Below are 230,686 nucleotides of genomic sequence, written 5' to 3'. Positions count from 1 at the left end.
GATCAACGATCCATTCCCTCTCATCTTCAACGGTTGCCTGAAATTCCTCTGGCACCGTCAGCATATTCTCTGATTCCTGCAAAATTTGCCGTGTATGGAGAAGCAGCTTTTCAGCATCCTCCCGCCCGGCCCGCCTGATTTTTACCATAATAATGATCTCCCCTTTTTGACACAAGAAATTTTTTCCATGTTTTTATCACATACTAGCATGGAATACACCTAATATCTATTAAAAATTGGAGGTTTTGCTCAATGGCGAACGAACAGAAAGATAATCAGAACGGATTCATCCCTCAGCACCAGAATCAGCAGCCGGGGGTAGAGGATAAAATGACCCCTGAGCCTTCTTATATCGACCCGAATTATAAAGGTTCAGGGAAACTTGAGGGCAAAGTGGCCATTGTCACTGGAGGAGACAGCGGAATCGGCAAATCTGTTGCTATTTATTTTGCAAAAGAAGGTGCTGATGTTGCTGTTGTTTATCTGGAAGAAACTGAAGATGCAAAGGAAACGAAACAGGAAGTCGAAGCAGCCGGCCGCAAATGCCTTCTGCTTGCCGGCGACCTTGGAGACGAAAGCTTTGCAAAGGAAGTGGTCTCCAAGACGCTGGATGAGTTCGGGAAGGTAAATATCCTTGTCAATAATGCGGGTGAGCAGCATCCGCAGACAAGCCTGCTTGATATCAGCACTGAACAGCTTGAAAAGACATTCAGGACAAATATTTTCTCTATGTTCCACCTGACTAAGGCTGTACTGCCGCATCTTGACAAAGGAAGCTCTATCATCAATACGGCTTCCATCACAGCGTATGCAGGACATCCTAAGCTGATTGACTATTCTTCCACAAAAGGAGCGATCGTCACTTTCACCCGATCCCTGTCCACAAACCTGGCCGATTCAGGGATCAGAGTCAATGCCGTTGCACCAGGCCCAATCTGGACGCCGCTCATTCCTTCCACCTTCACAGAGGAAGATGTTGCCAAATTCGGAACTGACACACCCCTCGGCAGAGCCGGCCAGCCGTACGAACTGGCACCAGGCTATGTATACCTTGCAAGTGACGACTCCTCCTACGTATCCGGCCAAATGCTCCACATCAACGGCGGGAAGGTTGTTAATGGCTAGAAAAGCGGAGGGCGCTTGCCACTAAGGAACGCAGACTAAGAACGCCACGTCCTGTGGCAACGTCTGCATGACCCACATCCTGTGGGCCTCAAGCATAAGACGCTTCAGGATAGAAGGCGTTCTTTGCCTTCAATTCTGAAGTGGCTTATGACTCGAGGGGCTAGCGCCCGGAGCTGGACAATAGAAAAGCGGAGGGCGCTTGCTCACTAAGGAACGCAGACTAAGAACGCCACGTCCTGTGGCAACGTCTGTATGACCCACATCCTGTGGGCCTCAAGCATAAGACGCTTTAGGATAGAAGGCGTTCTTTGCCTTTAATCCTGAAGTGGCTTATGACTCGAGGCTCTAGCCGCCGGAGCTGGACAATAGAAAAGCGGAGGCGGCTTGACCAGAACCAGCCATAACAAACGAAGAAAATAACAGAAAACCAGCCGGATGCCAGACGCCCTCCGGCTGGTTTTTTTATGCGCTGTGAGTAAAAACAAGCGGTATCCTCCCTGAATCCCCGTCAGACCCTCCAGATTTCACCATATGAAACTGCATTTTTCTCTTAATAACTAAGCTCTGTTAAAGTCTATTGTTAAGTCTTATCCTTATTTGAGTGACCAGCAAGCCTTAAAATAAGCGGAGATTTTCCTGTTAAACTGCTGAATATGGCACGGGTGGGAATAAATAAGGGGAGATTTTCCGGTTAAGCGGAGGGAAGTTGCCCATTTTCCTGCTTTTTAAGTCGATAGCCGGAATTTTTCCCTCTATTTGAGCTGTTTTTAGAATATTTTTGATATTAGGGGGAATTTCTCCGCTTATTTTCTGCCTGTCCCCGATTCCCTCATTCAGGTCCGGGAAGGTCCGCTCCCTATTTTGGTGGGCGCGGACTGCTCTTAAATAGAGTTTGCCTGTCGGGTCCCAGTTTAACAAGAGAATATTGCAAAACCAAACATCCGCAAATCATATAGTTCCATTATAGGTATTATTAACATTGAACATTAATAGAGCTAAAAACTAAAAAAAGCCGCCCCGGCAGAATCCCCGGGGAACGGCTTTAGTATTTTATTTTACAGTAACACTGCAGGAATGCCTTTTAATGATCTGATGCGGAATGATGATCCTTTTGGTCGGCTCTTTCGGATCCTCCACCATCTGGATCAGGCTTTTGGCAGCCTGGTATCCGAGGTCGAAGATATTGATGTCGACTGACGTCAGCGGAGGCCGGGACATTTCTGACAGAAGGACATTATTGAAGCTGATGATAGAAATATCATCAGGCACGGATATGCCCATCTCATCCAATGTATTAAGCACACCGAGCGCCATAAGATCGTCAGCCACCACAAGGGCTGTCGGGGGCTTTTCAAGGGAAAGAAGCTCCCGTACAGCCTCCTGGCCGCCTTCCTTAAGGAATTCTTCATGGATGACATAATCATTGTCCAGCTCAATGTCCGCAGCTCTCAGGGCCTTTTCATAGCCCAGGAGCCGCTCTACAGTTACTACCAGATTCAAGTCCCCGCCCACAAAGGCAATATGGGTATGCCCAAGCTCAATTAAATAGTCGGTTGCTTCTTTCGCAGCCCGGAAATTGTCGTTGTCAACATGTGTGATTTCCTCAACATCACGGAATGGTTTTCCGATGACGGTGAACGGGTAATGTCCATCCTGTAAAAATGACAGGACCTTATCTTCAATCTTTGAATACAGAAGGACGACCCCATCCACCCTTCCGCCCTGCACCATCTGGACAACTCCGTTATAAATCTCTTCATCTGTTTTGCCTGTCGTCATATGAAGGGCATAATGCTTTTCATGGGCACCTTCGCTTATGCCCCTCAGAACAGTCGGGAAAAATGGATTCTGGAATACAACGTCAGTGGAGCTTGGCATAATTAGCCCGATTGCCTGTGTTGACTGGCTGGCAAGGCTCCTGGCGATGAAATTCGGGTGGTATCCCAATTTTTCCATTGCTTTCCTGACCTTTTGCTTCGTTTTTTCACTGATCCGCGGGCTATTTGCAATCACGCGGGAAACTGTAGAAGGGGCCACATTCGCCAGTTTTGCCACGTCTTTTATGGTAACTGCCATTCCCTTCCCCCCTTATCCATAAGAGTAAACCGCTGCTATTTTCTTTTATGAAAGTATAAAATAATGGCGGCCTTCCTCAATTTTTTCAGGGAGCAGCGTGCTGCTTCCTTTCTGTAGCCGGACATCTTCTCTGCTGTGCACGGCAAGCTGAACAGTGCTCCAGACAGGCTCATAAATGCCTGTGCTTGCAGAGTCCAAATATACCGTCCCTTCCTCACACTTCACTTTAAAGCAGATTTCCCTGTATTCCCCTTCTTCATATGCGAAAGTTTCCCCATCATCTTCATACAGGGTATAAGAGCATTCAGCACCTTCTTCATAATAAAGATGAAGTGTCAGGGGACCTGCTGCACCTGCTTCCCCATGGGCAGCCATTGTTCCTTTTTTGATAAAAATCGGCAGCGTTTCCAAAGGAGCTTTAATCAGATGATGCTTTTTCCCCTCGTAGGTACTGCCAGTCCAATAGTCTGTCCACATGCCTTCAGGCAGATAGACGGCCCTGTGGAAGGTGCCCGGCTGCATGATCGGGGCAATGAGGACATTGTCGCCGATCATAAATTGATCAGATAGATTCCAGGTATGCTCATCCTCCGGAAATTCGAGGAATAATGGCCTCATAACAGGAGTGCCCTTTTTATGAGCCTCGGCAAATAAAGAATAAAGATGGGGCATCCATGTATACCGGAGCTCAATATATTTTTTGATGATAGACTCATATTTTTCCCCGAATGCCCATGGCTCCTGCCTTGCTGACCCCAGTACGCTGTGATTCCTGAAAAACGGGGTGAATGCGCCTGCCTGTGTCCATCTCGCAAGAAGCTCCCCATTGGAATCGTGGGCAAAACCGCCTACATCCGGACCAGAGAAAGGAATGCCGGAGACGCCAAGGTTCATAACCATTGGCAGCGACATCTGCAGATGTTCCCAGAAGCTCCGGTTATCCCCTGTCCATACGGCCGCATACCGCTGGACACCGGAATATCCTGCACGTGTCAGCAGAAACGGCCGTTTACCCTTCAAGTTTCTCTTCATGCCTTCATATGTCGATTTCCCCATCAGGAGGCCGTAGAGATTATGAAGCTCCTTATGTGTCCGGGGATTTCCATCGTTATCATGCATGACTTTCAAATCCATTGTTTTACTTTCATTAAAGACCGCCGGTTCATTCATGTCATTCCAGATGCCTTCAATCCCAAGCTCTGTATAGTACGAATGGAGGCTTCCCCACCATTCGCGCACTTTTTTGCTTGTGAAATCAGGGAATGCACTGTTTCCGGGCCAGACGTCTCCGTAATATACATTCCCCTCCAGATATTTGCAGAAAAGATCTTCCTGGATGCCCTGCTTATAAACCATATATTCCGGATCTTCCTTCACGCCCGGATCAACAATCGGAACGATGTGTATGCCCATTCCCTTCAGATCACTGACCATTTTTTCAGGATCAGGGAATTTATCACGGTCAAATGTGAAAACCCTGTATTCATCCATATAATGAATATCCAGATGGATGCTATCCAGCGGAATCCCTTTTTCCTTAAAAGCTGCCGCCAGCTCCATCACTTCCTGCTGGCTTTCATAGCTGTACCTCGATTGGTGATAGCCGATTGCCCACTTGGCCGGCAGGGGCATTCTGCCTGTCAGCGATGTGTATTGACGGATAACATCCTTCGGCGAAGGTCCAGCCATCAAATAATAATCAAGCTGGCCGCCATCGGCTGAAAAGAAATAAAACTCATCTCCGCGCATATCAAACTCTGCCCGGAAAGTATTATCGAAGAATATGCCATGGGCTTGCCCTTCTCTCAAGGTGAGAAAGAAAGGGATTGACTGGTAAAGCGGATCGGTTTCCGGATTATGCGGGGCATATACGTCACTATTCCACATAACCAGCTTTTCCCCTCTTTTATTAAGAAAGCCCGTTTTCTCTCCAAATCCGTAAAATTGATCGCTCTCCTCCATATTTTTGAAGCAGATGACCTCTTTAGAATGCTTATAGCCCATCCCTTTATGATTTTCCCCGGCCAAGACCCTGCCATCTGCATCTGCCACGGTAATTCGAAGAGGGGATTTGATCAATTTGACAGTCAAACAAGAGGTTTTCACCTCTGCCTGGTCTCCTGATTCATGATATTCGAGCTCAACTTCCTGCAGCCCGCCAATGACGGCAGGGCTCGTTCCCGCATCCGCTTCGCCAAAAAAATTCATCGTGATGCGGACAATTTCATTTGCGTAGAATACAATCCTGAGTTCCCCTGTTTCTGTCCGGACCTTCAGGCCATTCCTGCATTCTTCTATAGCAAGGACATCTCCTGCTTCTTGGTAATCACTGTTTTCTATCTTTCTGCTCTTTCCCGGATGTATGGCAAAACTTGTATCATTCATGTAGCCGACTCCTCCTTCAAATCCCTTCTGATATGACCGGGATCGGGAAGCTGCCGGCAGTGCCGGATGGGGTCAGGAGACAGGCTTCCTCTTTTTCGACCTTCTCCAAAGAAGGATAATAAAGACGATGAAGGCTGCATAGACCAGCCCCATTACTGCCAGATAAGGGATATTCAAACCTGTCTTTTCTGACAGCACATAGATTTCGGCTTCCTCACGGTCAACGATCAGTTTATATTTTCCATCATCAGACCTTACAAGATCCCCGGCCAATAGGCCTTTCAGCTGCTTATCTCCTTCAAGCAGGCCGGAATCAAGGGAGACGGTCTGTGTTTTGACGGTATTATTGATGGCCACGACAGTGGTTTCATCCTCATAGGTCCGTTTGTACACTGCCATGCCATCCTTATTGTACAAAGGCTCCATTGTGCCCCTCGTAAGGGAAGGGAGCTGCTGCCTTAATGTCCCGATATTCGAGATGTATTCCACAAGCTCCTGGTCTGTCCGGAAATCCATTTGGCGGCGGTTATCAGGGTCTTCCCCGCCATCAAGTGCTATTTCACTTCCATAATAAACAATGGGAATCCCGGGGGACGTGTACAAATATGTGAGGGCCAGGCGCCATCTCGGTCCCGGATGCTCATTATTGGTGACTGCATCGCGCGTGAAACGCACGGTGTCATGATTGTCCATGAACGTTCCCATTAAATAAGGTTGATCATATTGGGCCTGATTCCTCTCCCAGCTTGTAAACAGCCAGTCAAAGGGCTGCCCGGGCTTTTCAAATGCTGTGCGCAGATGCCCGTTCAGCGGATAATCGACAAATCCGTCGATCCCTGCTTTCTCATACTGTGCAATATAAGCAGGGTCATCTGTCCATACTTCGCCGAGAAGATAGAAATCCTCCTTGGCGCTTTTTACTTCTTTCGCGAAATCCTCCCAGAAGTCAACTGGCACATGCTTGACCGTATCAAGGCGGTATCCGTCAATATCGGTTTCCTCTATCCACCACTTGGCTGCATCCAGGAGATATTGCCTGGTCTCCGGATTCTCCTGGGCAAGGTCAGGAAGATTATAGATCCATCCATTTTCAAGCTCCTCCTGATTTTCCCAGTTGGTTATTTCCTTCTGTTCATGGAACCAGTCCTGCTTGTCCGGTTCATTCACCCAGGGATGATTGGGTCCGACATGATTGACAACAAAATCAAGTATGATTTTCATATCACGCTTATGGGCTTCAGCTACAAGCTTTTTGAACGTTTCGATCGATCCGAAGTTTTCTTCCGTTTTGTAAAAATCATTGATCCAGTAGCCATGATAGCCGCCTGCTTCATTTTCGAAAATAGGCGTCAGCCAGATGGCTGTAAAGCCCATATCCTTCAGATAATCAAGCTCGTCAATGATACCCTGGAAGTCCCCTCCGTGATAAGCTTTCGGGTCACTAGCTTTTGTTTCCAGGTCATTGCTGAAATCGCCGTTGTTAAAACGGTCGACCATTAGAAAATAAATTGTTTCATCCTGCCATTTACGCTCTTCTTTTTCAACTGCTCCTACCGGTAGGGCGCAAAAAAGAAGAAACGGAATTAAGATGAGAGCCATGACTCCTTTTTTCATCTCCGCTCCTCCTTAAATATCAAGCTGAGCTGCCATAAGGAAACAACCCTTTAAGCAGCCCAGCTCTAAAGTCACTAACCCTTTAAGATTAGCCTTTTGTGCCCCCGGCAGTCAAACCTGAAACGAAATATTTCTGGAATGATAAGAATAAGATTGAAATCGGGATTGCAATCAGGACAGATCCGGCAGCGAACGTTGTGAATTCGGCTCCATACTGTCTTGATACAAGCTCATACAATCCAACGGCAAGTGTATATTTTTCAGGTGTTCTTAGCATGACCTTTGCCAGGATGAAGTCCGTAAACGGTGCAATAAACGTAAAGAGTGCAACGACTGCAACAATCGGTTTCGCAAGCGGCATGATGATCTGCCAGAAAATCCGGAAGTGGCCTGCTCCATCCATCCTTGCACTTTCATCCAGCTCTTTAGGGATGCTGTCGAGATATCCTTTCATCAGCCAAGTGTTCATTGGAATGGCCCCGCCTACATAAATGAGGATGAGCCCGAGATGGGTATCCAGCAGGTTTGTTACCTGTGCAAGGACGAAGATCGCAATCAATGCTGCAAAGTTAGGCACCATCTGAAGAATCAGGAAAGTGGTAAGTCCATTTTTCCTGCCGACAAAGCGGTAACGTGAAAAAGAGTAAGCCATCAAGCTGATGGTGATGACAGATGCCAGCATGGTGATTACGCAGATTTTCAACGTGTTCCAATACCAGATCAGATAATTGCTTTCTTCCGGGTTGAATATCGTCTTATAATGGGCAAATGTCGCATTTTTCGGGATGAGTGATGAATTGGTCAAGCTTGTTCCAGGCGTCAGTGATGCTCCAATGGCCCAAAGAATCGGATAAATGATGATGACCGCCATAAAAAGAATGACAAGATAGGTCAGTGACAGCCTGATGAATTTTTCTTTTTTTGTAGTCATATCACATCATATCCTCCTCTTTGAAAGCTTTTGTCCTTCTGAATTGCCATAATGCCACGGAAATGACTATCGCAGATAGAATCATTGTGATGGCTGCAGCCATTCCGTACTCAGATTTCGTGACAGTCAGATTATAGATCCACGAAATCAGGATATCGGTGCCGCCTGCATTTTGGTCTGAGATAGCAGGGCCGCCCATATTGAATAGATAGATAATATTGAAGTTATTAAAGTTAAAGGTATATTGCGTAATCAGGATCGGTGCGATGGACAGCATGATCAGCGGGAAAGTAATATTCTTGAACTTCTGCCAAATCGTCGCTCCATCCACTGTTGCCGCTTCATAAAGTTCATCCGGTATCGCCTGCAGCACACCTGTGACCATCGCAAAAATGAACGGGAATCCAAGCCAGGTCTGGATCATGATGAGAGCGATCCTTGTCCACAGGGCTTCAGTCATCCAAGGAATCGGACCGATTCCAATGAAATCCAGGACTACATTATTGATGGCACCGAACGTTTCATTGAACAGGCCGGAAAAAATAAGGATGGATACAAATGCCGGTACGGCCCATGGCAGGATCAGGATTGTCCTGATGATCGCTTTCCCTTTCAGATCCTTCTGGTTGACAAGCACTGCCAGGAACACCCCAAGGGCGATCTGGAATGTTGTCGCACCGAACGTCCAGATGATCGTCCAGGCAAATACGTTTACGAAAGTATCTCGCCAGATATCCAATGTGACCAGTTTGGCGAAGTTGTCTAATGCCACCCAGTCCATCAGCTTCGCAGGCCACTGATGATACAGGTTGTAGTTTGTGAACGAAAGCAAAAGCACGAACACAATCGGCAGGATGACCACGAAAACCAGCAGGAAGAATCCCGGAGTGATCATCAAGTATGGGAAACCGGAATCTATCAATGTATGATATTGCTCTTTTATCGAGCTCAGGTGCTTGCCCAAGTCCCGTTTCTTTCCATTTTTATAGGCATCGAGGATGTTGATGAACATAAACCCTGCCGCGAATAGAAGAAGGATGACGGAAATGATTCCGTATACCAGGAGGAAGATGGAATTATCCCTCGGCAGCTTTTCTCCGAGAGTGACAAGTCCCCAAAGGCCAATATTGAGGAAGTCCTTAAAAGCAACGATGAATGATAGTGTTAGAATTAAAAAGGCGATGCCTTTGACAAATTGTTTATTATACATTTGGCCAAGTCCCGGGATGATGGACAGGCCTGCAGCAATTTTCCTATGGTTTGAACGGTATGCTTCTTCCATTGAAAGGATGCCCCTTTCTATCTGATTCCCATAAAGGGCGATTTTTTTAGTGGATTTTTCTTTGCGGCACTATTGTCTTTCTAAAGAGCCAAAGCTATGCCTATTGGAATATATATTTCTATAACCCTGCTCTCTTTGACGCTTAATAAAATGGGAGGCAGTACTCCACCAAGGAGTACCGCCTTTTCCCTTTATTGCTATAGATCAGTTTCCGCTGTGGTTCGCTTCGATCTGCTGTTCAATAGTCTTAACAGCATTATCGAGCGCTTTTTTGGATTCTGATTTACCAGTAATGATTGTTTCTACCGCTTTTTTCATAGGATCCCAAACTTCAGCCATTTCCGGTACACTTGGCATTGGAACAGCATACTGTGACTGCGCCATAACTGCTGCAGCACCTTCGTTGTTTTTAACGAACTCAGGATCTTCCATCAATGATTTCAGCGGCGGGATTTCTCCAGTCAGCTCAAAACGCTTCTTGGCATTTTCTTCATTTGTAATGAATTCAACGAATTTCTGTGCCCATTCCTGGTTTTTGCTGAAGTTTGTAACAAACCAGCCTTTAACACCCATGAATGTTTTAACAGGCTCGCCATTTGGAAGCTTAGGCATAGCTGCTACTCCATAATCAATGCCAGCATCTTTATAATCCTGGAATGCCCAAGGTCCGTTTTGAACCGCAATGGCTTTTCCTTCTTTAAAAAGACCGTTCATATTGTCGTTGGACTTTTCTCCGATGATGCCTTTCGGGAATAACCCTTCTGCATACCACTTTTTGATATAATCTGCTGCTTCTACAGAAGCATCGTTATTCAGGCCGATATCAGTCACATCCACTTTGCTGTCTTTCTCGCCGAATACATATCCGCCGAATCCGGAGAATACGCCGTGTGCATGATAGAAATCATCCCAGATTGCCAGGAATCCGTAGTTGCCGTCTTTTGTTACTTCCTGTGATTTAGTATAAAGATCTTCCAGATTTTCCGGAACTTCAGGAAGCAATGCTTTGTTATAAATGAAAACCGGTGTTTCAGTAGCTTTCGGAAGTCCGTAAAGCTTGCCTTCATATTTCAGCGCATCTACTGAAGAGCTAGTGAATTGGTCAAGGATCTCATCGCTAACTTCAAGTTCCTTAATATACCCTTTTACCATCGCAGGTCCAGTGCCGTCATGAGACATTGTGATAACATCCGGCGCATTGGCTGTATTGCCATCCAGTGCAAGGTTTTCCTGCATCTTTGTGATATTCAATTCCTTGAATTCAATTTTGATGCCGTGTTCTGCTTCAAACTTGTCTGCCGCATCTTTAAGAGCGACTCCTTTATCTGTATCTTCCCAAACAATCAGCTTCTCAGGTTTGTCCGAGCCGCCTTCTGTTTTTTCTCCTGCAGTGCCTGGTTCTTCATCTTTAGGACCGCAAGCAGCCAGCACTCCAAAAACCAGGACGATCATCATAAATAATGATAAAGCCTTCTTCATTTTGACCCCTCCAAAGAAATTATATTTTTCTAGTACAACCGTTTGCACAAATCGCCGCATAAAAGGCAACTGAAAGCGTTATCAGGTTATTTGAAAAAAATAACCGCTGGTACTTTTCAGGACAGCCGCCTGTGAAAACGATTGCACAAACTTTAACTTTATTATACTTGCTATTTTCATTTTGACAACCCCTTTTTTTATCATTATGCCGAAAAAGTTAATATCGGACATAAGAGCTCCAGCTTGAATGAAAGCCCGTTCTTTGATAAATTTTAAAAAAGTCAATTGCGATGCAATCGATTGCACAAGAGAGGGGAAAATATATGCTGGAAAGGTCGTCAATATTTCACCAGCCTGCTGACAGCTTTGCGTATGCCTATAGCGAAAACATACTGCATATCAGGCTGAAATCCAAGAAAGGCAATATTGAGGAAGCTGAATTGATTTACGGAGACCAATATGAATGGAATGAAGATGGCTGGGTAAGCCGCCGGATCCCGATGAAAAAAACGGGATCCGACCAATTATTTGATTACTGGCTGGCTGAGCCCGAGCCTGAGTTTAAAAGGACAAGATACGGCTTTTGCCTGAAGTCCGGGGAAGAGCAGGCCGTTTATACAGAAAAAGGCTTCTTTGACAAGGTTCCTGAAGATCCCGGCAGCCTCTTCTGCTTCCCATACCTGCACGCAAGCGAGGTTTTCAGGGCTCCGGAATGGGTGAAGGATACGGTATGGTACCAAATTTTCCCGGAAAGATTCGCTAATGCTGATGAATCCTTGAATCCCCCGGATACGAAGCCATGGAGAAGCGAGGAGCCCCAGCCTGATAATTTCTTTGGCGGCGATTTCCAGGGAATCATTGACCATATAGATTACCTTGCCGGACTGGGTATTACCGGGATTTACTTCACACCCATATTCAAGGCATACTCCAACCATAAATATGATACAATAGATTACTATGAAATCGACCCCCAGTTCGGGGATAAAGAAACGTTCCGCGAGCTTGTGAAGATTTGCCATGAAAAAGGAATCAAAGTCATGCTCGATGCTGTTTTTAATCACAGCGGCTATCAGTTTGCCCCTTTTCAGGATCTTCTGGAGAACCACGAAGAATCTCAATATAAAGATTGGTTCCATGCTGAAGAATTTCCGCTGGAAGGCGGAGAACGTCCAAATTATTCCACCTTTGCGTTTGTCGAGTCCATGCCAAAGCTCAATACGCAAAATCCGGAAACAAAGGAATACCTCCTGGAGGTTGGTCGCTATTGGGTCCGGGAATTCGATATCGATGGCTGGAGGCTGGATGTTGCCAATGAAATCGATCATCAGTTCTGGCGCGAATTCCGTGCTGAAGTGAAGAGCATCAAACCGGATCTTTATATCCTCGGGGAAATCTGGCATGACAGCATGCCTTGGCTCAGGGGCGACCAGTTCGATGCTGTTATGAATTACCCATTCCTGACAAATGTCCTTAATCTATTTGCTAAAGAAGCAATCAGCCCCCGCCAATTTGCGGAAAATATGGTCTCTGTTATCCATATGTATCCGGATAATGTTAACGAGGCTGCTTTCAATCTGGTTGGAAGCCACGATACTCCAAGGGTTCTGACCGAGTGCGGGGGATCTCTTGAAAAGGCAAAGCTGATTTTCACATTCATGATGACCTATATCGGGACTCCCTGCATCTATTACGGAGATGAAGTGGGACTTTCCGGCGGCATGGACCCGGGATGCCGGGAATGCATGCCATGGGATGAAGAAGAATACAGCATGGAAATGTACGAACACACAAAAAAACTCATTCAGTTGCGCAAATCAGAGCCCCTGCTGGCAAATGAGGGAGCTCTGGAGTTTCTGGAGCTTCCTGAAGAGAGTACAGTTGCTGCATTTGCCAGAAGTTCGGGAAACAGGAAGATTGTGATTCTCTTAAATGCTTCAAGTGAAGAAGCCTCATTCTCCCTCCCATTTCCCCTGAAAGGGAAAAAAATCATTGATCTGCTGACGGATGAAGAGTATGCAGCTGAAGCAGATTCCCTGTCTGCAGAATTGGAAGGCTACGGGGCGGCCATATTGTCCTTTGAGCTTTAAAAATTTCAAACCACAATTTATAAGGCTGGCACCTCTGCCAGCCCTTTCTTTGCGCATAATGACTTCCCGGGGAGGCGCTCTTTTATCTCAAAGAATCACACCGAATTGTTTAGGAGATATGCAATATGAAACAACCGAAAAAGAATTTAACTTTATTTGCCCTCACCTGGCCTATTTTCATTGAAATACTGCTTCATATGCTGATGGGGAATGCTGACACGCTTATGCTGTCCCAGTATTCTGATAACTCTGTAGCTGCCGTCGGCGTTTCAAACCAGATCCTGTCCCTCATCATTGTAATGTTTGGATTTGTAGCAACAGGCACTAGCATCCTGGTTGCCCAGAACCTGGGGGCAAAACAGCCGGGAAAAGCCGGTGAAATATCGGTGGTATCCCTTGGGACCAACCTTTGCTTCGGCATACTGCTCAGCGCAGTCTTGATCATTTTTGGCAAGCCTTTGCTGAAGCTGATGGATCTGCCTCCGGAACTGATGGAAGAAGCAAACATTTATCTTGTAATTGTCGGCGGCTTTTCCTTTGTCCAGGCACTCATCATGACCATCGGGGCCGTCATCAGAAGCTACGGATTCACAAGAGATGTTATGTATATAACCATCGGGATGAATATTTTGAATGTTATTGGAAATTATCTTTTCATCTTCGGCCCTTTTGGGATTCCTGTACTGGGCGTGGAAGGTGTGGCCATCTCTACTGCTGTCAGCAGATCGATCGGCCTTGCTGCTTCCATCCTGGTGCTGATCAGGCGTACGGAAGGAGAACTGCCCTTCAGGCTCCTTTTCCGCTTCCCGAAGGAACATCTGCGGAATCTTCTGCAAATCGGCATCCCTTCTGCCGGCGAGCAGCTGTCTTATAATGCCTCCCAGATGGTCATCACCTATTTTGTGGCAATGATTGGAACAGAAGCCTTGACGGCGAAGGTTTATGCCCAGAATCTGATGATGTTCATTTTTCTATTCAGCCTCGCCATCAGCCAGGGAACCCAGATCATGATCGGGCATATGATCGGGGCAAGAGAATTTGCATCGGCCTATAAAAGGTGCATCAGAAGCTTGAAGCTCGCTATTGCGATTTCAGTGGGAGCAGCTGTCGTTTTCACCTTTTTCTCTGATTCATTACTGGGCATCTTTACGGATAATCAGGATATCATCAAAGTTGGAAGCACGCTGATTCTTTTGACCATCATCCTTGAACCCGGCCGCTCCTTCAATCTGGTCGTCATCAGCTCGCTAAGGGCAGCTGGCGATGTAAAGTTCCCTGTCTATATGGGCATCCTTTCCATGTGGGGTGTGTCTGTCACCATTTCTTATATCGCCGGGATCCATTTCGGACTCGGGCTTATCGGGGTATGGATCGCCTTCATTGCAGATGAATGGCTGAGGGGCATCCTTATGCTTTGGCGATGGCGCTCCAAAGTATGGATGGAAAAATCGTTCATCGGCAGGGCCAGCAAGGAGAAAGAAGCTGCCGGCTAAGAGACAGCAAGGCCTGGCGGCAGCCAGGCCTTTCTTATATTGTAGCGAGGAGCCTTGCTTTTTCTTCCTTCGTCACATAATTTCTTGCTCCAAATGAGTTATATCCGTTCTTCCGGATTTTATTAAGAATGGCCCTGTAAAGGACGGCAGCACCCTTGACTGGCGTCCTCGAAGAAGGAGGATACAAGTGGATCGTTTCCAGCGCTTCTTCATAATATTGCTCGGCGATTTTCGCCAGCTCCTCGAACAGACCGAAAAAAGCGGCATTCAGCTGGCCTGACTGCAGTTCTTCCTCCTTATATCCGTGCTTCTCCATCAATGCTGCAGGAAGATAAACCCGATCTCTTTTGAGGTCATCGCCAATATCGCGAAGTATATTGGTAATCTGCATAGCCTGCCCCAGCTTAATGGCGCCATGCCTCAGCTGCCCTGCATTTTCAGGCGCAAGGACAGGGAGCAGCATCAGGCCGACCGTACTCGCCACATGATAGGAATAGTGAAGAAGTTCATCGACAGTATAATATCTTAATTTGTGCAGATCCATCTTCTGCCCTTCAATCATTTCAACGAAAGGAGTGCTGTCCATGTCAAAGCTGCCGAAAACGTCCCTGAGCGCCGTCCACAGCATAACATCTTGATGGGGCAGCCCGCCTTCGAGAAATACGGCAAATTCTTTTTCAAAAGCAGCCACCTCCTCCTCCGGAGAGTCTCCTTCATCCACAATATCATCCACCCTGCGGCAAAAAGCATAAATGGCCCAGACAGCCCTTTTTTTCTCAGGCGGCAGGAAAGAAAAAGCCCGGTGAAATGTGGCTGAATTCTTTTTGATGACCTCTTCACAATATTGATAGGCCGCTGCAGCTTTATCCAACGATCGACACTCCTTCCGTTTGTGGATTCTTTTTATGCTCATGCTTTACATGGTCAGCCAGCATCTTTGCTCCCTGCAGGACAATCGGGATCCCTCCGCCAGGATGGACGCTTGCACCGACCGCATAGATATTCTTTTCCTTGAATGGCCTCAGCTGGGGGCGGAAGATGCCTGACTGGAACAGGGAAGGAGCTATCCCAAAGCTTCCTCCCCCATACAGTCCCTCGCGGAGAGCATCCTCAGGAGTCCTGACCTTCATCCATTCTATATGATCGCGCAGACCGGGGAAGCTATCCTTTTCCATCCGGCTGATGATCCTGTCAACATACTCATCCTTGCTGCTCCAGTCGATATGTTCACCTGATGGAGCGGGTATGAGGGCATAAAGGACGCTTTTCCCTTCAGGTGCAAGGGAATCATCGATCGCTGAAGGGTAGAATGCATAATAAGAAGGATTTTCAGGAAGCTGCTGATGTTTGAATATCTCTTCCATGCTTTTATTAAAATCACGGCCGATGAAAAACTGGTGCACCATCGCATCCTCATACACTTTGCCGATCCCGAAGTAGAGGAGCAGACAGCCGGAAGAGGCTTTATAATTTCTCCTGCGGTCAAGCAGCTCTTTTTCCGCCACAGGAAAATCGCCGTTGAGGATGAAGGAGTCATATTTTTCTTCCTGTCCATTGATGATGGCTCCCTTGGCCTCGCTGCCATCAGTGAGCAGCTTTTCAACACGGCTCCCAAGGCGGATTTCTATTCCCTTCTCCTTAAGAAGTTCTTCAAGCTTCCCGATCAGGCTGGCATAGCCCCCTTTCACATAAAAAATGCCATGCTTGTGCTCACTGTAAGACACAAGACTGTAGATGGCAGGGGTGCTCAGCGGATTGCCTCCGATATATAATGTCTGCAGGGCATAGGCAATCCTCAGTCTTTCATCCTTGAAATAAGATGAAAGCTGTTTATCGACACTTTTGTGGGCGTTCATTCTCGCTAAAGAGGAAAGTGTCTCTTTATTCCAGAAGTCTCCCTTCTCCAAAAAAGGACGTTCCAGGAACTGGGGCCTGCCCATATGGAATCGATAGTCCATATCCTTCATAAACCTTTGAAACCCTGCGAGGCTTTCAGGAAATTTCCGGCTTATTTCCCGTTCCTGCTCACCTATGTCAGCATGCTTGGTATAATCAGTTCCGTCCGGATAAGTAATTTTATAGAGCGGGTCCAGCCTTATCATTTCATACTGGTCCCTGCCAAGCCCCGCTTCTGCCAAAATACTCTCGATCATATCAGGGAGCAGGACGATGGTTGGCCCCTGATCGATCCGGAAGCCTCCTTCCTCCATAAAAGCAAGCCTTCCGCCAAGCTTATTTTCCTTTTCCAGAATGACGACTTCATGGCCATCGTTTGCCAGCAGCAGTGCTGTTGTCATGCCGCCGATCCCGCCGCCGATAATCGCTGTTTTCATAATGCCTCCTCCAGTCCCGGGAAGGCAATTGCAGCCCGTCTTTTTCCAGTATCATTTTAGCCGTAATCCTCGCAGACTCCAATATGGTCGGCAGCCCGCTGCCAGGGTGGGTCCCTCCGCCGACCAGCCAGGTATTCCCCGCTTCCTCAAATCGGTTATGCGGCCTCAGAACCATCATCTGTGAAAGCTGATGCCCCAGATTGAAGGTTGCGCCTTTATAGACATGCAGATCTTCTTCCCAGTTTTTAGGACTGATTATTTTTTCAAATTCTATATGATCCCTTAAGCCTTTAAAGCCGGTCTTCCTTTCTACAATATCCAGAACAAGATTCCTGAACTCTTCCTGCCTGCTGTCCCATTCAACGCCGCTGAAGTTATTCGGCACAGGTGCAAGGATATAAAGTGCAGATTTCCCTTCCGGCGCCAGTGTCGGATCTGTGGCAGACGGGTTCTGGATATAGATGGAAGGGTCTCCGGATAAGCTGAGTGTTTTCGTGATTTCTTCTACATTCCTTTTGTAATCCCCGGCAAAGCAGATGGTGTGGTGCGGGAGGTCATACTGCTTATCGAGCCCGAGGTAAATCATGAACGTGGAACAGGAATATTTCTTTTTTTCGAGTTTGCGGGTTTTATATTTTTTCAGACTTCCCTCATTCAGGATCGTGCTCATCGCTTTGGCAAAATCGGCATTGATGATGACTTCATCAGCAGGTACTTTCTCACCTGATTCCAGGATGATTCCCCTGCTGTCACGGCCTTCCATCCAAAGGCTCTTCACGCCCTTGCCGAGATGGATCCTGCCCCCATGCTCCCTGGTGACTTTCGCCATCGCTTCCGGCAGCTGGTTCAAGCCTCCGATCGGATGGTAGATCCCATACTCATGCTCCATAAAGGAAAGGATTGAAAAAGCGCCAGGGCATTCCCATGGAGACATCCCCAGATATTTAGACTGGAAAGTAAAGGCGAGCCGAAGCGTTTCACTGTCAAAATAACGGGAAAGCACATCATATAAGCTTTTGCCAAGAGACAGTTCAGGCAGCGCTTTGATGACCTTCCAGCTTAAATAGTGCCGGTACCTGTCCATCCGTGATTGCAGGATGGGCATCAATGCTGACATTTTCCTTTCTGTATCTTCCATGAAACGGATATAGCCGCCGCCATTCCCGGGGAACTTTTCTTCTATCCTGCGGACCATTTCTTCCCGGTCGCTTGTCATATGAATTCCGGCATCCTCAAAGACCAGTTCATACATCTCTTTTAATTCCTTAAGCTGCAGATAATCAGAGAGTCTTCTGCCGCTTGCTGCGAAAAGCTCTTCAGCAATATGGGGCATACTGAGAAAAGTAGGCCCGATGTCAAAAGTAAAACCGTTCTTTTTTATGCTCCCTGTCCTGCCCCCCAGATATGACTGCTTCTCATAGACATCCACCTCATATCCGCGGCTGGATAGGAGCATGGATGCAGCGAGCCCCCCGGGTCCGGCCCCGATGATTACGATTTTTTTAGCCATCTTCTGGCCTCCTTTTATATTCCGATATTATACAATAGTTATACAAACATTATACAGAGATACTTTGAAACTGGCAATCTTTAAGGTATCAGGTCTCTTCGGATACAAAGAAAAGAACCTGCAAAAAGCAGGCTCCAGGGTCAATCAGCAATATTAATGTTGTATTCTTTAAACCATATTTCCATCTGGACAAGATGGGCAAGAAGCTGGGGCCCTGTCATCAGCTGGCCGAACCATGGCTCCTGGAAGGAATTCCCCTCTGTTTCGGTTATGTTCTTCAACTGTTCTGCATCAAAGAATTCATACAGGGCAGAGCTTCTGTCTGCCAGAATTTCGGAGAGCATGCCTTTTACAGCTTTCGTATACTCTGGATTATGGGTTTTCGGATACGGGCTCTTTTTGCGGTATAAAATCTCATCCGGAAGGATCCCTTCAAGAGCCTTGCGCAGGATTCCTTTTTCCCGGCCGCCGAGCATCTTCATCTCCCATGGGATATTCCATGCATATTCGACCAGCCTGTGGTCAGCAAACGGGACCCTTACCTCAAGGCTCGCTCCCATGCTCATCCTGTCTTTGCGGTCCAGCAGCGTCGTCATGAACCAGATCTTATTGAGGTAGAAAAGCTCCCTCCTTCTTGCCTCCTGAGCGGTTTCCCCTTCAAGCACAGGGGTCTCAGCAACGGTTTCCCTGTATTTGCTGTGCATATATTCTTCAAGCTGGAGCTTCTCCCTCCAATGCGGCTTCAGCAATTGCTGCCTTTCCTGAATCGAACGCATCCATGGAAAGCCGCTGCGGTTCAAATCATCCTCTCGGTGAAACCATGGGTAACCCCCGAATATCTCATCAGCGCATTCACCTGAAAGGCTTACGGTAAAGTCATGTTTGATTTCTTTACAAAACCACAGCAGCGAAGAATCGACATCTGCCATCCCCGGCAGATCCCTCACAAGGACGGCTTCCCTCAGATGTTCTGCCAGCTCGCCCTGAGAGATGATGCTTGCGTGATGGATGGTCTGGAATTCTTCGGTCATCTTCCTGATAAAAGCTCCGTCAGAGTTAGGCTGAAATTCATTTGCCTTGAAATGCTTATCATTATCTTCATAATCAATGGAATAGGTGTGCAGCGGCCCTTTTCCCTCTTTTTCATAGGCACGGGAAGCAACCGCCGTAATGGCACTCGAATCAACCCCGCCAGACAGGAAGGTGCATAACGGCACATCTGACACGAGCTGTCTTGTGACGGCATCTGTAAATAAATGCCTCACCTTTTCAGCTGTTTCCTCCAGATTGTCCGTATGCTCCGCACTTTTCACATTCCAATAGCGCCACATTTTTTGCCCTTCCCTTGATAATGCCAGCGCATGGGCTGGCCTAAGCTCTTTTATTCCTCTAAAGACTCCGCTGCCAGGGGAACGGGACGGCCCGAGGCCAAATACTTCAGCCAGCCCTTCACGGTCAATCTCAGTACGCACTTCCGGATGGGCCAGGATCGCTTTAAGCTCAGAGCCGAAAATGATCCCCTTTGCAGTTTCTTTATAAAAAAGCGGTTTAACGCCAAGGCGGTCTCTTGCAATGAACAGGCGATTTTCCTCCTCGTCCCATACGGCAAAGGCAAATATCCCATTCAAGTGGTCCAGGCAATTTTCTTTCCATTCTATATAAGCTGTCAGCAGAACTTCTGTATCAGAATGAGTGCTGAAAGAATATCCTTTTATAAGGAGTTCTTTTCGGATATCTTCTGTATTATAAAGCTCGCCATTATAGCATATTGTATAAACGCTGCCTTTTGCCTGCCTGGACATCGGCTGTCTGCCGCCGGCAGGATCGACGACGGAAAGACGTTTATGGCCAAATCCCGCGTGGATATCGGTCCATACATTTGTATCGTCCGGCCCGCGCTTTGCCAGTGTTTCCGCCATTTTCCCGACTGCTGCAGCCTCTTTTCGCAAATCTCTGCTAAAATCAATCCAGCCCGTTATTCCACACATTCTTCATCATCCTTTCGTCAGCGGAAATCAGGTATCATCCTTTTGCATGATGACATTGTATGCAGGGCCTAGGAAATGGTTAATTGTCCCGTATGGATGATTATTCAAAAATAATAATGTCAGAAAATCTGACCATCTTATTGATTTAGGCAGAGATACAGAACCACTTGATAGAAAGTCAGGTTTGCCGCACTACGCTTGCCTCTTTTTCATGAACTCCTATCATTATTTCTGCCCTTTGAAGGCTCCATGAACATTCTTAATGATTCAATTTAAATGTATAAACTATTCAAGTATACCGATTGGCTATTTTTTCACCTGTGATCTTAACATTCACCAGGACTCCTGCCAGTACGAGAGCCAGCGATTTTCATTCTTTGGGAGAGCTTAGCGGTTATAAATTCCTGACTTTATGTCTAAAAAGGATGTTGAAGGAATCATATGGAGGTACAAGATGAACAGACAGCAGCGAACCAAACTCTATGAGTTCCAAACCCGGGCATTCATGCTTGGCACAGTCGAATGCATCAACGAGCAGTGGGTTTTTTTCGATGAAGAAACAGAAGAAGCCTCAATATTGGATGAATTCCTCCATCAGGAAATAGAAGTATTGCGGTATAAGCGGTGGAAAAAAGGTGTCTTATTTGAAAATGGGCGAATCGGACTTGCGGATGAAGTGATTTCACTGAAAAACCAGGACAGCATCCGGATGAAAAAACACCTCACCTTCTCTCTCGAAAGATTGCTGGATGAAGTGAATGATGATGCCTTTTATCAATTTGTCACCACCTTGAATTCACTTCAATTCTCAATCTTCGACTGCATTTACTGCTATAACCACTTGAACTTCCTGCATGACAGCGAGCGGAAAAACGGAGTCAACTTCATTGTTTTTGATAACCAGGAATGCATCTGCAATGTCCAGCACCATTTCTGCTATTACGAAAAAAAGAGCGACCGGTTCGAATTCACACTCAACACAGGAAAAAGGCTCGTCATTGAAAAGATTACTCCTTGATAGAAGTAAAGGCATGGATTTGAATGATCCATGCCTCTTCTATCTTCTCTTCCCTCATACATGTCTCTTCTCAATAAGCCTTATCCCAAGCCCCATGAGGATTACGCCCATCAATAGGAGAATCGCTACTGGATAAAGCATATCCAGGATCGAGTTGCCGGACACCACAGCTCCCTTCATCATCTCCATTCCATAAGTAATAGGTATGAAGCGCGAAACGCCGACAAGCAGCTCCGAGCTGACAATTTCAATCGGCCAGTACGCCCCGCCGAGCATGGCAAAGCTGACGCTGATCAAAGGAATGATGCTGTTGAACTGGCTCATTGTTTTTACGAGCCCCGTCAGGAAAATGGAAAGCGCGACAATGGAAAACAAATACGGAATCACAGCGATCAGCACCGTCCCGAACCTTCCATTAAAATCGATACCTGCACCGAATTTAAAGACAAGAAACACAAAAATGATTTGGATGTACCCAACTAAAAAGCTCCAAAGCAGATTCGCCAGGTACATTTCCGCTTTAGATGTCGGTGATAAGATGAACCGGTCCCACAGTCCGGACTGCTTATCCCGCAGGATCTCGGCAACAGTAAAAGCCACCGTATAAATGGAAAAGAATAAAGTAAAGCCGAATAAAGACTGCAGCGGCTGGCTGTATTCAGCAGCATCTTTCTGATTGAAAGAGGATAGGACAAGCTGAAAGGCCGGTTCTTTTTCCGCCTCCTGAAAGACCTTTTCAGCCGCAACCGGATCGTCAGCAAGCTGGACAATCTGCTGTTCCTGCACTGATTTCATATAATAGCGTCCGATATACTGATTCAGCAGCTGAAGATTTTGCGAAGCCCCCGCATGATAAATTACATAGGAATCCTGGCCAAGCTCCAAGGCAGCCTCCGCGTTTCCTTCAGCCACTTTCTTCTTTGCTTCGTCTTCAGTCTGCAGGACGAACGAGAAAGTATCTCCTTTGTTCAACTCTTCTATGATTTCCTCATTGCTTCCATCTGCCGAAGAATACATCGGAATTTCTATTTTCACAAATGCGGACTGCCCGGTTAGATAGGCAAACGCCATGCAGATGATCGTAGAGGCAATTAAAGCACCAGGATTCCTCAATGTAAGGAGGATCTTCCCCCATAGCATTCCAATCATGCCGCCTCCCCCTTTCTAGGCTGCATCAGCAGTGCAGCGAACAGCAGTATGGCAGAAAATACAGCAAGGGACCAGAGCTGGCCGGCCGTTTCTCCAAGCGGATAGCCCTGAAGGATTTTCATGTAAGCTGATATTCCCGCTCCCCCGGGTGAATAAGACCCAAGACTTTCAAAAATGCCGCCCAGCTGGGAAACAGGAAAAAAGCTGCCTCCCACAAAAGCAAATACAGGGACAAGAAAATTGCCAAACACGCGGCCGGCCCTTTCTGAACTGCTTCGATAGTTTACTGCAGAAAGCAGGCTGGCAAAACTTCCAATCATGATGGAAATGACGCCTGTGATGATCAGATAGTCGATGATATCAGGATAAGACACATCAAAAATGAGTGCCGACAGGCCGAAAAGAATATTCAGCTGCAAAAAACAAACGATGGCCGCAGCAGAAAAGATGCCTGAAAAGAAAATATAATTGGGAACATCCGCAAGAAGTATCCTGTTGTACAGATGTTCTTCCTTCTGGGTATAAGCAAAGCTGGCTGCCGTGGTTGCCACGTAGAAGACAAACATCATACTCATTCCAATGGCATAATAGCTGACAGAGCTGACATCCTTTACTTTGCTGACAGATTCAATTGCGCCAAGTTCATCGATGCCAGCTTCCTTGATATCACCCGCTGAAATCCCAAGCTTCTGGATCCCCTGCCATAAGGAAATCTGCTCCTGGAAATTGGCCAGGAAATCACGTATTACCCCTGCCCTGAGTGCATCTGAATCATTCAGCTGCAATTCAAGCTCCGGGAGGTCACCTTCCTTCAACAGGCTGTGCCGGTAATAATCTGTGGTAAAGCCTGCCGGAATCGTCAGCATCGCGCTGTATTCCTCCTGGCGCTCTGAATCCAGCTCCTCTGAAATATAATCCACGCCGATGCTCCGGCTGAATTCTTCATCGCCGAAAACTTCCTCAATCAATATGGCGGCAGGGTTGAACATTTTCACTGCATTTACAGCTTCTTCCTTCGCTTCATCCGGCATAGGGAATTTCTTTATCATGGCGGCTGCTTCTGCGGCACCAGCTTCATAATCATCCTGGACCCATACTGCAAGCTTGATATCAAGATCCGGGATTTCATCGCTGTTCAGCGCTCCGAGCGCATTCCCCAGGATGCAGATCAATACAAACGGCATCAGGAGAAGGATGATCAGTTCACGCGGCTTGCGCCAAAAAAGCAGGAGATCCTTTTTGATCATTTGAAAAAGCATATCCTTCCCCCCTAATCCCTGAGCTGCCGTCCGGTCAGATGCAGGAATACATCTTCAAGGGTAGGCAGTTCTATATTGACAGCTGTTACAATTGTGCCGGTTTGCTCAGCTGAACGGAAGATGTCCTTCAGCAGATGGACCTGTTTAGGAACGATGATGGTCGCTGTCTGCTCTTGTACAGACAGCTGCCTGATTGCGGCATGCTCCTCCAGCAGGCGGATGAATTCCCCTCTCATCAGGTCAACCTTTATATTGATTGCCTGCTCAGCCGACAGGATGCTTTTGATTTCATCCTTTGTCCCGGAAGCGATGATTTCCCCATGGTCCATGATGTAGATCCTGTCGCACAGATATTCCACCTCTTCCATGTAATGGCTCGTATATAGAACTGTCATATTCTTTTCCCTGTTCAGGCGTTTCACGGTTTCAAGAATATAATTCCGGGACTGCGGATCGATGCCTACGGTAGGTTCATCCATAATGACCAATTCCGGTTCATGCAGGAGCGCAGCACCGATATTCAGGCGCCGTTTCATGCCTCCGGAAAATGTTTTCACCAAATCCTTTTCCCGGTCCTCAAGGCCGATCATTTCCAGTACTTCTTCTGTTTTTTGTTTTAGCCTCTGTTTGGGCAAACGGTGGATCCTCCCAAAGAATTCAAGATTCTCCCTTGCCGTCAGTTCATTATAAAGAGCAATTTCCTGCGGGACGACCCCAAGGATATTCCTTAGTCCGGACGGCTTCTGGAGGATGCTTTCATTTTTGACCCTTACATCCCCGCTCGTTGGCGATGTAAGGGATGAAATCATTGATATGGTTGTCGATTTGCCCGCCCCATTCGGGCCAAGGAGTCCTACGGTTTCTCCTTTTTCCAGATATAAATTCACGCCATTCACTGCGGTTTTATTCTTAAATTTCTTTATAAGCTCTACAGCCTCCAGCATTCCATCTCCCCCTTATTACCTTCAATATACAGCTTTAATGGAAAACCGCACTACTGTCTTCCGTCATTAAAACCAGCCTCCCGATGTGACCTCCGTCACTTTTCAAGGAGATTTCCGATAAACAGGCATGTAAAAGGGGCTATCCCTATAGCCCCTGGTTTTTTTCATAATATATTGCAGAATGAGGCAAACGGAGACTCCCGCCATCCCTGTCCATACTTGTTCTTAAAAACATCTGCCAATCTTAGAGAATATCATTCTTGACTGCAAAAATCGCAAGCTGTGTCCGGTCCCGCAGATCCAGCTTCTGCAGAATCTGGGTCAAATGATTTTTTACTGTTCCCACTGACAGATACAGCTCTTTTGCAATTTCCTTATTAGTTTTTCCATGCCCGATGAGCCTGGCAATATCACGTTCCCTGGGAGTAAGCGGAACTTCCGCCTCTTCACGGCATGAATGGTCCAGAAGCTTCGGCATCACTTTAGCGGCAACCTGTTCATGGATGCTGATGCCGCCTTCCAGGCAGCTCCTGATTGATTGCAGCAGGCGGGGGCCGTCAGAGGTTTTCAGCAAAAAACCATTTGTTCCCTCCCTCAAAGTCTGCAGTGCATAATCTTCGTCATTGAAAGTAGTCAAAATCAGTATCTTTACGGCTGGCCACCTTTTTTTGATCATCCTGGTCGCTTCTATGCCATTCATGACGGGCATTTGGATGTCCATCAGGATAATGTCTGCTCCATGGGATTCCATCTTTTCTATCGCTTCCTGGCCGTTTTCCGCCTCACCGGCTACAGAAAAGGCACCATCCTGTTCAATGATCATCCTCAGCCCCTGCCTGACAATCACTTGATCTTCGACTATTAATATCCTGTTCACTTTTTATCCCCCTTTACAGGAATGGACCCCAGGATGACAAACTGGCTGCCATCACAATAGATCTGGACAGTGCCTCCTGCCCCATGGACCCTTTCCCTGATGCTTTTAAGGCCAAAGCTTTCGTGAATGGGGCCCGGGCTATGAAAGGCATTCCTGATTTCAAAGGATATCCCCCCGACAGAGGAGACACCTAGAATGACATCAACTTCTCTTGATTCGCTGTATTTAAGGCAGTTCGTCAAAGCCTCCTGAATGATCCGATATAAAGCTATGCTATGTATATTAGGAAGAACAAGGCTTAAGACCCCTTGCTTGGTTGTAAAACGGATCCGCAGGCTGCTTTCACTCTCCAGCTTCCTCACCAGCTGGATGATGGCAGGGATTCCTTCAATCGCCTCTGATTTAAGGGCCCGCACTGCCCGCCTTGTTTCCTCCAGGCATTCCTCCACTGTCTGCTTCATTCGGGCAATGCTGGTGTTATGCTCCTTAAGCAGCATGCTCTGCATTTCCATTCCCAGCGCTGTCAGCTTATGTCCGACAGAGTCATGGATATCCCGTGCAATCCTTGTCCTTTCTTCTGCCCTTGCTGCCCCTTCATTCTTAAGAGCCAGCCGTTTGGCCTTCCGGTATTCTTCAAGCACCTGATCGTAAAGCTCCCTTAGCTCCTCAAGTCTGCAGCGCGCCGAATTCAGCCCGATGCAGGCGGCATATCCCACGCTCAGTGCCGCAATGGCCAGCATGACCGTTATGAGGGAAGGCTTGAGGATAATCATGGTGAAGGCCGCAAGTAAGGCTGTTCCGCCCAGAAGGCTGTAAAAAGGGGCCGGCCGGATCGACTGGGCTGCTTCGTACAAGTAAAAAAGCGCGGCCAACAGCAGAAAAGCCCATGCAGCCCTATCCAAGTAAATGGCAATCAGAGGGAGATCGAGCATCATCAAGGAATAAAGGATGAGCTTCCTTTCAGTGACTGCAAGCAGGAAATAAGCTGCGAAAGATAAGGAACAGCTGAAGAGATAAATGGGGCGGGCTGTGTTTTCAATGAAAAAGAACAGCCCGCCCCAAATAGCCGCCATAATCAGGAATCGTATATAAAAAGGTATCATCCGGTCCTCCTTCAAACTCAAGTACTACAGCCTGGACGGCCGTTCAGACAGCAGCACCCTGTCCAAAAAGATTTCAAAACCTGTCAGGATTTTTTTTCGGCAGATTCCTCGTTTTCTCGCTTTTTGATGGCTTCGAGCACTTCTTTCTGGGATAAAACCGGATGGCTGCTATACTTTCCTAATGCCTGGACAGCATACGTGATTACAATCAGCACAACAATAAGAATGATCAAGATCCATGCTCCTGACATACTTCTACCCCCTATATGGATCCAGTTCTTAGAATAATCTAGGTTTGATTCAAAGCAGCTTTTTTGCCAAGCTCTTCTTCAAACTGTTCAGCGCCAAGCGGCCTGTGTATAAAGAACCCCTGGGCAAAATGGCATTTCAAGTCCTTCAGCAGGCGCATTTGCTCTGCGGTCTCAACTCCCTCGGCAACCACCTTGACATGCAGGCCGAGCCCCATGGTGATGATTGCATTCACGATGGCAATATCAGGCGAGCCGGAGCGGAGATTATCTATGAAAGAACGGTCAATCTTCAAGGCATCTATAGGCAGATGCTTCAAATAGCTTAAAGAGGAATAGCCTGTCCCGAAATCGTCAATGGCAACCCTTATGCCGTTCCTCTGGAGCTCCTGTATCACAAGGATGCTGTTCTCCATATTCCGCAGCATTGAGCTTTCTGTCAGCTCCAGCACCAAAAACTGCGGTTCAAGCATTGTTTCCTTCAATACCTGAAGGACTTTATGCACAAAACCCGGCTGCTGGAACTGATGTACAGAAACATTAACAGAAACCGTTAAGCTCCCGAGCCCTTTATTATGCCATTCTTTCGTTTGTCTGCAGGCGGTTTGCAGCACCCAATGGCCTATTTCATTAATCAGCCCCGTTTCTTCAGCCAGCGGGATAAAATCACCCGGAGATACCAGTCCAAGCTTCGGATGATTCCAGCGGATGAGCGCCTCGCTCCCGTATATTGCACCGGTTTCAAGATTGGTAAGAGGCTGATAGCAGAGAAAGAACTCTTTCTTCTGCAGGGCTTTTCTCAGATAGCTCTCCAATTCCAGCTTAAGCAGCGTCTGCTCATTCATCTCCGTCGAATAGTATGTAAGCCTGTTTCCTCCCTGATGCTTTGAACGGTTCATGGCAATATCGGCATTTTTCATCAATGTTTCTTTTTCATATCCATCTCCGGGATAGAGGCTGGCACCTATGCTCCCGGTTATAAAGAATTCCTGTTCGCCGTAATAGACTGGGGAGGATATTGCCTGGAGAATATGATTGGACAGCTTCGTGACCCGGGAGGAGTCCGCCTCCTTCGCAAGGATAAGCGTAAATTTATCTCCGCTGAACCGGCCGAAAAAGGATCCGGGAGGGAGGATTGCTTCAATCCTTCCGGCTATCTGCCTGAGTATCTGGTCGCCGGCATAATGTCCCAGGCTGTCATTGATCAGTTTAAAGCGGTCTATATCCATAAAGAGAACAGCAAGCGGGCGCTTCTTCTTCTTTGCCTTCTGCAGCAGATCATCAAGTTCTTCCATGAACTTCAGGCGGTTTGGCAGACCTGTATCTTTATCATAATAAGCAAGCTGGGTCATTTCCTGTTCAATTCTCTTCTGTTCGGTGATATTTCTTCCGATGCAGTATATGCCTGCAGGCTCACCCTCTACAGTAATTGGGATATTCTTCAGTTCATAAAGATTCCTGGCCCCATTTTTTGATTGTATCTCGAGGTTATAATACTGCTCTTTCCCATTCACGGTCCGGTAGAAATGCCTCCTGACCCTGGCCACATCCCGGCTGTCGATGAACCTGAGCGCCGGCTTCCCGATCACCTCTTTTTCATTGAAACCGAAGTTACGCTTGAAGGCTGGATTAATGCTTGTAAAATTGCCCTGCATATCGGTTGAATAGACAAAATCGGCGTTATTGTCAAAAAGGGACCGGTAATATTGCTCAGAAACACTTAAACTATTATTCAGCATCTTTATATCATCCTTGGAAGCATGCATCAGATGGGTCAAAGCAGAGAGTGTACGGAAATGCTTCGGTTTCGCATATTCACCAAACCCCTTGCGGACCTTCTTCACATGCTGCACTCCTTCTCTGATAGAAAGGTATGTGAAGGCATGTCCAACCATCTTCGGCGGACCATCATCCTTTGCGGCAATTTCTCCATATGTAAAAAGTCCTGATGCGGGAGCAATTTCCTGTAACCACGACAGCTCCTTATGAGTAAAATCAAGGAGGAATCCTTTCCTTGCAAGACATGCATAGACAAAAAAGGCTTCAGCAGGCTTCCTCGCCAAATTACGCAGATCCTTAACAGATGCCTCGATAATTTCATCAATATTCTGATAAGCAAATGTAAGCTTTTGTCCTTCTTTTACAGGGCGATTTACCTCAACTGCCCCATTTTCCAAAACCTTTGTTATAAAAATCGAGGCCTTTTCTTCATCCCCCTCCAGCAGAAATGGAAATTCAATCCCTGATGCCGGAAGGCCCCTGACGAGCTCTTCCCCAAGATATTGCTTCAGAATCTGCAGCGGTTTCTTATCATCAATGCTAAAAATCTGATTTTGCCGGGCTTTTGTGACTTTAAAGCTTTTACCGATTTCCTGCCACTTGTAATTGCTGCCCGCTTCAACGATAAGCCCTTCGTTCTGGAGCACAGCCGCGGAGACTCCCCTCCCTGACGTTTCTCCGCCGGCAAAAACAACAGTCTCAGCCATATTCCTGTAATTCCCTGCCGCTCCTCCTGCAACTGCTATATCAGGACGGATATCATATACACCATCAAGGACTGCCTGCATATCATGGTCAAATCCAGCCGAAAAGAGGATCAAGGCTTTGGCATCATAAGAGGCAAGCGCCGAGGCAATGCTTCTGCCCATTTCAAATGGATTCCTGTAATCCCCGCTTTTGAACAATCCTGTTTTCACCTGGGTTTCCTTGAATAAAGAGAAAGTGATGACCGTCTCTCCTTCAAGCATTTTCCCATTGTAAATCTCACCTGCAGAAGTACAGCCGATCATGGCTGCAGAAGGCAAATGTTCCGTCATCGTTTCCTGTATTTCATAAATATCCCTGCAGTCTTCCGTACCGGAGAATACCTGCACAAGGACATTGGGATATTCGCCGATCGCGTTTTCCTGTATATATTGAATCAGCCTGCTTTTATGTATATATCTACAGCTTAAAGTTAATATCATGATCTCCACCACAATTATGTTATTTTATCTATATGATAAAAATACCATATTTACCGTTAGATAACATTGCTATTATAGAAATATTATATGAATAGATGTTTTCGCAGCATGTTAGAAGGGCCGGAAGAGGAAAATACGGGAGGAGCGGTCTATACAGACCCAAACAAAAAAACTGCCGGAGCAGTTTTTTTGTTTTGTGCTTTTTATGCAAAAGGATGGAATCCAAGCGGCAGCCTCAGTCCGAGGTAGATAACCAGAATGGCAGCCACAACGAACTGGACCCATAGAATGGAAGTTTTCTTTCCCTTTGTTGTGCGGATGATGATCATTTCAATCATGGCAATCACCCATAAGCCAAGAAGTGCCTTCAGTACATACAGAAGATCGATATTAATCCCCGAAGTCAGCATCCAAATGCCCGTACCGATGATCAGCAGGTAAAAGAGCCTTAAGATCATCTGAACTACCTTTACACCTTTTGCTTTGCCGCTGTTATGCATTCCAAGCGCTGCGAAAAATAAAACAAGTGCTACAACCCAGGTAAAAATATGAGCGTGTGTCATTCACCAGGCCTCCTATTAAAAATTCGTTTAAATCATACCATATCTGCATGGAAAAGCCTAAGATAAACACAGCGCTTTAAAGAGCCGGCCATGATTTTGTGACATTTGTGTTAAAAAAATCATATTATCCAGCTTAACCTTCTATCCTGTTGCGGAGCAACCCTATTTTTTCCACGGTAACTTCCATTACATCCCCAGGCTTGAGAAAGCGCGGAGGCTTGAATCCCTTCCCTGCCCCTGCGGGTGTGCCAGTAGCAATGATATCTCCCGGCTCAAGGGTCATTCCCTTTGAAAGCTCGGAAATGATGACCTCAATCGGAAAAATGAAGTTTTCCGTATTGGAGCTCTGCCTGACCTCTCCATTGATCTTTGTCTCAATATCCAGCCTGCCAGGGTTTTCAATGGCAGATTTATGGACAATCCATGGACCCATCGGACAGGTGGAATCAAGGCTTTTTCCAATAAAAAATTGCTTATGCTTTGCCTGAAGATCCCTGGCTGTCACATCATTGATGATCGTATAGCCGAAAACATGGCTGAGGGCTTCTTCCTCACTGATGCCGCGCCCAGCCTTGCCGATCACAACAGCCAGCTCGCCTTCATAATCCAGCTGTTCCGTCACTCCCGCATGCGAAAGCACTTCCTCTTCAGGACCCGAAACAGCAGTCGGCGCCTTTGTGAAAACCATGATATGCTCAGGTATATCATCCTTGCTTCCCATTTCAATGGCATGCTCAGCATAGTTTTTCCCCACGCATAATATGTTTTTGACGGGCTTCGGAATTGGGGCCAGCAGCTTCACTGATTCAAGCGGAAGCAGAAGCTCCTTCCCTGCTTCATTGGCTTTGGCCCAATTCAGGAGCTCACTTGCATTATGTACAAATTCTTCCCCCATGGAGACTGCCTCCAGGAGCGACTCAGGGATTTCCTTTTTCCCGCTCCTTCTTTCTTCCGCCTTAGCGAGGGGAAGAATCAGATCAGTCCCTTCTTCCAGGACCCCGATAAACACACCGCTTCCATCTTCAGCAGTTGCAAATCTCATCGTCATCACCTCTATCTTTTTATATTTCTAGTATAAAACAAATTTTCTGAAAGCGCCTTGATGGGAAACTGCTGACAGAAAGAGACCTGGAGGGCACCTGCAGGCATATTTCTAAGGCATGGTAAGACTGAGGAGGTATTCCTCTGTTTCCTCCGGGCTATGGAATATATATACATCCTTCCCTTCCGCAGCGGAAAGTTTGGCAAGGATGGCCGGTGCTTTATCCTTCTTATAGCGGGCAATCCACTTTAAAAACTGCCAGTCGAGCTGTTCCGGGCATCCCTCTGCCATATCCGGCCTTGTGCGCCCATGATTCATGATTCTCCGTTTCAGGGCGCCATACAAACAGCGGACTGTAGAATAGTTCAGAAAGAAGATTGAATCAGATGCTTCCATCCTCATGTCCATTGTTCCTCCATAGTTCCCATCAAGGATCCACTGCTCCTTCCGCAGCAAACCTTCCTGGATCCGGATCCATTCCTCCCGCCCGGTCGGCACCCAGCCTTCATGCCAGAAAAGGGAATCCAGATGGATCACTTCAATCCCGGTCATTTCCCCAAGCCTTTTAGCGAAGGTTGATTTACCTGCCCCCGCCGAGCCGATGATGATGGCCTTTTTCATTTGCTTCTCCTGATCGGCGGCACTGACAGATATGTGGCGCTTCTCCAGAGCCATTCAAACGGACCGTACTTGAACCTGGTAAGCCATAGCCTGCTTAAAAGGATTTGGAACAGATAGATCCCCACCGCAAGCAGCGTGCCGCCAGCCAAAGAAATATCTCCATAAAAACCGAGGCCATAGCCGTAAAAAATCAAAGTACAGACAATCGATTGAAAGAGATAATTGCTCAATGACATCCTCCCTACCCATGTGAGCGGCATAAGAAGACGGCTGCCTTTTTCCGTCTCAGCCAGCAGCGCAATCAGAATCGCATATGAGACGGCGAGGAGGGGACCACCAAACAGATCCTGGAAATACTCTGTTGCCAGGTTGTCAGGACCCATATAAGGCACCAGTTTGATCAGCAGTCCTGCGGCAAAGAACACCGCAAACATAATGGCTGCCCTCTTTTGGAGGTTCGCCAGCTTTTCCAGCAGCTTCAGCTTTGCCGCTCCGGCTCCGATCAGGAACAGAGGCATAATCGACAGGAGCAGGATGATGAATGAAACCTCATTATTTACCATATACCAATCTGTGATCCTCTGTGATGTGATTTCCGCAAATGTCCCGTCCTTATAAACTTCACTCGATGAGACTGCTGATTCCAGGTCATATAAAGCAGTTTCGCTGTCCGGGACAAACAGGACTGTCACCAGCATCAAAAGGCCCATAAGCAGATTGGGCAGGATATACAGCAGTGTTCCTGTTATCAGAAGCGCCTTCCCGGACAACCGGAAGAATAATAGGGCAATCAGGCCGAATACCGCATAATTCACCAGTATGTCTCCATGCCAGATGAGAAATGCGTGCAGAAGGCCCGCTGCCAGAAGGACAAGGAATCTTCTTGATCCTATGGCCGCAAAGCTGTAGCCCCTTTCTATGGCCCTTTCCCTCAAAATGATCACCCCGTATCCGAACAAAAGGGAGAATAAAGGATAGAAGCTCGCTTGGGCAAAAATATCGATGAAAGCATATACTCCTTTATCAAGAGAGCTGTCCCACCATCGATGGGGATCCAGATACAAAAGCGGGGAGTGGAAGGACATCATGTTTACGAGGAAGATGCCAAGTATAGCAAAGCCCCTCATGATATCAAGTGAAGCAATCCGGTCTTTTTCTTGTACAGGCAATAATTTATCAGGCATACAAATCTCCTTTTCATAGTCTACCTATTAATAATAGATAGGCAGGCTAGGAAAGTCCACCAGTATTTGCCAAGCGAGCCTTTTTTGCCAAAAAAAAGGCCACAGTCCGCGGCCCTTTCTCATGTTTGCTTTAATTGACAAAACGCCCGCCTTTTCCCTCAGCCTTCCAGTATTCTTGACGGAGCCGGATTTTCTGTATTTTCCCGGATGCGGTCTTCGGAAGCTCCTTCACGAAGGTCACACCTGTTATCGCCTTGAAATGAGCCAGTTTTTCCCTGGTAAACAGGATGAATTCTTCCGCGGCTATTTCTGCATCTTCCTTTTTCACAATGAAGGCATGGGGCGTTTCTCCCCATTTTTCGTGCGGGACGGCAATGACAGCAGCCTCGAGTACAGCCGGATGGTCATAGAGCACCCCTTCCACCTCAATGGAAGAGATATTTTCACCTCCGGAAATGATGATGTCCTTCTTCCGGTCTACAATATCTATATTGCCGTGAGAATCCACAGTGGCCATATCTCCTGTAAAAAGCCAGCCGCCGCGGATCGCTTCCATCGTCGCCTCTTCATTCTTCCAGTAGCCTTTCATGACTCCATTGCTTCTTGTGATCACTTCACCTATTTGCTTACCGTCACTCCTGACAGCTTCTCCATTCTCATCAACAACCTTCACCTCACAGCCGATCATGCTATAGCCGGCTTTTGCTTTCATCCTGTATTGCTCTTCCTCCGGCAGATAGGAAAGATGGGACCGGATAGTAGAAATTGTGCTGAGAGGGGAAGATTCCGTCATTCCGTACACCTGGATGAATTCCCATCCCAATTCCCTTTCTGCCTTTGCAACAAATGCCGGCGGAGGTGCAGAACCGGCAATGACGACACGGACATCGCCTCCTGCCGGCAGCTTGCTGATGCCATGATATTGCAGCAGGGAATTAAGAACCGTAGGCGCCATATGCAGAACTGTCCCATTGTGCTCCCTCAGCGCCTTGAAGATGCTCTCAGGATCTGCCTTCCTCAGGCATACCTGGGACGCGCCGTTTGCAGTGTAATAGAAAGGCGACCCCCAGCCATTGACATGGAACATAGGCAGCACATGAACAAGGACATCCCTGTCGGTTACCCTGAGATGATGCATCGTGCTTAAAGCATGAAGATAGTTATTCCGATGGGTGAGCATGACTCCCTTTGGATTTCCGGTCGTGCCGCTTGTATACAGCAGGCTGCAGACATCATTCTCATCCAGCTGCACCCGGGGAAACCGGCCCTCTTGCTGCTCTTTGAGCCAATCATCATATCCCACTTCTGCCGTTTGGTCATTTTTATAATGGACAATGATTCTTTCAACTGTCTGGAGCTGTTCCTTTACCGGCAGAATAAGATGATAAAGATCCTGATCGGCAAACAGGACCTTCGCCCCGCTGTGGTTCAGTATGTAAAGATAATCCTCCGGCTTCAATCTGATATTTAGCGGGACCATGATGCCGCCTGTCTGGAAAACACCGTAAAACCCTTCCAGCATTTCCACTGAATTTGGTGCAAGGTAGGCAACCCTGTCGCCTTTTTCCACCCCTAGCCCCTTAAGGCCAAAGGACAGCTTGTTCACCCGGCTGCCCAATTCCCTGTAGGTAAAGCTTCGTTCATCGGCAAAAACAGCTTCCTTATCAGCATACAGCGAAACGGCGCGGTCTAAAAACTGTGTGAGCAGCAATGGTACTTCCATTAAGCAGCCTCCTCTTAAAAAGTCTGAATTTACTGTCATTTTAACATATTTACATTCAAATACACAGCAGGATAGCTTCAGCACCATTATTTTGGGCTTTCTTATCACATTCCGCTCATAGGCACATACGATAGTACAGAAACCAATAGTCAAAGGATGTTTTAATATGCCGGCAATCGTAGGAGTCGCACAGGTAGTATCAATCGGAAGCAGTTCCGTATTCCATATTGGGGATGTCTACAAAATCATGCCTCTTTCCAATGCCAAGACCTTTTCCGGCGCTGGCTCGTTCAATACCGGAGATGGACTCAATGTCTATAACAGGCAAAGCACGACCAATACGTTCGATCAGGACGGGGTTGATCAGGGCAATTATTTCAATGCTTGACCATAGGGTGATCTTATGAATTTCTATATACAGCAAACCATACAGATTAACAACATCCGTATAGGCGGATTGACTAACTCATCAGTCTTCCAGATTGGAAGTGCGGGAATCATTAAGCCTGCTTCCTTTTTGTATAATACGGGTGGCTTTACAGAGCCTGCTCCCCAGGCAGCAACACCAGGAGGTTCGGAAATCGACGCTCCTGCAGTGCCCCTCACTTCGCCGGGTTCACCGGCATATGCGAGATAGCCTGCAAATGACTTTCTATGAAAAGGGGTGGCCGCTTGAATCAGGATTTTTACACGTATATGCAGAAGCTCCATCAGTTTGTCCAGTATCAGGACAGCAGGATCAAAAAGCTGGAGAAATTGGCCGGCGAACTGCAGCAGCAGCTTAACGCACTCAAAGACCGCCCGCCGATACAGGTTGATACCATTGAATACAAATTCGACCAGCTGAAGGTTGAAACCTTGGAAGGGACACTGAATATCGGATTGAATCCGTCGGAGCTTCAGGGAATAGAAGACTTTGCCGTTAAAGGGAGCAATGTCTCTGTTCCTCCCAACCCGCAGGGGCAGATGCAAAGAATCGTGGAAATTGAGGAAGACATCGAAGCTTTCCTTGAAAAAGATCTGCCGCAAGTCTTTGCAGAAGCAGCCGCTGCTCTCAATATGGAGGCGGACTCTTCCTATCTTTCTTTTATAAAAGAAGATGTTAAAAAACAGCTGCCCAGCAGGATTGATTATTATGTGAAGCAGGCTCAAAATAATCAGCAGATGGCGAGGAATCCCGAAGGCTGGTGGAAAGAGGCAGCTTCCCTGATAAAAGGGGAAATCCGCAACGGAGTGAGAGCCTTCCTTGGGAATCTGCCTGAAAATATGAAAGGGATGAAGAAAGAATGAACTTTGAGGTTTATAACAGAGACTTGAATGTAGGCAGCATCCGCGTCATTGGTGTATCAAGCTCCTCACTGCTCATGGTCGGGGATACCCAGACCATCCAGCTTGCCTCAACCTTTGATACTCCGGCGGAATCCCTTATAATCGGACCCTTCGTGCCGCTGACTCCGGAGTGATGACATGCTTCAGAGAACATCAATAGTCAATAAACTGAATGTGGATACCGTCTCTTTTTCCTCCATCTTGCAAGTGGGAGATTCTGAGTATATACAGGGGTTTTCAAGAGCGCTTGCCGTACAGCGCCAAGCAGAGATCTTTATTGCAAATGAGGGAAGGTACAGTGATTATTCTATCTTTACAGAGCCCCTTCCCCTTCCCGCCCTTGAAGATCCCCTTCAAATGTATGTACATCAGGGCAAACCAGCCATTAAAGTGGATTCTATAGATATTATCGGTATTTCAGCTTCATCACTGGTTCATATCGGAAACAGCGGCCATGTTTCTATGGAGTCGCGCGTCAAGCATATACGCCAGCTTCTGCCTCTTCAGGAAACCTGACAGATGGGGCGGGGAAGCAATGCCAGAACAAAGGAAGTGGTACAATGCCTGCAATCATCGGACCTGTGCAGATTGTGAATGTTGGAGGAGGGATCGTGCAGTTCGGGGATGCCCTGTACATCTCCCCAAAAAATAACTCCAAATCCACGAGCGGCCAGGGCGCCTTCAATACGGGCGGATTCATCATCACCAATAACGGCCTCAATGCCAGCAATGTACTTGACACCAATCTCATCGATCAGCCAAACGTCGGGAATAACTAAGGGCTTCCGTTCCTTCCGGCGTCTTAAAAGCAGTCTGGCAATCTCTATTTTTTTCTTGCATTCGCCTTTTTAGCTTTCGTCAGCTTTGATGAAGGCTGTTTTTTTATCCATTTCAGATATTTGGCTATCTGGGGATCATCCTTCAAGCGTTCGATCGTATTCAGCCTCACTGCCAATTCAGAATTCGGGTATAAAGCATGGATCTGCTTATGGCACGGAATGCATAGATTGGCCGTCGGCAGGAATGTCCCCCCAAACTCCTTCGGTGTCAGGTGATGGACCGTCACTGCGACAGGCTCACGTCCGCAGAGCTCGCATATGCCCTCTGCATGGCTTTTTTTCCCCATGTGGTCAGCTCCTTCCCCAACTTCATCTTTATGAACAAAAAAGCAAAAGAGTCTCCCCTTTTGCTTTCTTATTATCTCTATTTCAGCTTTAAAATATGGCCCCCGTCAAAAAAGAAAAGATACCTTTCATCGACAGTGTCCTTAGTAATGGCTTCATAAGCTTTTGCATATAGGCTTATCTGAACATCATACCGTCTTTCGAAGACAGGCATTGCCTCCTCAAATCCGCCCTTGTAGCGCCCATGGATGCTGTCAGACTTATAATCAAGCAGGACTGTACCGTGCTCATCCTCGAAAATGCAGTCAATGATCCCCTGGACAAGCACGGGTTCTTCGGTGCCCTTCCAGTCCGGATAGGCGGTGCTTGCCGGCAATGCCAGGTTGAAAGGGACTTCCCGCTGGATCCTTGCAGCCTTTCTCATCCTCAGGCCAAGAGGCGATTGAAAGAATCCCGCGATGAGGGCCGGGTCTATCACCTGGACCTGCTCATCCGTTAGAAGCTCCCGATCTTTCATCTCCAGCAGCTGTCTCTCTATGGACTCTTCTGTCACAGGATTGGAAAGGTCTGCATGCTGCATGACCATATGCATCGCCGTGCCACGCTCGGCAGGTGTCATTGATTTTTCCTGCATGAACCTGGGCCGGTTCAGGATCGGCTTTTTCAGATTCATGACGAGATCGCTGCCGCTCTCTTCATCCTTCACTTCACTCTGCCGCTTCATTTCTGATACAGATTGCTTCGACTTATGGGAAGCCGCGGAAGGGTAGCTGTACTGCCAGGAAAGTGATTTTTGTATTTTTTCTTTAAAAGGAGACTCAGCCGGCACCGGTTTGCCTTCATATACGCTGTCAATCCACTGCTCCCCGGCTTCATCGCTGTCCTCCTCCTGAGCAGGAGTCACGGCTGCCTGCCTGACCTCAACGCTCCAGGATGAAGGGTGTAAAGCGATTTCTCCCAGGCTCCCTGCTGCGGCATCCTCCTGCCCGCTTCTCAGCGGCTCCCCGTCCCGGTGGCGGACAAGTGCGGGGCCGATCCAATCAAGATAGCTGGAAGCAGCCGCCCGTTCATATTCATCGAGCAGCCAGCTGTCTTTTTTGGCACCCTGCTGCCAGCCGGCCAGTTTTTTGCCTGCATTTTTCACGCTTGCCACAAGGAAAAGATGTTCTTTGGCACGCGTCAGAGCTACATACAGAACGCGCATTTCCTCTGCCAGCATTTCCATTTTCTTTTTCCTTTTAAAAGCAAGCTGAGGAAGGGACGGGTAAGAAATTCTCTTTTCCGGATTCACGTATTTGGCCGCAAACCCGTATTCCTTATCAAGCAGATAGGGTTTTTTCAAATCCATCGTATTGAACTGCCTTGCCAGGCCTGCAGCAAAGACGACAGGAAATTCAAGCCCCTTGCTGCTGTGGGTGGTCATCATCCTCACCACATCCTCCTGTTCGCCGAGTGCGCGCGCTGCACCAAGGTCGTCGCCCCGTTCCCTCATCCGTTCAATGAAACGCAGGAAGCGGAAAAGGCCCCTGAAGGAAGTTTCCTCATATTGGCGTGCCCGGTCATACAATGCCCGGAGATTGGCCTGTCTTTGTTTGCCGCCGGGCATCCCTCCCGCAAAATCATAGAAATGTGTATCCCGGTATAGCTGCCAGATCAATTCAGAAAGCCCGCCTTTCCTCGCCATCGATCTCCATTCCGCAATATCCAGGAAAAACGGCTTAACTTTATCATACAGATCCCCGCTTTTCTTTGTTTCACAGAATGCCTTCATCGCTTCATAAAAGGAACCTTTTTTATCGGCGATGCGGATCTGGGCAAGCTCTTCTTCGTTAAGGCCGACAATCGGCGACCGCAAAACAGAGGCAAGCGGGATGTCCTGATGCGGATTGTCTATCACTTTTAGAAGGCTCATCATAATGGCTATCTCGGTAGCTTCAAAATAGCCTGAAGACAGATTTGCATAAATCGGGATCCCCTGCTTTTTGAATTCCTCCATAATCTGCGGCGCCCATGTCATCGACCTTAGAAGGATGACAATATCGCGATACCTTAAAGGACGATATGCTCCCGATTTCGGCTCATACACCTTTTTCCCGGATGACAGCATTTCTTTGATTTTCTCAGCCATCAGCCTTGCTTCATGCTGTGACTGCTCAAGATCCTCAAGGTCATACCCTGCATCCGTTTCATCCGCATCACCGCTTTCGGCCTTCTCCTGTCCGTCCAGGTCGATCAGATGAAGTTCAACAGGATACGGAAGGTCTTCAGGGTACGAAGCTCCCTTTACAAGCTCGGCAGCCTGGTCATAATCGATTTCCCCTACTTTTTTTCCCATCACCTGTTTGAAAAGGAAATTGGTCCCTTCAAGCACTTCCTTTCTGCTGCGGAAGTTTCTTGCAAGGTCGATCTTTAATCCTGTTTTCTCTCCGTCCACAGTAAAGCGAGTATATTTGCCGAGGAACAGATTGGGTTCTGCCAGCCTGAACCTGTAAATGGATTGCTTCACGTCTCCAACCATAAACAGATTGCCAGTCTCTTCCCCCTCCTTCGTCACCAGCTGCAGGATTGCTTCCTGGACCATGTTGGTATCCTGGTATTCATCAACCAGCACTTCCCTGAAATGGTCCCGGTAAGTAAGAGCAGGCTCTGAAGGCAGGATGGCTCCCTCCTTCCTCGCAGAAGGATCAGAAAGGATTTCCAGGCAAAAATGCTCCAGATCAGCAAAGTCAACAAGTCCCTTCTCACTTTTCACACTGTTGAATTTCTCTGAAAAGGACCGGACGAGCCGGACGAGTACATCGATATGCGGCTTCATCTCCCCAATATCCCGGATGAAGCTTTCCGGCCTGCGCGAAAAGAATTCCGCCTGCAGATCCTGGATCATTTTCTTTGCCTTATCTCTATACTTATGGGCCTGCTTGACCAGATCGGGATCATATTCATCGCCTTTGCAATTTTTCGCCCTGCCAAAGCTCCAAAGCTGCATGGCTTCATTTAAACTGGACCAGGAATCATTATTTGCGGCAATCAAGGTCTCAACTGCCCTGATATCGTCCATATAATTCTCTGCCCTTGGAGCAGGACCGCCGGGCGTTTTGGCAAGCTCAAGCGCATTTTCCAGCAGCTGCCTTGCTCCCTCAAGCTGCAGTCCGATATCAAACAGGACGCTTGACATAAACGGAAGCTCTTCCAGTTTTGCATCACTGCTGACTTCGTACATGTCCGAGATTTTATCGAGATATTGATCCGGTGCCGGATTGGACCGTGCAAAATCGTACAGTTCCCTGATGATATCCTGGAGGGCTGTGTCACTCCTGTCGCTCGTGAAAGCATCGACCAGCCGGTAAAAATCTTCATTGTTTTCCTTGCCGTATTCTTCTTCGAACAGTTCTTCAAGGACTTCATCCCTGAGGAGCTGCCCCTCTGTCTCATCGGCAATGCGGAAGCCGGGATCGATATCGATCAGATAATAATATTTCCGGATCACTTCAAGGCAGAATGAATGAAGAGTTGAAATTGAAGCCCTGCTCAGCAGGCTGAGCTGCTTGCGCAAATGCGCAGACTGCGGATCCCTGTTTATCGCTTTCTCAAGCGCCTCCCCGATCCTGTGCCTCATCTCTGCGGCAGACGCATTCGTAAAGGTCACGACGAGGAGCTCATCTACATTGACCGGCTCTTCCCTGGAAACGATCTTATTGATGATCCTTTCAACCAGCACTGCCGTTTTGCCGGAGCCTGCCGCTGCAGCCACAAGGATATCCTGGCCCGAAGCCATGATTGCCTTCCACTGGTCATCCGTCCAGGCTGCCCCCTCAGGCTTTGGAGGAATAATAGCTTTAGCCATTCTCTCCCGCCTCCTTTCGTATCTTATCCATCAGTTCTTCATTTGACTTAGGGGAAAGCACCCTGTACTCATTCGATTCAACCGATTCGTCAAACTGGCAGACTGACTTGAACGAGCAGAATGTACAAGGCACCTTGTCCTTCATTTTATAAGGGGAAATATCTGCTGATCCGCTTATGATCGCGTCCCCGGTTTTTGTGTAGGTTCCCCTGACAAATTTCCGAAGGCTCTCGAAGTCGTCCCTTGTCGCGACCTTCGACCTTTTCGTGATGGTCCCGTCCTTTTTAAATCCAGCCGATATAATCGATGAGTCGCCGGAATCAAGTGTCTGGTCCATGAGCCTTAATACATTTTCATCGCCGAGAAGAAGGCCGTTCATTTTGAACTTCTTAAAAATCTCCTCTTCAATCTCATCGAGTGTGAGAAGCTTCGGAGAGTTCACAATCGGATTATGGACATGGAAGTACATGACTCCTGCAGGATCGGCCTTTTTCCCTGCTATATCCCCTGAGTGGGTGATGATGATGTCCAGGTAGGTAAGCATCTGCAGAGCAAGCCCATAGTAGACTTCACTGATATTCAGATCCCTTGCACTGGATTTATAATCGATCACCCTGAGGTATACGCCATTTTCATTTTCCGCTTTATCAACCCGGTCAATCCGGCCGACCAGCTCCATGTTCGTCCCATTCCTCAGCTTAAAGGACAGAGGCGGAAGTTTATCCTTAGGGCCAAAGCCGAGCTCAAGCCCGACTGGGGAGAACCCGCTTGCCCTGCTGTGCTCGCTCAGGATATACGAAGCCCTGCTGATGATATTTTCGAGCTTGCGCTTGATATAAAAGTGGCGGTTCGAGCTCAGCAGTATCTCATTCTGAAGCTTTGGCGCAAGCATCTCCACCGCCTCTTTGGCAAGCTTCTCGCATTCCTGCCTTGTCATGTCAGACCAGGACATCCTTTTATCCATGACGGTCTCAGCTATGAATTTCAGCGCAGCATGAAACAGATCGCCGATATCCGGCGCTTCCAGGCGGAAGACCTTCCTGTCCCGGAGCTTCAGGCCATGCTGGGCAAAATGTGAAAATGGGCAGCTGTGGAAAAGTTCCATCCTTGATACACTTGCCTGGATCGTTTCACCGTACAGCTCCTTGGCAGCCTCTTCCGAAAGCCTGGCCGTTCTGTTTTCGTAGTGCAGGCTGGAAAGCACTTTTCTGGCCGTGTCTCCGAGCCTCGGATGGGCATGATAATAATTGTAGACATCCCACCAGATCCCGCTGATTTTATAGCCTCTTTTATTCATCTGGAGCTGGGAAGCCAGATAAGAAAGACTCGTATCCTCGTTCATGGCGAATAATAACTGATCCTCTTCAGGAAGTTCGAACGGATCGGCCATCCACATCAGCTGCCCCGCCTCCGGGAACAGTTCATTTGCCCGGCTGATATAAGGCGACGGCATCAGTGCCTTGCCCTCTTCATTGGCGAGGGGATAGCTGATGTACAGATGGGAGGAAGGTGTGGAAAAGGCGCGATAAGCCAGAAAATCCTCATCCAGGAGCCTGACCTTGCTGCCATGGGCAATTTTAAGCCCTGACTGCAGAAGCTTCTCACGGTCAGCATCAGCAAGCACTCCTTCATCAGTGAACTTGCCAGGCAGGACACCTTCATTCAGCCCGATGACAAAAGCTGCCTTTATATCCGACAAACGAGATTTGTCCAGGTCTGCTGCCAGCACCTGGTCCATGGCCGGCGGAACAAGAGAGAAGCGGAGCGATTCCATCCCTGAATCAAGGATGGAGGCAAACTGCTTCATGCCGATCTGCTCATCCCCGAGCATTTCTACGAACTGGTCGAGAAGCTCCATAACAGCATTCCAGGCCTGGTCATGTTCCCTCGCCTTTACAAGATTCCCCTTCTCTTCCTCTTCCAGCTTCCACCGCTCCAGCTTCGTCGGTATATCCAGTTCCTCCAAATAAAGATAAACAGCCTCGCAAAGCCTTCTTCCGCTGTCAGCCTTCTTAAGCCTCCTAGAGAGCCGGAGTATCGGTGCGGCGATCAGGTCCCTCATTCTATTCAGCTCTTCTTCCCGCTCTTTTTCCAAGTCGGTCTGGACGATCGATTCAAACTCCAGCCCCCTGATGCGGCGGTAATTCCAGCGGTCCTTTTTTGTCCACTTCGTCCCCTGGACACCATATGCCAGAACATAGTTTTCAAGCTTGTCCATTTTTTCCCTGATCACATCAAGATTTACCTGTGATGGAAACAGCAGTTCGGTTTTGACTGCGCGAAAAACAGGCTCATATCTCCAGAAGCCGGTTATCACTTCAAGTGATGAGCGGATCAGCTCAATAAGCGGGTGGTTCATCATCGTCCGCTTTTGATCGATAAAAAACGGAATCCCGTAATCATCGAAGATTGTTTCAATGATGTCATGGTAAACCGATCCATTCCTCATTAAAAGAGCGATATCTTTATAGCGGTATCCCTCTTCTGCCGCCAGCCTCTTAATCTCTCTGGCCGCACCTTCTATTTCTGCCCTCCGGTTCACTGCCTGTGCAATATGGACGTTCGCTTTTCCTGCAAAAGGCTCGGCCGGCCGGCTGCTGAAGGCTCTTTCCATATGGCGGAGCGAGTCATTTTCCCAGCGCTGCTGCCCATTCAGCAGTACTTCCTCTTCCACCTCTGCCCCTGCCATCCCCGCAATCTCATAGACCGACTGGTATGATTCTGCGGACATCCTGAAAAGATGAAGATCTTCCGGGACTGCTGTTTTGTATGGCCTGTCAAGCGTAAATGTCACCGTCACTCTTTTGCAGACTCTGATAAGCTGCTGGATGATCATATATTCCTGGGGCGTATAGCTGTAAAAGCCGTCGATATACACCTCGGCATTTTTCAGGTACTCCGACATCCCTGCTTTTTCAGTAAGAAGGCGGAAATAGTCCTCGGAATCCACATACTTGCCAAGCAGGCCTTCTTCGAACTGCTTATAGATCAATTCCATATCATGCAGCTTGTCCTGAAGCCCCCTGCTGCCCCTTCCGGATTCAAGCTCTTCCCGTTTCCCTGCTAGAGCTTCCGGCTCAATGCAATACCGTTTGAATTCTGTCAGCATCTGCTCCATTTGGCCGATAAAGCCGTTCTTGCCTGCCGCCCGCTGAAAGATTTTCAGTTCATCTTTTTTATCTTCGATTATTTTTCTGATGAGCATATTAACGCCGGTGCTGTTCAAATGATAGCGGCTGATCCCGCCTGTTTCCTGCAGCACCTTCCAGGCAAGCCTTGTAAATGACAAGACCTGTGTACGGATCATCCCGCCAAGCCCCGGGGTTGTGATGAGCTTATATTCCGAAAGAAATGTCATCTGCTCAGGCACCAGATAAACAACTGGATGGCCATTCGGCTCGATCTTCATTTTCTCCCTGATTTCTTCAAGGCAGAGCGAAGTCTTGCCGCTGCCGCTCCGGCCTAATATAAAACGTACAGACATCCGTGGTCCTCCCCTATTATCCATCTGCCGGATTCCGTCCGGCCGTAAAGGCTTTTCAGATACCCTTCATCCTGCTATTTAAGTGCGAAAAAGGCGCAGCTTGTTCTGCGCCTTTGGAAATTTTTATACCAGGCAGCATAGAAGCTGCTGCCCTTATTTATCTATTATTATACTATTTTTCCGTGATTGTTGCCAATGGGATACACCAGGATGGGAACAACTTTCCAAGTGTATCCCATTGGCATATATTGAAAAGAACAAAAGAAGACAGATTCATAAAGGAACGCAGACAGCGTGTATGCATAAGAATCTTACAGCCTCAGGAATTTTCATAAAAGGAGGGAAAACTCACGCTATGAAACCAGGTTTGTCCGTCTCCGGAGCCCTGCTTGTCATTTCCGGGATACTGGTCGCTTCGAATATTTATACCCTCATTCCCATATACGGTGAAATGGCCGCCTCTCTTCATGCAGATGAAGGAGCAATCATTACAGCCGGAAGCCTTTTCTCCATCTTTTATGCTATGGGCCTTTTAACATTCGGCCCTCTGTCAGACAGGGCAGGCAGAAAGAAGGTCATTGTCTTTGGGATGCTCGCTTCTGCACTTGCCACTTTTGCGGTCGGGCTTTCCGGCAGTGAAGGCAGCCTTTACTTCCTCCGGTCTCTTCAGGGATTTGTTCTCGGGAGTTTTGCGCCTGTGGCTTTTGCCTATTCTTTCGACTTATTTTACGGCCGCGGGAGAACGCTTCTGCTTGTGCTCATCAATACAGGCTTTCTCCTTGCAGGCATACTCGGCCAGCTGATCAGCTCTGTCCTTACCCTGCATTATGGCTGGCAATCTGTCTTTTTCTTTTTTTCTGTATGCTATCTCACGCTATTCATTTTGGCCTGGATTTTGCTGCCTGCCACAGAAAAGCCTGCAGTCCGGGAAAGCGTCTATTCATCCTTTGCGGTCCTGCTGAAAAAAAACAGGCTTCTGTTATGCTATGTGATTGCGTTTACTCTGCTGTTCTCCTTTGCAGCTTTCTATGACAGCCTTGCACGGCAATACAGCGGCACCTTCCAGGAATTGTTCCTTCTCAGGGCGGCAGGCATGGCAGGCGCCATTTTATCTCTTTTCACCGGCAGATTAATTGAGAAATTCGGGGTTTACCGCACACTAATAACAGGCCTTTGGCTTGGGATCCTGAGCATGGGCCTTCTTCTCACAGGGGCGGAAATGCTTGTTATTCTATCAGTCTCTTTCGTCGCCTCGATCTCTCTCTTGATTCCTTCCATCATCACATTGATAGGATCATTGGGCGGAGAGCGGCGCGCCAAAGCTTTATCACTCTACTCTTTCGTTCTCTTAACCGGTGCGAGCCTTGCCTCCCCAGCTGCTTCCATCCTGCCTTTTGCCGGGGTGCTCATTCTTCTGCTATGCTGTTTTGCAATTGATTTGGTGATAGTTCATAGGCTTGAGAAGGCGGAGAGGGATTTGTAGGGAGAAGGGGCAAGCCTTGCTTCTGTCCGAGGCTGACCGATTTAATCGCCCTGCCGGTCATTCCTGCCGGCCGCAATTATCCTGTCAGCACAAAAAAGCCCGGAATCTGTCATTCCGGACTTTTCTGCCACTCTCTGCGGAGGAGCCCGTAGAGGAACATATCATATCTTTGCCCGTTTCGTTCCATAAACTCACGGTAGGCTCCTTCTTTTTTAAAGCCGATTTTTTCATACAGCCTGATGGCCCGGCTGTTATAGGAAAACACGGTAAGCTGAAGGCGATGGAGATTCAGTTCATTGAAGCTATAGTCAATCAGGCATAGAAGCGCTTCACTTCCATATCCCTTCCCCCAATGCTCCTCGCTGCCGATGCCCAGGCTGACCCAGGCAGTCTTATGCGTCCAAAGCACACCATCAACCTCAGCAAAGCCGATTACCTTTTCGGTGTCTTTATGGATGACAGCAAATCGGAACGCATCACTGTTTTCCTCCAGCCATTGCTTTTTCAGGTCATCCTTCGTCCGCAGCTTTACAGGCACCGCATCAAGATGGCGCATAAAAAGCTCTCCGGTATGCCACTCCAATATGTTTTCCAGATCTTTTTCCGCAAAATAGCCTAGTCTGATATTTTCGCCTTCCAGCAGTTTCTCTGTAATCATAACGATCTCCCCAGTTGTTTCCAGCAGGCTTTCAGCCGCCGGGAGTACCCTTTTATTCGATAGGGATGCCGAATTATCCTTCTTTAGCAGCTGCCATTTCTGCCGCAGTCATTTTCAGCTGCTTTTTGTCGATCTTTCCCACATGGGTCTTTGGGAGTTTATCAAGAAAATAAATGAATTTAGGTACTTTATATGCAGCGAGCTTTTGCCTGCAATAACTCTTTATCTCTTCTTTGGTCATGGCAGCCTCTTCCTTCAGCACAATGAATGCCGTTACTGCTTCCCCCCATTTCCGGTCATCGATCCCAATGACAGATACTTCATCCACTTGCGGACAGGAGCCCAGCCACTGCTCGACTTCCAGCGGATATACATTTTCCCCTCCGGTGATGATCATATCCTTCTTCCGTCCGACTATATAGAAAAACCCTTCATCATCGACTTTTGCGAGGTCACCGGTATAGAGCCAGCCATCTCTTACAGCGTCCTTTGTGGCCTCTTCATTATTCCAGTAGCATGAAAAGACATGACGCCCTTTTATCAAAACCTCCCCAACTTCTCCATTTCCTGCCTCGACGCCTGTTTCTGCCAAGATCTTGACTGTGTTGAACAGCATCGGCCTTCCGATGGATCCTTTTTTCAGCACAGCTTCCTGCGGGGAGATATAAAAATTATTCGGCCCGGCTTCCGTCATGCCGTAGCCCTCTTTGAAGTGCAATCCTTTCCTCCTGAATTCTTCATAAATCGAAAGCGGGCACGGAGCGCCTCCTGAAAGAAATACCCTCATGGATTCAAACGAGCTTTCCTTAAATTCCTCTGTATCTATCATCATATGGTACATCGTAGGCACAAGCAGGATGATGGTGCACTGATATTCCCTGATATAACGGGCTGCATCAGACGGATTGTAATTCCCGGCGAGGACGATTTTGCCTCCGGCCATCAGCACAGGCATTGTAAGGGCGTTGATGCCTCCAGTATGGAACATCGGCAGATAAGTAATGGTTGTATCCTGGTTCGTAAGTCCCCAGCTGACTGCCGTATTGACGGCATTCCAGAAGATGGCCCGATGGGAAAGCACAGCTCCCTTCGGCTTCCCGGTCGTTCCCCCCGTATAGATCATGGCAAGGGGATCCTCCTCATCGACCTGCCATGGAGGAATGAATGAGCGGCCAGGCATCCTGAAGGGTGTTTCGTCCAGGCAGACAGACTCATATTGATGCAGCTGCAGGCGTGATGCGAGTTCAATGAATGAATAATGATAGCCTATAATTGCGGGTGTGCAGTCTGCCAGTATGGCCTGTATTTCTTCCGCCGCAAGCCTCCAGTTCACCGGCACAAAAATGGCACCGATTTTTCCGCAGGCAAACAGGAAGTCCAGGCAGCTTATATGATTAGGCGCAAGCAGGGCGATCCTGTCACCTTTGACAGCCCCCCTCTCCAGCAGCCAGCCGGCCAAAGCCTCCGCCCTGGTGTTCAACTCTTTATATGTCCAGGATTTCTCCTGTTCAGCGTCAATAACTGCCACAGCGCCGGGCGACAGCCCTGCTCTATTGGTCAGCCAGTCGATTTCCCTCCACAATGCAATCTCTCCTTCATCTTTGATATGGAGAGTGTAAATAACATTAGTTGCAGAGGAGTTACACCCGGATGATTTTCCATACTCCGGAAATAATAAAGCTGAGTTATTAATCCGAGAAAAGAGGTGCAGCCTTTGAAAAAGATGGAATCCCCGCCAGCCCTGCTTGTCCTGGATGTGCAAAAGGGCTTTGACGACCCATATTGGGGGAAAAGAAACAATCCCGGCGCAGAGGAAGTGATTCTGCAGCTGCAGGAGGAATGGAGAAAAAGAGGCTGGAAGATCATCTACTCTCAGCATTTATCTGTTCAGCCTTCTTCTCCTTTATATCGTGAGAAATCAGAGGGTGTGAGCTTTAAAGATGCCAATGCCCCGCTGCCGGATGAGAAGGTTTTTCAGAAAGAAGTGAATTCTGCATTCATCGGTACAAGCCTGGAGTCCTATTTAAGAAGCGAAAATATCCAGAATGTCTGTATAACTGGATTATCGACACAGCATTGCGTCTCAACCACTGCAAGGATGGCGGGCAATCTGGGCTTCACCGCCTATCTTGTTTCCGATGCTTGTGCCGCGTTTGAGGCCAAAGGTACTGGAGGCACGGTTTATCCTCCTGAGCAGGTGCATGAGATTGAATTGGCGATGCTGAATAAGGAGTTTGCGCAGGTAGTGACTGCTGGGGAGCTGATGGGGTTGCTTGTTTAATAATTAATAGTTGGACTTAGGGCAAAGGCAGGGGAAATGACTGGCTTATAAAATATCTTTTTGAATGGGGGGCTGTTGATTTTTTTTGGATATACGATGAGTTTTACTCAAGAGCTATAGAGGTTAATAACATTTTTCTTTCAAAAACACCAGCAGCGCTATGGAGGAAAAATAGAAACAACTTAAGACCATAGTTATGTCTTGCTATGGGGCTGTTGATTTGCGTTCCAGGCACTTCGCTTTCCGCGGGGCGGCGCTGAGCCTCCTTTAGGCAAAGGGTACTTTTCAAGGAATAATTTAAATTTCTCCCAGCTGAAAGACTTCCTTTGGCTTCTCCGATTCATCCACTTAAAGAGTAGTTTCCGGATTCTATCCAGGAAGTTTTCTACTGTTTGGAGGTTATCGGTTATGCAGTAGTAGTTGTAGTAGCCGATAAGAGACCTGGATATTCTACCCATAATATCTCTTATATTCGTGGTCCGGTGGATTTTAAGCCATTCTTTGTGTTGCTTTAGTTTGGCATTCAGCTTCTTGCGGCTGGTTTTGCGCTTCACTCTGAACTTTCCTTTCTTGCTTTCACTACAGTAATGAGTGAACCCAAGAAAGTCGAACGTRGGCGGCTTCCCCTGACCATTTCGTTTACAGTCTCTTTCTGCGAACCTTCCAAAAGGAATGATTTTCGTCTTATCTTGAGCCACTTCGAGATTGAACTTATCCAGTCGTTTGAGTAGAGCTAGATAGAAGGCTTCCGCATCACTTTTAAGCTGGAAGCAGCACACGAAATCGTCCGCATACCTAACAATATAAGCCTGTCCTTTGCATTGTTTCCTCACAGTCTTTTCGAACCAGAGGTCCAAGACGTAGTGAAGATACACGTTGGCCAGAATAGGTGAAATGACACCTCCCTGTGGGGTGCCTTTATCCGAATCAAAGTATTCGCCCTCCTCCATGTATCCTCCTTTGAGGAATCTGGCAATAATTCTAAGAAGGCTCGCATCGTTGATGCGGTGCTGCAGGAATTTCATCATCCATCCATGGTCAACATTATCAAAGAAACCTTTAATGTCGGCATCTACGATATAGTTGGTGTATCGTCCTTCAATATAGACGTTCAGAATCTTTAATGCGTCATGACAGCTCCTGTTCGGACGAAATCCAAATGATGAATCAAGGAAGTCATTTTCATAGATGGCATTAAGAATCTTTGTCACCGCGCGTTGGACGATTTTGTCCTCGTGGTCAGGCAGACCTAACGGTCTTTTCTTCTTCGTACCCGGCTTGTTGATGTAAGTACGTTTTACCGGTACAGGCCGATAGGCCTGCCGTCTTAAACGTTCCACTAGTCCTTGGATATTCTTGTCCAGCTCTTCTCCGTATTTCTCTTTGGTCACGTCATTTATCCCTGTGGCTTTTCCTGAAGGCAGTTCATGGTGACACTGTTTGAGAAAGTCTTCGTTAAGAAGATGTGCCAGGGACGTAAAGACCAAGTCTGGATTCAGTTTGGCTAGTTCCGCTATCCTTGTTAGTTTCGTTTCCATTATTTATCTACCTCTGTGTGCAGTTAATGTTTCCCTTTCAAGGGCAATGACAGGTAGCCGCCTTCCCTCCGTCAGAGTTACCCGACTTCATTGGTACTATGAGGCTATCCGACTTCCTTTAAGCATTTGACAGCCCTTGCTTTGTTATCACTTGTTCGTCATTACTTTTCCTGTTTCCAGGAGAAGACTTAAAGGATCTCCCGAGTTGCCATAACATATCAATGTGTAACGTGCCGAGGTCATCGACTCCGGGAAGCCGTTTGTTTCTTGCCTTTATCGAAACAGACGGTGTTGCCTTCTGTACTCCTGAACACATCGGCCTTCCAATTGTGCACGAATTTCGGAGCTCAATCCCTTCAACCATACGGCTTACGGCCCATTACCTCGCTGTCTACGCTTAAAGGCAAAGTGTTGCCACTTGCCCTCCAAGACTCGCTACAAGTGAATGGCAATGACAGGTAGCCGCCTTCCCTCCGTCAGAGTTACCCGACTTCATTGGTACTATGAGGCTATCCGACTTCCTTTAAGCATTTGACAGCCCTTGCTTTGTTATCACTTGTTCGTCATTACTTTTTCCTGTTTCCAGGAGAAGACTTAAAGGATCTCCCGAGTTGCCATAACATATCAATGTGTAACGTGCCGAGGTCATCGACTCCGGGAAGCCGTTTGTTTCTTGCCTTTATCGAAACAGACGGTGTTGCCTTCTGTACTCCTGAACACATCGGCCTTCCAATTGTGCACGAATTTCGGAGCTCAATCCCTTCAACCATACGGCTTACGGCCCATTACCTCGCTGTCTACGCTTAAAGGCAAAGTGTTGCCACTTGCCCTCCAAGACTCGCTACAAGTGAATGGCTAGTTCTTTCTCGACGGGAATCCCACCCGTTATATGTTATGACCTATGCTCGGTCGCTCCAGGAGTCTGCGTGCCTTCCATTCCGATCAACAGGGCTTTTTAAACTTTTGGGGCAATTCTGCAATAGAAACAAAGGGATATTCTCCGTCATTATGATATATAACAGGAAAAGAAAGTCATAAACATATAAACTTGTGCACTTTATGTTATCCTGCTTTACTCCTATTGGAAAGATACAACAGATGCCTTCAATAAAATTAGCAAGCTCAAAAAGAGGTACGGAAGAATTTCCGTACCCCTTTTTTGTCTGCAAATTGACATCTTTTATGTCAGGCAGCCTGGGCGTGCCGTTTTTATTAACCGCGCAATACTGCCCCGGCTTTTTCTTTTACCGCTTCAAGCACTTTATCATGGGCTTTGGCGATATCTTCATCTGTGAGTGTTTTCTCTGGATCAAAATACTTCAGGGAGAATGCAAGCGATTTTTTGCCAGCCTCCATTCTATCTCCTTCATACAGATCGAACACGGCCACTTCCTTCAGCAGGCTTCCGCCAGCTTCCTTGATGATACGCTCCAGCTCTCCTGCTTCTTTTTCAGAATCAATCACCAGGGCGATATCCCTTGTAATGGACGGGTAGCGCGGAATCGCTTGATACTGGAGCGACGCAGTTTCTTCTTCAAGCACATCCTTGAGGGAAAGCTCAAATACATAGGTTTCCTTCAGGTCAAGATCTTTCTCGACTGTTGGATGTACTCCCCCGATAAAACCGATTTTTTTACCGGAAAGAATAATTTCAGCTGTTCTTCCCGGGTGCATGCCGTCAACTGAGGCACGCTGGTATTCAACTTTTCCTTCAAGGCCAAGGCGGGCAAATAAGCCTTCCACAATTCCTTTTAACACAAAGAAATCGACCGGCTTTTTCTCTCCCTGCCAAGGGTGGGAGTGCCAAAGGCCAGTGATGGCCGCTGCGAGATGCTCGCGCTCCTCCGGAAGACTCTCACTGCCATTGGACAGAAATACAGAACCTGTCTCATAGACCGCAAGGCTGTCATTCTGGCGTGCTGTGTTGTACTTCAATACCTCCAGCAGCTGCGGAACAATGCTTTGGCGCAGGATGCTGCGGTCTTCACTCATCGGCATTGCCAGCTTGATCGGTTCGCGGCTTTCAATCGCATATTGGCCTGCTTTCTTTTCGCTGGTCAAAGCATAGGTCACTGCCTGGTATAAACCGGCACCTTCAAGATAGCGGCGGACGATGCGGCGCTTTTTCTGATACTCGGTCAGGCTTCCAGGTGTCGATTCACCGGAAGGCAATGTGACAGGAAGGTTATCATAGCCATACAATCTTGCCAATTCTTCAACCAGGTCTTCCTCGATCGTGATATCACCGCGGCGGCTTGGGACTGTTACGGTAATGGAACCATTGTCTGCAGATGCTTCAAACTGAAGGCGGGAAAAGATATCTTCTACTTCTCCCATTGCCAGTTCAGTTCCGAGAACCCTGTTGATTTTTTCCAGGGAAATGGAGATGACTGCAGGCTCGATTGTGAGCGAATCAGCTTCAACTGATCCTTCAAGAACTTGACCTGATGCATACTTCTCCATCAGTTCAGCTGCTCTTTCTGCAGCAGCACGGACACGGTTAGGGTCTACCCCCTTCTCGTAGCGGGTGCTGGCTTCGCTTCTCAGGCCGTGGTCTTTAGACGCTTTGCGGATCGTTCCCGCTGTGAAATACGCAGATTCAAGAAGGACTGTAGTTGTATCTGACTGCACCTCGGAATTTGCGCCGCCCATTACACCCGCAAGCGCTACAGGCTCACTTCCATTCGTAATGACAAGATGATCTGCTGAAAGCTTCCTTTCTGCATCATCCAGCGTGACAATGGTTTCACCCTCATTCGCACGGCGTACAAGGATTTCTTTGGAGCCAAGACGCCCATAGTCGAAAGCATGGAGCGGCTGGCCGTATTCAAGCAGAACATAGTTCGTGATATCAACCACATTATTATGCGGCCTGATGCCCTCGGCCATCAGCCTCGTCTGCATCCATAGAGGAGAAGGCCCGACTATCACGTTTTTAATGACTTTCGCCACATAAAGCGGATTGTCTTCCTTGGCTTCAACATTCACTGTAATATAGTCTGAAGCTTTTTCAGCTGATCCTGCTGCCTGCGGGGAAGGAAGCTTCACTTCTCTTCCCAGGATGGCTGCAACCTCATAAGCAACGCCAAGCATGCTCAGGCAGTCCGCACGGTTAGGAGTAAGTCCGAGTTCAAGGACATGATCATCCCTGTTCAGCATTTCAAGCGCATCCTGGCCCACTTCCACATCATTCGGGAAAACAAAGATGCCTTCGGAGAATTCTTTTGCAACAAGCTTGCCCTCGATTCCAAGCTCCTGAAGAGAGCAGATCATGCCGTTTGATTCTTCGCCGCGCAGCTTTGCACGCTTGATCTTGAAGTTGCCCGGCAGGACAGCTCCTACTGTTGCAACGGCAACCTTCTGGCCTTTATCCACATTCGGCGCGCCGCAGATGATCTGCACCGGCGCTTCCCCGCCTGTATCAACAAGGCATTTATTCAGCTTGTCGGCATTAGGGTGCTGCTCGCGTTCCAGCACGTGGCCAACAACTACCCCCTTGATGCCCTCGTTCAATGTTTCGATTCCTTCTACTTCTATTCCGCTCTTAGTAATCTTTTCTGCCAATTCTGCTGCGGAGATGCCGGATAGATCTACATATTCCTGCAGCCATTTATATGAAACCAACATAAAGCAGTCCTCCTATTCCTGTACTGAAAATTGTTTCAAGAAACGAATGTCATTTGTATAAAAATGGCGGATATCGTCTATGCCATATTTCAGCATCGCAATCCGCTCTACACCCATGCCGAATGCAAAGCCGGTATATTTCTTCGGATCATAGCCTGCCATCTCAAGCACATGCGGATGGACCATGCCTGCACCAAGAACCTCGATCCAGCCAGTTCCTTTGCAGACGCTGCAGCCTTTCCCGCCGCAGATCTTACAGGAGATATCCACTTCCACTGAAGGCTCTGTGAATGGGAAGAAGCTCGGGCGGAGACGGATTTCCCGTTCCTCGCCAAACATCTTTTTAGCAAAAACCTCAAGCGTGCCTTTTAGATCTGCCATGCTGATTCCTTCGGCCACAACCAATCCTTCTATCTGCATGAACTGATGGGAGTGTGTCGCATCGTCGTTATCGCGGCGGTATACCTTGCCTGGACAGATGATTTTGACAGGTCCTTTCCCTTCATTGGCCTCCATTGTGCGTGCCTGTACAGGAGAAGTATGGGTGCGGAGAAGCGTTTCTTCTGTAATATAGAATGAATCCTGCATATCCCTGGCAGGATGCCCTTTCGGCAGGTTCAGCGCTTCAAAGTTATAATAGTCACTTTCGACTTCATAGCCTTCCGCTACGCTATAGCCCATCCCGATGAACAGGTCTTCAATTTCTTCAACAATCTTTGTCAGTGCATGATGAGTACCGGTTCTGACAGGGCTTCCCGGGAGGGTGATATCAATGGTCTCTTCAGCCAGCTTTTGTTCTACGGCTGCCCTCTCGAGCTTTACCTGCTTTTCTTCAATGGCTGAAGAGATGCTGTCGCGCACTTCATTTGCCAGCGCCCCCATTTTCGGACGCTCTTCGGCCGATAATTTGCCCATCCCTTTCAGGACTTCAGTAATCGGGCCTTTTTTGCCAAGATAGGATACACGGATATCATTGAGCTCTTTTAGGTTCTCAGCTTTTTCAACTGCGTTTAAAGCTTCCTGCTGCAATTCTTTTAAACGGTCTTGCATATTTTTTCCTCCTTTTTACGTAACAGCGATATTTTTAGGCAAAATAAAAAACCCCTCCCTGTTAAGGGACGAGGTTTTGGATTCGCGGTACCACCCTTATTAACAGCCGCCTTTCAAAGAAGGTGCTGTTCGCTTCATTCAGATAACGGCTGTGCCGGGGGCATCTTTCGATTTGCAGTGTCTGCAAATGTTCCCGATGCCAGCTCAGGAGGTGAACTTCACTTAAAAAACACTCTAAAATGCTTCCAGTCACGGCATTTTATCCCTGGTGAGCTTTTATAAGCTACTTTTCTCCATCATCGCTTTTTATGTAATGCAGTTTTGCTGTTTATTATAGTATATTCTTCCCTTTGTTTCAAACTCTTTTCAAGTTTTTACAGGCCCAATTCAATTCTTCAGATAATACAGGAGGATGCCTGCTGCGACCGCAACATTGAGCGACTCGCTTTTTCCGTATATCGGGATATAAAGATTCTTATCTGTCCGCGCAAGCAGCTCAGGGCTGACCCCGCTGCCTTCATTTCCGACCAGAAGCGCAAAACGGCCGGCCGGATGGGTCTCCTTGTAGGGTGATCCATTTTCAAGAGCCGTCCCGTAGACCGGTATTTCCTCTTCCCCAAGCCTGTCCATCCACTCATTGAGGCTGCCTCTTATGATCGGAAGATGAAAATGGCTGCCCTGGGCGGACCGGAGAACCTTAGGATTATAAATATCTGCACTGCCTTTCCCGACTATCACTGCATCAATTCCAGCAGCATCAGCTGTCCTGATCATGGTTCCCAGATTGCCGGGATCCTGGACAGCATCAATCAGCAGGAAGGTGCTTCCTTTTACAGAAGGCGGCGTTTTTTCTTCCTTGCACACCGCGATGACCCCCTGGGGAGTTTCGGTGTCTGAGAGTGATTTGATGATTTCATCGGTTACCATTGTTACCGGCAGCTCGCCGTAATCCCAGCGGACAGGCAGCTCTGCATTTTCACTGATGATCAGCTCGACGGCTTTTTCTCCCTTTAGGGCTTCTTCAGCCAGATGATATCCTTCAGCAAGGAATATGCCCGTTTTATCGCGCTCTTTCTTGGCCAGCAGCTTCCTCCATTGTTTGATCTGCGGATTATTTGCAGATTGAATATGCTTCAACACGGTCTCTCCTTTATCTTTCAGCTTTCAATTTTCTTATTATAGCTTACCCTCTGTACATAATAAATCCAAAAATAGAAAACATATTAAAGAATTGAATATGAAAGGGGTGCGTACAGATGAATCTGAACTTGCGCAATGCCATTATCCACAATGTTTCCGGCAACTCTCAGGACGAGCTGAAGGAGACCATAGTCGACGCAATCCAGAACGGCGAAGAAAAAATGCTGCCTGGCCTTGGCGTCCTCTTCGAAGTCATCTGGCAGAACTCATCAGAAGAAGACAAAAAAGAAATGCTCCACACATTGGAAAGCAGCCTGAAATAGGCTGCAGGGATGGTGACAGGCACCCATACCAATTTCGAAAGTGGTACAGGTGCCTGTCACCCGCTGAAAACCGAAAAAAACGAACAGCCCCGCAAAGAGGGGCTGTTCGTTTTTTCAATCGAAAGTAATCCTGTCAACTGTTTCTTTATCCAAACGTTTAATCACTTCAACGATGAGCTTGACTGCATTTTCATAGTCATCGCGATGAAGCATGGCTGCATGCGAGTGGATATAGCGGGTGGCAATCGTGATGGCCAGGGAAGGCACGCCATTATGGGAAAGGTGGATGGCGCCTGAGTCTGCCCCTCCGCCGGCAATGCTGTCAAACTGGTATGGGATATTCATTTCGTCCGCTGTATCTGTGACAAGGTCACGCAAGCCTTTGTGGGATACAAGGGATGCATCATAAAGGATGATCTGCGGCCCTTTGCCCATCTTGCTCAATGCTTCCTTCTCAGAGATTCCAGGTGTATCCCCTGCGATTCCTACATCCACGCCAAAGCCGATATCCGGCTCAATGAGGTTGGCAGCTGTCTTTGCCCCTCTAAGCCCTACTTCTTCCTGCACCGTGCCGACACCGTATACCACGTTTGGATGCTCGGCATCTTTAAGCTGCTTCAGCACATCGATGGCGATGGCACAGCCAATGCGGTTGTCCCATGCTTTGGCAAGCAGCATTTTTTCGTTATTCATCACAGTGAATTCAAAATAAGGGACTGCCATATCCCCAGGCTTGACTCCCCATTCCATCGCTTCTTCGCGGCTGGAAGCACCGATATCAATGAACATATCCTTGATGTCGACCGGCTTTTTGCGGGCTTCAGGAGGAAGGATATGCGGCGGCTTGGATCCGATGATGCCTGTAACGTCCCCTTTGCTTGTTACAATGGTCACACGCTGTGCAAGCATAACCTGTGACCACCAGCCACCGACCGTCTGGAAGCGGAGGAAGCCTTTGTCATCAATGCTTGTGATCATGAATCCTACTTCGTCCAGGTGGCCGGCAACCATGATTTTCGGTCCGCCCTCTTTTCCTGTTTTCTTGGCCACAAGGCTGCCAAGGCCATCAGTTGTCACTTCGTCTGCAAATTCTGTTATGTATTTCTTCATGACTTCGCGAACTTCGCGCTCGTTGCCCGGAATGCCTTTTGCATCGGTCAATTCCTTCAGCATCGTCAGCGTTTCATCTAATTTTGCCATATGTTTCGACTCCCTTAATATTTATTTTCTTCTCCATTATACCTTACTGTCCCATGGTGTAAAAAGAAAAATCCGAATCTTGCGGTTTCCTTAACGAAGCAAAGCCTATCTGCTAGTATCCCTGCCGCTGTCTCTCATAATTCACTTCATTCTTCTCCACATAAGCCCTCTCGATTTGATCTTCAGAAAACCCAAGCATTTCTGCCAGGCATACATATGCGCCAAAAAGCACATTAAAGTCCATAAGGGTCCTCGAAGCACTGAATTTATCTATCAAATGATAGAGGTTCAGAAACTGATGGGAGAGTGATTCGCCTTTTTTCTGCGGCTCAATGTCGGCACCGCCCTCAAATCCGCATTCAATTCCGAGTGACAGGATGAAATGGACGCCGTCGACGAATTCCTCAAGAATGACTGCAGGCTCAGAAGCCGGCTTCTGGCTCCAAAATTTGAAGCACCTCGTTTCGTTGGCAAGCTCTCCCAGCTCTACCAAAAGGGCCAGGACTTTTCTGTCAAATAGATTTTCTTCCGTCAATTTATGTTCTGTCTCAATATGATGGTCAAGCGCTTTTTGCATATCAAAAAGTTTGTTGATATTCACAGCAGATAAACATCTCCTTTCAGCTGGTTTTCAGAACGAACTTGCTGACGGAGATTGACCAGCAAAAATCATCCGTCAGAAAAAATTATAACAAATTAAAAAAAGAACGAAACTTTTTTGAGATATATCCGTAAGTAAAGATAAAACTGTGACCAGTGGAGGTATTTTATGATGTGGGCGATACGCTTGCTTTTGTTTGCACTCATTTTATTTCTCATCTACACATGCGTTAAATATATAATCAATCCAAAGCGGAAGCTTGAGCTTGCCCATGAACAAAAGCGCTATTATTTCCTGGATGACCAGAATAATGTCCGCAAAAATTTCCTGATTACGTACAAGGGCGTCCTGCTTGAGGGTGAGAAATATTTAGGGACCACTGACAATGCTTTTGAGGTTGTTTCCATTTTCATTTGGCCTCATAACCAGACCTCTCTCAAAGGGATGGTAAGGGAAGACTTCCAATTCATTGAAAGAAAAATTTCGGAGCAATATCCCAATGCAAAGCTTGACTGGAAGAGCCCCATCAAGGAATTCATGAGCAAAGGCACAGACTCTATCTAAATTTCAGGGAGTTTGAAAGCTGAACATCAGAAAAAGGAAAAGGCGCCAATCATCCGGCTGGCGCCTTTTTATCATGCAGAAAATCGACTTATACCCAGCGGCCGGAGCCATGTTCTTCTTATGCAGTTTCTTTAAAAAAATCCCGCCATTGAATAACGCTCATCTTCTCTCTTAGTATATACACTAAAACTCCAAGTACCAGCAGAATTGCCAATGCGGCCGGAAGCGAAAACCGGCTGATGAAACCGCCAAACATGGTATAGCATACCGCCATAGGCAGATTGGTCAGCCAGCTTCCCTTCACAAACTCCCCAAACCGTTTATACCGCTCAAGCAGACAAAAGGTGAGCAGATGATAATGAACGAAAGGGATCAGCCGGAGAACAGCCACCTGGCCTGCAGTAAGATTCCTGTATTCGCCGAACCAGCGTTTCTTCAAAGAAGACAGCTTACTGCGGGCAGCAGGCATTTTTTCCAGCAGCCAATAAAAGAGCATATTCCCAAGGAGAAGCCCTGCAGCAGAATAGGCGGTGCCCGGAACCATTCCGAATGCCGCCCCTCCCGCTATGCAAACAGCAGCGGCAGGCACGAAAAGAAACTGCCTTATTGTATGAAGCAGAATGAATAAGACCGGAGACAGCCAGCCGCCCGTATGGACGGCGGCCAATACGAGAGACAGCATTTCATTCATGGTTGCCACCTTCTTTGCTGTTAAATCTTGATGTTACTTTAACATATAGCAAATGAAGGCAGCTTATGACCAAACGGCAAGCAAATATATACAGACTGCCGCTTCAATTATGCTCAGCGCCGGCAGCCCGTATTTAAAAGCATCATGCTTTGTTTTATGCCTGAATTTATTCATGCCGGCGTACATTCCCGGAGCCCCGAAAACAAAAGCTATGGTCCAGAGTGTTCTTTCGCTTATCCGATATTGATTTTTCCGTGCTTTTTGTTTATCTGCCCTCATAATAAAAAAGCCTGCTGCATTGATCAGCAGCAAATACAAAGCAGCCCATTGCATTATCAGCCAGCCCCTTTATGTATAGTCATATTATTGAAAAAAGCCATCCTCATAGCGAGAATGGCTTTCTGAAGGCCTCAGCCTTATTACTTGCTCAGGTTCTGCTTTGCAACAGAAGCTAATTCTGCAAATGCTTTTTCGTCAGCAACTGCAAGTTCAGCAAGCATTTTGCGGTTCACTTCGATGCCTGCAACCTTAAGGCCATGCATCAAACGGCTGTAAGAAAGACCGTTCATGCGGGCAGCCGCATTGATACGAGTGATCCATAGTTTACGGAAGTCGCGCTTTTTCTGGCGACGGTCACGGTATGCATACATTAATGATTTCATAACCTGCTGGTTAGCAACTTTATATAATGTATGTTTTGAACCGAAATAACCTTTGGCTAATTTAAGAACTTTTTTACGACGTTTGCGAGTAACTGTACCGCCTTTTACACGTGGCATATCTTTTCCCTCCTATATTCGGAAATTACTTAATGTTGTCTAGCATATGGCGAATGCGTCTGAAATCGCCTTTGGAAACAATCGCAGCTTTACGAAGCTTACGCTTTTGTTTAGTTGATTTGTTAGCAAATAAGTGGCTAGTGTAAGCGTGAGAACGTTTCAGTTTGCCTGAACCAGTCTTCTTGAAGCGCTTAGCTGTACCGCGGTGAGTTTTCATTTTTGGCATGTGGAATTCCCCCTCTTTACTTGTCGATTTTAGGTGCTAAGACCATGAACATGCTGCGTCCGTCCATTTTCGGATGTGATTCCACAGCTGCAACTTCCTTGCAGGCTTCCGCAAAACGGACTAAAACACGCTGACCAATTTCCTTATGTGTAATCGCACGACCTTTGAATCGGATCGAAGCTTTTACTTTATCGCCCTTTTCCAGGAACTTAATTGCATTTCGCAGCTTTGTATTAAAGTCATGCTCATCAATAGTCGGACTTAAGCGAACTTCTTTGATATTGATAATCTTTTGGTTTTTGCGAGCTTCTTTTTCCTTCTTCTGCTGCTCAAACTTAAACTTTCCATAGTCCATGATACGGGCTACAGGAGGTTTAGCATTTGGCGCAACAAGAACAACGTCAAGATTTACGCGTGTAGCAATTTCCAGCGCTTCATTCTTGGACTTGATTCCCAATTGCTCGCCATTTTGGTCAATTAGACGAACTTCACGGGCGCGGATGCCCTCGTTTAACAACATATCTTGTTTGCTAATAGTTAGCCACCTCCAAGGTTTTGTGCGAATACAACGTCTGAGTCAAGAGCAGCTCAAAGCTGCAGAACCTGCACCGAATCCCACGCTGCATCCAGCATGACACTGACAATATTACTTCATAGAGCTTTATAGACATATAAAAAAGTGCGGATGAAATCACCCACACTTACGAAACGACAAGTTAAAAGCTGTTTCAGTAAAACCTGCCAACTGCTCTTTGCGTCAGCCAGGTGAGAAGCGGGTGCTTCTTCTTTTCCTCAAAGCCGTATTCAATTTACCTAAGTAACTATATCACAAATGATAATTTCGTGTCAAACGAATAGATGTTTTTATCACAACGATTTGAATTCTATCAAAGAAATTGATTTCTTGCAATAGTTTTCGCGGATATTTTTTCTTAATCGTTATAATTAATGGCTGAATTAAACATTGTTGTTGATTTTGGGCTCATTAGCCAGATATTCACACGAATGAGCCCAAAATCAACTTTGCTAACAAAGAAGTTTAACTATTAAAAAGAGAGGCCGAAGCCTCCCTGTAAAAATTGTTATCTCACTGTATCTTCCTTCAGTGCATCCTTGAACACGTCAAATGACATGGTCTCAGACTTCTGCTCGCCGTATTTACGGACATTTACCGCATTATCTGAAACTTCTTTGTCCCCAAGAACGAGCATATAAGGGATCTTTTGCATCTGTGCTTCGCGGATTTTATAGCCGATCTTCTCATTGCGGGCATCCATTTCCACCCTGTAGCCTTGAGCCTGAAGCTCTTCCTGCACCTTTTTCGCATAATCGAAATGAGCATCAGGGGAAACCGGGATCACCTGTACCTGTACTGGTGCCAGCCATGTCGGGAATGCCCCTTTATATTCTTCGATAAGGAAAGCTACAAAGCGTTCCATCGTGGAGACGACACCGCGGTGGATGACGACAGGGCGGTGCTGCTTCCCGTCTTCTCCGACATAAGAGAGATCAAAGCGCTCAGGCAGAAGGAAATCAAGCTGGGCAGTGGAAAGGGTCTCTTCTTTGCCAAGCGCTGTTTTTACCATCACGTCAAGCTTAGGGCCGTAGAATGCTGCCTCGCCTTCTGCTTCATAATAGTCAAGGCCAAGCTCGTCCATCGCTTCCTTCAGCATGGATTGTGCTTTTTCCCACATCTCATCGTCATTGAAGTATTTCTCTGTGTCCTGAGGATCGCGGTAAGACAGGCGGAATGAATAATCTTCAATGTTGAAGTCTTTATATACCTCGAGAATCAGGTGGACGACGCGCTTGAATTCTTCCTTGATCTGGTCCGGGCGCACAAAAATATGGGCATCATTCAGCGTCATCCCGCGCACACGCTGCAGTCCTGACAGTGCACCGGACATTTCATAGCGGTGCATGGTGCCAAGCTCGGCAATCCTGATCGGAAGCTCGCGGTAGCTGTGGATGCTGTTTTTGTAAATCATCATATGGTGCGGGCAGTTCATAGGGCGGAGGACAAGCTCCTCATTATCCATTTCCATGACAGGGAACATATCTTCCTGGTAGTGGTCCCAGTGGCCGGATGTTTTATAAAGCTCAACATTTGCCATAACTGGCGTATATACATGCTCATAGCCGAGGCGCTGTTCCTTATCAACGATATAGCGCTCGACAATGCGGCGGATGGTTGCACCCTTCGGCAGCCACATCGGCAGCCCTTGTCCGACCTTCTGCGAAGTCATGAACAGATCAAGCTCTTTGCCGATCTTCCTGTGGTCGCGCTCTTTCGCTTCCTCGAGCAGGCGCAGATGTTCTGCCAGATCTTCTTTCTTGAAGAATGCTGTCCCGTAAATGCGCTGCAGCATCTTATTGTCGCTGTCTCCGCGCCAGTATGCGCCGGCAATGCTGAGCAGCTTGAATTCCTTGATCTTGCCTGTGGAAGGCACATGGACACCGCGGCAAAGGTCTGTAAAATCACCCTGCTCATAAAGAGTGACAGTTTCCCCCTCCGGAATCGCTTCAATCAGCTCAAGCTTGTACTCATCGCCGATTTCCTTGAAGAATTCCACCGCTTCCTCACGGCTTACTGCTTTTCGTTGCACATCAATATTTTCATTGACGATTTTGCTCATCTCTTTTTCAATCAGGGGCAAATCTTCTGGAGTCAGTGATTCTTCAAGATCCACATCATAATAGAATCCGCCTTCAATGACAGGGCCTACACCGAATTTGGCGCCCTTGTGCAGGCGTTTGATGGCCTGTGCCATTAAGTGGGCTGTACTGTGGCGAAGAACCTCAAGCGCTTCATCGCTGCCCTGTGTAACGATTTCAATGGAACCATCTTCTTCAATTGGCCTGCGAAGATCGTACATAATGCCGTTCAGCTTTCCGGCCAGTGCTTTTTTCTTCAATCCCGGGCTGATGGATGCAGCCACATCCTCTGTAGATGTTCCTTTCGGAAATTCCTTTACTGCTCCATCCGGAAAAGTCAAATTAATTAATTCTGACATGAAAATTCCTCCTTATGTGCTTAAAAAAACAAAAAACCCGTCCCTAAAGAAGGGACGAGTTGTATTTAACACGTGGTTCCACCCAAATTCCCAGACGCAAAAAACACGCAGTCCGGCTTAGTGAGGGATATAACGGTCCCATGCCCGCCAGCCAATACTTTGGCCAATGATAAGCGGCGAATCTCTTCGTCTGCTGCGCTCACTCGCGTCCTCACGTATAACCCATACGCTCCGGCGCTCCCTCCCTTGCATCCTTGACCTTCTTGCTTCTCATCGGTCAAAGAGGAGAGAAATGATAAGCGGCGAATTTCTTCGTCACTCTAGCGTCATCGTCCTTTTCCTGGCTGTTGTTCGGAGGCGGTAAGCATTTCATCCGTGCTGGGAAGTTTTCAGCCTTGGCTTCCCTCTCTTTGAACCGTAATGAATACCCTTGTCCTCGTCGCTACATTTGTGGTGTTTGAATTATTATGTACGTTATTATAGTAGTTTATCTTGGAAAAATCAAGGGATTTCAGATTTTCTCCCTTCCTGCTGCAGAGAGGATTTTCTTCAGTTCTATAAAGGCCTCAAGAGGCTGGATGACCACTCTTTCCTCAAAAATATTTCGGACGGTCCTGGCGAGCGGACAGTCTGGTTCATCAGAATAAAGGTAAATGGCTGACGGTGCCATTGAAAGGAGCGGGGCGATCGTAACGGAGTCTACGTATACAGGATGGTTAAAAAGCAAACGGCGGTCAACCATCTTCAAGAGCTCAGCCCGCTTGATTTCAATCAGCCCGCCATCATAAAAAGCAGTTTCCTCCCCCATCACCAGATGGACAGCACTGCGCTTAGGGGCCCTGCCCTTCAGGAAATCCCTCAGCATATGAATGAACATTTGATATTCCTGCTCCATTTTATATTCATCTATGGAAAGTGCTGCATATCGTTCAAGCTGGTCCATCATCGGGCGGAGGCGGAATTTTACAAAAGAGTCGAACGAAAACGAAGAGATGTCCCCTGTCATTAATTCTTCAATTGCGAGGCTAAGGCTTTCCTCCGGTCCAGGACCGTCCAGAAAAGCAGACAAATCATCCCTGTTTCCCTCCAGGATAGAATGGATAATTTCCAATATCTGCTGCTGCTCTTCCTCATCTTCATAAAAATACTGCTCCGAAAGAATCCTTCGGAACCAGTCATCCTGCTTAGTTTCTATAATAAAATGTGTCATCGCCCTTTTTACCAGGTCTGCCGTCTCCTGCAATCCGCCTGTTTCAATCTGAACAGTATACCCGTCTTTAAGCTGATGTGCTGATATATTAGAGGATGACAGTCCAAGCTCCAGGAGACCCTGCAGTTTCCTCGCATCCTGCTGATTCTGGAAAATGATTTCAATCAATCATATCCCCCCTTGTTTTTTAAACAATATTCGAAGCTGCAGCAAGCGCCGGGAGATATCCTCTCCTTACCTATACGGCTTCCTTCGTTAATATCCCTGATTCCATGTATATGGGAAACTTGTACAATTTAGAAGCAGATGCGGAGCATAACAGGGATAAAAAACCGGACATATTGGGGGAATGGATTTTGGAGAAAAATAAAAACTGCCTTTCCCAAGGCAGTTTTCAGATTCATTCTTTATACACGGCGGTTCGGACCGTCAACCAGGACAGGCTCAGACAGGTAGCGGATGCGCTCCATAATCCGGCGCGCTTTCATTTTCTCTTCTTCACCGCGCTGACTGTAGGTCAGATGATGCTCCAGCCCCTGCATATCAAAATTGGACGTAAAGAAGGTTGGCAGGTTCTCCAGCATCCTGAACTGCAGGATCGGCCCTAACACTTCATCCCTTGTCCAGCTGGACATCGTTTCGGCGCCAATATCATCAAGCATCAGGATCGGCTCGCGCTTGATGGCCTCAAGCTTTTCATTTAAGGTCGAATCTCCGATGCTGCTTTTCATTTCCCTTAAAAGCTCCGGGACATAGACGATCATGGACGAGATTTTCTTCTTGGCAAGCTCATTGGCGATTGCACCAAGCAGGAAGGACTTGCCGACTCCGAACTTCCCGTAGAAATAAAGCCCCTTCTGCCTTGTCCCCGGCTGATAATTCTCAACGAAGCTTTCGGCTTTATCAACTGCATCCAGTCTGGTATCCAGGTAAACATCAGCGAAGGAGGCGTTGACAATCTCTTTTGGGATATACAGGCTCCGGATCAGCTTCTCATTTTTCTTCCGTTCATCATGAATCACCTTGCGCGGGCAGCGGTTGTATTGGACATCAATGATCCCCCTCCTGATGACCAGTTCAGGATGATACCCCTGCATCATATTTTTGCATTCCCCAAGGCTTGGGCACTCTCTGCATTCCTTGCTCTGCCGGGCATACTCCGAGAGCTTGATCATGCTCCTTTCTGCCATTTCAGCTGTAATTTCTGCGCGGTGCTCCTGCAAAAAAGCTTTTACGTCAGGATGGGAGAAAACTTCCTTCTTTTGCTGCTCGTACCTCTTTTGAAAGCTTTCATTACCTGCAAGTTTTTTCAATGTCTCATTGATTCTTTCCATGCTGCCACCTCCTTATTTCCGATACTTTTTAAGCCTTTCCTCTAAGGCCCGCCTTTTTGCCTCATATTCTGAGTCATTGGCGGCCGCTGCTTTTTGCGGCTGCTCTTCCTGCTGCTCATCAAACCAGTCAGGCAATGCTTCTTTTCTGATCGGCTTTTTCGCTGAAGCAGGCTTCGCCTTTTTGCCTTCTGCCCACTCCAGATACTGGCGGTGTTCATTTTTGGCCAGCACCATAGCTTCTTTAACCGTTTTAATCTGTTTTCTTGCCCAATGCCCGGCAATCTTCTCTACATATGCTTTCGTCAGCTTCATATCTGTTTTTAGCATAACATACTGAATGAGAACATTAGCAACGCCTGGATGCAGTTTCTGCTGAAACATAACGTCCTCAACGATTTGCAGATCGCCTTTAGAGGGATCTGCCCCGCCGGAAATATCCTTTAACAGCTGGCGCGGGGAAGTGATCTCCATATATCTGATCAATTCTTCTTCCTGTGTTTTCGGCTCAGCGGCTTGAACCTGATGGATGCCTGGCTGGATCCGGTCTATCAGGGAAGGCAGCTGGTCCTGATGCTCAAATTGATACCAGTCACGTGCCGATTTCCGCAGTTCTTCAATATTGATATCATTATCTTCCGTCATTGCACTGATCAGGATGTTTTTCATCTGCAGGGCATCAATCCCATAAAGGAAGGACAGGTTGCTGATGGCTTCCCGGACCTTCGGTGTCAGCGCCGACTTGGGGAGAAGAGATTCATTCAGCCCCGCTGCCAGCAGCTCAAAATCAAAGGATGAACCTCCGATTTTTATCTCTTCAGGGCTTGTTCTCCCTATGAAGGTAAATCCCTCTTCAAGAGACAGATCCTTTCCTGTATCCCGGTCAGGGGAGAAAGCTGCAGGATGGCCTGATTCATATACATCCTGAAAGGCTTTAGTCACTTCATCATAACCCTGCATCACGCCGGAATCATGGTCACAGAAAAAGCGCTTGAGCCTGAGGAACTGATTTTTGCCGATTTTGCGGTATAGATAGATATTAAGCATCCCATCCAGGAAAAACTGCTCCGGACTCAGAGGCGGCTGCAGTTCGTATATAAAAGAGCGGCTGCCCTCATCATTTTTCACAAAAGCCTTCAAAAGACCAATTCCTTCAAGCTTCAGTCTTGCTTCATAAATTTCCTTTAAATTCATCCCCATGAAATTCATCAAGCTGTGATGGCTGTTTGATTGAGACCAGAGCCTGTTTTCCTCCAGTTCAGCCCATAACGTCATATATAGACTGAGGCAGGACGCCCCGATTAAGGGCTGATACAACAAAGTCAGAACTTTTCTGTCATAATCATGCAAAAGACCGCTCGCGGCCACTGCATAGCGGTCAATCGGAAGCATTTCTTGCCAATGCTGGGCCATAGCTGCCAACCTTTCTGCGATCTTCAGGAAACCAGCCAAAAAAGAGCCAAAGACAGTCTTTAGCTCGGCTCTGGCTGGAGGCATCTCAATGCATCACTTCCAAAAGATCATTGTTCTTTTTTGATTAATTCTTTCAGCTCATCGATAAATACATTGATATCCTTGAATTGCCGGTAAACAGAGGCAAACCTGACATAAGCAACCTCATCGATTTTGGCCAGTCTGTCCATGACCATTTCACCGATAAATTCGCTTTTTATTTCAGAAACCCCCTGGCTGCGAAGTTCCTTCTCCACTTCAGATGTCACTTCTTCAAGCTCCTTAAGGGCAACAGGACGTTTTTCGCAGGCCTTGATCAGGCCCCTCAGCATCTTATCGCGGCTGAACTCCTCGCGTGTGCCTTCCTTCTTTACGACAATGAGCGGTATTTCCTCCACCTTCTCGAATGTGGTGAAGCGATAGCCGCATTTCTCGCACTCCCGCCTTCTGCGAATGGAACGGCCGTCATCGACCGGACGGGAATCAAGGACGCGTGTATTGTTATTCTGGCATGAAGGGCATTTCATACAATCAGCTCCGTATCCTCATTCATGTACTTGCTGGCCGTTTCTCTGCACGAAGGCCATTCTGTTTCTATCATATAAAAAACACATCAGCTGTACAAGCTTCCGCTATTCAGCATTCCTGCCGGAACCCAGATATGTAAGTTCTTTATCCAGCCTGCTATAGAAACCTGTGATTTCCTTTTTCAGGGAAGGTAATGCTCCCGCAGGAGAAAATTGCTCAGTCGATATATTTACATCAATGGCAGACTCCATACCCCTTACAGACACAATGGTGATAATGGCAAAGTACTTTTTGCCGCGGGTAATTTCCGCAGCCATTTCTCCATGCTCTTTGGCAGAGCTGATCATTTTCACGCTGGGGTCCTTCCGCAGAACGTTTTCCGCGGTTTCAAAAGCCTTATTAAAGCTGGCCTTATAGTATCTTGTGCGCAGATTCTCATCCCGATGGCTTTCACTTGTTTCACACTGTTTTTGAAAGCGGCCGAAAACTGTCCGAAAAATTGACATTCATTCATCCTCCGAGTTATCACTTTTCTTTATTTTAACACAAGAAAAGCGACAGCGCCTTGTCAAAAACGGGACGCCGCGTTCTGCGGCAGCTTCTTGTGATCTTGAGGGTGCAGGAGCTGGAGCTGTACAGCTGCCATAGCTGAAAAAGTATCTAATCTTTAGAGAAGATCATGCTGCCTTCCCTGATCTCCCGGCCAATATAAAAAGAGGTGTACGGATACACCCCTTTGATTTGTCAGTTTATCAGTTTGTCATTTTTATAGTGCGTTTGCTTGAGCTTGCTTAACTTGAACAGGACCCATGCCGCGAGGAATTTCGATATTCTCACGCGTTTGAGCGCCTAACTCTTCCGCAATATAGTCTGCAGCAATGTTAGGATCAAGATCTCCGCATGTGTATACATCAATGCTTGCATAGCCATGCTCCGGGAAGCTGTGGATGGTTAAATGAGATTCGGAAATGATTACCACTCCGCTTACACCCTGCGGCGCAAACTTGTGGAACGCGACTTCGCGGATTTCTGCACCTGACTTCAATGCAGCCCCCACAAATGTCTGCTCAATAAATTCCATATCATTCAACTTTTCAAAATCGCAGCCCCATAGCTCTGAAATAACATGACGGCCCATTGTTTCCATATTCAAATTTCCCCCTTTTTAAAAATACAAGCGAATTAATGAGCTTCTTCATTTTTATTGGCCAATAACTACCACGGGGGAAAGTTAGTCCAGAGAGGTCCTAACCCTTTAAGTAGCCATCACTGCCAAAATTCAAGAAGTTCACGAGGAATAGTATACTTTGTTTATATTTTTTTTGCAACAGGAGTTTTTGATTTTTTTAGATGTGTAGTTTGTCTTGAATAATAGATGGAAAAAGACTGGAATAAACCTTAAAAAGCTGGTTTTTGGAGGGGTTTGCTTTAGGTATGGGGGGTTGATTTCCGTTCCAGGCACTTCGCTTTCCGCGGGGCGGAGTTGAGCCTCCTCGCGCTCCGCGCTGTGGCGTCTCAACTTTTCCGCTATTTCCCGCAGGAGTCTTCGTGCCTTCCACTGCAATCAACTGGTTTTTAAAAATTTTAAAAGGCAAGCTGAATTCAAAAAAAATAAAAGTAAGGGGTACGGAAGAGTTCTTCCGTACCCCTGTTTTCTAAATTAAGCATGCTTTAATAAAGATGATTAGCTTACAATTTTCCGGTATGGTCAGCCTGCTTTTACTTCTGTGAGTTTAGCCATTTTTCCTGCGACAAAGTTGACGAGGTCTACGACACGGCAGGAGTAGCCCCATTCGTTGTCATACCAGGCGAGCACTTTTACTTTGTTGGGGCCGATGACCATCGTTGAGAGGCCGTCTATGATGGCAGAGTGTTCATTGGTATTAAAGTCGACTGATACAAGCGGCTCTTCTGTAATATCCAGGACGCCCCTCATGCTTCCTCTTGCGGCAGCTTCAAAGGCATCGTTGATTTCCTCGGCAGTCACTTCTTTATTCAGGTCCACGACTAGGTCAACCAGCGACACATTTGGCGTCGGGACACGGAGGGCCATTCCGTGAAGCTTGCCCTTCAGCTGGGGCAGAACTAGGGAAAGGGCTTTGGCGGCTCCTGTCGATGTCGGAATGATCGATTGTCCGCATGCCCGTGCACGGCGCAGGTCCTTATGCGGATTGTCGATATTTTTCTGATCGTTTGTGTAAGCATGGACAGTCGTCATCAGTCCGTTTTCGATCCCGAATTTTTCATCAAGCACTTTTGCGACGGGCGCCAGGCAATTTGTTGTGCATGATGCGTTAGAAATGATGTCATGCTCATATATATTTAATGCGCTTTCATTTACTCCCATCACAATGGTGACATCCTCATTTTTACCCGGAGCAGTCAGTATAACCTTTTTAGCTCCTGCTTCTAAATGGAGCGCTGCTTTTTCGCGGGAATTGAATTTGCCTGTTGCTTCTATAACAATATCAATCTCCAGGTCCCTCCATGGGAGTTCAAGGGGATCTCTGCTTGCCAGCAGCCTGATGCGCTTCCCATTTACGACAATTGCATTATTTTCAGGAATCACTTCGCCTTCAAACATCCCGTGATTCGTATCATATTTAATTAAATGAGCCAGAGTTTCAGCAGGATAGCTGGCGTTGATTGCTGCAATTTCAAGGTTTTCCTCCATAATTGCCTTTCTGAACACCATTCTTCCGATCCTTCCAAAACCATTAATCGCTATTCTCGCCATCATTATACGGCCCCTTCCGAATAAGTGTTATACTTATGTTGTTTACCTTTACTATTAGTATAACATATATAAAACCTTTTGTGCTCCTGATTGTGCACATTTTTAAAAAGTATAATTATTCAGAATAACGTTTTTGGGCCTCAGTTCAATATAATCAGCTTTAAGCATTTTATGAACGGAAATAACAAAGCACAAACTATAATTGTTTTGTTTTTTTAAACATAAAAAAGAGGAAGGCATCAGCTCTTCCCCTTTTCCTCCGGCAGCCATAGATCAAGCAGCCCGGATAACTGCTCCTTCGTCTCCTCAATGGTGCCATTATTATTAATAACCGCATCTGCCAGCCTGACCTTTTCAGTAAGAGGCATTTGAGAATTGATGCGGGCCACCGCTTCTTCCTCACTTAAAGAATTACGGTTCATCAGGCGCCTCAGCTGAGTTTCCCCATCTGTATAAACAAGCAATGTCTTATCTGCCAAATGTTCCAGCTTGCTTTCGAACAGCAGCGGTATATCCAGCACTACTAGCTGCTCCCCTTTTTGGATGGCCTTCTCTTTTTTTTCCAGCATCCTCTTGCGGACTGCTGGATGGACAATCGCATTAAGAGCCAGCCGCTCCTCTTCATTATGAAAAATGATGGCCCCGAGCTTTGCCCGGTCAATTTCTCCATCAGGCTGCAGAATCCCGGTTCCGAAGCGGCTGACAATACCGTCAAAGGCTTCTTCTCCCTTTTCCACTGCAAGCCGTGCTTCCAAATCTGCATCAATGACCGTAATCCCTTTTTCCATCAGCATGGAGGATACGGTGCTTTTCCCGCTGGCGATGCCTCCAGTCAATCCTATTACTAACGGCATATTCGATCCTTTCCGGCCTTGTTATATTTTCCAGATCCCGATGACAATCAGCAAAAGCCCAGGAATAAAAGAAAAGCGCTGTACCCAGCTGCTGTGGCTGAAAATGGTGCCGATTTTCATTCCGGCAAAAACAAATAGCGAGCTCATCGCAGCCACCGCAGCGGCCAGATAGCCGGGAGAATATCCCAGCATGGCGGCTCCTATCCCGGCTCCAAACGCATCCAAAGATAAAGCAAGGCCCAGCATAAATGCTTCAATTCCTGTAATCGTGCCTGATTTATCAAAATCGGCAGCCATGGGCTTTTGCAGGATGTTTATAACAAGGCCTAATGATTTAATTTCAAAATTGACAATCGTTTTCTCATGGGGAAGAACATCTTTTGATTTTTCCGGACGGAAAAACTGGTACAAGACCCAGGCTCCAAGGAGAATCAAAAGAATTCCGCCAAGACTCCCGGCAGCTTGAGGTGACAGAAAACTCTCGATCACATGGCCGATGGTCATTGCTGTTATAAGCGTTATAGCCGAACAGCAGGCAATGATTAAAATCGACTTTAAGGGTATGCTCATTTTCCTTAACCCATATGTCAAGCCAACACTGAAACTGTCAAGACTGACAGCAAATGCAAGCATAAGAAGTGAGAGTGTGTGTACCATAGATCATGCTCCTTCCTCCTGTAAATCGCTAGGATAGTATATGGAAGAAGCCAATCCAATGTTATTAGAAAAGCGGAAGCGGCTTGCCCAGAGCCGACAAGCATAAGACGCGCAAGAATAAAAGGCGTCCTTTGCCTTTAATTCTTGCGCGGCTTATGACTCGAGGCTCTAGCCGCTGTAGCTAGACAAATCGAAATGCGGAGGGCGCTTGCTCAGCCCCGACAAGCATAAGACAAGCAGGACGGAAGGTTGTTCTTTAACCTTCTGGCCTGATTGGCTTATGACTCGAGGGGCTAGCGCCCGCAGCTGGACAAATCGAAAAGCGGAAGCGGCTTGCCCAGAGCCGACAAGCATAAGACGCGCAAGAATAAAAGTCGTTCTTTGCCTTTAATTCTTGCGTGGCTTATGACTCGAGCACCTAGGAGCCGCAGCTGGACAAATCGAAATGCGGAAGCGGCTTGCCCAGCCCCTATAAAGACTCCCCTATTTCACCTGGCACACAGGGCAGAAAACTGTGCCCCGCCCGCCGACGATGATTCTTTCGAGTGTGCTGCCGCATGTTTTGCATTCCTCTCCTTTTCGCCCGTAGACGAAAAGCTCGAGCTGGAACATGCCGATCTGGCCCTGTGAATTCACATAAGACCTGATGGTGCTGCCCCCCTTCTCAACTGCTTCAGAAAGTGTGGCGACAATCTCCTTATGCAGCCTGCCGATTTCATCATCAGAAAGGGAACTGGCCAGCCTTTCAGGGTGGATGCCTGCTCTGAACAGCGCCTCATCCACGTATATATTCCCAAGTCCAACGACTGCTTTCTGATCTAAAAGGGCAGTTTTGACCGCTCTATTGGTGCCGGCCAGCCGCTGCTGCAGAAACCGGGGAGTAAATTCTTCCGAAAACGGCTCAGGCCCCAGCTGGGAGAGGGGCAGACTCGCAAATTCCTCTCCCTTGGCAAACAGGTGCATTGTCCCGAACTTCCTTACATCCCTGTAGCGGAGTTCAGAACCGTCTGTGAAATGGAAGATAACATGGGTATGCTTATCCTTGTCCTCTTCTTTTGGATAGAGAGCATACTTGCCTTCCATGCGGAGATGGGAAACCAAAGCATAATCGTCTGTGTAAATGATCAAGAACTTTCCCCGCCTTCCGACATCCAGGATAGTCTGTCCGGCAAGCGCATCGGCAAACTGCTCAGCTTCACCAGGCTGCTTGATCATCTTCGGCCAATGGATGGACACTTCCCCGATTTCTTTGCCGCTGACAAGCTCTTTCAATGTTTTCCTGACTGTTTCTACTTCTGGCAATTCAGGCATGATTGATTCTCCTTTCTTCTATCTGCAGGCCCCGACTGTTGGGAAGGAAGAAAGCGCCAGGCTGTACCCAAGCGCTTGCTTCTTCCTTCTATTTTGCATCAAACCATGTCGGCCCGTATGAGAAGTCGACCTTTAGCGGGACATCCAGATCTACTGTATTTTCCATCACGTCGGGCACAATTCTCTTTAGTATCTCAATTTCTTCCTCAGGCGCCTCAAAGATCAATTCATCGTGCACCGATAAAAGAAGGCGGGACTGCAGTCCTTCTTCCCGAAGCCGATCGGCCATGTCAATCATGGCTTTCTTGATGACATCGGCAGCACTGCCCTGTATCGGTGTATTCATGGCTGTACGCTCTGCAAAGCTTCTTAGATTGAAATTCCGGCTTGTAATCTCAGGAAGATATCTTCTTCTATGAAGAAGAGTCGAAACATATCCCTTCTGTTTCGCCTCCTGGATGATATCGTCCATATACTCGCGGACTCCAGGATAGCTTTCCAGATAGCGGTCGATGAACTGCCCGGCTTCCTTCCTCGTAATCCCCAGGCTTTGCGACAATCCATAATCGCTTATTCCATATACAATTCCAAAGTTGACTGCTTTAGCGTGGCGCCTCATGTTCGAAGTCACTTCTCCTTCTGACACATGGAATACCTCCATAGCTGTCTTTGTATGGACATCCTGATCTTCACGGAAAGCCTCGATCAGCTTTTCATCGCCAGCAATATGCGCAAGCACCCTTAACTCGATCTGGGAATAGTCGGCTGCAAAAATGACCCAGCCTTTTTCAGAAGGTACAAAGGCCTGTCTGATCTTTCTTCCCTCTTCAAGGCGGATCGGGATATTCTGCAGGTTCGGATCCGTCGAGCTTAGGCGGCCTGTTTGTGTGAGTGCCTGATTAAAGCGGGTATGAACCTTCCCTGTTTTCTTGTCCGTCACCTTCAGCAGCCCTTCGATATAAGTCGACTGCAGTTTGCCGAGCTGCCTGTACTGCAGGATCTCCCTGATGATTTCATGCTTCTCTTCCAGCTTTTCCAGAACATCAGCAGAAGTAGAATATCCTGTCTTTGTCTTTTTAACAGGAGGCAGGCCAAGCTTTTCAAAGAGGATGACCCCAAGCTGCTTAGGAGAATTAATGTTGAAAGCCTCACCCGCGAGCTCGTGGATGCGCTCTTCAATATCGCCCAGCTTCTGGTTGATCTGTTCTCCCATCGCCTGAAGCCTTTCAAGGTCGACTTTGACGCCCTGCGACTCCATATCAGCCAGAATAAGCGAAAGCGGCATTTCCAGATCATAAAAAAGCTCATACTGCCGGTTTTCCTTTAACTCATCTTCAAGCTTGTCCCTAAGGGCTTCCAGGGCGGCAGCCTTTCTGGCAAGATGCCTTGCCAGCTCTTCCTGTGCAGGAATCTTTCTTTTCGCACCTTTCCCGTAGACAGCATCATCCGTCTGTACACCATTGTACCCATGGCGTTTGGCAACAGAAGCAAAGTCTTCGATCGATTCTGACGGATTGATGATATAGGAAGCGATAAGAAGGTCAAACTCCACTCCTTTTAAGTGGATGCCGTGATGGCGCAGGGAAACCTCCGTTCGCTTGGCATCATAGACAATCTTCTTTTTAGATTCGTCCTCGGCCCATTTCTTAAAGGTCTCAGAGCTTAGTGCAAGCTCAGCGGGAATAAAATAGACCCCATTTCCGCTTGCAGCCGAGAAGCCGGCTATTTTGGCGGTATGATAATTCTCTTCAAGCATCTCGACATAAAAAGCAGTTTCGTCTGCAAATAAATCGTCCAGGATGTTTTCTGCTGTTTCAAACTGAATATCTTCAAGGGGTGCAGCCGTTTCTTCTGGTACTTCCCCGCCGATCTTCTCAAGAAGCGAGTTGAATCCAAGATCTTTGAAAAGGGAAACGACTTTGGCCTGGTCGTAGCCTGAATAGCCCGCATCTTCTACCTTCACTTCAACAGGTGCTTCCCTTGTGATGGTGGCAAGCTCCTTGCTCATCACTGCCAGATCCTTATGCTCCTCAAGCTTTTCCTTCAGCTTCTGGCCGCTCACACGATCGATTGATCCAAGCAGATTTTCAAGCGTCTCAAACTCCTTCAGCAGCTTGATGGCTGTTTTCTCTCCTACACCGGGCACCCCGGGGATATTGTCTGAGCTGTCCCCCATCAGGCCTTTCATATCAATGATCTGGCCAGGCGACAGGCCATATTTTTCCCGGATATGTTCCGGAGTATATTCTTCGATATCGGTAATTCCCTTGCGGGTGATTCCGACGGTAGTATGTTCAGAGCTTAACTGGGTCAAATCCTTATCTCCGGAAATGACTTTTACCTCGAAGCCCTCCTGCTCTGCCTGGAGGGAAAGTGTGCCGATGATATCATCCGCCTCATAATTTTCAAGCTCATAGCGAGGAATCTGATAAGCATCAAGCAGATCACGGATGAAGGGGAATTGTTCAGACAGCTCCGGCGGCGTTTTTTGCCTGCCTCCCTTATATTCAGTGAATGTTTTATGGCGGAATGTTGTTTTTCCTGCATCAAAAGCAACCAGAATATGAGAAGGATCTTCATCCTCCAGGATGCGCATGAGCATCATCGTAAAACCGTAAACCGCATTTGTATGTATGCCTTTGTCATTATTCAGCAGCGGAAGTGCGAAAAAGGCCCTGTATGCAATACTGTTTCCATCAATTAATACAAGCTTTTTAGCCATTGGTCCATCCTCCTTGCAGCGTAGTTCTTGAAAGCCCGGGAAGCGCACTCTTGTTCAGCGCTGCCGCATCTTCAGCCAGTTAAAATACCCCTCACCCTGGCAGAAAAGTAGCTTAACATAAAAAAACCGTTATTCTTCTTTCATTTTATCACGACTGGATAAAGAAAGAAAAATAACGGCGCGCAGCTATTTGCCTGCTAGTTTGTATACCCCATCAGCAGGCGGGCATACGGCGAATCGGAAGGAAGCACAATGACAGACTCCCCATTGATCGTCTTTTTATAAGATTGAAGTGTTCTGTATAGAGAGTAGAAATCAGGATCTTTTGAAAACGACTGATTGTAGATGCGGGCAGCTTCTGCCTCACCCTCCGCACGGATCGTTTCTGCTTCAGCCTGTGCCTTTGAAAGCATCTCTTTAACGTTCATGTCTGTTTCTGCTACAATCCTGTTATTTTGCGCATCACCCTGTGAAAGATATTCCTGCGCCTTTGTATCCCGCTCGGAAATCATCCTTGTGTATACAGACTGCTCATTTTCGCTTGGCAGATCGGTCCTTTTCATTCTGACATCTGTCACAACGATCCCATATTGATCCCTGGACAGCATCTCATTCACCTGCTCTGTGATCCTGTCATTGATCGAACCGCGGGAAGAAGCTTCTTCATCAGTGATGATTTCATCATATTCCAGATTCCCAAGCTCTGCCCTTACCACCGAGTAGATGAATTCTTCCATCCTTGACTCCGCTTTTTCCACTGTCTGGGCATTAGCTATCAGCTTTTTTGGATCCTCGATTCTCCAGACAGCATAATTATCAATGATAATTCTTTTCTTGTCTTTCGTATTGATTTCCGCCTCATTAACATCATATGTCATCTGATACTTCGGCAATGAAGTGACGCTCTGGATGAAAGGGAGTTTATAGCTGAGCCCGGGTTCCTTCTCGATCCTGACTACTTCTCCAAACTGGCGGACCACCCGGTACTCCCCTTCCTTGACGATGAAGAGATTGACAAAGATTAGCAGCAGGACCGCGATGACAACAATCAGAAATATTCCTATTTTTATATAATTGCGCCATTGGAATCCGTTTCCGCGCTCATTTATATTCACTACATTCTGATCATCCATTGCTGTCACTCCCTTCCTCTGCCGGCGCCTTAGGCTGCTCCTTCTCAAGAGGCCTGATCGGGAAATATTTCATCGTATTGCCGTCATCATTCATGATATAGATCTCAGCACCGGGAAGAACCTGCTCGAGCGTTTCGAGCATCAGCCTTTCCCTTGTGATGTCAGGGCTGTTCTTATATTCCGCGTACAGCTTATTGAATACCGCTACATCACCAGTCGCTCCCTGGATCCTCGCCGTTTTATCCCCTTTTGCCTTGGAGATCATGGCATCCTCTTCACCGGCTGCCTCATTCATTCTTTTATTCTTATATTTCTTGGCTTCATTTATTTTAGTATTCATTGTCTCACGGGCATCTGTTACATTGGTGAACGCCTTGCGGACTTCATCATTGGGAAGTTCGACATCCTGGAGCTTGACTGCCAGTATTGATATGCCGATATCATACTTATCAATCAAAGAAGTCAGCATTTCCCTGACATCCCCCTCGATCTGTGCCTTCCCTGAGGTAAGGGCATCATCAATCTTGGAATTGCCGATGATGCTCCTTAATGAAGCTGAGGTTGCATCATACATGACTTCCTCAGGATTATCTGCATTAAAAAGGAATTTTTCGGGATTTGTAATTTTCCATTGCACCACAAGGTCTGCATGGACTATGTTCTCATCCCCTGTAATCATCTTTGTATCTTGAGGATGTTCCTTTACCTTCCCGTCTTTTTCTTCATAACCGAATTGAAGGCTGAAGGTTTCTTTCGATAGCTTTTCTACTGATTGAATAGGCCATGGCATTTTAAAATGCAGTCCAGGCTCATTGATGCCCTGTTCCACTTCACCGAATGTCAATATGACAGCCTGTTCAGATTCGTCGACTGTATACCAGGTCGTGAATGCTGCAATGCTCAGTATGATAATCAGGACCGCGAGGCCTAATATCGTATAAATCCTTTTTAAACTGACCATTCCCCTGCTCCCCTTTCTGTTTTTATCTCTGCCTCTTAATACGGCTGCATAACAGAAAGGTTTCAATAAGATTACAAAAAAAGCTGAATAAATGGCGAAAGACGAAAGCGGGGTCTGCTTTCGTCTTTCTGGTTTGGCTCCTTGGATGAAGGGGTTTTTCATAAATGATTGTATCAATGGAATATTAAGGCACAATAAACACCATGTAAAGAATGTGTAAACTTAAATCCATATGTACGCATTTTATGAAATTTCCCTGTGCAGCTGCACTTTAAAAGTTGTCCCCTTGCCCACTTCACTTTCAACCGTAATGCTGCCTTTGTGGGCCTCAACGAGATGCTTAACGATTGCAAGGCCAAGGCCAGTGCCTCCGGAATTCCTGCTCCTTGCTTTGTCGATCCTGTAGAACCGTTCAAAGATCCGGGGAATTTCATCCTGTTCAATTCCCATGCCTGTATCCTTAACCTCAACCTGGACCTTATCTTCCTTTTCCTCCAGCGATACGGATATTTTTCCGCCCTGCGGAGTATAAGTAATGGCATTGGTCAGCAGATTGATGAACACCTGCTTCAGACGGTGCGGATCTCCCTTGATCCACCCATTTCCCGATTGATCTGAATACTCTATATCAATAGCCTTATCCTTTGCTTTTCCATTCAATATTGCCAGGCATTCGCCAAGCAGGCTGGAAAGATCCATCTCCTGGACAGAAAGCCTGAACCCCTGCTGTTCTGTTTTGGAGAGATCCAGCAGATCCTGGATGAGCGACTGGAGGCGGTCGCTTTCCTTCAATATAATGTCCAGGAAAGCCGATAACGCTGCTTTATCATGCATAGCACCGTCAAGCAGTGTTTCTGAAAAACCTTTAATAGAGGTGATCGGTGTCTTCAGCTCATGAGAAACATTAGCGACAAAGTCCTTTCTCATCTGTTCGAGCTTCTTTAATTCCGTAATATCATGGAAAACAAGCAGGATTCCTTTCCATACATCGTTCGTTCCGATGATCGGGACTCCATACACCTCAAAATGCTTGCGCTCAATTGCAACCGGGATCACCATTTGCTTTCTTGTTTTCTGCTCTGTCATGAAGATATCTTCAACCAGATCGGTTATTTCTTTTTGTTCAATCACTTCATAATACAGATTGCCGACATAGCCGTGAGGCTCCAGGCCGAAGATTTCATAGTATGGCTTATTCACAAGGCTGATATAGCCCCTGCTGTCAATTAAAATAAGGCCGCTCCCCATGTTTTCAATCAGGGTTCCCAGCCGGTCCTGCTGCATTTCCTGTGCCTTGACCATATCCTGCAGATTTCTGGCAAGGACATTGATCGAGGAGCTGAGCATACCGGTTTCATCTATATTATCCTCATATGTCCTTGCCCGGTAATTTCCTTTTGCAAGTTCAATGGCGACGTTAGTAGCTGATTCAATTGGCTTCGTATATCTCGCAGCAATCTTTGAGCCCAGGAGGATGATGACTGCAAGTGCAAGCCCGAGGCTGACAGTCAATATCCACCAAATCTGCCTGTAGGCTTTTTTCAGCTCTGTCATCTGTGAGCTGAGAAATATGTAGCCTTCATTTGCTCCATCCTGGATGATCGGCTTCCAATAATAATGCAGATCAAAGCCGCCTTCAACCTCGAAGACCTCCTCATCCCTGCCTGTTTTGCTTAGGATCCCCTTTATAATCCCTTCATGCCTGCTATCAATGCTTTCTCTTTCACCTTTGCTGTCATAACGGATGGTGCCGTCACCATTGACAATGGTGACACGGACACCCAGCATTTCCCCAAAATCCAGGATGGTTTTTTGACTCAGCGCATCAATCCCCCCGCTGTCTTCAATATATGTAGAAAGCATCTCACTTTCCTTGATGAGCCTTTCATCGAATGACTTAAGATAATAACTTTTGAACAGCTGGCCCAGCAGGAGGCCCAAACCCACCAAAACAGCAATGATAAGCGTGATCAGGGCAAAAAGAAGCCTTGTGCGGAATTTGGTCATCAGCCCTTCGGCTCCTCCAATTTATAGCCCAGACCCCTGATTGTTTTTATATAAGCCGGCTTTTTTGTGTTCTCTTCGATCTTTTCCCGCAGATGGCTGACATGCACATCCACGATTCTTGTATCTCCTGCGAAATCATAATTCCATACAGCACTCAGCAGCTGGTCTCTTGTCAGCACCCTGCCTTTATTTTGGGCAAGGTAAAGCAGGAGTTCAAACTCCTTCGGTGTCAGTTCCAGCAGTTCTTCCGAGAAAAATGCCTCATAATGCTCCGGGAAGATCTTCAGCCCGCCTATCCGGATAGAATCTGAATCCTCTTCAGCCTGCTCCTGCTGCCCGGCCGTCAGCTGAGTCCTGCGCAGGATTGCTTTTACCCGGGCAACAACCTCTCTCGGGCTAAAAGGTTTTGTCATATAATCATCAGCGCCAAGCTCCAGGCCAAGCACCTTATCAAATTCATCATCCTTTGCAGTCAGCATGAGGATGGGTGTATGTATTTTTTCCTGGCGGAGCTGCTTGCAGACCTCTATGCCATTGAGCTTTGGCAGCATTAGATCCAGTACGATCAGATCCGGCCTTTCCTGCAGGGCAAAATCCTTGCCGGACTCTCCATCCATTGCAGTGATTACCTCATATCCTGCCTGTTTCAGGTTATACTCCAAAAGGGTGACAATGGATTGTTCATCATCAACTACTAGCACTTTTTTATCCATAAAGGCCTCCAATAATCTATATTACCCCTGTAAAAACCCCAAGTACCACAGTTCTATTATAATATATGGTGCCGGAGGAAAAGCAATAAGGAATATTCAGGGATAAGAAATATGATTAACAGGGTGTCTTATGGCCGGTGGATAGTCCGTGCATGAGATTTAAGCTAAAAAAGATTAAAAAGACCCGGAATGCTTCCATTCCGGGTCTATATGTCGTCTATTAAAAGTTATCCAAAGCGCTTCCTTCCATTCCTTCCAGGCGGTACGGAGGGCATACAAGGAGAGAACCGCTCAATGCGAGTTCGCCTTCTTCCGTGATGGCCTCCACTTTGATTGTTACTGTATGGCTGCTTTGATTTACGTCATCTACCAAAAATAAAAATTCGATGACAGAATAATGGAACACAGGTTTATGGTACTCAATCTCCTGTTTGAGAATATGAGATCCCGGACCAGGCAAATACTTGGAAACCGCCGAAGATATGATGCCATTCAGCATGATATTGGGTACTATCGGTTTTTTATAAGGCGTCTGGGAAGCATAGTCATGCTGGATATAAAGAGGATTAGCATCATTGGTCAAGCCAAGATAAAGCAGCAGATCCTTATCCTCTATTTTTTCTGTTAAAGTCAGCTTTTCCCCAGCAGTTATTTCTTCAATTCTCCTGCCCAGTTTGCGCTTTTTTCCTAGAAGCAAGGAAGAGCACCTCCAATTGTTGTAATCGTTTTCATTTATAAGTTTGATAATTCAGTTATTTATTTTTAAAAAAATCGGGGGTATTTCCCCCGATTTGATTGTTTATCAAGCAAGCACATCCATCACATTTCGGACAGCTTCCGCCGATTTATCCAGCGCAGCTTTTTCTTCTTCTGTCAGTTCCAGTTCAATGATTTTTTCGATCCCGTTCGCCCCAAGAATGGTTGGAACTCCAAGATAAATACCTTCATAACCGTATTCCCCTTCAAGATAAGCAATGGAAGGGAGCACCCGCCGCTGGTCTTTAAGGATTGCTTCGCACATCTCCACCAAAGAAGCAGCCGGAGCATAATAAGCGCTTCCGTTTCCAAGAAGGTTAACGATTTCTCCTCCGCCTTTGCGTGTCCGCTCAACGATTGCATCCAGGCGGTCCTTCGGAATCAATGTTTCCAGCGGAATGCCCCCTGCATAAGAATAGCGGACAAGCGGCACCATGTCATCTCCATGTCCGCCAAGGACGAACCCTGTAATATCCTTAACAGAAAGATTAAGCTCCTGGGCGACAAAGGTTCGGAAACGAGCCGTGTCAAGGATGCCCGACTGGCCTATTACCCGGTTTTTCGGGAAGCCTGACTCTGTGAAGACTGTATAGGTCATGGCATCAACCGGGTTTGTCAGGACAATGATATAGCAGTCAGGAGAATATTTTACAATTTCCTGCGCGACGCTTTTCATGATTTTTTGGTTTGTCTGGACAAGGTCGTCACGGCTCATGCCAGGCTTGCGTGCAATTCCGGCTGTAATCACCACGATATCGGAATCCTTCGTATCTTCATAGCTGGATGTGCCTGTTATATTGGCATCAAACCCTTGTACAGGACTTGCTTCAAGCATATCAAGCGCTTTTCCTTTTGTAGGGTTTTCCATTTGAGGAATATCCACAAGGACTACATCCCCAAGCTCCTTTTGGGCAAGCAGGAAAGCTGTCGTTGCTCCGGTAAATCCTCCGCCGATTACAGAAATCTTTTTGCGTTTCAATGTCATGACATGTTCCCCCTTAAGGAATGGTTTGGTACGCAGCCTGCAGCTGGCAGGGCAGCGGCCGGATATCTCCGATTATGTAAGAGGCCGTCCTCGGATGAGAACCGGCCTCCTGAAAAAGTTCCTGCTGGTCTTACTTCATGTTCTTGATCAGCTCATCGCCGAACTCAGAACATTTCACTTCTGTCGCACCGTCCATCAGACGCGCAAAGTCATAAGTCACAACTTTTGAAGCGATTGTATTTTCCATGGATTTGACGATTAAGTTCGCAGCTTCAGTCCAGCCAAGATGCTCAAGCAGCAATACGCCTGACAGGATGACTGAAGATGGATTGACTTTGTCAAGACCGGCATACTTAGGTGCAGTGCCGTGGGTTGCTTCAAAGATTGCATGCCCTGTTACATAGTTGATGTTTGCTCCAGGAGCGATTCCGATGCCGCCTACCTGTGCAGCCAGTGCATCAGAGATATAATCTCCGTTCAGGTTCATTGTAGCCACTACATCAAACTCGCGCGGACGTGTAAGGATCTGCTGAAGGAAGATATCGGCAATGGCATCCTTGACGATAATTTTGCCTGCAGCTTCTGCATCAGCCTGTGCATTATTGGCAGCCTCTGTCCCCTGCTCTTCTTTGATGCGGTCATACTGGGCCCAAGTGAATACTTTGTCGCCGTATTCCTTCTCAGCCAACTCATAGCCCCAGTTTTTGAATGCGCCTTCTGTAAACTTCATGATATTGCCTTTATGTACAAGCGTTACTGATTTGCGGCCTTCCTTGATGGCATAATCAATAGCTGCACGGACTAAACGGCTTGTGCCTTCTTCAGACACTGGCTTGATGCCGATTCCTGATGTCTCAGGGAAACGGATCTTATTGACGCCCATTTCGTTTTGAAGGAAGGAGATCAGCTTCTTCACTTCATCAGAGCCTTTTGCATATTCAATCCCTGCATAGATATCTTCCGTATTTTCGCGGAAAATAACCATATCAGTATCCTGAGGACGCTTGACTGGAGAAGGGACACCTTCGAACCAGCGTACAGGGCGCAGGCAGACATACAGGTCAAGCTCCTGGCGAAGGGCAACGTTCAATGAACGGATTCCTCCTCCGATTGGAGTTGTCAGCGGACCTTTAATCGCAATCAGGTATTCGTTGATCTGTTCAAGCGTTTCAGATGGAAGCCATTCACCCGTCTGGTTGAATGCCTTTTCACCTGCAAGAACCTCTTTCCAGACGATTTTGCGCTCGCCATTATAAGCCTTCTCAACTGCAGCATCCAATACTCTTGATGCTGAAGCCCAAATATCCGGTCCAGTTCCATCTCCCTCGATAAATGGGACGATAGGATTGTTAGGCACGTTTAAAGCGCCGTTCGTTACAGTAATTTTTTCACCTTGCATGGTTTCTCCCTCCAGATTCTTAAGCATAGGCCGGCACACATCATCCCGGCAGCAGAGACCAGCGGGAAAAAGCTGGCCGGAATGCCGATCGGTGCGCGGTTTTATCCAGGAAACGGAAGTTTGAAAGTGCAGCCTATCATTCTATCATGCTGCCATCCTATCCTCTTTAAAAAGAGGCATCCGAATTCCCTTCTTCTATTACATCAATTTTTTACTGAAAAGTAAAATTGTTTACTATATTATCCGCGTTCAGCAACCGGAACGTACGTCTGCATGCCCGGTCCTGTATAGTCGGCGCGCGGACGGATGAGGCGGTTGTTTTCGTATTGCTCAAGAATATGGGCAAGCCATCCGGATACGCGGCTTACGGCAAAGATCGGCGTAAACAGGTCATGGTCGATTCCCAGGCTGTGATAAACAGATGCAGAATAAAAATCAACATTCGGCGGAAGGTCTTTTTCTCCTGTCACAATGTCTTCAATCTGTGTTGACATCTGGTACCAGTGCGGCTCACCAGTCAGATGAGTCAGCTTTTCAGACATTTCCCTCAGGTGTTTGGCGCGCGGATCGCCTTTACGGTATACGCGGTGGCCAAAGCCCATGATTTTTTCTTTATTGTCCAGCTTTTCGCGAATATATGAATCTACATTATTCAATTCGCCGATTTCTGTAAGCATCTTCATGACGGCTTCGTTTGCTCCTCCATGAAGAGGCCCTTTAAGAGCGCCGATCGCTGCAGTGACACCGGAATAAACGTCAGACAATGTCGCTACACAGACACGGGCAGTGAAAGTGGATGCATTCAGTTCATGGTCGGCATGCAGGACAAGCGCCTTGTTGAAAGCTTCAACTGCGATATCTTCCGGCTCGTTGCCAGTAAGCATATAAAGGAAGTTGGCAGCAAAAGTGAGATCCTTTCTAGGGGCGATCGGATCCAGCCCTTTGCGCACACGTGCAAATGCCGTAACGATCGCAGGCATTTTGGCCTGCAGGCGGACTGCTTTGCGGTAATTGGCCTCTTCATTCATTTCATCTGCTTCCTCATCATATAAACCAAGCAGGGACACAGCCGACCTCAGCGCTGCCATAGGATGCACCTTATCAATCGGATACATTTTGAAATGTTCAAGCACTTCCTGCGGAAGTTCCATATCTTCTGCCAGCTGGTTCTTAAGCTCTTCCAATTGTTTGGCAGTCGGAAGCTTCCTGTGCCACAATAAATAGATTACCTCTTCAAAACTTGCATTTTCCGCCAGATCATCGATATTATATCCCACATAAGTGAGCGTATCGTCGATGATCGAGCTGATAGAGGAAGTAGTCGCCACTACCCCTTCAAGTCCTCGTGTTGCTGTCATATGAACCTCTCCTTTACAAATTGATTTTCCCCTTGCCGGTATGCCTGTAAACATGCCGGCATGTCCAAAAATAGCACCGGTAAAAGATCATTCTGTTCAGCCCGACCGAGCCTGTTGTGTAATAGACTGCAGAGCTGATGCTGCAGGTTTTTGAACAAAGCTCCGCAAGCCTGATATATCGAGCGCTTGCTCGGAACCAGTATTAAAAAAAAGAAAATGCTTTCATTTTTTCGTTGCCGCCTTTTACTGATTCTGGCGGCAGGAAATTGTAAAAAGGTTACGCTTACAAGTCCTATTATAAACAATTATCTGATATTTGTGAACGAAAAGGCACTCGAAATGTGAAAAAATTATTATTTTTGGAGAAAACTATTTTAGAAATTCAAATAGTCTCATTGCCATGTAAGCGATTCCAGCTCCGATCAATGGCCCGACTGCAACCCCCTTAAACAGGGATACGGCCAGAATGGTCCCAAGAACAAGCGCTGCCGTAATATGCGGATCCTCGGTCAGCAGTGTCAATCCGCCTTTTGCTATCAGCGCGACCGCCATTCCCGAAATCAGGGCGATCCAGGCATACGGCGATTTAAAAGCAGCTGTCAGTTCCTTGAAACCGATATCTCCGCTTGCAATCGGGGCCAGTACTGCGATTGTAATAACCGTGACTCCCCAATTGACTCCTTTTGACTGCAGCACGGAAAATATCTTTGAATCAGCACCAATGGCTTTTATAGCCACCAGCACCATGACAGCAAGGACAAGAGAGTTATTTTTCGCAGCCAGCCCGATGGCCAGCAGCAGGATCAAAAAAATAAGCGACTGTGACATATGATTCTTCCTTCCTTCATACTTTCATTATTTTAACATAATATAATTGAGGTTTTTTACCGATTTGCCTTACAATGCACACATGCTGCTGCATAGCTTTTCAGGCAGGTCTTCCTCCTGATTCTAATGCTGAAGTGCTGCTTAATCGCTTTTTCCTTTTGAAACATATGCAGCAGGACAATGGGCCGTCTTCAACGAATATGTCACTGTATGCTGGTCCTGGCTGCTTTAGCGGCGCCTGCCCTGAAAAATCACCTTTTTTCCGGCAGTGCCGAATCATATTCAAGCAGTGAACGTAATATGAAGTGATGCCGGCCGGGCAGTGCAGTATCGGCAGAGGGCTGCACTGCCGGCGCAAATTTGAATATCCCAAGGAGGAAAAACGGTTTTGAATACTGTTTATCTGAATCGATCCCTGAGATTTATTGTAGTTATTGGAGCAGTCCTCCTGCTCCTGGCTGGTTTATTTTATATTTCAAAGGTAACCTATCCGTTTATAATCGGATTCGCCATTGCGTTTCTCATGAATCCGCTTGTCAATTTCCTTGTCAGGAAAGGGAGGATGCCAAGGGCTCTCGCCGTTCTTATCAGCCTGATTCTTATTTTTGCCTTTTTTGCCGGTCTTATTACTCTGCTGATTGCCGAGATCGTCTCTGGTGCAGACTACCTGGCACAGGTGGTCCCGAATCATCTTGAAACGCTGATTACATATGCCGAAGACTTTTTTGCAGGACAGCTGATCCCGCTTTACAATCAGCTTACCAGTATGTTCAACAGCCTGGATACGGGACAAAAGGATACCATCCTCGCCAATATCCAAAATGTAGGCTCCAGATTCGGAGCGACCGCAGGATCTTTTATACAATCGTTTTTTGAAAAAATCCCAAATATCCTTTCGTGGTTCCCTAATGCTGCAACGGTCGTGATTTTTTCCCTTCTGGCCACTTTTTTCATCAGCAAAGACTGGTACAGGCTTTCCATCCTGGGGAACAGGCTGCTCCCTGAAAAAGCAAAAGCCAGCAGCGCAACAGTTTTCACCGATCTGAAAAAGGCCTTATTCGGGTTTGTCAAAGCACAGGCCACCCTGGTCTCTATCACTGCTATCATCATATTAATCGGGCTGCTCATCCTTCGTGTAGATTATGCCATCACGATTGCCCTCGTTACAGGGATCGTTGACATCATCCCTTACCTGGGCACAGGCCTGATCTTTGTCCCTTGGATCATTTATGAGGCCATTGCAGGAGAAATGAGCACCGCAGTCGGACTGGGAGTCCTATATGTCATCGTCCTTGTACAAAGGCAGGTCATGGAGCCGAAGGTGCTTTCCTCCAGCATAGGCATGGATCCGCTTGCTACCCTGGTGGCTTTGTTTGTCGGCTTTAAGACAATCGGTTTTCTTGGCCTCATTGCAGGACCTGTCGTCCTTGTCATTATCACGACCCTCCATAAGGCAGGCGTGTTCAGGGATTTATGGCTTTACATTAAAGGAAATGACAGAAGAAATCCTGTATGAACAGGCAATGAAAAGAAGAAAGTCTGCCATGCAGGAGGCGGGGGATAAGGAACCCGCTGCTCCAGGGCAGACTTTCTTTCTATCTGATAATCTTAATGTTTCCTCTTTGAATCCTGCTCCTGAAAATTTTCATCAGGATATTTTTGAAGAATATCCTTGAAGGGGGCAGCAGCAGAAGGAAACCAGTTATATCTGTAATAAACCCGGGCGTCAAGAGCAGCGTGCCGCCGACAAGGATGCAGATGCCATCCAGGACCGCATCTCCCGGAAGCTGGCCGCGGCCGAGCTGTTCCTGTACCCTGCGGATTGTCTCAAGCCCCTGCTTCTTAGCCAGGTATGCACCAAGCAGGCCGGTACAAATGATGAGCAGGATGGTCAGCCATACACCGATGACCTTTCCTGACAGCAGAAGAACTCCTATTTCAGCTGCCGGGATGACGATCAACAGCAGAAGAATATAGCGCATTTCTTTTCCTCCAGTCTCGAACAGGTGATGGATTACATGCCAAAAGACATTTTTTCTAGTATACCTGCCTGTCCCTATTATAAAACTGTATGGCTTAAAAGACCAATTATGCAGGAACAGCAATCATAAATTTAATTTTAGACAAAAAAGAAGAAGGGAGAAAAAACCCTTCTTCTTTTCTTAATTACAGGACGCTTGCATGTCCATTATAGATGATGCCTCTGCGTGAATCGACTGTGATTTCCTGGCCATCCTTGAAAATGGAAGTAGCGTTTTCCGCACCCACGATGACAGGAATTCCAAGGTTCAGGCCGACAACAGCTGCATGGCTTGTCAATCCGCCTTCTTCAGTAATCAGGGCACTGCATTTTTCGATGGCTGGAACCATTTCACGGTCAGAGCCGACTGTGACAAGAATGGAACCTTGCGTGACCTTTTCAATCGCCTCTTTTGCATCCTTTGCGACAACCACTTTCCCGAACGCTGATTTGCGGCCGATGCCCTGTGCTCTCAGTGCTGCATCGCCAATCACGTGAATTTTCATCAGATTCGTTGTACCTGCCTCGCCAACAGGGACACCCGCAGTGATGACAACCAGGTCGCCTGAACCTACAAGTCCGCTGTTCATGCTTTCCTGTACAGCTGAATCCAGCATATCATCCGTCGTTGAAGCTTCCTGTCCGACCTGAGGATATACTCCCCAAACCAATGAAAGGCGGCGTGTAACAGATTCCTTGGAAGTTACCGCAACAATCGGAGCCTTTGGACGATATTTTGAAATCATCCTTGCTGTATGGCCGCTTTCCGTTGGGGTGATGATTGCATTAACCTCGAGATTCAAAGCTGTATGTGCCACAGACTGGCCGATCGCATCTGTGATATTATGTTCGTTATCCTTGCTGCGGTTAGAAAGGATTTCTTTATGATCAAGCGCTGATTCCGCACGGGAAGCGATATTGTGCATCGTCTGCACTGCTTCTACCGGATATGTGCCTGCTGCTGTTTCACCGGATAGCATGATGGCATCTGTGCCGTCAAAGATCGCATTGGCCACATCGCTTGCTTCTGCACGCGTCGGGCGCGGATTCCGCTGCATGGAATCAAGCATCTGTGTAGCAGTAATAACAGGCTTGCCTTGAATATTGCACTTCTTGATCAGGCTTTTTTGCACAAGAGGAACCTCTTCTGCAGGGATTTCAACGCCAAGGTCGCCGCGGGCTACCATCAGACCGTCAGATACTTCAAGGATTTCATCGATATTGTCGACGCCTTCCTGGTTTTCGATCTTAGGTATGATTTGGATATGTGAAGCATTATTATCTTCAAGCAGCTGCCTGATTTCCAGTACATCCGAAGCACGGCGCACGAATGATGCAGCAATGAAGTCTACTCCCTGCTCAATTCCAAAAAGGATATCATTCGCATCCTTCTCAGTGATTCCTGGAAGTTTTACAGAAACGCCTGGAACGTTAACACCTTTTTTATTTTTCAAAGTTCCGCTGTTGAGGATCTTTGTATGGATTTCACTGTTAGCCTTATCAATCTTTGTTACTTCTAATCCAATCAGGCCGTCATCCAGCAGGATTTTTGAGCCAGTATGGACATCGTCAATCAGTCCAGCGTATGTAACTGAAAATTTATCGGCATTCCCCAGGACTTCATTCATTGAAACAATGATATTGTTTCCGGCTTCCAGCTCGACTGCCCCGTTTTCCATATTGTTTGTACGGATTTCAGGTCCTTTTGTATCTAGCAGGATTGCTACCGTCTTGCCAGTGCTTTTTGAAGCCTCGCGGATGTTTTTGATCCTTGCTCCATGTTCTTCAAAATCTCCGTGGGAAAAATTCAGACGGGAGACGTTCATTCCAGCTTCAATCAGCTGTGTCAATTTCTCAATACTTTCACTGGCAGGGCCAATCGTACAAACGATTTTCGTTTTGCGCATATTTCACAAACCTCCTGATATATTTGCACAGTAGGATTCCTCCTGCTGTACCTGTGCTTGCTTCTGCAAGCCATTGCGTTCATAATCCAGGGCGTTCCGGCTCCTTAATCCGATCAGCCGGCCCAGATGAAAAAGGCGGAGAGGCTTCCTCACAAGCCTCCGCCATTTTCTTTAAATGGAAAGCTCCTGTGACAGCTTGTACAAGTCAAGGTCAATGGTGTGCTTTCTGCCCAATGCTTCAATAATATCATAATCAACCAATTTATTCTGCTCCATGCCTACTGCACGGCCGCCTTTGCCATCCAGCAGCAATTCCACAGCACGGGCGCCGAGCCTGCTTGCCAGCACACGGTCAAAAGCAGTCGGAGATCCGCCGCGCTGGATATGGCCCAGTGTTGAAATCCGGTTATCAGTGCCGGTGGCTTCTTTCAGCTGCTTTCCGAACTCATGGCCGCTGCATACACCTTCAGCAACCACGATGATACTATGCTTCTTGCCGCGTTCATTCCCTTTTTGCAGACGTTCTGCGATATCATTCATATCGTAATTTTCTTCAGGGATCAAAATGGTTTCTGCTCCGCCTGCAAGGCCGGCCCAAAGGGCGATATCGCCTGCATTCCGGCCCATAACCTCAATGATGAAGGTTCTTTCATGAGATGTAGCTGTATCGCGGATTTTGTCAATCGCATCAATAACTGTATTCAAAGCCGTGTCAAAGCCGATTGTAAATTCTGTACCAGGGATATCGTTGTCGATTGTGCCCGGTACGCCTACACAAGGATAGCCTTGCTCAGTCAGGGCTTTAGCGCCCATGTAGGAACCATCCCCGCCGATTACGACAAGTCCGTCAATGCCATGCTTTTTAAGCTGATCGATCCCTTTTTGCTGTCCTTCTTTTGTCTTGAACTCTTCGCATCTTGCTGAATAAAGCATTGTGCCGCCGCGGTGTATAATATCGCCGACTGAACCGAGCTCCAGTTTCTTGATATTGCCGCTGATCAAGCCTGCATATCCGCCGAAAACGCCATATACTTCAATTTCATGGAAGATCGCCTTTCGGACTACGGCACGCACAGCTGCATTCATTCCGGGAGCGTCCCCTCCGCTTGTTAATACGCCAATTCGTTTCAACATAATCACCTCATTAATTGTCAATAGCAATAAACTATGTAAATGGATAAAATAGGAAAGATCTATATTAGAGAGGATAGTTCATACCCTCTTATTATAAACATAATAGCAGGGAATATTTCTAAAATACCATGAAGAATTGTCTATCTCAACTTAATCCTGCACGAAACAGCAAAAGACGGAATTATCGCTAAAATGAAAGCGTTTAACCCGAAGCTGGACGACTTTTTCCATGTGGAGTAAAAGAAAAACGTGCTGGAAGCACGTTTTTTTAATTTACCCCAATATAGTCATTCAAAAACGAGTATTCACCGATCGACTTATATTTTTCATATCTTTGGCTGACAAGCTGCTCCACCGGCAAGCCTTTCAATTCCTTCAGTGCAGAGTACAAAATGCTCTCGATTTCGAAGGCCTGTCCTCTCGCATCTTTATGCGCTCCCCCTTTGATTTCCGGGATCACTTCGTCAACAACTCCAAGCTCTTTCAGATCCGGTGCGGTGATCTTCATTGACTCTGCCGCCCTTTTCGCCTGGGCTGCATCTTTCCAGAGAATGGCTGCTGCCCCTTCTGGTGAGATTACGGAGTAGGTGGAGTTTTCAAGCATCATAATGCGGTCCCCGACTCCCAATGCCAGGGCGCCTCCGCTGCCGCCTTCACCGATGACGACACAAAGGACAGGCACCGTAAGGCCAGCCATCTCAAATAGATTTCGGGCAATGGCTTCGCTCTGTCCCCGCTCTTCTGCTGCCTTCCCGGGATAAGCGCCTTTCGTGTCAATGAAGCAAATGATCGGACGGCCAAACTTCTCCGCCTGCTTCATCAGACGGAGTGCCTTGCGGTAGCCTTCAGGATGAGGCATCCCGAAATTCCTGCGTATATTTTCCTTGGTGTCCTTGCCGCGCTGCTGGCCGATTACCGTGACAGGAAGCCCCCTGAACTTTGCAATACCCCCAACAATGGCTTCATCATCCCCAAAGGCCCTGTCTCCATGGCACTCAAAAAAGTCAGTAAAGATGTGGGATATATAATCAAGCGTCGTTGGCCGGGAAGGATGGCGTGCAATCTGCACCCTGTCCCAGGGCTTCAGATTCTCATAAATATCCTTTTCCAGCTTCTCAAGGCGGTTTTCAAGCTTGTTTATTTCGGCAGAAAGGTCGACTTCTGCATCTTTAGTAAAATCCTTCAGCTCGGCAATTTTCTTTTTCAGTTCGACGACCGGCTTTTCAAATTCAAGTTCTCCTACCATTCGAAGTCACCTCCTTGATGAATGCTGAGTATGCTGGCTACTTTCTCCTTCAGCTCCGTCCTTGAAATCACTGCATCAAGCTGGCCATGCTTAAGCAGGAATTCAGACGTCTGGAAATCTTCAGGCAGTTCTTCCCTTATCGTCTGTTCAATGATCCTCCTGCCCGCAAAACCGATCAGTGCTCCAGGCTCTGCCAAATTGTAATCCCCCAGCGAGGCAAAGCTTGCTGAAACGCCTCCTGTAGTAGGATGGGTCATGATCGAGATGATCAGGCCGCCATTATCGCTGAAGCGTTTCAGCGCAACGCTTGTCTTGGCCATCTGCATAAGGCTGAGTACCCCTTCCTGCATCCTTGCGCCGCCGGAAGCAGTGAAAATGATGAACGGAACAGACAGTTCATCCGCTTTTTCAATTGCGCGGGTGATCTTCTCCCCGACTACAGATCCCATGCTTCCCATCCGGAAAGTCGAATCCATTACAGCTACAGAAACTTTCATGCCTTCCACTTCACCAGTCCCCGTTACGACAGCTTCATTGATGCCTGTCTTCTTGCGGTCTTTCTCCAGCTTCTCTGCATAATCCGGAAAGCCAAGCGGATTTTCAGAAATCATATTAGCATCCAGCTCTTCAAAAGTATGCGGATCGAGGAAGCTGTTAAGCCGCTCACGGGAATTCATGGAATGATGGTGCTGGCAATGGAAGCACACTTTTAGATTTTTTGACAGCTCTTTCGTATACATGATCTTTTTGCAATTAGGACATTTCGTCATAATTCCCTCTGGAACATCATGCTTTGCGGTTTCCGAAGGTATGGTTGCATATTTCTTCTTTTTAGGTTTACTGAATATATCTTTAAGCAAGGTGAACCTCCCCCATTCGTTACATAAGCAATTAATATCAGGCAAATGCCTCAGGAACTATCAGCCCCAATATACTTGAATACTGCTTAAGATCCAGTGGTCAGACCACCGACCTAAAAAACGAAGCCTTTTCAGGCGCTTCGTATGTTTGTCCCTATCAATATAGAACAATCTTTTTGCAGAATCTGCAAAAAACTGTCACCGCTGAATCGACAATTTCCTCAAATCCCGGTACACTCTTCTGACTTCTGATTCTTTCCGGGTAGAAAGAGCGTCGATAAGATTTGTATACTCTTCGAGTCTGGCATCTGCTCCTTGCAGATGCAGTGAATTGTAATAATCTTTCAGGATCAGCCACATTCTGATGAACAGATGGTTATCAGCCAGGCTGACAATCTTGTAAAAAAAATCATCATCTGCAAAAGCAGATGAATCCACCCACTTCCGCAGCTCCAGAAGCTGGGCATCTTCTGCCTTGCGCATGACCAGCCACAGGCAGTCCATCTCAATCAGGTATTTGGTTTCCCTGACATCATGCTTTGACCTTTCATCCTGCAGGATGAATGTACTCAATAATTGTACAAGCTGGTGCCCCCTGAAGTCACGGATGAATGTCCCTTCCCCGCGCCTTGTCTCAATAAGGCCAAGCAGTTCAAGCGCACGCAGCGCTTCCCTGACGGAAGAGCGCCCGACATTCAGGCGCTCTGTCAGTTCCCGTTCAGAAGGCAATTTGTCCCCGGGCTTCAAGCCATCTTCCTGGATCATCGATCTTAATTCCTTCACGATTTCAACATATACTTTGGAGCCTTCCGACAAATTCACGCTCTCTGATCACTCACTTTTTCCAATGACTGCAAGTCGGCTTGTTTTTGCCTTTACTTCTTCAGGATCCACTTTGATCCTGGCAACGCCCGTCTCCATGGCTGCCCTCGCTACCGCTGCAGCCACCGCCGGCGCAACCCGCGGATCAAACGGTCCCGGAATGACGTAGTCTGCAGTCAGCTCCTCGGTGCTGACCAGGCTTGCAATTGCTTCGACCGCAGCCACTTTCATTTTCTCATTTATATGTGTTGCCCTCACATCCAGAGCTCCGCGGAAGATTCCAGGGAAAGCAAGGACATTATTCACCTGGTTCGGGAAATCCGACCTTCCTGTGCCCACTACCATCGCGCCTGCCTCTTTAGCTTCTTCAGGCATGATTTCCGGATTTGGATTGGCCATCGCAAAAATAATCGGATCCTGCTTCATCGTCCTGACCATTTCGGCTGTCAGGGCTCCTTCAACAGAAACACCGATAAATACGTCTGCATCGACAACTGCATCTGCAAGGCCGCCTTGCTTATTGTCGCGGTTCGTGTATTTCGCCACTTCATTTTTAATATCATTCATGCCCTGCGGCCTGCCTTCATAAATAGCGCCTTTAGTATCACACATGATGATATCCCTGACGCCATAGCTGTACAAAAGCTTAATGATGGCAATTCCTGCAGCGCCTGCACCATTGGCTACGACTTTGACCTCATTCATTTTTTTACCTGCAAGCTTAAGGGCATTGACCATTCCTGCAACTGTCACGATCGCTGTGCCATGCTGGTCATCGTGGAAAATCGGGATATTCGTTTCTTTTTTCAGCCTTTCTTCAATCACGAAGCAATTAGGAGCCGCAATATCCTCCAGATTGACGCCCCCGAAGGTTGGCTCAAGAAGCTTTACAGTTTCAACGATTTTATCAATATCGGTTGTATTCAGGCAGATGGGAAAAGCATCAACCCCTGCAAAGCTTTTAAAAAGGACCGCTTTCCCTTCCATTACAGGAAGCGCAGCCTCCGGGCCGATGTTGCCGAGTCCAAGCACGGCTGTCCCGTCTGATACTACAGCAACCATATTGCCCTTCATTGTATACTCATATACTGATTCAGGTTTATCATATATCGCCTTGCACGGCTCAGCCACTCCCGGTGAATAAGCAAGGCTCAGATCCTTGGCATTCCGTACCTGGACCTTGGATTTCGACTCCAGCTTCCCCTGGTTTTCGCGGTGCATATGCAAAGCTTCTTCTCTTAGTGTCAAAACGGCTCACTCCTTCGTTTAAGCAGAAAGGTTTCATTTGCTATATTATTAAATGACTTATTTTTAGTGGTCAGACCAGTCAATCTATTTACCAATATAACATATCCTGATTTGATGTAAAGACAAAACAACCGGTCCTAATGTCGGATTTTCGCCCGTCCCTGCCTAATTTCAGGAAGACTTGCTGCTGTAACCTTTCGGCCGGAAGAAGCAAAATTCCTGCCTGAAACAGGCAAGAATTCCACTATTTTAAAATTACATTTTCAGTGCCCAGCACGCTGCCCAGATCTTTCACCAGCTTTTCTGAAGCATCTGCTCCGTTTCCTTCTGCCAGGCGGATCGTCTTTTGAGATCCTGCATAATGCAGGACGACCGGAACTGATCCAGGGTTATTCCCCAGGATTGCTTTGAGCTCCTTCAGGCCTTCAGCTGTTTCTATATCTTCAGGGACCTTCAAATATAAGGTCCTCTCATGTTTGCCTGCTTCTGCTGCTGCCTGTCCCATATCTGCCGCACGGTTCACAATAAACTGCCTCTTTCCATCCCGCTCCTCGGCTTTGCCTTCCAAGAGAAGGATCGCTCCCTGCTTCAGAAGTGCAGAATCCCTTTTATATACCGCAGGGAACACGACTGCCTCCATTTCTCCGCTCTGGTCATTCAGGGACAGGAAAGCCATGGCCTCTCCCTTCTTCGTCCTGATTTTTTTTACTTCTGAAAGATAAGCGGCAGTCCTAATATTCCGGCTGCCAGGTTCCATATCCGCAAGCTGTGTGACACCAAGGGAAGCAAAACTGGCAGCATACACGGAAACAGGGTGGTCTGACAGATAAAGCCCAAGATACTCTTTTTCATACTGAAGCTTATCTTCAATGCGGATGGGGTCATTTTCCGCGTACTTCGGCTTAATGGAAAATTCATCTCCAGAGAAGAAATCCTCCTGGCCGGACTCATCCGGCTTGACCAGTTCTGCATGCTCAATCGCTATATCCAGAGTGGCAAGCAAAACAGCGCGGTCCTCCCCGAATTCGTCGAAGCTGCCGGAATGCACAAATGCCTCCATAATTTTCCGGGTGGCTGACTTTGCAGGTACCCTCATGCAAAAATCAAACAAATCCTCAAAACGCTTCTGCCTTCGGGCGTGGAAGACATCCTTCAGGACAGAGGCGCCTATCCCTTTCACTGCTGCAAGGCTGTAGCGGATGCCGCCGCTCTCTGCCTGGAAGCTATAGCCGCTCGAATTGATTGATGGCGGAAGAAGCGTGAGCCCCAGATGCTTCAGCTCACGGATATACTGGGCAAGCTTATCTTCATTGCCTGAAGCCTGTGAAAGGAGTGCGGCCATAAAGTTCAAAGGATAATTAGCTTTCAAATAAGCAAGCTGGTAAGCGATAAAGCTGTAGGCTACAGCGTGGCTTCTGTTAAAGCCGTAATTTGCAAAACGTACAATCAGGTCGTAAACTTCCTGAGCTGTTTTCTCGTCATAGCCGCTGCTCACGGCACCTGATGCAAAATGGGCCCTCTCCCGGTCCAGCACATCCTTCTGCTTTTTGCTGACAGCCCTTCTCAGCAAATCTGCTTCTCCCAAAGAGAAGCCGGCCATCTTGGAAGCAATCTGCATGATTTGCTCCTGGTAGACAATGACCCCATATGTTTTCTCTAAATACGGCTTCAAATCCGGATGCGGGTAAGAAATCGGCTCCTTCCCATGTTTCCTGTTAATGAAGGATGGGATATTCTCCATCGGCCCCGGCCTGTATAGTGCATTGACCGCCACAATATCTTCAAATCTGGTCGGCTTCAGCTTCTTGAGTACATTCCGCATCCCATCAGATTCAAGCTGGAAGACACCTGTCGTCTCTCCGGAGCTCAGAAGCCGGTATGTCTTTTCATCATCCAGGGGAATCTTTTTTATATCAGGTTTCTTTCCTGTTTTCCGCTGAATGGAGGATAAAATCGTTTCAATAAGGGAAAGATTGCGCAGCCCCAGGAAGTCCATTTTTAAAAGGCCGGCAGCCTCCAGATGCTCCATTGAGTATTGTGTCAAATAGACTCCTTCATGGCCCTGCTGGATTGGAACCACATTAACGAGGGGAAATTCGCTGATAACCACACCTGCAGCGTGTGTGGATGTATGCCTTGGAAGCCCTTCGATTTTCAGCGCTGTTTCAAATAACCTCTTATTCAGGCTGGATTCAGCCGCAAAAGCCCGCAGCTGTTCTGATTCTTTGTAGGCTGTTTCTAGGTTTGTGCCCGGTCGTGACGGGATCAGGCGAGAAACCTGCTCAAGCTCTTTTGCATTCAGGCCGAATACCCTCCCGGTATCCCGCATTGCCGCTTTGGCTGCCAGCGTGCCGAAAGTGATAATCTGGGCCACATGAAGCTCGCCGTATTTCTTTGCGACATATCTGATGACCTCATCCCTTCTATGGTCTGGAAAGTCTATATCAATATCAGGCATGGATATCCGTTCAGGATTCAGAAAGCGCTCAAACAGGAGCTCATGCTCAATTGGGTCAGCATCGGTTATATAAAGGACGTACGACACCATGGATCCGGCCGCAGATCCCCGGCCAGGGCCAGTAAGGATGCCGTTTTCCCTGGAGAATTTGATAAAATCCCAGACAATCAGAAAATAATCGCTGAACCTCATTTTTTTAATGATGCCTAACTCATATAAAAGGCGTGTGCGATGAACCTCCGAAGCCTCGGGATAACGCTCCGCAAATCCCTTCCAGCACAGCTCTTCCAGCAGTGTATCCGCATCGCCCTCCGGGACAGGATATTTTGGCAGATGCTTCTTATCAAGCTCCAGCATGACATTGCACTGCTCCATGATTTTAACGGTATTCTCCAGTGCTTCAGTGCTTTCTGCAAAAACCTCTGACATTTCTTCTGCTGTCTTAAGATAATATTCATCGCTTTGAAGACGGAAACGGTTTTCGTCCTGCAGTTTATCGCCATTTTTAATGGCCAGAAGGCATTCCTGGGCAAAAGCATCTTCTTTTTCGGCGTAAAACACCTGGTTTGCCGCAGCTGTCTGGATGCCATGATTTACAGACAATTCCTTCAGCTTTCTGTTTATCTTCTTTTCTTCCGGAAGGCCATGATCCTGATAGGCCAGATAAAACCGGTCTTTTCCAAAAATCTCTGTATAGAGTCGGATGGATTCAAGCGCCTTCTCTTCTTCATCACCGGCAATATACTGTTCGATTTCTCCTTCCAAACCCGGCGTAAGGGCAATAAGCCCTGAGGAATAATGCTTCAGCCATTTGACCGGGATTCCCCCGTCCGCTTTCGTTTGAAGAGTGCTCGTAATTTTCAGGAGGTTCTGGAAGCCCTCCTGGTTTTGGGCCAGGAGCACTAAAGGGCTCGGTCCCTTTTCCCCTGCCCCGGATTCAATATCTGCACAAAGGCCGATGATTGGTTTAATAGAATGCTTGAGACATTCCTTGTAAAACTGAACCGTACCATACATTACATTCCGGTCTGTCAAAGCAATGGCGCTGAAGCCTTTCTGCTTTGCCCGCGCAACAAGCTGTTCAACCGAAACCGTACTTGTCAGCAGGCTGTATGCACTATATACATGAAGGTGAATAAATGACATAACCTCACACCCTTAATCCGTCGTTCCGGGCACAAAGCCTGGCAGGAATCTTCAACCTCTCCCGCCGGCCCCGCACTAGAAAGAAACTTTTATAATATCAATTATAGAACGTCCGTTTCCAAAAAGAAAACACGAAATGCGGAAAAGCCTTGATCAGCCCCGACAAGCATAAGACGAGCAGGACGGAAGGTTGTTCTTTAACCTTCTGGCCTGTTTGGCTTATGACTCGAGGGGCTAGGCTTTGGAGCTGGACAGTAGAAAAGCGGAAGCGGCTCGCCCAATTAAGGAACGCAGGCTAAGAACGCCACGTCCTGCGGGCCCAGCATAAGACGCCTGAGAATAAAAGGCGCTCTTTGCCTTTAATTCTCAGGTGGCTTATGACTCGAGTCTCTAGCCGCTGGAGCTGGACAGTACGAAATGCGGAGGGAGCTTGCCCAGCCCCGACAAGCTTAAGGCGAGCAGAGCGAAAGGTTTGCTCTTTAACCTTTTGATCTGCTTGACTTAAGACCTCGAGGGGCTAGCTCCCGTAGCTGGACAAAAAGAAATGCGGAAAAGCCTTGATCATCTGCCTTAAAAATCCCTCCAAACTTTCCTGATCCTGAACATAATAGCTGAAGTTTGTCCATAAGATGGAATAGGGGAAATTTATGAGTCTTTTAAACGAGCGACTATCTCGATAAGGAAGGATTACACTATGAAACACCAGCCATTTTTTGCTTCAATGATGGAAAGCTATTTTATTGCACTGGGTGTTTTGATCGGAGGATCGATCATCGGGGGGCTTGCAGCTTTCCTGACCGGCAAGCCGCCTCTGACTGAGGTGTTCCGCCTCTCCAATATGATCAGGATCTGGGCAATCGTCGCCGCGATCGGGGGCACTTTTGATGCTGTGTACAGCTTTGAAAGAGGGCTGTTCCAGGGAGAGACAAAAGATATCTTCAAACAGTTCATGCTCATTCTTTCCGCATTGGGCGGAGCACAAACGGGGGCACTGATCATCAGCTGGCTCACACAGGAGCATATATCATGAGGATCCCTCCTTATTACAGGAAGCCGGCATGGCAGCAGCTGTTTGCCGGCATGGCCATTGGGGGCGCCGTCAGCTGGTTCATCTTTTTGTTCATCTTTGGCGTATGGCAGGAGGATTACAGTTTTAAGATAGAAAAACAGGAAGAAACAATTGCAGGGCTAAGAAATGATATCAAGCTCTGGCAGGAAAGCTTCAAGGAACAGAACAAGAAAAGCCTGAAACAGATGACTGTCCAGGATATAAAAGTAAAAATAACCAATGCTGATAAATATAAGCTTGATACATTGAGTGTGCTTCAGGTCGAGGACAGCGTCAAGGAGGATATAAGAATTCTGGTGGCAAAGGATATGGAAAGCGTATCGAAAAATACAGGACTGATCAGGAAAGTCATAGAAAACCGGACATTCCGCATCAATGATAAAAGATACCGCCTGGAAGTAAGTGAAATGGTCATTTTTACAACATTGACGATTTCCTTGAAGATCTCTTTTGAAGACTAAGGATAGGGCGCCCATTATACCGGCGCCCTTTCAGCCTTTTACAGGCAGATTTCCTCCAAATCTTTGATAACATCATTCTTTTCTGCCCATGAATGGATGGAAGCTCCTGCTGCCAGGGGATGTCCCCCGCCTTTATACTTCTTGGCCAGGCCATTGATGACCGGCCCCTTTGAACGGAGGCGGACCCTGATCTGATCTTCTTCCTCGATAAAGAATACCCATGCCTTGATTCCCTGGACATTGCCAAGTACCCCGACAAGAAGAGATGCATCTGAAGCCTTAAGTCCGTATTGCTCCTGAAGCTCCCTGCTGATTGTCACAGATGCTGCGCCGTTGGCAAGAACCTCGAAATTCTGCAGAACATATCCGTTCAGTTTGACGACATTCGGCTTCAGCTCATACATTTTGTCGTAAAGATCTGTCCGTGAAAAATTATAGCGGATCAATTCACCAGCAATTTCAAAGGTTTTTTCCGTTGTGCTCGGAAACAGGAATCGTCCCGTATCCCCGACAATTCCCCCGTATATCAGCCTGGCTGCCTCATCAGACATCTTTAGTCCTGCATCCTTCCCCTCCAGGTAGAACTCATAGATCATTTCACTCACAGAGCTGGCATCGGTATCAACCCACATAAGGTCGCCATAAGGATCTTCGTTCGGATGATGGTCGATTTTAATGAGCTTATCGCCCATCGTATATCTCTGGTCACAGACCCGCTCCTGATTGGCCGTGTCGCACACGATGACCAAAGCCCCTTTATAAGCTTCATCCGGGATGCTGTCAAGCCGCCTCATGAAGTTCAGCGACTCTTCCTCCTTCCCGACCGTATATACCGTTTTTTCCGGGAAAGATGTTTTAATGATTTCCGCCAGCCCTCCCTGGGATCCGTATGCATCAGGATCAGGCCTTACATGGCGGTGAAGGATGATGGTATCATATTTTTTTATTTCATCAAGAATTTTTGATTTCATTGTGATCTCCTTTTAGAAAGAATATCTAATTATTAGCATAAAAGAATCAAAAGAAAAAGAAACGGCCTGCTCTTTTTATGGCTTTTCCTCCTGATTATCGTTAAAATAATATAGGTGCCGGCTCATAATCAGGCTGACACTTATATTAATCCAAAGAGAATGATGCCCGGAGGAATTCAAATGCCTGTTTTAGTCATACTGATTGTTATTTCCATTGCATTCTATGTATTCTATAAAATAAAGACTGTGAGAAGCCGGAGGCCTGCGGAAAAAAAGTGGCTGTCTGCCAAGTCAAGCATCGCGCTGGGACTGTTTGTCGCCTTATTCGGCATCAACCAGCTCTTCCTTTACAGCACAACTGTCACCTATATCGTCGCCGCTGTCTTCATTATTCTTGGCGGAATCAATGTCTGGGCAGGCTTTAAAGCCTACCAGCATTATCTTCCATATGCCGCTAAGGAAGCAGAGGAAATCCGCAAACAGCAAAATTAAAGCTTTTTTCAAAAAGCCGTTCCTTATGGAAGCGGCTTTTATTTATGTTGGTTTAAGATCCGGATGCTGCCTCATGGCAAGCCGCTTCCGCTTTTCTTAATGTCCAGCTCCGGGCGCTAGCCCCTCGAGGTCTTAAGTCAAGCAGATCAAAAGGTTAAAGTACGAACCTTTCGCTCTGCTCGCCTTAAGCTTGTCGGGGCTGGGCAAGCGCCCTCCGCTTTTCTTAATGCCCAGCTCCGGGCGCTAGCCCCTCGAGGTCTTAAGTCAAGCAGATCAAAAGGTTAAAGTACGAACCTTTCGCTCTGCTCGCCTTAAGCTTGTCGGGGCTGGGCAAGCGCCCTCCGCTTTTCTTAATGCCGGTCAATGAGCTGGCACATCATCATGGCTTTTCCTACGAGGATGCCTTCGCTGAAGACTTCGACGTCTACTTTGCCGAATTTGCGCCCGGCTTCAAGTATTTTTGGAACAATTTCGAGTACACTGTCGATCTGGACAGGCTTCAGGAAGTAGATAGTCATATTCTCAACAACAAGATCCCCTTTTTTATAGCTTCTCAGGACTCTGTTGGCTGCTTCGGTGACAATGGTTGTGAACACGCCGTAAGAGATTGTGCCGAGCGGATTGGTCATCTGGGGACTGACCTCGCAGCGGTATACATCTTCTCCCCTCACCTTTCCCCGCGACAGGACCAGCTGGCTTGTTATAGTATCATCAATTGTCTCTCCCACCTGCGGCTGCCTCTGGATCATCTGCAGCGCCTTGAGTACATCCTGCCTGCTGATGATCCCCTGGAGCCGATTGGCTTCATCGGCAACTGGAAGAACCTCGATGCCTTCCCAGACCATCATATGGGCAGCTGATGCTACACTTGTCTTCCCGTTTACAGTCATCGGGCTTTTGGTCATCAGCTTATCAATAGGTGATTCCGGAGCATGTCCCATGATATCCTTTGAAGTGATCATGCCCTGTATTTTCATATTCTGATCCACGACAGGGAAGCGGCTGTGAAGGGTTTCCCTGTTGCGGCCATGCCATTCTGAAACAGTTTCAGAGGAATAAAGGAACACCGTTTCCTGCAGAGGGGTCAAAATATCCTCTACCATGACGATCTCTTTTTTGATCAGCTGATCATAGATTGCCCTGTTGATCATCGTGGCAACAGTAAATGTATCATAGCTAGTAGAGATGATCGGCAGCTGAAGGTCATCTGCCAGCTTTTTGACCTCATCATCCGTATCGAATCCGCCTGTAATCAGGACCGCCGCCTCTGCTTTCAGGGCAAGCTCATGGGCACGTGTCCTGTTTCCTATGATCAGCAGGTTCCCGGCGCCTGTATAGCGCATCATGGCTTCCAGCTTCATGGCGCCGATCACGAATTTATTAAGGGTTTTATGGAGGCCGTCGCGCCCTCCAAGGACAGTCCCGTCTACAATATTGACCACTTCAGCAAATGTCAGCTTTTCAATATTCTCTTTTTTCTTCCTTTCGATCCTGATGGTGCCGACTCTTTCAATCGTGCTCACATATCCTTTATTTTCAGCATCCTTGATTGCACGGTAAGCCGTTCCCTCACTGACCGACAAGGCCTTTGCTATCTGCCTGACAGATATTTTCTCGCCGATCGGAAGCTCATCTATATATTGCAGAATTTGTTCATGCTTAGTAGCCAAAACCTTCACCCTTTATTTAAAATTGCTGTTCGTCTTGTAAATTTTTCTTATTTTATTATAAGGTGAATTCCCGGCCGATTCAATTTAACGATTGATTTTATAACACATATCCGCAGGACAGAAGCCCTCAGGTTATTTGCTGAAGCTCCTGGCCGGCCTCTTTTTCCTTCTGGCAGCTGCTCCCGCAGAAAGCCTTGCCTTTGCTTTGGCCTGCGAAAACAGCAGGCCGGATAGATTGCCGGCCACCACAAACAGGGCCAGCAGCAGCCAGGCCCCGGCAAAGATGCCCTCCGCCCCCGGACTTTCAATCGACAGCTTGGGGACCGCATAGTACAGCATCATCCCGCACAGCAGGATACACAGTAAATACCGGTTGTTTTTCATTGCAACTCCTCCTTTTTCTATTTTATATCTATGCGGACATGCCTGAAAAAGACCTTTAGAGAAGGAGGGGCGGCTGCAGAAAAAAATAAGTGCAGCCGCAGCTGCACTTATAGTTCGATGGATTCCCCTGCTTCAAGCACCTTGCCTTTGCCTGAAGGAAGCATTTCAATAAATTTCTGCGGATCCTGTTTGATCGGAGGGAAAGTATTGAAATGGATCGGGACTGTCACCCCTGCCTGCAGCAGCTCAGCTGCATAGGCGGCATCCTCAGGCCCCATTGTAAAGTTATCGCCAATCGGCAGGAATGCCACATCAATCGGATGGCGCTCGCCGATCAGCTTCATATCTGAAAATAATGCAGTATCTCCTGCATGATAAACCGTTTTGCCCTCAGCCATGAAAAGGACGCCGGCCGGCATGCCAAGATAGATAATCTCTTTATTTTCTGTCATCAGCCCGGTTCCGTGGATTGCAGGTGTGAGCTTTACCTTTCCAAAGTCGAACTCATAAGCGCCTCCAATGCTCATCGCATGCGTCCTGATGCCCTGCCAGCCTAAGTAAGCTGCAAGCTCGGCATTTGCGATGACAAGAGAATCATTGTTCCTCGCCAATTCCACTGTGTCCCCAAGATGGTCGCTGTGGCCGTGTGTCAGGATGATGACATCCGGTTTGACGTCCTCTGCCTTCAGGTCTGTCAGTTCATTGCCTGTAATGAATGGATCGAATAAAATCACTTTGCCTTTTGATTCAATTTTTACGACAGCATGCCCATGGTATGAAACCTTCATCGCTATCTTCTCCCTTCAAACTCTTATGTAATTCAATGTTCAACAAAAATACAGGATTTCCTCCCTGATATAGTCCTATACCCTTTCTAATTCACAATTAAAAGTTTACAATTAACATGAAGCAAGCTGCACTTACATACGATTTAGGAGGTTTTTGCATGGACAGCAGAATCAGCAAGTTATCACAATGGATGAAGGAAGAGGATATTGACTTCAGCTTTATCACTTCTCCCGATAATGTCTTTTACTTAAGCGGGTTCCTAAGCGATCCGCATGAACGCCTCCTTGGCCTTGGCGTTTTCCAGGATGAAGAGCCTTTCCTGGTCTGCCCCGGGATGGAAAAAAATGATGCAAAGAATGCCGGATGGAATTATGAAATCATCGGCTACAGCGATACGGATAATCCATGGGAATTCATCTCTTCAGCCATCCAGAAAAGGAATCAGAAGGTCAGCAGGGCTGCAGTTGAAAAAGAACATATGAATGTAGAGCGATATGAAGCCATTTCTGCTAGATTCTCCGGCGCGGCGTTCGTTTCTGCAGAAGAGAAGCTGAGAAAGCTCAGGATGGTGAAGGATGACAAGGAGCTGAAAATCATCCGTGAAGCATGCGCCCTGGCCGACTTTGCCATCCAGACAGGCTGTGATGAAATTAAGGAAGGAAAGACCGAGATGGATGTTCTCGCCGCGGTCGAGTATGCCTTGAAGAAAAAGGGCATCAATGAAATGTCCTTCTCCACGATGGTCCTGACCGGCGCAAACGGCGCTTCCCCGCACGGGACTCCGGGAATGACAAAAATCAAGAAAGGCGATCTTGTCCTTTTTGATTTGGGCGTGGTAGTCGACGGCTACTGCTCAGACATCACCCGTACTGTTGCATACGGGGAGATCAGCGAGAAGCAGAGAGAAATATATGATACAGTCCTTAAAGCGCAGCTCGCCGCCGTGGAGGCATCAAAGCCGGGGGCTGCCTGCTCTGAAATTGATATGACGGCAAGGAATATCATCGCAGAGGCCGGCTATGGGGAATACTTCCCTCACCGCCTTGGCCACGGTCTCGGAGTGAGTGTACATGAATATCCTTCATTGACTTCTGCCAACTCCCTTCAGCTTGAAAAAGGCATGGTATTTACCATTGAGCCTGGCATTTATGTTCCTGGTGTGGCAGGCGTCCGGATAGAGGATGATCTGGCCGTAACAGAAAACGGCGTTGAGATTTTAACGAAATTCCCGAAGGAACTTCAGTTTGTCTGATTGAAGGAACAAAAGCGCAAGCGCCTTGATCACCCTTAAGGAACGCAGACTAAAAACGCCACGTCCTGTGGCAACGTCTGCATGACCCCCTTCCTGGGGGCCTCAAGACGAACCTCCCGGAAAGGCGTTCTTTGCCTTTTTGGGAGGTTTGGCTTGTGACCTCGGCGCAGCTGCTGGACGTGGATCAAGAATTGAAAATTATCTACAAGTCTTACAATTTATAAATTCCTTAACAACAAAAAGATCCGGAGCAGCAGCTCCGGATCTTTTTCTATTTACTGCTGCTCAAGCAGCGTCGCTGTATCAGAATAGTCAAGGCCATGTGCCTCGGCTACAGCTTTATACGTAACATAGCCGTTAAGGGTATTGATTCCCTTCAGCAGAGCTTCATTGTCTGTGCATGCCTGCTTATACCCTTTATTGGCGATCTGGACCGCATACGGCACAGTCACGTTTGTCAGGGCAATCGTCGATGTGCGCGGCACAGCGCCAGGCATATTGGCGACCGCATAATGAACAACGCCATGCTTTTCATAAGTTGGGTTGTCATGGGTAGTGATCCTGTCAGTCGTCTCAAAGATCCCGCCCTGGTCGATCGCAATATCAACCACGACAGAGCCCGGATTCATGCTCATGATCATTTCTTCTGTCACAAGCTTTGGCGCTTTGGCTCCCGGAATGAGAACGGCACCGATCACCAGATCAGAATCTTTGACCGCTTCTGCTATATTATAAGGATTGGACATCAATGTTGTCACATCATTGCCGAAGATATCATCCAGCTGGCGCAGGCGTTCCGGGCTCAGGTCGATGATTGTCACCTTTGCACCAAGTCCTACTGCCATTTTAGCTGCATTCGTACCGGCTACACCGCCGCCGATAATTGTCACTTTTCCGCGCTGAACGCCAGGCACACCGGATAACAGGATCCCTTTGCCGCCATGGACCTTCTCCAGGAACTGTGCCCCGATCTGGGAAGCCATCCTTCCGGCAACCTCGCTCATTGGGGTCAAAAGAGGCAATGCATGATTGGCAAGCTGGACCGTTTCATAAGCGATCCCAACCACTTTATTATCAATCAGAGCCTTTGTTAACTCCGGCTCTGGAGCTAAATGCAAGTATGTAAATAAAATCAGGCCTTCACGGAAATAAGCATATTCACTAGGCAGGGGCTCTTTTACCTTCATGACCATTTCCATGGACCATGCTTCCTCTGCACTGTTTACAATTTTCGCGCCAGCAGCTGTATAATCTTCATCAGTGAAACCGGATCCCATGCCAGCCTGGGTTTCAATAAATACTTCATGGCCAAAGTTCAGCAAATTGACAACGCCAGCCGGTGTCATTGCGACACGATTTTCATTGTTTTTTATCTCTCTGGGTATTCCGATACGCATGCTGCATACCTCCTGCAAAATATAGTAAATAGGGTAGAACCGATACTACTATAACACCTTTATAGGAAAAGAAGAAAGAAAAATTTTTTTATTGCTTGCAAACCCTTACATTGCCGTAAGGATACGCTCTGGTTAAAAATGCAGAGTTATTCGGTTAAGATGACATCTTTCTGTGCCCGAGATAAAAAATATCCTTCAGTTCCGCTGAATATTGTAAAATGTATGTTAGAAAGAGAGCTGATGCAAGTATGGCTTCAACTGCCAACATACAAAAAGACAGCCGGGGTAAAATTGAGCAGCTCGGGCTGGAGGCCGTTCCCTCCCACCTTAAACAAACACCCTGGTATGATTTCACGATTCTGCAGATGGCCTTTTCGGTAAATTCGGGGAATTTCCTTGTCCCTGCACTTGCCGTGATTTCAGGGGGCCTTTCTTTTTATGCTGCCGCAGCATCCACCATGATCGGGGCGGCTTTCGCCTTTCTGTTTGTGTCCTTCTTGACGCTGCCCGGATCCCGCTACGGGCTGCCTGCCCAATATGCGATCAGAAGCATGCTTGGCACAGGGGCGGCAAGATATATTTCGTCTCCGATCCGTACTATGACCTCATTATACTGGTTTGCTGTCCAGACAATCGGCGGAACTGCTGTACTGACCGAGCTGGGCAGCAGGCTTTTTTCTGTCAGGCTGCCTTTTCTGGCAGTGTCGGTCTGCCTGGCCCTGATCATGGCCATATTGGCGCTTGTCGGCTTTGATGCGGTGAAAAAAGCAACCCGCTATTTTATGCCATTTCTGCTGATCGGCCAGGCTGCACTGTTTGTCCTGCTGATCCAAAAAGCGGGCCAGACTGACCACAGCGCAATCTTAAACCATGGCAGCTGGGAGTTTTCTTCATTCCTGTTCTATTCAAGCCTGGCTTTTGTCCAATACGTGTCAGGATTAAGTGCTTCCTCTGATATGGCAAGGTACGCGAAGTCTGAACGCGGCGCTTTCTGGGGGCTTTTTTCCGGGAACACAGCCGGCTTTGCCATCACAGCCGTTTTAGGGGCATTGTCTGCAAGCCTCCTGGGAGAGCTGAATCCATTTGTGTCGGCAAGCACCCTCACATCTTCTGTTTCCCTGCTGGTGCTGATTTTCGCCTGTGCCATGATGTCGATGATTTCCATCAACCTGAACAACGCCTATACAGGCGGATTCAGTCTGCTGAATACATTCCAGGGGCTCGGCAGGATAAAAAGTGCATGCCTGTTCGGGCTCGCTGCGGTCATTCTGAGCTGCTTTCCTGATATCGTTGAATCAGCGCAGAAATACATCTCTCTGCTCGGCACCTTTGTCATTCCCATTTCTGCGGTTATTGCAGCAGATTTTCTTTTCGTTAAAAGGCGGAAGCTGACTGAGGCAGATCTGCTGGTCCTGCGGGAGCCTGGTTTTGTCAATAAGCAGGCAATCATCAGCATGGCTTTCGGGATCATCTTTTACAGCCTCCTGCCTGAAAATGCTTCTCCAGGTTTTGTTTCATTTATAGCCACCGCTTCCCTTTACATTTGTCTTCAGCTGCGAAAAGGAAGGCACTAACGAGAAAGTGCAGGACAGCGCCCTGCACTTTTTTCAATGTTTTATTTTGTTTCCTCTTCGCTGCTGTAAGTGTCGACTCTTCCATTTTCCTGATCGATGACACCGCTGTTGTACGAATCCATGATTTGTGCACTTACCTGGCTGTGTCCCTGGTCGTCATAGATATAATGAGACTGCCCTTTCGGCTCTTTTGGCATCTTCATTTCCCCCTTATCGATTTTTTTCATCTATACTATCTTTCGAATTTCTGTAACAGTTATGCATTTTGGGGTAATGTATAATAAAGGTAAAGGAGGAGATGCAAATGACGCTCACTTACAAAAACATTTTAGTAGCAGTAGATGGTTCCAAGGAAGCGGAATGGGCCTTCAAGAAGGCGGTCGGGGTCGCAGTCAGGAACAAAGCCAGGCTGACCCTTGCCCACATTATCGATACACGCACCTTCGCAACTGTCGAAGCCTATGACAGGACGATTGCTGAAAGGGCTGACATGTTTGCAGCCGAGCTGCTTAAAAAATATCAGCAGGAAGCAGTGGAGGCTGGAGTAGAAAATGTGGAATATGTGACAGATTATGGTTCTCCGAAAGTAAAGATACCCAAGGAAATTGCCAAGGTCAAGCATGCAGATCTGATTGTCTGCGGGGCAACTGGTTTGAATGCAGTTGAACGCTTCCTGATCGGCAGCGTTTCCGAGCATATCACCCGCTATGCCCCATGTGATGTGCTTGTGGTCAGGACCGAAAAGGAACACGGAATAACAGTTAAAGGCCGCTGCTTCCCTGCAGCGGCCTTTATTGTTATGAATAGGCTTTATCCTTCAGGCGCCCTTTTGCTTTTTCCAGCGCCTTCTTTATTTGGGCAAACCCCGTTCCGCCCTGGCTGTTCCTTCTTGCAACAGCCGCCCTCGGGTCAAGGACCTCGTAAATATCCTCCTCAAAAAGGGTGCTTGCCTCCTTATACACTTCCATCGGCAGGCCGGAAAGGAAGCAGCCTCTGTTCACGCAATCAAGGACAAGCTTCCCGACAATTTCGTGAGCTTCCCTGAATGGCAAGCCTTTACCGGAAAGATAGTCAGCCAGCTCTGTCGCATTGGAAAAATCGCTTTTCGTGGCATTTTCCATTACTTCACTGTTAACCCTCATGGACCCAACCATGCCGGAAAAAATTTTAAGTGAGCCAATAACCGTTTTAACCGTATTAAACATGCCCTCTTTATCTTCCTGCATATCTTTGTTATAAGCAAGAGGCAGCCCCTTCAGCACAGTAAGCAGGCCGACAAGATTGCCATAGACTCGGCCGGTTTTTCCGCGGATCAGCTCTGCCATATCCGGATTTTTCTTTTGCGGCATAATGCTGCTGCCCGTTGCAAAGCTGTCATCCAGCTCAATGAACCGGAATTCCTGGCTCGACCAGAGAATGATTTCCTCGCTGAAACGGGACAGATGCATCATCAGAATGCTGCTTGCTGAAAGGAATTCAAGGATAAAATCCCTGTCGCTTACAGCATCCATGCTGTTTTCATAGATATCATCAAACCCGAGCAGACTGGCTGTCAGCTCGCGGTCGATTGGAAAGGTTGTACCGGCAAGGGCGCCTGCACCAAGAGGAGAAACATTGATCCTTTTCAGATTCTCGCTGTATCTCTCCTTATCCCTTTCCAGCATCCAGAAATAAGCCATCAGATGATGCGCAAACGAAATGGGCTGTGCCCTCTGAAGATGAGTATAGCCCGGCATGAGGGTTTCCACATTCTCCTCTGCCTGGGAAAGCAGGGCTGCCTGGAGCTCTTCAATCAGCTCGATAACATGTGCTGCCTGTTTCTTTAAATACAAGTGCATATCTGTTGCTACCTGGTCATTCCTGCTTCTGCCTGTATGAAGCTTGCCGCCGACAGGCCCGATTTCGTCCGTAAGAAGGCTTTCCAGGTTCAGATGGATGTCCTCAAGCTTTACGGAGAAAGGAAGCTCCCCTTCCCGGGATTTTTCCTTTAACAGCTTGAGCCCTTTTTGGATCTTCGCTGCTTCCTCTTTTTCAATGATGCCGCAGCGGGACAGCATTTCCACATGTGCAAGGCTTCCCTCTATATCTTCCTCAACAAGCTCCTGGTCAAAGGAGATGGATGCACCGAATTCATCCACCCATTCCTCTGCCGATTTCGTGAATCTTCCTCCCCAAAGTTTCTTCACACTGTCACCTTCTTATTCTGGACAATGCTTTGAACCTTGGTCGGCAGGCCCCATAGCTGGATGAATCCAACCGCGGCATTATGGTCGAATTCATCTTCAGATGTATAAGTGGCCAATTTTTCATCATAAAGTGAATATGGGGATTTTCTGCCTTCGACGATGCTGTGCCCCTTGAACAATTTCACCCTTACAGTTCCTGTCACATGCTTCTGCGTTTCCTCAAGGAAAGCCGTTAAAGCGTTTTTCAATGGGGAGAACCAAAGCCCTTCATAGATCAGCTCAGTCAGTTTTTTCTCGATGACAGGCTTGAAATGGGCAAGCTCTTTCACAAGCGTCAGATCTTCAAGTTCTTTATGCGCTTTGATCAGAGTCATGGCACCTGGACATTCATACACTTCCCTTGATTTGATGCCGACAAGCCTGTTCTCGACATGATCAATGCGCCCGACTCCATGCTTGCCTGCAATGATATTCAGCTCCAGGATCAGTTCTGAAAGAGGATAGGACTTTCCGTTCAGGCTTACCGGGACGCCTTTGCTGAATTCAATTTCAACGATATCAGGGGTGTCAGGCGTATACTCAAGGCTGGTTGTCAGATCGTATGCCTCTTCAGGAGGGGCAGCCCATGGATCTTCCAGGATCCCGCATTCGTTGCTGCGTCCCCAGAGGTTTTGGTCTATGGAAAACGGAGAATCCAGATTGATCGGGATCGGGATATTATTTTCCTTTGCATATTGGATTTCCTCTTCCCTGGACCATTTCCATTCCCTTACAGGCGCGAGCACCTTGAGGTCTGGATTAAGCGCCTGGATCGATACCTCGAATCTTACCTGGTCATTTCCTTTTCCTGTACAGCCATGGGCAACCGCAGCGGCGCCTTCCTTTTCAGCCACTTCAACAAGCTTTTTAGCAATAAGAGGCCTGGAAAGAGCGGATACCAGCGGGTATTTGCCTTCATATAGAGCATGCGCCTGCAGGGCAGCAAGTGCATATTCATTCGCAAACTCTTTTTTCACATCCAATACATATGATTGGACGGCTCCCACTTTAAGCGCCTTTTCCTGGATGAACTTCAGATCCTTGCCTTCCCCAACGTCAAGGCAGCACGCAACCACCGAGTAACCCTGGTCGCCAAGCCATTTGATCGCCACAGAAGTATCCAGACCGCCTGAGTATGCTAAAACAACTTTTTGATTTGACATGAAAATTTCCTCCTCTATAGATGAACGAATAAATATTCATTTAAATTATGTTTTTATACATTTAACTAGTTAATACTCTAACAATATTCCAGGATTAATTCAATAGTTATTCGTTAAAATGTATAAAAATTTATTGGTGACAGGCACCTATACCAGTCGGCCGACTGGTATAGGTGCCTGTCACCATGTACAATAAAAGCAGCCTATTTTTGGGGGACGGATGAGATGGAGGATGTTTTCATTTTGGATAAGCGCATGGGGATTGCTGTTCCTGTGCTGGATGGCGAGTGGGAAGAGTACCCGCAGGAGGATCGCCAGGAAATTTTGTATATATGGGAGAAGATACGCGGGGGGATCCCGGACAGGATATCAGAGCTTGAGACGCAGATAAACCGCAGACAGGACCGGCTCGCAGATGAAGAGAATTTTGAGCTTTCATGCAAATTGAACAGTGAGATTGCGGATCTTGCTTCCATCATCAACGATCTTTGGCTGTGGTACAGGGCCAATCAGGAAATCGGGGGAAAACTGCATCGCTGATTTAAGCTCTATAGAGAATATTATTCAGGGCATAGCAAAAAGGCGGGGCGCCATGATGGCGCCCCGCCCCCTTTTTATACAAGATCTTTCTTTACTTCCCTTATAACATGCCCCAGCTCGGGAATGATCAATAGATTCATGGCCAGCCTTACTGCACCTGAAGAGCCCGGTGTGGAAAAGACAGCTGTATTCTCGATGATGCCCGCAGAAGCGCGTGATAGGATGGCAGCAGAGCCGATGTCCTCCTGGTAGCTCAGCATACGGAATAATTCCCCGAAGCCGCTAATTTCCTTTTGATAAAGGGCACTCACCGTTTCAATAGTTACATCCCTTAATGCGATTCCTGTCCCGCCATTGGTAAGGACTGCATCGATTTCCGGATCTGAACATCCGTCCAGGACCGCCTGACGGATCTTTTCTTTTTCATCAACGACAATCTGGTAGGAACTTACCCTGTGGCCTTCTGCTTCAAGAAGTTCCTTCATCAGCCTTCCGCTTTTATCGGTCTCCGGATTTCTTGTATCACTGATGGTAATGATTTTGCATCTGACTGTTTTGGGGGCTTCTTTTTTGTGTTCCTCGCTGCTCATCTCACTTCACCCTGTTTCTTCAGCAGATACCTGTACTGATAATATTTGTGTGCAAAGTCAGTGACCTTCCTGGTAAACTGATAGTTTGCCCCTGCTCCTATGGCCATGCTGACAAGCGGGATGCCCTGGATGGATTTCCTTTTGAAAGCTGCTATGGCCAGGCCTTTGAAAAGCTGTTTGATCGGCTGGCCCATCCATGCGATGTCCGTCAGTTCCTCCTGCCCCTCATAAAAATAAGCTTCTTCCGCATTCTCCAGTTCGGCCAGAAGCTGTTCCCAGGCCTGTCCCTGAAGCCGCGGCGGCAGGATCGATGCGCAAAACACCTTTAAAGAAGCCATCATCTCATAAGGCGTGTTCACTTCAATCCCATATGTCATTGCAATGAGCTGGACTGCACGCAAATTGATGACAGCCATGGCAGGAAGATCGGATCCAAGCAGCAGCACACCGCCTGTCCCCGAAGCCCCTCCCTGTGCAAATGAATAAAGGCGGTGGCGTGCGATCTGCTGATTGGCTATGTATTGCAGCTGATTGATGTCCAATGAGGCCAGATCTTCCACTGTTTCAATGCCGGCATCAAAGATGCGGCCTGCAGAAAGGATCCGTTCCTTTGCATCCAGCTGGAGCTGTGAGCTTTGGATCAAGGCATGGAGATGGAACAGCCAGTTATCCAGGGAAGCAAAAAATTGCTGCTGAGTTTTCTCAGGAAGCAGCAGGAACGCTTTTTCTAAATATTTGTCATAGGTCAGCTCCAAATCATTGGATTCATACTGTGCCAGCTTGTCTTCCCATTGTGCGATCTCAGATAAAGCCTTTTCTTCCCGTCCGTTTAGTGCCATATCTTCATCCTCCTTGCCGGTGTTTTTGTTCAGTATAGCATATTGATTCAGGCAAATCCTGTTTCATTGAATGGAGAAAGCAGAAAAACAAAAGGACAAAAAAGCCTTGGCTTCTTTGTCCTTTCAATCATTCAAATATTATTTCGCCAGCCTTACAACATCCCTGGCGATCATGACTTCTTCATTTGTAGGGATGACGATGACCTTGACCGGTGAGTGAGGATAGTTGACAAACGTTTCCTCACCGCGGACCTTGTTCAATGCAGGGTCCCAATATACGCCCATGAATTCCAGTCCCTGAAGGACGCGTTCACGGATTTCTGCACTGTTTTCGCCAATGCCGGCTGTAAAGATGATGGCATCAACTCCGTACATGCGGGAAGCATAAGAACCGATATATTTATGGATCCGGTTTGCGAATACTTCAAGAGCAAGCTCTGCTCTTTCATTTCCTTCAGCTGCCTGTACCTCGATATCGCGAAGGTCGCTTGAGAATCCTGAAACTCCGAGCATTCCGCTCTCTTTATTCAGTACGTTAAGTACTTCATCAGCAGACTTGCCTGTTTTCTCCATGATGAATGGAATCAAGGCAGGGTCGATATTCCCAGAGCGGGTACCCATCGTCACACCGGCAAGCGGTGTGAAGCCCATGGATGTATCAATGGATTTTCCGCCTTCAATGGCCGCGATGCTTGCACCGTTACCCAGGTGGCAGGAAAGCAGGCGAAGCTGCTCAAGCGGACGGCCAAGAAGCTCTGCTGCACGCTCTGATACATATTTATGTGAAGTTCCGTGGAAGCCGTATTTACGGATGCCGAACTTCTCATAATACTCATAAGGAAGGCTGTACAGGAACGAGCTTTCCGGCATTGTCTGATGGAATGCAGTATCAAAAACAGCTACTGCCGGCACATTTGGAAGCACCTGCTGGAATGCCTTGATTCCTGTAATGTTTGCAGGGTTGTGAAGAGGAGCCAGCTCGGATAGTGCATCAATTTTACTCAGCACGTCTTCCGTGATGACCGCAGAATCTGCAAACTCTTCTCCTCCATGTACTACACGGTGGCCGATTCCTTCAATTTCATCCAGTGATTCGATGATCTTCAGATCAGTCAGCTTATTGAGCAGAAGCTTGACTGCAACCTCATGGTCAGGAATTTCCGTGACTTCCGTCTGCTTCTCGCCGTTAACAGAAATACTGAAAACTGCATCGTTCAGACCGATTCGTTCAATAAGACCTTTTGTGATTACTTCTTCGCTTGGCATTTCAAATAATTGAAATTTCAATGAAGAACTTCCAGCATTAATTGCAATAATTTTCGCCACGATATGTCGCTCCTTTTAAATGCGGACTCGCATACGTCCTGTATGTTTAACCAGTGCAATGGGGACCATGGGGAAATATGTATCTTTTTTCCCTCCAGGATGCCAGCCTTTATATAACACCGATGCTAATCTAATGCCTGATGTGGTACACATTTATTGTGTGCAACTGGCATCATTTTATCTCTCAATTCCCCATTTAATCACTGTGCTTGCATGATTTCAAGGAACATTCATAATTGGTATCGTTTACAGTAAAAATTAAATGTATTCCGATATTTCGGTGATTTCCGCTTCTTATTTTCCATTACCCTTGCGGCTCTTCTGCTAAAACAGAACTTCCATAAAAAGACTGGAGACGAAAATGCGGGTTCCCTTGCGCTACCTTCTTCCTTAAGACTTCTGCCGGCAGGTTCGGCTGCTCCATTCATTCTTTCCTTCTTATGCAAAAAGAAAAAGCATGATCCACTTCGGAATCATGCTTTTGTCACTCTATATCTTGTTTTCCCTGAACCAGGCATCCACCTGCTTAAGTATCCTCTCGACCTGTTCAGTTTTCGAAAGGCTCGGCATGTTCACAAGCAGGGCTTGCTTTGGAGCTGTGACCCCTTCACCCTTTTTCTGGAGGATAAAGACGCTTTTTGCAGCATTTTTATTTTTAAACAATGTTTCCGGGAGCTGGAGCAGGCCCTGGATGATGCTTGTCTTGCTTATATACGCCTTCAGCTTGTCCGCCTGTTCGCTTTCAAACAGGCCATTTGGCACAATCAGGAACAGATAGCCGCCTTCCTTTACATGGCGCATGCTCTGTTCCAGGAAAAGGTGATGGGCATAAGAATGGCCCTCATCTGCCTTCAGCTCAAAGTCCTGCGCCCTTATGTCGTTGGGATAATACCCCACCGGAAGGTCGCTGATGACTGCATCCACGCTTTCAATGAACAGCGGCTCAAGGCTGTCCTGGTTATAGAATTGGATGGGGTGCTTCTGGAGGTTGGCATTGATGTAGGCAAGCTTGATGAGGAGGTCATCCACATCTGCCCCGACTGCTTCAATGCTTTTTCCTTCCTGCTGATTGATGACAGTCGTAAGGAGATTCCCTGTCCCGACCGCCAGATCCAGAAGGCGGAAAGATTTCGCTCCGACAAATTTATTCACCAGATAACCCGTCAGCATTCCGACAGCATCCGGGGTCATCTGATGGTTTGGCTGCACATTTTCCTTCATGCCCTTTAAAATGGCCAGCTGAAATGACTTTCTGATATTCTCGCTTGTATATAGGTCAAGATTCAGCGACTCATAGCTTTTTTTCAGCCTTTTTACATTAAGCTCACTGAGTCCGTCCTGGAGAATGGACTCTTGAAAAATATTATCGCCTGTTTCTGCAAGCGCCTCTAAATATGTACATTGCAGTTCTTCCTGCAAGATCACAGCTGTTTCATTAAAGACTGAGAACAGTTCTTCTACGGGAGTGATACTCACTAATTCATTCCTCCTGCTAAAATATTATTGTCTTATTGTAACGGGGTTCCGGCAGGATCACAAGCCCGCCGCCTGCCATTCAGGAGATTGGGGAATACAGCCTGGGCAATCTTAAGGCATACAAAAACCCCGATTGCCCGGGGTTCTTCGAAGTTTATTCAGCTTGCCTTGCAGCTTCCACTGCAGCTTCGTAGTCAGGATGGTCAGTTGCTTCGCTCACATATTGGGCATAAACCACTTTGTCATTGGAATCAACAACAAATACTGCCCGTGCAAGAAGGCGGAGCTCCTTGATTGCTACTCCGTAAGCTTCACCGAAAGAAAGGTCGCGGTGGTCTGAAACTGTCTGCACATTTTCAATGCCGGCAGCTGCGCACCAGCGCTTCTGTGCAAAAGGAAGATCTACGCTGACTGTAAGAACTTTTACATTATCAAGCTTTGATGCTTCTTCATTGAATCGGCGCGTCTGAGCGTCGCAAACGCCTGTGTCAATAGAGGGAACAACACTGATCAGTCTTACCTGGCCCTTGGAATCCGCAAGCGTCACCTCAGTTAAGTCATTGGCAAGCACTTTGAATTCCGGAGCCTGGTCTCCTGCTTTCACTTCATTCCCCAGCAAAGTAACCGGATTTCCTTTAAAAGTAATTGATGCCATTGGTTTCTTCCTCCTTATTTTTTCATATATGTACAGTGCAATCATACTTCCTGGAAAATCTTTTTGCAATGAAAAGCCATTTATTCCAGCAATAGAAAAGGCTGTCTCCGGGGAAGAAGACCAGCCTTTTCAAACATCCATTCTAGAAGTCCAGGTCATGCTTTGGTCCATTGTATTCGTTCGAGCGGTTCTGGCTGCTTTGGCCTTCGTTCTTTCCATCCTGGCCGCTGTTCCCGGACCCGTTATTCTTTGACATCATCTGCTGGATCTTATCAACAGCCTGAGGGGCCAAATCAAGGATTTTTTCATATAGATGTGTGCTCTCATCCAGATGGACCATTTTAACTCCGTGGGAACTTACGATTAAAAAAGCAATCGGTGTAATGGAAACTCCGCCGCCGCTTCCTCCGCCAAACGGATGCTTCGGTTTGCCTTCTCCCTCGCGGCCTGAACCTTCAAGCATAAACTCACTGCCGCCTGCTGCAAAGCCGAAACCGACCTTTGATACGGTAAGGATCACACTTCCATCAGGAGTTTCAACCGGGTCCCCGATGATTGTATTCACATCAATCATTTCTTTCAAATTTTCCATTGCGGTCGTCATCAAGCCTTGTATCGGATGATCAGACATAATAAACTTCCTCCTCATCTAAACGGATTTTGTTTTATTATCAGATAGCACGGATAACGGCTTTGTCCTAAAGTCCGGCATTCCGCCTTTCCAATATTTAATCAGTTTAATTCCTGCCAACATAGCTTGCCCGATGCGGAATTGAAACATACATGAAAAACGGGTTTGGGAAACAGCAGCCTGAAAATGGGGGGTCACCGACAAAACGGGCATGTCCCTCATCCTCATATAGCGGCTGAGAATGCCGACCAGGCTTCCTTTTGCAGACCAGATTATCCCTGCAAGGACAGCAGTGTGCGCCGCATCACCGATTCCGGCCATGGTATGCCATTCGATATCCCTGATTGCCACCTTTTTCAGAAATCGCCGGATGATCGTGTGGAGGCCAAATACATGGCGTATCAGCTCCTCGGCATCCATGATACTGTTCAGGAAGTCCTCCGGCGTGAATTTTTTCCGGTCTTCCTGCTTCTTCTCCTCCTTCCGGCCGGCTTCCACTTTCTCTTCAACCACAATGGAAGGGGAGTCATCATCGATTTTTATCAGCGGAACCTGTATGTTATAGCGGATAAGGCCGAACCAGGCCCGGAACTTTAAAGATATATGGTCATTATCCTGGCCATGATAAAAGTTAAAATAAACTGTTAGCTTTGAGAAAAGAAGAATAATGAGCAAAAGCAGAATGACTGCCGCTGCTGCCCCAAGGATCAGCCACCACATCCGATCACCCCCTATTAACAGGCTGGTGTATTTTTTCGCATTAGTCTCCTGCTAAAGATATCCAGACGCTAAATCTAGGCTTTCCTTTTGGGAAAAAAAATAAACCTGCCGGCAGCAGGCCGGCAGGCGATTCTTTCAATTATTCCTTATTTTCTTTCGTGAATGACACTTGTATCGGCAAACAGGTCATGAAGCCCCTGTTTTTTCGGGAGAAAAGCGACAATGATATAGCCAATATAAATAGTGGCTGAAATGAAGCGCCCGATCCACTCCCTGAACAATATGGTGGTCCAGGACATTTCTTCATCTTTAAGACTGACTACTTTCAGCCCAAATATCATTTTCCCAAGCGTCTGCCTGAAATACTTTGTCATCAGGACAAAATAGGCATAAAAAATGATGCTTGTGACGATATTTGCGGGAGTGAAAATCCCGGAATCGGCAAGGGGAAGATCCGCCGCCCGAAAAATCGGATGCACGATGATGCGGTTAATGCTGCCTATAACAATGAGATCGGCCAGATAGGCCCAGAACCTCATCCAGAAACCGGCAAAACGGACAGATGCCGCATGATCTTCATATGACGGGCTGGCTGGTGAATGATTGTCAGCAGGCAAATCCTTTTCCAAATGGCTGTCTAATGTGGTCATTTGCCATCCCTCCTCATTCTGAATACATGTACATCAGCCGCGGGGCATTCGGCTGTGACAACAGCTTCATCATGCCGGCCATTTCAATATCATCGCCCATCACCTTCCGCGCACCCATGCTGAACAAGGAGCCAAAGCCCATATTTTCCGAATAGCTGACAACCTGTGCACCCTTAAGCTTATGGTCTTTCTCCAGTTCATCTACAACATCTTCAAAGAAGCCGAAACCATCAATCAGATTGAGCTCTTTTGCCTGGCGGCCGTCATAGATCCGTCCGTCGGCGATTTTCCGCACCTGATCTGCCGGGATGCCCCTTCCTTCAGAAATGACTTTAACAAAGCCTTCATAAGAATTGTCGATCATAGACTGGAGGATCTCCCGTTCTTCTTCCGTCATCTCCCTTGAAGGGCTCATAATGTCTTTATAAGGCCCGCTCTTGATCGTGACAAATTCTACGCCATACTTTTCGGCAAGCCCTGCATAATTATATCCCTGCATGATGACACCCAGGGAGCCTGTCAGGGTTTCAGGGCTGGCATAGATTTTTTCAGCAGGTGCCGAAATATAATAGCCGCCGGAAGCAGCCATGGATCCCATAGATATGTACACAGGCTTTTTCGCTTCCTTCTGGATTTCCACGATCTTATCATGGATCTCCGAGCTTTCCACTACACCGCCACCCGGGGAATTCACGCGAAGAATGACCGCTTTCACACTATCATCCTCTTTAACATGGTCCAGCTTTTTCATGAAAGATTTGTGGTTATAGCCGGGACTGGCAAACAGTGAGCTGGCATCTCCTGCATCCTGGATGGTCCCATCTACATTCAGGACGGCAATTTTCTTTGAACTGCTGCCCGGTTCAATGATTTCTTCGGCAAATGCTTCATCAACTGGAAACATATCCGCAAAAGTGCTTTCGGCATTTCTAAATGCGAATGTCGACAGCACACTAGTAATAATGGAGAAAAACAGCAGTGCAGCGGCTATTCCAAGAGCCGCCCATCTTTTCCCATTCATATCTTCTCCTCCTTTTTTTCCTTTTCCAAGTGTTAATACGCAATAACTTTTAAAATGTTTCAAAAACATGTACACTGATGACAATAAACGTTATTGCCGCAAAATACCAATCATACGCAAATATTATCATTTTGAATAGGAGGAATGAAAGTGACGCGCCGAAACTTATATTTTTACCATAAGAAAGATACTGAAATGATGGAAAAAGCAGGCCATCTTTATGAGCTTGCCGAAAAATACGGATTTACCATTGTCAATGACTTTAAGCAGGCTAATATCATTGTGAGCATTGGCGGCGACGGGACCTTCCTTCAGGCCGTCCGCAAGACCGGCTTCCGCGAGGACTGCCTGTACGCGGGCATCTCTACGACCGGCACATTGAGCATGTACTGCGATTTCCATATTGATGACACATCCAAGATGATTGAAGCAATGGCCAATGAACAGATTGAAGTCAGGAGATACCCGACGATGGAGATTAAGGTGGATGATGAATCCTCCTTCTATTGCCTGAATGAATTCAGCATAAGGTCTGCGATCATCAAAACATTTGTTATGGATGTATTTATCGATAATCTCCATTTCGAAACCTTCAGGGGCGACGGCATGATTGTTGCAACCCCGACAGGCAGTACAGCCTATAATAAATCGGTCAATGGCGCCATTGTTGACCCTATGCTCCCTTGCCTGCAGGTCAGCGAACTGGCATCCCTGAACAATAACCGCTACAGGACACTTGGTTCTTCATTCATCCTGAGCAGCGGCCGCAGCCTGACCCTCAGAGTCATCCAGGACGGCAATGACCACCCGACAATGGGAATGGACAACGAAGCACTAAGCATCCAGCATGTCGAAAAAATCGAAGCCAAACTGAGCGGCAAACAAATCAAGACTGTCAAGCTTAAGGACAACTCCTTCTGGGAAAAGGTGAAGAGGAGTTTTCTATAATAAAAGCGGGATTGTCTGAACATTGTTAAAAACCCGCAGCGGAGTCATGTATCCCGATACAGATGGGATACATGACTTCCTTTTTTTCTCCATACCCATGTATCTTAGGGGTCTGTTGGAATACATGACTTCCCTTTTTTCTCCACACCCATGTATCCCAGGAGCCTGTTTGAGTACATGACTTCCCTTTTTTCTCTGCACTCATGTATCCCAGGAGCCTGTTGGAATACATGACTTCTCTTTTTTCTCCACACCCATGTATCCCAGGAGCCTGTTTGAGTACATGACTTCCCTTTTTTCTCTGCACTCATGTATCCCAGGAGCCTGTTGGGATACATGACTTCTCTTTTTTCTCCACACTCATGTATCCCAGGAGCCTGTATGAGTAGATGACTTCCCTTTTTTCTCCACACACATGTATCCCAGGAGCCTGCTGCGATACATGAATTCACTTATTCTCCCGCCCCCACGCACCTCAAAATCCCGGTCCGGGTTCACCGTCTCCTAAGCATAAAAGCCCTTTGGCTGCCCGCCCTGCACGCACCTAACCTGCTGCTCTGGCCAAGGGACATACAATTAGAAAAAGGAAGAGGCCTTTGCCTCTTCCTTTTTACATCCCCAGCCCTTTCCCATGCTTCCATTTCATATTGGCAAATAACTTCGTCCTGGACAGCGAGTAGACGGTCAAAGCAAGCCAAATGAACAAGAATGCGACCATGTGGGTCTTTGTGAATTCTTCACCATATACAAAAATGCCTAGCAGCAGTGTTAATGTCGGGGCGATATACTGCAGATAACCGAGCATGGAAAGCGGGATTTTCTGTGCCCCTTTGGCAAAATACAGAAGCGGGATAGCAGTGGCTGCCCCTGCACCGATCAGCAGCAGATCCGTTCCTGTTGAAATGGCCAGGAAGGACTGCTTTCCGTCTGCAAATAAATAGATCAGATATCCAAGTGCCAATGGCATGACTACCATCGTTTCGAGCGTCAGTCCAATGGCAGATTCCACCTTGATCAGTTTCTTTGCCAAACCGTAAAGGCCAAAAGATAAAGCAAGCGCAACCGCAATCCATGGAAATCTGCCATAAGAGAGGGTCATGATAAGCACACCCGCCGCCGCCAGCAGGAAAGAAACTGTCTGCACAGAGGAAAGCTTTTCTTTTAAAACGACTATACCCAGAAGGACACTGACCAGCGGGTTGATATAATAGCCAAGGCTCGCTTCAATCATCTGGCCGGAATTGACTGCCCAAATATATATGAACCAGTTGCAGCTTACGAGCAGAGAGGCAATTGTCAGAGCGAGCATCTGCTTCTTGTTATTCCGTATCCCTCTCAATGTCAGAATAAAATCCGGCCATTTCCTGGTCAGGACAAGTACAGCCAGCATAAAGATGAAAGACCAGAAAACCCGGCTGGCCAGGATTTCATCAGCACTCACATGATTGAGAAGCTTCCAGTAGATCGGCAGGATGCCCCATATCAAATAAGACAGCCCTGCGTACAGGGCCCCTTGTTTTACTTCAGTATCTGTCATTGTTGGTTAGCCTCGATTCTTTCTGATATCGGAATAATTATAAAGCCAAAAGAAAAAAACTGGCAACCTATTCGTTTTAGCAGGCATTCGCCCGTTTAAACCTGTCCGCGCTTATAAACGGTTTTTCCTCCTATTACTGTCTCATTGACTCGTGTACGGAGGAGTGCCTCCGGCTCTTCTTCGAATATATTCCGGTCAAGGATTGTGAAGTCAGCAAGATATCCATCCTTGATCATTCCCCTCTCATCTTCATGGCAGATTGCAAATGCGCTGCCTTTTGTATATAAGGAAACAGCTTCGTACATGGATAACGCCTCCTCTTTGATATAGGCAATCCTCCCGGGGTCATCGCTGCTGGTTCTTGTAACCGCAGAATGGATGCCGAGGAGCGGGTCGGCTTGCTCGATTGGCGCATCAGATCCGCCTGCACATGGGATGCCTTCATCAATCAATGTTTTCCAGGCATAACAGTAATCCATATGCTCTTCGCCGATCCTGCTGATGACCCACGGAAAGTCAGAAGCCAGGAATCTTGGCTGTATATCCAGTATGAGAGGAAGCTTTTTTGCCCTTGGAATGAGTTCTTTCCGCAGTATCTGTGCATGAATGAGCCGGTCCCTGCCTTTTCCTTTCAGCGGGTATTTTTCAATGCTGTTCAGTGACATTTCAAAAGCCCTGTCACCGATGGCATGTATGGCAACCGGCATATCCAGCTCTCTGGCTTTGATCAATAGACCGTCAAGCTGATCCTGTGTAAAAATGGCCACTCCTGAGGTTGAAGGATCATCCGCATACGGATGGCTCAGCAAAGCAGTCCGGCCTCCCAATGCTCCGTCTGAAAAGATCTTCATGGCACCGAATTCTATCCAATCATCCCCGCCAAGATAATTTCCGCCGTCAAGCTTCATGTCATTGATTACCTCGTGATGGACGAGCAGGTGGGCCCGGAAAGGCAGTTTATCTTCACCGATGACCTCCTTGAAAGTCCCATAGGTCCCATGGAAACCGCCATAATAATTAAGATCCTCAGTATGTGCCCCCGTAAGGCCCATTGCATAGGCATCCTGGATGGCTGCGCGCATTGCCGTCTCCAGATACTCCTTTGAAGCACCAGGGAGAATAGAGAAGATTAGCTCCTGTGCCTGGTCTTTCAGCAGGCCTGATGGAAGGCCTGCTTCATCTTTTTCAATGACCCCGCCTGGAGGGCAAATGGTTTCAGGGATAATTCCGCCTGCTTCCAATGCTTTCGAATTGACGGCAATCGCGTGCCGGCAGATTCTTTTCAGGCAGACTGGATGTTCAGGGACTGCTTCATCAAGCTCCTTTGCCAGTATGGGGGCAGGGATATCCCATAAATTTTCGTTCCAGCCCTCGCCAATGACCCAGCTGCCTTTTGGAAACTTTTCGGCATACTCCTTCACAGCATCAAGCACTTCTGTTTTAGAGGTGCAGCCGGACAAGTCAAGTCTTATCAGCCTTTCCCCATGTCCGATCAAGTGCATATGGCTGTCCACAAATCCGGGCAGCATCAGGCTTCCCTCAAGGTCCCTCATTTCAGAAGGCTTTACCGAGTAGTTTCTTTTCAATTCTTCCAGCGGCCCTGCCCTCAGGATCTTTCCATTCTCCGTCATAACCGCTTCGGCTTTATGCCCTTCTTCCTGAAGGGTGTATATATATCCTCCATGCCATAGTGTCCGCATCTTCTTATTGCTCCTTTTCTTTCTATTCTGCACAGTTAAAAATCCGCTGTGCCTGCTGATCTGATTATATCTTCTTTCGGGACACAAAAAAACTGAGCTTTAAAAAAGCTCAGCGAAATCTTTTTTACAGGAGCTCCCAGCTGGATACTAGCTGCGGGCAGCCTCCTCCATTTCTTTTTTCCTCAGCTCTACCCTGCGGATCTTTCCTGACGTGGTCTTCGGAAGCTCTGAAAGAAACTCGATCCTGCGTGGATATTTATAAGGGGCAGTCAGCTCCTTTACATGCTCCTGCAAGGTATTAATGAGATCCGGCTTATCTTCGGCGACGCCATCCTGCAGGACAATAAAGGCTTTGACGACTGCTCCGCGGATTTCGTCCGGGCTCGCCACAACGGCACATTCCTTTACGTACGGGTGCTTGACAAGAGCATCCTCCACCTCAAACGGCCCGATTGTATATCCGGAGCTGATGATAATATCATCTCCCCTGCCTTCAAACCAGAAATACCCGTCTTCATCCTTTTTCGCTTTGTCTCCGGTCACATAATATTCACCCCTGAATTGCATGGCGGTCCGTTCAGGATCCTTATAATAATTTTTAAATAACGCAGGGGTTTCAATATGGACGGCGATATCCCCCACTTCCCCAGGTCCGCATGCCTTTCCATCTTCATTGATGATCTCAACAGAATTGCCGGGAATCGGCTTTCCCATCGAACCAGGCCTAAGCTCCATCCCTTTTGTTATGCCGACCAGCAGGGTGTTTTCCGTCTGGCCGTATCCGTCCCGCACTTCAATATCAAAATGCTTTTTGAAAGCATCAATCACTTCGCGGTTAAGCGGCTCTCCGGCTGAGACGGCACTATGAAGATCCGGGAGGCTGTATTCAGCAAGATTGTCGGCCTTTGCCATCAGCCTGTATTCTGTAGGTGTGCAGCAAAGAACATTGACTTTATAATCCTGAAGGAGTGCAAGATATTTTTTCGGCTCGAATTTCCCGGAATACACCAGTCCTGTTCCCCCTGATCCCAGAACGGAGAGGAAGGGGCTCCATATCCATTTCTGCCAGCCGGGGCCTGCAGTTGCCCAGACAGTATCCCCTTCATTGATGCAAAGCCAGTTGGGCCCGGCGGCACGGAGATGTGCGTATGCCCAGCCATGTGTATGTACAACTCCCTTAGGATTGCCCGTGGTACCGGAAGTATAGGACAGGAAAGCCATGTCGTCCCTGCTTGTTCCCGCAGTCTCCATGATATCAGAGGCTGCGTCCATCTTTTCATCCAGCGAAGTCCAGCCTGGGACAGGCTCTCCAATCACAAACTTAGGCAGGCCCTCTGCTTCAGAAACATCTGCAAATTGCTCTGTAAACGGCGAAAAGCATACGATGGCTTTCACATCGCCATGATTGATCCTGTACTGGATATCTTTAGAGCGGAGCATCTCTGAGCAGGGAATGACTACCAGGCCCATTTTTAGTGCCGCTATGTACGTCTGGTATGCTTCTATAAGGCGCGGGACCATGATCAGGACTACATCCCCCTGCCTTAGGCCGTTTCCTGAGAAAACGTTTCCAATTTTGTTGACATTGGACAGGAGCCTGGAATATGTAATTTCCTTTCTTTGTCCTTCCCCGCTTTCCCACAGGATGGCAGTTCTTTCAGGAGCTTCTGCAAACTTTTCCATTTCAGAGACCAGATTATATTTTTCCGGCGCCAGCAGATCTTCACGCTTCATGTTATATGTCCTCCTAATCTGAAATTAGTATTCATGTGCTTAATTATACATAATTTTTTAAATATTTAAAATGCAAAGCATAAAGTAAAGGAGCAGGCTGTGAGCCTGCTCCTTTGTAGCCATATTATTTATTTTTCGATTAGCGTTGGAAACCTCCAAGCTGTTGTTCAGCCATTTGAACTAAACGCTTAGTGATTTCTCCTCCTACTGAACCGTTAGCGCGTGAAGTTGTTTCAGCGCCAAGGTTAACACCAAATTCAGTAGCGATTTCGTATTTCATTGAGTCAAGAGCTTGCTGTACGCCAGGTACTAGAAGCTGGTTAGAGTTGTTGCTGCTTGCCATGTGATCTCACCTCCTTGTGAGTTTAGAATGTGTAGAATCACATGGCTTCATACAAATAATAATTGGTAATGTTTTCATCACCCGTCCGATTTTTCATTCTTTCTAGAAAAGATCGTCCTCACTGCCGCTGACGGCTTCATACGGCTTGATGTGAATAGTTTCAATATGCTCCACAGCTTTTGCAATAAGCGCATCAAAATCAACAAAACTTTCATAATATGCTGCTTTATCAAGCTTAGGCTTCGTTTTTGGAGAAGCCGGGACAAATACGGTGCAGCAGTCATCATATGGCAGGATGGATATATCATGGGTGTCAATTTTCTGTGCAACCTCAATAATATCGGTCTTGTCCATTGTGATCAGCGGGCGCAGTACCGGCGTGCTTGTCACTTCATTGATGGCGTACATGCTGTCCAGTGTCTGGCTTGCAACCTGCCCGAGGCTTTCACCGGTTATGACTGCGAGCCCTCCATGCTTTTCCCGGACGAGATCCGTAATTTTAAGCATCAGCCTTCTCGTGGTTGTCATCGTATAATTTTCAGGCACCTGCTTTTGGATGAGCTGCTGGATTTCCGTAAAAGGAACAATATGAAGAACCATTTGGCCTGTATAACCCGCCAGCTTTTCAGCCAGGTCAACCACCTTTTGCTTCGACCTTTCGCTGGTGAAAGGAGGGCTGTAGAAATGGACAGCTTCTACATCAAGCCCTCTTTTCATGGATAAATAGCCTGCGACGGGGCTGTCTATGCCGCCTGACAGCATGAGCATCGCCTTGCCGCCTGAGCCTGCCGGCATCCCTCCGGCTCCCTGGATATTTTCGCATGAGAGATAGGCGGCTTCCGGCCTTATCTCAGCCTGGAGATTGATATCAGGCTTTTTCACATCCACTTTCAAGCCTTCCATATTCTTCAGGATATGTGAGCCAAGAGCATGGTTCAGTTCTCCGGTGTCAAGGTGAAAGCTTTTATCCGCTCTCCGCGCCGATACCTTGAAGGTATCTCCATCCTTGTATACCCGTTTTAAAAGTGCCAGGGCAGCTTCCTTGATTTTTTCTATATCCTTTTCAGCTTTCACAGCAGGACTGAAGGATTGGATGCCAAAGACCCCTTTGAGCTTCTCGATGATCTCGTCCCCATTTTCACCGTTAAGCTGGATGAACATCCGGTCCCTCTGGCCCTCGATCCTGATGGCTGGGTAGCTGTGCAGAACTTTCTTAATGCTTCTTTTCAGCTTCTCGACAAATTTCCCCCTGTTTCGGCCTTTTGTTGAAATTTCTCCATAGCGGATTAATATGCGGTCATAATTCATTTATTTCATTACCTTCCTTAGCTTTTTCGCTGTTTCTTCAATTGCCTGCAGCACAGCTTCTGCTTCCTCTGCTGTATTATCATAAGAAAGGCTGATCCTGATGCTGCTTGCCGCAGCCTCCTCAGGAATGCCCATTGCCAGCAGTGTCTTGCTGACTGCTTTCTTCTTCGAGGAACAGGCGCTGGTGGTGGAGACATATATATTTTTTTCCTCAAGGCTATGCACCAATACTTCTGCCTTCAAGCCTTGTGCAGAAAAATTGAGAATGTGCGGGGCCGAGCCTTCAAGCGGTGTATGGACAGAGATCCCTTCAATGGATTCCAGTCCTTCCCTCAGCAAACATTTAATCCTATTAAGCGGCCCCAGTCCGTTCCTGTGCCTCTCAAGGCTGATCCTGAGCGCCTTGGCCATACTGACAATCCCTGGAACATTCTCTGTTCCGCTCCGCTGGTTCCATTCCTGGCTTCCGCCTGAAAATAGCGGCGAAAGCTTGACGCCTTCCCTGATGTAAAGGACACCCGTGCCCTTTAAACCGTGGAATTTATGGGCAGAAATGGTGCAAAGGTCTATTTCATTTTCTTGAAAATCAAGCGGCACCTTTGCAATTCCCTGTACATGATCCACATGGAAAAGCACTTTCGAATAAGGCTTGAGCATTTTGCCGATTTCAGCAATCGGCTGGATGGTGCCAACCTCATTATTAACATGGATGACACTCACAAGAATTGTATCATGGCATAAGGCAGCCTCAATGTCCTTCGGCCTAATTCTCCCATCCTCGTCTACAGGAATATACGTAACGCGGAAACCGAGCTCTTTCAGCTGTTCAAAGGCTTCTGCCACTGATGAATGCTCTGATTCAGTCGTAATAAGATGGCGCCCCCTGCCTTTATGCATCATGGCAGTCCCTTTTACAGCCAGATTATTGCCTTCGGTTCCGCCCGAAGTAAAGAAGATTTCCTTCTGGCCGGCTCCCAGGAGCTCGGCAACCTGCAGCCTGGCCTGTGACAGGAGCTTTTCTGCCCTGCCGCCGATTCCATGCAAAGACGAGGGATTGCCAAAGTAATCTAAGGCCACCTTATTAAATGAATCCAGCACTTCTTTATATGGTTTAGTTGTTGCACTATTATCAAAGTAAATCATGGGTCTTCCCCTTCCTTGAAAAACCGTTTAGCCAATAGTAAATCTTATCATACTGGGACAATGTTTTCACCTGCATAATCTTTTAGTTTTCTTCGGAAGCGAAAAGCAGAACAGAGGCAGTGATAAAAGCCTGAATATTTTGACTATCATTCCTTTCGACAAATTTCTCACTTCCTGTGTTAGTATGTTAAATGTTCTAAACATTTCGATAGACAGTCATGGAGGTTTGTATGAATAATAAGAGCCTATCCAGCAGGGAAATAATCGCAATAGGACTGATGCTTTTCGCTCTTTTCTTTGGGGCAGGGAATATGATTTTCCCTCCATATCTCGGGCAGGAATCGGGTGCCAGCATGGGAAAAGCCATCATTGGATTTCTCATAACCGGTGTCGGCCTCCCGCTTCTGGGAGTCATCAGCATAGCCAAAGCCGGAGATCTCCGGACGCTTGCTGGAAGAGTCCACCCTTTATTCGGGGCTGCCTTTACATTGCTTTTGTATCTGGCCATCGGCCCGCTATTCGGGATTCCGCGGACCGGAACCGTTGCCTACGAAATTGGCATCACTCCGTTTTTGCCTGATGCCGTTTCTAAATATGGGATGATGCTGCTTTTTTATACCATAATCTTTTTTTCCGTCACAGCTTGGCTTTCGATGAACCCGTCTAAGCTTGTGGACCGGATCGGAAAATTATTTACTCCGATTCTCCTTGCCATATTGTCCATTCTGGCTGTAAAAAGTATAATCACCCCTTTAGGGGAGCCTATGGCCCCAAAAGGCGCATATGCCGAGACGCCTTTCTTTAAAGGATTTATCGAAGGCTATTTGACCATGGATGCAATCGCCGCCCTTGTTTTTGGCATAGTTGTGATTGGTTCAATAAAAGAAAAAGGGATCAGCAGCTCAAAACAGATTGCAAAAATATGCATCTATTCCGGACTGATTGCTGCCGCTGCCCTTATGCTTGTTTACCTTTCGCTCGCATACATCGGGGCATCCGGTGAAGAATCTATCGGATTCCAGGATAACGGGGGAGCTCTTCTTTCCGCCGCTGCTTCACATCTTTTCGGATCTTTTGGGGCTGTCATCCTTGGGCTGGCCATTACTTTTGCCTGTCTTACCACTTCTATTGGACTCGTCTCATCCTGTGCACAATATTTTTCAAAAGTTGTGCCAGGCATATCTTACAGGTCCTTTGTGCTGATTTTATCCTTATTCAGCATGATGATCGCCAATATCGGCTTGACACAGCTCATTTCTGTATCTTTGCCAATGCTCACGATGATCTATCCGCCCGCAATCGTACTGGTATTGCTTTCTTTTCTGCATCATGCCTTTGGCGGCTCCAGAGCTGTATATGCAGGAGCCCTGATACCGGCGGGGCTGATCAGCACCATTGATGCCATAAAGGCAGCCGGGGCAGATACCCGGATTTTCTCAGACATGCTGGGATTCCTTCCTCTCTATACAGAAGGACTCGGCTGGGTCATTCCAGCCGTTGCCGGGGCCCTGCTCGGCCTGCTCATTGCCGGAAGGGGCAGAAAGACAGCAGAATAGCCTGGCCCATTATTTCCCTTAAAATAAAAAACCAGATCTGCCAAAGCAGATCTGGTTTTTTATGCATTTTCTTTTTCGCCGATCATTTCTTCTATTCTTTTCAATGCTCCTGGCTCAATCTCTTCAATAGATGAAGCTGCCTGCTCCAATGCCTCTTTATAATTGTAGTTCCTGAATGAATCCTCCGCTTCCCTCAGTGCTTTAGCGATGGAAGGATATTTGCTGCGGTACCTGTTTCCATACTGGATGACCTTTTCAGCCAGCTGGACGGTTTCAATCATTTCAGCCGTGCTGTCTGCAGCTTTATCAACTGTCATGACCGCTATTTCCAGATACTGCTGGACAGCAGGTATATCAAGGGGCTTCTCATCAAGCTTATCAATGACATTTTGAATGCTTTCCTTCGTATCTTCCATTAAATACCTGTAGTTTTGTGACAGCCCCGGTATATTGCTCTTTGATACGAGCCTGATGGTTTCAGACAGCTTTTTGCTGATTTCCTTTACCTTCTCCCGTGCCGTGAGCTCGTCCTTCCTTAAGGCCTGCAGCTTTTCGGCAAAATGCACCTGCTCTTCTGACAATGCTTCCAGTTCATTTTTAATATATTCCAATTCTTCACCCAGAACTGAATGGGCAGAGCTTTGATTGCTGATTTTATGCTCAAGTATTTCGAAGCGTTTGAAGAGCTTGGTCAGCTTCGTTTCCAGCAGGCTGTGTGTTTCCTCGTCCTTTTCCTGGAGATGGTAGCTTTGCTGTACGATGCCGAGCTCTTTCTTCAGCATAAAGTTCGCATCTTTGGCATTGTACAATTCAGTACGGACCTTTTCATCATGCGATTGGATGAACTTCCTCGCATACACTTCTTTTTCAAGCAGATCATAGAGTGCATCGATTCTCTGCTTGATATCCTCAAGCCCCTTATGAGCTTCACCGGTCTCTCCGCGCTCAATCATGGCAAGATATTCTGCAGCCTCTTTTTCTAATGACTCAGTTTCCTTGTCCACTTCTACATGTTCAAGAATATATCCCTGCTGCTCCATTTCACGGAAGCCTTCTCTCACCTCGAGAAGCTGGGATGGGATGTTGGACCCGGCATCCACCAGCAAATCGGGGATTGCTTCCATTTTCTTTTGGATGCTGTCCAGCTGGGTCTGGATAGTCAGGACGATTTCCCTGGCCTGAAGATAGTCGCCGTTTGCTGTCCGGTCCTCAAAGTCCTGGAACTTCGCAAAAACTTCATCAAGCTGGATGCCCAGGATGGTTTCAGCCTTTCCATAGGTATGCCGGTGGGCGAGCAGCGCCTTTTTGCATTCCCTGTACAGATCTTTGAGTCCGTCGATCTCGGTGCGGTTCTTTTCTTCGCTTCCGACCAGCTCATTGATTTCAGCAAGCAGGGATTTGATTTTATCCTCTATGCCTGCAAGGCTTTCCTCGATTGCCTGCTGAACTTCCTTTGCCTTCTTAAAGCGGTAGCGGTCGATATATTCCTCAGCATCAAACAGCAGCTCCTCCACTCCAGGAAGCTGCCCGGTAACGATATCGTCCCACTCATTCCTCCAGCGTTCGAACAGCTCCTCTGTCTGGCCCGTCATATTCAGCTGCTTCACTTTGGACATTTCATCGAGGACCGGCCTGTCCGTTATGTCCATTTTCCAGCCTTCCAGCCGGTCTATTTCTTTATAATATTTCTTTTTCATTAGATAACCCGTCAGAAATAGTGCAATCACGATCACTATTCCTCCAATTATGTACTCCATTGAAAGCCCCCTGTTCTGCTGCCGAGCTGATAACTGATAGATATATGTAAAAAAAACTTGAAATATGCAATTCAATGTTTTTATGATACCATGTAAACGACAATTTTTGACTATTAATTTAATTTTTTTTGAGAGAAACTTGCTATTATAACCCGCTTGCCGTTTTTGTGCAAAACCCGGGATTCAGAATTGACAGTTCCAGTGCTCCCATATTGAAGCATGAAGCTTGTTTTCCCTCCAGAAAACTGGAACCTGACGTTTTTTAGCCCGCCACCTTTAATTGAACAATACGTTTTGCCGCATTACAAATAATTCGCATTTTTAAATTTCGACAGAATGGAGCGATGCCCTATGCTAAGGGATGGACATATACATACACCTTTTTGCCCCCATGGTTCGAAGGATGCTTTTGAAGAGTATATCGACAGGGCCCTTTCGCTCGGTTTTGCAGAACTGACCTTCACTGAACATGCCCCGCTCCCCGATGGGTTCACAGACACAGCACCTGCACGGGACAGCGCCATGCAGGCAGATGATCTTGAAGCCTACTTCGAGGAAATCAGCCGTGTAAAAGCTCTCTACAAAAATAAAATCAAGATCAACGCAGGGCTTGAAGTGGATTTTTTAGAGGGTTTTGAAAAAGAAACAGGCGGCTTCCTCTCAAAGGTCGGGCACCTTCTGGATGACAGCATCCTTTCGGTCCACTTTTTGTATTATGACGGGCAATATGACTGTGCAGATTACAGCCCGGACGTCTTCTGTTCCATGATCAGCCGATACGGCTCCACAGAGGCTGTTTATAGAAAATATTACGAAACGGTCAGAAGGTCGATATCCGCTGACCTGGGTCCATATAAGCCAAAGAGGATCGGCCATATTTCACTGATCCATAAATTCCAAAAAAAATATCCTGCCGGCTTTGAAGACAAACAGGAGATTTCAGATATCCTTCAGTTGATGAAACTCCACGGATACGCACTGGACTGCAACGGGGCCGGCACCGCAAAACCGCTCTGCCGGGAGCCTTATCCGCCGGAATGGGCAGCTTCGATGGCCAAGTCCCTTGGCATTCAGCTCGTCTATGGTTCGGATGCACACCAGGCTAAAGAAATGGGACAGGGTTTCAGCAGTTTCCCCATTGAAGGCTAATTGGCCATGACGACTTCCCTTGCAGCATGCTCCAGGACGGCTCCATCAATCCAATTATAGATTTCAATTAAGTATTTATCTGCGAAATATCTTTCGTTTGGAAAAACGTGAAGCACCTCTGACACATACTGCATATTTAAAAATGGCATCGACAATAGCCCTTTAAACTGGATGATCAAATAACTGGGATGCTGAGAGCGGAATTCCTTCGCTCTCATCCCGATTTCAAATACTTTATTCAGATAATATTTTTCCTTCATCAAATAGGTTGACATGATTTCCCTCACCACCTGGGAATCAAGCGAAACTTCCCTCAGGATAAACCTGGTCAGATGAATATTCCGGCTATGATACATCAGGATATTTTCAGAAATAATCTTCAGGGCAGCTGCTGCCCCCAGGTGCAAGCAGGAAAAACCCTTCTCTATTTCAGCAATATATCCCTCAAAGAATTCCGTGAAACAGTGTTCCAGCAGACCATGTTTATTGTGAAAATAATAGGCGATATTGGCGGCATTCACCTTGGCTTTCGCGGCTATATCACGTATGGATGTGCCGGTGAATCCGTTTGTATTAAAAAGGGAAATCGCTGCAGCAACAATGGCATCTTTCGAATTTTTTTTCATCATCCTACCTCGCTTCTTAAATTCCCATTGGCACAACGCTATATGAATGGATATACAGGGACTGGACAGCAGAAAGTGATCAACCTCGCATATCTGTGCAATTGCCTTTCTTAATTAAACATTCTTTTTATTTTCCGGTTGTCCTTTTAAAAAATATCGACAAAGTCTCCTCTTTTTCACCCGGATTTGATAGAATGAATAATAATTCTCGGAATAGTGGAGGGAAACACGTTGTTTAAAGTCGAAACATACAGCGAAGACCGCAAAAAAAATTACGCATTATTAAATAAACAGCTCCATGCTCTTTTGGAGGGCGAACCAAACCGCATTGCAAACCTGAGCAATGCAGCAGCACTTCTGAATCAATTTCTTGACCGCATTAACTGGGCCGGTTTTTATACCATGGAGGGCGGGGAACTGGTACTCGGTCCTTTCCAGGGACTCCCGGCCTGTGTGAGGATCCCGCTCGGAAAAGGCGTCTGCGGCACTTCTGCCCAGAAGCGCGAGACATTGCGCATTGAGGATGTCCATGCATTCCCGGGGCATATCGCCTGTGATGCAGCATCCCAATCAGAAATTGTAGTTCCCATCATAAAGGATGGAGAAGTATTCGGTGTCCTTGATATTGATTCACCTGAAAAGAACCGTTTTGACGAAATCGACCAGCAGGGCCTCGAAGACTTTGTTGATACACTTGTCAAACATCTATAAAACAGCAGAGAAAAAAAGCCTGTTCCTTTTGGAATCAGGCTTTTTTTCTGCTGTTTTCTTACAGCTTCTGTCCGCCGGCAGATCCGTTAATAGAGTAGCTTACCGTGATACCTGCATTTAAAGACTTTGAGACAGAGCAGTATTTATCCTTTGAAAGCTCGATGGCCCTGACCACTTTATCTTCCGGAAGCTCCCCCTCTAGGGCATAGTGGATGTGGATATCGGTGAACCTTTTCGGATGCTCTTCAGCCCTTGTGCCTTTAATGTCCATATGGAAGGAAACTGGCTCTAGCCGCATCTTTTTCAGGATGGATATAATATCAATTCCGGTGCAGCCTGCCGCAGCACTCAGCAGCAGCTCTGTCGGCCTTGCCCCGGCATTCTCTCCCCCGGCTTCCCCGGATGCATCCATCACAATTTTATGGCCGGAAGGTGCAGCCCCCGCAAACGCCATGTTTCCAGTCCATGTTACCGTCATATCCATGATATATCCTCCTATTGTAAAAAATCTTTCTTTTTATATTCTTCCGGCAGGAGGTCGGGGGCATTCAATTATTTTTGCCGCTGCTCTGTAACGCTCCATTCTTATTCTATTGAAGAAAATGCCTGCTCCAAGTCATCCCGGATATCTTCCCATGCTTCAAGGCCGGCAGACAGCCTGAGCATGGTGTCCGTTATCCCCATTCTCTCCCTCGTTTCCTGCGGGATCACCGAGTGTGTCATGGTAGCAGGATGCTGGATAAGGGTTTCCGCATCTCCCAGGCTTACAGCAATTTTTATGAATTGAAGCTGATTCATGAATTTCTGGGCTGTCTCCTTCGTACCTGTAATTGAAAAAGAAAGGATCCCGCCTCCGCTTTTCATTTGCTTTTGCATGACAGGATAATCTTTATGCTCCGGATCGCCAGGATAATAAACGTCCGTTACTTTTGGGTGGCCCTTTAAATATGCGGCCAGCTTTTCCGCGTTGCTGGTGTGGCGATCCATCCTTACCGGCAAAGTCTTCAGCCCCCTCAAAAGAAGCCAGGCATCAAATGGGGAAATAACACCACCGATATCCTTTTGGGTTGTAAAAGAGATTTCATCCATCAGCTCTTTCCTGCCCGCCGCAATTCCGGCGATCACATCTCCATGCCCGCATATATATTTAGTTGCACTGTGGATGACAATGTCGCAGCCCAATGTCAGCGGATTTTGCAGATACGGCGAGCAGAAGGTATTATCCACTATAACCGGGATCCCCTTTTCCCTGGCAGCCTCCACGGCCACTTTCAAATCGACGAGTTTCATAGTCGGATTGATTGGCGTTTCAATATAAAGACAGGCAGTCTCCGGCCTGATTGCCTCCAGCAGCTGCTCCTTTGATTCCATCAAAGAAAAATCATGATTGATATTGTATTTCTCTTTCATCAGCTGAAGAAGGCCAAAGGTACACCCATAAACTCCCTGTGAGCATAATATATGATCCCCCGCCTTTGTCAGGGCAACCAGCACCGCTGAGACAGCTGCCATCCCCGAGCTGAAGGCCAATGCAGCCTCAGCCTGCTCGAGAGCAGCCATCCTTTCTTCAAGGACAGAAACAGTCGGATTGCCGAGCCGTGAATAGATATATCCTTCTTCCTCTCCAGAAAACCTCCGTTCTCCCTGTTCTGCATGATCGAACACGAACGTGGAGGTTTGAAAAATCGGCGGTGCCAGACTCCCTTTAAACTCACGGGCATCATATCCTTCATGAATCACTTTTGTCTCGAACCGCATATTCTTTTTCTCCATTGTATATCCCCCCTTGATTGAAAGCGTTTACAATATTCTATATTTACAGGATATGTTATTTTTCAGATTTTGCAAAGCAATTTGAGTGCTGAAAGGAAAAGGAAAAAAGACAGGCTTGGCTGGCCTGTCTTTAAGAAATGCTGAATCCTTGGACCACAACCTGGTTTTTTCCGGATTCTTTTGCTGTATACAAAGCTTTATCAGCCCGCTTGAACAGGCGCGAATATGAATCCTCCCTTTCCACATTCCAGTGGGACACCCCGCAGGAAATGGTAACAACGGGATTCGTACTCTCAGAGACCTTCCTGACGATCCGTTCTGCAATTGCAACGCCCGTTTCCAGGGAAATAGAAGGCAGATAAACGGCAAGCTCTTCTCCTCCCCATCTGGCGGCAACATCGGTGCTGCGGATGCTGTTCACAATAATCCCGGCCACCTGGACAATGACTTCATCACCGACCTGATGGCCGTATGTATCATTGACAGATTTAAAATTATCTATATCAACCAGGATAAAAGCACCTTCAGCATCCTCCCTTAAGGACTGATGTATCCTTTCATCCAGATAATTCCGGGAATAAAGCCTGGTCAGGTGGTCAGTGACGACCATCTTTTCAAGCTCCTCTCTCAGCATTGAATTTGTAAGCGCCAAAGTGGAATGGTGGATCAGGGACTGAAGAAGCTTAAATGTCTCAAATGAAAAATGATAAGGATCCCGGTGCAGGATAAGGGCAAATCCTTTCAGTACACCAGACTGGGACATTGGGACCGCCATGACAGATTTGAACTGCTCGGCCAGGGCATCATTCTGGAGGTCAAGCTCGCCAATGAACAGGCTGTCCTTATCCTGCCTGATCTTTTCTTTAATATATTTTATATAGATGCCGGATTCCCTTGTACGGAAGAAAGAAGTGCTTCCTTTTAGAATGCTGACCTGTTCGGATTCTTCAGATAAAAGGACAAAGCCTGCCTCTTCCGCATCAAAGGACTTGATGATTTGTTCAGCCATATAGGTCATTGTTTCCGTCAGCCTAAGATTGGAATTAAGCTGGTGCGAAGTCTCATTTATTAGCTGGAGGTCGGCAATCAGCCTCTTCGACTGGTGATACAGCTGGGCGTTCTCAAGTGCACCGCCTGCCGTATTGGCGAGGATGGAAATGAATTCGACTTCGCTTTCAGGAAAGACCAGTGCATTCGGTGCAATGACCTGGAGCACGCCATACACACCCTGCTTTCCTTTTAGAGGGGCATAAAGGACAGACCTCTTCTCCGAAATCGAATCCTCAAATTGAATGGCGCCTGTGACATATGCCTGCATGGCCGCAATATTCTGACTGTCATATTTAAGATCTTTTAAAGGGAGATCCCCATGGCTGTTATTGTCATGAGACAGCATTAAATAATAGGTAAAGTCAGGATATACTTCCTGAAGGGTTTTAATGATCTCTCCGAGGACAGCATCCATATCCATTGAGGAATGAAACTGCTCTGTAACGCGAAAAAGCTGCTTGTAGCGCTTTTCCCTTGCTGAGATCCCCCCGAGTTCCCTGGCCTTCATAATAAAGGCGGCACAGGCAGCCCCGAGCTCCCTGATGCTTCCTTCATTCAAGGGTTCCGGCAGCCCGTTCAGCTCAAGGTGTCCCAGATCCATTGACCTGGCAGAAAGCGGAATCCGGCAGCACGCGGAATCCCTGAGGCCCGCTTTCCCAGCCGGCTGTCCATCCTGCCCATATCTCACAGCTGAGGAATCTGTACTTCTGACGGTGCCTCCGGAATCCCGATAACAGGCTTCGGAGGCTTCAGCAAACTCTTTGACCGCTTCAAGCATTTGCACAATTAAAGAATCAGACTGAATAAATCCGTCATCTGTATCAATCAGGTCAAAAAAGCGGCTTTTCAGGCACAATATTTTCTGGCTTTTGAGCATTTCCATATTCATCACCCTATTTACCCAGTTCATATAGGCATTCTCATATAAATGCCGTTTTACATCGTCCTGCCGGAGGCAATCCTCAATCCTCCATCAAGCATGATAAGCCATGAAGAATGATCGGCTGTGAGGGCATGGACGCTCTCCGGCCTGCCAGCTTCATTGAAGGCTACTTCATATTGGCCTTCCGTTTCAAGAACGGTATGATTTGAAGTCTTCCTTACTTCAAAAGGTTCGCCATCCGAAGTGATGGTGCCCCGAAGGCCCGGTTTACGGTCCCGCACTTCCAGGTCCCGATCCAGATAAACCCAGTCTCCATCCAACACAGCCCAAAACCCGGCACCGTCACGATCAGCCGCCAATTTCCCAGGGGCATTCTCCAGGAGCGCAGACTTGATCAGGCGAAACTTAAAATCATTGTCTTTTTCTACCTCATAAAGGGCCAGCACATGGTCCTGTTTTTTTTCATCATATAAAACAACCAGGGGGTTGTCTTCGGCATTGCCCTCCCTTATGACCAGGGCAAGAGGGCTCCCCGTCCCGCTTACTGGCTTGAGATACTGGAAGTACATGGCAGCAAGGGCCACGCCAGCAAATGCCAAAGCCAGAAAAAGGCGGACGTGTTTTTCCTTCTTCGTTTCTCTCAATTTCATCAACACTTTTACTAGAATTAATTAAGACTATTATACCACAGGAAAATTCTCCCCGTTATGATATGATAAAAATATTTTCCAGTAAATTGCCCTCTATGCCTGCATAATGAGATAATAAAAATGATGAGGCAGGAGCAATTATTCCAGGAAAAGCAAAACATGCCTTGACATAAACTTTATAAAAATTATATAATATCCTTTGTGTAAAATATCGCAGCAAATGTGACACTTTAGGTGATCATTTTGTTCCTCAATAAGGCACCGCTTCCCATCTCTTTTGAGGCGGAAAGCACGGGTTTGAGCCCAAGACGCCGGTAAGCATGGCGTTTTAGCCTTTTATTCGAAGGGGTACTGTGTAACCCGCTGCTGCTAGGGCGAAGGTACATGAAAACAAAATGAGCTTAATGATCGTACGCATCTGTTTTTATTTTACAACAAAATAAAAACACAAGGAGGAGTCATTCATGGCTCGTTATACAGGTCCAAGCTGGAAACTATCCCGCCGTCTTGGAATTTCTCTAAGCGGAACTGGTAAAGAATTAGAAAAGCGTCCTTACGCTCCAGGACAACATGGTCCAAACCAGCGCAAAAAAATTTCTGAGTACGGTTTACAATTACAGGAAAAACAGAAACTTCGCCACATGTACGGAGTTACTGAGCGTCAATTCCGCAACCTATTCGACAAGGCCGGCAAAATGGCTGGTAAGCACGGTGAAAACTTCATGGTTCTTTTAGAATCACGTCTTGACAACGTTGTTTACCGTTTAGGTTTAGCTCGTACTCGCCGTCAAGCTCGTCAGCTTGTAAACCACGGCCACATCATCGTTGACGGAGGACGCGTTGATATTCCTTCATACCGCGTTCAGCCTGGTCAAACGATCACATTGCGTGAAAAGTCACGCGGTCTTGACATCGTTAAAGAAGCAATCGAAGTAAACAACTTCGTTCCTGACTTCTTGACTTTCGATGCTGACAAATTGGAAGGTTCATTCACTCGTATGCCTGAGCGTTCTGAACTTCCTGCTGAAATCAACGAAGCTCTTATCGTTGAATTCTACTCTCGTTAATCGGGAAAAGCACAAGAAAGCACCTGCCTTATGGCAGGTGTTTTCTTTTTGCCATCTAAACAGAAAGGTCCGCCTCCTGCTGGAAGCGGACCTTTCTGCCGTTTAATATCTGATAAGGAAGTATTTCTTTTTGCCGCGGCGGATGATTGTGAACTGGCCTTCAATACGGTCTTTTTCTGTAAGTTCATAGTCTGTTGCTGTAATTCTTTCCCCATTTACATAGACAGCTCCGTTGGATACATCTTCCCGGGCCTGCCGCTTGGATGGAGAAATCTTTGCAGCCGTCAGCAAATCGACGATGCCATTCTCTTCGCCTGTCGGCTCAAAGGATGGCACATCCTTGAAGCCTTGGGTGATTTCTGATGCTGTAAGGTTTTTGACATCACCGCTGAACAGGGCGGCAGAGATTTTGATTGCCTGTTCAAGCGCTGCTTCACCATGGATCAGCTTTGTCATCTCTTCTGCAAGCGCCTTTTGCGCTTTGCGGAGATGAGCTTCCTCAGCAAGCGAGTTCTCAAGCGCCTCTATTTCTTCCTTTGAAAGGAAAGTGAAGTACTTCAGGTATTTGATGACATCGGCATCAGCGGTATTGATCCAGAACTGATAGAACTCATATGGAGAAGTCTTTTCAGGATCCAGCCAGATTGCCCCGCTTTCCGTTTTGCCGAATTTAGTGCCATCTGCCTTTGTTACAAGCGGAATCGTAACACCATAGCCTTTGGCACCTTCAGGCATCATCTTGCGGATGAGCTCAAGCCCTGTCGTGATATTGCCCCACTGGTCACTTCCGCCGATCTGCATTTTGCAGTTATGCTTCTCATAAAGATGAAGGAAATCCATTGCCTGCAGGATGGTATAAGTAAACTCCGTAAAAGAAATACCCGTATCAAGACGTGAAGCAATAGTATCCTTTGCGAGCATATAATTGACACCGACATGCTTTCCATAATCCCTCAGGAATGTAACAATGTCCATGGAGCCCGCCCAGTCATAGTTGTTGACCATAAGGGCACCGTTCTCACCCTCGAAGCTGAAGATTTTCTTCAGCTGCTGCTGGATGCTGCTGACATTATGCTGGATGGCTTCCAGCGTCTGCAGTTTGCGCTCCTCGCTCTTTCCGCTTGGATCTCCAATAAGTCCTGTGGCACCGCCGACAAGCACAATCGGCCTGTGGCCTTCATTCTGAAAACGGCGCAATGTCAAAAACGGCAGCAGATGGCCGATATGCATGCTGTCAGCCGTCGGGTCAATCCCGCAGTATAGCGAAATCTTCTCTTTTTTCAGCAGCTCTTCTGTTCCCTCTTCATCTGTCTGCTGGTAAACAATGCCTCTCCATTTTAAATCCTCAAGCAAACTCATCATTCTTCCTCCATTCATTTCTTTAAACGCCGGCAGCCTCCGTAGGAAAAAAACAAAAAAGCGCCCCTGCAAATATGCAGGGACGCTTAACAGCGCGGTACCACCCAAATTGAGGACACAGCTGTCCTCCGCTCTTTTCCTGATAACGGTTCAACCGTCCATTGCTACTACTGCATACGCAGATTCACAACAGAAGCTCCGGGAGGTAATTCATCCTTCTGCATGCACCGGCTCACAGCAACCGCCGGCTTTCTGAAACAGAGACAGAAGCACTACTCATTCCCATCAAAGCAGCTATTCAAATACATAAGATAATACAAAAGTTTTACCATAAAGAAAGGGGGTGTGTCAAATCGAAATGCGGAAAAGCCTTGTTCAGCCCCGACAAGCATAAGACGAGCAGGACGGAAGGTTGTTCTTTAACCTTCTGGCCTGATTGGCTTATGACTCGAGGGGCTAGGCTTTGGAGCTGGACAAATCGAAATGCGCAGGCGGCTGTTCAATAAAGGAGCGCAGACCAAGAACGCCACGTCCTGTGGCAACGTCTGCATGACCCGCGTCCTGCGGGCCCAGCATAAGACGCGCAAGAATAAAAGGCGCTCTTTGCCTTTAATTCTTGCGTGGCTTATGACTCGAGGCTCTAGCCGCCGGAGCTGGACAAATCGAAATGCGGAAGCGGCTTGCTCAATAAAGGAACGCAGACTAAGAACGCCACGTCCTGTGGCAACGTCTGCATGACCCGCGTCCTGCGGGCCTCAAGCATAAGGCGAGCAGGACGGAAGGCTGTTCTTTAACCATCTGGCCTGATTGGCTTATGACTCGAGGGGCTAACCCCCTAACCAGGACCTCCCAAACTGCAGATATTTGCGAGTTTTCAACTATATTTGCGTGTTTTTCAATATATTTGCGACCTTTCTGATATATTTGCGGGTTTATCATTTTATTTGCGAGTTCCCCCATATATTTGCGTCTGCCCTACTTCAGCCTTCCCCTCACCCGATTAAACACCGCACAGATTCCCCGCCCGCATAAAAAAGGAAATTTCAGAAAAATGTCAGTGCTTGTCAAATGGCGCCTGGGTTTGTGCTATAATGTATGTGGTTTTGGGGGTTTATAAAATGAAGGGGGAAAAACATAATTTGAACAATAAATTCAGGTCCTGGCTAAGCCTTTTTACAAATAAAAAGACAGTAAAAGGCGCTTCTATTACCTATCAAGTCGTGTGGAATTTAACTCTTCTGTTCATTATACTCGTTGTTCTCGGAGGAGCTTTTGCAGGAGGAGTGGGTGCCGGGTATTTTGCCTCCCTGGTGAAGGATGAGCCGATCCGTTCCTATGAGAGCATGAAGAAAGATATATACAATTATGAAGAAACATCAGAGCTTTATTTTGCCGATAATGTCTACCTCGGAAAGCTCCGCACAGACCTTGAGCGGGAGGAAGTAAAGCTTGAGGATGTATCAGAATATCTGAAGGATGCAGTCATTGCGACAGAGGATGAATATTTTTATGAGCATGATGGTGTTGTGCCAAAAGCAATTCTGCGCGCACTCTACCAGGAAGTATCAAACAGTGCTGTACAAAGCGGCGGAAGCACCCTGACACAGCAGCTGATCAAGAATCAGATTCTGACAAATGAAGTTTCATTCGAGAGGAAGGCAAAAGAAATCCTGCTCGCGCTCCGGCTCGAAAAATTCTTTGATAAAAAAGAAATTCTTGAAGCCTACCTGAATGTGTCAACATTCGGGCGCAATTCATCCGGCCGGAATATCGGCGGCGTACAGGCAGCAGCGAAGGGGATCTTCGGGGTTCCTGCCAAAGACCTGAATATTGCCCAGTCCGCCTTTATCGCCGGTCTTCCGCAGAGTCCTTTCGGATATACACCTTTTACAAACAACGGGACCGTCAAAGAGGATCTGGAACCTGGATTGTCAAGAATGAAGACCGTGCTGCAACGGATGTATGATGACGGGAAATTATCTGATAAAGAATATCAGGAAGCCCTTGCTTATGATATTACAAAAGATTTCGTTCCTGCAGGCTCCAGTGCGGTTGAAAAATACCCTTGGGTCACATTTGAAATTGAGGAGCGTGCAGCCGAAGTCATGTCCAAGGTGCTGGCTGAAAAAGACGGCGCAATGGAACAGTACAACAGTGACGAAGAAACCAAGCAGCGATACCTGGCTTTGGCTGACAAGAATCTGCGGCAAAACGGCTACAAGATACATTCGACCATCAATAAGGAAATTTATGATGGAATGCAGAAGGTAAAAAATCAGTACCAGCATTACGGTCCTGATAAAGCCGAGGTGGTAACTGATCCTGATACCGGTGAAGAGGTAAGCATCATGGAACCTGTCGAGGTAGGAGCCGTGCTTATCGAGAATTCGACCGGAAAAATCATCAGCTTTGTCGGGGGCCGTGATTATAAGAGGAAGCAGGTGAATCACGCCACGTATACGGTCAGGCAGAACGGCTCTACCATGAAGCCGCTTCTGGTTTATGCACCTGCCTTTGAGCTTGGAAAAGCATCTCCGGGCACCATACTTCCAGATGTGCCGCTTATGCTTGCACCTGGCTTGAATAGGCCATGGCCAAATAACTATGATTTGCGCTATACCGGACTTGTAACGGCAAGATATGCTCTTGCGAAATCTTATAACGTACCTGCCGTCAAGCTATACAAGGATATTGTCGGCCAAAGGCCGGCAGAATACCTGAAAAAAATGGGCTTTACCTCGCTGATTGAACCGGATTATACGAACCTGTCCACTGCTATCGGATCTCTTGAAAACGGTGTGACCGTTGAAGAGAACACCAATGCTTTCGGGACTTTTGCCAACAGCGGCAAATTCGTCGATGCCTATATAATTGATAAAATCACTGACAGAGATGGGAATATCGTTTACCAGCATAAACCTGAGCCTGTTGAGGTCTTCAGCCCGCAGACGGCATATCTTACTTATGATATGATGCGGGATGTTATCAACAGCGGTACAGCCACTTCTTTGAAAAACAGGCTGAAATTCAGTTCTGACTGGGCCGGGAAAACCGGTACAGGCAATATGTTCCATGATGCATGGTTTGTAGCGACGAACCCGAATGTCTCTTTCGGCATCTGGACAGGATATGACACGCCCAAGTCACTAAAAACAGGCGGCATGAGCTACAGCATGCGGAATATTTATCTTTGGGCAGATCTGATGAATGCAGCCTACGATGTTGCCCCGGATCTCGTTGATCCTAGCGAAAGCCTCAAGATGCCAGGCGGGATTGTCAGAAGATCCTTCTGCGGTGTATCCGGCCTGCTCCCATCAGAAGCCTGCTCACAGGCCGGCCTGGTGGAGACAGACCTGTTCAACAGTAAATATGTGCCGACCAAAACGGATGACAGCCTTGTGAACGGAAAATTCGTCCGCATTGGCGACAGAAAATATCTGGCGCTTGATTCAACGCCAGCCGAATTTGCTGAATCAGGGCTTATCCTTAACCCTGATTATATTGAAAAGCTATTTGGCGTGAATGTGGATCCTAACCAGCTGATTCCGCAAAAGGACAGATGGTCAAAGGTTCTCGTTCCCCAGGATAAAATCGAGGATAACGGCAAAACGCCTTCCGCTCCGTCCATCAAAGGATCAGGAAGCTCCATTGTATGGGGGCAGCATCCTGAATCAGATGTGATCGGCTACAGGATCTACAGCGGCGGAGCCAGAGTCGGCAGCGTGAAAGCCGGATCGGGCCTTTCATTCAGCGGCGGCAATGGTTCCTATTATGTGACGGCAGTCGATATTGCCGGCAGGGAATCAGGAGCTTCAAACACGGTTCAGATCGGGCAGGCCGCTCCGCCGGTGACGGATAAGCCGAAGGAAACAAAGCCGTCCGATCCTCCTGGAGATAAACCAGAGGAAAAGCCTGAAGATAAACCGGATCAAGAAGAGCCCGCTGAAGGGGAAACTAATCCAGATGATGGAAATCAGGATGACAGCGGCAGCCAGTAATATATAGAAGGGAGAAGCCAATATGGCTTCTCCCTTTTTGTTAATCTTCCATTGTTGATAGATCGCCTGTTGGCAAATCCAGTTCCCAGGCTTTAAGGACCCGTCGCATGATTTTTCCGCTCCGTGTTTTTGGAAGCTTGTCGCGGAATTCGATTTCGCGCGGCGCTGCATGAGCGGCCAGGCCTTTTTTGACAAACTGGCGGATATCTTCAATCAATTCGTCAGACGCTTCATAGCCATCTCTCAGTGCAATGAACGCCTTGATGATTTCCCCGCGGACAGGGTCCGGTTTGCCAATGACCCCAGCTTCAGCGACAGCCGGATGTTCAACAAGCTTGCTCTCTACTTCGAATGGCCCTACCCGTTCTCCTGAGGTCATGATGACATCATCGATGCGCCCCTGGAACCAGAAATAGCCGTCTTCATCCATATAAGCTGAGTCGCCGGAAACATACCAGTCTCCAGGCATGAAATAGGATTGATATTTCGGTTCGTTATTCCAGATGGTCTGCATCATGGACGGCCAGCCTTTTTTGATGGCCAGATTCCCCATCCTGTGAGGAGGAAGGATATTTCCCTGATCATCCACAATGGCTGCTTCAACGCCTGGAATCGGCTTGCCCATTGACCCCGGCTTGATCTCCATGCAAGGATAATTGCAGATCAGCTGTGCACCGGTTTCAGTCATCCACCATGTATCATGGATCCTCAAATGGAAGACCTTCATTCCCCATCTGACCACTTCAGGATTCAGAGGCTCCCCGACACTTAAAATATGGCGCAGGCTGCCCAGGTCAAAGTTCTTCACCACTTCGTCTCCTGCACCCATCAGCATGCGGAAGGCTGTTGGCGCACTGTACCAGACCGTAACTCCATATTCCTCGATCATTTTATACCATGTTTCCGGATTGAAGCGCCCGCCGACAATGAGATTGGACGCCCCGGAAAGCCATGGAGCAAAGATTCCATAAGAGGTTCCGGTCACCCACCCGGGATCGGCCGTACACCAGTAGACATCCTCTTCCTGCAGATCCAGCACCCATTTGGCTGTCTGGTAATGCTGGATCATAGCGTTATGTACATGCAGGACTCCTTTTGGCTTCCCTGTGGAGCCGGAGGTATAATGAAGGATCAGCCCATCTGTGCGTTCCACCCACTCTATCCCCAGCTTTGTGCCGGCCTCGGCGAATCTTTTATTAAAGTCGATGAACGGGCCATCTTCTTCTATTCCATCCCCAACCAGGAATACAGTCTTCAAATCTGGAAGCTCATCCACCGGCACCCGGCTAAGCAGCTCTGGCGTTGTGACCAGAACTTTCGCCCCCGAGTCTTCAAGGCGGTCGCGGACAGCCCCCTCCATGAACGCTTCAAATAAAGGCCCTACAATCGCCCCCAGTTTAATAGCTCCAAGGACAGAGAAATACAATTCAGGCGAACGCGGCATGAAAATAAAGACTCGGTCCCCTTTTTCCACATCACCATAATTTTTTAAAACATTGCCGGCCTTGTTGGAAAGATCCTTCATTTCCTTGAAGGTATACTTCTCTTTTCTTTGGCCGTCCCGGTAATATAATGCCACTTTGTTTTTCCGGAAAGATTCAGCATGTCGGTCTATGGCTTCATAAGCCATATTGACTTTACCGGTCTCGCTCCACGAAAACTCTTTTTCTGCTTCCTTCCAGTCAAATTGACTGTACAGCTCGTCATAGTTTGCCAGGTTGAAATTGCCCTGGACTGCTGGCAGCGCTTCCACTTTCATTTGCATGCTCCCCCTTTTACAATGTTTGTCATTATTATAGTACAAAACATTTCTTTTCTCAATTTTTAAAATATTGCAAGCGATTTCTGCAGCCGATTTAATACTTTTGTCATATAGGAAATATACGAAACTTCAAGATTAAATATTTGCAATTTATTGATAAAATAGTTTGGAAGCGCTTTTACTGCTGTTTTTTATGTATAATAGGAGTACAACTGAAATGCAATGATTTTTTGGTGGTGAATCGATGGAACATACAATGACTTATAATGCGAAAGAATTGAAGACAGTTAAAGGGAGCCTGATCATCGAGGGTCCCGTCCCGTCAGAAAAATTGGCACAGTATGAGTTTCACGAGGACCTGGTCGCATTCCGCCCTCCGCAGCAGCAGCATAAGGCCCTGATTGAAATCGCGTCCCTTCCGGAAGGCAGGATCATCATCGCCCGGGACGGGATGACGATTGTCGGCTATGTGACCTATCTGTACCCCGATCCCCTCGAAAGATGGTCGGAAGGCAATATGAAAAACCTGATAGAGCTGGGAGCCATTGAGGTGATCCCGAAGTTCAGGGGTGCAGGCACAGGAAAAAGCCTTTTGCAGGTGTCCATGATGGATGATTATATGGAAAATTATATTATCATAACGACAGAATATTACTGGCATTGGGACCTTAAAGGGACAGGATTGAATGTGTGGGAATATCGCAAGGTAATGGAAAAAATGATGAATGCAGGCGGGCTCGAATGGTATGCCACGGATGATCCTGAAATCAGTTCCCATCCGGCCAACTGCCTGATGGCAAGGATCGGCAAAAGGGTGGACCCTGAATCCATCCAGAGATTTGACCAGCTCCGCTTTATGAACCGATTTATGTACTAGCCTTTTCTATTTCTCTAGTTAAGGGGGAAAATCTCCATGATTGTAGAAGACATAATGAAAGTCGATGTTGCCGCACTCTCTCCTGACCATTCTATTGCAGAAGCCCTCAGGCTTATGAATGACAGGAAAATCCGCCATCTTCCGATCATAGATTCGGAGCGCCGGTTAGTCGGCATCATTTCTGACAGGGATATCCGCGATGCGGCTCCTTCCATTTTCCAGCTGGATGCCGACAGGAGCGAGCTGGGCAAGCCGCTGAAGGCAATCATGAAAACAGATATCATCACCGGCCATCCGCTTGATTTTGCGGAGGAAATTGCAGCAGTGCTATATGAACATAATATTGGGTGCGTCCCAATCGTGAAGGAAGGGACACTGGTCGGAATTGTAACGGAAACGGATTTGCTTTATACCCTGGTGGAGCTGACAGGCGCCAACCAGCCTGGTTCCCAAATAGAAGTGAGGGTTCCGAACAGGGCCGGCGTTCTGTCGGACCTGACAGAGGTTTTCAAAGATCGCAATGTCAATATCCAAAGTGTCCTCGTCTACTCTGACAAGCAGGATGAACAATATAAAATCATTGTGCTCCGGGTGAGGACCATGAATCCGCAAACCTTGATATCAGACCTGAAAAAGGCCGGGCATCATGTGCTGTGGCCGAATGGCCAGAGGATGCTGCCATGACCCGCGACAGCATTTTTATATTTTCAGAGGAGCTGCTGAACTATAAGTTCAATCCCCAGCATCCTTTTAACCAGCTGAGATTAAAACTTACACTTGATCTTCTTCAGCAGGCCGGAGCAATTGATGCCGGCAGCATCATTCCGCCCAGACCTGCCTCCGATGAGGAAATATGCCTTATCCATGATCCCAATTATGTACAGGCAGTGAAGCTGGCAGGCCAGGGCAAGCTTCCGGCAGAAATGGCCGAAAGCTATGGAATCGGTACAGAGGATACTCCGATATTTGCTGATATGCATGAAGCAAGCTCCCTGCTTGTCGGGGGAAGCCTGACTGCGGCAGATTATGTAATGGAGGGCAAAGCGCAGCATGCCCTCCATCTCGGCGGAGGCCTTCACCACGGTTTCCGCGGCAAAGCTTCGGGATTCTGCATTTATAATGACAGCTCTGTTGCCATCAAATATCTACAGGAAAAATATAAAGCCCGCGTCCTGTATATCGACACTGATGCACACCACGGCGACGGTGTTCAATGGGCGTTCTATGATGATCCTGATGTGTGCACCCTGTCTATCCATGAAACAGGCCGCTATCTTTTTCCAGGGACCGGCAATGTCAATGAAAGAGGGCAGGGGAAAGGCTATGGCTATTCTTTTAATATCCCGGTGGACGCTTTTACGGAAGATGAATCATGGCTTCAGGCTTACCGTGATTCAGTAAGAGAGATTGCCGACTTTTTCCGCCCTGACGTCATTGTGACACAGAATGGCGCCGACTCTCATTATTTGGATCCGCTTACACATTTATCTGCGACCATGAAAATCTATCGTGAAATTCCTAAGCTTGCCCATGAAATAGCCCACCAATATTGTGATGGAAGATGGATTGCCGTCGGCGGAGGCGGCTATGATATCTGGCGGGTTGTGCCAAGGGCCTGGGCCCTGATCTGGATGGAGATGACGGGAAACTCCAATTGCTATGGGAGATTGCCGGAGGGATGGATCAAGAATTGGAAAGACCAGGCTCCGGTAGAGCTGCCGGAAGAGTGGGATGATCCTGACAATCTGTATCCGCCCATCCCGCGGAAACCTGAAATAACCGAAAAAAATGCCAATACAGCAGCCAAGGCTCTGTATCCTATCCGGAATAAGACACATTCTGAATCCCTCTAGTCTTTCCGGCAAAAATCCTGCCAGCCATGCCCTTTGTCCAAGCTCTTCCTTTCAATTTGCATATAATATGCTGCAATGCTTTCTATGAAAGGAGAAATGCAAATTGGGGAAAATGAGGACTCTCTCCACAGGTGTCCTGCGCAAAGAGCCAGGGACAGTGGCTGCTGTTATCAATCTGGCCAATACAGGGCAAAGCGGGCAGGAAGTGACTGTGGAAGTATGGAACTGGTCGTCCTATTCAAAACCGGTAAAGCTTCCCGTCCTGATCGGAAAGAATAATGCGGTGATGTTCCCGCATAGGCTGGAATCTGAGAAGCTGGCGGTCATGTATACAAATCTTGCTGGTGTACTTTTCTATGAAATCCGGATTATCGGCGGCGATGAAGTTATAGCGAATTGCTTTGGCAGGAGTGCCAGCCTTGCTGCCCAGGAAGGAAATACAGTTCTTCACCAGCAGCTTACGCCAATAGGCGGGAATGATGATGGCAAATTTGAGTTCAACTTAGAATCCTTGCCCTGGCCATGGCTGCTCTCGGAGTTTGGGAAGAACTTTCTGGATAAGAAATAACAAATAGAAGATGAAAAAAGGCTGTATCTCAAGAAAGAGATACAGCCTTTTTCCTATTCCTATGAATCTGTGTTTTCCTCATAGCGGGGATCTGAAATGATAACTTCAACCCGCCGGTTCTTTTCAAGATTTTCCGCCGAATCATTCGGGACGAGCGGCCGTGTGTCTCCGTAGCCAACAGCAATAAAGCGTTTGCTGTCAAGTCCTGTGCCTGCCAGATACCTGATGACACTGCTTGCCCGCGCGGCAGAGAGCTCCCAATTTGACGGATATCGGTAGGTGGCAATCGGCCTGTTGTCCGTGTGTCCCTCTACCTTGACGAGGTTTGGCATACCGGCAAGCAGTGACCCCACCTTATCCAGAAATCCGCTGTTCCTGTCGACGATTTCGGCTTCACCTGATTCAAAAAGCACCTGCTCTTGAAGGACCAGCACCACACCGCGCTCTGTCCGGTTGGCCACAATAACATCCTCAAGGCCGTTCTTTTCAAGATAGCCTTCCACTTCCTGCAGAAGGTTCTCCAGCCTCTCCTCTTCCTGCCTGTCCGAGTCCGGCCCCTGATTCACAACGTTCTCGTCATTTTCCGAAGGATTTTCAAATGGAATGATCGAAGGATAAAAATCCATGAACTGCTTGTCCTGGAAAGATTCAGAAACGGCCTTGAATTTGACAATATCAATCTGCGACATAGAAAATAACAAAATGAAGAATACGAGGATAAGAGTGACAAGATCAGAAAATGTCACCATCCACTTTGGCGCACCCTTCGGCTCTGTTCTCGGCCGTCTGTTAATCGCCATATTCTAAGGCCTCCGCTGATGCTTGAGCCTCATACTTCTCTTTTCTTTCCTGGGCAGAAAGGAAAGCGCCAAGCTTTTCTTCCAGCAGCCTCGGATTCTGCCCTGCCTGTACACCGAGAACGCCTTCAATGACAATTTGCTTCAGAAATACTTCTTTCTCAGTTTTCAGCAGAAGCTTGGCTGCCATCGGCAAAAAAACAAGATTGGCCAAAAGCGAACCATATAAGGTCGTGAGGAGGGCAATTGCCATGTTCGGCCCCAGACTTGCAGGATCATTCAGATTCTTCAGCATCAGTACAAGCCCGATGAGAGTCCCGATCATCCCCCAGGCAGGAGCATATTCTCCCGCTTTTTCAAGGATGCTCCTGCCCTTCCGGTGCCTTTCCTCCATGGCCGCAATCTCGGCATTCATAATATCATTGATAACATCCGGCTCCAGCCCGTCGACCGCCAGCAGGACACCCTTCCTGATATAAGGATCTTCCATCTGCTCTATCTCGGTTTCAAGGGACAGCAGTCCTTCCCGGCGGGCCTTGTCCGATAGCTTGACAAATACATCGATGATCTCAGCAAGATTTTTTTCATCACTTGAAAAAGATTGGCGGACCACTGTAAAGGAATGCTTGATGTCCCTCAATGGAAAGCTGACCAGCAGGCCGGAAATCAGTCCGCCAAGGACAATCAGCATAGAAGCGGGATCCACAAAAGACAGGAAGCCGCTGAATCCCCCGTTTGTCATAATTCCAAAAACCAGCATTGCAAAACCGATAAACAAGCCAATCGGTGTAAGAGTATCGAGCTTTCTCATAATTCCTCTCCCTGGTTAGCTTATAATCCAATAACACCTGAGAGCAGAATCCCCTGATCCAAGGATTCTGCCCGCTCTCTTTTTATATCGGCATTATTATTATTTTGTTGAGTCTCGATATTCAATCCGGTGAGGCAGGACAACAATGTTTTCCGTTACTTTCTCTTTGTTCATATATTTGGTCAGGAGGCGCATGGCAACCGCCCCGATATCATAAAGCGGCTGGACCACGCTCGTCAGCTGCGGCCTTACCATCAAAGCAAGGCGTGTGTTGTCTGAGCTGATGACTTCAACGTCATTAGGTACAGAAAAGCCTTTGTCCTCTGCACCATGGACAACACCCAGGGCCATTTCATCTGACCCGGCAAAGATGGCTGTCGGCTTTACAGATGCTTCCATCAGCTTTTCAAACGCTTCGATTCCGGAATCATACGTATAATCTCCTTCTGCAACCAGCTCTTCCCTATATTCAATGCCTGCTTCACTGAGTGCCCTTTTGTAGCCGGCAAGCTTTTTCGCTTCATTGATCGGTTCATGCAGCGGTCCGATGGCAATTCCGATCTCTTTATGGCCTTTTTCAATGAAAGTCTGTACCGCATCATAAGCGGCCTGCTCGTAATTGATATTAACAGAAGGAATTTTCTCTGATTCCTCAATGGAACCGGCCAGAACGATCGGTACTGGGGATTTTTCGAATTCCTCCACATGTTCCGCTGTAATATTTCCGCCCATGAACACGATCCCGTCCACTTGCTTGCCTAGCATAGTATTCAGCAGGTGAAGCTCTTTATCTTTATTCTGGTCAGAATTGCTCAGGATAATATTGTACTTATACATCGTCGCAATATCCTCGATGCCCCTTGCCAGCTCTGCAAAGAAGGTGCTCGAAATATCCGGGATGATGACGCCTACAGTGGTCGTTTTCTTGCTGGCAAGTCCCCTGGCAACGGCATTTGGACGGTATCCAAGCCTCTCGATGACCTCAAGCACCTTTTTCCTTGTCGCAGGTTTTACATTCGGGTTTCCGTTTACTACACGGGAAACCGTTGCCATTGAAACATTTGCTTCACGGGCAACATCATAGATTGTTACATTCATTTAAAACACTCCTTTTTCACTTGAACATTCCTCTTTTACCACACTGTCTCAGCCAGTATCCTTTGCCAATCAGCTTTATTAATAAAAAGAAAAATATAATTTAAATTGGCCATGCATTTTTAGTTCATTACTTATGTTGTCCTGATATCCCAAACAGTAACGCAATTTTCCTGCTTGTGAATAACTAAACTTGTCTAATTATGTCTTTAATCATACGACAGACAGGCGTTTGCCGCAATGTAAAGCCCTTTTATTTTACAAAAAAGCGGGGATTTATTCAAAGACATCACTCCGTAAATGCCAAAACCTCTTTATTTTGTGCAAATGGCCATCCCATCAAAGAAAAGGGCTCTCCTGAAAAAAATCAGAAGAGCCCTTTTTATATAGCCGGCAAAGGAATATCCCTGTATGCTCTGCCTTATACTTTTACAAAGGATGAAGCCTTAAGCTGTGCCATGAAATCGTCAAACTGATTCAGGTCCATCTGCTGTGCTGAATCCGAGAGAGCCACCGCAGGATCAGGGTGGACTTCGGCCATGACGCCGTCTGCACCGATTGCCAGTGCTGCTTTGGCAGTTGGAAGAAGCAGATCCCTTCTTCCGGTTGAGTGGGTGACATCGACCATGACAGGAAGATGCGTTTCCTGCTTCAGGATTGGCACCGCAGAAATATCAAGGGTATTTCTAGTTGCACGTTCGTATGTGCGGATGCCCCTCTCGCAGAGTATGATCTGCCCATTGCCCTGAGCCATGATATATTCAGCGGCATTGATGAATTCCTCAATGGTAGCCGCAAGGCCCCTCTTAAGCAATACCGGTTTATTGGATGCACCCGCTGCTTTCAGGAGCTCGAAGTTCTGCATATTCCTTGCACCGATCTGAATGACATCCAAGTATTCTGAAGCTGTTTCAATATCAGCAGGATTGACTATTTCACTGATAACAGCAAGGTCATATTCATCTGCGACTCTCTTCAGGATTTTCAGGCCTTCAAGTCCCAGCCCCTGGAAATCATAAGGAGAGGTTCTAGGCTTGTAGGCACCGCCGCGGAGAAGCTTCATGCCCTTGGCCTTTACTGCTGCCGCAACTGTAGCCACTTGTTCATAGGACTCGACAGCACATGGACCAAAGACAAAATGCGGGTTGCCGTCGCCGATTTTTTCGCCTCTTAAATCGACAATGGTATTATCGGGCTTTTTCTTCCGGGAAACAAGGAGCGCTTTGCGGTGGTCATCTTTCTGCAGTTCAAGCCCTGCCTTAAAGATTTCCTTGAACAGGTGCTCGATCGTTGAGTTTTCAAACGGCCCTTCGTTATGTTCTTTAATGGAATCCAGCATTTTTCTTTCACGGACAGGATCATAGCGGTTAACACCCTGAGTTTCCTTAACCCTTCCAATTTCCTGAACAAGGCTTGCCCTCTCGCTGATCAATGATAACAGCTGAAGATTGATTTCCTCTACTCGTTCGCGCAGCTGATCTAATTCTTTATTGCTCATCATGTCCCGTCCCTTCTCTTTGGCTGAACCGAAGTATTGCGAACTAAATTAGCATCCGCAACGGTTCTTCTTTATCGGCCTGTTAAAATATGATACATTTTTTATAATTAGGGATTATTATATATGAATTAACTGCCAATGTCACGTATTTTTTCTTTATTAATTAAACGCTTTTAAGCATTAAAGAAATTTACCTATGCAGATAGGCTTAATTTTCCTCTATCCTGTAAAAGAAGGTGCATCCCTTGCTTAAAAATAAAATATTCGCCCTTGATATCGGCACCCGTTCAGTGGTGGGAATCATCCTGGAAGAACAGGACGGGCAGTTCAAAGTAATAGATATCCACACGAAAGAACATAAAGAACGCGCCATGCTTGATGGACAGATCCACGACGTTATCTCTGTATCCAAAATCATCGCTGAGATTAAGGAAGACCTTGAAGCAGCCCATGGCCCCTTAAAACAGGTCTGTGTCGCAGCTGCCGGAAGGGCCCTCAAAACGAAAAGGGCCCAGGCATCCGTCAATATCACCGGCAAGCCAATAATCCAGAAGGAAGATATTCTCCATCTTGAGCTGAGCGCGGTCCAGCAGGCACAGGCAGAAGTAGCTGAAGAGCAGAAGTCGGATAAAAGCCATTATTATTATTGTGTCGGCTACTCTGTGCTCTATTACAGGCTGGATGGTGAAGAAATCGGCAATCTCATTGACCAGCAGGGAGAAGAAGCTTCAGTCGATATCATCGCAACCTTTCTTCCAAGGGTGGTCGTTGAATCGCTGATTTCCGCCCTCCACCGTGCCGGCCTTGAAATGCAGGCCCTCACACTCGAGCCGATTGCCGCCATCAATGTCCTCATACCGCCTTCCATGAGGAGGCTGAACGTTGCGCTTGTCGACATTGGGGCAGGTACTTCTGATATTGCCCTTACAGATTCCGGAACCGTCATTGCATATGGTATGGTCCCTGTTGCAGGGGATGAGATCACTGAGTCACTCAGCGATCAGCTTCTTCTCGATTTCCCTTTGGCTGAAGAAGCAAAACGGAGACTGCTTGATCACCATACGATTAAAACGACAGATATTCTCGGCTTTGAAACAGACTGGGACAGTGAAGATATTATTTCACAAATTGAACCGGCAATCGAAAAGCTTGCAGATTCAATTTGTAATGAAATTCTGCAGCTCAATAATCATAAATCCCCCAAGGCCGTCATGCTCGTAGGGGGCGGGAGCCTTACGCCGCGCCTGCCGCAGATGGCGGCAGCCCGCCTGGGACTCCCGGAGAACCGGGTTGCCATCAGGGGAATTGATGCAGTCGCTTCCCTGGCCTTCGCCGACCACATATTAAAAGGCCCTGATCTTGTCACGCCGGTTGGGATAGCGATTGCGGCCTTGCAGTCTCCTGTCCAATACAGGACTGTTTATGTAAATGATCTGCCTGTCCGCCTTTTTGAAGTGAAAAAATTGACTGTGGGGGACTGCCTCCTTGCTGCCGGGATCAAAATGAGCAAGCTGTATGGAAAGCCCGGCATGGCCAAAATTATATCCTTGAATGGCCTAAGCATCACGATACCTGGAGAGCACGGCAATCCGCCTGTTCTGCTGCAAAATGGCTCTGCCTGTTCTTTGGATGACGGAGTCAAAGATGGAGATATGCTGACAGTTGCCAGGGGCGCTGACGGAAGAGCATCTTTTCTTAAAATTAAGGACCTGGTCGATACCATTCCGGATAAAAACGTGATCGTCAATGGGAAAGACTATACTGTTAAAGCAATCATTTCCAAAAACGGTATAGCAGCGTCTTCCGAAGATTCTGTGGAGGACCGCGATAAAATTGAGTGCAGAAATGCTGACAGCATTGAATCGGTCTTAAAGACTCTTAACCTGGGGGACTTATTAAAAAGCATAAAGCCCTTCCATTTGAGGATTAACGGAAAAGAAACATATATTCCTTCTCTGTCTGGAAGGCTGACCCGAAATGGGATTGATGCCAAACCTTCAAGCGGCTGTGAAGATGGGGATGTGATTGAAGCCGCGGGGAAACACCAGGCAACAGTGGCCGAGCTGGCTGAAAAGAAGCAGCTGACACTTACGCGGACATTGCCTGTATTCTTTAACGGCGAGCGCATTACCCTGACAAGGGATGCAGCCGAAGTTTGGCGCGAAGATGTGAAGCTGAAAGCTGAGAGTACAATCAGGAGCGGGGATTCAATCCTGATCAGGAACCTCCCTGAAGAACCGTTTATTTTCCAGGATCTTTTCACCTATGTTGAAGTAAAGCCGCCCGCCCATGCAGCCGGCAGCTTTGAATTAATGAGGAACGGAAGGAAATGCTCCTTCCATGAACCGGTAAATGCGGGGGACACCCTCCATATCCACTGGCCTGAGCACATTAAGGTAAAATAAATTCAAAAGGCCGTCCCTTTACCGGGACGGCCTTTTGGTGTTCAGCTGTTTTCACTTACAGCCTTTGCCAGTGAATCCTCCGTTATTTTCCAATGTGATGCATGCCATACAACATCCTTGTTCGAGAAAAGGATCGCCTGAGGGGATTCATGCTTAATATGATATTCCTCAGCTACATGATTGGAGACAGGGCGGGCATCCTGTACAGTTAAAAAATAGGCAGGAACACTGCTGTTAGCAGAAGTGAAGCTTTCATACTCTTCATAAGCCGCCTGGCTTACAGGGCAGGTGGTGCTGTGCTTCAATAGAAATGCCGGGTTTTTTTCTTCTAAAATGCTATTAAATTCTTCGATTGAATGTATTTGTTTCATCTTATTTCCTCCTGAAATAAAGAATGCGGCAGAGTCATTTTAACACTCCACCGCCTGATTTCCTAATTATCGGTATTTCATTTCTGTTTCATCAAAAGCGTTCTTTGTTTCCTCCAGCTTCTGCTGTATGCTTTCCCCATCCTCTTCTGAAAGCATTGCAGCCGAGCCGGAAGGCACTGTTTCAGTGAACGCCTCCTCCTCTTCGCTGGAATCATCAGATTGACTGCCGGCCTTTCCTGACATGCCCTTCACCTTTTCAACTAGGCCTGAAGACTGCTTTGATACGCTCTGAGTGAGTGTGCTGGTCTTTTCTTTGGCTGCTGATGCCAATTCAGACCCTTTTGTCATAGCTGTATCTTTAAGATGGCCGGTTTTCTCCTTCAGCACCGCAGCCTGCTCATTCAGGTCTGTCCTCAGCTCTTTCCCTGTCTTAGGGGCAAGGAATAATGCTGCCGCAGCACCCACCATACCGCCGACCAGGGCACCAATCAGAAAATCCTTGGAATTAATATTATCTTCCTGCCTTGTCTCGTTTGCCTGCGTAGTTATTCTTTCATTGTAAGCCATGTGGGATCCTCCTACACTTCCTTTAATATTTTGCTCTTTCTCTTTCCCGGGCTCTCACAGCCGCTCTTTCTACTGCTCTTTCTGCGGGCGGTATATCCTCAATATGATTCTGGAGCGGAGAAGACTGCTGTTTGCGAATCTTCCACTTATCTTTCAGCTCAAGGAATACATTGCTCCATTGAACCACCTGGGAGATTTTATCCTTATTCTGTTCAACCTGCGTATTGACCGATGAAGAAATGGATTGAATCGTCCCATTGAACTTTCTTACAGAATCTCCGACATCCCTCACCGCATTGACAACTCCATTAAGGCTTTCCGACTTCTGCTGAATGTCGCTCGCAAGGGCATTCGTCTTATGAAGCAGAACAGTGGTCTCACGGGTTACACCGTCCAGCTGCTGTTCAAGCCCATCTAAGGTCGTTGACACACTATCCAATGTTGTCGCCAGGGATTTCAATGTCCGTGACAGGAAAATGACGAGCACTAAAAAGGCTACCGCTATTAAAGCCACGCTCAAATATAGAATAATTTCCAAAAGAAGCACCTCCATGATTGTTATATATTTATTCTATTACCCGGGGATAGGCACCCTAAACCAGGGCCGTCCTTGTAAGTAATTCCATCAGCCGGCCTGAATCTCCTGCTTTTTGCGGCATTTAGCTTTATTTTTGCAGGCTGTGTTACACATTGCGGCTGATTTTGGGATCATTCAGCCAGATGTTCATCATGCCGCCGCTAAAAGGCGCTTATAAAACAGATGAGCCAAAAAATCAGCATGGAAACTAACAATGCTGATTGCAGATTGACTATGTACGGAAACATTATATCCATCAGCATGGAGCTTTTGCAAATCCCCACACGCACAAGCTGCCTGCAGAATAATCATTTACAGCAGAAAAAAACTTTTTCGGGTACAATAATAGCTGTACGTAGAAATGAAGGAGGAATCAGGATGAAAGATCCCCGGATTCAAACATTGGCAAAAAATTTGATTAATTATTCAGTTCGCCTTCAAAAAGGCGAGAAAGTCTTGATCGAGAACTTTGGCCTCCAGCGTGAGCTTGTTACTGCACTTGTTGCCGAAGCCTATGCAGCAGGCGGCTGCCCGTTTGTGCTGCTGAAGGACCAGCAGGTCGACAGGGCGCTTTTACTTGGGGCTCAGGATGAGCAGTTCGATATGATGGCTGACTTTGAAGCAAACGTAATGGGCAAGATGGATGCTTATATTGGCCTTAGATCCGGAGATAATATCAATGAACATGCCGATGTGCCGGATGATAAAATGAAAATCCACGGCAGCACGATCGGCAAGAAAGTCCACAGGGAAATCCGTGTGCCAAAAACAAAATGGGTTGTACTGAGATATCCTAACTCTTCAATGGCACAGCTCGCGAAAATGAGCACAGAGGCGTTCGAGGATTTCTATTTTAATGTCTGCAATCTGGATTACGGCAAGATGGACAAAGCGATGGACAGCCTTGTAGAGCTTATGGACAAAACAGACAAAGTAAGGCTGGCAGGCCCCGGGACAGATTTGACCTTCTCCATTAAGGATATTCCGGCAATCAAATGCTCTGGACAGATGAATATCCCTGACGGCGAAGTCTATACGGCTCCTGTAAAGGATTCTGTAAACGGCGTTATTACATATAATACTCCATCTCCTTATCACGGATTTACTTTTGAGAATGTCAAGCTCACCTTTAAGGATGGAAAGATTATTGAGGCCTCAGCAAATGATACAGACAGGATCAACAAGATCTTTGATACAGATGAAGGCGCCCGTTATATCGGGGAATTTGCCATCGGCGTGAACCCTTATATCCTCCACCCGATGCAGGACATTCTGTTCGACGAGAAAATTGATGGCAGTTTCCACTTCACGCCAGGGCAATGCTATGATGAAGCCTACAACGGCAATTCATCCAATATCCACTGGGATATGGTCAATATCCAGCGCCCGGACTATGGCGGAGGAGAAATCTACTTTGACGATGTCCTGATCCGCAAGGACGGAAGATTCGTCATCCCGGAACTTGAAGCACTGAATCCGGAGAACCTTAAATAAAACAGAAAAAAGGATGCAGCATAAGCCTGCATCCTTTTTCTTATGTAGCCATAAGGCCTTTCCGGAGAGCGCCAGGAGACAGCCTGCCCAACGCTTCTGCTCGGAACTTATAAAGTGCCCTCATATGCTTCCTGGAATTTCTGGATGTCTCCCGCTCCCATAAAGAGGATGACACTGTTTTCGTGCTGTTTCAGCGCACTTGTATCCTCTTCTTTCATGATTTCTGAGCTTGGGATCCTGTCCTGAAGGTCTGTGATGGTCAGCTTTCCATGGTTCTCCCTGGCAGAGCCGAAAATATCGCAAAGATAAACTTTATCAGCTTTATTAAGGCTTTCGGCAAAGTCATCCAGGAATGTCTGTGTCCGGGTAAAGGTATGAGGCTGGAATACAGCCACTATTTCTTTTTCCGGATATTTCTGCCTGGCTGCCTCGACCGTCGCACGAATCTCCGTCGGGTGATGCGCATAGTCGTCAATGATAACCTGGCTTGCCACTTTCTTCTCCGAAAACCTTCTTTTTACTCCCTCAAATGTCAGCAGGAGATCTTTGACGATTTCAGAATCAATTTCCTCATAATGGCAAAGAGCGATAACGGCCAATGAATTCAGTACGTTATGGTCGCCGAACTGAGGGATTGAGAAGGTATCATAAAAGGTGTTGCGCACAAAAACATCAAAGGTTGTTCCTTCCGTGCTCTTGATGACATTGCGTGCCTGGAAGTCATTCTCCTCCCCAAATCCGTAAAACAGGACAGGAACCTTTGCCTGGATCTTTTGCAGCTGCTCATCATCGCCGCATGCAAAAATACCCTTATTCACCTGCCATGACATCTCCTGGAATGCAGAGAACACATCATCAATATTGGCGAAATAATCAGGGTGGTCAAAATCTATATTCGTCATGATTGCATAATCAGGGAAATATGAAAGAAAATGCCTTCTATATTCGCAGGCTTCAAAAACGAAATATTCAGCATCGGCATCCCCTCTGCCCGTTCCGTCCCCAATAAGGAAAGATGTCGGTTTTGCACCCTTCATAACATGGGCCAGCAGCCCTGTAGTGGAGGTCTTGCCATGCGCCCCAGTAACAGCTACGCTGGTGAACTTCTTCATAAAGTCCCCAAGGAAGCGGTGGTAGCGGACGATCGGAAGGCCCAGCTTCATGGCTTCCTGAATTTCTTCATGTGTATCCGGGTACGCATTGCCTGCTATAACGGTCATTCCAGGCTGTATGTTTTCCTTTTGGAAAGGAAGGATCTTTATTCCTGACTGTTCAAGCGAAATCTGTGTAAAAAAACGCTTTTCTACATCAGATCCCTGAACATGATAATTCATATCATGAAGGACTTGAGCCAAGGCGCTCATTCCAGACCCTTTTATACCTACAAAATGGTAAATAGTCATATAAAGAACCTCCAACTGTCGTCTATCTGTAACACAGTATATGATATCTGACTATAATTTGCTCATATATTCATTACGGACAAACGTTTCCTGCATAAGCAGATTAAAGTATTATATCATCTTTCAAGCACAAACACTATGTAGCACCCCGCTCAGGCTGGCGACAGGGGCGGCCTGAGCGGGGCTGGGCCGGGATTGCATGGCGAAAATTGGCAAAAACCCGGCATGAATAGACTCACATATCCCCAATGAACAGGAAGGCCACGGCAGTCTTTTTTAGAAAAGGCCTATAGGCCATACCTTCCCGGACAGCCTCATTGTATCTCTCCACAACGGCGTCTGTATTGTCCATTGGAAAAGCAGGGCCAAAGCAGTAGGTCCGGGAAAAAACGGGTATGCACCTGATGAAATAGGAGCGTCCCTCCTCAAGGCTGATGCTTTCCGCAGCTTTCAGCTGAAGCTTTTCCCCGGTCAGAATATCATAGGCAGCAAGCTTTTCTCCTTCTGCCCTTTCAATCTTTACAGGCTGGAGGACAGAGCTGAGGAAAAGCGCTCCCTGAATGAGATCGGCCTCGGCCAATTGGCCGGTATTCCGGCGGAGGAAAAGGTTAAACATCGTAAAGCCCCTGATGCTTATATAATCGAATAAGAACCAGTCCTCAAACACTTCTTCCTGTTCACTGCTGAATGGGATTCCGCCCGGCAGGCCGGCTGCTTCCCGGAAAATATGGCGGGCACGGACCTTTTCTCTTATGTTCGCATTCACCGCAGAATCCTTCTGTGCTTTCCGGTAAAGGGCCAGCGCGTTCTCTTCACCCTTGGCCTGCTTTTGTTTGCGGTAGGCTTCCAAGTCTTTAATTGTATTCTCCATATCCGGGTGCTCCCTCCAATTCCCCAGGGCCGAAAATGAATTAAAGCTCTACTTTTTCCAGCCGCGGATTCGGCCTGTAGCGCCTTCCTGCTTTTGCAGCATGCTTACCATTGATCAGAACATTATCTCCGGTGAAGCCGATATTGATCTTCAGCAGGCTGTTGCCGATGCCGTAAGTATCGACTGGCACACCGTTTTCTTCAAATTCCTGGATTCTCATTTCATTAAAGCCGCCGCTGACAACAATTTTCACATGATTATACCCTTCGTCATCCAGCGCTTTCCTTAAAGCAAAAATCAGCTCCGCATTAACGCCCCGCGGATCAAAGGTCCCGAGAAGATGCTGATTCCTCAGGAAATATTGGTCGATCATTGTCCTGGAGGTATCAACACGGACACCCTTCAGCTCATCGCCGAATTCCCTCGCAACTTTCAGGGAATCTGTTATAGCATCATTATTATAATCAACAAGCGCAATCAGGGCATCCTCAGGGTATGTCTCCTGATATGCCTTGGTTGCTGCCACCAGGTCCCCGTCAAACATCTGGATAAGGGCATGCGGCATTGTTCCCATCCCCTGCTTGCCCCACCATTCGTTCATGGCATGGGTAGCCTGGGCAGTAGCTCCGCCTATATGGGCAGCATAGCCGTCTCCGGCCTGGGTGATATAATGGTCATCCCGGTCACCCATGAAAATGACCTGTTTTTGCCTGCCTGACGTTCCTGCTGCCTTGACCGTGTTATATACATTAGTGGCAACTGACGTTCTCCTCGCAAGGATGCCGTCAATGATCCCCTCTAGATAGCCGAAGCTCTGATAAGGCCCGGTAATCGTCATGACCGTTTCGAATGGGCTGATTTTATCTCCATCTTTCAAAGAAAAGATTTCGAGCTCATCCGGATTTTCGGCGAATGTATGGATCAATGCAATCACTTCATCGGTCCCGCAAAGGACAGCATGATTTTTCTGGAAGAATTGCATGGTCACGATATTGTCTTTGTGATATTTCTTGACAATCTCCCGTGTTTTTAAGAAATAGACAGCTGAAAACCAGCCGTCTTTCACTCTTTCATCAAATTTAAAGGTATTATTTGTAAGCCGCTTGATCTTGCCTTGAATCTTTAGCTCAATTTCTTTCATCCTAAAGCTCCTCATACCAAATCAGTTATAACTACCGTTATTTTTAGTATTCTTTACATGCATGTAAAGAATACCACGTATTATAGCATTGTACTAGTGTCTTGCATGGCCTCGAGGTCTGTTTCCGTGATCAGCACATCACGCGGCTTGCTTCCTTTTGCCTCAGAAATATAGCCGCAGTCCTCCATCATGCCAATCAGCCTTGCAGCACGGTTATAGCCGATCTTAAAGCGCCTCTGGACACTCGAGGTCGATGCGCTGCCCTGATCGACAACATACTCGCATGCCTCATAGAAAAGTTCATCTTCCTCCTCGGTTGCCTGTGCTTTTTTCAGAAGCTCTTCCTGTTCAAATAAATAGTCCGGCTTGCGCTGGCTCCTCGCATGGGCGACGACTTCATCAATTTCTGCATCGGAAACATAAGTTCCCTGAAGCCTGACCGGCTTGGATGAGCCATTTTCCAGGAAGAGCATATCTCCCCTCCCCAGGAGCTTTTCGGCACCGCTGATGTCAATGATGGTTCGTGAATCCACCTGTGAGGATACTGAAAACGCCACCCTTGTCGGAACATTGGCTTTGATCAGGCCAGTGATGACATCGACAGACGGCCTTTGTGTGGCGATGATCAAATGAATGCCGCATGCCCTCGCCTTTTGGGCGATCCGGCAGATTGCTTCCTCAACATCTGCAGGGGACATCATCATCAGGTCAGCAAGCTCATCAATAACGATAACAATGTACGGAAGCTTGTCAGAATAGCGTTTATGCTGTTCCGCCAGCTGATTGAAACGGCTGATATCCCTGACACCCGCGTGGGCAAAAAGCTCATAGCGGCGCTCCATCTCTTCCACCGCCCATTTCAGTGCTGCAGTGGCGGCCTTCACATCTGTAATGACCGGGCTGACGAGATGGGGTATCTGATTGTATGGAGCAAGCTCGACCATTTTCGGATCGATCAGCAGCAGCTTCAGCTCATCCGGCGATGCCTTATAAAGAAGGCTGACAAGGATCGAGTTGATGCAGACGCTTTTTCCGGATCCGGTTGCACCGGCAATCAGTCCATGGGGCATTTTCCGGAGATCTGTGACGATCGGGCTTCCCGAGATGTCCAGCCCAAGGACAGCAGTCAGCGGCGATTCTCCGTCCCTGAAAACAGGCGTATTGATGATCTCGCTGATCAATACCGGCCTGCTCTTCTGGTTCGGTACCTCAATTCCGATCGTATGCTTGCCCGGGATCGGCGCTTCCATACGGATATCCCTGGCGGCCAGGCTGAGCTTGATATCATCAGTCAGGTTCGTGATTTTATTTACTTTAACCCCGGGCTCCGGCTGAACCTCAAATCGGGTAACAGAAGGCCCCTGGGTCACATTAACAACCTTAGCCCTGACATTGAAATTCTTCAGTGTCAGATTAAGGAACTCTTCCTGCTCCAATAGCCACTCCTCATTGTCCTCTGGAATGACCGGAGGGGCAAGCAGGCTTTTTGCCGGAAATTCATAGGCCTTGTATGTCGGCTCTTCTGCAGGCTGGCCTTCCTGATGGAATCTATCCAGTTCCTGATCCGTCCATGCTTGTGTCAGTTCAGCTGGCTCTTCAGCATGCTGCTGTGATTGAGCGGGTTCTGCTGCTGCCGCAGTTTCGTTTGGCTGTGGAGCATATTTATAATCAGAAGCGCGGGCATTGTCCTCGCCGCGAACCTGTAAATTTGTATTTGCAGGTCCTTCATTCCCGATAACTTCAGCTGAGACAGCCGGCGGCACTGCTTCTTCGGTATTTTCCCGGGTAACAGGCATTTGCTTCACAGCTGTATTTTGTTCTTTTTTCTTCTGCTCTGCAATCCTTCTGTCCTGTTTCAGCATAATCACATTGAATGGCAGCGGCGATTTTGGCTTTGACTGCTGTTCTTCTTCCTGGGCCGGTATGTCTCCGCTGGTTTCCCTGGCCCTTCCCTCTGCAGTTTCCGGCTCAGCCTCATCCAGCAGCAGGGCAGGCGCTGCTTCATGCTGGCCCGTTTCCTGTGTACACTGTTCACCTTTCGCAGATTCCATTTGGAGCTCAGCAAATTTCACATCATGGTCTTGGGATAGTTCTCCGTCATCGGCTGAGAGCTCTTTAAGATATTCTGTTTCTTTATCAATTTCAGCCTTATCCGGCAATTCTGCAGGAGCATCCGCAAATTCCGGCACTGCTGCAAAGTCAAGCGGGGCCGGCTCTGATCCGGCTGAGTTATATGAAATACCAGCGTTATCATATTCTTCAGTTTCTGTTCTAATTAGCTCAGAGTCTTTAGGCATGGTCATATCAATGCTGCTTTCCATCAGCGGTTCGGCACTTTCATCCGCCTCGAAATCTAAATTGGATGCGGGGGCAGTTTTATAGCCGTCCAAAGGAGAGCTGCTGTCCATTATCTCGGGGGTACTGCTGTCAATTCCTGTGTTAATGTCAGCCAGCGGCGGGGTTTCGATGCTGCAGTCGGCTTCAATACTGTCGGCCGTATCATCTGCGTATGAATCTCCGCTTTCAAGTATTACTCTCCCCTGACCAACTTCCTTTGTCACGATATGGTCATCTTCCTGCACTCCTGCAGAAGAAGCTTCCTCAGCAGCTGATTTGGAAATGCGGTCCGTATATGTGTCAGGATCAATTTCTGCACCAGGACTCTTTTCAGCCCTGCCTGACACGGCAGAGGCTTCTTCGTATCCTACCCTTAAATCAGGGCTGATGGTTCCTTTCAGGTCAGAGCTCCCTTCCGGCTGTTCTTCAGGCATTGGCTCAAGCGGATCTATCACAGCATTGCTTTCTTCTTCCAGGCCTCCATCAAGGACCGTTTTCTTCAGAAAATCAATATCATCGAAAAGTGGCGCGTTTTTCACCTGGTCAAAGCTATTCATCTCATAGATGACTGATTCTTCCTTTTTCTTCGGCCGTTCGAACCCGTATATCGGGGAAGGAATTTCCGTTGGCCTGAAGGGGCGCCGGTGGCGGTTGTCTATCGGCGCCTCGCTTTTGCTCTTTTTGGGTGGTTCCGCATAAGATTCATGCTGCTCCGGCTGCCGTTTATTTCTTTTTTCTTGACTATCATTCAGCGGGCCGGCCTTTTTTCGATCATGCTTCCAGGTTTCTGCCGCCGGCTGCTCCCTTTGGCTTCTTCGCGGATTATGTCCAGGATTTTCCGGCTTTTCTCTGGGTCTCCTTTCCTTTACTGGTGAGCCTTCATCTGGAATAAGCGGAAACCTGAACTGCCCCTTAGGGTACTGGTAGAGGATTCTGGCCTCCATCTCACGTCCGTCTCTGTCTTTTTTCGGTTTTTCCGGTTTTATGTACGGACGCTCTTCTTCCGTTTCTATATACTCGTCTTCATTATTAAACACTCGGAATAGTTTTTTTATCCAACTCAATATCAATCACTCTTTCTTAAAGGCTGTTTAGGCAAAGCTGTCGGTGTATGCGGATGCTCAAATTTCTGGTACAAAAAGCTGAATAACCCTTAAGATTCTATGAAAAGGGCAGCTTATTCTTCCTACCCTTTTATTTTATCAGCTATTCATAAAAATTCGAGTTAAAAAGAGAGAATGAGCCTTTTTATAGGCTTTTTGGGTAAAATTGCCACAGTTGCCCTCATCATGCTTATACTTTTGGCATAACCAGTTTAACATCGGGTTTACAACTGTTACAGGCAGTGTAACCTGCAGGCTTTTCCCTGTCTATCAGATATAAAAAAGGACCACATTTCGTGATCCTTCCCCTGTCACTTTTTCTTATTTTTGCCGAGAATGAAAATCGGCTCAAGCTCCCCGTTTTCATAAAGAAATGATAATGCCGTAATCGGCACCCTTCCGCTTGCAAAGAAGCTCATATTCATCTGTGCAAGGACATCATAGCCCGTATTATTCCGCACATCCGCTATGATCAGGACATCCTGATGAGGAACGGCAAGTGCCATTTCACCGGTTATCTGCTGCTCCATGCTCTTCAGAAAAGCTTCATTGAGGATGCGGCTCGCATCATAGCCGTCATTTGCATTCAAAAAATAAAAGATATTGCCGGCCACTTCGTCCTTTTTAATCCCGGTTGACAGGGACCTGACATTGAATAAGGCAATCTCCCTGATCCTTTCAGCTGTCCAGCCCTCTTTTTCCATAAGCGCTGAATCAATGAGCCTGTAGGTTTTGCCCTGGTCAAGGGCATAATAGACCCTTGTTTCTGCTGTATGTTCGTCAAACAGGAACGAGATTCCTTCTTCGGATTCCTGTGGAAAAGAAGTTGACCTGATGACAGGGAAGATATTTTTTTCATGGCCTTCAAGCCCGGATTCTCCCGACATGGCCCTGAGTCCTTCTTCCACATAATAGGCCACCTCTTCAATCGCCTTGTCCTTCTGCTCCTGCCATTTAGCAATGATGCCAGGCAGCGAAATGGTGATCCCTTTGCCCGTTCCTGTATTTTCGATCCGGAGGGTATCCTTTTTTTTATCAAATTCGAAAGACCGGTTATCAGCATCCAGCCTTTTGGTTAATTCATCCTTCATTTTCCTGCTGTCCATTTTCATCCTTTTTCCCTCCTTAACGGGAAATTTCTGCAGTTTCCATTGTACAATAGAAAGCCCTCCATCTCAAAGAAGACGGAGGGCAAAAGATATCAGCGGCTGAGGCCGGCGATGAAATTCTCGATTTCTTCCTGTGTTTTCCTATCCTTGCTGACAAAGCGGCCTGATTCCTCTCCATCCCTGAAGGCAATGAAGCTAGGGATTCCGAAGATATCAAGCTGCCCGCACAAATCAATATATTCATCACGGTCTACATATACAAAGGTATAATCGCTGAACTTCTCTTCTACCTCTGGAAGGATCGGTTCGATGATGCGGCAGTCAGGGCACCAGTCTGCTGAAAACATAAAAATATGCTGCCCCTCATTTTTCATTTGTTCAAACTGTTCCATTGATTCAAGCTTTTTCATTTCTTTTTCCTCCTGTCTGGATCAGCATATCATCATGTTTGATCCAGCCTTTTTTCCTCATATACTCAGATAATAACAAGCTTATCGCGGCTGGTCCAACAAAATGCAGCATGACTATTTTCAGGAGGACAGCCGAGCTGAATCCCATTGCTGTCACTGTCATGATCTGCCCGACAAGGCCGGCTGTCCCCATTCCCGCACCTGCCGCATTGTTCTCGAGAACAAATAAAGTGGTACCAAGCGGTGCAAGAACTGCCCCCGCAATGGTCGGCGGGAGAAGGATCAACGGATTCCTGATGATATTCGGCACCTGCAGCATTGAAGTCCCAAGCCCCTGGGCAATGAGGCCGCCTACTTTATTTTCCCTGTAGCTGCTGACTGCAAAACCGACCATTTGGGCTGCACATCCGATTGTTGCCGCCCCTGCTGCAAGCCCGTGCAGATCAAGCATCAGCGCAATGGCTGCACTGGAGATAGGTGCTGTAAGGGCGAGGCCCATCAGCACTGCCACAATGATCCCCATTAAAATCGGCCTTTGCTCCGTCCCCCACATGATCATGCTTCCAAGACCCTTTAACAGGAAGCTTATTCCGGGTCCGATCAGCGCTGCCGTTCCATAGCCGGCCAATATCGTAACAAAAGGCGTAACAATAATATCGATTTTCGTCTCCTTGCTGACAAGCTTCCCAATCTCCACAGATATCAATGCAGCAGCAAAGCTTCCAGCCGGTCCGCCCAGCGCTGCCCCGGCTGCTCCGCTTGCAACCGCAGCGAACAGTACGAGCGGCGGTGCATTTAGTCCATAAGCAACAGCAACGCCGATTGCCGGCCCCATGAGCCCCATCGCGAGCGTCCCCATCTCTATGAAGAAACTCCCGCCAAATCCTGCCGGCAGCTGTTCTCCCACTGTCTTAATGATCAGTCCTATAATCAGAGAAGAAAACAAGCCTAATGCCATGCTGCTCAATGCATCTATAAAGTAAACCCTCGCAGACAGGCTGACCCCTTTTCTCTTCAAAAACTCTCTCATGTAAAATCCCCCGTTCATTCTTCATTGTCATGTGTCAAGACAGATGTTACAACCTATATTGTAAGCATGCCTGGGGTAAAAAGGAAGGAAAAAATACTTGAACACTCCTAGTATGGGTTCATAAAGCTTTGTAGAATCTGCTTTACTCTGTTTTTTTGATTTGATGCTCCTGATTTCACGCAAAAAAAATAGCAAAGGGCTCACCCCTTTGCTTGCTTATTTTATCTGGACAGAGTTGACGATATCAATCATCAATGATGCATCTGCTTTCAGGCTGGAGGTCTTTGTTTCCGTTGTAATCTTGACCCCATCAGCTCCGACAATCAATTCACTTCTGTCATCATCCAGCTTTTTAATAAGAATAAATCCGAATCTGCCATCATATTGGAAAGACTCATCCACCTCATAGCTTTCGTTCTGAAGTTTTGCAGACTCATAAACCACCTTGCTGCCTTTGCCCTCATTCTGGTTATAAAACAGGATATATGTTTTGCTTCCATTTTTTAAAATTAGATTGTTTGGGCTCTCTTCTTCAACCTCGACACCAAAAGGCAAATAATAGTCTATCTCTTCATTTTCATTATTTGCATCCTTGGGCTTTTGGGTGAAAGCTGTCTCCGCTGCCTTCTTCGCCGCTTTCTGCTCCTCTTGGAAGGATGCAGAACAGGCGCTCAGGAACAGAACGGAACATATCATAAGCAAGGCGGTGATGCTGATTTTTTTCATACTATTTTCCTCCCTGCTGGAAAAAATATCGTCCTTTTCTATCATAACCGTCTTTTTAATTATCTGACAACCCCTCCTGCCGGTTTTTCAGGCCTGTGGACGGTTTGTTATTAACAGAAGTGGTAAAATGTAAGATATCTACCAAAGAGGAGGAAGTATGATGGAATTGACAGTTTATCTGGCAGGCGAGATTCATACAGACTGGAGGGGAGAGCTGAAGGAAAAAGCAAAAGCCCTCCAGCTTCCGGTCCATTTTGTCGGACCGATGGAGAACCACGAGCGCTCCGATAAGATTGGGGAAGAGATACTTGGGGAACAGCCGGGCCCTGTTTACCTCGACCAGGCTTCTTCAAGCATCAACAATCTGCGGACCCAGCTGCTGATGGAAAAATCCGACCTGGTCATTGCCCTTTTCGGCGAGCAGTATAAGCAATGGAACACGAGCATGGATGCCAGCACTGCCGCCGCACTGAAAAAGCCGCTGATCCTGATCAGGCCTGAAAAACTGCACCACCCGCTTAAAGAACTCTCGCAAAAAGCAAACGCAACAGTCGAAACCGTAAATCAGGCAATCAAGATTCTTTCATATGTTTTTGAAGAAAATTGAAATGCGGAAGCGGCTTGAACAGAGCCGACAAGCATAAGACGAGCAGGATGAAAGGTTGTTCTTTAACCTTTTAGCCTGATCGGCTTATGACTCGAGGCTCTAGCCGCTGGAGCTGGACAATCGAAATGCGGAGGGCGCTTGCTCAGCCCCGACAAGCATAAGACGACCGGGAATAAAAGGCGTTCTTTGCCTTTAATTCTTGGGCGGCTTATGACTCGAGGGGTTAGCGCCCGCAGCTGGACAATCGAAATGCGGAAGCGGCTTACTTAAAACAAACTGGGGAGAGGCGTTAACGCCTCTCCCTATTTCTGTTCCGGTACTCCAGCTGCCCGGCGAGCAGTCTGACAACATGCGCAAACATTTCTGCCCTGTCGACCCTGCCATTTGTAAAAACACCGATGGCTCCTTCTTTTTTCCGGATGTTTTCTTTTTGGGCATATTCATCCATGACAGGTCCAAGTTCACGGCCGGCGAGCAGCTCTTCGGCAATTTCCTGCGGAAGGGGGATCCTGGCCCCGCCCGCTACGATTATTTCTTTGCCTTTTTGCGCAAGCGCCCCCCAATTGCAGAGAAACAAACCTGCAGCTGTGTTCTGGACCCCTCCTTCCAGGCCGATTCCTATATCGCCTCCTCCTTCTTTCAGTGCAAGCTCCGCTCTTTGTACAGCCCCTTTAATCGTTTCGTCATCTGTAAAAGGCTGGTCGCTCACACCGGAAGGTACATCCACAGAATCGACTTCAATGCCGCTTTCATTGAAAATGGCTTCCACCGCACCTATTTTCGCCGGATTTTTAGAACCTATTATAATTTTCATAAAGCTGTTCTCCTTTTTTCATTGCTGCAATCTATATTGCCCCATTTTGACACATTGAAAAGAGGCAGCACTGCTGCTGCCTCCGGGCTGTTGTTTTTACGCGTTCTCGCGGATGGATGCGACAGTGGCTTTGTCGCAGGATTTAACAAGCTTGACCAGAAGCTCTTTTGCTGCCGCATAATCATCCACATGGATAATGGAAGCGTGGGTATGGATATAACGGGAGCAAATGCCGACTACTGCACTTGGCACTCCTTCATTCGAAGTGTGGACACGCCCTGCATCTGTTCCGCCCTGGGAAACAAAATACTGGTATGGCACATTATTCTTTTCAGCTGTATCCAGCACGAATTCCCTCATGCCGCGGTGCGTAACCATGGAGCGGTCCAGAATGCGAAGCAGCGCACCTTTCCCAAGCTGGCCGAATTCCCTTTTGTCGCCTGTCATGTCATTCGCAGGGCTTGCATCCAATGCAAAGAAAATATCAGGCTTGATCATATTGGCGGCTGTCTGCGCACCTCTCAGCCCGACTTCTTCCTGGACTGTCGCACCGGAATACAGGATATTCGGCAGCTTTTCGTCTTTCACTTCTTCCAGAAGTTCGACCGCAAGCCCGCATCCATAACGGTTATCCCAGGCCTTCGCCATGATTTTCTTTTCATTTGCCATTGGCGTGAACGGACAGATAGGGATGATCTGCTGGCCGGGCTTAATGCCGATTTTCTCTGCATCCGCACGGTCATCTGCACCGATGTCAATCAGCATATTTTTAATATCCATTGGCTTGCTGCGCTTGGCTTCATCCAGCAGGTGCGGAGGGATGGAACCGATGACGCCTGTGACAGGGCCATTATTGGTCATGATCTGCACCCTCTGGGCAAGCAGGACCTGGCTCCACCAGCCGCCAAGGGTCTGGAAGCGGATCATACCGTTATCGGTGATGGAGGTAACCATGAAGCCAACCTCATCCATATGGCCTGCCACCATCACAGTCGGGCCTTCCTCATCTCCCCTCTTTACTCCAAACACTCCCCCAAGCTTGTCCTGGACCACTTCATCTGCATACTGGCCAAGCTGCTCTCGCATAAACTTGCGGACTAAATGTTCATTTCCCGGCGCTCCCGGCAATTCTGTCAGTGTCTTAAAAAGCTGCAATGTTTGATTGTTCATTGTACCTGCTCCTTTAATGGGATTTATCATCATTATTATGTATACAGTTATTTTACAGAACTTTCTTACCTCTTACCACCTTTTCCTCCTAACCGTCCCCCGGATATGGTTCCATGTTCCGTCACTTTATGTGAATTCCTTTAATATATCCGGTTACATTTGGTAGAATGGAATAAAGAACAACAATGATGGAAAAAGACGGAGGGGCAGATCATGAACTGGAAATCATTTTTGCTTGGTGTTGGAGTCGGAGCAGCAGGCGGCTTGGCTGTGAAGGAATTAATGGCAGATAAAACCGCGGTTTCTCCAGAGAAAGCGCTTGACCAGGCTAAAGCCGCTTTCAAGAAAAATGGCCCGATCAGCGGATCATGGATACATATGCAGCCTGAACCTTATGAGAAGCATGGGCTTAGCTATAACGTCTATAAAGGCGGCATTTCAAGGACAGCTGATGGAGAGGTTTCTCAATATGAGTTTGTCGCAGACAGCCGCACCGGAACGATTTTGGATGCCTACCCGCTGTCTTAGAGATTGCAAGCTGGAAAAAAGGCCGGATTCTTTTATCCGGCCTTTAGCTTGCCTTTATCTGGTGCGTTTCAGCTCTTCCTTCAGCTGTTTATCTCCGTCCCATTTCACCGCCCGGAAATAGGCATCATGGTAAAACGTAAACCATGCATCCCTGCTGATTCCGTACTCAAGCCATTTCTGCTTTGCAGCGATTGAGTCCATCGGATAATCGTCAAAGGCAAGAACCCATAGAACATTCTGGTGGGCATGCGTCGGCATGATGTCTGCCATATGAACGATTGTTTCCCCATCTTCCTCAATTAGAATAATGGAATGCCCATCACTGTGACCGCCTGTGTGGACCATTCTCACTGGACCGAAGCTCCATTCATCTTTGAATGTGATCACCTGGTCCTCTATCCCGCTCCAATTTTCTTTCCAGTATGTATTCCTGGACCGGATGTTCGGATTGCGCATCTCTTCCCACTCGGTTTCCGATACAATGATTTTTGCATTGGTGAACACTGGTACAGATTCTTCTCCTTCAAGTCTGGTAAGGCCGCATGCATGGTCGAAATGCAGATGGGTCATCAGTACATAGTCGATATCCTCCGGGCTGAGGTTATGCTCTCCGAGGGATCTTTCAAGGCTGGATTCTTCTGTCACTCCGTAGTTCCGCTTTTGCTTTTCGTTAAGCTTGCCTGAACCGATGCCTGTTTCTATGAGCATCTTTTTTCCGTTAGCTTCCACAAGGATTGGATCTGTCCTCAGTTCGATCTGGTTTTTTTCGTTGCAGGGGTATTTCTTTTCCCACAGTGCTTTTGGGACAACGCCGAACATGGCGCCGCCATCCAGATGTGTGACCCCGCCGTTGAGCCACGTGAGCTTGACTGTTTTTAATTTTAAGGTTTCCATTTGGACACTCCCTTTTTCAGCAGATTGTATGTATACCTGTTAGTTTATCATTAAGAGGGGAGTTGGTGGAATATTTGATCTTTTTTGCTTGCTTCTTCTGAGAAAAAGTATCTGCTTTCCCATTAGTTGTTAATTTCCGTTCCAGGCACTTCGCTTTCCGCGGGGCGGAGTTGAGCCTCCTCGCGCTTGCGCGCTGCGGGGTCTCAACATTTCCGCTATCTCCCACAGGAGTCTGCGTGCCTTCCACTCCAATTAACAGTCTTTCAAACTTTTATGGCAGTATGCCCTCGCCTATTTGTATTCGATAAAAACCTTAATTTTATCCTAAGCGCAGAAAGCAGATAAAAAACAATTTGATCTTTTCCGCTTGCTTCTTCTGAGAAAAAGTATCTGCTTTCCCATTAGTTGTTAATTTCCGTTCCAGGCACTTCGCTTTCCGCGGGGCGGAGTTGAGCCTCCTCGCGCTTGCGCGCTGTGGGGTCTCAACATTTCCGCTATCTCCCACAGGAGTCTGCGTGCCTTCCACTCCAATTAACAGGTTTTCAAACTTTTATGAGTATGAAGACCAAGCCTTTTTGTTTCCAAGGCAATTTATCCCAACTTAATTACATAGATAGAAAAAACAAAAAGAGCACGAAATATCCGTACCCCTTTTGTCTATACCAGCGCTGCCGGCCAGGACAAGCGCTCCATAATTATTGATATCTCACTTCAGAGCGGTAGATTCGGCTGCCTCTGCCGGAGAATTTTTCTTCGTATTCGGTCATGATGTTGCCTTCATAGTCGCTGTTGTGAAGGTCGAGGCTGACGTAGGTGAGGAGAAGTCCGTATTCGGAGAAGCTTGTCAGTGAATATTCGAACAATCCCTGGTTATCAGTCTTGAAATGGATTTCTCCTTTATCGACAAGGATGCTTTTGTAGACATCAAGGAAGCTTTTGAAAGTGAGCCTTCTTTTTTCATGACGGGTCTTTGGCCAAGGGTCTGAGAAATTAAGGTAAACCCTGTCTACGTCCCCTTTATCGAAATACTCAGCCAGGTTCTTGGCATTGGCATTCATCAGCTTAAGATTTGGAAGCTCTTCTTCAATAAGCTTATCAAGGGCAGTCACGATGACGCTTTCTGCCAATTCTATTCCGATATAGTTGATATGAGGATTGGCCTTAGCCATCCCGGTGATGAACCGGCCTTTTCCTGTACCTATCTCAATATGGAGAGGCTGGTCTGCCCCAAATACTTCAGCCCATTTTCCTTTATGCTGATCCGGCTCCAGGATCACATATTGCGGATGCTGCATTAATTTATCTTTAGCCCAAGGCTTGTTTCTTTGTCTCATGAGGACACCCCTAAATAATAATATCGTTCAAACAATACCATGCCTTCCCTATCGATGCAACCCTCGTTCAGGAAGGATCGGGGAGCATCCGGCCGCATATGTAAGGGCACTGTCTGTTAAAGCGCGTTCATCTTATGTTACCGGAAATATCTCCTGTATATCAATCGAAACCGCGTTTTTCATTTATATGATGTTTTGTTAAGGTTTTAAGAGTGTACTCGAACGGAAAAACCCGAGCCTGAAATGCTTTTCCTTCAGGCAACAAAAGGAGCTGGAAATATACATGGGAAAATTGATTGAGACAGGATTGGAAATGGCCGTCCTTTTAGTTATAGGCATCATGTTCCTTGGCTACAGTGTGACTGTCTATCCGTATGAGAAGCTTAGGAACAGAAAATGGACTCAGAAAGTCAGATCAAAGAGGCAGAGCCTTTATATCGGCAAGCCTGTCAACCATCTATAAAAGATAAGCTGATGAATAATAAAAAAAAGGAATTCACATGATAAATGTGAATTCCTTTTTTGTTGGTGCCTCAATCCCATTCATGTACAAGTAGAAAGGATGCTGAATCATATGCCGCTGTGCCATACAGATCAACTAACCCTGCTGAGGGATATATTAAGCAGCCATCAGACAGACTGCTGCGGATCGGTTTCAGAGTGTGAACAATTGGAGCGCTTGGTAAAATCCCTCATGGTCAATGCAAATATCGGCCAGGAGGTAAGGACAGTACTGGAGCAGATTTACAGCTACAGCCAAAACGGCGCCGGCTCTGCCAATCTCGACGGCCATATAGAGCTGCACCAGCAGGAGCTCTCCCAATGGGTAGAGAGCATTGACCAGCTTTCCTAGCCCAGGTCAAGCTCCTTGATGAACTGGATCCACTTATCCATTTCTTCATATCTTCCCTTGCTTTTATGCCATTGAATCGATGTCAGAGTCTGGGCAGCCACATACCATTTCATGCGAAGGGCAAGGGAGGATGTCAATTCCATGCCATACCTCTTCAGCCAGGAATGCCATTTATCACGGGGGATATACCAGTATAAGAGCATCCCGAGATCAATGGCAGGGTCGGCAATCATCGCCCCATCCCAATCAATCAGATACAGCTGGTCGTTCTCTGTGAGCAGCCAGTTGTTATGATTGACATCGCAGTGGCAGACGACCATATCTTCACAGAAGATATTCCCCTTCTCCTCTTCAAGGAACCCGAGGGCTTTCCTGACAGCATCCAGTCTGCTGATTTCTTCATCCAGCTCTTCTGTGACCGCGTTCAGTATTGCCTCTGGCTTCAGGGGGGATTTTCCCAGCCTGCTGAGCATGCCAAGGAGCGGCCTGGAGTCATGGATTTTCTTGAGAAGCCTGGCTACCCGTTCATCTTCCATATCCCCCGGCTTCAATTCCCTTCCGGCAAGCCATTGCTGGGCTGTTATGACGTCCCCATTTTCAAGCCTTTTTGTCCACACAAGCTTTGGAACAATTCCTTCTGCTGACAAAACAGCGAGAAAAGGCGAAGAATTCCGCTTCAAGAATAATTGCTGCTCTTCATGCTGGGCAAAAAATGCTTCACCTGTCGCTCCTCCGGCAGGAACTATCTCCCAATCTTGTCCAAATAAATGTTCCAAAATTGTTCACCTACAATGTTTTTCTGCAAATTAAATGCGAGTAAGGAAAGTGCAAGGCCCGCATCTCAGCCAGGCCTTTTACAGTCTCCTATCTATATATGCGGAACTGCATAGAAAGCAAAGCCTGCTCCTGTCCATTCCGCCGCTAATTGATTAAAGGACTATTGTATAGAAAAGCAAAGTAAAATAAAAAAAAGCTATTGAAGCAAATGTCCTGCAATAGCTATCTTATAAATTTTATCTCTTAGCGTGTTTTCTAGTCAAGTCAATCAGAGATAAAAACAGTATTTTATTATAATGATTTCTTTTTCAATTTTTATGGTTTGATCCCGATTCAGCCCCGGGCGGGCAAAAGGGCAGCTTCTTTCACCTTCTGGCAAGGATCAGCAGGCTGCATGGGGCAATTATTGCAGCGCCCGAATTCACAGTATTTACCGGTTCTGCACCCGCCCTGTCTCCGTCCGCCAAAACTTCCCATTCTCCTTCAGCAGGGAACTTCCGCTCTTCCCGGGAAGGATTGAAACATACCCTGATGGAATCATAGCCCCCGAATGCCCTGATATCCTGCAGCTCGAATGCAATCATCGGCTCTTCTGCCTGGATGAACTGCATATGCCTACTGATCAGCTCTGTGCTGTGAAAGCGGAAAGCTTTGATATTTTTCCTGATGTTAATCAGCCCTTTTATATAGTCCACATTATCCTGATAGTGAAGCCGGCGCTCCCAATCAAGCCAGTTGACCTCATTTGGCGACCGATAGCTGTTGCTGTCCCCATTTTTTGTCCTGAAGAACTCCTGTCCGCTGTGAAGGAAAGGAATTCCCTGTGCAAGGATGACCATTGCCGTCGCAAGCCGGTGGTGCTTCTCCTTGAAACCCTCTCCCTCTTCAGGGAAACATGCGCCAAGCTTATCCCACAGTGTATGATTATCATGCGATTCGGCATAATTTACAGACTGCCCTGGAGAACGGAAGAGAGGCTTAGCCTTTTTCCCCATTCCGATGCTTCCGGCAAGAACCTGTTTCGCATCCTCGCGGTAATGTGCATTTCCCAGTGCATAGCCTTTATCATAAATATTGAATGTGCTTCCCTTAATAGAATCCCTGAACCAGTCATTAAACTGGCCGATCCTCCCGAGCTTGGCCTGGTTGCGCAGATTGGCCTTATGTTCCTGCGGGAGAGGGGTGTTAAGGTCCCACCCTTCTCCAATGATGAGAATATGCCTGCCGGCTTCATCTGCAGCTTGCCTGACCTCCTGCATCGTCCCGACATCCATGATTCCCATCAGATCAAAGCGCAATCCATCAATTTGATATTCATGCAGCCAGAACTTCACGGAATCGACGATGAACTTCCCTGCCATCTTCCTCTCAGAGGCAAAATCATTGCCTACCCCGGTTCCATTTGAAGGCATCCCGAACTCATCGTGCCGGAAGTAATAGCCTGGTACAAGCTTTTCAAAATCCGATGATTCCCTGATATAGACATGGTTGTACACAGCGTCCATTATGACCCGCAGTCCCTGGGAATGGACAGCTGAAATCAAGTCCTTCAGCTCACGGATCCGCAAATACGGGTCTGCCGGATCCTCGGAGTAGCTGCCATCAGGCGCGTTGAAGTGGAGCGGGTTATAGCCCCAGTTATAATCCGATTTTTCCCCAAGTTCATCCACCCCCGCAAAGTCGTTGAAGGGGAGGAACTCGATATGGGTCGCCCCAAGCTCCTTTACGTAGGAAAGGCCGGTCGAACAGCCCTCCGGCCCCTTTGTACCCAGCTCTGCCGCACCGCGGTATGTGCCTTTTTTATCCGCGCCGCTCCCTGGGTGGATGGTAAAGTCCCTGATATGGGTTTCGTATATAACCGCATCTGTATCATGTTCCAGCTCCGGAAGCTCGTGCTCAGCCATCTTTATTTTCCCGGGGCTGGCAACAACGGCTTTCTCCCCATTGGCCGTAAGTGCGGCAGCATATGGGTCTGCAGCCTCCCGCCACTCAAGATCGATGCATACCTTGTAAGAATAGGCATGAAGCTCAAGATCTCCCTCGGCACAATAGGACCAGACCCCGTAATCCTCTCTGTCCATCGCATATTCCGTAATCCCCTTCCCTGGCTCCTCTAACAACAGCCGGGCTTGAGTGGCAGTAGGGGCCCATAGCTTGAACACTGTCTGTTCTTCTGTATAAAAGCACCCCAGGCTACCGCTGTAATAATATTTTTCATCAAATGCCTCTGTCCGGATGACAGATCCGATCTGAAGGTCTGTCTTCCCCCCATGTTCATCATGGATCCAGCAGGTTGTTCCGAGATCCAGATCACCTTCGAAGGTGCAAATATATTTAATCTCCTCTTCCAGTTCCTGCCGTTCTTTAATGATTAGTTCCTTCTTCCCTCCCAGACCTGAAAGAGCAAATACAGAACAGCTGCCATTATAATAAGAACGGGGAAGCAGGATGGCAATGATATTCAATTCATCAAGATATGCACGATACATCCGTTCCACTGTGATCATCGTCTCACTCCGCTTCTCTTCTCGGCTTTCCTCCGAGTACTTCCTTATTACCTGTAATACAGGCTGCCCCAAACCTTGCCCAGGGCATTTTGTAAAGGGTGCCTTAACAGCTTTTCACACGTTTGAGCCCAAATCGGGATGAAACACTAACATGTCCTTTTGATAGTCGTCCAGGCATGTATTTAAGATCATGCAGCCTTATTCAGCTTCTCCCCACTCCGGGCGTTTCACACAGGTTGTCTGGCAATATTGCAGGAGGATCTGCGCGCTTTTAAGCTGGTTATGCTTGATGGGGGACGTGTTTTTCCTCATAGCTTCAAACCACTCCTCGAATCCGCGCTTCTCAATCAGCTCTGCCCCATATGGTACATTCGGATAATCAAAATAGCCTTTCCGGCTTACTAATACTTTATGTACAGGGAAATCGATTTCATACATTTGAAAAATGCTCTTTACAATTTTTTCTGTCCGGTCCAGTGCGATGAGCGGATTCAGTATTTTCTTTTCTTCCTTTCCTGTCCTTTTTAACCAGAAATGCTCCTTGGAACCGATGAAAACAGCCTGCTCATCTTCTTCCATAAAGGAAAGGCAATAGGCCCCAGTCGGCGTAATAAAGACCGACTCTGCCTCCACAGGCGCTTTTTTCAAACGGAATACAGGCTTATAAAGAAGCAGATAGGTGTCCGGAAAACGCTGAAGGAGGAAGCGGAGCTCGGGGTCATAGAAAAAGGATCTCTGAACAAATGATTTTTCCATGATGGTCGAGCTCGCCCACTTCATTTGAAATTTAAAAAGCTGATCCAGGAATTGCTGCTTCAATTCATCTGCCGTATCCGGCCTTGAGGCAAACTGCGGATCAAAATCGAGCTTCTCTTCCACTGCCTTTTCTGGAACCGGCAGCTGTTCAGCTTCCTCTGACTTCCTTTTCAGACTGAATATTCCCTTGATCTTCTCTGACAGGGGCTGCTTTTCTTCCAGCTTCCAATCATCCTCTGCTTGTCCCGGTTCAGGGCCGAAAAACCGCCCATCGTTATTTTCCCATGCGTCAACAAGCTGTGCCCACCGCTGCTTCTTCAGTCGGACATATCTGGAAGGATATAAAAAGATATCCTGTTCATAGCGTGAAATATAATCCTGTAGCTTTATTAACTGTCCCATTCCCTCTGCCTTCCTTGTTTCCTTGTATTTTATTTCAGTGTATAAACCTCGATTGCTTCGTATTTAGGACTTCTATCCATATGCGTCTGATATAAAACCACTTCTGCCGCAGGAAATGAGATTGACTCTGTTAAAACAGATGTATTTCCCAAAAGGCCCGGTTCAAAAGGGCTGCTGCCTGCCCACTTCCTTGCCAGAGTGATATGCGGCTTAAATGGCCGGGTCTCCAGCTGAAAGCCTGCTTCCTTACAGGCATCAAAAACTTTCTTCCTTACCTCGTCAAGCCTGGGCTGGGCAGCTGTGTCCGCCCAAAAGATCCTGGGCTGATCCGGCTTTCCGAAGACGCCAAACCTTGAGGTGGATAAGCTGAAAGTTTCCTCTTCCTCAAGTGCCTTCCTGACAAGCCTGGCTGCATGCTGCAGCTGATCTTTCCCGGCATTTCCCAGAAAGGCCAGCGTAATATGATAATCCTGATAATGGACCCATTTTTTAAATTCAAGCATTCCTGCTGCCGCTTCGCATTTCAGCTTCAGCTTATCTTTGGCATCCTCAGGAAGCCGCACAGCAAAAAAATAATGTGTTAACATCAATAAAACGCCCTTTCCACGACATTTCTATTTATTTTAACAAAATTTGCACAGCCGGGAACAAAAAGCTGCCGGAAAATCCTTAAGATTTGATAGCCTTCCCACCTTTTAGGTATGATTATGGAGCAAAGCATGAAATGAAAATCATTTAGTTTTCCCTCCTTTTGCATGAGAATTGCTGAAGGAATGCAAAATAGCTTTATTATTATTTTTAGAAAGGAAGAGTTTTATGAAGGTTGTAGACAACCTGTCTGACTTGATTGGCGACACGCCGCTCGTGAAGCTGAACAGGCTGGCTCCAGAGTATGGGGCAGCCATTTATGCCAAGCTCGAATTTTACAACCCGAGCAAAAGCGTCAAAGATCGGGCAGCTTTTAATATGATCATTAAAGCAGAGGAAGAAGGAAGGCTGAAAAAAGGGTCAACCATCATTGAGCCTACAAGCGGGAATACCGGGATCGGACTTGCGATGAACGCTGCTGCACGCGGCTATAAGGCCATACTTGTTATGCCTGATACAATGACACTTGAACGGATCAATCTGCTGAAAGCGTACGGTGCGGAAGTGGTCCTCACACCGGGTGATGAAAAGATGCCGGGATCGATCAAAAAAGCGCTGGAGCTTGCTGAGGAAATCCCGGACAGCTTTGTCCCGATGCAGTTTGATAACGAAGCAAATCCAGATGCCCACAGAACATCAACTGCACTTGAAATCATTGATGGGATGGAACAGATCGGAAAGCCCCTGTCTGCTTTCGTCGCGACTGCAGGCACAGGCGGAACGATCACTGGAACCGGAGAGGTGCTGAAAGAGAAATATACGGGTCTTGAGGTCCACGTTGTCGAACCGAAGGGCTCTCCAGTCCTTTCAGGAGGGAAGCCAGGGAAGCATAAGCTTGTTGGCACCAGCCCCGGCTTTATCCCTGAAATCCTTAATCAGGATGTATATGATGAAATCCACCAGATTAAGGACGAAGAAGCTTATGACACTACAAGGAGGCTCGCCAGGGAGGAAGGCATCCTTGTCGGCCCTTCCTCAGGGGCAGCCTGCTTTGCGGCCATCGAAGTCGCCAAAAAGCTCACACCCGAAGATGTAGTCGTCTTCATTGTGTGTGATACAGGGGAAAGATACCTTTCCAGCGACCTGTTCCGTTTTGAGTAAGATAGAATAAACAGCTTTATATGAAAAAACCGGCCACGCCTCCTGATCTGGAGTGCCTGGCCGGTTTTTTTTCAGCTGTTCAATGCACCTGTTTGAATGCTTCCGCATTCCTTTTCGATTTTTTCGAGGAATAGGCCTTGCAGCTTCTGCGTCAGCTTTCCTGGCTTACCGTTCTTCACAGGACTGCCGTCAATCCCGATGACCGGCATCACTTCAGCTGTTGTGCTGGAAATGAAGATTTCGTCTGCACCAAGGAGCTCATCAATCGTGAATGCTTTCTCCTCAAACGGAATATCATTCTCACGGGAAATCTCGAGCACTTTTTGCCGTGATATCCCGTTAAGGATATAATGGTCAGCCGGATGTGTCACCAGTTTACCGCCGCTCACAATAAAGATATTAGATGAGCTGCCCTCGGTCACTGTATGGCCCCTGTGCTGGATGGCTTCAAAGCACCCGGACTGGGCTGCCTTCTGCTTGGCCAGCAGATTGCCAAGCAGGTTAAGGCTTTTAATATCGCAGCGGAGCCAGCGGATATCTTCAGTCACTATTGCCTTGATTCCCGATTTCATATTCTCCTCCGGCCGCGCAGCTTCACGGGTATAGGCTACGAAAGCGGCAGGGACTTCACTGCCCGGAAAGGCGTGATTCCTTGGCGAAATGCCCCTTGAATACTGAAGGTAGACTGTTCCGAAACCAATCTTGTTCTTCCCGATCAGCTCTTCCAGTTTCGTTTTGAGCTCTGCCTTTGTAAAACCAGGGTTCAGTCCGATTTTTTCACAGCTTTCAGACAGCCTGTTCAGGTGTTCCTCAGCTGTAAACATTTTGCCGTTATATACCCGGATTACTTCATAGACACCATCGCCAAACTGATAGCCTCTGTCTTCGATGTCAACCTTGGCATCCTTGCGTTCAATCAATTTCCCATTCAGGATAGCATATTCCACTTCCGTTCCTCCCCTATACAATTATTCAGCCTGTTTCTTTTATTTTGCCAGCTCATAAATGGCCTGTGCATAGATGGCTGCAGCTTTTACAAGGTCCTCAATAAACATATATTCATCCTTCTGGTGGGCAATGTCCTCCCTGTCAGGGAATAATGGACCAAAAGCGACACCGGCCTTCAGGGAACGGGCATACGTTCCTCCCCCGATCGAAATTAGCTTGGCCTCATCTCCAGTCTGCTCCTCATACACTTTTTTCAGCGTCTGGATCAGGAAAGTATCCTCATCCACATGATGGGGCTTGGAATCTGTAAAGTTTTCGAGGCGGAACCCTTCTTTTCCAGCGGCAGCCATGACGGTTTCCTTGGTTAAAGCCATATCATTGGTGACAGGGTAGCGGAGATTCAATCCTAGCCGTCCGCCTTCTGCCTGTGAATAGCTCATCTTGCCAAGATTGATGGTCAGGTCGCCTGTGATATCGTCAGAAAAGGCCGCGCCCAGCTGAATGCCTCGGGAATCCTTGAAGAAATAGCGGTCAGCAAAGCTGAAAAATTGGGCTGCCTTTGAATCGATTGAAAGCTCCGACAGGAATTTAGCTAAATATAAGCCTGCATTCTTCCCGTTATCAGGCTCCATTCCATGTGCAGAAATTCCTTCAACCTCAAGTATCAATTCACCATTATCCACATGATAGCTGCCCTTCAGGTCATGCTGCTTCTGGAAATCGACAAACCGCTGCAGCACCTCTGTCTGTTCATGATGGACAAGCAGGGATGCTTTGGCATAGTCGGGGACCATGTTGTATCTTCGGCCGGACTGGAAAGAAGCAACTTCTGCCTTGACATCGCCATCCTGATTTTCTGCCGTGCTTTCCTGAACAAGGTCAAAGTCGGAAATTCCTTTTTCTGCATAAATGATCGGAAAATCAGCATCTGGGGCAAAGCCGATATCAGGCATCTGCTCGTGCTTGAAATAATGGTCCACACAGCGCCAATCGCTCTCTTCGTCGGTCCCGACGATCATCCGCACTTTTTTGCTCAGCGGCAGCCCAAGCTCCTTGACTATTTTCATAGCATAATAAGCGGCCATAGTAGGCCCTTTATCATCCAGCGCCCCGCGTGCAAAAATCTTTCCATCCCTTATTTCTGCAGCAAAAGGATCGCTTGTCCATCCGTCACCTTCAGGAACAACATCGACGTGGCAAAGAATCCCGACGATTTCTTCTCCATTCCCAAACTCAATATGTCCTGCAAGATTTCCGGTGTTTTTCACGGAGAATCCGTCCTTGCTGCCCAGCTCCAGCATAAAATCAAGTGCTTCTTTGACTTCTTTTCCCAGAGGGGCATCTTCAGTCGCATTCTCTTCATCCAGAACGCTCCTGATTTGCAGAAACTTCTGGGTATCAGCCAGGAAAGCCGGCTCCCGTTCTTCTATTTCTTTCTGCCAATCAATGTTTTTCATACAAATCCTCCTTATGTACAAGACCGGCTGCTGCCGGAATAGTAAAACCACTTTCGCTCTTCCATTATAAATCATTTCAATGAAAAACCTTAAATCAAAGAGAATGGCTGCCAGCAGGCATCTGGCCTGTCAGCCAAAGTCCTCCCGCTGCCGCCAGTATAACAAGAATGATGGACAGAAGAAAGAGAACACATACCGCTTTGGTTCGTGCCGAAAAATACGCATCTCTTTCACCGTATTTTTTTGTGAGGGGGTGGGAGATAGTGATTTTCCCCCAAACCATCTGCAGCCAGGAATACATCATGATGAGGAAGCCGATGGCTATAAGCGTTTTTAACCAGACAGGCGGAATGATGACAATCGCTGCCACTGCAGGTGATATGATTTTTAAATAGTTTCCCCAATAAGACGGGTTGCGCAGGAATACTTTAATGAAAACTTCCAGAAATCCGGCAGAGACCGTCCTTTTTTTAAAGATCCTTTTTGAATGCCTGAACAAAAAAGGCTTTTTTCTTACTGTGGAAGGCGAAGGCATCTCTACCTCATAGGAGAGCTGGAAAATCAGACCTGTATATTTGACTTTTTCTTCCCTCTCAAATGCCGCTTCAGTATCAAAGGTATGTGTTTTTGACAGATTCCTGTTGTATAGGAAGATTCCCAGGGCAAGCAGCAGAATAGCAGAAATATTAAAGAGCAGCAGATTTCCCCCGAGCCACAAGGCAAAAATAAGCTGGACTATCCAGCTTAAAAGCACAAAGCTTACAAGACTGGATAGTATCCTTAGAAACTTCCCTTCTATCTTCCTCAGACTTTGCTTCAGCCACATAATAAACACTCTGCAGGAAAAGAAAAACAGGAAATAGGAAACAGCATGTGCCATTGTAAAGCCGTAATGCCCCATTAAAAAGGGAAGCAGCAGAATGGCTATGAAGGCTGCCTGGAATGCTCCAGCCAGAAGAGAATAGAGGAAAGCTCCTTTTTTAAGGCCGAAATAAAGCCTCCGGTTTTTAATTAGAAATACCTTATCTGCCTCTTGGATAAAGGTTCGGTATTGGCCGCCCCATGAGGCAATATAGCCTGGAAGGAACAGGAAAGCTGCCGGCACCATTAAAATCCACCCGGGCATTTCTGTCCACCAGGATCTGTATATGAAAAAGGAGATGACTGCTGCAGGAACCGCCAGATAGAGTATGATGGTCCAGTCCGCAATTGATTTGAAGATGCTGTACTGATATTTCCATTCTGCCGAAAGCCTTTTAAGAAGGAGCCTGCTGCTAGTCATATACATGCTCCTCTGAATACATGTGGAAGCAGTCGAACAGCGACCCGCCCGGCAGGCCGCATTGCTGCCTGATTTCATCCATGGTCCCTGATGCCGCGACCCTGCCTTTATTAATGATTATAAACCTGTCGCAAACTTTTTCGGCAGTGTCCAGAACATGGGTCGACATCAAAATGCCTGCACCCTTCTGGCGCTCCTTTTCGACTGATTCCAGGAATAGCCTGGTTGCATTTGGATCCAGGCCGATGAAAGGCTCATCAATGATATATACAGAAGGATTGATGATCAGAGAGAGGACCAGCATGGCCTTCTGCTGCATTCCTTTTGAATATGTATGGGGATAATCATGTGCATAGTCTGCCAGCTTATACAGCTCGAGCAGCTCTTCCGCCTGCTTCCTGTATTCCTGATCGCTGAGCCCTTCTACTGCAGCGATGAAGTCGAGATGCTCCCATAATGTAAGCTCGTCATAAAAGATGGGCCGCTCGGGAACATAAGAATATTTGATCCCCTCTTTCAAAACGGTTTCTCCTTCTGTATATTCCATCAGGCCAAGGATCGTTTTAATGGTTGTGCTCTTTCCCGCACCATTCGCCCCGATCAGGCCGATCAGCTCTCCTGAATGGACTTCAAATTGAATATCCTGCAGATATGGAGCTTCTTTGCTGTATCCCGCCTGTTTTATTTGCGCTGTTAATAGTTTCATTGTTTTCCCCCCGATATATATACGGCGAAGTGAAGGAAAAATTTTCCTCGGTCAATCTGAAAGATAGATTGTATCACCTGTTCGGATCGGACCTGTACGCACCACTGAAGCATAGACGCCGAAATGATTGCTCCTTTCTTTGGCAACCATCTTCAGAAGGGAGGCATCCTTACCGGCATCCTCCGGATCGACTGTGATGATCTGGCATCTTTCACAATGACGCTTAATCATGATAGTGGATCCTCCGCTGCCGATGATCAGCTTTTTCCCAAACCAGCTTTCTTCTGCAAAGGGAACAGATCCTTCAATATCAAGGATTATATTTGCCCGGAAGCGCCGGTGATCAACTTCCCTGCCCCGCATTTCACCGAGCTTTCTCAGTGAAGCGGCGGAAACGAGCTGCAGATGCTCCTCTTCTATTGGACCTAAAGGTACACTCTTTGGCGAGTATTGAATCTGCTCAGATTTTTTGCCTGTGAGGCTTTCTAAGTATCCTGCTACACGGGGATCACCCCAATCGGCGCTGCTTCCATCAGGCATTCTGATGATGACAGCCGGAAACATATTATCCTGTTCCTTTCCTGCAAAACGAGCTGAAAATGTGGCCATTTCGGGAGCCTGGGTAATGGTCAGGAATTTCCCGGGCCTGGATATGTCCAGGAAAGCATGGCTCCTGTCTCCATATAATCCGTAAGACATGAGCCGCGTCTCTGCCACACTTTCACCTCCAAAGGATTTGACAGGATGCCTGATGATTTCTTGAATCGTTCCCACTTTCATGCCTCTCTCCCCTTCCCTGCTGCTTTTTTCCATATTATAGCACGGTGTTTGTTTAGACGGCAGACAGCGCCTACTCGAAAAGCTCATGGATAAGCACAAAAAAACGCTGCTGAATTCATCAGCAGCGTGCATTTCTTATTCATAATATGGCTTAAGCACTTCCAATACTTCAGGGTTTCCGTATTCCTGAGCATAATCATAGGCTGTAAGGCCCTCTGCATCTGTATATAACGGATCTGCCCCATATTCCAGAAGCAATTCAGCCATACTGGCATCATCTGCAAAAACCGCGCTCATTAAAGGCGTTGTGTCATAGGCATCCACTGTATTTGGATCAGCTCCGTGTTCTGCCAGGAGCCGGGCGGCATCGGCCTGTCCGCTGTACACGGCCCAGTGCAGGGCAGTTGAGCCTTCACTGTCAGCAGCATTAATGTCAGCTCCATTCCCAATCTGGTTTTCAATAGAGGCGAGGTCATTTGTCTCTGCAGCCTCCATCAGAGGCGTAATTCCTTCCACTTCTTCTACTGGTCCATCAATTGGCATATCTGGGAGCATAGCAAGATTTTCGATTCCTTTTAAGCCAAACCATAGCCCTATTCCGGCAAGGGCCAGAAAAAGCACAGCTGCGATAGAACCAATCCAGACAGTACTTCGCTTCTCTTTAAGCACCAGTGCCGTTTCCGGGGCAAAAAACTGTGCCAGTGCATGCAGCCTTTTCGGAAGATGCGGATGAGTGGAAAGCTTTTCATTCAGCCAGATGAAAATGCCCTGCTCCGACTCGATCTGTTCCATATAGGTTTCCTGGTCGACCTTCTTATATAATTCTTTCCCGATGGCAAGCATTGTCAGCGCGTTCCTGGAAGCTTCATAAGACTCAGTATAGTAGGCCGCATAGCGGTCACAGGTATACTCGCAAGCTCTTAAATACGCATTTCCCAAGAATGGCACCCACAGAGCAGGCAGCAGCAGGAAGCTGACTGTCACATGCCTTCGTTTCAGATGGGCAAACTCGTGTGCCAGTACAAACAGTACCTCCTTCTCAGCTTTCTGCTCAATCAATTCAAAAATACCAGAATACAGCACCACCATATTTTTTCTGAAAAAACGGGATGCAAAAGCATTGAGAACCCCTTCGGATTCCACAATATAAATATCCGGGACCTTGGCCAGCCCCATCTGCCCGGCCACCGAAACCGCCTTTTCATACAAGTCTGGGAATTGCTTTTCCCCAAGCTTTACACCGTTCCTGCGGATCCCGCCCATCATCAGCCCGTGGAGAATGATGGTGGCAGTCAGCAAAATGGCCAGCATGATAATGCCAATAATAGTTATAGATAATAGCACATACGTAAGGATGCCGAATAAAATGACAAAAGCAAAATAAAGACTTTCTTTCCTGTGAACGAGCTGCTCACGCAATGACTGATCCAAATGATTTCCATCCTTTCGGTTAGCTGCATAAATTACTCATTGATTATAATGAATTTTACCAATTGGGAATACAGGTAAATAAGCCCATTGGAAAAAGGCTGATATACACATATGCCGATGCTCTGGTGCATAGGGATATAAAGAGAGCCAGGCATCATGAAGGTTTCTTATTCAGGCGGTCATCAGTTTGGAAATGAAGCCATTTTCACCCAAATTGTGTTAATCTTTCGTAAATTCAAGTATTAAAGTAGCAATATCCTGCAAGAAAGAGTACAATAATTGTAGAAGTATGACATCTAGAACATTCTTTAATGATTAGAAAAGGAGTTGTCTGGGGAAAAGAAAACTACATACCTTGAAGACATGTTTCTTCATCGAAGCTGTCGGTTGCAGGAATTTGCCAAAGGTTTGAAAAAAGGATAGGGAGTGGTTCTTTGAAACCTTCGACTAACCGGATGTTAAACCGCATTAAAGCCGTCTACATGTTTATTTGTAAGCGCGGAACTGTAACAACTCAGGAGCTTGTAGAGGAATTTGGTATTACTCCTCGCACCATACAACGAGATTTGAATGTCCTGGCCTATAATGATTTAGTCATCAGTCCGAGCAGAGGAAAATGGACGACGACGCAAAGAAAAGTTAAATTATCATCGTAAATACAGTCTCCCGGGCTCCGGGGGATCCATAAACAAAAAAATCGCCCTTATCAGGCGATTTTTTTGTTACTTTACTTCATATTCCATCAGGGACTGCAGCTCTTCCTCTGTCAGCTCCCTGTACTCACCAAGCTCGAGCGTCTCATCAAGCTGCAGTGGACCCATCGAAAGCCTCTGCAGATAAACCACTTTCTTCCCCACGGCCTCAAACATCCTTTTGACTTGGTGGAACTTGCCTTCTGTGATCGTCAATTCGATATCAGACCGCTCTCCGGACTTCAGGATATTGAGCTCTCCCGGCTTTGTCGCATAGCCGTCATCCAGGATCACTCCTTTGCGGAAGGCCATGACATCTTCATCCGTTACTTCCTGGTCTATGACTGCAAAATACGTTTTCGGCACATGCTTCTTTGGGGAGAGCAGGCGATGGGCCAGCTGGCCATCATTCGTAATCAAAAGCAGCCCCTCCGTATCCTTATCAAGCCTTCCGACCGGAAAAGGTTCAAAGATCAGATCCTCTGCCTCAAGGAGATCAATGACCGTTTCATCTCTGTTATCTTCTGTTGCTGAAATGACGCCCGGCGGCTTGTTCATCATCAAATAAATGAATTCCCGGTATTCGACGGTTTCCCCGTTTATGCGGATCAGATCTTTTTCAGGATCGACATGCTGCTTGGCATCCTTGATCTTTTCATCATTGACGGTCACCGATCCGTCCTTAAGCAGCTTTTTAACCTCTTTTCTGCTGCCATAGCCAAGATTGGCCAGCACTTTATCAATTCTCATCCTTCTTCCTCCTTATAGATTTCAGTCCCGTAACCATTGCTTTTATCATAGACTGCACTATCTGGTTTTTTATCTGAGTATAGTAGAACATTTTACAAAATGAAAGGAGCGCTTCTTATTCGATATATTCCCGTTAACCCTTATCCCCTGCACCCTGTCTTCCGTACATCTCCTTCTTTTTTATCCCAGGGAGATGCCCAGATCCTGCAGCGCGTCATCGAGCTTGAACGCACTGTCGCGCAGCTCAGCAAACAATGCAGCCGGTTCAACAGGAGGCTGAACCGCATAGAGCGCAGGCTCGGGGTCGGCGGATCCGCCCCCGTCTACTATAATCCGGAGCTCTAGCATGCCTGCACGGAAAAAACGAAAGGCCCCGCTTCGTGCTGCGGCGGCCTTTCGTTCTGCTTTATTAAAAGCGGAGGCGGAGCTTCTGTTTGATTTTTTCCACACGCTGCCCAAATAGGAAATAAACAAGCCTCGTCCTGAAGGCCAAGTAAAAATAGATGGCTGCTCCAATGCCTGCACAAATGAATATGATGATCAGCGACTGGATAGTAGAAGCCGGAGACAGGAATAAAGTCAGCAGTTTATAAGATACTGAAGTGCCGGCAAACATGAATGCCGTGAACAGGATGATCAGCAGGCTCCTTCTGACAACAAGGCGGAATGGATAATCTGCATAGGTCCTGATGACATATAAATTGATCAGTATGGCTGCTGTGTACCCGAGGGTCGTAGCCAATACTGCCCCCTGTGTTTCCATCAGCCTGATGAGCGGAATATTCAGGCTCAGCTTGACGAGCAGACCGACAAGCAGGCTCAGAATCGTGAATCTCTGCTCATTGATCCCCTGCAGGATCGCCGCTGTAACTGAGAACAAGGAAAACAGCATCGCCACCGGCGCATACGTTCTTAAAACCTCTGTACCCAATTCCTTATGTTCATAAAAAACAGTGAAAACCGGCTCAGCCAGCAGTGAAAGCCCGGCTGCGGCAGGCAATGTCAGAAAAAGGAGCACCTGGAATGTCTGGTTCAGCTGCTTGTTCAGGCTGGTTCTGTCATTATCGGTGAACGCCCTCGTAACGGCGGGCACAAGTGTAAGCGAAAATGCTGTCGCCAACGATACAGGGATGATCACAAGCTTGTGGGTCTGGAAATTCAGCACAGCAAAAGCCGTCTCAGCCTGGTCCGCAAGGCCGATGCCTGACATCGCCCGATTAAAGGTCAGCTGGTCTATGAACTGGAAGAGCGGATTGGCCAGGCCGACAAACACAAAAGGCGCCGCATAAATGATGATTTCCTTATACATTTCCTTCAGGGAAATATCCATCGTCCCTTTGTCCTGAAGGAGGAGCTCATCCAAATGTGATTTTCGTTTATACCAGTACCAGATCAGAATGGCCAGGCTGCCTATCGCTCCCACAAAAGCTGCAAAGGTGGCTACACTGACAGCTGTAACCAGACTTCCGCCCATCCATTCAAGAACAATATAAGCACCAGCAAGGAGGAACACAATCCTGACAATCTGCTCGATCACCTGGGAAACGGCTGATGGCCCCATTGATTGATGTCCCTGAAAGAATCCTCTGATTAAACTCATAAATGGGACAACTATCAGTGCGAAGCTGACAGCCCTAATGACCGTTGTTACATCCTTGACGCTTGAATCCAAGTCATTATCAGGTATGCTGATTTCTGCAAGGACAGGCGCCGCAAAATAAAGAACAAGAAAAGAAATAATCCCGCTGCAGAGCATAACAATCAGGCCCGATTTAAAAAGCTTCCTGCCGACTGCATACTCTTCTAGGGCATTATATTTAGAGATGAATTTGGAAACTGCCAGAGGGATTCCCGCTGTGGCAATGCTGATGAAGATCGTATACGGCACATAGGAGTATTGGTATAAAGCATTTCCATGGTCTCCAACAATCCGGTAGAACGGTATCACATAAAACAGGCCCAAAACCTTTGATATAATGGTGCCGAGGGTCAAAATAAAGGTACCTCTTAAAAGCTTAGATGACATATAATCCCTTCCTAAAAAGAAAAATCTCGCTTGGTTCATCCATGCGGCATTCTGATTGCCGCACAAACGCTATTCTTATCAGTTTCTGTCGAAATGTAAACACACTATTAGTAGTTTACCTTTCTTTTGCCCCCAATGCTACTTTATTGCGGACCCTGCCGTCAGAAAAAAGCAGATTCCTCAGCTGCCTCCTGACTTAACGGCTTTTGCCTGAAAAATTTGCCTTTCCCACCCTTTTGTACTAATGTTAAAAAAGCAAAAAGTAAATAAAGTTGGTGAAAAAATGTACGATGTAATTGTAATTGGAGGCGGGCCCTCAGGCCTGATGGCTTCGATTGCTGCGGCAGAAAAGAAGATGAAAGTCCTTCTTATCGACAAAGGCAATAAACTTGGCAGAAAGCTTGCCATTTCAGGCGGTGGCCGGTGCAATGTCACGAACCGCCTGCCGATAGATGAAATTATAAAGCATATCCCCGGCAACGGCCGATTTTTATACAGCGCTTTTTCCATTTTCAGCAACGAGGATATCATCAGCTTCTTCGAGGATATGGGCATCCAGCTGAAGGAGGAAGACCATGGCAGGATGTTCCCTGTCACAGACAAGGCCCAGTCAGTCGTTGATGCACTTCTTACTAAAATGAAGGAGCTCCATGTCGAGGTGAAAACCGACTCACCGGTGGAGGATATTTCTTATGGGGAGAATGGGCATACAGTATTCCTTAAAAACGGGGCAGAGTATGAAACTAGGTCCCTGGTTATTGCGGTGGGAGGCAAATCAGTCCCCCATACCGGTTCCACCGGGGACGGCTATGCATGGGCGGAAAAAGCCGGCCACACAATCACCGATCTTTTCCCGACAGAGGTGCCTGTGACTTCATCTGAGCCATTTATAAAGAATAAAGTTCTGCAGGGGCTCGCACTAAGGGACGCAGCTCTAAGTGTCCTGAATCCTAAAGGCAAGCCCCTTATCACCCATAAGATGGACATGCTCTTCACCCATTTCGGCGTAAGCGGCCCTGCAGTCCTGAGATGTTCGCAGTATGTCGTGAAAGCGATGAAGAAATGGGATCTGAAAGAAGTCGCATTAAGCCTTGATGCTGTTCCGGACCGAAAGGAAGAGCCGTTATTCCAGGAAGTGTCCTCCATGATAAAGGCAGATCCGAAAAAGAGCATAAAAAACATCCTGAAAGGGCTTTTGCCGGAACGCTATCTGCTGTTCCTGCTCGATTGGAATGAGATCGACCCATCTGCACAGGGCGGCACCATTTCCCATGAAAAGATCCGCCTATTTGTAAAAAGCTGCAAGGCATTTCAGTTCAAAGCTGATGGCACCCTTCCGATTGAAAAAGCTTTTGTGACCGGCGGCGGTGTTTCCACAAAGGAAATCGAACCGCAGACTATGGCTTCCAAGCTGATGCCCGGCCTCTTCTTTTGCGGAGAGATCCTGGACATCCACGGCTATACCGGAGGCTATAACATAACCTCTGCGCTGGTGACAGGCAGGCTTGCCGGTTCGAATGCAGCAGAAACAGCAGCGTATCAGTGAAGGGCTCTTTTGGTAAAAACTGCTGCTTCTAATTTATTTGGGTGACCAAAAAGCCTAAAAATAAGAGGAGATTTTACGGTTAGGCTGCTGAATATGGCACTGGCGGATGTTAATAAGCGGAAAAATTCCGGTTAATAGGAGCAAAGTTGCCCATTTTCCTGTTTTTTGAGCCGATAGGCGGAATTTCTCCGTCTATTTGAGCGATTTCTAGAGTGTTTTAGAAATTAGGGGGAATTTCTCCGCTTATTTTTCAGCATGCTACTGATTCCCTCAGGTCCGCTTTTTTATGGCTGAGGGGGAGAAAAAAAGCTGTTAAATAGAAAAACCAGCCCATCTGTTCAGGACCGGTAAACAACCATAGCGGAAAAGCAGTAAATCTGTTCTTCTTCCTCTTCCTGGATGGCTGCAACATTATATTTAATATCGATCAGCCTGTTTTCATCGATCCGTTCCAGGAAATGGTTCATATCCTTTTCAAGATCTTTTTCATGCTCATGGTCAAAGAGCTTCACTTTAATCATCTTCGCCCCTCCTCAATTGCTTTTTTAAGAGTATGGACGAAATATTCAGAAATTATAACCATGATAAAAAGCTGCCTGCAATATAGGCAGCTTTTCTTCTTTACTTCTTTTCGCCTTTCCATTCGAGCATTCCGCCAGCCATATTGCGGACTTTATAGCCCTGGTCCTGCATGTAATAGCAGACGTTCTCACTGCGGCGGCCGGAGCGGCAGATGAAAATATATTCTTTCTCATCATCAAAGTAATCCATATTGGCAGGAATATCTCCCATCCTGATATGCTTGGCGCCGGGAATCATGCCCTGCTCCACTTCTTCGTCTTCCCTTACGTCTACAAGCTCAAGATTCTTGCCTTGCTTCAGTAATTGCTCAAGCTCTTCTGTTGTGATGATTTCAATATTTTCCATCTATGACACCCTCTCATTCATTCGTCTATCCGATATGATTAGTATAAACACAGGAAGCATAATAAGGCAAAAAACTGCTTCCATTCCAGACAGCTTTTTTCTGCCAGCCTTATACTTGCCTAAATGGAATGCCCCCGCATAACACTTTGCAGGAAACAGGGACCTTACCTCAAAAATCAAATCCCCCGTTTCTTATGGAAACAGGGGATCTTCTGATTAGTTGGCTACAATATTAACAAGCTTTCCTGGGACGGCAATGACCTTGCGGATTGTTTTGCCATCTATCTGCTCCTGGATTTTATCATCATCCATCGCAATCTGCTCCAAGGCTTCACGTCCCGCATCAGCAGGCACCATTAGCTTCGCTTTAACCTTGCCGTTGACCTGGATGACGATTTCAACTTCATCATCGACCAACTTGGCTTCATTATAAGCAGGCCAAGCTTCATAAGAGATTGTGCCGCTGTGGCCAAGCTTCTCCCACAGCTCTTCCGCGATATGAGGTGCAATCGGCGACAGCATTTTAACAAACCCATCAATATAGCTTACCGGCAGTGTCTCTGCTTTATAAGCTTCATTGATGAATACCATCAGCTGGGAAATGGCTGTATTGAACCGCAGCCCCTCATAGTCTTCAGTTACCTTTTTAACTGTCTGATGGTAGGCTTTTTCAAGGCTTGATTCCGGCTCTGCATCCTTTATTCTGCTGTGCAGGTTTCCATCAGTGTCGATCAGCAGCCTCCACACACGGTCAAGGAAGCGGCGGGCTCCGTCCAAACCGTTTGTTGACCAGGCAACAGAAGCTTCAAGCGGCCCCATGAACATTTCATACAGGCGAAGTGTGTCGGCGCCATGAGACTCAACAATCTCATCCGGATTCACTACATTGCCTTTTGATTTGCTCATTTTTTCATTGTTCTCTCCGAGGATCATCCCCTGGTTGAACAGTTTCTGGAACGGCTCCTTGGTAGATACCACACCGATGTCATACAGGAATTTATGCCAGAATCGTGCATACAGCAAGTGAAGCACCGCATGCTCGGCGCCGCCGATATAAATATCAACCGGAAGCCATTCTTTCAGCAGATCGGCATCAGCGAGCGCATTTTCGTTTTTAGGATCGATATAGCGCAGATAATACCAGCAGCTTCCCGCCCATTGCGGCATTGTATTGGTCTCGCGGCGCCCTTTTTTGCCTGTTTCAGGATCTGTCACATTGACCCACTCATCAATATTGGCGAGCGGTGATTCCCCGGTGCCGGATGGCCTGATTTCAGTTGTCTTCGGAAGCATCAGCGGCAGCTCTGACTCCGGTACAGCTGTCATTGTGCCGTCTTCCCAATGGATGATCGGAATCGGCTCTCCCCAATAGCGCTGGCGGCTGAACAGCCAGTCGCGGAGGCGGTAAGTTACTTTCTTCGTCCCGATGCCCTTTTCTTCCAGCCACTCGATTGCTTTGGAAATGGCTTCTTCCTTCTGAAGGCCGTCAAGGAATCCGGAATTCACATGCTCCCCGTCGCCTGTATACGCTTCTTTTTCAACATCTCCGCCTGCGACAACTTCCTTGATCGGCAGGCTGAATTCCTTCGCAAACTCATAGTCGCGCTCATCATGCGCAGGGACGGCCATGATAGCGCCGGTTCCATAGCTTGCAAGCACATAGTCGGCAATCCAGATCGGCATTTTATCGCCGTTTACAGGGTTGATGGCGTAAGCGCCGGTAAATACCCCTGTTTTTTCTTTTGCCAGATCCGTACGTTCCAGGTCACTTTTGCTCTTCACTTTTTCAAGGTATGCTTCGACCGCCTCAACCCGATCTTCAGCCGTAATGCTTTCAACAAGAGAATGCTCTGGTGCAAGCACCGCATAAGTCGCCCCAAAGAGCGTATCAGGACGGGTTGTAAAGACGGTGAATGTCCCTTCATGGTTCTCAATGCTGAAGGTCACCTCTGCTCCTTCAGAACGGCCGATCCAGTTCCTTTGCATGTCCTTCAGGCTTTCCGGCCAGTCAAGCTCTTCCAGATCCTCAAGCAGCCTGTCGCCGTAAGCCGTGATTTTCAGCATCCACTGCTTCATCGGGCGGCGCTCCACCGGGTGCCCTCCGCGCTCACTCTTGCCGTCGATTACTTCCTCATTAGCCAGGACTGTTCCAAGTGCCGGGCACCAGTTGACAGCCACTTCGTCAATATAGGCAAGCCCTTTTTCATACAGCTTAGTGAAAATCCATTGTGTCCACTTATAATATTCCGGGTCCGTCGTGCTGATTTCCCGGTCCCAGTCATATGAAAATCCAAGCGATTTGATCTGGCGGCGGAATGTATCGATATTTTTCTTCGTGAATTCGGCCGGATCATTGCCTGTATCCAGGGCATACTGTTCTGCCGGAAGCCCGAAAGCATCCCAGCCCATTGGATGGAGTACATTATAGCCCTGCATCCTTTTTACACGGGACAGAATATCTGTCGCTGTATATCCTTCCGGATGCCCGACATGAAGTCCGGCGCCTGAAGGATACGGGAACATATCAAGCGCATAAAAATTGCTTTTTCCCTTTTCCTCGCCCATTTTAAATGTTTTATTGGCTTCCCAAGACTTTTGCCATTTCTTTTCAATCTCCCTGTGATTGAAGCTCATTGTGCTTTCCTCCTGCATAATATGAATTTTTCTTTTGGGGAAAGGTTTTGCCGGTCTGCTTTACAGCGAAAAAGACCATAAAAAAACCCCTCATCCCAAAACAGGGACGAGAGGATATGTATTCTCCCGCGGTACCACCCACATTAGCGGCATTGCCGCTCTCTTCATTCATCCTTAACGCGGAAAACGGCAGGCATTACTGTGGTTCACACCTGCAACTCCAAGGCGAGTTCATGACAGTCCCGGCTGGCTTGCACCTCCCGCCAGCTCTCTAATGAGCGGAACTACATCATTACTATTCCTCATCATAGTTTTTACTTTAAAATATATAAAGCTATTGTATTAAAATTCTCCTTTGTATGCAAGTATGCTCTTGAATTAGAAAAGTTATACTTTTCAATGTATGCAAAGGCTGTGCTCTCGTGCAAACAGCTTCCTATTCTTTGTGATGGCAAAAATAAAAGACGCAGCAGCCTTGCCGGCTGTCTGCATCTTTTCATTGCACTGTATATCCCCCGTCAATGACAATGGCCTGCCCCGTTATGCCTCTAGCATCTTCTCCTGCCAGGAAAAGGGCATAGGCGGCAACTTCTTCTACTGATAAAAGCCTTTTCTGGGGAACCAGAGGATAAAGTACTTCTTCGAGTACCTTTTCCAGCGGGACTTTTCTTGTGTCTGCCAGGTCCTTCAGCTGATTTCGGACAAGCGGGGTATCCACATAGCCCGGGCAGATGCTGTTCACGGTGATTCCATAAGGGGCCGCTTCAAGGGCAGCTACTTTTGTCAGCCCGATGACCCCATGCTTGGCGCTGTTGTAGGCCGCCTTCCCTGCAAACCCGACCAGGCCATTGATCGAGGCCATATTGATGATCCTTCCAAAGCCCTGTTTTTTCATAATCGGCAGACTATGTTTGATGGCAGTGAAAGGAGCCGTCAGCATGACCTTCAGCATAAACTCGAATTTTTCTGTCGGAAAATCTTCAATCATGGATACATGCTGAAGTCCCGCATTATTGATTAGTACATCTAATCCCCCAAATTCTTCAACCGCAGAATGGATGGACTTTTTGATTTCTTCTTCAAGTGTCACATCGCATCTCAGGCCCACTGCCCTGAACCCTTCTGCCCTCAGCTGCTCTGCAGCTTTTTCAACCTGTTCTTCCTGAATATCTGTCAGGACAAGATTGGCTCCTTGCCTGGCAAAGTTTTTTCCTATTTCATACCCTATCCCCTGGGCAGCCCCGGTGATAAGAACTGTTCTTCCTTGCACCATTTCTTTTCTCCTTCCATAAAGGAAAGGAAGGGATTGGAAAAATCTCCTCCTGTCCGATAAATGTTATATGCCCAGTCCAAGCGAGAATAAGAGGATCGCCAATGCCAGGCCGAGCAGAGGTACGATGACGGTCACAATGCCGACAGCTCCATACGCATCCTGGTGGGTCTCTCCGCAGATGGATCTGACTGTGGTAACCACATAGCCGTTATGCGGCAGGGAATCCAGAGCACCTGATGAAATGGCCGCTACACGGTGCAGTGCTTCTGGGTTGACTCCCATATCCATATAGTGCGGCGCAATCAGCGGCAGGGCGATTACCTGGCCTCCAGATGCGGAGCCAGTCATCCCGGCGATGACACTGACCGCGATTGCTCCCCCGATCAGAGGGCTTCCGGGGATATCTGTCATAAAGTCGACCGCTGTCTGGAACGCAGGCACTGCCTTGGCCACCCCGCCGAATCCGACGACCGCGGCAGTATTGCCGATGGCAATAAGTGCTCCAAGCGTCCCCTCGGAAACAGCATTCCAGAAATTCCTGAAGTACTTCCTGTTCAGCAGATAAGTAGCGATGACTCCACCCAATAAAGCAATGATAAGTGCGGATTGTGCGAGTGAGTCATGAAAAATAAAGGCAATGACCAGCACGACTGCCAAAGGCAGGACTCCCATTACAGGATGCGGGAGCTCTTTTTTCTCTGCCACCGGATCTGTTTCCCTGGAAATAAAGGTTTCACCCTTGCTGACGGCTTTAGTAATGATCCTTTTCAGCCACCAGTAGCCGAAGATCATCATAAAGACTGCAACAATAAGGCTGACCTCCCAGCCTGCATACGGGGATGTCCCCAAGTGTTCGATCGGGATCCAGTTCTGGATTTCAGGAGATCCCGCAGAAGTCATAGTGAAGGTGACCGACCCAAATGCAAGGGCTGCCGGGATGAAGCGGCGCGGAAGATCGGCCTGCTTAAAAAGACTCAATGCCATCGGGTAGACAGAAAATGCCACGACGAACAGACTTACGCCTCCATATGTCAAAACCGCACAGGATGCAACTATGGCAAGGACTGCATATTTCATTCCCAGCTTTCCAACAATCAATTCAGCGACACTGTCGGCTGCACCGCTGTCCTCCATCACTTTTCCAAAAATGGCGCCGAGCAGGAACATCAGATACCAGGATGTTACAAACCCGGAAAAGCCGGTCATATAATTTCCTACCAGGTTGGCCTCTCCCTCGCCCGCCAGCTGCGGAAACAACGGCATCCCGCTCAACACAGCAACAAACAGAGCTGAAAGCGGCCCGACAACAAGCAGGTTCATTCCCCTCATCGTCAGGAATATCAGGAGGGCAAGTCCCCCTACCAATCCAATCATACTAAGCATTCGTTTTCCCCCTTATTTATCTTCTTTTTTGAAACCGTTTACATTTATATGAATGCTTCCTCCCTTCTCAAAAATTTGTCTGCATATAATCCAATGCAAGATGTGTGCCAGGTGTCCGAAAAAAGCAACGGCGGGAAAAGATGGCCATTTTGTGAACTTTTTTTCCGGATTTCCGGAAAATAGTTTTCTCCTATAAAATTCCCAAAAATTTTATTCTGCTAGATTATTGCCTTTATTATACAAGCATGAGAAACCCAGTCTCCTTTTTATAGAAAAACAAAAGTCCGGAAAATCGGAATATTTTCCGATTTTCCGGACTGCTAGATTTCCAGACCGTATTTTTTCACCTTTTCATAAAAAGTCGATTTGCTGATGCCCAGGACTTTAGCAGCATTCAGCTTATCATCCTTATATTTTTCCAGGCTCTGCGCCAGGACTCTCTTCTCTGTCTCTTCAAGGATTTCCTTCAGTTTGCTCGTCCCGATCGGGAGAATAGCCCTTTCCCGCAAATATTCTGGAAGAGACCCTTTCCGGATTCGTTCATCACTGGTCAGGTAAATGGAGGCTTCCATCACATTTTCTATTTCCCTTATGTTTCCCGGCCAGCTGTAGGCCCGAAAAATCTGGCACACCTCTTCATCAATGCCCGTTATTCTCTTTCCTGACTTTTTAGTAATTTTGCCTGTAAAATAGTCGACCAGCTCGTCAAGGTCTTCCATTCGTTCTCTTATCGGCGGAATATAAAACGGAACAACATTTATTCTGTAAAACAGATCCTCCCGGAATCGTTTTTCCTCCATCATTTTCTCCAGGGGCCTGTTTGTCGCGGCGATGATACGGACATCAACCGAGATGGGTTTAATAGAACCAACGGCCTCCACTTCACCCTCCTGAAGGACCCGAAGAAGTTTCACCTGCATATTGAGCGGCATATCGCCGATTTCGTCCAAAAATAAAGTCCCTCCATGCGCCAGCTGGAACTTCCCTTTTTTCCCGCCCTTTTTTGCCCCGGTAAAAGCTCCTTCCTCATATCCAAAAAGCTCGGATTCAAGGAGATGCTCCGGTATCGCACCGCAATTGATTTTGACGAAAGGCTGATGGCTCCGGGCGCTGAGCTGATGGATGCTGTGGGCAAAAAGCTCTTTTCCTGTCCCGCTTTCACCCCTGATCAGAATGGATATATCGCTGGAAGCGATCATTTTGACTTTTTCCTTCAGGCTGGCAATCTGCTTTGATTCCCCCAAAATATCCTCGAGGCTGTATTTCACCCCGCTGTCGATATGCTGGATATAATGCTGGATTTTATTCAGCAGGCTTTTGACATGGCTGTTCATCTTCATCCATTCCTGTGTATCGCGGAAAAAGACTGTCCCGAATGCGCCGATGATTTCTCCTCCTGACATGATCGGCATCCGGTTGGCAATCATATAATTCCCTTTTATGTACTGAAGGTCTGCCACCTCTTCCTTTCCGGTCGATGCAACGATATGCATTCTGGTATTTTCAATCACACCCGTTACATGCCGGCCGATCACTTCATCGCGTACGCAGCCGATAAACTCGCAATAATTGCGGTTGATATAAATGATATTGCCCTCTTTATCGACCACAACCAGCCAGCCGAAGGCATTTTCAACAATCGTTTCCAGGATCTCGTATGGAAGCTCCATTAATGTTTTGTTCATCTGCTTCTCCCTTTAGCTCTAATCTTACTTCGGATTTTATCACATTTTTCTGATAATAAAGGAAGGAGTTTAAAAATAATTGGACAAGCTGGTTTGTCGTCTCTTTTGTATACCATTCTCTAAAAGCAAGGGTCTTGTCTAGTCATGCAGTCTGTTCATTTCCGTTCCAGGCACTTCGCTTTCCGCGGGGCGACGCTGAGCCTCCTCGCGCTGCGCGCTGCGGGGTCTCAGCATTGCCGCTGCAATCCCACAGGAGTCTACGTGCCTTGCACTACAATGAACAGTGCTTTTTACATTTTAATGGCGATTTTAACCGTTTTGAAAGAATTCAAGTATAACTTTATCTCCTATTTTTCCGCCTTCCTTTGTAAATAAATATCACTAACATAGCCAAATAGAAAAAAAGCGCCGGAATCCGGCGCCTAGGATGCTCGAACAGCCATTTCTTCCGACTGTTTCAGCTTTTTATCATACATGATGGTTGTAAAGATGGAAATGACCAGCAGTCCGATCAATACGGAGAACAGCATGCCCATCCCATTCATATCTACAAGGATCCCGCCAAGAAGCGGCCCGATCATCCTGCCGCCGGTCGCGGTGCTGTTAACGATTCCCTGGTAAAAGCCTTCCCGCCCTTTTGGGGCAAGATCATTGGCGATAGTCGGCACAGCCGGCCAAATGAGCATTTCACCGATTGTCAGGATGACCATGGAGGCAATGAATGCTGAGAATTGCTCAGCAGAAGCTGCCAGGGCAAATGAAACGATGAATATGATGATCCCGGTAATGATCTGAGTCTTCAGATTCTTGCCGATCTTTTTCAGAATTGCATTTAAAAACGGCTGTCCAAGGACGATAAGCGCTCCATTGATGGTCCATAGCAGGCTGTATTGCTTCAGGGAAATATTGATTTCCTGTGTATATGCCGCAATCGTGGACTGCCACTGGACATAGCCGACCCAGCACAACAGATAGCCGGCACAAAGGATCAATAATGCGTACAGCTTGGCATGGTTCTTGATCCTTTTGTTTTCCTTCAGAACAGATGTCTGGTTTCCTGAAATCGTCTGGATCCCTTTATAGCCAAAGACTGCTATTAGAAGGAAAATAATATACATTAATGCATTCGCAAGGAAAATCAATTGGAAGGAATAGGAGGCGACAAGCCCTCCAAGAGCAGCTCCAACCGCAACCCCCAGATTCTGTGCAACATAAATGGCGTTGAAGGATTTCCTGCCGCCTTCCTTCCAGACTGAACCGGCCATGGCATACATGGATGGAAAAACAATCCCGGATCCGAATCCGATGACAGTCAGGAAGATCACATAATGCGGCCACCCATGCCAGATGGTAAGGCCTGTGAGAGCTAATACTGTAATGCCTATTCCAAGAAGGATCGATTTATATCCCCCGATTTTATCAAAAAGATATCCGCCATATAAATTTCCGGCAACACTGGCTGCAGAATTGAGCATCAGCACAATCCCCGCAACCGACAGCGACTTGCCCAGATGGTCGTGAATGTAAATGGCATTAAGAGGCCACAAAAAAGAAGAGCCTGTTACATTCACCGCCATCCCTATAATTAAAAGCCAGAGGGCACGAGGCATGAAAAACGCTCCTTTGCTTAAATAATATTTCGAACACCAAAACAATTCTAGTGGTTTTTACCCTTCCCTGCAATAGTAAAGTTTCATCTTTTTTCGCCTAAACTTTCCAGGAATTGAATAAAAATAAATAGAAGAAAATATCGTCCTGCCCAGCGGCTGTTTTTCTCAATGGAAAACAGGCGGAAAGCGTGTATAGCATGTGGGTTTATATTCATTTTCCATCTAAAAATAAAGGAGGAGTTTTCATGCCAAAGGCAGCCATCAGCGATCACCTCGAACTGTATTATGAGGATTCAGGAAGCGGGACACCGGTCATTTTCATTCATGGCGTCTGGATGAGCAGCGCTTTTTTCAGAAAACAGCTCGGAAGGATTTCCGGGGCGAGAACCATTGCGGTCGATATGAGGGGGCATGGGAAATCAGGCAAGCCGCACTCCGGCCATACCATTTCTTCATATGCGAGGGATCTTAATGACTTTATGGAAAAGCTTGAGTTAAAAGATGTGGTCCTTGCCGGCTGGTCAATGGGAGCTTTTGTCGTCTGGGAGTATATTAAGCAGTTCGGGGAGCAAAATCTAAAGGGGACGATCATCGTTGATGAATTGCCTTCTGATTTCAAGTGGCCTGATTTCCCAATGGGTGCGTTTGATATGCCGGCCCTTATCCATTTTATGCAGGAAATCCAAAATAACAGGCACGGGTTTGTGAGCGGATTCCTGCCGCTGATGTTCAAAGAAACCATTGCGGAAAGAGATTTTGAATGGATGATGGATGCTGTTACAGCTATGCCTGAATCGATCGCTTCTAGCATCTTGTTTGATCAATCAATCGTTGATTACCGTACGCTCTATCCTGCCCTGAAAAAGCCGTCCCTGCTCTGTTATGGCAGGGAGGAAAAACTGATACCTGTCGCGGCTGGCCAATATATACAGGAACACAGCACTGATACTGAGCTGGTCATCTTTGAAGACAGCTGCCATTGCCCTTTCCTTGAAGAAGCTGATACATTCAATCAAACGGTTGAAGGTTTCCTTGCCAGGCTGGGATAATGGGTGAAGCCGGCTCATTCAGGATGAGCCGGCTTCTTTTTATGAAAGCTGTTCAGGCTCAGGATGCTGCTTCGACTTGATGGGCTGGCTCCCGAGATTTTTTTCATATTTCTTTTTTGATTCTTTAACAGGATCATAATCTCTGCCAAGCTCAATATCCTGATTATTGATGCCGTTTCTTGTCTTTTGTTCCGGATTATTCTGTTTTGAACGTTTTTTCATCCTGCTTCCCCCTTAATGCCTGAGCAATGTCATGCTGTTCTGAAGCTGCTGCAGCTGAAGCCTCATCCTGTGGAGCTGCTCCCGCTGCTGTGCATTGGCGCTGTGGGCAAGATCTGCCATATCATTGAAAGCAATTTCAAGCCCCTGCATTGCATCTGTGTATTCATGATTATTGAAGTGTTCCTGCATGCTTGCCTGCTGGTACTGCTCGTTTGCATTTCTTATCGCATCTTCACACTGCTGAAGAAATTGTTCTACAGATTGACGGGTAGCCATCATATACCCTCCTTATAAATCTCAGTGGAGAAGCTTTAAGCTTCCATATTAGTGTGTTTCACGGGCACATTTCTATCACAGACTTGAGGCGGGAAATCATGGCAGAACGCTTCCATGTCGAGCTAATAGGCAAAATTTTTAAAAAAAGCGGCTCTGTTAGACAGTGCTGTTGATTTTGGGCTCATTTAGCTCGCAGTCTTTCAGCACAGCTGAGGAAGGCGTGTTTCACACGAATGAGCCCAAAATCAACAAAGTAAATACTGCATGCCCCTTCAATTTAATTTATGGTAAAATCCATAATAGAAAAGCGGATGCCCCGCGTTTATCAAAGGAGGTGTCTGACATGAATCAGGCCAATCCTTTTTCATTTGCCTCAGACAATAAAAGATACCATACGTGGAATTACCATCTTCGCCAGGTTTTTGGCCATAAAGTCTTCAAGGTGGCTCTTGATGGAGGTTTTGACTGCCCGAACCGGGACGGTACACGTGCCTTTGGCGGCTGTACATTCTGCAGTGCCGCCGGCTCCGGCGACTTTGCCGGCAGCCGGGCTGATGATCTGGAAAACCAATTTAATGAAATCAAGCAGAAGATGCATCATAAATGGAAGGACGGCAAGTATATGGCTTACTTCCAGGCCTTCACCAACACCCATGCACCTGTCGAAGTATTGAGGGAGCGCTACGAAAAGGTGCTTGCACAGGAAGATGTTGTCGGCCTGTCGATAGCGACCCGCCCTGACTGCCTTCCTGATGATGTCATCGAATATCTGGCTGAATTGAACGAAAGAACTTACCTATGGGTGGAACTTGGCCTGCAGACAGTGCATGAGGGTACTGCCCTGCTGATCAACAGAGCACATGATTACCAATGCTATACTGACGGTGTCAGCAAGCTCCGCAGGCATGGCATCCGCGTCTGTTCGCATATCATTAACGGCCTTCCGCTTGAAACGCCGGACATGATGATGGAGACGGCCCGTGAGGTGTCCAAGCTTGATGTTCAGGGAATAAAGATTCACCTTCTTCACCTCCTGAAAGGAACACCTATGGTCAAGCAGTATGATAAAGGGATGCTTGAATTTCTCTCCCAGGAAGACTATGTCCGCCTCGTCTGCGATCAGCTTGAAATCCTTCCGCCGGAAATGATTATTCACCGGATAACGGGGGATGGACCAATCAATCTTATGATCGGCCCTATGTGGAGCGTCAATAAATGGGATGTCCTCAATTCCATTGACGCAGAGATGAAGCGCCGCGGCAGCTGGCAGGGAAAATATTATACACAGCCTTCTGAAACCGGTGCTTTACTGTAAATTCGTGTTCACATCAGCTGCACCGGCAATTCATCGGTGCAGCCTGTTTTGTCTTAATAGCTTATACCTATAATACATACTGTTATGCAATTGGAGGTTTGTCATGAAACTTGAGAGAATTCTTCCCTATGCCCGGACCATCCTTGAGAAAGCGGTAAGTCCCGGGGATATTGTTGTAGACGCCACTCTTGGCAATGGCCATGATGCCCTTTACCTGGCCAATCTGGTCGGGCCGAATGGGCGGGTATACGGCTTTGACATCCAGGAACAGGCTATACAAAATAGCAGAATCCGCTTATCCGGGCATGGCATGGAAGAGCGCGCAACGCTTTTCCACAGCGGCCACGAACAGCTCCTGGAATGCATACCGCCCGTCCATCATAAGAAGATTGCTGCGGCCATCTTCAATCTGGGCTATCTGCCGGGAAGCGACAAAACTGTGGTCACCCGGCCGCGCACAACCATTTCTGCAATTGAACAGCTCCTGGAAGTCATGCCGGCAGAAGCTGTCATCGTCCTGGTCATCTACCATGGACATTTTGAAGGAGCGGTTGAGAGGGACTATCTCCTGCGATATGTTAAAACCATTGAGCAGGAGCGCGCTCATGTCCTGCAATACCAATTTATCAACCAGGCCAATAAACCGCCTTTTATTATAGCCATCGAAAAAAGATGAAAGCCTGCCGCTGTGCAGGCTTCTTTGTTTTAGAACTGCAATGTACGGGAGGAAAGACTCCGGGGTGCAGGCCGGGCAGGTTTTAATACCTCTTTATCCAATAAAAAAAGCGCTGACCTGAGACAGCGCTTTACAATGCAATTTTTAAAAGAGCAGCCTGGCCAATCCAGCGGGCACCCATTTTTGCACAGTACGATAGGCCCTTCCATTAACATAAAAGAAATAACTGACCGGACCGCCTGTTTTTATGATATGGCGGGCCAGGCGGCGCACATGCTTCTGCCTGCGCACTTTTTCATCGGAGAGATAAATGCCGAGCAGCCCCCTGTTGATGAGCCGGTGGAAGCTTTTATGCGGCAGGCCTTCGATATGCTTATCCGCTTCGGCAATAAAGTGCTGCAATCGTGCAAAAAGCTGCTGTTCATCCTGATAATAGAAGCAGAAATTCAAATCTCCTCCCTCCAGGTCTTCCTCCTGGTCGATCAGGTAATCGAGGAGGATATGAAGTCCCTGGATATAAGGAAAATAGCCGTGGCGGATCTTTGCTGCATCCTCCTCGGCAAATTCATCAGACAGGGCGCAGGACACAAGACTGAAAATGCCGAGTGTAGAGCCTGAACAGGCTGAAAATTCATACCATTCCATTTCAGGCACAAGTCCTCTGTATTCTGCATGCCAGTTTTGCAGCCTATGGACCCGTTCTTCGGGACAGACATGTTTATGGATCTGCAGATCGGAATAATAGCGGCAAAGCTCCTTCAAATAAGAGCGGATGCTTTCATAATGCCTGCAGCTCCCCAGCATACCCCGGCACGCTCCGGCCAATTCTGCGAGATACCCGCCGTCCTCTTTCTCCTGCCGCTCCCGGTAGTAATCACCTGATCCCGGCTCCAGGGAAAGGGCATCTTCCATCGCTTCATGAAGGGCGGAGAAATCAGCAGGATCCAGGGAAGTGCTTCTGTCACAAAGATTGTCCAGATAATCGCTGATCGTCTGATAGGCAACAATAAACCGGACAGCCTCCTTGTACCGCTCCTTGGCCAAAAGGGCCATGATGGCGCCTCCCTCGCAGTGGAAGGCTTTATGGCCAATGCTTGCCAGCGCCTGCTTTCTAAGCTCCGGATCAGGGATGTTCCCGGCCCTTTCCCTCCAGTACGCCAGCTCGCGGTGGACTTCAGGGATTATTTTTTTATATACCTTTGTCATTAAAGGAATCGGCATGGAAGGTACAGTCATTTCAACACCTCTTATACAAGGTAGCCGAGCGTTTTCAGCTGGCTGTCGACAAAGTCCTTGGCATATTCGAAAATTTCTTCCCGTTCCGGTTCATTGAAGATTTCATGATAGCATTTAGGCCATTCCTTGAATCTTTTTTCAGACAAGGGGGCCTGATTGAACCAGTTTTTGACCGTTGCTTTATTGACAATCTTGTCCTCCCCTCCCTGCATGACAAGCATGGGGATATCCTGTGTCTTTTCCTGGTTTTCAAAAGCGAGCTTAATGGCATGGACCAGCTCCCTGTACCATCTGACAGACACCTTTGTCACATAAAGGCTGTCATTAAGATCTGCCTCCTGGACATCCTTGTTTCTTGTGGCCATTTCGATCGTCAGCCCGGAACTCATCCTGAGGCTCGGCGCCACTCTATTAAGCCCGTATGATAAAAGATTCAGCAAACCGGATGGCTTTTGGATGAGCCCGAGGCATGGCGAGGACAAGATGATCCCTGCCAGATTCATCCGTTCTTCCTGAAGCAGCCTGATTGACGCGAGGCCCCCCATGCTGTGCCCGAGCAGAAATACCGGCAGTTCAAACTGATAGGCAGCCTGTATCCAGTCCTTAATTTCAAATATGTATTCATCAAAGGAGTCGATATGGCCTCTTCTTGATCTGGTTGTCATGCCCTGGCCGGGAAGATCGCCCATAATTACATGAAAACCGGATAAACGCCACATTTCGATAAGCCAGCCGTACCGGCGATGATGCTCCATAGCACCATGGACCATCACGATCACCGCTTTAGCTTCACCTTCAGCTTCCCATTTCCACATAGTCTTCCTCCTGTTAGTACACAAATTTTCTACTAGCATTATCCTATAACCTGAAGCGGTTTGCCAAATGGCAGCTTCGGCAGAAAGTACAATCTTCTGAAAAAAATGGCGGCTTGCTCCGACAAAAAATGATAAAATCTAACTATTACAACTAGGGAGTGTATAAAATGATATACCCATATAAAGGGAAGATGCCCCGCATTTCGCCGACAGCGTACATCGCTGATTATGCAACCATCACCGGGGATGTCGAAATTGGCGACGAATCCAGCATCTGGTTCAATACGGTCATCCGCGGCGACGTAGCCCCGACAATCATTGGCAAAAAAGTAAATGTGCAGGACAATTCCGTCCTTCACCAAAGCCCTGATAACCCGCTTATCATTGAAGATGAAGCGACCATCGGACACCAGGTCATCCTTCACAGCTGCATCATCCGCAAAAAAGCGCTGGTCGGCATGGGGTCTATCATCCTCGACAATGCCGAAATCGGGGAAGGCGCCTTTATCGGGGCCGGCAGCCTGGTAGCTCAGGGCAAGAAGATCCCGCCCAATACACTTGCATTCGGAAGGCCAGCAAAGGTAATCAGGGAACTGACAGAAGAGGATATTAAGGATATGGAACGGATCAGCCGCGAATATGCCGAAAAGGGCCAGTATTATAAGTCGCTCAAAGACTAGAAGGCGGCTGCAGAACGGACAGGCTAGTTACTTTATATTTACCCTATTGGAAAAAACTTATGCTTATCAGCCAAAAGCGGCTGAATGGGCTGGAACACGATAACACAAGGTGGTGCAAATGAATTATCTCTTTATTGTTATTCTATTGCTGCTGATCTTTTTTCTTTCTCTTCTTTTAAAAGCAAAGAAAGGAAAACGTCTCTTCAGCCCTTTTATTCTATTTATCTTCATTGCTGTACTCCTTGCAGGGGCCATAGCCATTGACCATAATCAGCCAGGCTCGCCAGGCGGTATTGCAGACCGGATCAAGTCCTGGATCAAATCTCCTTTGACATCGGCGAGTTCCTTTTTGGACAAGACACTTGACCGGCCTATCATAAAAATCAAGGATGAGGTGCTGCTTGACGCCCCTGTTCTCCATCAGCTCCCTGAGCTTCCGCGGGGCTGCGAGGTCACTAGTCTCGGCATGCTGCTGCAGCATGCCGGGGTTCAGGCAGATAAAATGGCGCTCGCAAAGGAAATAGAAAAAGAACCGACTCCCTACAAAAAGGAGAATGGCACAGTATATTACGGCCATCCGAACGACGGCTTCATCGGTGACATGTATTCCCTTGATGGGCCCGGTCTTGGTGTATACCACAAGCCGGTCAAGGATTTGGCTGAAAAGTACCTGCCCGGCGATATAATCGATTTGACCGGTTCTGATTTTACAGAGCTGAAAACGCATCTATCAGATGGGCAGCCTGTCTGGGTGATTACGAACACGGCCTATCAGAAACTGTCTCCCGACTATTTCCAGACGTGGGAAACGCCAAGCGGGCCGGTTGAGATCACTTATAAAGAGCATTCTGTCCTGATTACAGGATATGATTCCGGATATGTATACTTCAACGATCCGCTCACAGGGGAGAAAAATAAAAAAGCACCCATTGATGGCTTTGAAGAAGCCTGGGTGCAGATGGGAAGACAGGCAATCACCTATCTTTCCCGCTAGCCTTTCATTGGCTGAAAGGATGGTTCGCTGATCAGTTCCTTTTCAAATGAATATTTCTTTTCGACATACACATCATGCCAGAGCATAAACATGAGCACAGTCCAGATTTTCCGGCTGTTGTCTGCTTTATCCTGGCAGTGGTCTTCAAGAAGCTTCAGAACATAATCTTTGTTGAGCAAATGATCCGTGCTGCTTTCGCGGATTATTTTTTTTGCCCACCCGTTCATCTCGTCCTTCAGCCAGTGGCGGATCGGGACAGGGAAGCCAAGCTTTTTGCGGGTAAGCACATGGTCAGGCACAACGCCCTCCGCCGCTTTTCTCAAGATATATTTGGTCGTTCCATTGGCCGTCTTCAGATTTGTCGGAATCCTTGAAGCTACATTGAATACCTCTTTATCAAGGAATGGCACGCGAAGTTCAAGGGAATGGGCCATGGTCATTTTGTCGGCCTTCAATAGAATGTCGCCGCGCATCCAGGTGTGGATGTCGATATACTGCATACGGTCCACAGGATCATAGCCCTGGCTCTCCGCATATAAAGGCCTTGTAATATCTTTATAATCGATGCCGTTCTGGTAGACGCCAAGCAGCCTGCGCTTTTCTTCTTCAGTGAACATTTTTGCATTGCCGATATATCTTTCTTCCATCGGAGTCACGCCGCGTTCAATGAAGCTTTTGCCTTTCATGCCCTCAGGCATCATCCTGGCAATCAGCCTCAGGAAGGCTTTCCCGACCTGCGGTATTTTATTGAACATTTCAAGCGACTGGGGCTCGCGGTAAATATTATATCCGCCGAACAGCTCATCCGCACCCTCGCCTGAAAGCACAACCGTTACATGCTTGCGTGCTTCACGGGCAACGAAATATAAAGGCACACATGCCGGATCTGCGAGCGGATCATCCATATGCCACATGATCCTCGGCAGTTCATCCATATACTCCTGCGGTGTGATCACATAGCTGATGTTTTCAACACCCAGCTTATCCGCTGTTTCTTTGGCTACATCAATTTCGCTGAATCCGTTCCGCTCAAAGCCGACAGAAAATGTCTTGATATTCGGATGATATTGTTTTGCAATGGATGCAATGATGGAAGAATCGATGCCGCCGGACAGGAATGAACCAACCGGTACATCGCTTCGCATATGCATTTTAACGGAATCGAACAGGACGTCTTTTATTTCTTTCACAAATTCCGGCTCAGACTTTTGGACAGGCTGGAAGGATGCTTTCCAATAGCGTTTGATGTCCATCGGAGAACCGATTTTCTTTGTGAAGTAATGGCCCGGTTCAAGCTTATGGATGCCAGCGGACATTGTTTCCGGCTCCGGAACAAACTGGTAAGTTAAATAATGCTGGAGAGACTCATAGTTAAGGACGTCATTTTCCAGCGCCATCAGGATACTTTTCTTTTCAGAACCAAAGAATGTCTTCCCATCATTTTCGAGGTAGAAGAAAGGCTTGATTCCGAAATGGTCCCTTGCCCCGTATAAGGACTGCTCCTGCTTATCCCAAATGACAAATGAGAACATACCGCGGAGTTTTTCAACCGCTTTTTCCTTCAGGTGGCTGTAAAGAGCGATAATTACTTCTGTATCTGAATTCGTCTCAAATGTAAGGCCTTCTTTTAAAAGCTCTTCCCGAAGCTCCACATAATTGTAGACTTCCCCGTTGAAAATGATCCAGTATCTTTCATTTTCATAGGTCAGAGGCTGATGGCCGCATTCGATGTCAATGATGCTCAGGCGGCGGAAGCCGAACTGAATATGCTCATCATTATAATAGCCTGCATCATCCGGCCCCCTGTGGGTGATGATATTATTCATATTTTCAAACTGCTGCTTTTGCGCATCATTCATAACTTGCGCATTTTCATGGACACAGCCGATAAAACCGCACATTATGTAGTTCACCTTCTTCAATTTAGTCAAAATCCCATTCCGTCTGAAAAAAACAGCGGAAGGCATTCATGCCGGTGCAGTGTCTGCCCGGGCAGCCATAATCTGCAATATTACACATTGTTTCCCCAAAAAACATACTCTCTAATACTACCACTAAACGTGAAAAAATGGCACTATCAACATTAAAACGGGTACGGGAAAAATTAGGCATTTACATGAATTATTTACAGTTCAGCGGGCCGTTAAACGCTCCTATCCTATTAGACGAAATATAAAAGCGGGAGCTGCATATTTCAGCACTCCCGCTTTTTCTGTCTTTATAATAATTATTTACCAGCCTGCTGGCGCAATGTGTCTGCTTTATCAGTGCGCTCCCAAGGAAGATCAACATCAGTACGGCCAAAATGTCCGTAAGCTGCAGTCTGCTTGTAGATAGGGCGGCGCAGATTCAGCATATTGATGATGCCTGCAGGGCGAAGATCAAAGTTATCGCGTACAAGGTCGACAAGCGTATCTTCGCTTACAGTCCCTGTTCCGAAGGTATCCACAGAAATAGAAACCGGCTGTGCTACGCCAATTGCGTAGGCAAGCTGGACTTCAACCTTATCAGCAAGGCCTGCAGCAACAATATTCTTCGCTACATAGCGGGCTGCATAAGCTGCTGAACGGTCAACCTTTGTAGGATCCTTGCCGGAGAATGCGCCTCCGCCGTGGCGCGCATATCCGCCGTAAGTATCAACAATGATTTTGCGGCCAGTCAAACCTGCATCCCCTTGAGGTCCGCCGATCACAAAACGGCCTGTAGGATTGATGAAGTATTTTGTATTTTCATCGATCAGTTCTTTTGGAACGACCGGATTGATGACATGTTCTTTCAGGTTGCGCTGGATTTGCTCCAGGCTGATTTCAGGATGATGCTGTGTAGAGATAACAATGGTATCGATGCGCACCGGCTTGTCGTTCTCATCATACTCAACAGTCACCTGTGTCTTGCCATCCGGACGGAGGTAAGGAAGAATCTCTTCTTTGCGGACTTCTGTCAGGCGGCGTGATAATTTGTGTGCCAGGGAAATCGGAAGAGGCATAAGCTCTTTCGTTTCATTGCAGGCAAAGCCGAACATAAGGCCCTGGTCCCCTGCGCCGATCGCTTCGATTTCTTCATCCGACATTTGGCCTTCACGCGCTTCAAGCGCCTGGTCGACACCCATTGCAATGTCAGCTGACTGCTCATCAATGGAAGTCAATACGGCACATGTTTCGGAATCAAAGCCATATTTAGCACGGGTATAGCCGATTTCCTTGATTGTTTCGCGGACAAGCTTTGGAATATCAACATATGTAGATGTTGTAATTTCACCTGCAACAAGGACTAACCCTGTTGTAACAGATGTTTCAGCAGCAACGCGGGCATTTGCGTCTTTTGCTAAGATAGCGTCTAAAATAGCATCAGAAATCTGGTCACAGATTTTATCCGGATGACCTTCAGTAACTGATTCAGAAGTAAACAAACGGCGTTTATTTGACATCTGATTTCCTCCTTATTTATAAGAATAGAGTGAGGTTCTTATCCGGCGCTACACCTTATTCTTCCCCTCGGATTGATACGGTACTCATTCCCTAAGTAGTATTGAATAAACATGGAGTTTTTATCCCGCTCTCGCGTATGCATTGCTTCACAATCTGCATAACCGGCTGGTCCCGTACCACGGGATCGCATCTTTTCAGGCAAGTGCTGAAAAGGCTGGTCCCTGCTGGTGCAGAGAACCGGTCAAAGGCATTATATATAAGCCAGGCACAAAATAGATCGTATGATTTCATCCTGTTAAATGCATAGCCCTTGTAAATCAGCTTTATGCAAAAACTTCCATAATATGCAATTAAAAGGCTCCCTCAAAATGCAAAATAAAAAACCTTCCCAAAGTGAAAAGGTTGAAAGCAAAATGATTCGCGCCTTTCACTCTTATCGTTCAAGGAATCTTCCTTGCGTCAGGTTAGCACCTTTGCTAAAAACAGACCATTGCTGGCTGGTCATTTGAACCGTTATGCTCTTTTCAGCATATATCCGTTTTCAAAAGCATCATTAGCAGGTTGCTGGGTTTCATCGGGCCTGTCCCTCCACCAGCTCGGGATAAGAGAGTATCCGTTCAAGGTAAAATCATAACGTACAGATGTAGTGGCGTCAATCATTTTCTCCGCTATAGCAAGAAGAAATTCATCCTGCACCTGCTGAAAATATGATATGGAAGTTAATCACAGGGAACAGCTGCCATCCTTGCATTTCTTCCTAAGCAGTTTATGTCTGTTCCGTGCAATCCACCGGTATACCGGAACTCCGGCAGCAGATGCGAAAGGAAGGTGCATAAAGAGCCCGAAAACGAAGGTCAGGGGGAACAGCAGCAATAGCTTTCTTACTGCATAGAAACCTTTCAGGACCTTTTTTTCAGGAGTTATAATATGAAGCTCTTTCCTGAGCTCCCTGCTGCTGAACTGAATTTCTCCATGCTCCTGTTCATATTTCTGGAGTGAAACCCAGTCTACCCTGTGAAGCAGATCAAGCTTTTGGAAAGATTTTTTTGTCATCTGGCAAAGCTGGCAAGTATTATCGTAAAGGGCCATCGTTTTCACATTACCATCTCCCGCCTGTAAAATCGTGCATTTTATTAAATTTTACCATACCTTTCAATCAATATAGAAGCAGTGTAAACTTATATATATAATATATGTTTTATTATATATAATGCCCCTTCTGCTTAGCCGCAGGAGTTCCCCCCGCTTTGGCAAGCCCCCTTAATTTGTGTTGTGCAAATAATATGCCGCAAAGTCCGGAAAGAATTTCTATCTTCTTGAACAATTTGTGACACCTTTCACATTCTATTGAATTACCCTTTAAAATTGCTTATGATGATAACAGATTGTGAACTATGTAACATATACACTATTATTATGTTATTAAACTTTCAGCCATTGAGAAAGGGGCTTATCCATGAAAAAGAAATATTCTTTGCTTTTAGGAATATTTACAATCATTACTATTCTATCAGGCTGTGAGCCGCTGATGGTGCTGGATCCCAAGGGGCCTCAGGCCGCCGTCCAGGCAAAAGACATCATCCTGTCAACGGCAATCATGTCTGTCATCGTCCTTGTGGTTTTTGCCATGCTTGCTTATATGCTCTATAAATACCGCTCTTCAAAGCAAAGCAAGGATTATGAACCGCCGCATATTAAAGGAAATTTTCTGGTCGAAGCGGTCTGTGTCGGTATCCCCGTCCTGATCGTCATCTTCCTTTCAGTTGTATCCACACAAAGCAACTATAAAGTGGAATCAGCACCTACAGGATACGGCGACAAAGAGCCTTTAGTCGTATATGCATCATCTTCTAACTGGAAATGGCATTTCAGCTATCCAGAAGAAGATATCGAAACAGTCAACTATCTGTATGTACCGACTGACCGCCCGCTTGAATTTAAGCTCTATTCATACGGACCGATCACAAGCTTCTGGATCCCTCAGCTTGGCGGACAAAAATATGCCATGGCTGATATGGTCAACACTTTGCACCTGGGAGCAGATGAACCCGGTGAATATATGGGGCGCAATGCCAACTTTAACGGAAAAGGCTTTGCTGAAAATACATTCAATGTAACAGCCATGCCGCAGGAAGAGTTTGACCAATGGGTTGATGACGTCAAAGAGACGGCTGAGCCTCTTACAGAAGAAAAATTCGATGAACTGCTTGAACCAGGGCATCTTGGACAATCCACTTATACCGGGACACATCTTGATTTCATGCCTGCTCCTGAAGGCGAGCATGGCGGCCATAACCATGGTTCCAGCTCTGACAGTGATGACGCTGATTCTGATCATGAACATCATGAGAATATGGATATGGAAGAGGACGGATCTGGCGACAATGGCCACTCAGAACATGAAGGCCATTAATAAGAACAGACCCGCTACCCTAGAAAGGAGTTTTAAATCCTATGGAATTCTTTGAACGTTTTGCCATTCCGCATCCAAGCCCTGTTATCTATGCGTCAATGGTTGCTATAGGTTTAACGGTTATTGCCATCATTGCAGGCTTGACCTATTTCAAAAAATGGGGCTATCTGTGGAGAGAATGGCTGACAACAGTCGACCATAAACGGATTGGGATCATGTATCTGATTTCCGCCCTGCTCATGCTTTTCCGAGGCGGCGCAGATGCGATCATGATGCGTGCCCAGCTGGCTGTGCCGGATAATACACTCCTTGACGCACAGCACTATAATGAAATTTTTACAACACACGGAACAGTAATGATCCTGTTCATGGCCATGCCATTCATCATGGCATTCATGAACTTTGTCGTGCCGCTCCAGATCGGGGCACGGGACGTTGCTTTCCCTAAGCTTAATGCACTCAGCTTCTGGCTCTTCTTTATGGGTGCCATGCTGCTGAACATCTCATTCGTTATCGGCGGTTCGCCTGATGCCGGCTGGACTTCCTACTTCCCGCTTGCAGGCACCGAGTTCAGTGAATCAGTCGGAACCAACTATTATATGTTCTCACTGCAGATCGCTGGTTTGGGTACATTGATGACCGGTATCAATATGGTGACGACCATCCTAAGGATGCGTGCGCCTGGCATGACATTGATGAAAATGCCAATGTTCACATGGTCATCACTTGTTGCCAGCATCATTATCGTATTTGCTTTCCCTGTACTGACGGTTGCTCTTGCAATGGGATCTCTTGACAGATTATTTGCCACTAACTTCTTTACGACCAGCAATGGCGGTATGGATATGCTGTGGGCAAACTTCTTCTGGGTATGGGGACACCCTGAGGTATACATCCTGATACTTCCTGCTTTCGGTATATACAGCGAGATCATCTCAACGTTCGCACGCAGGAACCTTTATGGCTATAAATCAATGGTAGGATCCATGGTGATCATTTCACTCTTATCCTTCCTTGTCTGGACCCACCACTTCTTTACAATGGGCCAGGGAGCTTTGACAAACAGTATTTTCTCTATTACAACCATGGCGATTGCCGTGCCGACCGGAGTTAAGATCTTCAACTGGCTCCTGACGCTCTGGAAAGGGAAAATCACGATTACGACGCCAATGCTTTATTCCCTTCTCTTCATCCCGATTTTCACAATCGGCGGGGTAACAGGTGTCATGCTCGGAATGTCGGCTGCGGATTACCAGTATCATAATACAATGTTCCTGGTTGCCCACTTCCATATGGTTATTATTCCGGGTGTAGTTTTCGCGATGCTTGCCGGTTTCCATTTCTACTGGCCGAAAATGTTCGGCTACATCCTGAACGAAAAGATCGGGAAGCTGACTGCATGGATTATCTCCATGAGTACACTCCTTGCTTTCATGCCGATGTTCTTCTCAGGATTGGACGGACAGGCGCGCCGTGCGTACACTTACTCTGAAGCTACTGGATACGGAATCTGGAATATGCTTTCCTTTATTGGAGCTGCAGGGCTTGCTGTCGGATTCGCCCTGATTGTTTACAATGTGTATTACAGCACACGCTATGCTTCAAGAGATATCGGTTCAGATCCTTGGGATGCACGTTCACTTGAGTGGGCGACAAACACACCGGTGCCGGTATATAACTTTGCCGTACTGCCTGAGGTGAAGACTTCTGAAGGCCTCTGGGATGCGAAGAAACACGGACACAACCTATTCCCTGGCAAATATGAAGAAATCCATATGCCGAATAACAGCGGCTTGCCATTTATCTTAAGCTGCATCTTCTTTGCATGGGGCTTCTCCTTCATCTTTGCTATGTGGATTCCAGTCATCATCACAACAATCGGCATCTTTGCCTGCATGGCAGTATGGTCGTTCCAAAAGGATTATGGCTACCATATCCCGGTTAAGGAAATCGAAAAAACTGAAAATGAAACTAATATGCGGGGTGCTAACTAATGAAAATAGATCACTCGCTGCCGCTTGAATTTAGTACTGAAGAAAATAAGACAAAGATATTGGGATTCTGGATTTTCCTTGGTGCGGAAATCATGCTTTTCGCAACACTCTTTGCAGGATATTTTACCTTGGTGGACAGGACCGGAAGCGGTCCGTCTGCCGGTGAAATCTTTGAGATCTCACCAGTATTGATTGAGACATTTGTTCTTTTGACGAGCAGCTTTACGATCGGGCTGGCCATTCACGCCATGAGGCTCGGCAATAAAAAAGCGATGCTTGCATTCTTTGGGATTACCATCCTTCTTGGACTTGGATTCCTGAGTGTAGAGATTTACGAGTTCATACACTATGTCCATATCGGTGCAGGACTTCAGACAAGCGCCTTTACAGCGATCCTGCTCACTACACTGGGGACTCACGGACTCCACGTTACGTTCGGGATTTTCTGGGGACTGGCAATCATGCTGCAGGTGAAAAAACGCGGACTGAATCCCCACACTGCCAATAAGTCATTCATCTTTTCACTGTATTGGCACTTCCTTGATGTTGTGTGGATCTTCATCTTCAGCTTCATTTACCTGAAAGGACTGATGTAAACATGAGCGAATTATTCCCTCGCAAACAAGTGATGGGCTTTGTATTCTCACTAATCCTGACAGCAGTGGCCCTCATGGTTTACTTCTTTGACATGTCCTATGCGGCCGGGCTGACGATTCTTGTCATTACGGCATTCATCCAGGCTGCCCTGCAGCTGGTTGTATTCATGCACGCAGGCGAATCGGAGGATAAAGGAACGATTTTTACCAATATTTATTATTCGATCTTCATTGCCCTGGTGACTGTGTTTGGTACATTGCTTACCATGATTTGGGGTTATATGTAGGATTAAAAGTAGCAGTGCCTTGGTTAGCCCCTCGAGGGCTAGGCGCTGCAGCAAGATATAGGAGTGCCTTTTGTGGCGCTCCTATTTTTTTTGGCTTATAAATGAGGGCTGTTGATTTGCGTTCCAGGCACTTCGCTTTCCGCGGGGCGAAGTTGAGCCTCCTCAGAGCAAGCTCTTGCGGGGTCTCAACATTTTCGCTGCAATCCCGCTGGAGTCTTCGTGCCTTCCACTCCAATCAACATGTTTAGAAATTTTTTATGGCAACCCACAGGTCTAGAGAGAAAATCAGTTCATGCCTATACCCACATCGTAGAACCATACAGGTACTGAAGATATTTCCGAATCGTCTTTTTCCGCAAAATAAAAGGAGCGTCATCCGACGCTCCTATTTTTTGTGCTGTACTGTCAGTCTGCAGCCTTCTGTTTTTTCGAGCATTTCTTCTGTTGCTTTAAAGAAGATGCCCATGAGGAAAATGAAAACTGCTCCGATGACCATTCCGATTCCGATAGGAGTCAGTAAGCTGGAACCGTTTGCAAAAAATCCAGCCAGAAAAGTGAGAATTCCTGCTGCCAGGATGGCTCCGCCGATATTTTTGGTGAAGATTATAACCTTTTGATTGCTGTTCATGCTTATCGCTCCCCTTTTTTCCTTATTATCCCTCTTCGTTCACCATATTGTCAATATATATTCACGGAATATCCCTTGACTTTGTTATTTTTTTACCCTTCATAATAAAAAATTATGCAGCTTTCCTTTGAGAATAGGTGAATTGTTGCAATTTCTTGTTAACACAAGGAAAAAAGTTAAATAGTATAGATTAATAATTTAAATGTGTTATACTATTTTTGAGATGTAATCACTTTCAAAAACAAATTGGCAAAGGAAGGTATTCATCAGATGAATTCTGTAAGCATCCCAAACGAACTCAGCACTCTATTGCAAGGCCAGAATATTCAAATGCAATTGTCTGTACCCCAGCTTGTGGAAAAAGTACTGAATAAACAGGAAGGCGTCCTGACGGCAACTGGTGCAATCTGCGCCACAACCGGAAAATATACCGGCCGGTCGCCAAAGGATAAATATATTGTTGAAGAAGAATCCGTCAAGGATAAGATCGACTGGGGACCAGTGAACCAGCCTATTTCCGAAGAGATCTTTTCAAGTCTTTATACTAAAGTGATCGATCATTTAAAAGATAAAGAAGAAGTTTACGTGTTTAAAGGTTTTGCAGGAGCCGACACAAAGCACAGGCTTCCTATTCAAGTAATCAATGAATATGCATGGCACAATCTTTTTGCCCATCAGCTTTTCATACGTCCTTCTGAAGAAGAGCTGCTCGAACATGAAGCTGCCTTCACAGTCATTTCCGCCCCTGATTTTAAAGCAGATCCGGCAATTGACGGGACACAGTCCGAGACGTTCATCATTGTATCCTTCGAGCGCAGGACTATATTGATTGGCGGCACGGAATATGCCGGGGAAATCAAGAAGTCGATATTCTCTATCATGAATTATGTCCTTCCGGAAAACGGCATCCTGTCTATGCACTGTTCGGCAAACGTCGGCACAGAAGGCGATGTGGCCCTTTTCTTCGGGCTGTCAGGAACAGGGAAAACAACACTTTCCGCTGATCCAAACCGCCGCCTGATCGGAGATGATGAGCACGGCTGGTCATCAACAGGAGTTTTCAATGTCGAGGGTGGATGCTATGCAAAATGCATCGGCCTGACACGCGAGAAGGAGCCGCAGATTTTTGACGCCATCCGCTTCGGATCTGTCCTGGAAAATGTCATCGTCAACCAGGAGTCACGCCTTCCGGATTATGACGATAATACATTGACTGAAAATACCCGTGCAGCCTATCCGCTCCAGGCTGTCGACAATATCGTCGATCCGAGTGTCGCCGGCCATCCGAATACGATTATTTTCCTGACGGCGGATGCATTTGGGGTACTGCCTCCAATCTCCAAGCTTTCTAAAGAGCAGGCCATGTACCATTTCTTAAGCGGCTATACGTCAAAGCTTGCCGGAACTGAGCGCGGCATCACTTCCCCGCAGGCTACATTCTCAACCTGCTTCGGGTCACCATTCCTGCCTTTGCCGGCAATGAGGTATGCCCAAATGCTCGGCGAGAAAATCAGCGAGCATAATGCCAACGTCTTCCTAGTCAATACAGGCTGGACAGGCGGGGAGTACGGAACAGGCAGCCGCATGAAGCTTGCCTACACACGCGCAATGGTTCAATCTGCTTTGATCGGTGAACTGAATCATGCTGAAACTGCAAAGGATGAAATCTTTGGCCTTGAGATTCCGCTTCACGTGCCTGGTGTTCCTGATGATGTCCTTCAGCCAGTAAAAACATGGGCAGATCCGGAAGCATATGCCGAAAAAGCAAAAGAGCTTGCCGCCCAATTCAGGGCCAATTTCAAAAAATTCACAGACGTACCGGCTGAAATCGAGGAAAAAGGCGGTCCTTCAGAGGCCTGACTATCGATTAAAGCTGAGATTCTTTTAACAGTGAATAGGTAAAAGCAGCAAGCCGTGCCCGGAATCCTGGCACGGCTTGCTGTTCTATCCATATTTCTTTTGATGCGCTTTTTTTAGTTCCAGATACTCCTGATCCTCTCTGATCAGGTTCCATTTTCCCTTAAAAATACGGGCCGACTCCGCTTTTTCCTGATCAATGTTTCTTTCCTTTACCTCCCCATCTTCATCATACTTGCGTCCGCCTTTATAATTCGCATACCGCCTTGCACGCGTGTAGCCCATCTGAATGAATTTACGGCTCATGTCCATGCCGGGAAAATCTCCTTTTTTCTTATACTCCAGATAAAGCTGATAAATCTTTTCCGATGACTCCTTTGCAATCTCCGGCGTCCGGAAACGCCAATGGGGAAGAATTTCACTTTTATACGGTTCGACCAGCAGTACCCCCTGCTCCCCTCTTCCAACCCTGTATTTCTCCGGATTTTTGCGGAAATCGATCTGTTCAAAGTCCATTTTATAATCAAATGCCACTGTTATCATCTCCCTGCTTATCCATTCCTTTTCAGGCAGTCTTCAAAACAACATGGGGCAGTTTGCTCTCTTTTAGATTCTGTAATTGGATAGAAAGCTTAAAAATTCCCTCTGCTTTGAATGGCTGTACCGCATGATTGCATAGGCAGCTGCTTCCGGCAGCTGTATATTCCTGCATTCTACCTCCAGAAGCCGTCCTTCCAGAAGCTCCCGCCTGACAGTCGACTCAGGCAGGAAAGATACGCCAAGGCCTTCGGCTATAAAGCGCTTGGTTATATGCGTCTGTGACACCCGCATCATTTTTACGCGGGGATAACGGATCTTTACCTCCCTGCAAAGCTGGTCCCAATAGCCTGGGTGGTTATGTGTCAGAAGATAGGCAGACAAAAGAACCTCTTCTTCATCAAGGGGCGGAGCACTTTCCAAATCTCTCCCGTCATGTCCGGCGACAAGCATCACCCTGTCATTGTATAGAAGCTCTGATATCATTTGCGGGTCAGCGGCCGGAAGACATGACAGGCCGATATCCACTTCCCCCTTGCTGACAGCTCCTTCTATATCGGAAGAATCAGCGATCACGACTGAAATCTCGACCTCGGGATGCTGTTTTATATAGCTTTTCAGTACATATGGAAGGATGGTATCAGCAACCAGCGGGGAAATCGCAATATTCAGTGATGAAGTGAACCCCTGTGAAATGGACTGCAAATCCTCAAGGCTTTGCTGATGGACAGCCATCAGCTTCCGGCAGTGTTCCAGATACCTTCTGCCTTCTTCGGTCAGTTCCACTTTTCTGCCTCCCCGTTCAAAAAGAGATGCCCCAGTCTCTTTTTCCAGCTGCCTTATATGAACTGTAACAGTAGGCTGCGAGATATAAAGCAGGTCTGCCGCTCTCCGGAAGCTGCCAGTCTCTGCCGCTGCGATGAATGTTGTCACCCAGCTTAAATCCATAGCTCCATCCCTCCTGATTAATTTTCTTAATCATTTCAATTAAAAATAATTAATTTTCTTAATAATTAATATTTTATACAATGAAAGCAGCTAAGGAAAGGAGAATGAGAATGATTGCTAAAGGATTAAAAGGAATCATTGCTGCTGAAACCTCTGTTGGCCATGTAGATGGATTAAAGGGACAGCTGATTTACCGTGGCTATGAAATCGGGGAGCTGACCAGGACGTGCTCTTTTGAAGAGGCTGCTTTCCTGCTTTGGCACGGCCGCCTGCCCGCCCGCGGGGAACTGGACGATTTGACGAGTGAACTCCGCTCATTCAGGGCGATTCCTCCGCATGTGGCCAGCATTATAACAGCCATGCCCGTGTCTTCCGGCATGATGGACGTGTTAAGAACCGCTGCATCCTCACTTGGAGGAAGCCTGGAAAAGCCTGCGGTAAGGCAGGCTGTCCAGCTGACCGCTCTCATACCAGTGATGATCGCCTTCAGGAGCCGGCTGCTGGAAGGGAAGCAGCCGGTAGATCCTGAACCTTCTTTGGGCCATGCTGCGAATTATCTTTATATGCTGAAGGGAAAAATTCCTGAAAAGGCCCATTCAGAGGCCTTGGAAACGTATCTGCTTCTTACAATGGAACATGGGATGAATGCTTCGACTTTTTCAGCAAGAGTGACTGCCTCCACAGAATCAGACCTTATTTCAGCCATTACTTCAGCAATCGGCACAATGAAAGGCCCGCTGCACGGAGGGGCTCCATCAGGAGTGATAGAGCTGCTGGATGAAATAATGGAGCGGGGAGATGCAGAAGCTGTCATCAGGGAGAAATTGGAGCGGGGAGAAAAGCTGATGGGGTTTGGCCATCGCATCTACAAAACGCTGGATCCGCGGGCAGCGGCATTAAAGGATAAGCTTCAGCAGTTTTCCGGCCATGATACATGGCTTGATATGGCGATGGAGACGGAAAAGACAGCATTGAGGCTGCTGGGGGAATATAAGCCGGGCCGGTCATTATATACAAATGTCGAATATTACGCAGCAGCCATCATGAAAGCCCTTAAGATGGACTCTTCCCTCTTTACACCAACATTCACTGCTGCCCGGATAGCGGGCTGGACAGCACACGTCATTGAACAGGCCGGCAACAATGCGATCTTTCGTCCAGAATCGCTGTATATCGGTCCGCTTCACTAATCTTTCCTCTTAGGCCGTTTACAAAAAATGAACAGGCCTCCATTACAGGGGCCTGCCTTTTTAGTTAGTTGAATTCAATGCTACCAGCTGATAGGTGATGCGTGTTTTTCCCTCTTCCATTTCAAGCTTCCTGATCAGGGCAGTTCCGCTTTGATCAGCTTCTTTTGTTTTGCGGACTTCTACGGGGATGTCCAGCGGGTAAATCCTGTAGCCTTCTTTTTCAAGTGTAAAATAATTGTCTTCAAGCCTGGTTTCCCTGCCCTTTGTCACAATCATTGTATTTAATTCCAAAGGCATTCCCATAGGATATCTCTCCTTCATTCTCTAATCTACTCTTATAGTACAGTATTCAGCCTGTTTTTTCATCCATGCAGTTAAATCGGAAACCACCCTGCGGTTGACCGCCGGCGGGAAGTAATGGGTATATTCGTTGAAATACCAGCTCTCGACCGGCTTCCCCAATGCCTTCAGGCGCTTTTCAAGCCTGTAGGCGTGCTCGACGGAAACATTGTGGTCCTTAGCTCCATGAATGATCAGCACGGGAGGCCCCATATCCTCAAGATGGTAGAGGGGGGTCCTGCTCTCATACCGTTCAGGATATTTAACCGGTGTTCCCCCGATGACCCTCTTCATCATTCTCCGCAAATCCTTCCTCTCCACATACGTCAATGCCATATCACTGACTCCGCCCCACGTAACGACAGATGCAGCTTCAGGATGATGGATGGCTGCAAGGAGTGCCATGACTCCTCCCCTGGAAAAGCCAAAAATATGGACTTTATCTACACGAGGATGATGCTGAAGAAGGCGGAAGCCTGAAAATGCATCTTCCCTGTCTTCACCAGCAAAGTCTTCATTTCCTTCCCCGCCCTGGTTTCCCCGGTAAAATGGCGCAAATACAATGAAACCTTCCGAAGCAAATTGGACAATCCGCCCCGGCCTGACTTTCCCGACATTTTTGATTCCGCCCCGCAAATAAAGGAACCCGTCATAGATCTCCCCATCCTTCGGCTCTGCCAGCAGGCCTTTAATCTTTAATCCCCCGGCTGTATAAGTGATAAGGCTCAATTCAATGGCAGGGTTTGGGGAAGGATAGCGCTGCCTGTCTATAATCATTTCTTCCATCAATTCTCATCTCCTTAGACCCTGCAGAATGATAGGCACAAAGCCTTCCTTCAAATTTCCGTTCCTGGGCATTCACACATTTTTTGCCCAAATCATACGATAGCTTAGATAAGAACACACACCTTTACACACGGGAGGCAATAGCATGAAAAGAGCTTTAAAAATAGGTTTTTCTTTGCTGGCTGTATTTGTACTGCTGGTGCCGCTGGCGGCTTGCAGCAAAGACGAAGTCCAGACTGTCAGGATTGCGGAAGTTACCCGTTCCATCTTCTATGCTCCCCAATATGTTGCCCTTGAAAAGGGATTTTTCAAAGAAGAAGGCCTTGATGTCAAACTGACAACCACCCCTGGCGGAGATAAAACGATGACAGCCCTTCTTTCGGATGGAGCTGATGTGGCGCTTGTCGGTTCTGAAACCTCCATCTATGTATACGGCCAGGGCACAAATGATCCTGTCATCAATTTTGCGCAGCTGACACAGACAGATGGAACCTTCCTCGTATCCCGGGAAAAGATCAACGACTTTTCATGGGATCAGCTGAAGGGGAAAACCTTCCTTGGCCAGCGCAAAGGCGGAATGCCGCAGATGGTAGGGGAGTTTGTATTGAAGAAGCATGGAATCGATCCCCAGGAAGATTTAAACCTGATCCAAAATGTAGATTATGCCAATATCGCTCCAGCCTTTGCTTCGGGCACCGGTGAATTCGTGCAGCTTTTCGAACCGACGGCCAGCGTGTTTGAAAAAGAAGGCAAAGGGCATATTGTCGCCTCCTTTGGCACAGAATCCGGTCATGTACCTTATACCACTTTTATGGCAAAAGAAAGCTATATGAAAGAAAACAGTGAAACGGTTGAGAAATTTGCCCGCGCAATCTATAAAGCCCAGCAGTGGGTTGACTCTCATGAACCAAAAGAAACAGCTGAAATAATCCAAAAATATTTCGAGGATACTGACCTTGATATCATTGAAATGGTAGTGGACCGCTACAGAAGCCAAGGCTCGTTTGCAGCTGATCCAATATTGGATGAAGAGGAATGGAAGAACCTGCAGGATATTATGGATGAGGCCGGCGAGCTTCCGAAACGGATTGATCATAAAACATTAGTAAATACAGAGATTGCCGAAAAGGTGATGAAGTAGGCAAGGCTCTGAATTTAAAGAAACGGAGGGTGAAAAAATGGACTTTCTCGAGATTGAGCAGATCAATCATACTTATTTTACCAAAAATACTGCAAACACGGCCCTCTCTGATATTACCTTAAGCATCAAGGAAGGGGAATTTGTCTCCTTCCTTGGCCCAAGCGGCTGCGGAAAGACTACGCTTCTGTCCATTATTGCAGGCCTAATAGACCCCTCAGAGGGCAAGGTCTCCCTTGAGGGGCGCCCAGTCAATGTTTTTGAGCGGAAGATTGGTTATATGCTCCAGCAGGACTATCTATTCCCCTGGAAAACAATCGAGGAGAACATCTTGATCGGCTTAAAGCTTGCAGGAGAAGACACCGGCAGCAAAAGGGATTATGCTTTCAGCCTGCTTGCTGAAATGGGTTTATCCGGTGTTGAAAAACAGTTCCCCAAACAGCTGTCGGGAGGCATGCGCCAGCGGGTGGCCCTGGTGCGCACCCTTGCTGCTGAACCAAAGCTGCTGATGCTCGACGAGCCCTTCTCCGCCCTTGACTATCAGACTAAATTGAAGCTTGAAGACCTTGTCTCAGGCACGCTGAAAGCTTTCGGGAAAACGGCCATCCTTGTGACGCATGATATCGGCGAGGCCATCGCCATGAGCGATAGGATATTCATGTTTTCCCCTCGCCCCGGAAGGCTCCATAAAACCTTCCACATCCCGGATGAACTGCGGCATCTCAGCCCTTTTCAGGCCAGAAGCCATTCTTTTTATTCTACATTGTTCCAGACAGTATGGAAGGAGATGGAGTCCCTTGAGTCAGAATAACAGGATTGAAGCCCTGCATCTTGAATACAAGAAGGGGCTGAGACGCGAGAAAAGGCGGGTCCGCTTTTTTCAGCTGGTCATATTCGCTTTCTTTTTTGCCGGCTGGGAGATATTCAGCAGGAACGAATGGATCAATCCGCTGATTTTCAGCTCGCCATCAAAAGTATGGGATCTGTTCCTGTCCAAACTGAGCGACGGCTCTCTCCTGGCCAACCTTGGAATCACCCTTTCGGAAACTGTGTTCGGCTTTGTCCTGGGAACCTTCCTTGGCACATTGCTGGCTGCCATTCTCTGGTGGTCTCCTATCATCCAGAAAATACTGGATCCGTATCTTGTCATACTGAATGCCATGCCCAAGGTTGCTCTCGGGCCAATCCTGATTGTCGCCCTCGGTCCGAGCTTTACATCGATCGTCGCCATGGGCGCCATCATATCAGTCATTATTACAACCATAGTCGTTTATACATCCTTTAAGGAAGTGGATCCCAACTATCTGAAGGTGCTCCGGACCTTTGGCGCCACCAGGGCCCAATGCTTTAAGGAAGCCATCCTTCCAGCCTCATTCCCTGTCATCATCTCCACATTGAAGGTCAATGTCGGCCTGTCCTGGGTCGGAGTGATTGTCGGAGAATTCCTGGTTTCTTCAAAGGGGCTTGGCTATATGATCATTTACGGGTTCCAGGTGTTCAATTTTACGCTTGTCATGCTGTCGCTCCTCGTCATCGCTGTCTTTGCCACTATTATGTACCAGCTTGTGGATCTGCTCGAGAAAAAACTGATTAAAAGCTGAATGTTGCCAGCCTGGCGTTTCAATTTTCCCCTGCCCTTAAATGGGGCTGTTGATTTGCGTTCCAGGCACTTCGCTTTCCGCGGGGCGGCGCTGAGCCTCCTCTTCGCTGCCGCTCCTGTGGGGTCTCAGCCTTGCCGCTATCTCCCAGTCGAGTAAGCGGGAGCACATTCAGTTTTCCCTGCAGTGCTCCTCACTCCTCACAGAACCGTGCGTGCAGTATTACCGCACACGGCTCTTCCTATCATCCTTCACAGACTATAACCAATGTCATCTCTTAGTTTATAGATATTCACTTTTATCCTCGGTTTAGGCAAAGGGTACTTTTCAAGGAATAATTTAAATTTCTCCCAGCTGAAAGACTTCCTTTGGCTTCTCCGATTCATCCACTTAAAGAGTAGTTTCCGGATTCTATCCAGGAAGTTTTCT

At 47.2% G+C, this 230,686-nt stretch carries 204 protein-coding genes, 2 pseudogenes, 1 riboswitch and 4 other annotated features (1 of these 211 cut by a window edge); of the genes and pseudogenes, 55 read left to right on the top strand and 151 right to left on the bottom strand.

Features of this window, described 5'->3' with window-relative positions:
* Nucleotides 1-148, bottom strand: the beginning of a protein-coding gene (locus tag FZD51_RS20490) for a GNAT family N-acetyltransferase (RefSeq protein ID WP_148976452.1). The gene continues 359 nt to the left of window position 1, outside the view; only the first 148 of its 507 coding nucleotides appear in the window; it begins with the start codon at nucleotides 146-148; the stop codon falls past the left edge of the window.
* 104 nt (nucleotides 149-252) lie between these two features.
* On the opposite strand from FZD51_RS20490, the gene FZD51_RS20485 reads away from it, so the two are divergent.
* Nucleotides 253-1,125, top strand: a complete 873-nt coding sequence (locus FZD51_RS20485; RefSeq protein ID WP_094768259.1) for an SDR family oxidoreductase — start codon at nucleotides 253-255, stop codon at nucleotides 1,123-1,125.
* A 1,050-nt stretch (nucleotides 1,126-2,175) separates the two neighbouring features.
* Here FZD51_RS20485 and FZD51_RS20480 read toward each other — a convergent pair.
* The 6 genes from FZD51_RS20480 to FZD51_RS20455 form a co-directional block, all read right to left on the bottom strand.
* Nucleotides 2,176-3,201 (bottom strand): LacI family DNA-binding transcriptional regulator, encoded by a 1,026-nt coding sequence (locus FZD51_RS20480; RefSeq protein ID WP_148976451.1) that lies wholly within the window; start codon nucleotides 3,199-3,201, stop codon nucleotides 2,176-2,178.
* A gap of 45 nt (nucleotides 3,202-3,246) precedes the next feature.
* On the bottom strand, nucleotides 3,247-5,586 hold the full coding sequence (locus FZD51_RS20475) for a glycoside hydrolase family 31 protein (RefSeq protein WP_148976450.1): 2,340 nt from the start codon (nucleotides 5,584-5,586) through the stop codon (nucleotides 3,247-3,249).
* A 72-nt stretch (nucleotides 5,587-5,658) separates the two neighbouring features.
* The gene (locus FZD51_RS20470; RefSeq protein ID WP_148976449.1) at nucleotides 5,659-7,200 is read right to left on the bottom strand and encodes an alpha-amylase family glycosyl hydrolase; all 1,542 of its coding nucleotides are present in this window, start codon (nucleotides 7,198-7,200) and stop codon (nucleotides 5,659-5,661) included.
* An 88-nt stretch (nucleotides 7,201-7,288) separates the two neighbouring features.
* Complete coding sequence (locus FZD51_RS20465; protein ID WP_094768262.1) at nucleotides 7,289-8,131, bottom strand: sugar ABC transporter permease; 843 nt, start codon at nucleotides 8,129-8,131, stop codon at nucleotides 7,289-7,291.
* 1 nt (nucleotide 8,132) lies between these two features.
* The gene (locus FZD51_RS20460) at nucleotides 8,133-9,413 is read right to left on the bottom strand and encodes a carbohydrate ABC transporter permease (RefSeq protein ID WP_148976448.1); all 1,281 of its coding nucleotides are present in this window, start codon (nucleotides 9,411-9,413) and stop codon (nucleotides 8,133-8,135) included.
* Nucleotides 9,414-9,617: 204 nt separating this feature from the next.
* Nucleotides 9,618-10,892, bottom strand: a complete 1,275-nt coding sequence (locus tag FZD51_RS20455; protein ID WP_148976447.1) for an extracellular solute-binding protein — start codon at nucleotides 10,890-10,892, stop codon at nucleotides 9,618-9,620.
* A gap of 326 nt (nucleotides 10,893-11,218) precedes the next feature.
* Here FZD51_RS20455 and FZD51_RS20450 point away from each other — a divergent pair, with 326 nt between their 5' ends.
* Nucleotides 11,219-12,982 carry an alpha-glycosidase gene (locus FZD51_RS20450; protein ID WP_148976463.1) on the top strand — a complete coding sequence of 588 codons (1,764 nt, stop codon included), beginning with the start codon at nucleotides 11,219-11,221 and terminating at the stop codon, nucleotides 12,980-12,982.
* Between the two features lie 125 nt (nucleotides 12,983-13,107).
* The gene (locus FZD51_RS20445) at nucleotides 13,108-14,475 is read left to right on the top strand and encodes an MATE family efflux transporter (protein WP_148976446.1); all 1,368 of its coding nucleotides are present in this window, start codon (nucleotides 13,108-13,110) and stop codon (nucleotides 14,473-14,475) included.
* Between the two features lie 34 nt (nucleotides 14,476-14,509).
* On the opposite strand, the gene FZD51_RS20440 is transcribed toward FZD51_RS20445, so the two are convergent.
* The 4 genes from FZD51_RS20440 to asnB (FZD51_RS20425) all read right to left on the bottom strand — a co-directional run bounded on the left by FZD51_RS20440 (nucleotide 14,510) and on the right by asnB (FZD51_RS20425) (nucleotide 20,306).
* Nucleotides 14,510-15,346: a phytoene/squalene synthase family protein gene (locus FZD51_RS20440; RefSeq protein WP_148976445.1), complete on the bottom strand. Its 837-nt coding sequence runs from the start codon at nucleotides 15,344-15,346 to the stop codon at nucleotides 14,510-14,512.
* Nucleotides 15,339-16,808: a phytoene desaturase family protein gene (locus FZD51_RS20435; RefSeq protein WP_148976444.1), complete on the bottom strand. Its 1,470-nt coding sequence runs from the start codon at nucleotides 16,806-16,808 to the stop codon at nucleotides 15,339-15,341. The genes FZD51_RS20440 and FZD51_RS20435 overlap by 8 nt, the downstream gene beginning before the upstream one ends.
* The gene (locus FZD51_RS20430) at nucleotides 16,735-18,318 is read right to left on the bottom strand and encodes a phytoene desaturase family protein (RefSeq protein WP_148976443.1); all 1,584 of its coding nucleotides are present in this window, start codon (nucleotides 18,316-18,318) and stop codon (nucleotides 16,735-16,737) included. Before FZD51_RS20430 ends, FZD51_RS20435 begins: the two co-directional genes overlap by 74 nt.
* Nucleotides 18,319-18,458: 140 nt before the next feature.
* The gene (asnB, locus tag FZD51_RS20425; RefSeq protein ID WP_148976442.1) at nucleotides 18,459-20,306 is read right to left on the bottom strand and encodes an asparagine synthase (glutamine-hydrolyzing); all 1,848 of its coding nucleotides are present in this window, start codon (nucleotides 20,304-20,306) and stop codon (nucleotides 18,459-18,461) included.
* A gap of 454 nt (nucleotides 20,307-20,760) precedes the next feature.
* Between asnB (FZD51_RS20425) and FZD51_RS20420 the strand changes: the two genes are divergently transcribed.
* A complete protein-coding gene (locus tag FZD51_RS20420; protein WP_148976441.1) occupies nucleotides 20,761-21,324 on the top strand; it encodes a DUF2777 domain-containing protein in 564 nt (187 codons plus the stop codon).
* A 54-nt stretch (nucleotides 21,325-21,378) separates the two neighbouring features.
* Here the strand turns inward: FZD51_RS20420 and FZD51_RS20415 are convergent, their stop codons facing one another.
* From FZD51_RS20415 to FZD51_RS20365, 12 genes are all read right to left on the bottom strand, one after another.
* Nucleotides 21,379-22,473 (bottom strand): ABC transporter permease, encoded by a 1,095-nt coding sequence (locus tag FZD51_RS20415; protein WP_148976440.1) that lies wholly within the window; start codon nucleotides 22,471-22,473, stop codon nucleotides 21,379-21,381.
* Complete coding sequence (locus FZD51_RS20410) at nucleotides 22,470-23,732, bottom strand: ABC transporter permease (RefSeq protein WP_148976439.1); 1,263 nt, start codon at nucleotides 23,730-23,732, stop codon at nucleotides 22,470-22,472. The genes FZD51_RS20415 and FZD51_RS20410 overlap by 4 nt, the downstream gene beginning before the upstream one ends.
* A gap of 11 nt (nucleotides 23,733-23,743) precedes the next feature.
* Nucleotides 23,744-24,676, bottom strand: a complete 933-nt coding sequence (locus FZD51_RS20405) for an ABC transporter ATP-binding protein (RefSeq protein WP_148976438.1) — start codon at nucleotides 24,674-24,676, stop codon at nucleotides 23,744-23,746.
* 244 nt (nucleotides 24,677-24,920) lie between these two features.
* A complete protein-coding gene (locus FZD51_RS20400) occupies nucleotides 24,921-25,553 on the bottom strand; it encodes a response regulator transcription factor (RefSeq protein WP_148976437.1) in 633 nt (210 codons plus the stop codon).
* Nucleotides 25,550-26,656 (bottom strand): sensor histidine kinase, encoded by a 1,107-nt coding sequence (locus FZD51_RS20395; protein WP_148976436.1) that lies wholly within the window; start codon nucleotides 26,654-26,656, stop codon nucleotides 25,550-25,552. Before FZD51_RS20395 ends, FZD51_RS20400 begins: the two co-directional genes overlap by 4 nt.
* 83 nt (nucleotides 26,657-26,739) lie before the next feature.
* Nucleotides 26,740-26,907, bottom strand: coding sequence for a hypothetical protein (locus FZD51_RS26295; RefSeq protein ID WP_187445838.1), 168 nt, complete (start codon nucleotides 26,905-26,907; stop codon nucleotides 26,740-26,742).
* A 38-nt stretch (nucleotides 26,908-26,945) separates the two neighbouring features.
* Nucleotides 26,946-29,870, bottom strand: coding sequence for an EAL domain-containing protein (locus FZD51_RS20390; protein WP_148976435.1), 2,925 nt, complete (start codon nucleotides 29,868-29,870; stop codon nucleotides 26,946-26,948).
* 203 nt (nucleotides 29,871-30,073) lie between these two features.
* Nucleotides 30,074-30,433, bottom strand: a complete 360-nt coding sequence (locus tag FZD51_RS20385; RefSeq protein ID WP_009794028.1) for a YisL family protein — start codon at nucleotides 30,431-30,433, stop codon at nucleotides 30,074-30,076.
* Between the two features lie 133 nt (nucleotides 30,434-30,566).
* Nucleotides 30,567-31,475 carry a fumarylacetoacetate hydrolase family protein gene (locus tag FZD51_RS20380; protein ID WP_148976434.1) on the bottom strand — a complete coding sequence of 303 codons (909 nt, stop codon included), beginning with the start codon at nucleotides 31,473-31,475 and terminating at the stop codon, nucleotides 30,567-30,569.
* A 111-nt stretch (nucleotides 31,476-31,586) separates the two neighbouring features.
* Nucleotides 31,587-32,096 carry a DNA topology modulation protein gene (locus FZD51_RS20375; protein WP_148976433.1) on the bottom strand — a complete coding sequence of 170 codons (510 nt, stop codon included), beginning with the start codon at nucleotides 32,094-32,096 and terminating at the stop codon, nucleotides 31,587-31,589.
* Nucleotides 32,093-33,280 carry a DUF418 domain-containing protein gene (locus tag FZD51_RS20370; RefSeq protein WP_148976432.1) on the bottom strand — a complete coding sequence of 396 codons (1,188 nt, stop codon included), beginning with the start codon at nucleotides 33,278-33,280 and terminating at the stop codon, nucleotides 32,093-32,095. The genes FZD51_RS20375 and FZD51_RS20370 overlap by 4 nt, the downstream gene beginning before the upstream one ends.
* Nucleotides 33,281-33,410: 130 nt before the next feature.
* On the bottom strand, nucleotides 33,411-35,003 hold the full coding sequence (locus FZD51_RS20365) for a long-chain-fatty-acid--CoA ligase (RefSeq protein WP_148976431.1): 1,593 nt from the start codon (nucleotides 35,001-35,003) through the stop codon (nucleotides 33,411-33,413).
* A 166-nt stretch (nucleotides 35,004-35,169) separates the two neighbouring features.
* On the opposite strand from FZD51_RS20365, the gene FZD51_RS20360 reads away from it, so the two are divergent.
* From FZD51_RS20360 to FZD51_RS20335, 6 genes are read left to right on the top strand one after another with little or no spacing between them, the layout of a single operon-like run.
* Nucleotides 35,170-35,391 (top strand): spore germination protein, encoded by a 222-nt coding sequence (locus FZD51_RS20360; protein ID WP_009794022.1) that lies wholly within the window; start codon nucleotides 35,170-35,172, stop codon nucleotides 35,389-35,391.
* A gap of 15 nt (nucleotides 35,392-35,406) precedes the next feature.
* Complete coding sequence (locus FZD51_RS20355; protein ID WP_148976430.1) at nucleotides 35,407-35,640, top strand: spore germination protein GerPB; 234 nt, start codon at nucleotides 35,407-35,409, stop codon at nucleotides 35,638-35,640.
* A 35-nt stretch (nucleotides 35,641-35,675) separates the two neighbouring features.
* The gene (locus FZD51_RS20350) at nucleotides 35,676-36,293 is read left to right on the top strand and encodes a spore germination protein GerPC (RefSeq protein WP_148976429.1); all 618 of its coding nucleotides are present in this window, start codon (nucleotides 35,676-35,678) and stop codon (nucleotides 36,291-36,293) included.
* Nucleotides 36,290-36,466 carry a spore gernimation protein GerPD gene (locus FZD51_RS20345; protein ID WP_148976428.1) on the top strand — a complete coding sequence of 59 codons (177 nt, stop codon included), beginning with the start codon at nucleotides 36,290-36,292 and terminating at the stop codon, nucleotides 36,464-36,466. Before FZD51_RS20350 ends, FZD51_RS20345 begins: the two co-directional genes overlap by 4 nt.
* A 4-nt stretch (nucleotides 36,467-36,470) precedes the next feature.
* Entirely contained in the window at nucleotides 36,471-36,848 is a 378-nt protein-coding gene (locus tag FZD51_RS20340) for a spore germination protein GerPE (RefSeq protein ID WP_148976427.1), read from the top strand.
* Nucleotides 36,849-36,892: 44 nt separating this feature from the next.
* On the top strand, nucleotides 36,893-37,111 hold the full coding sequence (locus FZD51_RS20335) for a spore germination protein (RefSeq protein WP_009794017.1): 219 nt from the start codon (nucleotides 36,893-36,895) through the stop codon (nucleotides 37,109-37,111).
* Between the two features lie 44 nt (nucleotides 37,112-37,155).
* Here FZD51_RS20335 and FZD51_RS20330 read toward each other — a convergent pair whose 3' ends face one another.
* From FZD51_RS20330 to addB, 3 genes are all read right to left on the bottom strand, one after another.
* The gene (locus FZD51_RS20330; protein ID WP_148976426.1) at nucleotides 37,156-37,458 is read right to left on the bottom strand and encodes an HNH endonuclease; all 303 of its coding nucleotides are present in this window, start codon (nucleotides 37,456-37,458) and stop codon (nucleotides 37,156-37,158) included.
* Nucleotides 37,459-37,535: 77 nt separating this feature from the next.
* Complete coding sequence (gene addA / locus FZD51_RS20325) at nucleotides 37,536-41,300, bottom strand: helicase-exonuclease AddAB subunit AddA (RefSeq protein ID WP_148976425.1); 3,765 nt, start codon at nucleotides 41,298-41,300, stop codon at nucleotides 37,536-37,538.
* On the bottom strand, nucleotides 41,293-44,784 hold the full coding sequence (gene addB, locus FZD51_RS20320; RefSeq protein ID WP_148976424.1) for a helicase-exonuclease AddAB subunit AddB: 3,492 nt from the start codon (nucleotides 44,782-44,784) through the stop codon (nucleotides 41,293-41,295). Before addB ends, addA begins: the two co-directional genes overlap by 8 nt.
* Before the next feature lie 355 nt (nucleotides 44,785-45,139).
* Here addB and FZD51_RS20315 point away from each other — a divergent pair, with 355 nt between their 5' ends.
* Entirely contained in the window at nucleotides 45,140-46,267 is a 1,128-nt protein-coding gene (locus tag FZD51_RS20315) for an MFS transporter (protein ID WP_148976423.1), read from the top strand.
* 109 nt (nucleotides 46,268-46,376) lie between these two features.
* Here the strand turns inward: FZD51_RS20315 and FZD51_RS20310 are convergent, their stop codons facing one another.
* Nucleotides 46,377-46,925 (bottom strand): GNAT family N-acetyltransferase, encoded by a 549-nt coding sequence (locus FZD51_RS20310; protein ID WP_148976422.1) that lies wholly within the window; start codon nucleotides 46,923-46,925, stop codon nucleotides 46,377-46,379.
* Between the two features lie 73 nt (nucleotides 46,926-46,998).
* Nucleotides 46,999-48,507 (bottom strand): class I adenylate-forming enzyme family protein, encoded by a 1,509-nt coding sequence (locus tag FZD51_RS20305; RefSeq protein ID WP_148976421.1) that lies wholly within the window; start codon nucleotides 48,505-48,507, stop codon nucleotides 46,999-47,001.
* 141 nt (nucleotides 48,508-48,648) lie between these two features.
* On the opposite strand from FZD51_RS20305, the gene FZD51_RS20300 reads away from it, so the two are divergent.
* Nucleotides 48,649-49,206, top strand: coding sequence for a cysteine hydrolase family protein (locus tag FZD51_RS20300; protein ID WP_148976462.1), 558 nt, complete (start codon nucleotides 48,649-48,651; stop codon nucleotides 49,204-49,206).
* A gap of 194 nt (nucleotides 49,207-49,400) precedes the next feature.
* Here FZD51_RS20300 and ltrA read toward each other — a convergent pair whose 3' ends face one another.
* From ltrA to FZD51_RS20280, 4 genes are all read right to left on the bottom strand, one after another.
* Entirely contained in the window at nucleotides 49,401-50,744 is a 1,344-nt protein-coding gene (ltrA, locus tag FZD51_RS20295) for a group II intron reverse transcriptase/maturase (RefSeq protein WP_148976420.1), read from the bottom strand.
* Between the two features lie 1,212 nt (nucleotides 50,745-51,956).
* A complete protein-coding gene (pheT, locus tag FZD51_RS20290) occupies nucleotides 51,957-54,371 on the bottom strand; it encodes a phenylalanine--tRNA ligase subunit beta (protein WP_148976419.1) in 2,415 nt (804 codons plus the stop codon).
* A 12-nt stretch (nucleotides 54,372-54,383) separates the two neighbouring features.
* Nucleotides 54,384-55,421: a phenylalanine--tRNA ligase subunit alpha gene (gene pheS / locus FZD51_RS20285; protein ID WP_148976418.1), complete on the bottom strand. Its 1,038-nt coding sequence runs from the start codon at nucleotides 55,419-55,421 to the stop codon at nucleotides 54,384-54,386.
* A 61-nt stretch (nucleotides 55,422-55,482) separates the two neighbouring features.
* Nucleotides 55,483-55,730, bottom strand: a binding site (T-box leader).
* Between the two features lie 78 nt (nucleotides 55,731-55,808).
* Entirely contained in the window at nucleotides 55,809-56,558 is a 750-nt protein-coding gene (locus FZD51_RS20280; protein WP_148976417.1) for a TrmH family RNA methyltransferase, read from the bottom strand.
* Between the two features lie 119 nt (nucleotides 56,559-56,677).
* Here FZD51_RS20280 and sspI point away from each other — a divergent pair, with 119 nt between their 5' ends.
* Nucleotides 56,678-56,884 carry a small acid-soluble spore protein SspI gene (gene sspI / locus FZD51_RS20275; RefSeq protein ID WP_148976416.1) on the top strand — a complete coding sequence of 69 codons (207 nt, stop codon included), beginning with the start codon at nucleotides 56,678-56,680 and terminating at the stop codon, nucleotides 56,882-56,884.
* A gap of 114 nt (nucleotides 56,885-56,998) precedes the next feature.
* Here sspI and FZD51_RS20270 read toward each other — a convergent pair whose 3' ends face one another.
* Nucleotides 56,999-58,084, bottom strand: coding sequence for a M42 family metallopeptidase (locus FZD51_RS20270; RefSeq protein WP_009796003.1), 1,086 nt, complete (start codon nucleotides 58,082-58,084; stop codon nucleotides 56,999-57,001).
* Nucleotides 58,085-58,196: 112 nt separating this feature from the next.
* Nucleotides 58,197-58,685, bottom strand: a complete 489-nt coding sequence (locus FZD51_RS20265; RefSeq protein WP_148976415.1) for a dUTP diphosphatase — start codon at nucleotides 58,683-58,685, stop codon at nucleotides 58,197-58,199.
* A gap of 168 nt (nucleotides 58,686-58,853) precedes the next feature.
* Here FZD51_RS20265 and FZD51_RS20260 point away from each other — a divergent pair, with 168 nt between their 5' ends.
* Nucleotides 58,854-59,249, top strand: coding sequence for a sigma-w pathway protein ysdB (locus FZD51_RS20260; protein ID WP_148976414.1), 396 nt, complete (start codon nucleotides 58,854-58,856; stop codon nucleotides 59,247-59,249).
* Nucleotides 59,250-59,367: 118 nt separating this feature from the next.
* On the opposite strand, the gene FZD51_RS20255 is transcribed toward FZD51_RS20260, so the two are convergent.
* The 26 genes from FZD51_RS20255 to FZD51_RS20125 form a co-directional block, all read right to left on the bottom strand.
* The gene (locus tag FZD51_RS20255; RefSeq protein WP_148976413.1) at nucleotides 59,368-59,940 is read right to left on the bottom strand and encodes a TVP38/TMEM64 family protein; all 573 of its coding nucleotides are present in this window, start codon (nucleotides 59,938-59,940) and stop codon (nucleotides 59,368-59,370) included.
* A 63-nt stretch (nucleotides 59,941-60,003) separates the two neighbouring features.
* Entirely contained in the window at nucleotides 60,004-60,273 is a 270-nt protein-coding gene (locus FZD51_RS20250; protein ID WP_148976412.1) for a DUF1294 domain-containing protein, read from the bottom strand.
* Nucleotides 60,274-60,359: 86 nt separating this feature from the next.
* Nucleotides 60,360-60,719, bottom strand: a complete 360-nt coding sequence (gene rplT / locus FZD51_RS20245; RefSeq protein ID WP_009796130.1) for a 50S ribosomal protein L20 — start codon at nucleotides 60,717-60,719, stop codon at nucleotides 60,360-60,362.
* Nucleotides 60,720-60,744: 25 nt separating this feature from the next.
* The gene (gene rpmI / locus FZD51_RS20240) at nucleotides 60,745-60,945 is read right to left on the bottom strand and encodes a 50S ribosomal protein L35 (RefSeq protein WP_009796129.1); all 201 of its coding nucleotides are present in this window, start codon (nucleotides 60,943-60,945) and stop codon (nucleotides 60,745-60,747) included.
* A gap of 16 nt (nucleotides 60,946-60,961) precedes the next feature.
* Nucleotides 60,962-61,465, bottom strand: a complete 504-nt coding sequence (gene infC / locus FZD51_RS20235) for a translation initiation factor IF-3 (RefSeq protein ID WP_022544261.1) — start codon at nucleotides 61,463-61,465, stop codon at nucleotides 60,962-60,964.
* Nucleotides 61,466-61,612: 147 nt separating this feature from the next.
* Nucleotides 61,613-61,739, bottom strand: a sequence feature (ribosomal protein L20 leader region).
* A gap of 288 nt (nucleotides 61,740-62,027) precedes the next feature.
* The gene (thrS, locus tag FZD51_RS20230; RefSeq protein WP_148976411.1) at nucleotides 62,028-63,959 is read right to left on the bottom strand and encodes a threonine--tRNA ligase; all 1,932 of its coding nucleotides are present in this window, start codon (nucleotides 63,957-63,959) and stop codon (nucleotides 62,028-62,030) included.
* Nucleotides 63,960-64,470: 511 nt separating this feature from the next.
* Nucleotides 64,471-65,337, bottom strand: a complete 867-nt coding sequence (gene ytxC / locus FZD51_RS20225) for a putative sporulation protein YtxC (RefSeq protein ID WP_148976410.1) — start codon at nucleotides 65,335-65,337, stop codon at nucleotides 64,471-64,473.
* A 239-nt stretch (nucleotides 65,338-65,576) separates the two neighbouring features.
* Nucleotides 65,577-66,503, bottom strand: a complete 927-nt coding sequence (gene dnaI, locus FZD51_RS20220) for a primosomal protein DnaI (protein ID WP_148976409.1) — start codon at nucleotides 66,501-66,503, stop codon at nucleotides 65,577-65,579.
* Between the two features lie 12 nt (nucleotides 66,504-66,515).
* On the bottom strand, nucleotides 66,516-67,913 hold the full coding sequence (locus FZD51_RS20215; RefSeq protein ID WP_148976408.1) for a replication initiation and membrane attachment family protein: 1,398 nt from the start codon (nucleotides 67,911-67,913) through the stop codon (nucleotides 66,516-66,518).
* Nucleotides 67,914-68,020: 107 nt separating this feature from the next.
* Nucleotides 68,021-68,479 carry a transcriptional regulator NrdR gene (gene nrdR, locus FZD51_RS20210; protein WP_009791377.1) on the bottom strand — a complete coding sequence of 153 codons (459 nt, stop codon included), beginning with the start codon at nucleotides 68,477-68,479 and terminating at the stop codon, nucleotides 68,021-68,023.
* A gap of 105 nt (nucleotides 68,480-68,584) precedes the next feature.
* Nucleotides 68,585-68,986 (bottom strand): hypothetical protein, encoded by a 402-nt coding sequence (locus FZD51_RS20205; protein WP_009791375.1) that lies wholly within the window; start codon nucleotides 68,984-68,986, stop codon nucleotides 68,585-68,587.
* Nucleotides 68,987-69,246: 260 nt separating this feature from the next.
* Nucleotides 69,247-69,627, bottom strand: a complete 381-nt coding sequence (gene speD / locus FZD51_RS20200; RefSeq protein WP_009791374.1) for an adenosylmethionine decarboxylase — start codon at nucleotides 69,625-69,627, stop codon at nucleotides 69,247-69,249.
* Between the two features lie 561 nt (nucleotides 69,628-70,188).
* On the bottom strand, nucleotides 70,189-71,220 hold the full coding sequence (locus tag FZD51_RS20190; RefSeq protein WP_009791373.1) for a glyceraldehyde-3-phosphate dehydrogenase: 1,032 nt from the start codon (nucleotides 71,218-71,220) through the stop codon (nucleotides 70,189-70,191).
* Nucleotides 71,221-71,456: 236 nt separating this feature from the next.
* Nucleotides 71,457-72,071 carry a dephospho-CoA kinase gene (coaE, locus tag FZD51_RS20185; protein WP_148976406.1) on the bottom strand — a complete coding sequence of 205 codons (615 nt, stop codon included), beginning with the start codon at nucleotides 72,069-72,071 and terminating at the stop codon, nucleotides 71,457-71,459.
* 21 nt (nucleotides 72,072-72,092) lie between these two features.
* Entirely contained in the window at nucleotides 72,093-72,728 is a 636-nt protein-coding gene (ytaF, locus tag FZD51_RS20180; protein ID WP_148976405.1) for a sporulation membrane protein YtaF, read from the bottom strand.
* Between the two features lie 483 nt (nucleotides 72,729-73,211).
* A complete protein-coding gene (gene mutM, locus FZD51_RS20175; protein ID WP_148976404.1) occupies nucleotides 73,212-74,039 on the bottom strand; it encodes a DNA-formamidopyrimidine glycosylase in 828 nt (275 codons plus the stop codon).
* 88 nt (nucleotides 74,040-74,127) lie between these two features.
* Nucleotides 74,128-76,761, bottom strand: a complete 2,634-nt coding sequence (gene polA, locus FZD51_RS20170; protein ID WP_148976403.1) for a DNA polymerase I — start codon at nucleotides 76,759-76,761, stop codon at nucleotides 74,128-74,130.
* A 197-nt stretch (nucleotides 76,762-76,958) separates the two neighbouring features.
* A complete protein-coding gene (gene hflC / locus FZD51_RS20165; protein WP_148976402.1) occupies nucleotides 76,959-77,894 on the bottom strand; it encodes a protease modulator HflC in 936 nt (311 codons plus the stop codon).
* On the bottom strand, nucleotides 77,887-78,855 hold the full coding sequence (gene hflK / locus FZD51_RS20160) for an FtsH protease activity modulator HflK (RefSeq protein WP_148976401.1): 969 nt from the start codon (nucleotides 78,853-78,855) through the stop codon (nucleotides 77,887-77,889). The genes hflC and hflK overlap by 8 nt, the downstream gene beginning before the upstream one ends.
* Before the next feature lie 243 nt (nucleotides 78,856-79,098).
* The gene (gene pnpS / locus FZD51_RS20155) at nucleotides 79,099-80,862 is read right to left on the bottom strand and encodes a two-component system histidine kinase PnpS (RefSeq protein WP_148976400.1); all 1,764 of its coding nucleotides are present in this window, start codon (nucleotides 80,860-80,862) and stop codon (nucleotides 79,099-79,101) included.
* A complete protein-coding gene (locus tag FZD51_RS20150; protein WP_009791363.1) occupies nucleotides 80,862-81,575 on the bottom strand; it encodes a response regulator transcription factor in 714 nt (237 codons plus the stop codon). Before FZD51_RS20150 ends, pnpS begins: the two co-directional genes overlap by 1 nt.
* Before the next feature lie 220 nt (nucleotides 81,576-81,795).
* The gene (locus tag FZD51_RS20145; RefSeq protein WP_009791362.1) at nucleotides 81,796-82,272 is read right to left on the bottom strand and encodes a MaoC family dehydratase; all 477 of its coding nucleotides are present in this window, start codon (nucleotides 82,270-82,272) and stop codon (nucleotides 81,796-81,798) included.
* 105 nt (nucleotides 82,273-82,377) lie between these two features.
* Nucleotides 82,378-83,316, bottom strand: coding sequence for a malate dehydrogenase (gene mdh, locus FZD51_RS20140; RefSeq protein ID WP_148976399.1), 939 nt, complete (start codon nucleotides 83,314-83,316; stop codon nucleotides 82,378-82,380).
* A gap of 130 nt (nucleotides 83,317-83,446) precedes the next feature.
* Nucleotides 83,447-84,715: an NADP-dependent isocitrate dehydrogenase gene (gene icd, locus FZD51_RS20135; protein ID WP_148976398.1), complete on the bottom strand. Its 1,269-nt coding sequence runs from the start codon at nucleotides 84,713-84,715 to the stop codon at nucleotides 83,447-83,449.
* A 239-nt stretch (nucleotides 84,716-84,954) separates the two neighbouring features.
* Nucleotides 84,955-86,073 (bottom strand): citrate synthase, encoded by a 1,119-nt coding sequence (gene citZ / locus FZD51_RS20130; RefSeq protein ID WP_009791359.1) that lies wholly within the window; start codon nucleotides 86,071-86,073, stop codon nucleotides 84,955-84,957.
* Nucleotides 86,074-86,442: 369 nt separating this feature from the next.
* Nucleotides 86,443-86,901, bottom strand: a complete 459-nt coding sequence (locus FZD51_RS20125; RefSeq protein WP_009791357.1) for a DUF441 domain-containing protein — start codon at nucleotides 86,899-86,901, stop codon at nucleotides 86,443-86,445.
* Between the two features lie 388 nt (nucleotides 86,902-87,289).
* Here FZD51_RS20125 and ytvI point away from each other — a divergent pair, with 388 nt between their 5' ends.
* Nucleotides 87,290-88,417, top strand: a complete 1,128-nt coding sequence (gene ytvI, locus FZD51_RS20120) for a sporulation integral membrane protein YtvI (RefSeq protein ID WP_148976397.1) — start codon at nucleotides 87,290-87,292, stop codon at nucleotides 88,415-88,417.
* 79 nt (nucleotides 88,418-88,496) lie between these two features.
* On the opposite strand, the gene FZD51_RS20115 is transcribed toward ytvI, so the two are convergent.
* The 8 genes from FZD51_RS20115 to dnaE all read right to left on the bottom strand — a co-directional run bounded on the left by FZD51_RS20115 (nucleotide 88,497) and on the right by dnaE (nucleotide 99,742).
* Nucleotides 88,497-88,883 carry an FxsA family protein gene (locus FZD51_RS20115; RefSeq protein WP_022544267.1) on the bottom strand — a complete coding sequence of 129 codons (387 nt, stop codon included), beginning with the start codon at nucleotides 88,881-88,883 and terminating at the stop codon, nucleotides 88,497-88,499.
* A 184-nt stretch (nucleotides 88,884-89,067) separates the two neighbouring features.
* A complete protein-coding gene (gene pyk, locus FZD51_RS20110) occupies nucleotides 89,068-90,828 on the bottom strand; it encodes a pyruvate kinase (protein WP_148976396.1) in 1,761 nt (586 codons plus the stop codon).
* A gap of 171 nt (nucleotides 90,829-90,999) precedes the next feature.
* Nucleotides 91,000-91,959, bottom strand: coding sequence for a 6-phosphofructokinase (gene pfkA, locus FZD51_RS20105; protein ID WP_148976461.1), 960 nt, complete (start codon nucleotides 91,957-91,959; stop codon nucleotides 91,000-91,002).
* Between the two features lie 271 nt (nucleotides 91,960-92,230).
* The gene (accA, locus tag FZD51_RS20100; protein ID WP_148976395.1) at nucleotides 92,231-93,208 is read right to left on the bottom strand and encodes an acetyl-CoA carboxylase carboxyl transferase subunit alpha; all 978 of its coding nucleotides are present in this window, start codon (nucleotides 93,206-93,208) and stop codon (nucleotides 92,231-92,233) included.
* Nucleotides 93,202-94,068, bottom strand: a complete 867-nt coding sequence (gene accD / locus FZD51_RS20095) for an acetyl-CoA carboxylase, carboxyltransferase subunit beta (RefSeq protein WP_148976394.1) — start codon at nucleotides 94,066-94,068, stop codon at nucleotides 93,202-93,204. The genes accA and accD overlap by 7 nt, the downstream gene beginning before the upstream one ends.
* 198 nt (nucleotides 94,069-94,266) lie before the next feature.
* Nucleotides 94,267-94,833, bottom strand: a complete 567-nt coding sequence (locus FZD51_RS20090; protein WP_262381028.1) for a FadR/GntR family transcriptional regulator — start codon at nucleotides 94,831-94,833, stop codon at nucleotides 94,267-94,269.
* A 66-nt stretch (nucleotides 94,834-94,899) separates the two neighbouring features.
* Nucleotides 94,900-96,138: an NADP-dependent malic enzyme gene (gene ystJ / locus FZD51_RS20085; RefSeq protein WP_148976393.1), complete on the bottom strand. Its 1,239-nt coding sequence runs from the start codon at nucleotides 96,136-96,138 to the stop codon at nucleotides 94,900-94,902.
* A gap of 244 nt (nucleotides 96,139-96,382) precedes the next feature.
* Complete coding sequence (gene dnaE, locus FZD51_RS20080; protein WP_148976392.1) at nucleotides 96,383-99,742, bottom strand: DNA polymerase III subunit alpha; 3,360 nt, start codon at nucleotides 99,740-99,742, stop codon at nucleotides 96,383-96,385.
* Between the two features lie 694 nt (nucleotides 99,743-100,436).
* Here dnaE and ytrH point away from each other — a divergent pair.
* On the top strand, nucleotides 100,437-100,772 hold the full coding sequence (gene ytrH, locus FZD51_RS20075) for a sporulation membrane protein YtrH (RefSeq protein WP_009791343.1): 336 nt from the start codon (nucleotides 100,437-100,439) through the stop codon (nucleotides 100,770-100,772).
* The gene (gene ytrI, locus FZD51_RS20070) at nucleotides 100,769-101,272 is read left to right on the top strand and encodes a sporulation membrane protein YtrI (RefSeq protein WP_148976391.1); all 504 of its coding nucleotides are present in this window, start codon (nucleotides 100,769-100,771) and stop codon (nucleotides 101,270-101,272) included. The genes ytrH and ytrI overlap by 4 nt, the downstream gene beginning before the upstream one ends.
* 38 nt (nucleotides 101,273-101,310) lie before the next feature.
* Here ytrI and FZD51_RS20065 read toward each other — a convergent pair whose 3' ends face one another.
* On the bottom strand, nucleotides 101,311-102,243 hold the full coding sequence (locus FZD51_RS20065) for a DHH family phosphoesterase (protein WP_148976390.1): 933 nt from the start codon (nucleotides 102,241-102,243) through the stop codon (nucleotides 101,311-101,313).
* Nucleotides 102,244-102,423: 180 nt separating this feature from the next.
* Here FZD51_RS20065 and FZD51_RS20060 point away from each other — a divergent pair, with 180 nt between their 5' ends.
* Nucleotides 102,424-102,735 carry a YtpI family protein gene (locus tag FZD51_RS20060; protein WP_148976389.1) on the top strand — a complete coding sequence of 104 codons (312 nt, stop codon included), beginning with the start codon at nucleotides 102,424-102,426 and terminating at the stop codon, nucleotides 102,733-102,735.
* Between the two features lie 350 nt (nucleotides 102,736-103,085).
* On the opposite strand, the gene FZD51_RS20055 is transcribed toward FZD51_RS20060, so the two are convergent.
* The 3 genes from FZD51_RS20055 to FZD51_RS20045 all read right to left on the bottom strand — a co-directional run bounded on the left by FZD51_RS20055 (nucleotide 103,086) and on the right by FZD51_RS20045 (nucleotide 105,577).
* Nucleotides 103,086-104,405, bottom strand: a complete 1,320-nt coding sequence (locus tag FZD51_RS20055) for a CBS domain-containing protein (protein WP_148976388.1) — start codon at nucleotides 104,403-104,405, stop codon at nucleotides 103,086-103,088.
* Between the two features lie 132 nt (nucleotides 104,406-104,537).
* Nucleotides 104,538-104,789, bottom strand: coding sequence for a hypothetical protein (locus FZD51_RS20050; RefSeq protein ID WP_022544271.1), 252 nt, complete (start codon nucleotides 104,787-104,789; stop codon nucleotides 104,538-104,540).
* Nucleotides 104,790-104,896: 107 nt separating this feature from the next.
* The gene (locus FZD51_RS20045) at nucleotides 104,897-105,577 is read right to left on the bottom strand and encodes a metal-dependent hydrolase (protein WP_148976387.1); all 681 of its coding nucleotides are present in this window, start codon (nucleotides 105,575-105,577) and stop codon (nucleotides 104,897-104,899) included.
* 158 nt (nucleotides 105,578-105,735) lie between these two features.
* On the opposite strand from FZD51_RS20045, the gene FZD51_RS20040 reads away from it, so the two are divergent.
* On the top strand, nucleotides 105,736-106,830 hold the full coding sequence (locus FZD51_RS20040; protein ID WP_148976386.1) for a M24 family metallopeptidase: 1,095 nt from the start codon (nucleotides 105,736-105,738) through the stop codon (nucleotides 106,828-106,830).
* A gap of 275 nt (nucleotides 106,831-107,105) precedes the next feature.
* On the opposite strand, the gene ald is transcribed toward FZD51_RS20040, so the two are convergent.
* Nucleotides 107,106-108,227 carry an alanine dehydrogenase gene (gene ald / locus FZD51_RS20035; protein WP_148976385.1) on the bottom strand — a complete coding sequence of 374 codons (1,122 nt, stop codon included), beginning with the start codon at nucleotides 108,225-108,227 and terminating at the stop codon, nucleotides 107,106-107,108.
* Between the two features lie 248 nt (nucleotides 108,228-108,475).
* Here ald and FZD51_RS20030 point away from each other — a divergent pair, with 248 nt between their 5' ends.
* Complete coding sequence (locus tag FZD51_RS20030; protein WP_148976384.1) at nucleotides 108,476-109,801, top strand: purine-cytosine permease family protein; 1,326 nt, start codon at nucleotides 108,476-108,478, stop codon at nucleotides 109,799-109,801.
* Between the two features lie 41 nt (nucleotides 109,802-109,842).
* On the opposite strand, the gene FZD51_RS26290 is transcribed toward FZD51_RS20030, so the two are convergent.
* Nucleotides 109,843-109,998 carry a hypothetical protein gene (locus FZD51_RS26290; protein WP_022544273.1) on the bottom strand — a complete coding sequence of 52 codons (156 nt, stop codon included), beginning with the start codon at nucleotides 109,996-109,998 and terminating at the stop codon, nucleotides 109,843-109,845.
* Nucleotides 109,999-110,105: 107 nt separating this feature from the next.
* Here FZD51_RS26290 and FZD51_RS20025 point away from each other — a divergent pair.
* Nucleotides 110,106-110,549, top strand: a pseudogene (locus FZD51_RS20025) (universal stress protein); the annotation flags it as partial.
* A 49-nt stretch (nucleotides 110,550-110,598) separates the two neighbouring features.
* Here the strand turns inward: FZD51_RS20025 and argH are convergent.
* Together argH and FZD51_RS20015 are read right to left on the bottom strand one after the other, a co-directional pair.
* The gene (argH, locus tag FZD51_RS20020) at nucleotides 110,599-111,987 is read right to left on the bottom strand and encodes an argininosuccinate lyase (protein ID WP_148976383.1); all 1,389 of its coding nucleotides are present in this window, start codon (nucleotides 111,985-111,987) and stop codon (nucleotides 110,599-110,601) included.
* On the bottom strand, nucleotides 111,984-113,189 hold the full coding sequence (locus FZD51_RS20015) for an argininosuccinate synthase (RefSeq protein WP_148976382.1): 1,206 nt from the start codon (nucleotides 113,187-113,189) through the stop codon (nucleotides 111,984-111,986). The genes argH and FZD51_RS20015 overlap by 4 nt, the downstream gene beginning before the upstream one ends.
* A gap of 225 nt (nucleotides 113,190-113,414) precedes the next feature.
* Between FZD51_RS20015 and FZD51_RS20010 the strand changes: the two genes are divergently transcribed.
* A complete protein-coding gene (locus FZD51_RS20010) occupies nucleotides 113,415-113,729 on the top strand; it encodes a hypothetical protein (protein ID WP_148976381.1) in 315 nt (104 codons plus the stop codon).
* 74 nt (nucleotides 113,730-113,803) lie between these two features.
* Here FZD51_RS20010 and FZD51_RS20005 read toward each other — a convergent pair whose 3' ends face one another.
* The 9 genes from FZD51_RS20005 to sppA form a co-directional block, all read right to left on the bottom strand.
* Nucleotides 113,804-114,319: a MogA/MoaB family molybdenum cofactor biosynthesis protein gene (locus FZD51_RS20005; RefSeq protein ID WP_148976380.1), complete on the bottom strand. Its 516-nt coding sequence runs from the start codon at nucleotides 114,317-114,319 to the stop codon at nucleotides 113,804-113,806.
* The gene (locus FZD51_RS20000; protein WP_148976379.1) at nucleotides 114,316-115,158 is read right to left on the bottom strand and encodes an EcsC family protein; all 843 of its coding nucleotides are present in this window, start codon (nucleotides 115,156-115,158) and stop codon (nucleotides 114,316-114,318) included. Before FZD51_RS20000 ends, FZD51_RS20005 begins: the two co-directional genes overlap by 4 nt.
* A 138-nt stretch (nucleotides 115,159-115,296) precedes the next feature.
* On the bottom strand, nucleotides 115,297-116,484 hold the full coding sequence (locus FZD51_RS19995) for an acetate kinase (RefSeq protein WP_148976378.1): 1,188 nt from the start codon (nucleotides 116,482-116,484) through the stop codon (nucleotides 115,297-115,299).
* Between the two features lie 489 nt (nucleotides 116,485-116,973).
* Nucleotides 116,974-117,960, bottom strand: coding sequence for a class I SAM-dependent methyltransferase (locus tag FZD51_RS19990; protein ID WP_148976377.1), 987 nt, complete (start codon nucleotides 117,958-117,960; stop codon nucleotides 116,974-116,976).
* A gap of 154 nt (nucleotides 117,961-118,114) precedes the next feature.
* A complete protein-coding gene (gene tpx / locus FZD51_RS19985; RefSeq protein ID WP_148976376.1) occupies nucleotides 118,115-118,615 on the bottom strand; it encodes a thiol peroxidase in 501 nt (166 codons plus the stop codon).
* Nucleotides 118,616-118,757: 142 nt separating this feature from the next.
* Nucleotides 118,758-119,246 (bottom strand): GerW family sporulation protein, encoded by a 489-nt coding sequence (gene ytfJ, locus FZD51_RS19980; RefSeq protein WP_148976375.1) that lies wholly within the window; start codon nucleotides 119,244-119,246, stop codon nucleotides 118,758-118,760.
* 18 nt (nucleotides 119,247-119,264) lie between these two features.
* Complete coding sequence (locus tag FZD51_RS19975; RefSeq protein ID WP_148976374.1) at nucleotides 119,265-119,966, bottom strand: DUF2953 domain-containing protein; 702 nt, start codon at nucleotides 119,964-119,966, stop codon at nucleotides 119,265-119,267.
* A 146-nt stretch (nucleotides 119,967-120,112) separates the two neighbouring features.
* Nucleotides 120,113-120,616: an RDD family protein gene (locus tag FZD51_RS19970; RefSeq protein WP_148976373.1), complete on the bottom strand. Its 504-nt coding sequence runs from the start codon at nucleotides 120,614-120,616 to the stop codon at nucleotides 120,113-120,115.
* 13 nt (nucleotides 120,617-120,629) lie between these two features.
* The gene (gene sppA, locus FZD51_RS19965) at nucleotides 120,630-121,637 is read right to left on the bottom strand and encodes a signal peptide peptidase SppA (protein WP_148976372.1); all 1,008 of its coding nucleotides are present in this window, start codon (nucleotides 121,635-121,637) and stop codon (nucleotides 120,630-120,632) included.
* A gap of 144 nt (nucleotides 121,638-121,781) precedes the next feature.
* Here sppA and FZD51_RS19960 point away from each other — a divergent pair, with 144 nt between their 5' ends.
* The gene (locus FZD51_RS19960) at nucleotides 121,782-122,585 is read left to right on the top strand and encodes an NAD kinase (protein ID WP_148976371.1); all 804 of its coding nucleotides are present in this window, start codon (nucleotides 121,782-121,784) and stop codon (nucleotides 122,583-122,585) included.
* A gap of 104 nt (nucleotides 122,586-122,689) precedes the next feature.
* Here FZD51_RS19960 and FZD51_RS19955 read toward each other — a convergent pair whose 3' ends face one another.
* The 7 genes from FZD51_RS19955 to FZD51_RS19925 all read right to left on the bottom strand — a co-directional run bounded on the left by FZD51_RS19955 (nucleotide 122,690) and on the right by FZD51_RS19925 (nucleotide 130,350).
* Nucleotides 122,690-123,037, bottom strand: coding sequence for a hypothetical protein (locus FZD51_RS19955; protein WP_148976370.1), 348 nt, complete (start codon nucleotides 123,035-123,037; stop codon nucleotides 122,690-122,692).
* A gap of 158 nt (nucleotides 123,038-123,195) precedes the next feature.
* Entirely contained in the window at nucleotides 123,196-124,122 is a 927-nt protein-coding gene (rarD, locus tag FZD51_RS19950) for an EamA family transporter RarD (protein WP_148976369.1), read from the bottom strand.
* A 95-nt stretch (nucleotides 124,123-124,217) separates the two neighbouring features.
* Nucleotides 124,218-125,822, bottom strand: coding sequence for an amidohydrolase (locus tag FZD51_RS19945; RefSeq protein ID WP_148976368.1), 1,605 nt, complete (start codon nucleotides 125,820-125,822; stop codon nucleotides 124,218-124,220).
* Between the two features lie 147 nt (nucleotides 125,823-125,969).
* Nucleotides 125,970-127,556 (bottom strand): acyl-CoA synthetase MbcS, encoded by a 1,587-nt coding sequence (gene mbcS / locus FZD51_RS19940; RefSeq protein ID WP_148976367.1) that lies wholly within the window; start codon nucleotides 127,554-127,556, stop codon nucleotides 125,970-125,972.
* A gap of 139 nt (nucleotides 127,557-127,695) precedes the next feature.
* Nucleotides 127,696-127,899 carry an alpha/beta-type small acid-soluble spore protein gene (locus FZD51_RS19935; protein WP_009795341.1) on the bottom strand — a complete coding sequence of 68 codons (204 nt, stop codon included), beginning with the start codon at nucleotides 127,897-127,899 and terminating at the stop codon, nucleotides 127,696-127,698.
* A 102-nt stretch (nucleotides 127,900-128,001) separates the two neighbouring features.
* Nucleotides 128,002-129,207, bottom strand: coding sequence for a tRNA uracil 4-sulfurtransferase ThiI (gene thiI, locus FZD51_RS19930; RefSeq protein WP_148976366.1), 1,206 nt, complete (start codon nucleotides 129,205-129,207; stop codon nucleotides 128,002-128,004).
* Nucleotides 129,208-130,350 carry a cysteine desulfurase family protein gene (locus FZD51_RS19925; protein ID WP_148976365.1) on the bottom strand — a complete coding sequence of 381 codons (1,143 nt, stop codon included), beginning with the start codon at nucleotides 130,348-130,350 and terminating at the stop codon, nucleotides 129,208-129,210.
* 230 nt (nucleotides 130,351-130,580) lie between these two features.
* Here FZD51_RS19925 and brnQ point away from each other — a divergent pair, with 230 nt between their 5' ends.
* Nucleotides 130,581-131,906 (top strand): branched-chain amino acid transport system II carrier protein, encoded by a 1,326-nt coding sequence (brnQ, locus tag FZD51_RS19920; protein WP_148976364.1) that lies wholly within the window; start codon nucleotides 130,581-130,583, stop codon nucleotides 131,904-131,906.
* A 59-nt stretch (nucleotides 131,907-131,965) separates the two neighbouring features.
* On the opposite strand, the gene ezrA is transcribed toward brnQ, so the two are convergent.
* Nucleotides 131,966-133,663, bottom strand: a complete 1,698-nt coding sequence (ezrA, locus tag FZD51_RS19915) for a septation ring formation regulator EzrA (protein WP_148976363.1) — start codon at nucleotides 133,661-133,663, stop codon at nucleotides 131,966-131,968.
* A gap of 351 nt (nucleotides 133,664-134,014) precedes the next feature.
* Between ezrA and hisJ the strand changes: the two genes are divergently transcribed.
* Nucleotides 134,015-134,812, top strand: coding sequence for a histidinol-phosphatase HisJ (gene hisJ, locus FZD51_RS19910; RefSeq protein WP_148976362.1), 798 nt, complete (start codon nucleotides 134,015-134,017; stop codon nucleotides 134,810-134,812).
* Here hisJ and refZ read toward each other — a convergent pair.
* Entirely contained in the window at nucleotides 134,809-135,438 is a 630-nt protein-coding gene (gene refZ, locus FZD51_RS19905) for a forespore capture DNA-binding protein RefZ (RefSeq protein ID WP_035403253.1), read from the bottom strand. The two genes, hisJ and refZ, sit on opposite strands and share 4 nt — an antisense overlap.
* A 231-nt stretch (nucleotides 135,439-135,669) precedes the next feature.
* On the opposite strand from refZ, the gene FZD51_RS19900 reads away from it, so the two are divergent.
* Entirely contained in the window at nucleotides 135,670-136,149 is a 480-nt protein-coding gene (locus FZD51_RS19900; RefSeq protein WP_009795348.1) for a GAF domain-containing protein, read from the top strand.
* Between the two features lie 58 nt (nucleotides 136,150-136,207).
* Here FZD51_RS19900 and FZD51_RS19895 read toward each other — a convergent pair whose 3' ends face one another.
* From FZD51_RS19895 to FZD51_RS19880, 4 genes are all read right to left on the bottom strand, one after another.
* Nucleotides 136,208-136,633: an OsmC family protein gene (locus tag FZD51_RS19895; protein ID WP_148976361.1), complete on the bottom strand. Its 426-nt coding sequence runs from the start codon at nucleotides 136,631-136,633 to the stop codon at nucleotides 136,208-136,210.
* 101 nt (nucleotides 136,634-136,734) lie between these two features.
* Entirely contained in the window at nucleotides 136,735-137,922 is a 1,188-nt protein-coding gene (gene megL / locus FZD51_RS19890; protein WP_148976360.1) for a methionine gamma-lyase, read from the bottom strand.
* Between the two features lie 130 nt (nucleotides 137,923-138,052).
* Nucleotides 138,053-139,855, bottom strand: a complete 1,803-nt coding sequence (locus FZD51_RS19885) for a sensor domain-containing diguanylate cyclase (RefSeq protein ID WP_148976359.1) — start codon at nucleotides 139,853-139,855, stop codon at nucleotides 138,053-138,055.
* Between the two features lie 53 nt (nucleotides 139,856-139,908).
* Nucleotides 139,909-140,499, bottom strand: a complete 591-nt coding sequence (locus FZD51_RS19880; RefSeq protein ID WP_148976358.1) for a hypothetical protein — start codon at nucleotides 140,497-140,499, stop codon at nucleotides 139,909-139,911.
* 470 nt (nucleotides 140,500-140,969) lie between these two features.
* Here FZD51_RS19880 and rpsD point away from each other — a divergent pair, with 470 nt between their 5' ends.
* Nucleotides 140,970-141,572, top strand: a complete 603-nt coding sequence (gene rpsD / locus FZD51_RS19875; protein WP_148976357.1) for a 30S ribosomal protein S4 — start codon at nucleotides 140,970-140,972, stop codon at nucleotides 141,570-141,572.
* Nucleotides 141,573-141,674: 102 nt separating this feature from the next.
* Here the strand turns inward: rpsD and tyrS are convergent, their stop codons facing one another.
* Nucleotides 141,675-142,931, bottom strand: coding sequence for a tyrosine--tRNA ligase (gene tyrS, locus FZD51_RS19870; protein WP_148976459.1), 1,257 nt, complete (start codon nucleotides 142,929-142,931; stop codon nucleotides 141,675-141,677).
* A gap of 75 nt (nucleotides 142,932-143,006) precedes the next feature.
* Nucleotides 143,007-143,229, bottom strand: a binding site (T-box leader).
* A gap of 820 nt (nucleotides 143,230-144,049) precedes the next feature.
* Here tyrS and FZD51_RS19865 point away from each other — a divergent pair.
* Nucleotides 144,050-146,929 carry a transglycosylase domain-containing protein gene (locus FZD51_RS19865; protein WP_148976356.1) on the top strand — a complete coding sequence of 960 codons (2,880 nt, stop codon included), beginning with the start codon at nucleotides 144,050-144,052 and terminating at the stop codon, nucleotides 146,927-146,929.
* 40 nt (nucleotides 146,930-146,969) lie between these two features.
* Here FZD51_RS19865 and acsA read toward each other — a convergent pair whose 3' ends face one another.
* Entirely contained in the window at nucleotides 146,970-148,688 is a 1,719-nt protein-coding gene (gene acsA / locus FZD51_RS19860; RefSeq protein WP_148976355.1) for an acetate--CoA ligase, read from the bottom strand.
* 247 nt (nucleotides 148,689-148,935) lie between these two features.
* On the opposite strand from acsA, the gene FZD51_RS19855 reads away from it, so the two are divergent.
* The 4 genes and pseudogenes from FZD51_RS19855 to FZD51_RS19840 all read left to right on the top strand — a co-directional run.
* Nucleotides 148,936-149,568: a GNAT family N-acetyltransferase gene (locus tag FZD51_RS19855; RefSeq protein ID WP_094766884.1), complete on the top strand. Its 633-nt coding sequence runs from the start codon at nucleotides 148,936-148,938 to the stop codon at nucleotides 149,566-149,568.
* 36 nt (nucleotides 149,569-149,604) lie between these two features.
* Nucleotides 149,605-150,252, top strand: coding sequence for an acetoin utilization AcuB family protein (locus FZD51_RS19850; protein WP_148976354.1), 648 nt, complete (start codon nucleotides 149,605-149,607; stop codon nucleotides 150,250-150,252).
* Entirely contained in the window at nucleotides 150,249-151,421 is a 1,173-nt protein-coding gene (locus tag FZD51_RS19845) for an acetoin utilization protein AcuC (RefSeq protein ID WP_148976353.1), read from the top strand. The genes FZD51_RS19850 and FZD51_RS19845 overlap by 4 nt, the downstream gene beginning before the upstream one ends.
* Nucleotides 151,422-151,533: 112 nt before the next feature.
* Nucleotides 151,534-151,890: pseudogene (locus FZD51_RS19840) on the top strand (hypothetical protein); the annotation flags it as partial.
* Between the two features lie 158 nt (nucleotides 151,891-152,048).
* Here the strand turns inward: FZD51_RS19840 and motS are convergent.
* The 4 genes from motS to FZD51_RS19820 form a co-directional block, all read right to left on the bottom strand.
* Complete coding sequence (motS, locus tag FZD51_RS19835) at nucleotides 152,049-152,789, bottom strand: flagellar motor protein MotS (RefSeq protein ID WP_148976352.1); 741 nt, start codon at nucleotides 152,787-152,789, stop codon at nucleotides 152,049-152,051.
* The gene (motP, locus tag FZD51_RS19830; protein WP_148976351.1) at nucleotides 152,779-153,597 is read right to left on the bottom strand and encodes a flagellar motor protein MotP; all 819 of its coding nucleotides are present in this window, start codon (nucleotides 153,595-153,597) and stop codon (nucleotides 152,779-152,781) included. Before motP ends, motS begins: the two co-directional genes overlap by 11 nt.
* 99 nt (nucleotides 153,598-153,696) lie before the next feature.
* On the bottom strand, nucleotides 153,697-154,695 hold the full coding sequence (gene ccpA / locus FZD51_RS19825; RefSeq protein WP_148976350.1) for a catabolite control protein A: 999 nt from the start codon (nucleotides 154,693-154,695) through the stop codon (nucleotides 153,697-153,699).
* Between the two features lie 418 nt (nucleotides 154,696-155,113).
* Nucleotides 155,114-156,190 (bottom strand): bifunctional 3-deoxy-7-phosphoheptulonate synthase/chorismate mutase, encoded by a 1,077-nt coding sequence (locus FZD51_RS19820; RefSeq protein WP_148976458.1) that lies wholly within the window; start codon nucleotides 156,188-156,190, stop codon nucleotides 155,114-155,116.
* A gap of 245 nt (nucleotides 156,191-156,435) precedes the next feature.
* Here FZD51_RS19820 and FZD51_RS19815 point away from each other — a divergent pair, with 245 nt between their 5' ends.
* Entirely contained in the window at nucleotides 156,436-158,595 is a 2,160-nt protein-coding gene (locus tag FZD51_RS19815; protein WP_148976349.1) for a cell division protein FtsA, read from the top strand.
* 41 nt (nucleotides 158,596-158,636) lie between these two features.
* Here the strand turns inward: FZD51_RS19815 and ytxJ are convergent, their stop codons facing one another.
* The 3 genes from ytxJ to FZD51_RS19800 all read right to left on the bottom strand — a co-directional run bounded on the left by ytxJ (nucleotide 158,637) and on the right by FZD51_RS19800 (nucleotide 160,071).
* Nucleotides 158,637-158,966 (bottom strand): bacillithiol system redox-active protein YtxJ, encoded by a 330-nt coding sequence (ytxJ, locus tag FZD51_RS19810; RefSeq protein WP_148976348.1) that lies wholly within the window; start codon nucleotides 158,964-158,966, stop codon nucleotides 158,637-158,639.
* Between the two features lie 66 nt (nucleotides 158,967-159,032).
* A complete protein-coding gene (locus tag FZD51_RS19805) occupies nucleotides 159,033-159,533 on the bottom strand; it encodes a YtxH domain-containing protein (RefSeq protein WP_148976347.1) in 501 nt (166 codons plus the stop codon).
* 22 nt (nucleotides 159,534-159,555) lie between these two features.
* A complete protein-coding gene (locus tag FZD51_RS19800; protein ID WP_022544286.1) occupies nucleotides 159,556-160,071 on the bottom strand; it encodes a DUF948 domain-containing protein in 516 nt (171 codons plus the stop codon).
* Nucleotides 160,072-160,488: 417 nt separating this feature from the next.
* Here FZD51_RS19800 and FZD51_RS19795 point away from each other — a divergent pair, with 417 nt between their 5' ends.
* Complete coding sequence (locus tag FZD51_RS19795; RefSeq protein ID WP_148976346.1) at nucleotides 160,489-161,604, top strand: aminopeptidase; 1,116 nt, start codon at nucleotides 160,489-160,491, stop codon at nucleotides 161,602-161,604.
* A gap of 107 nt (nucleotides 161,605-161,711) precedes the next feature.
* Here FZD51_RS19795 and murC read toward each other — a convergent pair whose 3' ends face one another.
* From murC to FZD51_RS19755, 8 genes are all read right to left on the bottom strand, one after another.
* A complete protein-coding gene (murC, locus tag FZD51_RS19790; RefSeq protein WP_009795373.1) occupies nucleotides 161,712-163,007 on the bottom strand; it encodes a UDP-N-acetylmuramate--L-alanine ligase in 1,296 nt (431 codons plus the stop codon).
* Nucleotides 163,008-163,242: 235 nt separating this feature from the next.
* A complete protein-coding gene (locus FZD51_RS19785; protein WP_148976345.1) occupies nucleotides 163,243-163,878 on the bottom strand; it encodes a hypothetical protein in 636 nt (211 codons plus the stop codon).
* Between the two features lie 40 nt (nucleotides 163,879-163,918).
* Nucleotides 163,919-165,019, bottom strand: coding sequence for a nicotinate phosphoribosyltransferase (locus FZD51_RS19780; protein WP_148976344.1), 1,101 nt, complete (start codon nucleotides 165,017-165,019; stop codon nucleotides 163,919-163,921).
* Nucleotides 165,020-165,099: 80 nt separating this feature from the next.
* The gene (locus FZD51_RS26715) at nucleotides 165,100-168,420 is read right to left on the bottom strand and encodes a DNA translocase FtsK (RefSeq protein WP_262381020.1); all 3,321 of its coding nucleotides are present in this window, start codon (nucleotides 168,418-168,420) and stop codon (nucleotides 165,100-165,102) included.
* 350 nt (nucleotides 168,421-168,770) lie between these two features.
* On the bottom strand, nucleotides 168,771-169,571 hold the full coding sequence (locus FZD51_RS19770; protein ID WP_148976343.1) for a DUF1444 domain-containing protein: 801 nt from the start codon (nucleotides 169,569-169,571) through the stop codon (nucleotides 168,771-168,773).
* Nucleotides 169,572-169,660: 89 nt separating this feature from the next.
* On the bottom strand, nucleotides 169,661-169,978 hold the full coding sequence (locus FZD51_RS19765) for a thioredoxin family protein (protein ID WP_009795378.1): 318 nt from the start codon (nucleotides 169,976-169,978) through the stop codon (nucleotides 169,661-169,663).
* A complete protein-coding gene (locus FZD51_RS19760; RefSeq protein WP_148976342.1) occupies nucleotides 169,965-171,008 on the bottom strand; it encodes a PTS sugar transporter subunit IIC in 1,044 nt (347 codons plus the stop codon). The genes FZD51_RS19765 and FZD51_RS19760 overlap by 14 nt, the downstream gene beginning before the upstream one ends.
* Before the next feature lie 216 nt (nucleotides 171,009-171,224).
* On the bottom strand, nucleotides 171,225-171,734 hold the full coding sequence (locus FZD51_RS19755; RefSeq protein ID WP_148976341.1) for a hypothetical protein: 510 nt from the start codon (nucleotides 171,732-171,734) through the stop codon (nucleotides 171,225-171,227).
* 160 nt (nucleotides 171,735-171,894) lie between these two features.
* Here FZD51_RS19755 and FZD51_RS19750 point away from each other — a divergent pair, with 160 nt between their 5' ends.
* Complete coding sequence (locus tag FZD51_RS19750; protein WP_094766874.1) at nucleotides 171,895-172,341, top strand: YtoQ family protein; 447 nt, start codon at nucleotides 171,895-171,897, stop codon at nucleotides 172,339-172,341.
* Nucleotides 172,342-172,630: 289 nt separating this feature from the next.
* On the opposite strand, the gene FZD51_RS19745 is transcribed toward FZD51_RS19750, so the two are convergent.
* Nucleotides 172,631-173,155, bottom strand: coding sequence for a DUF84 family protein (locus tag FZD51_RS19745; protein WP_148976340.1), 525 nt, complete (start codon nucleotides 173,153-173,155; stop codon nucleotides 172,631-172,633).
* A 96-nt stretch (nucleotides 173,156-173,251) separates the two neighbouring features.
* Complete coding sequence (locus FZD51_RS19740) at nucleotides 173,252-174,325, bottom strand: M42 family metallopeptidase (RefSeq protein ID WP_148976339.1); 1,074 nt, start codon at nucleotides 174,323-174,325, stop codon at nucleotides 173,252-173,254.
* 213 nt (nucleotides 174,326-174,538) lie between these two features.
* Here FZD51_RS19740 and FZD51_RS19735 point away from each other — a divergent pair, with 213 nt between their 5' ends.
* Nucleotides 174,539-174,853, top strand: coding sequence for a PepSY domain-containing protein (locus FZD51_RS19735; RefSeq protein ID WP_009795384.1), 315 nt, complete (start codon nucleotides 174,539-174,541; stop codon nucleotides 174,851-174,853).
* A gap of 54 nt (nucleotides 174,854-174,907) precedes the next feature.
* Here the strand turns inward: FZD51_RS19735 and FZD51_RS19730 are convergent, their stop codons facing one another.
* Both FZD51_RS19730 and trmB read right to left on the bottom strand, forming a co-directional pair.
* Entirely contained in the window at nucleotides 174,908-175,747 is an 840-nt protein-coding gene (locus FZD51_RS19730; RefSeq protein WP_148976338.1) for a YtnP family quorum-quenching lactonase, read from the bottom strand.
* A 695-nt stretch (nucleotides 175,748-176,442) separates the two neighbouring features.
* Nucleotides 176,443-177,081 (bottom strand): tRNA (guanosine(46)-N7)-methyltransferase TrmB, encoded by a 639-nt coding sequence (trmB, locus tag FZD51_RS19715; RefSeq protein WP_148976335.1) that lies wholly within the window; start codon nucleotides 177,079-177,081, stop codon nucleotides 176,443-176,445.
* Between the two features lie 283 nt (nucleotides 177,082-177,364).
* On the opposite strand from trmB, the gene FZD51_RS19710 reads away from it, so the two are divergent.
* Both FZD51_RS19710 and FZD51_RS19705 read left to right on the top strand, forming a co-directional pair.
* Nucleotides 177,365-177,544, top strand: a complete 180-nt coding sequence (locus tag FZD51_RS19710) for a hypothetical protein (RefSeq protein ID WP_009795231.1) — start codon at nucleotides 177,365-177,367, stop codon at nucleotides 177,542-177,544.
* Between the two features lie 111 nt (nucleotides 177,545-177,655).
* Nucleotides 177,656-177,934 (top strand): YtzH-like family protein, encoded by a 279-nt coding sequence (locus FZD51_RS19705; protein ID WP_148976334.1) that lies wholly within the window; start codon nucleotides 177,656-177,658, stop codon nucleotides 177,932-177,934.
* On the opposite strand, the gene FZD51_RS19700 is transcribed toward FZD51_RS19705, so the two are convergent.
* The 4 genes from FZD51_RS19700 to thpR all read right to left on the bottom strand — a co-directional run bounded on the left by FZD51_RS19700 (nucleotide 177,931) and on the right by thpR (nucleotide 182,963).
* On the bottom strand, nucleotides 177,931-178,710 hold the full coding sequence (locus FZD51_RS19700) for a phosphotransferase family protein (protein ID WP_148976333.1): 780 nt from the start codon (nucleotides 178,708-178,710) through the stop codon (nucleotides 177,931-177,933). The two genes, FZD51_RS19705 and FZD51_RS19700, sit on opposite strands and share 4 nt — an antisense overlap.
* Nucleotides 178,711-179,076: 366 nt before the next feature.
* The gene (gene pulA / locus FZD51_RS19695; RefSeq protein ID WP_148976332.1) at nucleotides 179,077-181,218 is read right to left on the bottom strand and encodes a type I pullulanase; all 2,142 of its coding nucleotides are present in this window, start codon (nucleotides 181,216-181,218) and stop codon (nucleotides 179,077-179,079) included.
* Nucleotides 181,219-181,416: 198 nt separating this feature from the next.
* Nucleotides 181,417-182,376, bottom strand: a complete 960-nt coding sequence (locus FZD51_RS19690) for an NERD domain-containing protein (protein WP_148976331.1) — start codon at nucleotides 182,374-182,376, stop codon at nucleotides 181,417-181,419.
* Nucleotides 182,377-182,405: 29 nt separating this feature from the next.
* Nucleotides 182,406-182,963, bottom strand: a complete 558-nt coding sequence (thpR, locus tag FZD51_RS19685; protein WP_148976330.1) for an RNA 2',3'-cyclic phosphodiesterase — start codon at nucleotides 182,961-182,963, stop codon at nucleotides 182,406-182,408.
* 229 nt (nucleotides 182,964-183,192) lie between these two features.
* On the opposite strand from thpR, the gene cysK reads away from it, so the two are divergent.
* Nucleotides 183,193-184,125, top strand: a complete 933-nt coding sequence (cysK, locus tag FZD51_RS19680; RefSeq protein WP_148976329.1) for a cysteine synthase A — start codon at nucleotides 183,193-183,195, stop codon at nucleotides 184,123-184,125.
* A 71-nt stretch (nucleotides 184,126-184,196) separates the two neighbouring features.
* On the opposite strand, the gene dat is transcribed toward cysK, so the two are convergent.
* The 6 genes from dat to FZD51_RS19650 form a co-directional block, all read right to left on the bottom strand.
* Nucleotides 184,197-185,072 (bottom strand): D-amino-acid transaminase, encoded by an 876-nt coding sequence (dat, locus tag FZD51_RS19675; protein ID WP_148976328.1) that lies wholly within the window; start codon nucleotides 185,070-185,072, stop codon nucleotides 184,197-184,199.
* Between the two features lie 39 nt (nucleotides 185,073-185,111).
* Complete coding sequence (gene pepV / locus FZD51_RS19670) at nucleotides 185,112-186,530, bottom strand: dipeptidase PepV (protein WP_148976327.1); 1,419 nt, start codon at nucleotides 186,528-186,530, stop codon at nucleotides 185,112-185,114.
* Between the two features lie 94 nt (nucleotides 186,531-186,624).
* The gene (locus tag FZD51_RS19665; protein ID WP_187445836.1) at nucleotides 186,625-187,812 is read right to left on the bottom strand and encodes an ABC transporter permease; all 1,188 of its coding nucleotides are present in this window, start codon (nucleotides 187,810-187,812) and stop codon (nucleotides 186,625-186,627) included.
* Complete coding sequence (locus FZD51_RS19660) at nucleotides 187,805-188,518, bottom strand: ABC transporter ATP-binding protein (RefSeq protein WP_148976325.1); 714 nt, start codon at nucleotides 188,516-188,518, stop codon at nucleotides 187,805-187,807. Before FZD51_RS19660 ends, FZD51_RS19665 begins: the two co-directional genes overlap by 8 nt.
* Before the next feature lie 51 nt (nucleotides 188,519-188,569).
* Nucleotides 188,570-189,298 carry an MOSC domain-containing protein gene (locus FZD51_RS19655; protein WP_148976324.1) on the bottom strand — a complete coding sequence of 243 codons (729 nt, stop codon included), beginning with the start codon at nucleotides 189,296-189,298 and terminating at the stop codon, nucleotides 188,570-188,572.
* A gap of 135 nt (nucleotides 189,299-189,433) precedes the next feature.
* Nucleotides 189,434-190,729 (bottom strand): M48 family metallopeptidase, encoded by a 1,296-nt coding sequence (locus FZD51_RS19650; protein WP_262381011.1) that lies wholly within the window; start codon nucleotides 190,727-190,729, stop codon nucleotides 189,434-189,436.
* A gap of 434 nt (nucleotides 190,730-191,163) precedes the next feature.
* On the opposite strand from FZD51_RS19650, the gene FZD51_RS19645 reads away from it, so the two are divergent.
* Nucleotides 191,164-191,385 carry a DeoR family transcriptional regulator gene (locus FZD51_RS19645; protein WP_009795247.1) on the top strand — a complete coding sequence of 74 codons (222 nt, stop codon included), beginning with the start codon at nucleotides 191,164-191,166 and terminating at the stop codon, nucleotides 191,383-191,385.
* A gap of 66 nt (nucleotides 191,386-191,451) precedes the next feature.
* Here FZD51_RS19645 and FZD51_RS19640 read toward each other — a convergent pair whose 3' ends face one another.
* From FZD51_RS19640 to FZD51_RS19635, 3 genes are all read right to left on the bottom strand, one after another.
* Entirely contained in the window at nucleotides 191,452-192,171 is a 720-nt protein-coding gene (locus FZD51_RS19640; protein ID WP_148976323.1) for a pseudouridine synthase, read from the bottom strand.
* 180 nt (nucleotides 192,172-192,351) lie between these two features.
* Complete coding sequence (locus FZD51_RS26285) at nucleotides 192,352-192,519, bottom strand: hypothetical protein (protein WP_187445835.1); 168 nt, start codon at nucleotides 192,517-192,519, stop codon at nucleotides 192,352-192,354.
* 61 nt (nucleotides 192,520-192,580) lie between these two features.
* Nucleotides 192,581-194,197, bottom strand: a complete 1,617-nt coding sequence (locus FZD51_RS19635; RefSeq protein ID WP_148976322.1) for a putative polysaccharide biosynthesis protein — start codon at nucleotides 194,195-194,197, stop codon at nucleotides 192,581-192,583.
* A 283-nt stretch (nucleotides 194,198-194,480) separates the two neighbouring features.
* Here FZD51_RS19635 and FZD51_RS19630 point away from each other — a divergent pair, with 283 nt between their 5' ends.
* Nucleotides 194,481-195,743, top strand: a complete 1,263-nt coding sequence (locus FZD51_RS19630) for a BaiN/RdsA family NAD(P)/FAD-dependent oxidoreductase (RefSeq protein WP_148976321.1) — start codon at nucleotides 194,481-194,483, stop codon at nucleotides 195,741-195,743.
* Nucleotides 195,744-196,081: 338 nt separating this feature from the next.
* On the opposite strand, the gene FZD51_RS19625 is transcribed toward FZD51_RS19630, so the two are convergent.
* The 7 genes from FZD51_RS19625 to FZD51_RS19595 all read right to left on the bottom strand — a co-directional run bounded on the left by FZD51_RS19625 (nucleotide 196,082) and on the right by FZD51_RS19595 (nucleotide 205,255).
* Nucleotides 196,082-196,264 carry a sporulation protein Cse60 gene (locus FZD51_RS19625; protein ID WP_009795251.1) on the bottom strand — a complete coding sequence of 61 codons (183 nt, stop codon included), beginning with the start codon at nucleotides 196,262-196,264 and terminating at the stop codon, nucleotides 196,082-196,084.
* 100 nt (nucleotides 196,265-196,364) lie between these two features.
* Entirely contained in the window at nucleotides 196,365-196,670 is a 306-nt protein-coding gene (locus FZD51_RS19620; protein ID WP_148976320.1) for a rhodanese-like domain-containing protein, read from the bottom strand.
* Between the two features lie 216 nt (nucleotides 196,671-196,886).
* The gene (leuS, locus tag FZD51_RS19615) at nucleotides 196,887-199,304 is read right to left on the bottom strand and encodes a leucine--tRNA ligase (protein ID WP_148976319.1); all 2,418 of its coding nucleotides are present in this window, start codon (nucleotides 199,302-199,304) and stop codon (nucleotides 196,887-196,889) included.
* A 99-nt stretch (nucleotides 199,305-199,403) separates the two neighbouring features.
* Nucleotides 199,404-199,622: a binding site (T-box leader), on the bottom strand.
* A 178-nt stretch (nucleotides 199,623-199,800) separates the two neighbouring features.
* Entirely contained in the window at nucleotides 199,801-200,577 is a 777-nt protein-coding gene (locus FZD51_RS19610; RefSeq protein WP_148976318.1) for a 3-hydroxybutyrate dehydrogenase, read from the bottom strand.
* 63 nt (nucleotides 200,578-200,640) lie between these two features.
* Entirely contained in the window at nucleotides 200,641-201,960 is a 1,320-nt protein-coding gene (locus FZD51_RS19605; protein ID WP_148976317.1) for a GntP family permease, read from the bottom strand.
* A 320-nt stretch (nucleotides 201,961-202,280) separates the two neighbouring features.
* Nucleotides 202,281-203,645 carry a sigma-54 interaction domain-containing protein gene (locus FZD51_RS19600; RefSeq protein WP_187445833.1) on the bottom strand — a complete coding sequence of 455 codons (1,365 nt, stop codon included), beginning with the start codon at nucleotides 203,643-203,645 and terminating at the stop codon, nucleotides 202,281-202,283.
* Between the two features lie 422 nt (nucleotides 203,646-204,067).
* On the bottom strand, nucleotides 204,068-205,255 hold the full coding sequence (locus FZD51_RS19595) for an MDR family MFS transporter (RefSeq protein WP_148976316.1): 1,188 nt from the start codon (nucleotides 205,253-205,255) through the stop codon (nucleotides 204,068-204,070).
* Nucleotides 205,256-205,500: 245 nt separating this feature from the next.
* On the opposite strand from FZD51_RS19595, the gene FZD51_RS19590 reads away from it, so the two are divergent.
* A complete protein-coding gene (locus FZD51_RS19590) occupies nucleotides 205,501-206,304 on the top strand; it encodes an alpha/beta fold hydrolase (RefSeq protein WP_148976315.1) in 804 nt (267 codons plus the stop codon).
* Between the two features lie 39 nt (nucleotides 206,305-206,343).
* On the opposite strand, the gene FZD51_RS19585 is transcribed toward FZD51_RS19590, so the two are convergent.
* Both FZD51_RS19585 and FZD51_RS19580 read right to left on the bottom strand, forming a co-directional pair.
* Nucleotides 206,344-206,526, bottom strand: a complete 183-nt coding sequence (locus FZD51_RS19585) for a hypothetical protein (RefSeq protein WP_022544302.1) — start codon at nucleotides 206,524-206,526, stop codon at nucleotides 206,344-206,346.
* A 12-nt stretch (nucleotides 206,527-206,538) separates the two neighbouring features.
* Nucleotides 206,539-206,802: a YtzC family protein gene (locus tag FZD51_RS19580; protein ID WP_148976455.1), complete on the bottom strand. Its 264-nt coding sequence runs from the start codon at nucleotides 206,800-206,802 to the stop codon at nucleotides 206,539-206,541.
* Between the two features lie 343 nt (nucleotides 206,803-207,145).
* Between FZD51_RS19580 and mnmL the strand changes: the two genes are divergently transcribed.
* Entirely contained in the window at nucleotides 207,146-208,117 is a 972-nt protein-coding gene (gene mnmL / locus FZD51_RS19575; protein ID WP_148976314.1) for a tRNA modification radical SAM protein MnmL/YtqA, read from the top strand.
* Between the two features lie 103 nt (nucleotides 208,118-208,220).
* Nucleotides 208,221-208,793 carry a tRNA 5-(aminomethyl)-2-thiouridylate-methyltransferase MnmM gene (gene mnmM / locus FZD51_RS19570; RefSeq protein WP_148976313.1) on the top strand — a complete coding sequence of 191 codons (573 nt, stop codon included), beginning with the start codon at nucleotides 208,221-208,223 and terminating at the stop codon, nucleotides 208,791-208,793.
* Nucleotides 208,794-208,937: 144 nt separating this feature from the next.
* Here mnmM and FZD51_RS19565 read toward each other — a convergent pair whose 3' ends face one another.
* Together FZD51_RS19565 and FZD51_RS19560 are read right to left on the bottom strand one after the other, a co-directional pair.
* A complete protein-coding gene (locus tag FZD51_RS19565; RefSeq protein ID WP_148976312.1) occupies nucleotides 208,938-210,029 on the bottom strand; it encodes a tetraprenyl-beta-curcumene synthase family protein in 1,092 nt (363 codons plus the stop codon).
* Between the two features lie 11 nt (nucleotides 210,030-210,040).
* Entirely contained in the window at nucleotides 210,041-210,844 is an 804-nt protein-coding gene (locus tag FZD51_RS19560) for an alpha/beta hydrolase (protein WP_148976311.1), read from the bottom strand.
* Nucleotides 210,845-211,011: 167 nt separating this feature from the next.
* On the opposite strand from FZD51_RS19560, the gene FZD51_RS19555 reads away from it, so the two are divergent.
* A complete protein-coding gene (locus tag FZD51_RS19555; protein ID WP_148976310.1) occupies nucleotides 211,012-211,524 on the top strand; it encodes a gamma carbonic anhydrase in 513 nt (170 codons plus the stop codon).
* A gap of 118 nt (nucleotides 211,525-211,642) precedes the next feature.
* Nucleotides 211,643-212,518, top strand: coding sequence for a C39 family peptidase (locus FZD51_RS19550; RefSeq protein WP_148976309.1), 876 nt, complete (start codon nucleotides 211,643-211,645; stop codon nucleotides 212,516-212,518).
* Here FZD51_RS19550 and asnB (FZD51_RS19545) read toward each other — a convergent pair.
* The 3 genes from asnB (FZD51_RS19545) to FZD51_RS19535 all read right to left on the bottom strand — a co-directional run bounded on the left by asnB (FZD51_RS19545) (nucleotide 212,515) and on the right by FZD51_RS19535 (nucleotide 217,035).
* Nucleotides 212,515-214,419 carry an asparagine synthase (glutamine-hydrolyzing) gene (asnB, locus tag FZD51_RS19545; protein WP_148976308.1) on the bottom strand — a complete coding sequence of 635 codons (1,905 nt, stop codon included), beginning with the start codon at nucleotides 214,417-214,419 and terminating at the stop codon, nucleotides 212,515-212,517. The genes FZD51_RS19550 and asnB (FZD51_RS19545) overlap by 4 nt on opposite strands.
* 326 nt (nucleotides 214,420-214,745) lie before the next feature.
* Entirely contained in the window at nucleotides 214,746-215,945 is a 1,200-nt protein-coding gene (metK, locus tag FZD51_RS19540) for a methionine adenosyltransferase (RefSeq protein WP_094769578.1), read from the bottom strand.
* A 431-nt stretch (nucleotides 215,946-216,376) separates the two neighbouring features.
* A riboswitch (SAM riboswitch) is annotated at nucleotides 216,377-216,554 on the bottom strand.
* 115 nt (nucleotides 216,555-216,669) lie between these two features.
* Complete coding sequence (locus tag FZD51_RS19535; RefSeq protein ID WP_187445841.1) at nucleotides 216,670-217,035, bottom strand: thiol-disulfide oxidoreductase DCC family protein; 366 nt, start codon at nucleotides 217,033-217,035, stop codon at nucleotides 216,670-216,672.
* Nucleotides 217,036-217,402: 367 nt separating this feature from the next.
* On the opposite strand from FZD51_RS19535, the gene qoxA reads away from it, so the two are divergent.
* From qoxA to qoxD, 4 genes are read left to right on the top strand one after another with little or no spacing between them, the layout of a single operon-like run.
* Nucleotides 217,403-218,359 carry a cytochrome aa3 quinol oxidase subunit II gene (qoxA, locus tag FZD51_RS19530; RefSeq protein WP_148976306.1) on the top strand — a complete coding sequence of 319 codons (957 nt, stop codon included), beginning with the start codon at nucleotides 217,403-217,405 and terminating at the stop codon, nucleotides 218,357-218,359.
* Nucleotides 218,360-218,400: 41 nt separating this feature from the next.
* Nucleotides 218,401-220,353, top strand: coding sequence for a cytochrome aa3 quinol oxidase subunit I (gene qoxB, locus FZD51_RS19525; protein WP_009795278.1), 1,953 nt, complete (start codon nucleotides 218,401-218,403; stop codon nucleotides 220,351-220,353).
* On the top strand, nucleotides 220,353-220,949 hold the full coding sequence (gene qoxC / locus FZD51_RS19520) for a cytochrome aa3 quinol oxidase subunit III (RefSeq protein WP_009795279.1): 597 nt from the start codon (nucleotides 220,353-220,355) through the stop codon (nucleotides 220,947-220,949). Before qoxB ends, qoxC begins: the two co-directional genes overlap by 1 nt.
* Before the next feature lie 2 nt (nucleotides 220,950-220,951).
* Entirely contained in the window at nucleotides 220,952-221,236 is a 285-nt protein-coding gene (gene qoxD, locus FZD51_RS19515) for a cytochrome aa3 quinol oxidase subunit IV (protein WP_148976305.1), read from the top strand.
* Between the two features lie 385 nt (nucleotides 221,237-221,621).
* Here qoxD and FZD51_RS19505 read toward each other — a convergent pair whose 3' ends face one another.
* On the bottom strand, nucleotides 221,622-221,864 hold the full coding sequence (locus FZD51_RS19505) for a hypothetical protein (RefSeq protein WP_009795282.1): 243 nt from the start codon (nucleotides 221,862-221,864) through the stop codon (nucleotides 221,622-221,624).
* 270 nt (nucleotides 221,865-222,134) lie between these two features.
* Between FZD51_RS19505 and pckA the strand changes: the two genes are divergently transcribed.
* A complete protein-coding gene (pckA, locus tag FZD51_RS19500; protein WP_148976304.1) occupies nucleotides 222,135-223,724 on the top strand; it encodes a phosphoenolpyruvate carboxykinase (ATP) in 1,590 nt (529 codons plus the stop codon).
* Between the two features lie 84 nt (nucleotides 223,725-223,808).
* Here the strand turns inward: pckA and FZD51_RS19495 are convergent, their stop codons facing one another.
* Complete coding sequence (locus FZD51_RS19495; protein ID WP_148976303.1) at nucleotides 223,809-224,255, bottom strand: DUF4385 domain-containing protein; 447 nt, start codon at nucleotides 224,253-224,255, stop codon at nucleotides 223,809-223,811.
* A 72-nt stretch (nucleotides 224,256-224,327) separates the two neighbouring features.
* Nucleotides 224,328-225,206: a LysR family transcriptional regulator gene (locus FZD51_RS19490; RefSeq protein ID WP_148976302.1), complete on the bottom strand. Its 879-nt coding sequence runs from the start codon at nucleotides 225,204-225,206 to the stop codon at nucleotides 224,328-224,330.
* A gap of 110 nt (nucleotides 225,207-225,316) precedes the next feature.
* Between FZD51_RS19490 and FZD51_RS19485 the strand changes: the two genes are divergently transcribed.
* Nucleotides 225,317-226,396, top strand: coding sequence for a citrate synthase/methylcitrate synthase (locus tag FZD51_RS19485; RefSeq protein ID WP_148976301.1), 1,080 nt, complete (start codon nucleotides 225,317-225,319; stop codon nucleotides 226,394-226,396).
* A 60-nt stretch (nucleotides 226,397-226,456) separates the two neighbouring features.
* Here the strand turns inward: FZD51_RS19485 and FZD51_RS19480 are convergent, their stop codons facing one another.
* A complete protein-coding gene (locus FZD51_RS19480) occupies nucleotides 226,457-226,699 on the bottom strand; it encodes a DUF2584 domain-containing protein (RefSeq protein ID WP_148976300.1) in 243 nt (80 codons plus the stop codon).
* A 21-nt stretch (nucleotides 226,700-226,720) separates the two neighbouring features.
* Complete coding sequence (locus tag FZD51_RS19475; protein WP_148976299.1) at nucleotides 226,721-227,521, bottom strand: alpha/beta hydrolase family protein; 801 nt, start codon at nucleotides 227,519-227,521, stop codon at nucleotides 226,721-226,723.
* Nucleotides 227,522-227,666: 145 nt separating this feature from the next.
* On the opposite strand from FZD51_RS19475, the gene FZD51_RS19470 reads away from it, so the two are divergent.
* From FZD51_RS19470 to FZD51_RS19460, 3 genes are read left to right on the top strand one after another with little or no spacing between them, the layout of a single operon-like run.
* Nucleotides 227,667-228,662, top strand: coding sequence for an ABC transporter substrate-binding protein (locus tag FZD51_RS19470; RefSeq protein WP_148976298.1), 996 nt, complete (start codon nucleotides 227,667-227,669; stop codon nucleotides 228,660-228,662).
* Nucleotides 228,663-228,699: 37 nt separating this feature from the next.
* Nucleotides 228,700-229,470: an ABC transporter ATP-binding protein gene (locus tag FZD51_RS19465; protein ID WP_148976297.1), complete on the top strand. Its 771-nt coding sequence runs from the start codon at nucleotides 228,700-228,702 to the stop codon at nucleotides 229,468-229,470.
* Entirely contained in the window at nucleotides 229,457-230,260 is an 804-nt protein-coding gene (locus tag FZD51_RS19460; protein ID WP_148976296.1) for an ABC transporter permease, read from the top strand. Before FZD51_RS19465 ends, FZD51_RS19460 begins: the two co-directional genes overlap by 14 nt.
* Nucleotides 230,261-230,686 lie beyond the last annotated feature (426 nt).

The sequence above is a fragment of the Bacillus infantis genome, assembly GCF_008180445.1.
GTDB classification, from domain to species: Bacteria; Bacillota; Bacilli; order Bacillales; family Cytobacillaceae; genus Bacillus_AB; species Bacillus_AB infantis_B.
This window is presented reverse-complemented; position numbering and strand designations above follow the sequence as displayed.

Excerpts from the sequence above, each read along its gene's own strand:
- FZD51_RS19755 (WP_148976341.1), bottom strand. The coding sequence starts at position 171,734 with ATGAAAAAAATCAGCATCACCGCCTTGCTTATGATATGTTCCGTTCTG.
- FZD51_RS19565 (WP_148976312.1), bottom strand. The coding sequence starts at position 210,029 with ATGACTGTACCTTCCATGCCGATTCCTTTAATGACAAAGGTATATAAA.
- FZD51_RS20060 (WP_148976389.1), top strand. The coding sequence starts at position 102,424 with ATGCCTGTTTTAGTCATACTGATTGTTATTTCCATTGCATTCTATGTA.
- FZD51_RS19480 (WP_148976300.1), bottom strand. The coding sequence starts at position 226,699 with ATGGGAATGCCTTTGGAATTAAATACAATGATTGTGACAAAGGGCAGG.
- addB (WP_148976424.1), bottom strand. The coding sequence starts at position 44,784 with ATGTCTGTACGTTTTATATTAGGCCGGAGCGGCAGCGGCAAGACTTCG.
- FZD51_RS19770 (WP_148976343.1), bottom strand. The coding sequence starts at position 169,571 with ATGAAAATGGACAGCAGGAAAATGAAGGATGAATTAACCAAAAGGCTG.
- FZD51_RS20340 (WP_148976427.1), top strand. The coding sequence starts at position 36,471 with ATGCTTCAGAGAACATCAATAGTCAATAAACTGAATGTGGATACCGTC.
- FZD51_RS19820 (WP_148976458.1), bottom strand. The coding sequence starts at position 156,190 with ATGAGCAATAAAGAATTAGATCAGCTGCGCGAACGAGTAGAGGAAATC.
- FZD51_RS20125 (WP_009791357.1), bottom strand. The coding sequence starts at position 86,901 with ATGTCACAGTCGCTTATTTTTTTGATCCTGCTGCTGGCCATCGGGCTG.
- FZD51_RS19600 (WP_187445833.1), bottom strand. The coding sequence starts at position 203,645 with ATGAACAAAACATTAATGGAGCTTCCATACGAGATCCTGGAAACGATT.
- metK (WP_094769578.1), bottom strand. The coding sequence starts at position 215,945 with ATGTCAAATAAACGCCGTTTGTTTACTTCTGAATCAGTTACTGAAGGT.
- FZD51_RS19630 (WP_148976321.1), top strand. The coding sequence starts at position 194,481 with ATGTACGATGTAATTGTAATTGGAGGCGGGCCCTCAGGCCTGATGGCT.
- leuS (WP_148976319.1), bottom strand. The coding sequence starts at position 199,304 with ATGAGCTTCAATCACAGGGAGATTGAAAAGAAATGGCAAAAGTCTTGG.
- icd (WP_148976398.1), bottom strand. The coding sequence starts at position 84,715 with ATGCAAGGTGAAAAAATTACTGTAACGAACGGCGCTTTAAACGTGCCT.
- qoxA (WP_148976306.1), top strand. The coding sequence starts at position 217,403 with ATGAAAAAGAAATATTCTTTGCTTTTAGGAATATTTACAATCATTACT.
- FZD51_RS19760 (WP_148976342.1), bottom strand. The coding sequence starts at position 171,008 with ATGAGAGAGTTTTTGAAGAGAAAAGGGGTCAGCCTGTCTGCGAGGGTT.
- FZD51_RS19625 (WP_009795251.1), bottom strand. The coding sequence starts at position 196,264 with ATGATTAAAGTGAAGCTCTTTGACCATGAGCATGAAAAAGATCTTGAA.
- accA (WP_148976395.1), bottom strand. The coding sequence starts at position 93,208 with ATGGTAGGAGAACTTGAATTTGAAAAGCCGGTCGTCGAACTGAAAAAG.
- FZD51_RS19780 (WP_148976344.1), bottom strand. The coding sequence starts at position 165,019 with ATGAAAGAAATTGAGCTAAAGATTCAAGGCAAGATCAAGCGGCTTACA.
- FZD51_RS19705 (WP_148976334.1), top strand. The coding sequence starts at position 177,656 with ATGCCGCTGTGCCATACAGATCAACTAACCCTGCTGAGGGATATATTA.
- sspI (WP_148976416.1), top strand. The coding sequence starts at position 56,678 with ATGAATCTGAACTTGCGCAATGCCATTATCCACAATGTTTCCGGCAAC.
- FZD51_RS20460 (WP_148976448.1), bottom strand. The coding sequence starts at position 9,413 with ATGGAAGAAGCATACCGTTCAAACCATAGGAAAATTGCTGCAGGCCTG.
- ytaF (WP_148976405.1), bottom strand. The coding sequence starts at position 72,728 with ATGGTACACACACTCTCACTTCTTATGCTTGCATTTGCTGTCAGTCTT.
- FZD51_RS20310 (WP_148976422.1), bottom strand. The coding sequence starts at position 46,925 with ATGATTACAGAGAAACTGCTGGAAGGCGAAAATATCAGACTAGGCTAT.
- FZD51_RS19620 (WP_148976320.1), bottom strand. The coding sequence starts at position 196,670 with ATGGAAAATATTGAAATCATCACAACAGAAGAGCTTGAGCAATTACTG.
- FZD51_RS19665 (WP_187445836.1), bottom strand. The coding sequence starts at position 187,812 with ATGACTAGCAGCAGGCTCCTTCTTAAAAGGCTTTCGGCAGAATGGAAA.
- dnaE (WP_148976392.1), bottom strand. The coding sequence starts at position 99,742 with ATGTCATTTATTCACCTTCATGTATATAGTGCATACAGCCTGCTGACA.
- FZD51_RS19490 (WP_148976302.1), bottom strand. The coding sequence starts at position 225,206 with ATGGATTTAAGCTGGGTGACAACATTCATCGCAGCGGCAGAGACTGGC.
- thpR (WP_148976330.1), bottom strand. The coding sequence starts at position 182,963 with ATGTTAACACATTATTTTTTTGCTGTGCGGCTTCCTGAGGATGCCAAA.
- FZD51_RS20250 (WP_148976412.1), bottom strand. The coding sequence starts at position 60,273 with ATGCAATGGGCTGCTTTGTATTTGCTGCTGATCAATGCAGCAGGCTTT.
- cysK (WP_148976329.1), top strand. The coding sequence starts at position 183,193 with ATGAAGGTTGTAGACAACCTGTCTGACTTGATTGGCGACACGCCGCTC.
- FZD51_RS20485 (WP_094768259.1), top strand. The coding sequence starts at position 253 with ATGGCGAACGAACAGAAAGATAATCAGAACGGATTCATCCCTCAGCAC.
- pckA (WP_148976304.1), top strand. The coding sequence starts at position 222,135 with ATGAATTCTGTAAGCATCCCAAACGAACTCAGCACTCTATTGCAAGGC.
- FZD51_RS19655 (WP_148976324.1), bottom strand. The coding sequence starts at position 189,298 with ATGAAAGTGGGAACGATTCAAGAAATCATCAGGCATCCTGTCAAATCC.
- rplT (WP_009796130.1), bottom strand. The coding sequence starts at position 60,719 with ATGCCACGTGTAAAAGGCGGTACAGTTACTCGCAAACGTCGTAAAAAA.
- murC (WP_009795373.1), bottom strand. The coding sequence starts at position 163,007 with ATGACTATTTACCATTTTGTAGGTATAAAAGGGTCTGGAATGAGCGCC.
- FZD51_RS20260 (WP_148976414.1), top strand. The coding sequence starts at position 58,854 with ATGATGTGGGCGATACGCTTGCTTTTGTTTGCACTCATTTTATTTCTC.
- FZD51_RS20090 (WP_262381028.1), bottom strand. The coding sequence starts at position 94,833 with ATGATCCAGGAAGATGGCTTGAAGCCCGGGGACAAATTGCCTTCTGAA.
- speD (WP_009791374.1), bottom strand. The coding sequence starts at position 69,627 with ATGGAAACAATGGGCCGTCATGTTATTTCAGAGCTATGGGGCTGCGAT.
- FZD51_RS26295 (WP_187445838.1), bottom strand. The coding sequence starts at position 26,907 with ATGTCAGGAGCATGGATCTTGATCATTCTTATTGTTGTGCTGATTGTA.
- FZD51_RS19765 (WP_009795378.1), bottom strand. The coding sequence starts at position 169,978 with ATGAAAAAGCTTGAATCAATGGAACAGTTTGAACAAATGAAAAATGAG.
- FZD51_RS20215 (WP_148976408.1), bottom strand. The coding sequence starts at position 67,913 with ATGGCCCAGCATTGGCAAGAAATGCTTCCGATTGACCGCTATGCAGTG.
- FZD51_RS19635 (WP_148976322.1), bottom strand. The coding sequence starts at position 194,197 with ATGTCATCTAAGCTTTTAAGAGGTACCTTTATTTTGACCCTCGGCACC.
- FZD51_RS20465 (WP_094768262.1), bottom strand. The coding sequence starts at position 8,131 with ATGACTACAAAAAAAGAAAAATTCATCAGGCTGTCACTGACCTATCTT.
- brnQ (WP_148976364.1), top strand. The coding sequence starts at position 130,581 with ATGAATAATAAGAGCCTATCCAGCAGGGAAATAATCGCAATAGGACTG.
- FZD51_RS20335 (WP_009794017.1), top strand. The coding sequence starts at position 36,893 with ATGCCTGCAATCATCGGACCTGTGCAGATTGTGAATGTTGGAGGAGGG.
- FZD51_RS19730 (WP_148976338.1), bottom strand. The coding sequence starts at position 175,747 with ATGGAAACCTTAAAATTAAAAACAGTCAAGCTCACGTGGCTCAACGGC.
- FZD51_RS20010 (WP_148976381.1), top strand. The coding sequence starts at position 113,415 with ATGGAGGATGTTTTCATTTTGGATAAGCGCATGGGGATTGCTGTTCCT.
- rpsD (WP_148976357.1), top strand. The coding sequence starts at position 140,970 with ATGGCTCGTTATACAGGTCCAAGCTGGAAACTATCCCGCCGTCTTGGA.
- FZD51_RS20190 (WP_009791373.1), bottom strand. The coding sequence starts at position 71,220 with ATGATGGCGAGAATAGCGATTAATGGTTTTGGAAGGATCGGAAGAATG.
- FZD51_RS19960 (WP_148976371.1), top strand. The coding sequence starts at position 121,782 with ATGAAAGTGACGCGCCGAAACTTATATTTTTACCATAAGAAAGATACT.
- FZD51_RS20415 (WP_148976440.1), bottom strand. The coding sequence starts at position 22,473 with ATGATTGGAATGCTATGGGGGAAGATCCTCCTTACATTGAGGAATCCT.
- pepV (WP_148976327.1), bottom strand. The coding sequence starts at position 186,530 with ATGAAAAACATTGATTGGCAGAAAGAAATAGAAGAACGGGAGCCGGCT.
- mnmM (WP_148976313.1), top strand. The coding sequence starts at position 208,221 with ATGAAACTTGAGAGAATTCTTCCCTATGCCCGGACCATCCTTGAGAAA.
- FZD51_RS20380 (WP_148976434.1), bottom strand. The coding sequence starts at position 31,475 with ATGAGATTTGCAACTGCTGAAGATGGAAGCGGTGTGTTTATCGGGGTC.
- ytxJ (WP_148976348.1), bottom strand. The coding sequence starts at position 158,966 with ATGAAACAAATACATTCAATCGAAGAATTTAATAGCATTTTAGAAGAA.
- pheT (WP_148976419.1), bottom strand. The coding sequence starts at position 54,371 with ATGTTGGTTTCATATAAATGGCTGCAGGAATATGTAGATCTATCCGGC.
- asnB (WP_148976442.1), bottom strand. The coding sequence starts at position 20,306 with ATGTGTGGAATAACGGGCTGGATTGATTTTAGCAGAGATTTGCGAAAA.
- FZD51_RS19970 (WP_148976373.1), bottom strand. The coding sequence starts at position 120,616 with ATGACCACATTAGACAGCCATTTGGAAAAGGATTTGCCTGCTGACAAT.
- FZD51_RS20050 (WP_022544271.1), bottom strand. The coding sequence starts at position 104,789 with ATGAAAAACAACCGGTATTTACTGTGTATCCTGCTGTGCGGGATGATG.
- addA (WP_148976425.1), bottom strand. The coding sequence starts at position 41,300 with ATGGCTAAAGCTATTATTCCTCCAAAGCCTGAGGGGGCAGCCTGGACG.
- FZD51_RS19865 (WP_148976356.1), top strand. The coding sequence starts at position 144,050 with ATGAAGGGGGAAAAACATAATTTGAACAATAAATTCAGGTCCTGGCTA.
- FZD51_RS26290 (WP_022544273.1), bottom strand. The coding sequence starts at position 109,998 with ATGCCAAAAGAGCCGAAAGGGCAGTCTCATTATATCTATGACGACCAG.
- FZD51_RS20410 (WP_148976439.1), bottom strand. The coding sequence starts at position 23,732 with ATGCTTTTTCAAATGATCAAAAAGGATCTCCTGCTTTTTTGGCGCAAG.
- FZD51_RS20040 (WP_148976386.1), top strand. The coding sequence starts at position 105,736 with ATGGACAGCAGAATCAGCAAGTTATCACAATGGATGAAGGAAGAGGAT.
- FZD51_RS20430 (WP_148976443.1), bottom strand. The coding sequence starts at position 18,318 with ATGGCTAAAAAAATCGTAATCATCGGGGCCGGACCCGGGGGGCTCGCT.
- FZD51_RS20000 (WP_148976379.1), bottom strand. The coding sequence starts at position 115,158 with ATGGCACTAAACGGACGGGAAGAAAAGGCTTTATCTGAGATCGCACAA.
- citZ (WP_009791359.1), bottom strand. The coding sequence starts at position 86,073 with ATGACAGCAACACGAGGACTTGAAGGGGTAGTGGCGACTACTTCCTCT.
- FZD51_RS19550 (WP_148976309.1), top strand. The coding sequence starts at position 211,643 with ATGAATTATCTCTTTATTGTTATTCTATTGCTGCTGATCTTTTTTCTT.
- ezrA (WP_148976363.1), bottom strand. The coding sequence starts at position 133,663 with ATGGAGTACATAATTGGAGGAATAGTGATCGTGATTGCACTATTTCTG.
- thiI (WP_148976366.1), bottom strand. The coding sequence starts at position 129,207 with ATGAATTATGACCGCATATTAATCCGCTATGGAGAAATTTCAACAAAA.
- FZD51_RS20030 (WP_148976384.1), top strand. The coding sequence starts at position 108,476 with ATGGCTTCAACTGCCAACATACAAAAAGACAGCCGGGGTAAAATTGAG.
- FZD51_RS26285 (WP_187445835.1), bottom strand. The coding sequence starts at position 192,519 with ATGCTAGAGCTCCGGATTATAGTAGACGGGGGCGGATCCGCCGACCCC.
- FZD51_RS20370 (WP_148976432.1), bottom strand. The coding sequence starts at position 33,280 with ATGCCTGATAAATTATTGCCTGTACAAGAAAAAGACCGGATTGCTTCA.
- polA (WP_148976403.1), bottom strand. The coding sequence starts at position 76,761 with ATGGCTAAAAAGCTTGTATTAATTGATGGAAACAGTATTGCATACAGG.
- FZD51_RS19745 (WP_148976340.1), bottom strand. The coding sequence starts at position 173,155 with ATGAAAATTATAATAGGTTCTAAAAATCCGGCGAAAATAGGTGCGGTG.
- qoxC (WP_009795279.1), top strand. The coding sequence starts at position 220,353 with ATGAAAATAGATCACTCGCTGCCGCTTGAATTTAGTACTGAAGAAAAT.
- mnmL (WP_148976314.1), top strand. The coding sequence starts at position 207,146 with ATGAATCAGGCCAATCCTTTTTCATTTGCCTCAGACAATAAAAGATAC.
- FZD51_RS19485 (WP_148976301.1), top strand. The coding sequence starts at position 225,317 with ATGATTGCTAAAGGATTAAAAGGAATCATTGCTGCTGAAACCTCTGTT.
- FZD51_RS19710 (WP_009795231.1), top strand. The coding sequence starts at position 177,365 with ATGGGAAAATTGATTGAGACAGGATTGGAAATGGCCGTCCTTTTAGTT.
- FZD51_RS20345 (WP_148976428.1), top strand. The coding sequence starts at position 36,290 with ATGAACTTTGAGGTTTATAACAGAGACTTGAATGTAGGCAGCATCCGC.
- motS (WP_148976352.1), bottom strand. The coding sequence starts at position 152,789 with ATGGCGATTAACAGACGGCCGAGAACAGAGCCGAAGGGTGCGCCAAAG.
- asnB (WP_148976308.1), bottom strand. The coding sequence starts at position 214,419 with ATGTGCGGTTTTATCGGCTGTGTCCATGAAAATGCGCAAGTTATGAAT.
- ytfJ (WP_148976375.1), bottom strand. The coding sequence starts at position 119,246 with ATGTCTGATCATCCGATACAAGGCTTGATGACGACCGCAATGGAAAAT.
- hflK (WP_148976401.1), bottom strand. The coding sequence starts at position 78,855 with ATGGTCAGTTTAAAAAGGATTTATACGATATTAGGCCTCGCGGTCCTG.
- FZD51_RS20470 (WP_148976449.1), bottom strand. The coding sequence starts at position 7,200 with ATGAAAAAAGGAGTCATGGCTCTCATCTTAATTCCGTTTCTTCTTTTT.
- pulA (WP_148976332.1), bottom strand. The coding sequence starts at position 181,218 with ATGATCACAGTGGAACGGATGTATCGTGCATATCTTGATGAATTGAAT.
- FZD51_RS19895 (WP_148976361.1), bottom strand. The coding sequence starts at position 136,633 with ATGGATATGACGGTAACATGGACTGGAAACATGGCGTTTGCGGGGGCT.
- ald (WP_148976385.1), bottom strand. The coding sequence starts at position 108,227 with ATGCGTATCGGAATACCCAGAGAGATAAAAAACAATGAAAATCGTGTC.
- coaE (WP_148976406.1), bottom strand. The coding sequence starts at position 72,071 with ATGCCGTTAGTAATAGGATTGACTGGAGGCATCGCCAGCGGGAAAAGC.
- hisJ (WP_148976362.1), top strand. The coding sequence starts at position 134,015 with ATGCTAAGGGATGGACATATACATACACCTTTTTGCCCCCATGGTTCG.
- FZD51_RS20355 (WP_148976430.1), top strand. The coding sequence starts at position 35,407 with ATGAATTTCTATATACAGCAAACCATACAGATTAACAACATCCGTATA.
- tpx (WP_148976376.1), bottom strand. The coding sequence starts at position 118,615 with ATGGCATCAATTACTTTTAAAGGAAATCCGGTTACTTTGCTGGGGAAT.
- FZD51_RS19475 (WP_148976299.1), bottom strand. The coding sequence starts at position 227,521 with ATGGAAGAAATGATTATAGACAGGCAGCGCTATCCTTCCCCAAACCCT.
- FZD51_RS20445 (WP_148976446.1), top strand. The coding sequence starts at position 13,108 with ATGAAACAACCGAAAAAGAATTTAACTTTATTTGCCCTCACCTGGCCT.
- FZD51_RS20360 (WP_009794022.1), top strand. The coding sequence starts at position 35,170 with ATGCCGGCAATCGTAGGAGTCGCACAGGTAGTATCAATCGGAAGCAGT.
- infC (WP_022544261.1), bottom strand. The coding sequence starts at position 61,465 with ATGTTGTTAAACGAGGGCATCCGCGCCCGTGAAGTTCGTCTAATTGAC.
- mbcS (WP_148976367.1), bottom strand. The coding sequence starts at position 127,556 with ATGAAGCGTGAAGATCTGCTGGCGCCGGAAAAATATAATCTGGTCTCT.
- megL (WP_148976360.1), bottom strand. The coding sequence starts at position 137,922 with ATGGAGAAAAAGAATATGCGGTTCGAGACAAAAGTGATTCATGAAGGA.
- FZD51_RS20480 (WP_148976451.1), bottom strand. The coding sequence starts at position 3,201 with ATGGCAGTTACCATAAAAGACGTGGCAAAACTGGCGAATGTGGCCCCT.
- FZD51_RS20065 (WP_148976390.1), bottom strand. The coding sequence starts at position 102,243 with ATGAAATCAAAAATTCTTGATGAAATAAAAAAATATGATACCATCATC.
- sppA (WP_148976372.1), bottom strand. The coding sequence starts at position 121,637 with ATGAATGGGAAAAGATGGGCGGCTCTTGGAATAGCCGCTGCACTGCTG.
- FZD51_RS20315 (WP_148976423.1), top strand. The coding sequence starts at position 45,140 with ATGAAACCAGGTTTGTCCGTCTCCGGAGCCCTGCTTGTCATTTCCGGG.
- FZD51_RS19605 (WP_148976317.1), bottom strand. The coding sequence starts at position 201,960 with ATGCTTAGTATGATTGGATTGGTAGGGGGACTTGCCCTCCTGATATTC.
- FZD51_RS20330 (WP_148976426.1), bottom strand. The coding sequence starts at position 37,458 with ATGGGGAAAAAAAGCCATGCAGAGGGCATATGCGAGCTCTGCGGACGT.
- FZD51_RS20255 (WP_148976413.1), bottom strand. The coding sequence starts at position 59,940 with ATGAATGAAATGCTGTCTCTCGTATTGGCCGCCGTCCATACGGGCGGC.
- FZD51_RS20395 (WP_148976436.1), bottom strand. The coding sequence starts at position 26,656 with ATGATACCTTTTTATATACGATTCCTGATTATGGCGGCTATTTGGGGC.
- FZD51_RS20150 (WP_009791363.1), bottom strand. The coding sequence starts at position 81,575 with ATGGATAAAAAAGTGCTAGTAGTTGATGATGAACAATCCATTGTCACC.
- FZD51_RS19935 (WP_009795341.1), bottom strand. The coding sequence starts at position 127,899 with ATGGCAAGCAGCAACAACTCTAACCAGCTTCTAGTACCTGGCGTACAG.
- qoxB (WP_009795278.1), top strand. The coding sequence starts at position 218,401 with ATGGAATTCTTTGAACGTTTTGCCATTCCGCATCCAAGCCCTGTTATC.
- FZD51_RS19740 (WP_148976339.1), bottom strand. The coding sequence starts at position 174,325 with ATGAACAATCAAACATTGCAGCTTTTTAAGACACTGACAGAATTGCCG.
- tyrS (WP_148976459.1), bottom strand. The coding sequence starts at position 142,931 with ATGAGTTTGCTTGAGGATTTAAAATGGAGAGGCATTGTTTACCAGCAG.
- FZD51_RS19945 (WP_148976368.1), bottom strand. The coding sequence starts at position 125,822 with ATGCGGACACTATGGCATGGAGGATATATATACACCCTTCAGGAAGAA.
- FZD51_RS20475 (WP_148976450.1), bottom strand. The coding sequence starts at position 5,586 with ATGAATGATACAAGTTTTGCCATACATCCGGGAAAGAGCAGAAAGATA.
- pyk (WP_148976396.1), bottom strand. The coding sequence starts at position 90,828 with ATGCGCAAAACGAAAATCGTTTGTACGATTGGCCCTGCCAGTGAAAGT.
- rarD (WP_148976369.1), bottom strand. The coding sequence starts at position 124,122 with ATGACAGATACTGAAGTAAAACAAGGGGCCCTGTACGCAGGGCTGTCT.
- FZD51_RS20005 (WP_148976380.1), bottom strand. The coding sequence starts at position 114,319 with ATGAGCAGCGAGGAACACAAAAAAGAAGCCCCCAAAACAGTCAGATGC.
- FZD51_RS19855 (WP_094766884.1), top strand. The coding sequence starts at position 148,936 with ATGGAACATACAATGACTTATAATGCGAAAGAATTGAAGACAGTTAAA.
- pheS (WP_148976418.1), bottom strand. The coding sequence starts at position 55,421 with ATGCAAGACCGTTTAAAAGAATTGCAGCAGGAAGCTTTAAACGCAGTT.
- FZD51_RS20375 (WP_148976433.1), bottom strand. The coding sequence starts at position 32,096 with ATGAAAAAGGCCATCATCATCGGCTCGGCGGGGGCAGGTAAATCAACC.
- FZD51_RS20385 (WP_009794028.1), bottom strand. The coding sequence starts at position 30,433 with ATGACACACGCTCATATTTTTACCTGGGTTGTAGCACTTGTTTTATTT.
- FZD51_RS20435 (WP_148976444.1), bottom strand. The coding sequence starts at position 16,808 with ATGAAAACAGCGATTATCGGCGGCGGGATCGGCGGCATGACAACAGCA.
- hflC (WP_148976402.1), bottom strand. The coding sequence starts at position 77,894 with ATGGATGATCAGAATGTAGTGAATATAAATGAGCGCGGAAACGGATTC.
- ccpA (WP_148976350.1), bottom strand. The coding sequence starts at position 154,695 with ATGAATGTAACAATCTATGATGTTGCCCGTGAAGCAAATGTTTCAATG.
- FZD51_RS20455 (WP_148976447.1), bottom strand. The coding sequence starts at position 10,892 with ATGAAGAAGGCTTTATCATTATTTATGATGATCGTCCTGGTTTTTGGA.
- FZD51_RS20405 (WP_148976438.1), bottom strand. The coding sequence starts at position 24,676 with ATGCTGGAGGCTGTAGAGCTTATAAAGAAATTTAAGAATAAAACCGCA.
- ytrH (WP_009791343.1), top strand. The coding sequence starts at position 100,437 with ATGAAACACCAGCCATTTTTTGCTTCAATGATGGAAAGCTATTTTATT.
- rpmI (WP_009796129.1), bottom strand. The coding sequence starts at position 60,945 with ATGCCAAAAATGAAAACTCACCGCGGTACAGCTAAGCGCTTCAAGAAG.
- FZD51_RS20115 (WP_022544267.1), bottom strand. The coding sequence starts at position 88,883 with ATGCGCTATATTCTTCTGCTGTTGATCGTCATCCCGGCAGCTGAAATA.
- mutM (WP_148976404.1), bottom strand. The coding sequence starts at position 74,039 with ATGCCTGAATTGCCAGAAGTAGAAACAGTCAGGAAAACATTGAAAGAG.
- FZD51_RS19845 (WP_148976353.1), top strand. The coding sequence starts at position 150,249 with ATGACCCGCGACAGCATTTTTATATTTTCAGAGGAGCTGCTGAACTAT.
- FZD51_RS19535 (WP_187445841.1), bottom strand. The coding sequence starts at position 217,035 with ATGGCCCTTTACGATAATACTTGCCAGCTTTGCCAGATGACAAAAAAA.
- thrS (WP_148976411.1), bottom strand. The coding sequence starts at position 63,959 with ATGTCAGAATTAATTAATTTGACTTTTCCGGATGGAGCAGTAAAGGAA.
- FZD51_RS20420 (WP_148976441.1), top strand. The coding sequence starts at position 20,761 with ATGAACAGACAGCAGCGAACCAAACTCTATGAGTTCCAAACCCGGGCA.
- FZD51_RS20045 (WP_148976387.1), bottom strand. The coding sequence starts at position 105,577 with ATGAAGGTTTCATACCATGGGCATGCTGTCGTAAAAATTGAATCAAAA.
- FZD51_RS19885 (WP_148976359.1), bottom strand. The coding sequence starts at position 139,855 with ATGGAAATGCTCAAAAGCCAGAAAATATTGTGCCTGAAAAGCCGCTTT.
- FZD51_RS20270 (WP_009796003.1), bottom strand. The coding sequence starts at position 58,084 with ATGGCAAAATTAGATGAAACGCTGACGATGCTGAAGGAATTGACCGAT.
- FZD51_RS19560 (WP_148976311.1), bottom strand. The coding sequence starts at position 210,844 with ATGTGGAAATGGGAAGCTGAAGGTGAAGCTAAAGCGGTGATCGTGATG.
- refZ (WP_035403253.1), bottom strand. The coding sequence starts at position 135,438 with ATGAAAAAAAATTCGAAAGATGCCATTGTTGCTGCAGCGATTTCCCTT.
- FZD51_RS19585 (WP_022544302.1), bottom strand. The coding sequence starts at position 206,526 with ATGAAAAAACGTTCAAAACAGAATAATCCGGAACAAAAGACAAGAAAC.
- FZD51_RS19610 (WP_148976318.1), bottom strand. The coding sequence starts at position 200,577 with ATGGTGCAAGGAAGAACAGTTCTTATCACCGGGGCTGCCCAGGGGATA.
- FZD51_RS19795 (WP_148976346.1), top strand. The coding sequence starts at position 160,489 with ATGAAAGATCCCCGGATTCAAACATTGGCAAAAAATTTGATTAATTAT.
- ytrI (WP_148976391.1), top strand. The coding sequence starts at position 100,769 with ATGAGGATCCCTCCTTATTACAGGAAGCCGGCATGGCAGCAGCTGTTT.
- FZD51_RS19580 (WP_148976455.1), bottom strand. The coding sequence starts at position 206,802 with ATGGCTACCCGTCAATCTGTAGAACAATTTCTTCAGCAGTGTGAAGAT.
- FZD51_RS20365 (WP_148976431.1), bottom strand. The coding sequence starts at position 35,003 with ATGGAAGTACCATTGCTGCTCACACAGTTTTTAGACCGCGCCGTTTCG.
- FZD51_RS19660 (WP_148976325.1), bottom strand. The coding sequence starts at position 188,518 with ATGAAACTATTAACAGCGCAAATAAAACAGGCGGGATACAGCAAAGAA.
- FZD51_RS19975 (WP_148976374.1), bottom strand. The coding sequence starts at position 119,966 with ATGTGGTGGCTGATCCTTGGGGCAGCAGCGGCAGTCATTCTGCTTTTG.
- mdh (WP_148976399.1), bottom strand. The coding sequence starts at position 83,316 with ATGACATTGAAACGCAAAAAGATTTCTGTAATCGGCGGAGGATTTACC.
- acsA (WP_148976355.1), bottom strand. The coding sequence starts at position 148,688 with ATGAAAGTGGAAGCGCTGCCAGCAGTCCAGGGCAATTTCAACCTGGCA.
- FZD51_RS19465 (WP_148976297.1), top strand. The coding sequence starts at position 228,700 with ATGGACTTTCTCGAGATTGAGCAGATCAATCATACTTATTTTACCAAA.
- FZD51_RS19735 (WP_009795384.1), top strand. The coding sequence starts at position 174,539 with ATGAACTGGAAATCATTTTTGCTTGGTGTTGGAGTCGGAGCAGCAGGC.
- FZD51_RS19595 (WP_148976316.1), bottom strand. The coding sequence starts at position 205,255 with ATGCCTCGTGCCCTCTGGCTTTTAATTATAGGGATGGCGGTGAATGTA.
- FZD51_RS20015 (WP_148976382.1), bottom strand. The coding sequence starts at position 113,189 with ATGTCAAATCAAAAAGTTGTTTTAGCATACTCAGGCGGTCTGGATACT.
- FZD51_RS19850 (WP_148976354.1), top strand. The coding sequence starts at position 149,605 with ATGATTGTAGAAGACATAATGAAAGTCGATGTTGCCGCACTCTCTCCT.
- dnaI (WP_148976409.1), bottom strand. The coding sequence starts at position 66,503 with ATGGAAAGAATCAATGAGACATTGAAAAAACTTGCAGGTAATGAAAGC.
- FZD51_RS19785 (WP_148976345.1), bottom strand. The coding sequence starts at position 163,878 with ATGGAGAATACAATTAAAGACTTGGAAGCCTACCGCAAACAAAAGCAG.
- FZD51_RS19590 (WP_148976315.1), top strand. The coding sequence starts at position 205,501 with ATGCCAAAGGCAGCCATCAGCGATCACCTCGAACTGTATTATGAGGAT.
- pnpS (WP_148976400.1), bottom strand. The coding sequence starts at position 80,862 with ATGACCAAATTCCGCACAAGGCTTCTTTTTGCCCTGATCACGCTTATC.
- FZD51_RS20300 (WP_148976462.1), top strand. The coding sequence starts at position 48,649 with ATGGAATCCCCGCCAGCCCTGCTTGTCCTGGATGTGCAAAAGGGCTTT.
- qoxD (WP_148976305.1), top strand. The coding sequence starts at position 220,952 with ATGAGCGAATTATTCCCTCGCAAACAAGTGATGGGCTTTGTATTCTCA.
- FZD51_RS19640 (WP_148976323.1), bottom strand. The coding sequence starts at position 192,171 with ATGAGAATTGATAAAGTGCTGGCCAATCTTGGCTATGGCAGCAGAAAA.
- FZD51_RS19750 (WP_094766874.1), top strand. The coding sequence starts at position 171,895 with ATGGAATTGACAGTTTATCTGGCAGGCGAGATTCATACAGACTGGAGG.
- trmB (WP_148976335.1), bottom strand. The coding sequence starts at position 177,081 with ATGAGACAAAGAAACAAGCCTTGGGCTAAAGATAAATTAATGCAGCAT.
- motP (WP_148976351.1), bottom strand. The coding sequence starts at position 153,597 with ATGAGAAAGCTCGATACTCTTACACCGATTGGCTTGTTTATCGGTTTT.
- FZD51_RS19690 (WP_148976331.1), bottom strand. The coding sequence starts at position 182,376 with ATGGGACAGTTAATAAAGCTACAGGATTATATTTCACGCTATGAACAG.
- FZD51_RS19925 (WP_148976365.1), bottom strand. The coding sequence starts at position 130,350 with ATGATTTACTTTGATAATAGTGCAACAACTAAACCATATAAAGAAGTG.
- FZD51_RS19805 (WP_148976347.1), bottom strand. The coding sequence starts at position 159,533 with ATGGCTTACAATGAAAGAATAACTACGCAGGCAAACGAGACAAGGCAG.
- nrdR (WP_009791377.1), bottom strand. The coding sequence starts at position 68,479 with ATGAAATGCCCTTCATGCCAGAATAACAATACACGCGTCCTTGATTCC.
- FZD51_RS20390 (WP_148976435.1), bottom strand. The coding sequence starts at position 29,870 with ATGATATTAACTTTAAGCTGTAGATATATACATAAAAGCAGGCTGATT.
- FZD51_RS20205 (WP_009791375.1), bottom strand. The coding sequence starts at position 68,986 with ATGTCAATTTTTCGGACAGTTTTCGGCCGCTTTCAAAAACAGTGTGAA.
- FZD51_RS19555 (WP_148976310.1), top strand. The coding sequence starts at position 211,012 with ATGATATACCCATATAAAGGGAAGATGCCCCGCATTTCGCCGACAGCG.
- FZD51_RS19470 (WP_148976298.1), top strand. The coding sequence starts at position 227,667 with ATGAAAAGAGCTTTAAAAATAGGTTTTTCTTTGCTGGCTGTATTTGTA.
- FZD51_RS19505 (WP_009795282.1), bottom strand. The coding sequence starts at position 221,864 with ATGAACAGCAATCAAAAGGTTATAATCTTCACCAAAAATATCGGCGGA.